Genomic DNA, 221844 nt, shown 5'->3' on the forward strand with positions numbered 1-221844 from the left:
AATACGCCGACGACAAGCTCAAGGGCGCGCTGCCGCGGCTGGCGCGCACCTCGATCGAGGACGTCATGGCGGCCGTGGGCCGCGGCGAGATCAAGGCCTCGCACGTCGCGCGCGCGATGTACCCCGACTACAAGGAGGAGCGCGTCGCCCGCTACGGCATCAAGAAGGGCCTCGCCGCCAAGCCCAAGGAGAAGTCGTCCGAGCCGCCGCGCAGCCCGGTCGCGATCCCGATCCGCGGCATCAATTCCGACCTGCCGGTGAAGTTCGCGCCGAACGGCGGCGCGGTGCCTGGCGACCGCATCGTCGGCATCGTCACCCCGGGCGAAGGCATCACGATCTATCCGATCCAGGCGCCGGCCCTGAAGGATTTCGAGGAGGAGCCGGAGCGCTGGCTGGATGTGCGCTGGGACATCGAGGACACCGCGCCGCAGCGCTTCCCCGCCCGCATCAAGGTCGAGAACGTCAACGAGCCAGGCGCGCTGGCGCAGATCGCGACCGTGATCGCCGAGCACGACGGCAACATCGACAATATCAGCATGCAGCGCCGCTCGCCCGATTTCACCGAGACGACGATCGACCTGGAAGTCTACGACCTGAAGCACCTGAGCGCGATCCTGGCGCAGCTGCGCGCCAAGGCGGTCGTCGCCCGCGTCGAACGTGTTAATGGATAGACGTCTCTCGCATGCGTCTGTCCCTCTGATTTCGTGAGTCCTGAAATGCCCGCAACCCCGCTCCGCCTCGGCGTCAATATCGACCACGTTGCAACCGTGCGTAACGCGCGCGGCGGCCGCCATCCCGATCCGGTGCGCGCTGCGCTGCTGGCGATCGAGGCCGGCGCCGACGGCATCACGGCGCACCTGCGCGAGGATCGCCGGCACATCCGCGACGAGGACATGGCGCGGCTGAAGGCGGAAATCTCCAAGCCGCTCAATTTCGAGATGGCTGCGACCGACGACATGGTGCGGATCTCGCTGGCGACCAAGCCGCATGCGGTGTGCCTGGTGCCGGAGCGGCGCCAGGAGGTAACGACCGAAGGCGGGTTGGATGTGGTCGGGCAGCACCATGCGCTCGCGCCCTATATCGCGCGGCTGAGCGATGCCGGCATCCGCGTCTCGCTCTTCGTCGCCGCCGATCCGGCGCAGATCGAGATGGCGGCGCGCCTGCGCGCGCCCGTGATCGAGATCCATACCGGCGCCTGGTGCGATGCCGTCGTCGATGGCCATACCGACAAGGCCGCGGCCGAATGGCAGCGGATCGTGGCGGGGGCGAAGCTGGCGAAGGACGCGGGGCTGGAAGTCCATGCCGGCCATGGGCTGGACTACGCCACGGCCGAGACGATCGCGGCGTTGCCGGAGATCATGGAGCTCAACATCGGCTACTACATGATCGGCGAAGCGCTGTTCGTGGGCCTTGCCGAGACGGTGCGCAGCATGCGCGCTGCGATGGACCGCGGCCGGAGCCGGGCATGATCATCGGCATCGGCTCCGACCTGATCGACATCACCCGCGTGGCCAAGGTGATCGAGCGCCATGGCGAGCGCTTCCTCGACCGCATCTTCACCGCGGCCGAGCGGGCAAAGGCGGAGCGGCGGGCCAAGAACGAGAAGATGGTGGTGGCGACCTATGCCAAGCGCTTCGCCGCCAAGGAGGCCTGCTCCAAGGCGCTCGGCACCGGCATCAGGCGCGGCGTCTGGTGGCGCGATATGGGGGTGGTCAACCTGCCGGGGGGGCGGCCGACCATGCAACTCACCGGCGGGGCCCTGGCCCGGCTTCAGGCCCTGACGCCGGAGGGATTCGAGCCGAGGATCGACGTGTCGATCACCGACGACTGGCCGCTCGCGCAGGCCTTCGTCGTCATTTCCGCCGTGCCGCTGGCCAAGCCCTGACCGTTTGGTGGCCCTATTTAAAATTCGTGCTGCAAATCAATAGCTTGGGCAGTTTCAGTGCGATCCTTGATTGCGTGGCTCCCGACAACCGTCTAAAAGTCCGCCGACGCAATCAGGCGGGCGAATTCGGCTTTACGCCGGAATTGGCCCTCATTATCAGAATCAGGACAATCTCCTTGCGCCGCGAACCGATGGGCCGTTCGCGGGAGGAGGGCGCTCTGTGATCGCCGGCCGGAATTGAGAGAGCAATGAGCGTGACTTCGGGAACGAAAACTGAGAGCGGCGTCGGCGAAACGATCCGGGTCGTGATCCATGCTCTCCTGATCGCGCTCGTGATCCGCACCTTCCTGTTCCAGCCGTTCAACATTCCCTCGGGGTCGATGAAGGCGACGCTGCTGGTCGGCGACTATCTCTTCGTCTCGAAATATTCCTACGGCTATAGCCACTACTCGATCCCGTTCTCGCCGCCGCTGTTCTCGGGGCGGATCTGGGGCTCGGACCCGAACCGCGGCGACATCGTCGTGTTCCGCCTGCCCAAGGACGACTCCACCGACTACATCAAGCGCGTCATCGGCCTTCCCGGCGACCGCATCCAGATGCGGGACGGCCTGCTCTACATCAACGATACCCCGGTCGAGCGTCAGCGCATGAGCGAATATGTCGGCGAGGATCCGTGCGGCTCGGAAGGCGGCGGCATCTCCCGGGTGAAGCGCTGGAAGGAGACGCTGCCGAATGGCGTCTCCTATGAGACGCTGGACTGCGCCGACAACGGCTACATGGACAACACCAACGTCTACACCGTGCCGGCCGGCCACTTCTTCATGATGGGCGACAACCGCGACAACTCGACGGACAGCCGCTTCCTCGGCCAGGTCGGTTACGTGCCGCAGGAGAATTTGATCGGTCGCGCCCAGATGATCTTCTTCTCGATCGCCGAAGGCGAGCATGCCTGGATGTTCTGGCGCTGGCCGTGGGCGGTGCGCTGGAACCGCTTCTTCAAAATCGTCCGATGAAAGACGAAGCCAAGGACATCACGACCGAACCGATCGACGCGCAAGCCGTCCCCGACGGCGAAGCTGCCGCCAAGACGCTTGCGACCAAGACACCTGAAACGAAGACTCCTGAAACGAAGACTCCTGAAACCAAGAAGCCCGCGAAGAAGAAGCGGGCGCGGAGCAGCAAGGCCAAGGCGGCGGACGCGAACGCCGCGCTCGAGGCGCGCATCGGCCACGGCTTCACTGATCCGAACCTCTTGATGCAGGCGATCACGCATGTCTCGGCGCTGAAGTCCGGACGCAAGCGCGGCGACAGCTATCAGCGGCTCGAATTCCTCGGCGACCACGTGCTCGGTCTGGTCGTGTCTGACATGCTCTATCATGCTTTCCCGAATGCCGATGAGGGTGAGCTGTCCAAGCGGCTCGCCGAGCTCGTGCGCAAGGAGAGCTGCGCGGACGTCGCCAAGTCGCTCGGCCTGCTCGACGATATCAAGCTCGGCTCGGTCGGCCCCAGCGCCGATGCGCGCCTACGCAAATCCATCCTCGGTGACATCTGCGAGGCCGTGATCGGCGCCATCTTCCTGGACGGCGGCCATGCCGCGGCGGCCGAGTTCGTCAGGCGCAACTGGACCGAGCGCATGCACAAGCCGCGGCGCCCCCTGCGCGATCCCAAGACGGTTCTGCAGGAATGGGCGCAGGGCAAGGGGCTGCCGACGCCGGTCTACCGCGAGGTCGAGCGCACCGGCCCGCATCACGATCCGCAATTCCGCGTCGCCGTCGATCTGCCGGGCCTGGCGCCTGCCGAAGGCGTCGGCGGCAGCAAGCGCGCGGCAGAGAAGGTGGCGGCCTCGGTGATGATTGAACGTGAAGGCGTTGGCGGCGGCAATGACGGCTGAAGCAAGCGGCGAGGCGCCTGCCGCAACGCGCTGTGGCTTCGTCGCGCTGATCGGCGCGCCCAATGTCGGCAAGTCCACACTGGTCAACGCGCTGGTCGGGGCCAAGGTCACCATCGTCTCGCGCAAGGTGCAGACCACGCGCGCGCTGATCCGCGGCATCGTCATCGAAAACAACGCGCAGATCATCCTGGTCGACACGCCCGGCATCTTCTCGCCCAAGCGCCGGCTCGACCGCGCCATGGTGTCGACCGCCTGGAGCGGGGCGCACGACGCCGACCTCGTCTGCGTGCTGCTCGATGCCAAGACCGGGATCGACGAGGAGGCCGAGGCGATCCTCGCCAAGGCGGCCAGCGTCAACCACGAGAAGATCCTCGTCATCAACAAGGTCGACCTGGTCCAGCGCGACAAGCTGCTGGCGCTGGCGCAGGCCGCCAACGAGCGCATGAAGTTCGCCAAGACCTTCATGATCGCGGCGATCTCGGGCGACGGCGTCGACGACATCCGCACGGCGCTCGCCGAGATGGTGCCGCCGGGCCCGTTCCTCTACCCCGAGGACCAGATGTCGGACGCGCCGATGCGGCAGCTGGCGGCCGAGATCACGCGTGAGAAGATCTATCAGAAGCTGCACCAGGAATTGCCCTACCAGTCCACGGTCGAGACCGACAAATGGGAGGAGCGCAAGGATCATTCGGTGCGGATCGAGCAGACAATCTTCGTCGAGCGCGAAAGCCAGCGCAAGATCGTGCTCGGCAAGGGCGGCGCCACCATCAAGTCGATCGGCGCGGACTCGCGCAAGGAGCTGATGCAGATCCTGGACGTGCCGGTGCATCTGTTCCTGTTCGTCAAGGTGCGCGAGAACTGGGGTGACGATCCCGATCGCTACCGCGAAATGGGCCTCGACTTCCCCAAAGAGTAACCAAGAAAAGATCGATCACCGATGAGCTTGCCCGCCAACGTCCAGCGCTTCGAGGCGCTGCTCTATGCATCGTTGATGCTGGATGCCGTCTCGGTTGCCGTGCAGGACCGCACGCCCAACGTCGAGATGACCGAGCAGATGATCATGACGGCGACCCTGCTCGCCGGCGGCATGATCCTGCTTCTCGTCTATTTCGTCTGGCTGGCCGCGCGGTGGCGCAAGAACTGGCCGCGATGGGTGCTGGCGGCAGCGCTCGTACTGTCGGTGATCTCGCTCGGCCAGATCATCGGCGAGAAGGGCATGGAGCTCGATAGTGCCATCGAGATCGTCTCGTGCGTGCTGACGGCGATGGGCTTGTATTTCTCCTTCACCGGCGACGCCCGGGGCTGGTTCAACGCGTGACGTCTTGCGCGATGCCGCAGGGTTGGCAAAGGCGCGCCTTGCCGCGCCGCGCCCACCGCAATCGCCAATGTTCCGTGAATGAAAATTGGTGGGCACGCTTCGCTTTGCCTACCCCACGATAGCCCGAATTGCGCTACACTTATCCCATGGAATGGACCGACGAAGGCATCGTGCTGGGCGTGCGCCGGCATGGCGAGAGCAGCGCCATCGTCGAGCTGCTGACGCGCGCGCACGGCCGGCATCTCGGCCTCGTGCGCGGTGGCGCCAGCTCGCGGCTGCGGCCGCTGCTGCAGCCCGGCAACAGCGTCAGTGCGGTGTGGCGGGCACGGCTCGACGAGCATCTCGGCACCTACGCCATCGAAGGGCTGAAGCTGCGGGCGGCCACGCTGCTGGGATCGTCCCATGGGGTCTATGGTGTCACCCATCTCGCCTCGATCGCGCGGCTCCTGCCGGAGCGCGATCCGCATGAGAAGATCTTTGCGCTGCTCGAACATTCGCTCGATGATTTCGACGACATCGGCAGTGCGGCGGTGCATCTCATTCACTTCGAGCTGGCGATGCTCGCCGAGCTCGGCTTCGGGCTCGCGCTGGAGAATTGCGCGGTGACCGGCGAGACCACCGACCTGATCTACGTCTCGCCCAAATCCGGCGGGGCGGTCTCGCGCGGCGCGGGCGAGCCGTGGCGCGACCGGCTGCTGCGGCTGCCGCCGTTCCTGCGGCATGGCGAAACCGCGAGCGAACTCACCGAGCAGGATCTCCAGGACGGATTCCGGCTCACCGGCCTGTTCCTGCTGCGCCACGTGCTGGAGCCACGCGGGCAGGGCCATTCCGACGCCCGCGCCGGCTTCATCAATGCGCTGCTACGGCAGCAGGCGAGGGCAGTGATTTCGGGGCCATGATGCCTGGGGCACGGAGTTGCCCGGAACAACGGGGTAAGCCCAAAATCTTGATCAGAGGACTCGCGCATTCGGCGGCGCTGTTTGCCTTTGCGCCGGACGCGACGGCTGGCGAGCCGCAACCTGGCCTGTTTCGCCGCGCCTCCTGCACGCTCGTGCTGTACTATTTGGCGAAATACTCCGCGGCGGCCGCAGAGGCGTGGGCGCGCTCCCACGGCGCGGAAGCGCAGCGGGCGAGCGACGGCGCTGGAGAGGAGTGGCTCATCACCTTGGGAACCTGCCCGTCAGGTCATGTACGTCACTCGCGTTCAGAAGCGGGGGCCGATCGCGCAATGGCCTTGGCCGCGTCAGCATGCGACGCCTTCTCGGCTCGCCGCTCGTAGTCGTCGGCGAGAGCCTTAAGCTGGCCCGCAATCACTCGGTCGGTCATGGATTGGGCAGCGCGGAACAAGCTCTGTGCTGCTGTTAAGTATTCCTTGCCTCGTTGTGAAATCTGGGAAGTCATCAAGCCCTCGCTCGATTCTCTGGCGCCTGGTCCAAAGCGATTCGAAGCCAGGATAGCCAATTGCGATCATTTTCCCGGCGAGCTCTGAAGCGATCGACGCACTTCCTGGAACAGAGAGAGGTTCGCCACGAGTGGTGCCGGACGAGTCCAAATTTGCCATCACAAACCGCGCATCGTGCGGCTCTGCCAGATCCACCGCTTGCGTTAGTAGGGCTGCCACTCATGAGTTCCCTCCTCAGGGGTTGCAATGACCAACATGTGGCTCAAACCATACTGAAGGGCGACATTTCTATCTGTGACGGAAATCACGCGTGGCAATGCCAACGCGCTCACGGGCCGCGTGTTCGATGTCATCAACGGAATGCTCCACATGCTCGCGCCCATCGCACGCAACAAAGACCGCCGCTGCCGGCAGGCGCAAGGGTAGCCCAAGACCAGGACAGAGGGCCGCCGATGTCGACCGCAACAAGGCTTTTCCGCATGCTGCCGGTCAAGATGTCGTGGAACGCTGTCCAGTCCGCCGCGGCGTGCAGCCGCGCCACCATCGCGAAGATAGCCAGGCAAAGGGCCGCTGCGTGACTCCGGGGAGGCAGAGGAAGCAATTTTCGGGATTGTGAGCGCCGTCACGGACGATTGGGGTTGATCTGCTCATGGTCCAGTTCATGCCTGCATGATGCAGTCCTAGAACCATAAAAGGCGGCGAGGAAGACAGATGAACCTGAACTACATTTTCAGTCCTATCATCTTCGCGATCGGAGCGCTGTGCTTCGTGGCGTTCATAACCAACCTAAGGCCGCCACTGCATCACTCCGAAACGGCCGTCGGTTCTATTTACGGCCGCGGGTAGCGAGTAGAATAGCCGATAAATGTAGAGATGCTCGGACGGACCTCAGCGGGTCAAGGGCGGGGCAATTCAGCCCCGCCACTATAATGAGATAGAGTTCCGAGCCTCTTCCGTCGCGTTTGCAGGCACTGCGAGATGATGCCGCGTTCTGTTGCTGTCTCTGCCAGCAATGCGCCGCTTCAGCAGCAGCGGGCCGGTCGAGCCCGACGGGACGTGGGTACGATACACAGCTGCCGCGGAGCTTCGGCTACCGACCCGGCAGGCACCGCTGACGCCCGCCATTGGTCTAACGCTGACGTTGGATCATGTCTTGTCCGCCGATGTGTGGTGTGCGTGATTTGAGGCCGGACCGATCACGGCTCGGCGAGGCGGCCAAGCCGCACATGTGCGGATGATCACGGACAATCCCTTGCAGCCTAGTATGACTCCGACATGCAGGGTCGAGCTTGCTCACCGATGTTGCAAGGAGGCGTACATGGCTCAGGTTTATTTTCATTGCTCGAACGCTAAGGGCGTACTGATGGATCGTCGCGGTACATTCGTATCCGACTTGATCGAGGCGTGTGAAGAGGCCACCCGCAGGGTGCAGTCCCTCATCACCGCCACCAACCTGGAAGATTGGCGTCAGTGGGCCCTGCATGTCAGCGATGAGGCCGGCGACGAGATCTTCGTTCTGCCATTCGCGTTCGTGCTCGGCAGGCCGCACTGAGAGGATGCCGTGCTGTCGGAGCTGCCATCATTCACACTTCTGCGGCAGAGGGTGAATGCGATCGCGACAGCAATCATCCGGCGCGCCTTCGCCGGAGCGATGCTCGCCCGACGGCAGTTCCGTCGCAGCCCGGACACAATCTCAAGAACAGCTTGCGGCTCCAAACTGTACATTGGGAAAGGCCACGCAAAGCTCTCGCCTCCCAGAGTCGTGCAGCGCCTCTCTGATAGTTTGCGGATTAGGTGGAGCAGCCGAGCCAGTCGCGGCCGCAGGAGCGTGCGTTGGCGCTGCGCCGGCATCACAGCAGTCGCGGACGTCGCGCCGCGAGCAAGCAGCACTTCGGAATCGCGGCGCTCCAAAGTCGCGCGCCATCAGCCGCCTCGGTCTCGACCGCCTTGCCGATCAGGAGATTGATCGGAACGTCTTGTCCGCTGCCGCAGCTCAACAGTCCCGCGCCGATGATCCAGATGCGACGATGCGGCATTGATCCTCGTCCATGATCAACGTGCCTTCCAGCCGCCGGGACGAAACTTTCAGCTGCATGCGCGCCTGCTTCTGCTCTAAGCCATTGACGCTACACGGGCCAACCCGGCGCAGCGTGATCGTCCCTGAATAGTCTGCACCGAGACGAGTAACCGCATTCGCTAGATTACCCGTTATTTCCCAGTCGTGCAGATAGCCGATCTGCCCGCCGGGCGAGTAGGGCTGTGCTCTAGCGCCAGGCTCCGCCGATTGCGCGAGAGTGTCGCTCCGCGATCTCGTCTGCACACTTCACGGTGTGTCCGGGACACTCTCGATTGAAGCTCGACACAACAATAGCCATCCGACCGTGACCGGATCGGAACACTCTCCAGACGCGCTCAAGGAGTGCGCCGAGTGCTCCGCGCGAGCGGTCTCTTCTACGCACCTGCCAATCAGCTCGAGTATCAGACAACATCCGCTCGAGTGCGTCGCTCTGAGGTCAGCTGCGTTCGAAGACTTTGGCGCCAGGGTAAATCCTCCGGGCGTACGTTACGACCAGCTCCCGGTCCTGAGTCTCAACGAAGGGGGTTCGGAGCTGGCACGATCCGACGACGAGGTGCCACAGGCCATTAAGTCTTTTAATCACGACGTTCATAGTGTGCTTCCTCAAAGAACAGCAAACAACTGATAGGCGCGACAATCTTACAAGTCGTACGCTAGGGCCGTGATCCTAATCACATGTTGCAAGACGCGCGTGCTTGTTGGCTGCCTTGCGGCCCGATAGTTGACCGGCTTCTTGTTGAGAAGCCCGACGACCGCCGCTCGGCCCCATTGATCACCAGCGGGCGTCCGAATCCGCTAGAACATGGACGCGTCGATTTGTGCAGCATAGACGCGCTGAGAGCGCGGGCCGAGAGCACCGACCCTACCCGCCGCCCCAATCTAGGCAGCCATCAGCCAATTTAATTCTCGAAGTTCCCGTGACGCGCATCACGGTCATTGACCTTGCGATCGGCTATCCCGGGCGTGAGTTGGAAAGCACGCTGCTGAGCCAACCGTCGCTATTCATTGAACCTCGGAGGCTAAATGACTCGGATTAGGATTTCCCATAGCTGGCGGACCATTCGCGGTGCGCATATCCGTATCGTCCACCGGCGTAAGGTCGCGCGTAAGTCGGTTACAAGCACTCTCCGATCTGCATGTCAGGGAGCGGCGACCTTCGGCGACGAAAGGGCCACCACAGGGATGAAGGTATCGCCGGCATCGTGACGCCGTCCTGCTGGGGGGCGACGGCAGTTGGGCCGCCTCGCTAGGGCGGCCTCTTTTGTTTCCATTTGCCGCAGCCGGGGAGTAGCCCGCTAGAAGGAGCCGATCGATCCTCAACTGGACAAAGTCGCGCGATCCGCTCGTCGCTTCATCTGTCAAAGAGGATGGAGGTTGCCTGAGCGTGCCCATCGTCCGAGTGAGTGGATGATGTGGCTCCCAGGGTTTGTGAGGGACGCTCGCCGAACATCATCGAATAATACTGCGAGAAGCGCCCGAGCTCGTAGAAGCCCTGCTGCATCGCGACCGTCGCCACGGTGGTCGAACCCGGCCTGCTCTTGCGCAAGATGGAGTGAATGGCGCACAGCCGCTTGTGGCGCAGGAAGGTGACGGGGCCGAGCCCGAATACCTCTTGAAAGGCACGATGCAGAGTGCGTCGCGACACCATGAACGCGGCGCATATTTCCGAAACATGCACCGGGCGCGTGCCAGCCCGGTCAAGATACTCCTCGACTTTGCGGATGAGCCGTCTTGCAGAACGAAGTCTGCCGCTATCATCGGGCGGCAGCGACGACATCACGTTGGCAGCCATGCATTCGACGATCGATCGTTTCCAGAAATCGGCCGTCGAGGGCGTCAGGCCGTCCTTGTGGGCGCTCAGATGGGACATGATCCGGACCAGGCGACGCGAGGCCACCGCGCCGGTCGCGAGGTCCGCCCGGAAATGACCGCGCTTGCGCCATGTGTCGGGATCGCTCAGACGCCCCTCTCCGCCGAACAGCGCCGCCACTTCATCGAGATCGAACCGCATGGCCGCATAAGCGGACGCGCCGTGGAAGACGCCGTCATGCTCGAGCAGCGGCGGGATCACGAGCACGTCGTTGAGCTGCATGTCGAAGGACCAATGGGCAACGCGCCGCTCGGCCGCCAGCAGCATCCCGATGATCAGCTTGTCGTCGCTCGAGGTGCGCTGCGTGCGCATTCCGATGTTGAAGGCGCCGATGCTGAGCGAGAAATCGCCGATGCCGACATGGGACAGCGTCCCGCGTAGCCGCCCGCGTCCGAGCTGCATGACGTCGACGTGAGAGCCGTGCACGGCCTGGTGCAGGCCCTCGAAATCGTCGAGCTTCCGTGAATCAACCAGAAGAGACTGCGACATGGTCGTACACTTGTCTTGAAGCGCGACATTTGTGCGGCAGGGACAAATGAAATACCACCATAACGCGAAGAGGTGCTGTGAATTGAGTTCGCGTTTTGATCCTACTGATCGAATGCGACGCGAGACAAATCCGGCGTTAGGAGGGGTGAATTGAGCGGATATGAGGCGTTGCATCGCCCGATCCCGGCTATCGCCGCGGCGTGCTGGCACAATCTGCACATCACAGTCGCCGCAACTCCGGATACCCTTTGCAACCTAAGCGATATGAGTCGAAACGCGCTGCGGATCGCGGCGGGAAGGGGTGGTGTGCTGCATGCTGCGGGCCGATCTGGATCACTGCGAGTGGTTGCCGGACGACATGAAGACCGGCGAGATGGTCTTCATTCCCGGCGGCACCTTCCGGATGGGATCCGATCACCATTATCCCGAGGAAGCGCCGAGCCATCGTGTCTGCGTCGACGGTTTCTGGATCGACCGCACGCCGGTGACCAACCGGCAGTTCAAGAAGTTCGTCAACGCCACCGGCCAGGCGCAGGTGTCGCTGATCTCGAGGACTATCCCGGTGCGCTCAGGGAGATGCTCTACGCCGGCTCGCTGGTATTCTCGGCGCTGCCGCGCATCACGGATCTTGCCGACTGGAGCCAGTGGTGGTCCTTCATGCGCGGTGCCGTTTGGCGCCATCCTTACAGCCCGGCCGCGATATCAAGGGACTCGACGACCACCCGGTCGTGCACGTCTCCTCTATGGGCGCCGGGCGGGCAAGGACCTGCCCACCGAAGCGGAGTGGGAGTTCGCTGCGCGCGGCGGGCTCGACGGCGAGGAGTTTGCCTGGGGTGATGCGCCGATGCCGGGCGGCAGGCACATGGCCAACGTCTGGCAGGGAAACTTCCCTGTCCAGAACGTCGGCGAGGATGGGTTCGAGCGTACCTCGCCGGTCATGGCCTTTCCGCCGAACGGCTACGGCCTCCACGACATGATCGGGAACGTCTGGGAGTGGACCTCGGACTGGTGGTCGTCGCGGCATCCGGCCGAAGCGGCGAGGCCCTGCTGCATTCCGAGAAATCCGCGTGGCGGCGACGAGGAGGCAAGCCACGACCCGAGCCTGCCGGACATCAGGATTCCGCGAAAGGTGCTGAAGGGCGGCTCGCACCTCTGCGCGCCGAATTGCTGCCGCCGGTATCGCCCGGCGGCGCGGCATGCCGAGGCGATCGATACTTCGACCAGCCATGTCGGCTTCCGCTGCGTGGTGCGGTCGCCGCTCGGCATTCGGGAGGCGGCGCCAGGCCGGCATCCGAGACGATAGCGCACTGGGCGAGGCTTTCATCGCAGGCGCTGGGGAGCGTATGCGAGGGGGCCACGACAGACCGCCCGGAGCGGCGGCGGGCGCCCTGTGGATAACTCGTGCCATGGCCCTGACGCGGGGCAGGGGCGCATGTCGCGGCCCAGCCTGCTATATATCCGCCCGAATCGCGCCCCAGCGGGGGAGAATTGGCCAGGTTTTTGGGGAATTGCCCGAGGCCCAGCCGGAAGTCTTTGAAAGTAAAGGCCATATGGGCAAACGAATAATTCCGCCGGAAGAGCCGGCCGAAATCCATGAGGTGCCGCTGCGGGAAGCGCTGGAAGAGCGCTATCTCGCCTATGCGCTGTCCACCATCATGCACCGTGCGCTGCCGGACGCGCGCGACGGCCTGAAGCCGGTGCACCGGCGCATCCTCTACGGCATGCGCCTCCTCAGGCTCGACCCCGGCACGGCGTTCAAGAAGTCCGCCAAGATCGTCGGCGACGTGATGGGCTCGTTCCATCCGCACGGCGACCAGGCGATCTACGACGCCATGGTCCGCCTCGCACAGGATTTCTCCTCGCGCTATCCGCTGGTCGACGGCCAGGGCAATTTCGGCAATATCGACGGCGATAACCCCGCCGCCTACCGCTACACCGAAGCGCGCATGACCGACGTCGCGCGGCTTCTCCTCGAAGGCATCGACGAGGACGGCGTCGAATTCCGCGCCAATTACGACGGCCAATCGAAGGAGCCGGTGGTTCTGCCCGGCGGCTTCCCGAACCTGCTCGCCAACGGCGCGCAAGGCATCGCGGTGGGCATGGCGACCTCGATCCCGCCGCACAACGCCGCCGAGCTCTGCGACGCCGCGCTGCATCTGATCGAGAAGCCCGACGCGAAGTCCAAGGCGCTCTTGAGGTGGGTCAAGGGCCCGGATTTCCCGACCGGCGGCATCATCGTCGATTCCAAGCAGGCGATCGCTGAAGCCTACACCACAGGCCGCGGTTCGTTCCGCGTCCGCGCCCGCTGGGAGCAGGAAGAGGGCGCGCGCGGCACCTGGGTCGTCGTCGTCACCGAGATTCCCTTCCTGGTGCAGAAGTCGCGCCTGATCGAGAAGATCGCCGAGCTGCAGGATCAGAAGAAGCTGCCGCTGGTCGGCGACGTCAGGGACGAGTCGGCCGAAGACGTCCGCATCGTTATCGAGCCGAAGTCGAAGAACGTCGATCCCGCCCTGATGATGGAATCGCTGTTTCGGCTGACCGAGCTGGAAAGCAAGATTCCTCTGAACCTCAACGTGCTGATCAAGGGCCGCATCCCCAAGGTGGTGGGGCTCGCGGAGTGCTTGCGCGAATGGCTCGACCATCTGCGCGACGTGCTGATCCGCCGCAGCAACTACCGCAAGACGCAGATCGAGCACCGGCTGGAGGTCCTCGGCGGCTTGCTGATCGCCTATCTGAACATCGACAAGGTGATCAAGATCATCCGCACCGAGGATGAGCCGAAGCCCGAGCTGATGAAGACGTTCAAGCTCACCGAGGTGCAGGCGGAAGCCATCCTCAACATGCGCCTGCGCTCCTTGCGCAAGCTCGAGGAGATGGAGATCCGCACCGAGGACAAGAACCTCCGTGCCGAGCTCAAGGGCATCAACGCACTGCTCGCCTCCGAAGCCGAGCAGTGGAAGAAGGTGGGCGAGCAGATCGGCAAGGTCCGCGACATGTTCGGACCGAAGACGCCGCTCGGCAAGCGCCGCACCACCTTCGCCGACGCACCCGAGCACGATCTCGCCGCGATCGAGGAAGCCTTCGTCGAGCGCGAGCCGGTGACGGTCGTCGTCTCCGACAAGGGCTGGATCCGCACCATGAAGGGGCATGTCGAGGATCTCTCGGGCCTTGCCTTCAAGCAGGACGACAAGCTCGGCTTCGCCTTCTTCGCCGAGACGACCTCGAAGCTGCTGCTGTTCGCCACCAACGGCAAGTTCTACTCGCTCGACGTTGCAAAGCTTCCGGGCGGCCGCGGCCACGGCGAGCCGATCCGCCTCTTCATCGACCTCGAGCAGGAGGCCGCGCCCGTCGCGCTGTTCGTCAACAAGGGCGGACGCAAGTTCCTGATCGCGAGTCACGAGGGCCAGGGCTTCGTCGTCAACGAGGACGATTGCGTCGGCACCACCAAGAAGGGCAAGCAGGTCCTCAACGTCGACATGCCGAACGAGGCGCGCGCGATCACCGAGGTCACAGGCGACACCGTCGCGGTCATCGGCGAGAACCGGAAGATGCTGGTGTTCCCGCTCGACCAGGTGCCGGAGATGGCACGCGGCCGCGGCGTGCGCCTGCAGAAGTACAAGGATGGCGGCCTCTCCGACGTCGCCGTGTTCGAAGCCAAGGCCGGCCTGACCTGGAAGGACTCCGCTGGCCGCGAGTTCAGTGCGACCATGAAGGAGCTCGGGGAGTGGCAGGGCACCCGCGCCGACGCGGGCCGCCTGGCCCCGAAGGGTTTCCCGAAGTCGAACAAGTTCGGCCGCGTGATCGGGTAGGGCGCGGGCCGCCCCTGCCGCCACAATCCCGGTGTCATGCCCCGCGAAGGCGGGGCATCCAGTACGCCGCGGCTTCTCCGCATGCGTCGCTGTCTCTGGAATCTTGGGTCGTGCGGTCAATCTGGGCGACGACGGCGAGAGTGTAGCGCGGACCTGTCTCCTCCATCGTCAATCGTCGGCTCCGGTCCGTTCGTCTACAGCAAGGCCGATCATCCAGGCGCATCACCCCTCTGATGGAAGCGTTTGCCAAGGCCCCCGCCGAGGAGGACCGCAAGAAGATCGCGGGCGAGATTCAAGCCGTGATGTACGATCAGGCGCCCGCAATTCCGTGGAGTCAGTTCGCCCCACCCGTCGCCTATCGCGCGACTTTGCGCGGTCTGATACCGTCCGCCATCCCGGTGTTCTGGAACGTTGAGAAGTAACGCGATGTACGATGTCATTGTTGTCGGCGGCGGGTCCGCTGGTGCCGCGGTGGCCGCACGGCTCTCCGAAGATTGCGCACGCCGCGTCCTGCTGTTGGAGGCCGGTCTCGACTGGCGCGCGGATGAAGCGCCTTGGGAGGTGAGGACGCCCAACCCGATTCCGATCATCCACAAGCGCGAGTACCAGGAGAAATGGCAGTGGCCTGATCTCCTGACGCGCCGCGTGGCAGGGCAGGAGCCGCGCTTCTACTGGCGCGGGAAGGGGCTCGGCGGCTCATCGATGATGAACGGCCAGATTGCTATCCGCGGCGTTACCGAGGCCTTCGACGAATGGGCTGCCAATGGCTGCACCGGCTGGTCGGCGAAGGAAGTGATGCCGCTATTCTCGGTGATCGAGGACGATCTGGAGTTCGGCGACGCCGCAGGCCACGGTCGCGGCGGGCCGCTGCCGGTCTATCGTGCGCCGCCCGAGACATGGGGCCCGATCGATCGCGGCCTGCGCGATGCGGCGCTGGCGAGCGGCTATCCCTGGTGCGCCGACGTCAATGGCCCCGACGGCGAGGGCGTCGCGTGCTATCCCATCAACAGCCGCAACTTGCGCCGCATCACCACCAACGAGGGCTATCTCGAACCCACGCGCAGCCGCGCCAATCTGGAGATCCGCGGGCACGCGCTGGTCGATCGCGTGCTGATCAGCGACGGACGGGCGACCGGCGTCCGCGTGCACATCGAGGGGCAGGGCACCCACGAGATCGGCGCGCGTCAGATCGTGCTGTGTGCCGGTGCGATCCACAGTCCGGCGATCCTGCTGCGCTCGGGCATTGGACCTGCAGAGGAGCTGAAGGCAATGGGCATCGCGGTCGAGCGCGATCTGCCGGTCGGCCGCCACTTCTTCGACCACCCGCTGTTTCGCGCCACCATCCAGCTTCATGAAAATCTGCGGCCGACCGATCCGGATACCCGCCACACCAATTGCTGCGTGACCTATTCCTCGGGCCTCGCCAACGGCGGCAAGCGCGACATGATCCTGATTGCCTTCAACCATCGCGGCATCGGCATGCCGGGTGCGATCGGCGCCGGGCTGTTCAACGCCTACTCGCGCGGCACCCTCAAGCTTGCCTCGACCGATCCGTCGATCGATCCGGTGATCGAGGAGAACATGCTGGCCGATCCCCGCGACATGCTGCGGATGATGGATGCGGTGAAACGCCTCGCCGTGATCACCTCGCAGCCGGCGCTGTCAGGCATCGCCGACTGGATCAGGCTGGCCGATACCGACCTGACGCTGCCCCAGGCAGCTAGCCTGCCCGATCACGAGCTCGATGGGCTGCTTCGGAGAGAGACCGGCGACATCCAGCATGCCGCCGGCAGCTGTCGCATGAGCGGCGCTGGCGAGCCCGATGGCGTGGTCAATCCCGACGGCACCGTGAAGGGGATCAGCGGCCTGCGCGTCGCCGACGCCTCGATCATGCCGTCCGACTGCCGCGCCAACACGCACTTCACGACGGTGGTGATCGGCGAGGCGATCGCACGGATGATGATGCGGTAGTCCTGCCGCGGCGAACTCGCTGATCTCGTCATCCGGAGTGAGGGTGATGGTGCTCGCGGCGACCTCCGTCATTGCGAGCGAAGCGAAGCAATCCAGAAATGCATCCCCGGAGACCGTCTGGATTGCTTCGCTGCGCTCGCAATGACGGAGCAAGTGGGGAGGCCCTCGCTCCCCAATTCACACTTCAAACAGCAATCCTTCCGCAGAGACAGTCTGGATTGCTTCCGCCCTACAAGGCTTGCGGCTTCTGCAAATTCGCGGCGCGCCATGGCGACAAGGACATTCTGCCGAACATTTGCGGGCTTGATTTCGACGCCTATGCGACGAGGGGCATCAATCTGGAGAGGACACAAACGCTCGCCGGCGGCGCGAGACACTGCAATTTCCGGTTCTCGCGGCTGCTCCCGGACTAGATCACCCCCGCCAGCCTTAGCACCACGCCCGCCGCGCAGCTCCCCGCCAGCACCGTGAGCATCCCCAGCTTGAACCGGAAGATCGCGGTCGCGGCCGCGATCGCCAGCAGCAGCGCCGGGATGTCGACGCTGGTCAGCACCGGTCTGTCGAACGCGAACGGGAAGGTGTGCACCGGCACGGTCTCGCGGAACAGCGTGTGCAGCGCGAACCAGATCGAGAGGTTGAGGATCACGCCGACGACCGCGGCGGTGATCGCGCTGAGCGCGCCGGCAAGGCCGGTGTTGCCGCGCAGGCGTTCGATGTAGGGGGCCCCGACGAAGATCCAGAGGAAGCAGGGCGTGAAGGTGACCCAGGTTGCGAGCAGGCCGCCGAGCGTGGCCGCGACCATCGGCGACAGACCGCTCGGATCGCGATAGGCCGCCATGAAGCCCACGAACTGCAGCACCATGATCAGCGGGCCCGGCGTGGTCTCGGCCATGCCCAAGCCGTCGAGCATCTCGTGCGGCTTCAGCCAGTGATAATGCTCGACCGCCTGCTGGGCGACATAGGCCAGCACCGCATAGGCGCCGCCGAAGGTGACGAGCGCCATCTTCGAGAAGAACAGCGCGATCTGGCTGAACACGTTGGCCTGTCCGAGCGCGGCGAGCAGCGCGATCACCGGCACCAGCCAGAGCGCCAGCCACAACGCGCCCACGCGGATCGCGCGGCCGGTGTCGGGTTTGACGTGATCGGGCACGGCGTCCCCGAGCATGCTGTCGATCAGGGCGCTGCTGCCGCCATGACCGTGACCGGCCGGGGCAAATTCCGGACGGCCTTGCCGCGCGCCGATATATCCGATCACGCCGGCGGCGATGATGATGATCGGGAAGGGGACGGCGAAGAAGAAGATTGCGACGAAGGCGATTGCCGCGAGCGCGATCATGATGTGGTTCTTCAGCGCGCGCTTGCCGACGCGCACCACGGCCTCGACCACGATGGCGAGCACGGCGGCCTTGAGGCCGAAGAACAGCGCCTCGATGAAGCTGACATTGCCGAAAGCCGCGTAGATGTAGCTCAAGGCCATGATGGCGATGATGCCGGGCAGGATGAACAACCCGCCCGCCATCAGCCCGCCGGCGGTGCGATGCATCAGCCAGCCGACATAGGTCGCCAGTTGCTGCGCCTCAGGCCCCGGCAGCAGCATGCAATAGTTCAGCGCATGCAGGAAACGGCCCTCGGAGATCCACTTCTTCTCCTCGACCAAAATACGGTGCATTACCGCGATCTGGCCCGCTGGGCCGCCAAAGCTCAGGCAGGCGACGCGCAGCCAGACACGGAAGGCCTCGTTGAAGCTGATGCCGTGACCGGCATCAGCTTCCGTTTGATCGGCGCGAATATCCATTACGCCTTCACCTTGTTGGTCGGCCAGTTGTGGGTCTCGGCCGTCGCATCGCGACACCAGCGGTAGAACGCGTCGTAGAGCGTCATGCCGGCCTCGAGCTGCTCGAGATCGTCATCGTACATCCGCGACAGCCCGAGCGAGGCCGCGAGCAGGCCGGGTGCCTCCGGCGCCAGATCGGGCCGCGCGGTGTCGGCGCCGCGCACCAATGTCGCGAGGTGGAGCAGGGCCGGCGTCGCAATGCCGAACTCCTCGATCATGACATCGAAGGTGCAGAGCTCGCCGCGGTGGCTCCAGAACACGTTCTCGACGTCGAAGGGGGCTGCGCCAAAGCGCTCGCCGACGGCGACCACCTCGGACGGCGCCACATACAGGAACACCGCGTTGGGATCGACGAAGCGGCGGATCAGCCAGGGACAGGCGATGCGATCGACCTTCGGCCGCGCCCGCGTGACCCAGACCGTGCGTCCCCTGGCATCGCGCGGCGGCAGCTTGCGCGTGTCGAGCAGCGGCAGCTTGGCCTCCTTCCAACCCTCGAAGCCGCCATCGAGCGTCTCGGCCTCAATGCCGAGCTGCCTCAGCCAGGCGGCCGTGCCCTGCGCGAGCTTGGCGCCGCGCAGGCAGGAAACGATGGCCGAGCGGCCGGCAAATTCGCCGCCCCATTCCGCAACGGTCTCGTGGCTGCGTCTGATGGAGCCGGGAATCAGCCGCCGGTCGGCGGCAAAATCCTCCTCCGTGCGGACGTCGATCAGGACAGGAGCATTGGCCGTGCCGATCAGGCGCGCCAATTTGTCGGATGATATGGTCGTGAAAGTAGACATGTTGATGCGTCCTCGTAGGAACTGAACGGGACGCGATACTTGGGCATGTCGCCTCGTGGGGAGATCGCTCAAATCCCCATGGGCTGATTACAGCGAAACTAGGCAGAACTGTCAATCGCCGGTTTCACCGGCATTTACGTTAGAAAGATATGCTTCCGGGGCCTATATTGGCCCTCGGATTCCGTTTTCCGGAGATTTGACCGATGCACTCCCATTCCATCGAGCAGTGGACTCATGACCACGCCTTTCTCGGCGAGAAGCACGACGAGAACGAGCGGCGCACCTGGCTGGTGGTTGTGCTGACGCTGGTCATGATGGTCGGCGAGATCGTCGCCGGCTCGCTGTTCGGCTCGATGGCGCTGCTGGCCGACGGCTGGCACATGGGGACACATGCGGCGGCGCTCGGCATTGCCGCCTTCGCCTACCGCTTCGCGCGGCGACATCTGGGGAATGCGCATTTCACCTTCGGCACCGGAAAGTTCGGCGATCTCGCCGCCTTCTCGAGCGCCATCATCCTCGGAGTGATCGCGGTCGAGATCGCCTATGAGAGCGTGCTGCGGCTGATCACGCCGGTGCCGATCGTCTATGGCGAGGCGATCGCGGTCGCCGCGCTGGGGCTGTGCGTCAATCTCGCCAGCGCGTGGCTGCTGCGCGACAGCCACGACCATCACCGTCACGGCCATGACCATGACCGCAGCCATGCGCATCATGATCATGATCATCACCACCATCATCACGACAACAACCTCCGTGCCGCTTACGTCCACGTCATGGCGGACGCGGCGACCTCGGTGCTGGCGATCGGCGCCCTCGTGGTCGCGATGTATTCGGGCTGGGTCTGGGCCGATCCGGCCGTGGGCCTGATCGGCGGCGTGGTAATAGCGAGCTGGGCGTTCGGCCTGATCAAGGCGTCAGGCGCGGTCCTGCTCGACGTGCGCGCCGACGAGAAGCTGGAACGGGTGATCCGGACCCGCATCGAGGTTGGCGAGGATCGCGTCACCGATCTGCATCTCTGGCAGGTCGGCCCCGGTCATTGCGCCGTGCTGGTGTCGGTGGTGTCGGACAAGCCGAAGCAGCCGGCCGCCTACAAGAAGCGGCTCGCCGGGCTGAAGGGCCTCAGCCACGTCACGGTCGAGGTCGAGACCTGCCCGCATTGACGTGATCGGCGGCCGCGGAATTCTGCGGTGTGGCCGGGGTTGATCCTCGGTCGCAGCTTCCCAAACGCTTGCTAAGGAGGGACCACGGATGACGTCCAGGATCAAGCTCGCTTTCGCCGCCGCCGCTTTCGCCTTGCTCAGTCATGCAGCGATTGCGCAGTCGGAGAAGGCCGGCGTCGAAAGGCTCTACGTCCTCAATTGCGGCGAGGGCACTGCCGGCGACATCTCGCGCTGGACGCCCGGCATCAACGAGGGCAAGACGATGGACTTCGTCGACAGCTGCTACCTCGTCAAGCATGCCAATGGCTGGTTCCTGTGGGACACCGGCATCGCCGATGCGGTCGCTTCCATGCCCAACGGCCTGGTACCGGCCGACCCCAAGGCCGTGACCTGGCGCCGGCCGAAGACACTCGCCGCCCAGCTCGAGCAGATCGGCCTCAAGCCCGATGACATCAAGGCCATGGCCGTCTCGCACACGCACCCGGACCATTCAGGCAATGTCGAGCTGTTCCCGCAGGCGACACTCTATGTGCAGAAGGCCGAATATGACTGGCCCGGTGCCAACAACGAGCCGCGCTTCAAGGCGTCGCATCCGGTCGAGCTGCTCGCAGGCGACAAGGACGTCTTCGGCGACGGCAGCGTGACCATCCTGTCGACGCCCGGCCACACGCCGGGGCACCAGTCGCTGCTGGTGAAGCTGCCCAAGACCGGCGCGGTGGTCCTCTCCGGCGACGCCGTCCATTTCAAGGACAATTGGGACAACCGCCGCGTGCCCAGCATGAACGTCAACAAGGAGATGAGCGCGGCCTCGATGCAGAAGATCGCCGACACCGTCACCAGGGAGAAGGCGCAGCTCTGGATCAACCACGACAAGGCCCAGCGCGACAGCCAGAAGATGGCGCCCGAGTTTTACGACTGACGCTTGAATCAGCTCTTCGGCGCGGTCGCTGCGGGCGGACTTGCTTCGGGGGTCTTCTTCGGCTTCAGCGTGCCGGCATAGAACGACAGCAGCCACACCAGGAGGACGGCGAGGAGATAGACGCCCCAGGCCTGCGGCGGCGTGGTCGCCCAGCGCAAGAGGCCCTTCAAGGTGCGGGGCGGACTGTTGTCATTGGTCATGGCCCGCTTGTGCGCGAAAGCGGCAGTGCAGTCAATTCGGCCGCCGCTCGGCGCGGATCAGGAACAGCGCCGCCAGCGCCGAGAGGCTGAGCGCGGACGACACGATCAGCACCTTGGCGCCCATGACGTCGATCAGCAGGCCGAACACAAGGGGCGCCACCGCCTGCGCCATCCGCGCCGGCGCGCCGATGATGCCGAGGCGGTAGCCGAAATCCTTGGGGCCGAAGATGGATAGCGGCAGCGTGCCGCGGGCGATCGTCAGGATGCCGTTGCCGGAGCCATGGAACAGCGCAAAGGCGCTTGCGGCGGCACCGCCAAAGATGGCGACGACGGCAGCGCCGATCGGATGGGTGAGGCAGGCGAGCCGCGTCGACCACAGCGGATGAAATCGGCTCAGAACGCTCGCTTCGAGGATGCGGGCCACCACTTGCGCCGGGCCGATCAACGCGCCGGCCGCGATCGCCTCGACATGGGTCGCGCCCGTTGCCTCCACAATGCGCGGAAAATGCACGGCCATCGCGCCGGTGACGGTCCAGACCGCGGCGAAGACGAAGGCGAGCAGGATCATGGTGCGATCGAGCGGCAGATGCGGCTTTTCGGCGGTCGCTGCCGCCTGCCTCGCGCCCTTGATCGCGGGCAGCATGAAGAAGTTGAGCGGCAGGCCGATCAGGATGTTGGCGGCGGCCCAGGCAAAGCAGGTCTCGCGCCATCCGATATGGGCAAGGCCCCAGGCGGTAAGCGGCCAGCCGACCGTGGAGGCAAAGCCCGCCATCAGCGTGATGCCGGTGATGGGCCGGCGCGCCTCGGTGCCGTAGATGCGGCCGAGCGCGGCGAAGGCGGCATCATAGAGACCCATCGCCATGCCGATGCCGAGCACGAGCCAGGCGATCGCCATCACGGCGACGGACTGCGAGACGCCGAGCAGGACGAGGCCGGCGGCGATGGTGAGGTTGGAGACCGACAGCACCTGCCGCCCGCCGACGAGATCGATCTGCCGCCCGATGCGCGGGCCGAGCATCGCCGAGATCACCAGCGAGGCCGAGAACGCGCCGAAGATCCAGTTGGAGGACATGCCGAGGTCGTGCGCCATGGGATCGGCAAGCAGCGCCGGCAGGTAGTAGCTGGACGCCCAGGCCAGCGTCTGCGTGGTGCCGAGCGCCAGGATGATCGGAAGCTGGCGCTGGCTCATCCGCGCGTGCTCTCGATTCTGGCCGACAACGTCATCATCGCAAGCATTTGCCGCCCGCGTCGCGAACGCGTCAACCGCAGCTGCGGCATATTCGACCTGCGCGGGACGGGGAACCTTACGCTCGGCCCGCGCGAGGCTTGCGCCTTTCGCTGGTCACGAATGCACGGCATAATGGCGTATGCAATTGACCTCGCGCCTCGCGCTGATGAACTGGCTGACCGGCCAGGGGCTCACGGGCCTGCCTGAAAACGAACTGCTCCGCGGCTTTTGCGAGCGCTGCTGCGCCGAGGGCCTGGAACTGTCGCGCGGGATGGTCGTGATCGACACGCTGCATCCGATCTATGAGGGCCGCGGCTTCCGCTGGAGCGACCGTCCCAGCAACGAACGCGACGCCTTCGAATACGGTTCGACCGCCGAGGGCGACGCGGCCAAGCATTGGCGCCGCTCGGTGTTCTTCCACATGCTCGAGCATGGCCACGACGAGATGCTGATCGATCTCGCCGACGCGGAGGCGCTGGATTTCTCGCAGATCGGCGAGCTCGCCGAGAAGGGCCACAAGCACTATCTCGCCTTCGTGCATCGCTTCGGCGAGAACGGCGCGCTCGGCCTGATGGACTGCCTCTATTCCTGCTGGACCACGCGCCGCGACAGCGGCTTCAGCGAAGCCGAGCTGGAGTCCCTGCGCGATCTGGTGCCGGTGCTGGGGCTCGCGATCAAGTCGGCGCAGCAGGTTGACATCGCGCGCACCCTGGGACGGGTCTATCTCGGCCGAGGCGCCTCGGAGCAGGTGCTGGGCGGCCGCATCTCACGTGGCGTCACCGAGCGCATCAACGCCGTGCTGTGGTATTCGGATTTGCGCGGCTCGACCGGGATCAGCGAGAGCATCGGCCCGGACGAGATCATTCCCTTCCTCAACGACTATGCGCAGGCCGTGATCGACGCGATCCACGACGCCGGCGGCGACGTCCTGAAGCTGATCGGCGACGGCGTGCTCGCGATGTTCACGGGCGAGGACATGGCGCATGCGCGGCGCGCGGCGCTTCGCGCCGAGCATCTGTTCCGCCAGAACGTCGCGGCGCTGAACGCGCGCCGGGCGGCCGCCGGCCGTCCCACCACCTCCGCCTATATCGGCCTGCATGTCGGCGAGGTCTTCTACGGCAATATCGGCAGCGAGGACCGGCTCGATTTCACGGTGGTGGGCCCGACCGTGAACGAGGTCAGCCGCATCGCCTCGATGAGCCGCTCGGTCGATCGCGAGCTGTTGGCATCAGCGGAGTTCTACAAGGGCCTGGATGCCGCCGGCCGTCGCTATCTCGTCTCCACCGGCCGCTACGCACTGCGCGGCATCGGCCGTGCGCAGGACCTCTACACGCTCGATCCCGAGGTCGAGGCCAGCGAGCCGGTGACGGGGAGCTATGAGCGGTATCTGGCGGGATAGGCCCGACTGCTTGCGCGTACTCCCGTCATTGCGAGGAGCCCTTGCGAGGAAGCAATCGAGACTGTTTCCGCGGAGTTCTGGATTGCTTTCGCCTTCGCTAAAGCTTCGGCGGACAAGTCGCTGCGCGCGCAATGACGGTGGCGCCTAACACCCCATCGCCACCTCATCCCCCACCATATCCGGCTGCCGGTCGAGGGTTGCCGCCGGCGACAGCAGGATCACCAGCGCCTGCGCGCCGAACACGGCTGCTGCGAGATAAAGGCACGCCTCCGCGCTCCAGAGCCCGCCGACGATTGCGCCGAGGGCCGAGCCGAGCGGGCGGGCGCCGTAGCTCATGATGTTGATGGCGGAGACGCGGCCGAGCAGGCGCGGCGGCGTCACCGACTGGCGCAGCGTCGTGGTCGAGATCACCCAGAGTATCGGGCCGACGCCGAGCAGGAAGAAGCTCAAGCCCGCAAGCCAGGGCGAGGGGACCAGCACCGTCAGCGCCATCACGACCGAGGCGATGAAGCCCGTGACCGGGCCGAGGCCGACGACCGTGCCGAAGGCAATGCGCTGCATCACGCGCGTGGCGAAGAGCGCGCCGATCACCATTCCAACACCGTACATCGTGAGCACCGTGCCGACGCCGGTGGCGGTCAGGCCGAGATGACGCACGGCATACGGCACGAACACCGCGATCTGCAGAAACCAGCCGGTGTTGAAGATGAACTGAGTGATGAACACCGGTCGCAGCAGCGGATGGTGAAACACGAAAGCCGCGCCTTCGCGGATCTCCTGGAATGGATGGCGCCGTGGCATCGGCGCGCGGGCGGGCTCGTAGATGCCTGAGAGCAGCACCACGGCAATCGCCGACAGGGCCGCGGCAAAGCCGAAGGCGAGGCTTGCTCCCCACCATCCGACCAGCACGCCGCCGAGCGCCGGCCCGCTTGCGAAGGCGATGGTGCGTGCAAGCTCGATCCTTGCATTCGCTGCGGGCAACAGGTCCGCGCTGACCAGCGAGGGCACCAGCGCCGGCGCAGCGACGCTGTAGACGACGGTGCCGCACACGGCAGCGAAGCCGAGCAGTGCCAGCAGCGGCAGATTGAGCGCGCTCAGCGCGAGGAGGAGCACGATGGCCCCAAGGGCTGCGGCCCGCAGCGCCTCGGCCCCCGCCATCAGCGCGCGCCGCGAGATGCGGTCGGCGAGCAGGCCGGCCGGAATGGCGAACAGCACGAAGGGCAGGGTGAGCGCGGTCTGCAGCACGCCGGTCTCGCCCTCGGCGACCCCGAGCGTCAGCACGGCGACGATCGGGGCGGCGGCCAGTGCGATCTGCTCGGCGGATTGCGCCGCGAGATTGGACCAGGCGAGGCGGCTGAAGATGTCAGGGAGGCGCGGCGAATTTGAAATGGCTCATTTCCTGCAAAGTCGGAACGGCGCCAGCATTCGCTTCCGGCACGGCAAAACCCACCCGGTTTCCGACAGGGCGGGCAAAAAGCGGCCGTCCCGGGGAACTGATGCGGCTAGATGCAGTTGCAAATGAGTTGCAATAAGGTTTGACTTCGGTATTCTGGCCGCATGGATGCCCGCTCGCCCGACCTGACCCCCGAGACCGCCGGCTGGCGTACCGACGCGCCAACCACCAAGAGCCTCGCAGAGGTGAACGCCACGGTCGCCATTCCGGCCGCGGCCCAGTGGTGGCGACGGCTGCTCGCCTTCGTCGGTCCGGGCTACCTCGTCTCGGTCGGCTACATGGACCCCGGCAACTGGGCGACCGACCTCGCTGGCGGCTCGAAGTTCGGCTACACGCTGCTCTCGGTCATCCTGCTCTCGAATTTGATGGCGATCCTGCTGCAGTCGCTCGCGGCGCGGCTCGGCATCGTCACCGACCGCGATCTCGCGCAGGCCTGCCGCGCCACCTACTCGCCGGCGGTGAACTTCCTGCTCTGGCTCGCCTGCGAGGCCGCGATCATCGCCTGCGATCTCGCCGAGGTGATCGGCACCGCGATCGCGCTGAAGCTGCTGTTCGGCATTCCCCTGATCGGCGGCGCATTGCTCGCCGCGCTCGATGCGTTCCTGCTCCTCATCCTGATGAACCGCGGTTTCCGTTTCCTGGAAGCCTTCGTCATCGCGCTGCTGGCAGTGATCGCGGCGTGCTTCGTGGTGCAGATCGCAGCAGCGGCTCCTCCGGTCGCGGAGGTCCTGCGCGGCTTCGTGCCGAAGAGCGAGATCTTCACCAATCCGGAGATGCTCTACATTGCGATCGGCATCATCGGTGCCACCGTGATGCCGCACAATCTCTATCTGCACTCCTCGATCGTGCAGACGCGCGCCTATCAGCGCAACGACGAAGGCCGCCGCGAAGCGATCAAATGGGCGACGACGGACTCCACCATCGCGCTGATGCTGGCGCTGTTCATCAACGCCGCGATCCTCGTCGTCGCTGCCGCGACCTTCCACAGAAGCGGCCATTCCGACGTCGCCGAGATCGGGCAGGCGTTCGAGCTGCTGTCGCCGCTGCTTGGCCTCGGCATTGCCTCGACGCTGTTCGCGGTGGCGCTGCTTGCCTCGGGCCTCAACTCGACGGTGACGGCGACGCTCGCCGGCCAGATCGTGATGGAGGGTTTTCTCGACCTGCGCCTGCCGAGCTGGGCGCGCCGCCTCTTGACGCGCGGCATCGCGATCATTCCGGTGATCATCGTCACCGCGATCTATGGCGAGCGCGGCACGGCGGATTTGCTGGTGTTCAGCCAGGTCGTGCTGTCGATGCAGCTGCCCTTCGCCGTTATCCCGCTGGTGCGCTTCGTGTCCGACCGGCGCAAGATGGGCCAGTTCGCGATACCGGTGTCCGTCGCCGCGATCGCCTGGATCGTCGCGGGCGTGATCGTGATTCTGAATGTGAAGCTGCTGGCCGATACGTTGTTCGGATGACCACGCAGCGCTGTCGCTGCCCGGGCGACCCAGTAGAGGCAGTCGTGATTGAACCGAGAAGCCGCGGCGTGCTGGATGCCCGGTCAGGCCCGGTCAAGCCGGGGATCACAGAAAGCTAATCCTGCGGCTCGGATGCCGTATCGCCCTGCGCGTCGATCCGCAGCCAGCCTGACGGGGCAAGGCGCTGCTGCGGCAGGAAACGGGCCTTGTAGTCCATCTTCTTGGAGCCTTCGATCCAGTAGCCCAGATAGACGTAAGGCAGGCCCTGACGTCGCGCGCGGGCGATGTGGTCGAGGATCATGAAGGTGCCCATCGAGCGGCTGACCTGGCTCGGCTCGAAGAAGGAATAGACCATCGAGAGGCCGTCGCTGAGCACGTCGGTGAGCGCCACCGCGATCAGCTCCTCGCCGCGGCCGGTGATGCCGCTGTCGGGGCCGCGCTTGCGGTACTCGATGATACGGGTCTCCACATGGCTGTCCTCGACCATCATGGCGTAGTCGAGCACGGTCATGTCCGCCATGCCACCATGGCGGTGGCGGGCGTCGAGATAGGCGCGGAACACCGAATATTGCTCGGAGGTCGGTACCGCGCTGCGCTGCTCGCCGATGATGTCGGCGTTGCGTGCGATCACCTTGCGGAAGTTGCGCGAGGGGCGGAACTCATTGGCGATGACCCGGACCGAGACGCAGGCACGGCACTGGTCGCAGGCCGGCCGGTAGGCGATCGACTGGCTGCGGCGGAACCCGCCATGGGTCAGGAGGTCGTTGAGGTCACCGGCGCGGTCCCCCACGAGGTGCGTAAACACCTTGCGCTCATGCCGGCCCGGCAGATACGGGCAGGGCGAGGGCGCCGTGAGGTAAAACTGGGGGGTGTCGCGCGAGTGTTGGGTCAAGGGACGTCGTGGGCCTCCGAAGTGAGTATCAGCATCGCGCTACGGAAGCTCTCGGTCAATCGGTCTGCTCGGCAGGTCAGATACGTCAGCTTAGTCGGTGCTGGTTGACAGGTCCTTGATCAATACGGTCTGGCCGTTTGCGGCACGGGTGCGCGGACGGAATTGTTGATCACGACCGTTCCCAGCACGAAATCGTGCAGCAGGCGCCGACGGCCGTTGAACAGGGCCAGCAGCACGAAGGGCGACAGGAATGACACCGTCACCCAGAACAGCACGGCATGGGTGGCGCCCAGCACGAAATAGCCTGATGCCCCGTACCAGGTGCGCAGTTCCAGATCCATGACCCGCATGCCGATGGTGGCCGAGGACGGCCCGCCGATGCAGGCGCCATAGTAGATGATGGCCCAGATCACGGAGGCCGGCCACGCCAGCCAGAACAGCGCCCAGCCGAGGCCGAGCGTGACCACGCCGAACAGGGCGATGAAGATGTAGCCGAGGATAACGGGAACGGAGATCACGACCATGTCGATCAGGAACGCGAACACGCGCCGCGTCGCGACGCCGCGGAACAGTTCCGGGTGCAGGTACGGATCGTAGGCGTGCGGTTGCATGGCGCCGTCATTGCGCCAGGCGCCTGAATTACCCGAGTCGTACGCCATCGTCCGTTCTCCAGCGAAGCCCCGTCGCAGCACATGGGAACAGGCTATCCCCCTGCCAAGGGCGCGCGGGCGTCAACAAGCCGAAAATTTCCGGCGATTCGGGGGCGGCGGGTCGGCAGTCCTGTAGGGGAGCAAAGGCGCGTAGCGCCGTGCGCGCACCATTGCCCGCTGTCGTGCACGATGGGTGGAGCGGTGGGCACGCTTTCGCCTTCGCTCTTCGAGCTATGGCGGACAAGTCGCTTTGCCCACCCGACGGCACCTTATCCTTGGCTGCGCAGCTTCTCCGCCGCCTTCGGTGCAAAATAGCTCAGCACACCGTCGGCGCCGGCGCGCTTGAAGGCGAGCAGGCTCTCCATCATCGCACGTTCGCCGTCGAGCCAGCCATTGTTGCCCGCCGCCGCGATCATCGCGTATTCGCCGGAGACCTGGTAAGCGAAGGTCGGCATCGCAAAGGTATCCTTCACGCGCCGGACGACGTCGAGATAGGGCATGCCCGGCTTCACCATCACCATGTCGGCGCCCTCGGCGATGTCGAGCTCGACCTCGCGCAGCGCTTCGTCGGTGTTGGCGCTGTCCATCTGGTAGGTGCGCTTGTCGCCGGTCAGCGTCTTGGCCGAGCCGATCGCGTCGCGGAACGGACCGTAGAAGGCGGAGGCATATTTCGCCGCATAGGCCATGATCTGCACGTCGAGCAGGCCAGCGCGGTCCAGCCCCTCGCGGATCGCGGCGACGCGACCGTCCATCATGTCGGAGGGGGCGATGATGTCACAGCCGGCTTCGGCCTGCACCAAGGCCTGGCGCACCAGCACCGCGACCGTCTCGTCGTTCAAAATCTTGCCGTCGGAGACCAGGCCGTCATGGCCGTGGCTGGTGAAGGGATCGAGCGCGACGTCGCAGAGGATGCCGATCTCCGGAAATTCCTTCTTGATTGCGCGCACCGCCTGGCAGACGAGATTGTCTGGATTGGTGGCCTCCGAGCCCTCTTCGTCGCGCAAGGAGGGGTCGGTATAGGGAAACAGCGCGATGCAGGGGATGGTGAGCTTCATGGCGCGCTCGGCCTCGCGCACGGCCTGGTCGACGCTGAGACGGTCGACGCCCGGCATCGAGGCAACCTGCTCACGCTTGTTGTTGCCGTCGATCAGGAATAGCGGCCAGATCAGATCGTCGGTCGTGAGGACGTTCTCGCGCACCATCCGCCGGGCCCATTCAGCCTTGCGGTTGCGGCGCGGGCGGACGGTCAGATCGAGGGCAGGAGAGGCTGCGCCGCCATCCCGGCGCGACACCTCGCGCAATTCGATCGGACGCCCGTATTTGATCGCCATCATTCTTCCTCCGGCTGGAATTATTCTTATACCAGCTCGCATGGTTCCCGTCACCGCGGCTTCACCTGTGGCAGCCGATTGATTTTGCGGACCGGAGCAGTCAGAAGGGTCCCATGTCCGAGATCTCCACCCGCGATGCGGCCCGTGACAATGCCAGGGACGCTGCCCGAGACAATGCTAGAGAGAGCGCACTCTCGGTGGCGGCGATCTCGTCGGAGCGGCCCGAGTCCGACGACAATGTCTGGACGCGGCGGCTGGTGCTGTTCCTGCGGGTGATGGCGCTGCTCTCGATCCTCAAGGGCCTCTATCACTGGGCGCAGGTGACGGGCTTCGTCGGCGGCGAGGACGAGGCGTTCGAGAACCAGTCGATGGCCTGGCAGGGCGCGACCGTCTACTTCGCCGTGATCGAGCTCGTCGCCGCGGTCGGCCTGTGGCTCGCCACGCCATGGGGCGCGGTGGTGTGGCTGACGACCGTGGTGTCGATGGCGGTGATCGAGCTGATGTTCCCGGGAATCTACGGCGGCAGCCTGGTCGTGGTTGGAGTCGAGGTCTTCATGCTCGCTGCTTATCTCGCGCTCGCCTGGATGGCAGCGCGCGAACGGCCGCCGTAGGAAGACACCTTACGATACGCAAATGCTCTCGAGTCCCGGACGCGGCGCAGCGCGCCGCACTTGCGGCGTGATGCGTTGCAGGGCCGGGGGCCATGTCTCCGCGATCTCGCTTTAGGGCTTGCTTCGTCCCGGCGCTGCGCTTGTCCCGGACACGAGAGTGTTGCGATTGGTTGACCGCCGGTTGCCTCGAATTTGCGGTAAGTTTTCACTAACCAGCCGGTTCCGCCACAGCCGTTACGCGCCCGTTTCGAAACGGGGCGGGGCTGTTCTGGAATGCGACAGTTGCGGCGGACGGAGGGTGAACAGGACCTTGTGAAGGTCAACAGAGGGTTGCGAAAAGTCCTTGTCGCACAGGCTTAATCCGCAATTCACTGTCTTAAATTCATGATCTCTTTATTCTCTTATTTAAGCCGATCTTCAAACGAGCCCCTTAAGTTGCACCTATCGGACGGGACACAAGTTTCGTCGAATAAGTGTCGATAAAAACGACAACAGGGGAAGTGTCATGATGAAAGCCGTCGCAACTGCGGCAGATACCGCAGAGCGCGTCTCCGGCCAGCAGGGTTCGGTGCAGTCGCTCTATCTGGAAGCTTTGACTCTGGTGGAGCGGCTGCATCGCCGGCTCCTCGACGTCATCAAGGACGAGTTCGATCGCCGCGGCCGCGCCGACATCAACTCGGTGCAGGCGCTGCTGCTCTACAACATCGGCGACAAGGAGCTGACCGCCGGCGAGCTGCGCACCCGCGGCTACTATCTCGGCTCCAACGTCTCCTACAATCTGAAGAAGCTCGTCGAGCTCGGCTTCCTCGATCATCAGCGCTCGCGCGTTGATCGCCGCTCGGTGCGCATCCGCCTGACCCCGCAGGGCCAGGAAGTCCGCCGCATCGTCGACGCGCTCTACCAGAAGCACGTCAAGACGGTCGAGCAGGTCGGCGGCATCTCGGGCGAGGAGTTCTCGACGCTCAACAAGTCGCTGCACCGTCTCGAGCGGTTCTGGACCGACCAGATCCTGTACCGCCTCTGAGTTCCAGGGGAAGGCCAAGCCGGCCCGACAACAAGACCGGCCAGCCTCCCGGATGTGCCTGACTTCCCCCAGCGCATCGGCCCGGCTTGCCCGGACCGGTGCGTTTTGACGTTGTGCAGGTGCGAAAAATGCCCGCGCGTGCGGAACCGGGTCGCCGCATTGTCGTTAGTTCTCTGGATCGGAGGATGCCATGCCGGGCGGGCGCGGGTTGCAGGCCATGAACGTCGAACTCGTGAGCGATGCCTACGCCATCGCCGCGAATTACCTCCGCCGCTCCGGCGCAATCCCGGATACACTCGTCACCAACGAACGTCTGCTCGAGATCATCATCAAGCTGCTCCAGCACGGCGAATTCAACAAGATCAGGCTGGCCAACAAGGCGATCGCCCGGTTCAAAACGCAATCCGAGGCCCGCGCGGTTGCCTGATCAAGACTCCCGAGATCCGACAGAACCAGAGGGTGCAATGGAAGCTGCCATCGACCGCATCATGCAGACCTATGACCTGCTCGCCAACCGCACGGCGGCGGCCAGCGAGGAGGCGCGCGAAAAGGTGACGAACTACCTCGCTACGCTGATGGAAGCGGGCGAGACGGACCCGCACAGGTTGACGGTCTGTGGCCTGACCTATTTGCGCCAGCTCGACGGCAGCGTGGACCCCGTGAAGGCGGGGTATACCGGCCTATAGCTTTTTGGGGTCCAAAACGGTCCCTTCCGGGAGAACGACGACCAGGGCGGTTCCAGAAAACCGTCCTGCCGTCCAAATTCCCGGTCCCCACCATATCTTGCATAAATATCAGGCCCGACCCGCAAATGCTTGGCCGAGGGCGGGCGATGTGGTAGATCGCGCGTGCTTCCGATCGCCACACCAGACCCGCCCGTAGCCCGCCAAAAGGCTGCGGCGGTGGAGATATTCGCAAGATGACCCTCGCAAAGACCGCCTCCGCGCCCGATTCTTTTTTCACCGCCACGCTCGAGCAGGCCGACCCGGAAATCGCCGCCGCCATCAAGGGCGAGCTCGGCCGGCAGCGCCATGAGGTCGAGCTGATCGCCTCCGAGAACATCGTCAGCCGGGCCGTGCTGGAAGCGCAGGGTTCGGTGATGACCAATAAGTATGCTGAGGGTTATCCGGGCGCGCGGTACTACGGCGGTTGTGAGTGGGTCGACGTCGCCGAGAACCTCGCGATCGATCGCGCCAAGAAGCTGTTCGGCGCCAACTTTGCCAACGTGCAGCCGAACTCCGGCAGCCAGATGAATCAGGCGGTGTTCCTGGCGCTGCTCCAGCCCGGCGACACCTTCATGGGCCTCGACCTCGCGGCCGGCGGCCATCTCACCCACGGCTCGCCCGTCAACATGAGCGGCAAGTGGTTCAAGGCCGCGCACTACACCGTGCGCCGCGAGGACCAGATCATCGACATGGATGCGGTGCAGAAGCAGGCCGAGGAGGTCAAGCCGAAGCTGATCATCGCCGGCGGCTCGGCTTATTCGCGCGCCTGGGATTTCAAGCGTTTCCGCGAGATCGCCGACAGCGTCGGCGCGTATCTGCTCGTGGACATGGCGCACTTCGCCGGCCTCGTCGCAGGTGGAGTGCACGCCTCACCGGTGCCGTATGCGCACGTCACCACCACGACGACGCACAAGTCGCTGCGCGGTCCGCGCGGCGGCCTGATCCTCACCAATGACGAGACGCTCGCCAAGAAGCTCAACTCGGCGATCTTCCCGGGCCTGCAGGGCGGCCCGCTGATGCACGTGATCGCGGCGAAGGCGGTGGCCTTCGGCGAGGCGCTGCGTCCTGATTTCAAGGTCTATGCCAAGAACGTCGTCGAGAACGCCAAGGCACTGGCCGAGGCGATGAAGAGCCACGGGTTCGATATCGTCTCCGGCGGCACCGACAATCACCTGATGCTGGTCGATCTGCGGCCGAAGGGCCTGAAGGGCAACGTCTCGGAGAAGGCGCTGGTCCGGGCCGCCATCACCTGCAACAAGAACGGCATTCCGTTCGATCCCGAGAAGCCCTTCGTCACTTCGGGCCTGCGTCTCGGCACGCCCGCCGCGACCACCCGCGGCTTCGGTCTCGCCGAATTCCAGCAGGTCGGCGGCATGATCGCAGAGGTCCTGAACGCGATCGCGCAGTCCGACGACGGCAAGGCGCCGCTGGTGGAAGCGGCGATCAAGGAACGGGTCAAGGCGCTCACCGACCGGTTCCCGATCTACCAATAACGCCAAGGTAAACTGATCAAGGCAAGCGGATGCGGTGCCCGAACTGCAACAGTCTCGATACGCAGGTAAAGGACTCGCGTCCGACCGAGGACTCGTCCGTGATCCGCAGGCGGCGCGTGTGCGTCGCCTGCAATTTCCGCTTCACCACCTTCGAGCGCGTGCAGCTGCGCGAGCTTACGGTGATCAAGCGCAACGGTCGCCGCGTGCCGTTCGACCGCGACAAGCTGATGCGCTCGGTGCAGATTTCGCTGCGCAAGCGGCAGGTGGAGCCGGAACGGGTGGAGAAGATGGTCTCCACCATCGTGCGCGAGCTCGAGACCGGGGGGGAGGCCGAGATCTCCTCGGAGGTGATCGGCGAGACCGTGATGGAGCATCTGCGCACGCTCGACGACGTCGCCTATGTGCGCTTCGCCTCGGTCTACCGCAATTTCCGCGAAGCCAAGGATTTCGCCGACGTGCTCGGCGAGCTCTCCGGTGAGGAGGAAGCGCGGCTCGCCGCGATCCGCAAATGATCTTCCGCATCCTGGAGGATCAGTTTGCGCAGAAGGCCCGCGAGGCCAAGGACGCTGACCGCCGTTTCATGGAGCTTGCGCTGGCGCTGGGTAGACGCGGGCAGGGGCGCACCTGGCCCAATCCGGCCGTGGGCGCCGTGATCGTGAAGGACGGCGCCATCGTCGGCCGCGGCTGGACGCAGCCAGGAGGACGGCCGCATGGCGAGCCCGAAGCGCTGCGGCGCGCGGGCGAGGCGGCACGCGGTGCCACGCTCTACGTCACGCTCGAGCCGTGCTCGCATTTCGGCAAGTCACCGCCGTGCGCCGATGCGGTGATTGCAGCCGGCATCAAGCGGGTGGTTGCGGCGATCGAGGATCCCAATCCGGAAGTGGCGGGCAAGGGTCATGCGCGCCTGCGCGCCGCCGGCATCACGGTGGATGTCGGTCTGCGCGCGGCCGAGGCCGCGTTCGACCACGCCGGCCATTTCCGCCGCATCCGCGACAAGCGCCCGCATGTGATCCTGAAGCTCGCGGTCTCGTCTGACGGCAAGATCGGCGCGGCCGGCGGCAAGCCGCTTGCGATCACCGGCGAGGCGGCGCGCAATCGCGTGCATCTCTTGCGCGCGCACAGCGATGCCATCCTGGTCGGCATCGGCACGGTGCTGGCGGACGATCCGCAGCTCAATTGTCGCCTGCCGGGCATGGCGGACCGCTCGCCGGTGCGCGTGGTGCTCGACCGGAACCTGCGCATTCCGGCATCGAGCCAGCTTGTGCGCTCCGCGCGCGAGACACCGCTTTGGGTGATCGCTTCCGAGCTTGCGGAAGCGGCCGCCGCGACGCGCCTTGGCGCGGCCGGTGCGCAAATCATGCGCATGCCTCCCGGCAGTGCATCCGGGTTCGATCTGGCGGCCGTGCTGCATGCGCTGTCCGAGAAGGGCATCACGCGGCTGATGGTCGAAGGCGGCAGCCGCGTTGCGGCTTCGTTCGTCGCGGCCGATCTCGTCGACGAGATCTGGCTGTTCCGCGGGGCGGAAGCGGTCGGCGAGGGCGGCGTCGATGCGCTCGATGCATCGCCCCTGTCGAAAATCACGCAGTCGCAGGCCTACAAGGTTCATGCTAGCGAGACATTCGGCCACGATACTCTCACCATCTACGAGCGCGCCTAACATGTTTACCGGCATTGTCACCGATATCGGCGAGATCGTCAGCTTCACGCCGACGGCACAGGGCCAGTTGCACCGGCTGCGCATCGCCTGCAGCTACGATCAGACCACCATCGCCGACGGCGCCTCGATCGCCTGCAACGGCGTCTGCCTGACGGTGGTTGCCTCGGGCGTTGCGGACGGCAGGGACTCCAAGCAAAGGACCTGGTTCGACGTCGATGCCGCCGCCGAGACGCTGGCGCTGACGACGGCAAAGCACTGGAAGCTGGGCACGAAGCTCAACCTCGAGCGTGCGCTGAAGATCGGCGACGAGCTCGGCGGCCATATCGTTGCCGGCCATGCCGATGGCATCGCGACCATCGTCAGCCGAGAGGACCTGCCCGATATGGCGCGGTTCGTGCTCTCGACCACGCGCGAGCTGGCACGGTTCATCGCCACCAAGGGCTCGATCACGCTCGACGGCGTCTCGCTGACGGTGAATACGGTCGACGACGTGACCTTTTCGGTGCTGATCATCCCGCATACGCTGACGGTCACGACCATCGGCAGCTGGAAGGCGGGGGCCGAGGTCAATATCGAGGTCGACCTGATGGCCCGCTACGCGGCGCGGCTAACGGAAATGAAGTGACGGCAGAGCCGTCATTCCGGGTTCGGCTCGCCGAGCGGCCCCGGAATGACAGTGTCTTTAAAACTTGGCTTACATGCTTCCGGCGACTACATAGCGCCGACCCCTTTCGAAACGGATGGAACGATGGCAGACGCGCGGCGCGCACCCCTGAAGGACCAGACCGACATTTCCGGCGCACGGGCGCTGATTGTCGAGGCCCGGTTCTACGACGATCTCCAGGACGCGCTTCTGGAGGGCGCGGTGGCCGAGCTGAAGGCAGCCGGCCTGACGCACGACGTCATCACGGTTCCCGGCGCGCTGGAGATCCCGGCGGCGGTGGCCATCGCGGTCGATGCCGCGGCGGCGAACGGCAAGCCCTATGACGCGGTGATCGCGCTCGGCTGCGTGATCCGCGGCGACACCATCCATTTCGAGATCGTCTCGCAGGAATCCTCGCGCGCGCTGATGGACCTCGCCGTGGCGCGCAAGCTGCCGCTCGGCAATGGCATCCTCACCGTCAATAATGAGGACCAGGCCTGGGCGCGGGCGCGTGCCAGCGAGCTCAACAAGGGCGGCGATGCCGCGCGCGCGGCGCTTGCGATGCTGCGTATCAAACGCCGCCTGGCGCGGGCCTAAAGAGATGGCTGACAACATCAAGAAGCCGGCGGGGCTTAACGAGAAGAAGGCGAACCGGCGCGGTGCCGCGCGGCTTGCGGCTGTCCAGGCGCTGTACCAGATGGACATCGCCGGGGCCGGCATCAACGACATCTTCGCCGAGTTCGAGAGCCACTGGCTCGGCAACGAGGTCGAGGGCGACACATATCTGCCGGCGGAAGCCGCCTTCTTCCGCGACGTCGTCTCCGGTGTCGTGCGCGACCAGAAGAAGCTCGATCCCCTGATCGACGAGGCGCTGTCGAAAGGCTGGCCTCTCAAGCGGATCGAGGCGATCCTGCGTGCAGTGCTGCGGGCCGGGGCTTACGAACTCGAGCATCGCAGGGACGTCCCGGGCCGCGTCGTCATCTCCGAATATGTCGATGTCGCCAACGCTTTCGTCGACCGCGAGGAGACCGGCATGGTCAACGCCGTGCTCGACCAGATCGGCCGCCAGTTTCGCGGCGACGAGTTCGGGCGGGGGTAGACCTACAGTCCCCTGTCATCACCCGCGAAGGCGGGTGACCCAGTACGCCGCGGCAGCGGTTATTGATATCAGGCGTCTCGGCCTACTGGATCGCCCGGTCAAGCCGGGCGATGACAGTGGAGTTTGGGGCTAGCGCCGATGACGAACACACCGGAAATTTCCGCCGAAGACTCCCTCATCGCGCGCTATTTCAAGCCGCTGGCGAGCGATCCCGGCGCGTTCGGGCTGGTCGACGACGCGGCGGTCCTGTCTTCATCCGGCGACGACGTCGTCGTCACCACCGATGCCGTGGTCGAGGGCGTGCATTATCTTGCCACCGACCCTCCCGACACGATCGCGCGCAAGGCGCTGCGGGTGAACCTGTCCGATCTCGCCGCCAAGGGCGCTGCGCCTGCCGGCTTCGTGCTGACGCTGGCGCTGCGCAGAAAGGAGGACTCCTGGCTCCGGCCGTTTGCGGACGCGCTGGGCGAGGACGCCACGGCGTTCGGCTGCCCGCTGCTCGGGGGCGACACGGTGTCGACGCCGGGACCGCAGATGATCTCGATCACCGCATTCGGCCGCGTGCCGAAGGGACGGATGGTCGGCCGCACCGGCGCCAGGGCCGGCGACCGCATCCTGGTGACGGGTACGATCGGCGATGCCGCGCTCGGTCTCGACGCGCTCACCGGCGGCGCGGTGGCTGCGGCACTCATGTCTGATCCCGCTGCACGGGATTTGCTGGTCTCGCGCTATCGCGTGCCGCAGCCGCGCAACGTGCTGGCGCAGGCCGTGCGCGACCATGCGTCGGCCGCGATGGACGTCTCCGATGGCCTCGCCGGCGATCTGACGAAACTCTGTGCGGCGTCCGGCGTCTCGGCCACGGTCGACGTGGCGAGCGTGCCGCGCTCGGCTGCCGCGGCGGGACTGATTGCCCGGGACGTCGTTGGTGTCGAGACGTGGCTTGCCGGAGGCGACGATTACGAGGTCCTGTGCACTGTTCCACCGGCGCAAAGCGATGCGTTGATCGCAGCCGGCCGGGCGGTGGGCCTTCCTGTTGCCGCGATCGGCACGATCGTCGCAGGCCACGAGCGGCCACGCTTCCTGGACGGGCAGGGGCGGCAACTGACCTTGAAGCGGCTGTCCTACAGTCACTTCTAGCAAATTGCTCGAAACCGGCATCCTTGTTCTAAGGACCGGTCTAAATACTTGCCGAGATCGGTCTTTTCGGCCTGATCCGGCGTTGCACGCTCAATTTGATTTTGGCAAGCTTGTGACCGACTGGAGCCGCCCCTTCGGGAAAGGGGCGGCTTTGTTCAACATCAAGGCGCCGCACCGCACGACGGACAACAAAAGGCGCCGGGGGTACATCAAGGATCTGAGGCAAAAATCACATGACAGCATTATGGTTGATAGTGCTCTGCGGAGTGCTTTCCGTCGTCTACGCGATTTGGGCGACGTCTTCGGTGTTGGGCGCGGATGCGGGGTCGCCGCGCATGCAGGAGATCGCAGGCGCGGTGCGCGAAGGCGCACAGGCCTATCTCCGGCGCCAGTACACCACGATCGGTATCGTCGGCATCGTCATCTTCGTGCTGCTTGCCTATTTCCTCGGCCTCTATGTCGCGATCGGTTTTGCCATCGGCGCCGTCCTGTCGGGGGCGGCCGGATTCATCGGCATGAACGTCTCGGTCCGCGCCAATGTGCGTACCGCCCAGGCTGCGACGACGTCGCTGGCCGGCGGTCTCGAACTCGCCTTCAAGGCGGGTGCCATCACGGGCTTGCTGGTAGCCGGTCTCGCGCTGCTGGGTGTGACCCTCTATTTCGGCTTCCTCGTCCACTCACTGAAGCTCGCGCCCGACAGCCGCACCGTGGTCGACGCCTTGGTGGCACTCGGTTTCGGCGCCTCGCTGATCTCTATCTTCGCCCGTCTCGGCGGCGGAATCTTCACCAAGGGGGCAGACGTCGGCGGCGACCTCGTCGGCAAGGTCGAGGCCGGCATTCCCGAGGACGATCCGCGCAACCCCGCGACCATCGCCGACAATGTCGGCGACAATGTCGGCGACTGCGCCGGCATGGCCGCCGACCTGTTCGAGACCTACGCGGTGACCGCGGTCGCCACCATGGTGCTCGCGGCGATCTTCTTCGCCAAGACGCCGATCCTCGCCAACATGATGACGCTGCCGCTCGCCATCGGCGGGATCTGCATCATCACCTCGATCATCGGCACCTTCTTCGTCAAGCTCGGGCCGAGCCAGTCGATCATGGGGGCGCTCTACAAGGGCCTGATCGCGACCGGCATCCTGTCGCTGATCGGCATCGGCGGCGTGATCTACGCCCTGATCGGTTTCGGCAAGCTAGACGGCGTCGACTACACCGGCATGGCGCTGTTTGAGTGCGGCGTGGTCGGCCTCGTCGTCACCGCGCTGATCATCTGGATCACCGAATACTACACCGGAACCGACTATCGGCCGGTGAAGTCGATTGCCCAGGCCTCCGTGACCGGTCACGGCACCAACGTGATCCAGGGTCTTGCCGTCTCGATGGAGGCGACCGCGCTGCCCGCGATCGTCATCATCGCCGGCATCCTGATCACCTACAGCCTGGCCGGTCTATTCGGCATCGCGATCGCGACCGCGACCATGCTGGCGCTGGCGGGCATGATCGTGGCGCTCGACGCCTTCGGTCCCGTCACCGACAACGCCGGCGGCATCGCCGAGATGGCTGGCCTGCCGAAGGAGGTGCGGAAGTCGACCGACGCGCTCGACGCGGTCGGAAACACCACCAAGGCGGTGACCAAGGGCTACGCGATCGGCTCCGCCGGTCTCGGCGCCCTCGTGCTGTTTGCGGCCTACAACCAGGACCTCAAGTTCTTCGTTGCGGGGTCCGGGCAGCATCCCTACTTCGCCGGCGTCAATCCGGACTTCTCGCTCAACAACCCCTATGTGGTGGTGGGCCTCTTGTTCGGCGGTCTGTTGCCGTATCTGTTTGGCGCGATGGGCATGACCGCGGTGGGCCGTGCGGCCGGCGCGATCGTCGAGGAGGTGCGACGCCAGTTTCGCGAGAAGCCGGGCATCATGCAGGGCACCGACAAGCCCGACTACGGCAAGGCGGTCGACCTGCTCACCAAGGCGGCGATCAAGGAGATGATCATCCCCTCGCTGCTTCCGGTGCTGTCGCCGATCGTCGTCTACTTCCTGATCTACGCGATCGCGGGCGGCGGCGCGGCCGGCAAGTCGGCGGCGTTCTCTGCCGTCGGCGCAATGCTGCTCGGCGTGATCGTGACGGGCCTGTTCGTCGCGATCTCCATGACATCGGGCGGTGGCGCCTGGGACAACGCCAAGAAGTACATCGAGGACGGCCATTTCGGCGGCAAGGGCAGTGATGCCCACAAGTCCGCGGTGACCGGCGACACCGTCGGCGATCCCTACAAGGACACGGCGGGCCCCGCGGTGAACCCGATGATCAAGATCACCAATATCGTGGCCCTGCTGCTGCTCGCGATCCTGGCGCACTGAGCGGCAATAACGAGACAAGAGAAAACCCCGCGGCGCGAGCCGCGGGGTTTTTGTTTGGTGGCTGCGCGCTCTCACCTCCGTCATTGCGAGGAGCTGTTGCGACGACGCAATCCAGTGTCTTTCCCTGGAGAGATTCTGCTTCGCTGCGCTCGCAACGACGAAGGAGGCAGTAGTGTTCGCGCGTGCCTACTGCACATCCATCTGCAAGCCTTCCTTCTGGATAATGCCGGCGAACTTCTTCGTCTCGGCGTCCACGAAGGCGGCGAACTGCTCCGGCGTGCCGTAGTCGGCGCGCGCGCCCATGGTGGCGATCTGCTTCTTGACGTCCTCGCGCTCCAGCATCGCCTTGATTTGTAGATTGAGCGCATTGAGCACCTCGGGCGAGACGCCCTTGGGCAGGAAGACGGCGAACCAGGAAGACACGTCGAAGTTCGCCAGCTCCGGCGCGCTCTCGCGCATGGTCGGCAAATCCTTCGCGAGGTCGCTGCGCTCGGTCGTGGTGACGCAGAGACCGTTCAGCGTGCCGTTCTGCACCTGCGGCAGGCTCGGATAGAGATTGTCGAACAGGATCTGGATATCGCCGGCGAGGGCCGCCTGCAGTGCGGGTCCGGCGCCGCGGAAGGGGATATGCGTCATCTTCAGCCCGGTGAGCTGGAGGAACCAGGCGCCGGTGAGGTGAGGGCTCTGGCCGACGCCGGAGGAGGCGTAGCTGAGCTTGTCCGGATTGGCCTTCAGATACGCGATCAGCTCGGGAATCGACTTGATGCCGGTCTTCGGATGCGCCGACACGATGTTCGGGATCCGGATCATGTTCGAGACCGGCTGAAGCTGGTCCGGCTTGTAGGTCAGGTTCTTGAAGATGCTGTAGGCGATCGCGTTCGGGCCGGGGTTGCCGATCAGGATGGTGTGACCATCGGGCTTGGCGCGGACCACCTCGGCGGTTCCGATCGTGCCGCCACCGCCGGAGCGGTTCTCCACGACGGCCGACTGGCCCCAGGCGGTTTGCAGGTGCGCGGCCAGGAGCCGGCCCATCACGTCGGTCGAGCCGCCGGCCGCGGCCGGCACGATCAGACGAACGTTTTCGGTGGGCTTCCAGTCCGCCAGGCTCGATCGCGGCAGAATCGCCGCCGCCGACAGGCCGGCAACGCCGGCAAGCACGCGGCGGCGGGACAACAAAATGTTCTGAATTTTCTTGGACACGAATCCACTCCCAGCTTCTTGTTTTGCTGGGAGCCTAGGGAACCCGCTGCGCAACGGCAAGTCGCGACCGGCGGCACGACGCCGCAGGCTGAAGGCTCAGTTAAAGCTGAGCAGCTTGAACAGCGGCGCGAGGTAGCTCATCTCCTGGCCCGACGTCGGCGTGGTGCGGCTGATGAAGTCGAAGATCTTGCCGTCCTGGAGGCCGTAATTCGCCAGCCGGCGCACGCGCCGGTTCTTGTCGAAATAGATCGCGATGACGCGTTGATCGACCACCCTCTGGTTCATGAACGCCACGGGACGCTCCGAGCGCTGCGAGATGTAGTAGAACACCTCACCATCGAGCGTCGCGACGGTGGAAGGCGTGCCCATGACGATCAGCACCTGGTCCTGGCTCGCGCCGATCGGGATCTGCTCCAGCGCGCCGGGCGGCAGGATGTACCCTTTCTGGAATTGCTCGCCGGTGCATGCCGCAAGCGCCACGCCGACCAATGCCGCCGCGGCCGCCAGGCGCAGGCCGCGCCAGCGTGCATGAAGGCCGCGCCGCGTGTCCGCGCGCAGGCCGGTCTGATTCGTTATCGTCATAGCGGAACTGATTCCGTCCCCTTGCGTCGCGCGAGGCGCTGAAGTACCGGGCGGAGGCTCTGAATGCAACACGCGCGCGCCCGCTTGCGGAAACCACAATGCTTTGGCCGTTCAATCACTTCAGGAAACCCCGGCTAACCCCGCCGGGCACCATTGAAGCCATCTATGGCATGATCGTGACGCAGGCGCGAGAACCCCTATTTTACCGCGACTTGGGCGTCCCGGACACGGTTAACGGGCGTTTCGACCTGTTGCTGCTGCATCTGTGGCTGCTCTTGCGCCGCCTGCGCACGGTCCAGCACGCCACGGAGCTGTCTCAGGCGCTGTTCGATCGCTTCTGCGAGGACATGGACGACAATCTGCGCGAGATGGGGGTCGGCGACCAGACCGTGCCGAAGCGGATGCGGGCCTTCGGCGAGGCATTCTACGGCCGCGTCCAGGCGTACGACCAGGCCGTGGAGAGCGAGGGCGACGCGCTGGCGGCGGCGATCTGCAAGAATATCTTGAATGGCGCCGGCATGAACCAGGCTCGGCAGCTCGCAGCCTATGCCAGGGCCACCGAGGCCGATCTCGGCCGGACCGACGAGGCCGCACTGCTCGGTGCGTCGTTCAAATTTCCGCCGGCGTTCAGGGAGGATGTCACGCCATGAGCCGAGCCAACACCACATCCTCGCCCGATCCGTGGCGGGCGCCCGTCATCGTGGCGCAGATCCCTGACACCGGGCTGCATCGCGAGCTCGAGGCATCGGCGGCCGAGCGGCAGGCCATGGCGGAGCTCGCGGGCCTCCGGGAGATCCTGTCCGCGCACGCCAGCTTCGACGTCGTGCCGAAGAGCGGCGGCCGGGTTCAGGTCACCGGGCAGGTCCGGGCCCGGATCGGCCAGACCTGCGTGGTCACGCTCGATCCGATCGAGAGCGAGATCGACGAGGAGGTGGACCTGATGTTCGCCCCCGAGGCCGAGGCGCGGCGCCTCGCCGACCTGATCGAGGAGGGGCAGGACGATGAGGAGCCGCCGGAGGTCGCAGATCCGCCGGAGGCCATTCTCAATGGTGTCATCGACCTCGGCCGGCTCGCCACCGATGCCCTGTTCCTGGCGATCAATCCCTATCCGCGCAGGGAGGGGGCCGTGTTCGAGGCGGAGGTCACCGCCCCCGATCCGGAGGACCATCCGTTCGCGGTGCTGAAGGCGCTTCAGGACAACAAAAAGAACCGGTAGCTGCCGATTCCCCGTGAGACCGCTTGCCACGGCGCAGGAGGCGTCTGCGGCAGTGGTTTGAGATTCAGATTTATCTGTTTGATTTTGATGCAATTTCCGGCGGATTTGCTGATCCGCCGCCGGATCGCCCTGAAAGCAAAAGGCTGGGGGCAAGAGGTTGTTTCGGGATAACAAAACGCTATTGTCGCGCCCCGGTCCGGGTGCGGCGTGGCGCTGGGCCGGTCGCCATGTCCATGGCGAACCCATTTTGCGGCCCCGCTCGTTCATGACCGCACCAGACCAGGTTTCCAGGACTTTCATGCCCAGCAAGGTTCGTATCGCGCTTGACGCCATGGGGGGCGATGACGGCGCCGCCGTGGTCATTCCAGGCGCGGCCATCTCGCTTGGCAGGCATCGCGACACCGAGTTCCTGCTGGTCGGCGACCGGGCCAAGATCGAGCCCGAGCTCGAGAAGCATCCCCAGCTCAAGGCCGCCTCGAAGATCATCCATACCGACGTTGCCGTCAGCATGCACGACAAGCCCAGCCAGGCGCTGCGCCGCGGCCGCAGGACCTCCTCGATGTGGCTGGCCATCGACGCGGTGAAGAAGGGCGAGGCCGACGTTGCGGTCTCCGCCGGCAATACCGGGGCGCTGATGGCGATGTCGCGCTTTCATTTGCGCACGCTGCCCGGCATCGATCGCCCGGCCATCTCCGCGATATGGCCGACCAAGCGCGGCCAGTCCGTCGTGCTCGACCTCGGCGCCACCCTCGGCGGCGATGCGCACCATCTGGTGTCACTGGCCGTGATGGGCGCGGCGATGGCGAGCGTGCTGTTCAACAAGACGCGGCCCACGGTCGGCCTTCTCAACATCGGGGCCGAGGAGATCAAGGGGCACGAGGAGATACGCGAGGCCAGCGAGATCCTGCGTGCGCGGAACCTGCCGGAGCTCGACTATGTCGGCTTCGTCGAGGGTGACGGCATCGGCAAGGGGCTGGCCGATGTGATCGTGACCGAGGGTTTCAGCGGCAACATCGCGCTCAAGACCGCCGAGGGAACCGCACGGCAGATGGCGGAGCTGCTCCGCAACGAATTGCAGCGGAGCTGGTTGTCAAAGCTGGGCTATCTCTTCGCCCGCAATGCTTTCCAGGCCCTCCGCGACAAGATGGATCCCAATAAATCCAATGGCGGGGTGTTCCTGGGTTTGAAAGGCGTCGTGGTCAAGAGCCATGGCGGAATCAACGCCGAAGGCTTTGCCTACGCGATCGATGTTGGCTATGACATGGTCAAATTCGATCTCCTGAACAAGATCAATCAGATGCTCAACCGCGAGGGTGGTGCACTCAGTTCCGTGCAGGCCGCGCAGGAGGCTGTTTCGTGACGAAAATTCGTTCGGTCGTGCTCGGCTGCGGCTCCTACCTGCCGGAGCAGGTGGTGACCAACGCCCAATTGGCGGCGCGTATCGACACCTCCGACGAGTGGATCGTCCAGCGCACCGGCATTCGCGAGCGGCACATCGCGGCCGAGGGCGAGTTCACCTCGCATCTCGCCATCAAGGCGGCACAGGCGGCGCTCAGCGATGCCGGGGTGGATGCGCAGTCGATCGAGTTGATCGTGCTGGCGACCTCGACTCCCGACAACACGTTCCCTGCAACGGCCGTGGCCGTGCAGCACGGGCTCGGCATCAACCATGGCGCGGCCTTCGACCTGCAGGCGGTGTGCTCGGGCTTCGTGTTCGCGCTCGCGACCGCCGACAATTTCCTGCGCACCGGCGCCTACAAGCGCGCGCTGGTGATCGGCGCGGAGACCTTCTCGCGCATCCTCGACTGGAACGACCGCGGCACCTGCGTGCTGTTCGGCGACGGCGCCGGCGCGGTCGTGCTGGAGGCGCAGGAGCAGCCGGGCAATGCCGCGACCGACCGCGGCATCGTGACCACGCATTTGCGCTCCGACGGCCGCCACAAGGCAAAACTGTTCGTCGATGGCGGGCCGTCCTCGACCCAGACCGTTGGCCACTTGCGCATGGAGGGCCGCGAGGTCTTCAAGCACGCGGTCGGCATGATCACCGACGTGATCGTCGATGCCTTCCAGGCGACCGGGCTCAATGCCGACGGCATCAACTGGTTCGTGCCGCACCAGGCCAACAAGCGAATCATCGACGCCTCCGCCCACAAGCTGCACATCGCGCCGGAGAAGGTGGTGCTGACCGTGGACCGTCACGGCAACACCTCGGCCGCCTCGATCCCGCTGGCGCTGGCGGTGGCGCGCAAGGACGGCCGCTTAAAAAAGGGCGACCTGGTTTTGCTGGAAGCGATGGGCGGCGGTTTCACGTGGGGCTCGGCGCTGGTGCGCTGGTAGCGCCACAGTCAATAAAATTTTGCCGGGGTCGGCGCCGATTATCGATGCGTCTGCATTGATGAGCGCTGTTGACCGCCGTATCGTAACCTCATAATTTCAGACAACAATTGTTCGCCGTGATGTGGGGCAGGGCGATGACCGATCACAGTAAAACCGTAACGCGTGTCGATCTCTGCGAAGCCGTTTACCAGAAGGTGGGCCTGTCGCGGACGGAGTCGTCCGCATTCGTGGAACTCGTGCTGAAGGAGATCACCGACTGCCTGGAGAAGGGCGAGACGGTGAAGCTGTCCTCGTTCGGTTCCTTCATGGTGCGCAAGAAGGGCCAGCGTATCGGCCGCAATCCGAAGACCGGCACCGAGGTGCCGATCTCGCCGCGCCGCGTCATGGTGTTCAAGCCGTCGGCGATCCTGAAGCAGCGGATCAATGCGCAGCACCGCACCAACGGCGACGGCAGCAAGGTTCAACCCGAGGCGTAACCGCCTTTCGGAAAGGATTGGCATTGGACAAGGCGCCGGATGCGTTCCGAACCATCAGCGAAGTAGCGCAGGAACTCGACATTCCGCAGCACGTGCTGCGGTTCTGGGAGACCCGCTTCTCTCAGATCAAGCCGATGAAGCGCAGCGGCGGCCGCCGCTACTACCGCCCTGACGACGTCGACCTGCTCAAGGGCATCCGCCGGTTGCTCTACGGGGAGGGATATACGATCCGCGGGGTGCAGCGCATCCTGAAGGAGCACGGCGTCAAGTCGGTGCAGAGCCTTGCCGACGGCGCGGCCGCGGTCTCGTTCGGGGCGATCGAGGATGCCATCGGCGCGAGCCTGATGGAGCCGGAGGACGAGGGCCCCATCAAGGGCATCACTGATGCCGACGATGACGATTACCACGGCGATGAGGAGGAAGGCATCGACTTCCGCTTCACCGAGGTCGACGACGAGGAAATCCTCACCACCTTCCGCAAGGGCGGCACCGCCGCCGCGCCCGCCGGCAGCGCGCTGGACCGGGAGCGCCTCGGCCGGGCACTCGCCGACCTCGTCGCCTGCCGGGAGATGCTGGATCAGGCGCTGAAGGACGGGTAGGGGTGCTTTCCGGCCAGTTCCGGGGAGATTTTGGAAGGTACGCCAAAATGGTGCGACCTCGCCTTGCGCAAAGCGGCGATCCTAGCTAATGGAACGGCGTTCGGAGCGTGGCGCAGCCCGGTTAGCGCACTAGTCTGGGAGACTAGGGGTCGGAGGTTCAAATCCTCTCGCTCCGACCATTTTTTCTCAACTCATTTGTCGGTCGGTCGTCGGCGCGGAGCCTGCTCCCGCCGGTGACATGTGCACGACGGTCCGTCGCGACGGCGGACGCCGGAAACCAAAATGCCGAAAACAACCCCATGCACGGTAGCGATGCCAACGGCTGAATGACGTTTTTCCGAATCCGTTTGACGCGTCGGGCAAAACAAGGATGTGGCGTCATCGTACCGGATTGTGGATGGGCCTCGTGGCCAGCAAATAGCGTCCGCAGCTCGGGGCACCGCTTCAGCTACCTCAGATGCCCCACCATCCTTGTCGTCTCTTCCGCCAGCACCATCACCGTCTTCTCCGACAGCATCTCGGCCTGGCTCAGCACCGAGTTGTGCGCGACGGCGTCGATCGTGGCGGCGTTCGTTGAAGGCGCGATGTGTGCAAGCGCAGCCGCCCGGCGGCTTTTGATGTCGCGAGTGTTGTCGCTAACGAACGGGCGACGCTTTTTGAGGCCGTGGCGTCAGCCTGGTTTGATATGCGATCTGACTGCAGGCATCGCACGCAAGGTTTGCAGCAAGACGTCAGTCGCCACACCGCCTGCACACATTCCTTCGGCCGCTTGGCCAAAATCGACGAGGCTATGATACGTCGGGCCTCGGGCCTTCGCGAGTGGGGCAAGCCAAGCAGCATGTCCAAGCGACTCAGCCCATTGAAATACAGTTCCTGTGTTGAGAACGGGATGTTGGAGTCGCGCGGGTCGGAGATCAGGAATATCCTGCGCGGGTTATCCGGTATTTTCCTCAAGGAATCATAAGGATCAAAAAGACTTCGGTCTTCAAACGGCTGACCCATCCCCTCGCCGTCAATCGTGCGCGATACGCCGCAGCCGGAGAAGAAAGGACGACGCACTGAAGATCATTGCGCTGGGCAAGGAACTCTGCCGCAAACGTCCCGCCTCCGCGATGCCCTCCAAGCACCGAGCGGCCGATGTGATAGCGTGATGTCAAGGTGTCGGTACGTGCCAGGCCTGGCCAGGAAAATGAACGGCACGCCGTATCGTCTGAATTGCTCCTCGGATTGCTCGATCATCGCTGCAATACCCAGCCTGCAGCGTAGTATCTGAGGCAGTATCCGTTGCTCTCTACGCTGACCCAGACTGCCGTTTGACGCGCCTCCATCTCTTTGCATGCCTCAGGCGAAATCTGCGTTCCGTTAATGACTTTAACTGGATCGAACATCTCATCGTCGGGCCGGGGACGGGGCGAAAGACGACATCAGGAGCGAACTATGCGCTGATGCCGACGCCGGGGGGACGGCGGGCACGTGCGATCATCTTGCGTGAGGTGGCTTAAGGATGTGACGTGATCATCGTCACAGAGCGCGCTGACGCGAACGGTCCGGCGCTGGCGGTGCCCGCGTGGAGGGATAAGGCGGCCCCCGGGGCGTTTCCTCCTGGATCAGTCGTCCTGGTAGCCGTCGATCCGGCACCAGTAATTTTGCGGGGCCCTCAGGCGTGGCCCTTGATCTCGTAGTGACCCGGCACGCATTTGTAGCGCTCGAGACGCCAGTTGGCGTGATAGATCGGATGCTCGCCCATCCATTTCGCCAGCGGTGCCTGTGCACCGATCGCACACTGCATCATGGACATTTCGGGCGTCATGTTGCTATCGGTCACGATTTCCTCGACGCAAGCGCCCGAGGCGGATGCGCCCAGCCGGCAGAGCACGGCAACGACTGTCACGAACATTCCTGTCACCTCTCATCGCTAGTTTCAGACCACAAAGAGGATGCAAGCGGAGTGCCAGAGCCTGTGACACAAACAACACGCTGGCCCTGACAACTCGACCCGGCGTCCACCTTCATTTGGCGATTCGGATTGTAAAAATTGCCCCTAAACCGAAGCCGGACAAATACGGGAGCCGGAAAGGGCGGGCACTTGTATGCGCCGCGCCGCTTTCCGCCTGTGAGGCCGCTCACGGGGGGTGGGCATGCCGATAGGCTCGGTTTGGTATGGATACTCGCCGGGCGCGCGGGACCGCCACAAGACCGCGGGATACGCGAGGGCGATTCCGTACTCGTCGCGCCGATGCATTCTCTGTTCAGCATGACGACGAGGCGATGGTCGTGCGCGTCCTCGCCATCGCGGACGAGAATGGCATGCGGTCATCATCGATGGCGACGTGCCGCACTCGAGCCTTTCGAATAGTCCGCAGGCCGAAATAACGGATGCCGGCCCATGGCGGCGCCGTTCTGCTTTTACGTGCGAATGCGACGCTGCTACATTTTGCGGGCGGCTGCGTGAGCTGCGCAGTGACAAGAAACATACCGACAAGGGGAGGGGCCGAAAGTCCCATGAAGGATTTTGCTGGAAGGATCGCGGTCATCACCGGCGGCGGCACGGGAATGGGGCGCGAGCTAGCGCGGCAGCTCGTTGCCGAGGGCTGCAATGTCGCGATGTGCGATGTCTCGGAGGCCGCCATGGCCGAGACCAAGCGGCTGTGCGAGGTCGAGAAGCTGCCGCAGGGCCTGCGCGTCACGACCCATGTCGCCGACGTCGCCATCGAGGATCATCTCAAGCGCTTCCGCGACGAGCTCGCCCAGCAGCAGAAGACGGACAGGATCCATCTCTTGTTCAACAATGCCGGCATCGGCGGCGGCGGCAGCCTGTTCACCAACACGCGCGAGCAGTGGGAGCGCACCTTCAACATCTGCTGGGGCGGGGTCTATCTCGGCGTGCGCACCTTCCTGCCGATGCTGGTCGCGGCCGACGAGGCCCACATCGTCAACACCGCCAGCGTCAACGGCTTCTGGGCCTCGATCGGCATGAACCAGGCGCACACCGCCTACAGCTCGGCCAAGTTCGCGGTGAAGGGGTTTACCGAAGCGCTGATCAACGACCTTCGCCTGCACGCCCCGCACGTCAAATGCTCGGTGGTGATGCCCGGCCATATCGGCACATCGATCGTCTCCAATTCGCGCAAGGTGCAGAGCGCGGACGGCTCGGAGCGGCTCAACGCCGACGAGGTCGCGCTGACCCGCAAGCGCATGGTCACCGCCGGCGTGCCGGACGCCGACAAGATGTCGGACGAGGACATCCAGGCGGCATTCGCCGAGCGCGCCCGCAGCTTCCTGGAGGATGCGCCGACGACGGCCGCGCAGGCTGCGAAGATCATCCTCGACGGCGTCAAGGCGGAGCGCTGGCGCATCCTGGTGGGCGAGGACGCCAGGCGCCTCGACGAGCGCGTCCGCGCCACGCCCGAGCAGGCCTACGACCGCGCCTTCTACGAAAGCTTTACGCAGGAGGTCGGCTGGCGACTCGGTTGAGTCTGCTTCGCCGTGACGGCCGGCGGCGCGGGGGATATGGGTATGATGATCGTCATGACAAGAGGTGCGCAGGTCATTTGACGTGCCACCTCTTGCCAAATATTCGCAGCCGCATGACGAATTGGAATGTCACGCATGCGAGACGGTCCATCGTTCAAGCATCGTTCAAGCGATGGTGATCTCAAACACCTGTAATGGCGCGCGCGGCAGCTTGGTTGCCGAAGCAAAATAGTTTACTCAATCAGGAGTAACGCGATGATAGAGCGTAGCTCCGATGATGCCCGCATGCCTCTCCGACCCCTGGACCCTTTGCCCGGAGAGAGAGGACATCTCCGCTGAATTCACGCGGCTCCTCACCGCGGCCCAGGAGGGCGGTGCCACGATCGCGGAATGCCTGATGATCGCGCGCCAGCTCAAGCGGGGCGACGAGCAATCCTGGCATCGCGAGTGGAAGAAGCTTGCGCGGACCAATCGCCACCGTGCCGAGGCCGCGTTTGCCGAAGGCCACATGGCGACCGCGCAGCGCAACTGGCTTCGCGCCCTCAACTACTACGGCGCAGCCGCAATGCCGCTCGATCCGGCCGACGAGCGCCGCTGGGTTGCGGTGCTGGCGATGCGGGAATGTGCCCGCCGCTATCTCACGGCGCGCGCGCCGGCGGGCGAGGTCGTGACGATTCCCTGGGTCGAGGATCATGCGTTGCAGGGCTACTTCCTGCCCGCGCCGTCGGTGCGAGGGCGGGCGCCGACGGTGATCTGCATCGGCGAGCCTGGACACCGGAAGGAAGAATTCCTGTTCAAGCTCGCCCCGCATGCGCGCGAGCGCGGACTGTCGATGCTGGCGCTGGACCTGCTCGGCGACCAGCGCGACGACTACACCGATGCGCTTCTGCAGCGTCGCGACCTCGAGAGCTCGATTGCGAGCGTCATGGATTATTTGGAAACGCGCGACGACGTCGATTTCGACCGCGTCGCCATCGTGGCGGACGGGTGGGGCTCCTCCTTCGTGGCGCGCGCGGTGTTGCAGGAGCCGCGGCTGGCTGCGGCGGTCTGCGACGGCGGCCTGTGGGATCTGCACGAACGATCCTTCTTCGCCAGCCGTTTTGCGATGAGCGACCTCAGCATCGTCCCGGTGCCGCATGCGCCGCTGATGGCCTCCAGCGCCGAGTGCCCGGTGCTGATCACGCTCGGCGAGGAAGGCTGGCTCAAGGCCGACCGCGCACGTCAGATCGTTCAGCAGTCCCGGCTCGCCAGCTCCGACATCGCGCTGAAGGTGTTCACCGCGGCCGAGACCGGCGCGGCGCAGGCCCATGCGGACAATCCGAGTCTGGCCAACGAATACATCTTCGACTGGCTGGAGACGCGGCTCGGCGCCGGACGGCGCGCCTGAGCGCCTCGCGTTTCAGAAATCGAGCGAGATCCTGACGCAGGCCTTCTCCAGCCTCGTCTTCAGCGTCGCGAGCTTGGCGGTGAATTCCGTCAGTTCGTTCTCGTCGAACTCCTGGAAGACGAATTCGCGGATCGTCTTGTACTGCTCGTTGAGGCTCGCGATGTGCTTCTGGGTCTTGTCGACCAGGGACAGCCGCACGACCCTCGCGTCGGTCGGCGAGGGCCGCCGGCGGAGCAGGCCCTTCTTTTCCAGCAGCTTGGACTGGGTGGTGACGAACGAGGGATCGACGTGGAGCAGCTTGGAGACGACGTTGACGGGCACGCCGTCGTCCTTGTCGAGGTCGGAGATGGCCATCAGGATCAACCATTGCGGGCCGCTGATGCCGAGCGTTCTCGCCCAGAACTGACGCAGCTCCTCCAGATACATGTTGATCGAGGATATCTCCCAGGTGAAGCGCCTGATGATATCCAGATTGCCGATGGAGCGCAGGCGCGCTCCTTCTTTCCTCGTCGCGGACACAGCATCACTCCCGTGAAACGATTCTTCAGGCCGGTGTTCGTGCGGGGCATAGTCCACGCAAGCCTGTCCTGACGCAAGTGCAGAGCAGGGTAATTTTGTCACTAAAACTACAAAGATGAGCAGGTCAGCATATTCGGCCACTCCGGGTGTTGCGTTCGGGGCACAGGTTTAGTGAAACCACAAAGCTGATCTAATAAACTATTTTGATTAGTGTAATGGAGCAGGCATATTGCTTCGCGACGGTGGGGGGTACTCGATCGTCCCGTTGCAGGTGGTTCGCTCACGTCCCTCGCGTCGAAAGCGGGTGTGTCCGAAAGCGCGAAGCGGCCGAGCGGATTTGAAGAGACGGGGATCTGGGGGGCCTCACGGTCCAGTCTCCGTAAAATGAGCAACTTGGAGGTTTTAAATGAAAATGGTGAAGAGCCTTTTGCTCGGCACTGCGGCGGCTCTGATCGCCGTCGGCGGAGCTCAGGCGGCTGATCTTCCGGTCAAGGCCAAGGCGGTCGAATACGTGAAGGTCTGCTCGCTCTACGGCGCGGGTTTCTACTACATCCCGGGCAGCGACACCTGCATCAAGCTCGGCGGTTATCTGCGTGCCGAAGTGGCGCTCAATGCCGGCGGCAACTACAACGGCCAGTACAGCAACGTGTTCGCGGCGAACAACCGTCTGACGAACTACTACTCGATGCGCGCTCGTGAAGACCTCAACATCGACACGCGCACCGCGACCGAGTACGGCGTGGTCCGCACCTATTTCGACGCGGTCTTCACCTGGACGACCGGCAACTATGTCGGCACCGGTTCGGGAACGGGCGGCACCCAGTACAGCGGCACGCTCGGGCTCAACGCTGCGGGCACGGGTCTGGTCGGATCGAACGGCGGCGCGGTCAATGGCACCGACGGCGCGATTTCGGGCGGCGCGCTCGGCGTCTACTACGCCTTCATCCAGTTCGCAGGCTTCACGCTGGGTAAGGCGGTCTCGCAGTTCGACGCGCCCTGGATCAACTATCCCGGCAACAACTTCGACCAGCTCGTCGGCGGCAGCGGCACCACCAACGGCGTCGTTCAGGCCACCTACACGGCCGATTTCGGCCAGGGCGTGACGGCCGCGTTCTCGGTGCAGGACCAGACGCAGGTGTTCCAGACCAACATCTGGAACACTGCCGGCATGAGCACCACCGGCGTCCTCGGCGGTGCCTACGGCTCGAACAACCTCGGCGGTACCCGCGCTCCCGACATCGTCGGCATGGTCCGCGTCGACCAGGCCTGGGGCCTGTTCCAGGCGTCGGTCGCCGCGCACGACAACCATGTCGGCTACTATGGCGCCACCGAAGTCACCGGCCATCCCGAGGACAAGTGGGGCTGGGCCGTCCAGCTCGCTCTGCAGATCAAGAACATCCCGACCGGCGCCGGCGACGTGATCAACATCTCGGGCGTCTACACCGACGGTGCGAGCCGCTACAACTTCCAGGAACTGGCCGCGACCAGCTACTCGATGTTCGGCAGCTCGAACGCGGCGTATCAGAGCATCGGCTTCGCCGGCGTGTCTGACGCGGTGTTCGGTCCGGGCGGCGGCCTCGAGCTGACCAAGACCTACGGCTTCCGTGGCGCCTACACCCACAACTGGAGCCCGTACTGGAACACGGCGCTCTACGGCGCGTGGGCTGCGGTCAACTACAGCAGCACGGCCAAGGGTCTGATCTGCGGCAGCGCCGCGTTCGCTACCCTGACCGGCACCTGCAACCCGGACTTCAACATCGGCCAGGTGGGTGTCATCACCCGCTGGACGCCGGTGAAGAACCTGACCTTCTCGGCTGACTTCACCTACAGCCATCTCGACCAGAAGTATTCCGGCGTGATCACGACCGGTGCACTGACGGGCGTCGCCAAGCCGGCGGCCACCTACGAGCTGAAGGACCAGGACACCTACAGCATGCTGCTGCGCGCCCAGCGCAACTGGTAAGCTGGGGTCCATCGGACTCGATGAAGCCCCGGCGGGGAAACCGCCGGGGCTTTTCCTTGACAGAAGGAGTTCGGGAAAACAGGAGGCCTCTGCCGGGAACGAAGACGAGCCATGCGATTCGATCCCTTCAAACTTATTTACTTACCTGAGTTAATCAGCTATATAGAGCTCGGCCAGATACGAAAGTTGCGGCTCTTAGCTTCACGCTAAGCCTCCAGGAACCTCCGGTGATGCCCCGCCGGAGGTTTTTCTTTTGGGCAAGCGTTTTCGAGCGACGTGGATAACCGGTTCGCGTCAAGCAGACGCTAACGCGCGTGGATGAATCGGCATCGCGCGTCAGGTTGTTGTTTACGCATGATCTTTCCGGAAAACCGCTTCGCGCTTTTCCGGATCTTGCTTTAGCCGCGCATCACGCGGGCGCGCGAGTTCGGCCGGTAGGCGAGGCGGCTGTGACCTGTGCAATAGGGCTGGCCGTCGGGCGCGGTATTGCCGCAGAAGCAGAAATCGTCCTCGCCCGGGCTCGAGATCGGCCAGCGGCAGCGGTTCTCGGACAGTTCCAGCAGCGAGCAGCGATTGGCGTCGTCGATGGGACCTGCAACCGCGGGCGCGTCGCTCTCGCCGTAGATCGTGGCGAGCATCTCGTATTGCAGCCGCGGCACGGCGCGTCTCGCGCGCGCCGGCGGCGCCAGGCTCCGCTCGAGCCTGCGGTGTTCGACCGCGCGGCTGCGCGTCAGATTGAGCCGGGACAGCTTGCCGATGACCGCGTTGCGGCTGACGCCAATGTCGGCCGCGATCTCGCGGCAGGAGAGGCCGGCCTCGAAATGCTGCTTCAGAAGTTCAATTCGTTCGTCGGTCCAGGTTGGTGAGAGAACAGGCATTGGTACGGTCCCAGGTTGCAGATGTCGGCCATCGCAAGATCCGTCCGCATCAGGTCCGGCGCGCGCTCACGGCCTGCCATTGTCGCGAATCGACAGAAGTCCGTCCTTGATGGCGAGGCGGATGCCTTCCTCGATCAGGGTTCGTGCGACGCCGGGAACGCTGGTGCCGTGGGTGCCCTGTCTCACCAGTTTCTCCAGATAGGTGATGGTCGAGAGCGCCAAGGTTACAGGAATGCGGTCAGTCTCGGCTTTTTCGGTGGCCATGGCCGAACGCTAGCCTCTTACTCGGGTACATAAAAGTTACGATTAAGACTCTATTTAGGTTCGGGGGTGGAAGTCAAATGCGCTCGCGGACCTCCGCGCAACGCATTGGAATCACTTTTGAATTCTGGCGCGCGACAACGCGCTGCGCGGAACCCCGTGCGGCGGCGTAGCGTGTAAAGGTCAGCAGATGCGGGCCGGCTCAGCCGTGCACGATCGACTTTTCGATCATGCAATGGATGCCCTTGGAGCCGTTGACGGTCTGGGTCACCCGCAAGTCGGCCGCCAGGCTGCACAAGGTGTAGGCGTCCTCGCGCGACAGGTTTCGCGTCTCGCCGAGCAGGGCGATCATGTCGCGCAGCGCGCGCACCACGCAACTGTCGAGGTCGGGGTCCATCGCCATGGTCATGTAGTGCGTCGCCGTTTCGGCGCGGGGATAGTCCAGCCTGAGGTCCTTGCGCAGCGTCAGGCGGAAGCGGCCCTGCAGCGCGGTCTCGATCGCGGTGACGCAGACCTCGCCGTCGCCCTGCACGCCATGGCCGTCGCCGCAGGAGAACAGCGCGCCCGGAACGAATACCGGCAGATAGAGCGTCGCACCGGCGCCGAGTTCCTTGTTGTCGAGATTGCCGCCCATGGCGCGCGGGACCAGCGAGGAGATGCGGCCCCAGGCAGGTGGCGGCGAAACGCCCATGACGCCGAAGAACGGTTTTAGCGGCAGGTCCAGGCCCCATGGCATGCGGCCGACCATCCGCGTGCGGTCGAGCGGGATGTTGAGGATGCGCGTCTCGTGGAAATCGTCGGGCAGGGTGCCGGACAACGGCTTGATCATGTTCCAGCCCCAGTCCTGCCGGAGCTGGACGTCGAGGATCTCGACCGCGAGCACGTCGCCGGGCTCGGCGCCCTCGACCGCGATCGGGCCGGTGAGGATGTGGCCGGGCAGCATGCGCTCACTCCTCGCGTGAACCTCGTACATCTCGGGCGGAATGTGAAACTTGTCGCGGTCGGGCAGCATGTCCGGACCGCCGCTGATGGTGTCGACCGTCACCTCGTCACCGCTTTTGAGCGTCAGCACCGGCTTGAGCTTGGCTTCGAAGAAGCCCCAATGACAGGTCTCGGGGCTGGAATGCAGGTGGTGATGGGTCATTTGCGGCCGTCCAATCGGTTCTTGCTTGTCATGCCCGGGGCTTGACCCGGCGAGCGATCCTCTTTCAAGAAGATTTCCGATCATGGATGGGCTGGTCAAGCCCGCGCATGGCACCTTCACTCGAACGAGGCTCCCCTGTATTTCGTCCTGTCCAAGACAATCGGCACGGCGCTGCTGCCGATCAATCTGCTGGTCGAGCTCGGCATCCTGTCGCTGGTGCTGATGCTGACGCGCTTTGCCGCGCTCGGTCGCAAGCTTGCGGTGACGACGCTCGTCCTGCTGGCGCTGGCGGCGTACTCGCCGCTCGGCAACCTGCTGCTTTATCCGCTGGAGTCGCGCTTTCCGAAGTGGGACCCGGCGCGCGGCGCGCCCGACGGCATCATCGTGCTCGGCGGCTCCGTCGACACCGATCTGTCGGCGGCGCATCGCACGCCGGTGGTCGCATCCGCAGCCGATCGCATGCTGGCACCTGCCGAGCTCGCGCGCCGCTATCCGAATGCGCGCATCGTCTTCACCGGGGGCTCGGCGAACCTGGTCTCCACCGATGCCAAGGAAGCCGACTACTCCGCGCCGATCCTGGAGAACCTCGGGATCCCCAAGGAGCGCCTGATCGTCGAACGGGACTCGCGCAACACCTGGGAGAACGCGGTCTTCACCAGGCAATTGGTTTCGCCGAAGCCCGGCGAACGCTGGCTGCTGGTGACGTCGGCCTTCCACATGCCGCGCGCGATGGGGATCTTTCACAAGGCCGGATTTGAGGTCGAGGCCTACCCGGTGGACTGGCGCATGGGCGGGCGTGACGATCTCTTCGCGTTCACCCATGTCGGCAAGGAGGGGCTCGGCAGGACCGATGTCGCCATGCGCGAGTGGATCGGTCTTCTGACCTACCGCATCATGGGCCGGACCGGCGAGTTGCTACCGGGCCCGGGCACGGACTAGAACGAGGGTCGCACAACAACAACACAGCACCGGCGCGCGACCGCCGGTCGGGAGGACGCGATGCAGCAGCAGAGTGCAGAGAGGATCGACCTTGCCGGCCTCGTCGCCGATCTCAACAGCCTGTTGCGGTTGAAGACGACGGTGATCGGCATGAAGCTGTTCGCACAAGCTGCCGACATGGAAGCGATCCCGAAGATCCGGCGCCCGAACGCGATCCATACCACCGACCAGATCGTCAGCATGGCCGCGCGTCTGGGCTGGACCGTCGGCATCACCGCCGACGATCTGGTCGGCAGCCAGTGCCGCGCGGTGATCGGGCTTGCGCCACAGGACGACAAATGGCTCGCCGGCGAGAACTATGTCGGGGTCTGGCACGGCACCGCGGAGGACGCCCGCAAGCGCCAGGAGGCGCTGGATGTGGTTCCGTTCGGACACTATCAGGCGCTCGCGGTCAGCCCGCTCGCGAGCGGCCGGCTCGATCCGCCCGACATCTGCCTCGTCTACGCGACGCCGGGGCAAATGATCATCCTGATCAACGGGCTGCAATATACCGGCTACAGGAAATTCGAATGGGGCGTGGTCGGCGAGACCGCCTGCGCGGATTCCTGGGGCCGGGCGCTGAAAACGGGGGAGCCCAGCCTGTCCTTGCCATGCTATGCCGAACGGCGCTATGGCGGCGTGCCGGACGAGGAGATGCTGATGGCCCTGAAGCCTTCGCATCTCGCCAAGGCGATCGAGGGCATGAAGGCGCTGTCGAAGAACGGCCTGCGCTATCCGATCCCGCCCTATGGTATTCAAAGCGACGTCCGTGCCGGCATGGGCGTGAGCTACGCGAAGAAGTAAAGGCCAGTCATGAGCTCTGCGAAATTCGACATCGTCGTCTACGGCGCGACCGGTTTCACCGGCCAGCTCGTCGCCGAATATCTGGCGGCGCATTACAGGGACGACAAGGCGCTCAAATGGGCGATGGCGGGCCGCAGCCTCGACAAGCTCAAATCGGTGCGTGATGCCATCGGCGCGCCGGCCGACACGCCGCTGATCGTGGCGGATGCGTCCGACGCGGGCTCACTGAAGGCGATGGTGGCGCAGACCAAGTCGGTGATCACGACGGTGGGGCCGTATCAGTTCTACGGCGAGGACCTGTTGGCAGCCTGCGTCGCTGCGGGCGTGGATTATTTCGATCTCTGCGGCGAGCCGGTCTGGATGCGGCAGATGATCGACAAGTACGCTGATGCGGCGAAGGCGAGCGGCGCGCGCATCGTGTTCTCCTGCGGCTATGATTCCGTGCCGTTCGAGCTCGGCACGTTCTTCGTGCAGGAGGAGGCGAAGCGTGTGTTCGGCGCGCCGGCGGCCCGCGTGAAGGGCCGTGTGCGCGACATGCGCGGCACCCTGTCGGGCGGCACCGCGGCGAGCGCGAAAGCGACCTTCGATGCCGTCGCCAAGGATCTCAGCCTCGTCGCCATCCTCAACGATCATTTCGCGCTGACGCCCGGCTTCACCGGACCGAAGCAGCCGAAGGGCAACAGGGCCGTCTTCGAGGAGGACCTGCAGTCCTGGGCCGCGCCGTTCATGATGGCGCTGATCAACACGCGCAACGTCCATCGCTCCAACATGCTGATGGGCTTTCCCTACAGCCAGGACTTCGTCTACGACGAGATGGTTTTGACCGGCCCCGGCGAGAAGGGCGAGGCCAACGCCAAGCGCGTGATGGCGGCCAACGCCGAGAAGACCGGCCCGAATGCGCCGAAGCCGGGAGAGGGACCGTCGAAGGAAGAGCGCGAGAACGGTCTGTTCAACCTGCTCTATGTCGCGATCGCGCCGGATGGCCGCATGGTCCGTGCCGGCGTCACCGGCGACCGCGATCCCGGCTACGGCTCGACCTCCAAGATGATCTCCGAATGCGCGATCTGCCTGCTGCGTGATGCGACGGACGTTCCGGGCGGTTTCTGGACGCCGGGCGCAGCGATGCAGCACAAGCTGATCAAGCGGCTGCAGGACAATGCCGGGCTGACGTTCAGGGTGGAAGGCTAGGCGCCTCCTTCGCCTCACCCCGCTTGCGGGGAGAGGCCGACACGCGGAACGCGGGGCGGGTGAGGGGGACTCTCTGCGAGTCCAACGCTTCACCGTTTTACGCCGGGAGACCCCTCACCCCAACCTTCTCCCGGTAAGAACGGGGAAAGGGGGAAGAAGGGATCACGCCGCCCGCGCGTCATAGGCATACATGAACTCCATGCCCTTGGCGCCCAGCGGCAATAGCCATTTCAGCATCTGATTGCGCATCCACGCCCCGGTGGCGCTGAACTCGCGCTTGCTGTTGCCGTTGCGGCGGGCCATGGCGACGATCTTCTCGGTGCGCTGGCGGCGTTCGGCCTCGAAGGCCTGGAAGGTGGCGCCGAGCTCCGGGCCCTCCTGCATCAGGCGCGCGAGCCGCATCGCGTCCTCGAGCGCGAGCGAGGCGCCCTGGCCGGCGTGAGGGCTGGTCGCATGCGCGGCATCGCCGATCAGCAGCGAGCGCTTGCGCGACCAGGTGGGCAAGGTCGCGACGTCGAGCGTGTCGGTGACGACGATGTTCTCGGCCGCTTCGATGATGTCGGGGATCGGATCGTGCCAGCCGCGGTGGAAGCCGCGCAGATGCTGCTTCAGCGTCGCGTGGTCGAGCGCGCGGAACATCGCCGCGTCCATGCCGTGCGCGGGCTGCGTGCTCCACCACATCACGCCTTCGTTCGGATCCGGGCTGCAATAGCCGTAGCCGAAGAAGCCGCTCTGGCCGAACGTCGTCTCGACATGCCGGCCGATCGGCCTGCCGTCGAGGACGGCATGCGGCACAAAGCCACCGAAGCCGATCAGGCCGGTGTCGAACGGCTGCGGACCATCAGGCACGACCTGGCGGCGCACGACCGAGTGCACGCCGTCGGCGCCGATCAGGAAGTCGCCTTCGGCGGTGGTGCCGTCGGAGAAGTAGGCGATGATCGGCTGGTCGCCGCGATCCTCGACCTTGATCAGGCGCTTCTCGAAGTAGAGCGAGACGCAGGCGCACCAGGCCTTGTCGATCAGGATCTCGTTCAGCGTGGCGCGGGAAATGTTGACGGCCGGCTGGCCGAAGCGCCGTGCCATGTCGCGGTTGATCGAGCCCAGCTTCTCGCCGCCCTGCGAATAGAAGTCGAAGGCCTCCGCCACCGAGCCGCGGCTGATCAGTTCGTTGGCGAGCCCGATCTCGTCCATCACATGCATACCGTTCGGCGCGATCTGGAGGCCGCCGCCGATACCCTTTGAGTAGGGCCACGCCTCGTAGATCGCGGACTCGATGCCGGCGCGGCGCAGCAGGATGGCGGCGACGGGCCCGGCGATGCCGGCACCGATGATGAGGGCCTTGCGTGGACGGCTGGACATGGCTTGCTCCCGACGTTTCCGTGGTGCTAGGAGAAATTACGGTCGCTAAATCTCTTAGCGACTAAGATATATGTCGAATAAGATAAGAGGCCGACCTTGTCAAGGACGAAGGCGCGCACTGCGCTGTTGCAGGAGCTCGAGGCGGCGATGCGCAGATCTTCGGCGCAGGGCGTGCTCTATGGCCAAACCGTTGCGAATGTTGCCGGAATTGCGAACTCCGACCTCGAATGCATGGACATCCTCTATCTCGAGGGGCGCGTCACCGCCGGCCGGCTCGCCGAGGTCACCGGCCTGACGACGGGCGCGATCACCGGCGTGATCGATCGGCTCGAGAAGGCCGGCCTTGTGCGCCGCGAGCGGGACGAGAAGGACCGCCGCAAGGTGTTCATCGCCGTCGTGCCGGAGGCAGCCATGAAGATCGGCCAACTCAACGTCCCGATGCAGCAGGCGATGGAGAAGGTCCTGGGCAGCTATTCCGACGATGAACTGCGCCTGCTGCTGCGCTTCGCGACCGAGGGATACAAGGGCGTGGTTGCGGCAACGGAAGCGCTGAAGAGCCTGCTCGACACGCCGCCGGAGAAGCGTCCCAATCTCAAGCTGAAGAAGCTCCGCTAGCCTTATAGGCCTGCGCCGCGGCGATCATGCCCCACATCGCGCCCAGCATCATCCAGAAGTGCCGCCAGTGGTCGGTGTCGATCACGAAGCTTTCGCCGACGGTGCCGACGAAGGCCGAGAAGATCGCGAGATAAGCGCGCTGCCAGGGCACGCGGACGAAGATGTGCCGGAAGCCCATGATGACGGTGGTGAAGACCAGCGCGGGATAGCAGACGCCGGAGAGCCAGCCGCCGGACATGAAGGCGTTGAGGTAGGAGTTGTGGGTGTCCTCGGGGAAGTAGCGGTGGAATTGCAGCGGGCCGATGCCGAACGGCAGGTCGAGCGCCATCTCCGCACCCAGGATGTGACGGCCGAACCGGCCGAAGCGGCCTTCGTCGTAGCTCTGATCGAAGCTCGCGCGCTGCTTGAACATCTCGGCGGTGGAATCGAATGACAGCAGCACCGCGATCAGCGCGAGACCCAGCACCGCAGCGACGATCGCCATGATGACGACGCGCGAGCGCTGCGCGTTGGTGCGGCTGGTCAGCACCATCAGCGCCAGCATGAAGGCGGAGGTCAGCACCAGTCCGCCCCAGGCGGCGCGCGAGAACGCGAGCAGGATCGCCAGCGATATGATGCCGAAGGCGATGACGTTGCGGAACGCCTTGCCGAGCTTGTCAGAGACCACGCTCTGCAGCGCGAACAGCGCCGGCAGGATCAGGAAGGCGCCGAGCACGTTTGGGTCCTTGAACGTGCCGCGCGCGCGACCGTAGAGCGTGAGGAGGTCGTCGCCGCCCGGCACCAGGCGGAAGTAGCCGGCGACCGCCAGGAGCGAGGCGACCATCGCGCCGGCCACGAGCCCGCGGCGCAGCATGTCGAGCCGCGCGGCAGTGTCCTCGGACGTGACCATGGCGAAGAACACGACGGTCACCGCCATGTACCAGGAGGTCGCGATCCAGCTCACCACCTCGGGCTGCTCGAACAGCGGGATCGCGCTGATGGTGTAGCCGACATTGAGCAGGACCAGCATCAGCACCAGCGGCATCAGCACGAGCCGCAGGCGCAGGCCGGTGGCGAAGAAGGTGACGGTCGCGAGCAGCGTCGCGATCTCGTAGGGGCTGGGCTCGATGAAGACGATGGCGCCGGAGGCGCCGACCAGCCACACCAGCACGCGCTGGAGCGCCAGCACGCCGGGCGCAGCCGGTGCGGCCAATTTCACTCCACCGGCTGTCGCCGCATACGTCATCACACGCTCATACGCTTACGCAACTTGTACACCACAAACACGGCTGTCATCGCCCGGCTTGACCGGGCGATCCAGTACTCTCGGCAGCGAGGTCCAGCCTCGGCGTCTCGGCGTACTCGATGCCCCGCGTTCGCGGGGCATGACGGAAACTCAATATGCGTTCTCGTTCTTGGTCAGCAGCGAGACCGGCGTCTTCAGGAGAATGACCAAGTCGAACAGCGCCGACCAGTTCTCGATGTAGTAGAGGTCGAACTCGACCCGCTTCTGGATCTTCTCTTCATTGTCGATCTCGCCGCGCCAGCCGTTGATCTGGGCCCAGCCGGTGATGCCGGGCTTGACGCGGTGGCGGGCGAAATAGCCGTCGACGGCTTCGTCGAACAGCCGGCTCTGGAGCTTGCCCTGCACCGCATGCGGGCGCGGGCCGACCAGGGAAAGATTGCCGGAGAACACCACGTTGAAGAGCTGCGGCAGCTCGTCGAGGCTGGTCTTGCGGATGAAGCGGCCGACGCGGGTGACGCGCGGATCGTTCTTGGTCACCACCTTCGACGCCGTCGGGTCGGCCTGGTGGTGGTACATCGAGCGGAACTTGTAGACGTCGATGCGCTCGTTGTTGAAGCCGAAGCGCTTCTGACGGAACAGCACGGGACCCGGGCTGTCGAGCTTCACGGCCAATGCCACCAGTCCCATGATCGGCAGCGCTGCGAGCAGCGCGATGCCGCCGACGATGCGGTCGAACAGCCATTTCATCACCAGGTCCCAGTCGGTGATCGGCGCCTCGAACACGTCGAGCGTCGGCACCTCGCCGAGATAGGAATAGGAGCGGGGACGGAAGCGCAGCTTGTTGGTGTGCGCGGAGAGGCGGATGTCGACCGGCAGCACCCAGAGCTTCTTCAGCATCTCCAGGATGCGCGTCTCCGCAGAGATCGGCAGCGCGAACAGCACGAGATCGACGCGGGTGCGGCGGGCAAACTCGACGATGTCGTCGACCTTGCCGAGCTTGCGGGCGCCGGCGCAGGTGTCGAGCGCGCGGCTGTCATTGCGGTCGTCGAACACGCCGAGCACGTGGATGTCGGAATCGTCCTGCGCCTTCAGTGCCTCGACCAGCTGCTCGCCGTTGCGGTCGGAGCCGACGATGATGGTGCGCCGGTCGAGCCGGCCCTCGCGCGCCCAGGCGCGCACCAGCGAGCGCAGCACCAGACGCTCCGCGATCAGCCCGGCGAGCCCGAGGAAGTAGAAGGCGGCGAGCCACAGCCGCGAAATTTCGCTGCCGAACTTGGCAAAGAAGGAGACGCCGATGAACAGCAGGAAGACGAACGACCAAGACGAGATCATCCGCGTCAGCTGCCGGAGCTGACCGCGGAACAGTTGCACCTGGTAGAGGTCGGCAGCCTGGAAGCAGACCACGGCTGCGATCGCGACGGCCACGATCTCCACAGGATAGACCCAGCTGAAGCCGCCGGCGAGCGGCATGACATAGCCGATATAGACCGCGATGCCGACGAGGCTCAGCAACACGAAATCGGCGAGGCGAACAAAACCGGCGATCACGATCGGCGAATAAGCGCGGGCGACCTTCTGGTTGACGACCTCGAGTGCGGCCGGCGAGAGCCGGCGGCGGCGCTCCACAAAGGGCTGGTCGGCGGGCCTCGCCGCGGCGCCGGTCGCGGCATCGAGCATCGAGCGTGCGTTGAGCGGTTCCACGGGCGTCCACGTCCATTCCAACAACCCGTGGGCGCCACTTTGCGGCCCCGGGCAGGCATCCCCTGGCACTCGATTACCGAACAAATCGGAAGATTTTCTAAAGCGGCCTTAAGGATGGTTAATGATTGGTAAAAGCGTCGCGGTAGCCCGCGAGCACGCCGTCGACCATGGCCTGCTGGGAGAAATGTGCGGAGATGCGCTCACGCAAGGACACCGCGCGTTGCGCGGTCGCTTGCGGATCGTCCAGCGCCGCAGCGATCGCCTCGGCCATGGCCTCCGGATCGCTCGGCGCGAACAGCGCGGGGCTGTCGGGGCCGAAGATCTCGGGGATGCCGCCGATCTTCGCCGCGATCATGGGAACGCCGGCCGCGCCCGCCTCGATGACGACATAGGGCATGGAATCGCCGCGCGAGGGAACGACCAGCAGCCGACCCTTCGAGAAGCCGTAGCGCGCCTTCACGTGGCCGATGAAGCGGATGGCACCTGAGAGACCAAGTCCGTCGACCTGCGCCTTCAGCGCCGCCGTCTCCTCGCCGTCTCCGCCGAGGGTGAGCGTGACGTTCTTGCCGCCTTCGCGCAGCCGTGCCACGGCATCGACCAGCAGGTCCGCGCCCTTGATGTGCCTGAACTCGCCGACATAGCAGAGGTCGGTCGCATCCTCGGCGGTGACGACGGGTTCGAATTCTTCCGGCGTGACGCCATTGAAGACGCAATGCACCACGCCCTTGGGCGTGCCGACGATGCGCTGATAGGTGTCGCGGGCGAAGGCGCTCTCGAACAGGAACAGGTCGGTCGCGCCCATCAGCGAGCGTTCGAGTCGCGCGTAGAATTCGCCCTTCAAGGTGTTGAGCGGATAGTGCAGCGAGCCGCCATGCGGGGTGTAGATACGAATGGTGTCGTCGGTGCGCCGCCGCATGCGAATGAAGGCGCCGGCTTTGGCGCCGTGGCCGTGCACGACGTCAGGCTTGAGCTTCGCGATCAGGCGCCGCATTCGCATCCACACCATGAAGTCATCGGGCGACGGCTCGCGGCGGATCGCAATGCGGTACACGCCGAGCTTGAGGCGCGGCGCGAGCTCGGCCAGCGCCTTGTCGGCGCGTTCGCCGCCGGTGAGGCTGTCGGCGAGGATCCCGACATGATGGCCGCGGTCGACCTGGCCGTTGGCGACGTCGATGATGTGGCGAAAGATCCCGCCGACCGGAGCGCGCACGGCGTGCAGGATGCGAAGCGGCTGGTCGGGTGAGGGGGGCATGATCAAAACCAGCGCTCGACGGCGCGTACCGAACAATTCCAGGAAATATCGAGACGGATTAAGAGCCTTCGTGGTTAATAAACGATGACGGGTGCTCGGGCGCGAGGCGCGGAATGCGGCGATTAACCGAGCGGCAACCTTAATGGAGTGTAATCGCCCCGGTTGAGGTAGCTTGGTGGCGTTGCCCCTGCGGGAGTGTTCGATGCGTTTAGCGTTCTGGCGTGCCGGCAAGGACAAGGCGGTGATCGAGCGGGCTGTTTCGAAGTCCAAGTCTGAAACCAAGGTGTCTGAAACCAAGGTGTCCGAAACCAAGGTGGCCGAAGCGGAGGTGGCCGAAGTCGCGCCCGAGGTCGAAGCTGCCAAGGTTGAAGCAAGGCCGGCGCCTGCTATCGCGAAGCAGGCCGCAGTCGAATCCGGTGACATCGATCTGCACGCGCTCGGTGCGGCACTGACGCGCAAGCGCGGCTGGATCATCTTGCCCACGGTACTGGCGCTCGTCGCGTCGATTGCCGCCGTCAACCTCGTCACGCCGCGCTACAAGTCGGAATCCCGCATCCTGATCGACGGCCGCGAGAACGTGTTCCTGCGCCCGAACGGCGACCGTACCGAGGAGCGGCAGGCGCTCGACGCCGAGGCCGTCACCAGCCAGGTGCAGCTCGTGCTGTCGCGCGATCTCGCGCGCGAGATCATCAGGAAGAACAAGCTGGCGGAACGCCCCGAATTCGATCCGGTGCTGCAGGGCATCTCGCCGCTGAAGTCGCTGGCGGCCCTCGTCGGCATCGGTCGCGATCCGTTCTCGATGACGCCGGAAGAGCGCGTGCTGGATGCCTATTACGAGCGGCTCCAGGCGTACGCCGTCGACAAGTCGCGCGTCATCGTGGTCGAATTCCAGTCCGCCGATCCGGACCTTGCCGCGCGCGTCGCCAACTCGATCGCCGACGGCTACCTCGTGCTGCAGCAGAACGCCCGCCAGGACCAGGCAAAGAACGCGAGCCAGTGGCTCGCGGGCGAGATCGAGAATCTGCGCAAGAAGGTGTCCGACGCCGAGGCCAGGGTCGAGGATTTCCGCTCCAAGTCGAGCCTGTTCGTCGGCACCAACAACACCACGCTGTCGAACCAGCAGATGGGCGAGGTCAACACCCAGCTCAACAACGCGCGCTCGATGAAGGCGGATGCGGAATCCAAGGCGCGGCTGATCAAGGAGATGCTCCAGAGCGGCAAGCCGATCGAGGCATCCGAAGTGGTGAACTCCGAGCTGATGCGTAGATTGTCGGAGCAGCGGGTGACGCTGCGGGCGCAGCTCGCCGAACAATCGTCCACGCTGCTCGGCAACCATCCGCGCATCAAGGAGCTGAAGGCGCAGCTCGGCGACCTCGACAACCAGATCCGGGACGAGGCGGCCAAGATCTCGCGCTCGCTCGAAAATGATGCGCGCATCGCCAGCGGCCGGGTCGACGGCCTGACGGCGAGCCTCGAGCAGCTCAAGAAGCAGGCGACCTCGACCAACGGCCAGGACGTGCAATTGCGTGCGCTCGAGCGCGAAGCCAAGGCGCAGCGCGACCTGCTTGAGACTTATCTCGCCAAATATCGCGAGGCCAATACCCGCGAGACCATCGACACCGCGCCGACCGACGGCCGCATCATCTCGCGCGCCATCGTCTCCAACACGCCGGCCTATCCGAAGAAGCTGCCGATCGTGCTGATCGCGACGATCGCGACGCTGCTGCTCTCGTCTGGCGTCGTCGTCACCGGCGAGCTGCTCCGTCAGACCGCGCCGCGCGCGGCGGCTGTGTTCACCCCGGCGCCGGCGGCGTCACAAACGCACGCAGCGGTCCGCCAGGAGCCTTTGGTCCGGCCGGCGGTCGAGCGCCTCGTCGAACACGTCGTCGAGCCGGTGATAGCGGAACCCGCGCCGCTTCAGCCGGAGATGGCGGCCGATGCCGGGGCCACCGAATTCGCCGAGATCGAGCATCTGGCGGCCAGCCTGCGCGCCGCGGGTGCGGTGGCGAAGAAGGTCACGGTGCTCGGTACCGCGCCCGGCGACTCCGTCACGCTGTCGGCGCTGACGCTGGCGCGGCATCTGGCGCGCGACGCGCGCGTCGTCGTGGTCGATCTTGCCGCGTCCTCGCCGACCATCGCCGCGGTGTCGGTCGACGCCTCCGCTCCCGGCCTTGCCGAGCTGATGCAGGGCGAGGCCTCGTTCGCCCAGGTGATCACCCGCGACAAGCTCTCGCGGCTGCACCTGGTCATGGCGGGCCGTCCCGGCTTCGACCGCAGCCTACTGCAATCGCCGCGCGTGGGCCTCGCGATCGACGCGCTGCTGCGCGCCTACGACCACGTGCTGCTCGATGCCGGCGGTGCGTCCGACTTTCCGGCGGAACTGCTGACGACCAACGCCCGCGCCGTCGTGGTGCCCGATGCCTCGATGGTGCCGGACGCGCGCACGGAGATGTGCGAGCAGCTGAAGGCCGTCGGCTTCAGCGAGGTGACTATGCTGAGCAAGCCCGTGCAGGCGCCAGGCGCGGCTGAGCCGCTGCGCGTGGTGGCGGCGTGATCGCTCTTACTCTCTCGCCTTGTGGGAGAGGGTGGCTTCGCGAAAGCGAAGCCGGGTGAGGGGTCTCTATCCTCACGAATAGTCGAGCGAGTGGAGAGAACCCCTCATCGGGCGCTTCGCGCCACCTTCTCCCACAAGGGGCCACATGGGGAGAAGGGAAGAGAACTACCCGAACGCCTGCCGCAGCCTTCGGGCCAAATCGAACAGCATCTGGTTCTGCTTCACCAGCCGCTTGCCGTGGCTGAGCGATGACATCGCCATCGCGGCGAGCTTGCCGCGCGAGGTCAGCGGCACGAAACTGTCGAAGATGTCCTCGTCGTGCTTGCAGAACATCCGCTTGTAGTCGTCCGAGCCGATGCCGAGGTCGAGCGAGCGGTAGCCGCGCTCGCCGTAGCGATCGATGATGTAGCGCATCAGGATCAGGCCCGGGCTGTAGCGGGCATGCTCGGACATCGTGTAGGTGTTGAACATCATCGAGAAGCGCTGGCCATCGCCGACGCCGGCGAAGATCGCGATCACCTCGTCGTCGCATTCGAGCGCGTGGATGTCGATGATGCGGCCTTCGCCGCGCGGCGCGAGGCACGCGCTGCGCACGAACTGTTCGACGCCCGGCTCGGCGAACACGTTCGGGAGCTTCTGCTCCGCCATCCGCGCCGGCTTGACGCGGAAGAACCAGTCGAGCAGGCGGGTGACGTCCGCGTCGGTCGTCGCCAGGTGATAGCGGTAGCCGGCGAGCGTCTGGAGCTTCTTCTCCTTACTCTTCAGGCGGCGGCGGAAGGAATTGCTGATCCGTGATGCGGGCGGGCCGCCCGGCTCCATCGTCAGCAGCGGACAGCCGTTGATCGCGCTCTGCCGCGGCAGCGCCGTGAACGGGTTCTGCTGCTCATTCCAGCGCAGCGGCTGCTGTGTCAGCGCGAGCACGTCGACATGCGCGCCGAGCGGCGCGAGCAGCGCGTCGAGATCGGCGGTGCTGGCCTCGCCTGCGAACTCGGTGTTCCACAGGCCCATGTTGAAGGTCGTGTGCTTGCCGCCCATGAAGCAGGCCGTGCGCACGCCATGGCTCTGGCGCAGCGAGAGCGGCAACAGCAGAAGCGGCTGGCGATCGGCGTCGCGGGCGACGACGATGAACGGGCGGGCGCCCTCGTGAGCGCCGACGTGCCGCTGCCAGGGGCCGAGCAGGTCGAAGCGCTGATAGGGCGTGAAGAGATGACCGGGCTCCTCGAAGGCGCGCCAGACGGCCTCGGCCTCGCCGAGATCGCTGAGGATATCGACACGCGCGATACGGCTCGCTTTCGACCGGGCTGGCGCTTCTGCCGTCCGGCTTTGCATCGCCGCAGCCATGGTCATTCGCGAAACCTGTCGAGAAAACGAAAAATGCGTAGTCCGGCCTGTGGCCGACCTTTGCAAAGAAATGTCAACAAAGAGTAATGAGGAGGGGCGAGGGAACGGGCCGCCGGCGAGCGCGAAGGTGAGATATTGGCATCCGACGACAGATGGCTGCAACGGCTGCGCCTCGAGCTGACCTGGTTCAGCGGCCGGGCTGCGCTGCGCAGCCGTGGTGCCGGTGCCATCCTGTGCTTTGCGCATGTTCGGCCGCGGCGGCGCGGCGGGTTTCAGCCGCTCCGCGCGCATGAGATCACGCCGCAATTTCTCGATCGCGCCATTCGGGCGCTGAAGCGGTGGAAGTATGATTTCCTCGGCATGGACGAGGTCTGTCGGCGCGCGGTGACGTTGCCGGAGAAGCGGCGCTTCGTGGCGCTGACCTTCGACGGCGCATCCAAGGATCTCATCAACTTCGCCTATCCGGTGCTGGCCCACCACGCCGTGCCTTTCACGATCTATGTGCCCACGGCGTTTCCCGACGGCGTCGGCGAAGCCTGGTGGCTCGGGCTCGAGCAGGTGATCGCGCGCGAGAGCCGCGTCAGTCTGATGATGGGCGAGAGGGAGCAGCGTTTCACCGTCACGGGCAATGCCGAAAAGCGGGCGCTGTTCTCGTATATCGAGAGCTGGCTGCGCTCGCTGCCCCCGTCAGAGCTGTCGGCTGCGATCGCCGATCTCTGCACACGCTACCGGGTCGACCTCGCCGCGCTCTCGCGCCAAGCGTCGATGGATTGGGAGGATCTGGCCAAGCTGGCTGCCGACCCGCTGGTCACGATCGGCAGCGCGACCGTGAACTATCCCGTTCTCGCCAACATGAAGGACACCGCCGCGCTGCGCGAGATGACGATGGGCAAGGCCGTGGCCGAATCCGCGCTCGATCGCGACGTCAGGCATCTGGCGTTTCCGTTCGGCGACCGCTCTTCCTTCCGGCGCAGCCACGTCCTGATGGCGGAGCAGGCGGGCTTTGCCAGCGCGGTGTCGACGATCCCTGGCATCGTGGAGGCGGAGGGGCGCACCAATCTGCGGGCGCTGCCGCGGATTTCCTGGGACGGCCGGGTGCGCTCGCTCCGCATGCTGCGCGTGCTGGTCTCGGGTGTCGCCTTTGCGCCGGTGAGGCCGACCGGCAGCGCTACGAGCCAGACTTGACCCGATCGGGCCGCTGCATCCAGCTCACGATCGGCATCGCCGGCAGCACCCAGCCCATGCCCACGACCACATAGTAGATCGCCTGCCGCCAGCCGGACTGGGCGATCCACGGTATCTGCGCCGCCGCCATGCCGAGCAGGGCCCAGACGGTGGCCAGCACCAGCAGCAGGATGGCGCCGAGGAACTTGCGGGTGCGGATCGTCATGGCGGACTATTTGCGGCTTTCGCGTAACTTGCGCTGCGGGAGCGGGGGACTATAAGGGGCACGCAGTCCGGTTCAAGTCTCTTAGGCACAGGCTTGGTTTTGTCTCTGAAATGACGATGATTTCCACCCCCTCCGAGCCGAGCCGCGCCGCGCGCTGGTGGCTGATCTCCGTGGCCGCGCTGATCGCACTGATGGTGCTGGTCGGCGGGGCGACGCGGCTGACGGAATCCGGCCTGTCGATCGTCGAATGGAAGCCGGTCACGGGCAGTATCCCGCCGCTCTCGGAAGCGCAGTGGAGCGAGGCGTTCGAGGCCTACAAGAAGATCCCGCAATATCGCGAGCTCAATTCAGGCATGAGCCTGTCCGAGTTCAAGGAGATCTTCTGGTGGGAATGGAGCCACCGGCTGCTCGGCCGCTTCATCGGCGTCGCCTATCTGCTGCCGTTCCTGTTCTTCCTGTGGCGCGGCGGGCTGTCGAGCGAGCTCAAGCGGCGGCTATGGCTGCTGTTCGCGCTCGGCGGTCTGCAGGGCGCGGTCGGCTGGTGGATGGTGGCCTCGGGCCTGTCGGAACGGGTCGAGGTGTCGCAATATCGGCTGGCGACGCATCTGGTGCTGGCGCTGCTGATCTTCGCCGGCATCGTCTGGACGGTGCGGCGGCTCGAGGAGCGTCCGCCGATCGCAGCATCTGCGCGGCTGCGCTTCACCAGCGCGCTGCTCCTCGTCGTGACGTTCGTGCAGATCTATTTCGGTGCGCTGGTCGCGGGCCTGCGCGCCGGCCGCGCCTATAACACATGGCCGCAGATTGACGGCGCGTTCATTCCGTCGGCCGAGCGGCTGTGGTTCGAGACCCCGTGGTGGCGCAACATGTTCGACAACGTGCTGACCGTGCAGTTCGAGCATCGCATGACGGCCTACGCGCTGTTCCTGCTGGCGGCGCTGCATGCGTTCGATGCTGTGCGTTCGCGTGTGGGCACGGCGGCCGGCGGCGCGCTCTGGCTGTTTGCGGCGGTCAGCCTGCAGGCGGTGCTCGGAATTCTGACCCTGCTCAACCAAGTGCCTACCGGCCTCGCGCTAGCGCACCAGGCGGTCGCGATCGTGGTGCTGACGCTGGCGGTGATGCAGGTCGAGCGGCTGGCATCACGGCAGTCTGCGCACGCGCAGCCGCGCGCGGTGCCCGTGGGTCAGCCCGGCTGATCAGCAATAGCCGTAGACGCCGCACGCGTAGGGCAGGCGCCAGAAATAACCGACCTGCTTCCCGCCGTAATACGGGCCCTGATAATCGTAGCTCCAAGGTCGGCCATAATAGCCCGGCAAGGTGCTGGAGCCGGGCAGGAGCGGCGTGCCCGGCAGGTTGCGAATGTAGCTGCCGATGCCATAGGCCGGCGAGATCAGCGCATCCGGATCGGTCTCGACATAGACCTGTGGCGGGTCCTGCGGCGGCACGGCCACGCGCCGCTTCGCCGTCGCCGGCAGATCGGCGGCGAGCGCGCTTGAAACCGTCAGCATCGCCGCAAGGGCAGGCACCATCCAGCGCAGCATCGTCGGCTCCGAATCAAAGGGGCGATCCAAGGACGATGTATGCGGCAGATATGGTTAATGAGTATTAACTGACGGCGGCCAAAACGGCCCGCCGTCATTCCGGGGCGCGCGAGAGCTCGAGCCCGGAATCTCGAGCTTCCGGGTTCGGTGCTTCGCACCGGCTCGGAGCGACGGGGCAAACTACGCGCTGAGCGCCTGCTCCAGGTCCGCGATCAGATCTTCCTTGTCCTCGATGCCGATCGAGAGCCGCACCACGTCGGGACCGGCGCCGGACTTCACCTTCGCGGCGTCGTCGAGCTGGCTGTGGGTGGTCGAGGCCGGGTGGATCACCAGCGAGCGGGTGTCGCCGACATTGGCGAGGTGCGAGAACAGCTGCAGCTTCGACACCAGGCTGACGCCGGCGTCATAGCCGCCCTTCAGGCTGAAGGTGAACACCGCGCCCGCGCCCTTCGGCGCATATTTGCGCGCGAGCTGGTTGTACTTGTCGCTCGGCAGGCCCGCATAGCTCACCGAGGCCACCGCCGGATGGCCGGCAAGGAATTCGGCGACCGCCTTGGCGTTGTCGCAGTGCTTCTGCATGCGCAGCGGCAGCGTTTCGATGCCGGTGAGGATCATGAAGGCGTTGAAAGGCGAAAGCGCCGGTCCGAGGTCGCGCAGGCCCAGCACGCGGCAGGCGATCGCGAAGGCGAAATTGCCGAAGGTCTCCTGGAGACGGATGCCGTGATATTCCGGCCGCGGCTCCGACAGCATCGGGTATTTGCCGCCGGTGGACCAGTCGAAGGTGCCGGCATCGACGATGATGCCGCCGAGCGAGTTGCCGTGGCCACCCAGAAATTTCGTCAGCGAGTGCACGACGATGTCGGCGCCGTGGTCGATCGGGCGGATCAGGTAGGGCGAGGCCAGCGTGTTGTCGACGATCAGCGGCACGCCAGCCTTGCGCGCGACCGTCGAAATCGCCTCGATGTCGGTGATGCTGCCGGCGGGGTTGGCGATGGACTCGATGAAGATCGCCTTGGTGCGCGGCGTCACCGCGCGCTCGAAGCTTGCGATGTCATCGGGATCGGCCCACACCACGTTCCAGCCAAAGCTCTTGAACGCATGTGTGAACTGGTTGATCGAGCCGCCATAGAGCTTTCGCGCGGCGATGAACTCGTCGCCGGGCTGCAGCAGCTGCTGCAGCACCACGACCTGCGCGGCGTGGCCCGAGGCCACCGCCAGTGCAGCGGTGCCGCCTTCGAGCGCGGCGACGCGCTCTTCCAGCACGGCATTGGTGGGGTTGCCAATGCGGGTATAGATGTTGCCGAACGCCTGCAGGCCGAACAGCGAGGCGGCGTGATCAGCGTCGTTGAAGACGAAAGAGGTGGTCTGATAAATCGGAGTCGCGCGCGCGCCGGTGGTCGGATCGGGCTGTGCACCGGCATGCACGGCGAGGGTTGAAAATCCCGGAAGTCGATCGCTCATAGAAGGCGTCCTGTTCTTGTGGCCTGAAATCGCGCGGCATGCTGATGGGCGAGGCGCCCGCCGTCAAGGCGCCGCTTCACATCAGGATCATCTGGACCCATTGTCGCGCTCGCGAAACGAAACCTCCGCAACTGCGTCAGCTTTGCCCGGTCTTGTTTTTCGCGGCGCGATCGGATGCTGCGGTATCGCCACCACCGACGCTCATCCGATTCAGGGATAGCCGCATGCCCTGCGTCGGTGCCGGCGCGCGCTTGGAGCTGAGCGTGCGCGAATTCACGCCCATCCAGGATATTTCGGACGACAGGCGGCCATATTCGATCTTGGGGCAGCGGTTCATGACCACCTTGATTCCCACCGCTTCCGCCTTCGCCGCAGCGGCATCGTCGCGCGCGCCGAGCTGCATCCAGATCACCTTCGGCAGAGGGTCGAGCGTGAGCGCTTCTTCGACGACGGGCATGATGTGGCTGGAGTTGCGAAAAATGTCGATCATGTCGATCGGACCGCCGATGTCCGACAGCGAGGCAACGAACGGCTTTCCGAGCAGATCCTTGCCGACATGGCCGGGATTGACCGGGATCATGTCGTAGCCGCGCTGCGCCAGATATTTGAACGCGAAATAGCTCGGCCGCACGTTGACGGGCGATGCGCCGACCATCGCGATCGACTTCACGCTGTTGAGGATGCCGCGGATGTAATTGTCGGGATAGGCGTCGTGGTTCATCTCTTATCTTTTCTTGTTGTCATTGCGAGCGCAGCGAAGCAATCCAGACTGCTACCTGCGGAGAGATACTGGATTGCTTCGCTGCGCTCGCAATGACGGGGGTCACTCATCCCGCCATGTCGGCGTGCGCTTCTCGATGAAGGCGCCGATGCCTTCCTCGGCGTCGCGCGCCATCATGTTCTCGGTCATCACCTCTGCGGCATAGCGATAGGCGTCCGCCAGGCTCATCTCGGCCTGGCGGTAGAACGCCTCCTTGCCGAGCTTGACGGTGTAGGCGGATTTGAGCGCGACCTGTTGCGCGAGGTCGATCGCGGCGCCGAGTTCGGCGCCGGCGGGAACGATGCGATTGACGAGCCCGATCTCGCGGGCGCGGTTGGCCGTGACAGGCTCGCCCGTCAGCAGCATCTCCATCGCCTGCTTGCGCGGCACGTTGCGCGACAGCGCCACCATCGGTGTCGAGCAGAACAGGCCGATGTCGACACCGGGCGTGGCGAACTTCGCGTCCACCGATGCGATCGCGAGATCGCAGCTGGCGACGAGCTGGCAGCCGGCCGCGGTCGCAATGCCCTGGACGGCCGCGACCACGGGCTTGGGCAGATGCACGATCGCCTCCATCATCGCGCTGCAGGCCTTCATCATCTCGGCGAAAAAGGCGCGGCCACGGTCCGGGTCGGTGCGGTGCGCGGTCAATTCCTTCAAGTCGTGGCCGGCGGAAAAGGCCGGGCCGTTGGCGGCGATCACGGCAGCGCGGATGCGCTTGTCCTCGGCGATCGCGTTGAAGCTCGCATGCAGCTGGCCAATCATCGCCTCCGACAGGCTGTTGCGTGCGGCGGGGCGGTTCAGCGTGAGCACGGCGACGTTGCCGACGATCTCGCGCAGCAGGATCGGCGGTTGCGGTGAGGGGGCGCGGGCGGCCGGGACGGACATTGACGCGACTTCCGTGGAATGATTGCAATTGGATGACGCTGATAACTTAATGTAACAGGGCAAGCGAAGCGAGGGTGGGGAACGGCATGGCGTTAGCGAAAATGAGCGTGGCGGAGCTCGAGCAGTTTCTCCGTGACGAGTTTCCCCAAGCCTTCCGCGGCGACGACATCACGATCGAGAGCGCGGACGGCCAAACCAGCCTTTTGCGCCAGCGCTACAGCGAAAGGATGCTGCGGCCGGGTGGAACCGTGTCCGGTCCGACCCTGATGGCGCTGGCCGATTTCGCGATGTACGTGGTGCTGCTGTCCGCGATCGGGCCGATCGGCCTCGCCGTGACCACCAATCTCAACATCAATTTCCTCCGCAAGGGCCAACCCGGGCAGGATGTTCTGGCCGAGGCGCGGCTGCTCAAGCTCGGCAAGCGCCTGGCGGTCGGGGAGGTGAACCTGTTATCCGGGACCTCACCCGATCCGATCGCCCATGTCACCTCGACCTATTCCATTCCAAATGTTTGAGCTTTTTGCAGGTAATATCACACCATATTTATAAGTTGCTGATTTTATGAGGGTATTTTCCGTCGCTGGGCATTGACCATCGGGCGTCTCTTCTCTAGAAACCCGCCCAGTCCGGTGCGGTGTTCGCGCCGATGTCTCCCTGACGGAAATTCTGACATGAAAACCTTTTCGGCAAAGCCGGCCGAGGTGACGAAGAAGTGGGTGCTGATCGACGCCAAGGGTCTGGTCGTCGGCCGTCTCGCCACCATCGTCGCCATGCGCCTGCGCGGCAAGCACCTCCCGACCTACACCCCGCACGTTGATTGCGGCGACAACGTCATCATCATCAACGCGCAGCATGCGGTCCTCACCGGACGCAAGCGCGAGCAGAAGACCTACTACAAGCACACCGGCTATGTCGGCCACGTCAAGGAGCGCACCGCGCGCCAGATCCTCGAGGGTCGTCATCCCGAGCGCGTGCTCGAGAAGGCCGTCGAGCGCATGATCCCGCGTGGTCCGCTCGGTCGCGTGCAGATGGGCAACCTCCGTGTCTACGGCGGCGCCGATCATCCGCACGAGGCGCAGCAGCCCGAGAAGATCGATATCGCGAAGTTGAACCGCAAGAACACGAGGGCCGCATAACATGGCCGAATCCATCCAGTCGCTCGACCAGCTCTCGCAGCTCAAGACGGCGGCAGCGCCCGAGGCGCCCAAGCACGAGAAGAAGGTCGACAAGTTCAACCGCGCCTACGCCACCGGCAAGCGCAAGGACGCGGTCGCCCGCGTGTGGATCAAGCCGGGCGCCGGCAAGGTCACCGTCAACTCGCGCGAGGTCGAGGTCTATTTCGCCCGTCCCGTGCTGCGCATGATGATCGAGCAGCCGTTCTCGGTGGCCCAGCGTTCGGGCCAGTACGACGTGATCTGCACCGTCGCCGGCGGCGGTCTGTCCGGTCAGGCCGGTGCGGTCCGTCACGGCATCTCCAAGGCGCTCACCTATTTCGAGCCGGAGCTGCGCTCTGTGCTCAAGAAGGGCGGCTTCCTCACCCGCGACTCGCGCGTGGTCGAGCGCAAGAAGTACGGCAAGGCCAAGGCCCGCCGGTCCTTCCAGTTCTCGAAGCGTTAATCGCTTTTGTCGCATTCGCCGCGAAAGCGGCTTCAATGAGATGCAAAAGGGCGCTGATTTTCAGCGCCCTTTTTATTGTTCGTTTGTATGCAAATTGACGACGAGTTTCCGGAAAACTTGCGGACGCGCGAAAACCTGAATGGAACCCGCGGGACATAGCGTCGCATTCGGAAGGGCGCGCAAATCGGATGTGCCGATCGCGTAACTGCTATGTTTTCAAGGGGGCCGACATGATGTCGCTCGATAGCATCACGCTCTATTTGGTTGCCACCATGGTTGCCGCACTGCTCGGCGCCATGATGGTGTTCTTCGGCAAGCAGGAGAACAGTCCTGCGCTGAAATGGTGGGGCACCGCCTATCTGCTCGGTGCCGCCTCCGTTGCACTGTGGACGGCGGCCGGCGAGAGGCTGGGGCCGCATCTCTATCTGGCGTTAAATGCCGTCGGCTTCGTGGCCTGCGGCATGGTGTGGAATGCGGCGCGCGTCTTCCACGGCCGCAAGCCGAACTGGCCAGGCCTCGTGCTCGGCGCGCTCGCCTGGGTCGCCGCCGTGACGCTGCTCGATCCGACGGCGTCCATGCTGCGCATGATCATCGGCGCCGGCATCGTCTCGCTGTATGCGGCGGTGACGGCGAGCGAGCTCTGGGTCGAGCGGCGCAAGAGCCTGCAACGGCGCTGGCCGGCCTTCGTCGTGCCGGTGATGCACGGCTGCGTGCTGATGCTGCCGATCCTGATCGGCAGCTTCCTGCGGCCGCACGATGCCGGCTTCTCTTCGAGCATCTGGGTCACCGTGTTCGCGGTGGAGCTCGTGCTCTACGCCGTCGGCACCGTGTTCGTGATCTTCATGCTGGTGTCGGAGCGCACCGTCACCGCGCACCGCACCGCGGCGTCGACCGATCCGCTCACCGGCATGCTCAACCGCCGCGGCTTCTCCGAAGCCTGCGGCCGCGTGATCGATCGCGAGGCCAAGGCCGGGCGGCCCGTCACCGTGATGATCTTCGACATCGACCACTTCAAGTCGATCAACGACCGCTTCGGCCATCCCGCCGGCGACGAGATGCTGCGGCTGTTCTCGACCGTCGTCGTCAACAATTTGCGCATCTCCGACCTTTCGGGCCGCATCGGTGGCGAGGAATTCGCCGCGCTCCTGCCGTGCTCGCTGGAGGAGGGCGTGCTGGTGGCCGAGCGCGTGCGCGAGGCGTTCGAGACCTCCGGCGTCGTCGTCGACGAAGGCCCGGTCGACACCACCGTCAGCATCGGTGTCGCCGGCGGTCCGGCCGGCACCGAGCTCGAGGTGCTGCTGGCCTCGGCCGATACCGCGCTCTATCAGGCCAAGCGCGGCGGTCGTAACCGCGTGGAGGCGGCGGAGGAGCTGCCGCTGTCGCTGGAGAACTGGCGCCGCCAGAGCGCGGCGCGGGTCGGTGCGCCGCACGCGCGTCCGGTCACGGCGTGAGCTCGAGGGCGGCCCTGCGGTGATCCGCTGTTTACCAATCGATCCCTACCATCGCGGTCATGGAATCGATCCGTCGACAGAACCCGCAGGCCGCCCTGATCTCGCTCGAAGCTCAAGCAGCTTCGGCACGTGGCGGCTTCGCCTGCCTGTTCTCGACTGCGGCCGAATACGAGCGCGAGCGCCGTGCGCAGGGGCGCTACACGCCGCGGCGCAGCTACCGGCCGCTGGCTCTTTTCATCGGTTGCGCGCTGATCGTGGCGGGCACGGTCCTGCTGTTCGCCTGACAGGCCTGCGTTTTTCGGCCGGGCAGGGCGCCGTTTCGGCGCCTTTTTCTTTGTCGCCGTCTGCGGTAGACACGGCCATCAACAAAAGGGTGGAAACCGATGATCACCGAGATCGCGCAAATCGACGTCAAGCCGGGCAGCGAGAAGGATTTCGAGGCCGCCGTGGCCAAGGCCAAGGCCGCCTTCGGCCGCTCCAAGGGTTTTCACGGCTTCGAGTTGCACAAGTCGATCGAGAAGCCGCAGCGCTACCGGTTGATGGTGAAGTGGGGGACGCTGGAGAACCACACCGTCGATTTCCGCGGCTCGGAGAATTTCACCGAATGGCGCGGCCTGGTCGGCCAGTATTTTGCAGCGCCGCCGGAGGTCGAGCACACCGAGACCGTGCTGACGACCTGAGCGAGGTCATGCCGTCTCTACCGCTGGGCACTTTGCGCTAACGCGGCCCTTTGGGTCCGGATCATGCTGCCAGAGGCGGCGCCTCATACGTCTTGAAATGGTCGATCATGACCTTGGCAATGGCGACCAGCGGGAGCGCCAGCGCGAGACCCCAGATTCCGAACACGACGCCGAGCAGGATCTGGAACGCAAACAGCGTGGCGGGCGGGATGTCGAGCGCCTGGCGCTGCAGGAGCGGTGTCAGCACGTAGCCCTCCATGGTGTGCACGCCCATGAAGAGCAGGAAGGCCGACAACGCCGGGATCCAGCCCGAGGCGAGGCTCGCCAGCACCACGACGACGCCGGCGATGATGGCGCCGACGGTGGGGATGAAGGCCAGCAGGCCGGCCTGGATCCCCAGGATGAAGGAGCCGGGAATGCCGATGATGGCGAGCCCGATCCAGGTCACGACGCCGACTGCGATCATCACCACGATCTGCGCAATCAGCCAGCGCTCCAGCGTTTCGCCGATGCGGTCAATGATGAGGGTGACGCGGGTGCGATGCTTCGCAGGCGCGAGGAACAGCAGGCCGTCGTGATACACGGCGGGCTGGGCGGCGAAGGACAGCCCCAGAAACAGCACGATGAAGATGTTGCCAACGCCGTGGATGGTGCCGAGCAGCAGCTTGAAAGTCTGGCTCACGATCGCTCCACCGCTGGAGGCCAGCGCGCCAGCGGCGGGCAAGGGACCGCGCTGCGTCGCTGCCGGCGAAGGCGTCGAGTCCGATGGCGTCGTGGCCGAGGAGTCGGACGCGCCGTTGCCGAAATCGAAGAAGCTGGTGTCGATCCCGTGGTTATCCAGGAACGATTTCACGGTCCCGATCTGCGACTTGATGGTCTTGCTGAGCAGCGAGGCCTGCTCGGCGATGGTGGCGCCGCCGAGATAGACAACGCCTGCGAGCAGCACCGCAAGGACGAGGCAGACGATCGCGAGTCGCACAGTGTGGGGCAGGTGAACGCGCCGTCCGAGCGCATTGGTCAGCGCATTGAGGCCGACGCCGAACAGCATGCCGGTGAAGATCAGAAGGAGGGTGGCGGCGAAGTACCAGGCGAAGGCGAGCAGCGCGGTGAACAGCACGACGCCAATGCCGCCGACCGAGATGGCCCAGGCCAGAGCTCGAGCCTGACCTTGAGCCTGATCTTGGGCCAGATCGGTGCGGGTCCGGGGCCGTTCTTCTCTGGAAATGGTCACATCGGGTCCTTTTCGGGAACGCTGCAGGCCGCCACTCTCTCGCGAAATTCCGGTAGGGATCAACCCAGGCCTGGTGCCGATTGATGCGTCCCGGCTTGAAAGCATCAACGCTCCGGGGGCCAAAAGGGGCCATATCCACGCGCTGGCCCCGCCATTTGCGCGAAAATAGCATTGCCGTCCCGCGATCCCTTCGGTTGAATTTGTTCCATGCCAGGGGCATGTTTGGAGAATCTTCTTCGGCAAGGAGGTCGGAAGGACAGATGAGAAAGCCGGTCGTCGGCGTGATCGGGAATTCCTATCGCGTCGAGAATCGATTTCAGGTCCAGATGGTCGGCGAGCGAAACTTGCGCGCCGTGGCCGAGGTCTCCGGCGGCTTGCCGGTGATGTTCGCGGGCTCCCCTGATATCACCGACATCGGGGCGCTGCTCGACACCGTCGACGGAATCATCCTCACCGGCGCTCGGGCTAACGTGCACCCGACCCGCTTCAACGTCGACCCTTGCGAGAAGCACGAGCCCTACGACATCCATCGCGACGAGGTGGCACTGGCGCTGTCGGTGGCCTGCGTCGCCCGCGGCGTGCCGCTGTTCGGGATCTGCCGCGGCCTCCAGGAGATGAACGTCGCCTTCGGCGGCTCGCTGCATCCCGAAATCCGCGAGATCCCGGGCCGCATGAATCATCGCATGCCCAGGCTCGAGAACGGCGAGATCCACCCCGATCCGACCGTGGTGTTCGCCGACCGTCACGACGTCGACCTGACGCCGGGAGGCGCCTTCGCAAAGATTCTCGGCTGCGAGAGGATCAGGGTCAATTCGCTGCACGGGCAGGGCATCCTCGATCCCGGCAAGCGCGTGCTGATCGAGGGCATCGCCGAGGACGGCACCATCGAGGCCATCCGCATCGCGGAAGCCCCGACCTTTGCGCTCGGCGTGCAATGGCACGCCGAATACGACCCGCAGCACAATCCCATCAACCGTAAGCTGTTCGAGGCCTTTGGCGAGGCGCTGGTGGCGCGGCAGAAGGCGGCGGCGTAGGGCGGAGCGCGTCGAGGGGGGCTGAGCTACCAGCCTAGCAGGCCCTTCCTGATCGTGCCGGCAATTGTCCCGCGGATGCTGGCGGTATCGGCAACGTCGCCGTCCAGCGCGCCGAAAAGCCGGACCGCGAGCGCCTTGCGCTGCGCAACAGTTGGCCTGAGCCGCACCCCGATAGTGAGCCTGTCGCGATCCGAGATCTCCGCGTCGATCCAGCCCAATGAATCGAGATGCAGCCGCATTGGTCCGCTCATCGAATCGACTGTCCGGCTTCCACTGCAGGCCACGCGGGCGCTCGACATCGATAAACTGGTCAGCAGACCGGGAACGACTTTGCCATCGGTATGCAGTTCGGTGGTCTCGTTGACGTCGAACAATATCTCACCGCGCCCCTGCTCGAAGCAGACCAGAAACGCGATGAAGGCGATCAGCATTGCGATGCCCGCCCACAGCAGATTGAAATAATCGAGAGGCGAAATCTCGCTGGCGGCATAGGGTGAAACAAATGCCCAGATGATGCTGGTTGCGGACCCGAACGCGATGAAGCCGAACAGCGCCGCGAACTTCCATTGGGGCTTGGGGTCCGAGCGGTCTCCGCCCTTGTTGGTGATCTTGAAAGGCCTGCCGAACGGCTTGACGGCGGCGCTGACGAGAGTTGCGGAAATCGCAAATGCGGCGATGGCGTGTGCCGCTTCCATGAACAGCGGCAGGGTACGCGACCTCGAGACCCAGGCCATATAGATCATCTGGCCGAGCAGCGCAGGCACGCCATATCGCAGGAACGAGAGATAGTCGGCCTCGAAGGCGGGAATGTCCGTAAACCAGTAGATGGACGGTGCCGCCAGCAGCAAGAGCAGGAATGGCTTGCACAGCCAATTCAGGACGCCGTGCAGATAGTGCCATCTTTGGGTCAGCGAGAATCCGCGGCCACGGATCGGCCCATCGCGAAGCAGAGCGAGCTGGATGGTTCCGAGGCACCAGCGGGCTCTTTGCGTGACGTATTCAGGCAAGCCTTCGGCAGCGAGGCCGGCACTCAGCCTCTCGTTCAGCCACCAGGTCTCGTAACCCTTTGCCAGCAGGGCATAGGTCAGATGGATATCTTCCGTGACCGTCTTGTCCGGAAATCCGCCGAGCTCGGTCAAGCGATCGCGGCGAATGACGAAAGATGTGCCAATGCAGAACGCGCATCCCCACGCATCCTTGGCGGGCTGAAAGACATCGAAGAAGAACCGCTGGTCGTCGACCCAACTCCGCGCCGCCAGCAGATTGTGCTGGATGGGATCTGGGTTGTGGTAGAATTGCGGAGTCTGCACCACGGCGACCCGTGGGCCCGCAAGCAGCCCGACCGTGCGTCGCAGGAAATTCGGACGCGGCGCGAAATCCGCATCCAGCACCATGATGACCGGAGCGTTGGTCTGCATGGCCGTGAGTGCAAGAGCGTGGTTGAGATTGCCCGCCTTGGCGTGCTCGTTGCTGGCTCGCGTGATGTAGCGCGCACCCGCATCTTCGCAATATTCGCGCAGCCATTCGCGCCTGGTATCGTCGAGAACCCAGACGGTGACATGGGGATAGTCAAGCGCCAGCGCCGTCGGGATGGACCTTTCCAGGATCTCGAGCGGTTCGTCGTATGTGCAGATGAAGACATCGACGGGAGGATAGTTGCCCGCGTGTTCCATGCTGCTCTGTGCCGTGTCCGCCTGCGCGGATCGGTCGATACTCCGGACGAGAATGATGATCGACATCAGCGTGTATACGATGGCGATGGCTTCGAACCCAAAGAACAGGTATTGCCACCAAGCCTCTACCGAGACCGACAGCGGGGGCAGGGTGTCGTGCCAGCGCCACAGCGCGTATGTAACGAGCAGTGCTCCGGCGACCGTGCCGAACAGAATACGCTCGCCGCTGCGGGCAGGATCGAGCAACCGCGCCAGGACGAGCAATCCGATCAGCAGACCGCTATCGATCGACAGGATGGACGAGATGTCAGTGGCGGCTTCGAACATCAGTCAATCCTTTTTCCGTTAAACGGATTCCATCTCGTGGCGGCCAGAGCCGCCCATGCGGTTGCTGCCAGATGCGGTCGCTTGAAGTAGAAAAAGTCCGGCGCCGTGTTGGTTGGATCAATCGAAAGGCCGGTCGACACGCGCGCGGTTCGCGTTGCATTGAGAAAACCGGAGGTCGTGCGGGCGGCCTCAAGCGTCTTCAGCAGCTGGCCGCTTTTCACGGAATCGCCGGCAATCCGGTACGCCAGCGAGGCCTGGGCGGTGCCCTCGATCCACACGCCGTCCCCGTCTCCGTTGAAGTCGAACCCGTCGCCGACGCTCAGGTGGGTGGCGGCGAATTTCAGCGCGTTTCGCCATTCGGCCGGCCCATCGGCAATCGCCATCCATGGCCAGAGCTGGACGTCGAGGGCAAGCATTGAGGGATCGGCGAGGGTGCCGTCGGGCTTCGTTCCCAACAGGAAATGATCTCCGGTGAATGCCCGCTCGACGAAGCGCCGCGCGTGCAATGCAGCTTCCGCGTGCCTGACTTTGCCGGTGAGGCGGTAGAGCCAGGCTGCCGCCGCGCAAATGTCGACGTTGTGTTCTGTCGAAATCCAGGTGATGGGGACCGAATGCGGGTCATAACCATGAAAACCGCCGAGGAAGCCGGCATCCGATGAGACGTTGGCCGTCACCCAGTCCATCAGGCGCTCGGCATCAGCTATCAACGACGCCTCGCCGGTGGCTTGATGCAGCGTCAGCAGCGCCAGAATGGTCCAGCCGGCGTTGCCGGCCGAACTGCCGTCCTGTGTGGGATCCTCGGCCCAGATTTTCTTGTCCTCGTCCCACCACCCCGGGAGCGCTGGCGCTCCTTCACCCAAAGGACCGGCGCGATACGCATTGCGCACCCGGCCATCCGTGAATGTGCGATCTCTCCGAACGGCGCGGGTCAGGGCGTTCCCGACCAGGTTTGCCCGGCTCACGTCGCCACAAGCCACAAGGGCAATCGCCGCGAGCGCGTTGTCGTAGACGAACGCGGACGTGGCCAATCCTGCCGGCAAGCCGCTTTCGTCCTCACCAGGCTCATAGCTGCGGACGAACACCGCGCCTGCGCCGGCCGCCTGCGATGTCACGGCCTTCGCCAGGGCCGCGCAATCGGCTCCAGGGCCGGAAGCTCTATCCTCATTCGGACCTGCGGCGGCGGGCGTCATCATTGCCAGCCAAATTGCGACAATGGCGCATCGCCTTGCGGCGACGTTGCAACTCCCGGACGGCCGCACCGTCATGGCACCGAAGGCTGGGAAGCCGCTGCAACAGAACGGAATGCGCTGGTCAGGGCGGCGATACCCATGCGACGCGCAGTTTCCTCGCTTTCGGCAGGGGCTTGCCGCTCGTCGGCACTCACAGAGGCGATGAATTTTTCGACCCGGCTCCAAGTCACGGACAGGGACGGAACCAGCGCCTTGTCCTTGGTGACGGTGACCCACTGGCCGACGGTGCAGGGCGTCGTTTCACTGGACGCGGCCGGCCCAAACTTCGCTGCCCCGCTGCCAGCTTCGTCGGGCGCAATGATCGCGTAAAGTTCGCGCCGCTCGGTCTGTGGGAAGGGTACCGCGTATCGTTCGTCGACCTTGTCGGTCGTCTTTGGCAAAATGGATTCGACGGTTCCCGATTTGAAGTCTGCATTGTCGATACGGACGCGCGTTCCGACCTTCATGCTCTCGGCCTGCCGATAGGAAAATATCGCGACAACGAAGCGCTTGTTGCAATCGACGAGCGAGGCGAGTGCATCGCCGGCAGTGACGCGCCGACCTGGTGTCACTCCCATGGTCAAGATCGTGCCCGGAGTTGAAATCACGACGTCTGCGCCAGAAAGGCTGGCGATCCTTTGGCGCTCCCGGTCAACGAGCGCCTGTTGATCCCGCAGTGCTGCCGACAGCTCGTTCTCTTCGATCTCCATTCGCGTCGCATCGAGCTCGATGTCACGGCGCTTCTGAATCAGGGTTCCGGTGCTGACAAGGTCGTCACCGACATAGATGCCCTTCTGCAGTGATTCGAGTTGCGCGATTTTCTGATTGAGCTTGGCTCTATCCACATCGGCGTTGTGTAGCGCCGCTGAATACTGCGCTTTCGTCGGATTCAGCATGTCCATGCTTGCGGCGTTGCGCGCAACCAGAGTTGACTGGCGGTCAACCAGAGACTTTTTTGCCTGGCTCAGGGAGTCCGACTCCGCCACCTTCGCGCGCAATGCGACGATCTGCGACTGAAATTGCGCTTGCAGCATTGCGGTCTGACCGTCGATCTCGGAATTCAGTGCCTTTACATAGGCTTTGTCTGAGATCTTTTTTTGCTTCGTTGCTTCCAGCTTCGCACGCGCGTCAGAGGTTTTCTGCTCCAACGCTATCAGCGCGGACTTGTCGACCCTCGCATTGGAGATGAGTGCCAGCGAATTCCCGGGTTCCACTGCGTTACCGATCTGCTTGGAGAGCGAGCCAATTTCGCCATCGATCGGCGCCGTCAACAGGGTCAGGGGGGCGTTGACCACTGCCCTATCGGACTGATCGGCGATGATGGGTGGAACGACAGCGCTGACCAGCAGAACCGACAAAACGCCCGCTATCAAAAGGGAGGAGGCTCGAAGGATCACGGGATGACGCTTCGCCCGCCTGCCGCCGTTTCCATCCGCGGTCCCGCTTTTCGTGTTCTGATGCATTCCTGGCTCCTGGTTTGGCCGGCACCAGAGAGCGTCGCCTCCGGACGTGGCTAGCGATGAATTTTTCGAGCGCTGGTAATGGCTGTTCAGTTCGGCTGGTAACAAGGCCGGGTGCCTTAGCGTTCCTAGATATTAATCGAACGTAGCATCAGCGGTCTTCCGGATCGGCAATGGAGACGCACGCGCGTCGGAATTGTGTCGATCCTGCGGAAGGCCTTGCGAAAGCTGCTTTCGTCCTTGTAGCCGGCGGCGCGGGCGATGGTCTTGACCGGCTGCGTCTTCGTCTCCAGGAGCATGCGCGCATGCTCGACGGGGCGGCGCATGATGAAGGCTTGCGACGACTCGTGGTCAGCTCCTGAACTTGCGGTTCAGTGTACGCTCGCTGAGGCCTTGCGCACCGGATCGATCCCGAGCAGAAGAAGCCGCTGCTCGACCCATCACCGACCTGATGGTCGAGGTCGAAGGGCAGGGCAGCCGCGACTTTCGCCGCAACGTCCGGGTCAGGATCGAGGAGCAGGAGCCATCGCACCGGTCGCTCGGAGGGATGCAGCCGACGAGCGAGATCATCGCGAGCACGTTCAACGCGACCGGGGCCACTGGCGTGAGGGTGGCACGGTAGCAGCGCCTGGCGCAGGGCGGATCAGCCGTCGTCGTGGCCCGCCACTGCCTCTGCTCAATCGATCACATCACCATCCCGCATGGCCTTTCCATTGCGTTGCACAATCGTTGGTCTCCACGCAGGATTGAGGTTCTCGAGAGGAACACCATATCCTCTGCAAGGGAGCCCTTGCCGTGCAGACCATGAAGGCGGCCCTCGTTGCGGCGATCACCGTCGTGGCTTTGACCTGCTGCCTCCTTCCCAGTTCAGCGGAGGAGAGCGGCCGCGTCGCCCTGATTGTTTCGATCGACGGGGCTATTGGCCCTGCGTCAGCCAGCTACGTGAAGGAGGCTTTGGCCAGGGCGAGCGAACGGCGCGCCGAGGTCGTGCTCCTGAGAATGAACACGCCCGGCGGGCTCAATTCCAGCATGCGCGAGATCATCGCGGATGTGCTCGCCTCGCCGATTCCCGTCGTCGGTTACGTCGCTCCCTCCGGCGCTCACGCGGCGAGTGCGGGGACCTATATCCTTTACGCCACTCACATCGCGGCGATGGCGCCAGGCACCAATATTGGTGCCGCGACGCCGGTGCAGATTGGCGGGCCGCTCGGCGGCGGTACGCCGGACAAGGGCGGCAAGGACAAGAAGGACGGTGACCAGCAGAGCGAGAAGGATCAGCTCAAGGATCCGATGACGGCCAAGGCGACCAATGATGCTGTCGCTTTCATCCGCAGTCTTGCGGAGCTGCGCGGCCGCAATGCGGAGTGGGCCGAGAAGGCGGTCCGAGAGGCTGCCACACTCTCTGCCAACGGCGCGCTCGAGGCTCATGCCATCGATCTCGTCGCGCGCGATCAGGCCGAATTGCTGAGGCAGCTCGACGGCCGTGTGGTGGAGGTTGCCGGCGGCAGGACGCAAGGCCTCGCGACGAAGGATGCCGTCGTTGAAGCCATCGACCCCGGAGGGATATCCCGCTTCCTGGCGGTCATCACCGATCCGAACGTGGCGTTCATTCTCCTGATGGTCGGCATCTACGGCCTGATCTTCGAGTTCATGTCTCCCGGTGCCGTGGCCCCTGGAGTCGTCGGCGCGATCTGCCTGCTGATCGGCCTCTATGCGCTCAATCTGCTGCCGGTCAATTATGCCGGCTTCGCCCTGATGCTGGTCGGGCTCGTGCTTCTTACCATCGAAGCCTTCAATCCGACCGTGGTGATCGGTCTCGGAGGAATCATCGCTTTCGTGCTGGGAGCCTTGATGCTTTTCAGGGGCGAGGCCCCTGGCTACCAATTGTCGTGGTGGGTGATCGGCACCACTGCGGCCGTATTCGCCGGCTTTGCGCTCGTCGTGCTTGGTTCACTCCGGCGCATCCGCACGGCTCCTGCACTGGTCGGCGCGAAGGCCATGCGAGGCTTGCCCGCCGAGGTTCTCGACTGGAACGGGAACGAAGGTCATGTCTTCGCCCACGGTGAGCGCTGGCAGGCGCGCGGTGCCGAAACGTTCAAGCCCGGAGAGACGGCCGAAGTCGCGGGCGTCGTCGACCTGACGCTGCTGATACGGCGCGCGCCGGCCCGAACCGGCGAGGGAGGTCCATCATGATGCTGGAATATCTGACTTATGCGGCACTCGTGCTGCTCGTCGTCATGTTTCTATCCCAGGCCATTCGCATCCTGCGCGAATACGAGCGTGGCGTCGTCTTTACGCTTGGCCGCTTTACCGGCGTGAAGGGACCGGGCCTCATCCTCCTCATTCCGGTCGTGCAGCAACTCGTGAAGGTCGATCTCCGGGTGATGGTGCAGGTCGTGCCGCCGCAGGACGTGATTTCCCGGGACAACGTGTCCGTCAAGGTCAACGCCGTTCTGTACTTCCGCATCGTCGATCCCGAACGGGCAATTATCAAGGTCGGCGACTACATGGCCGCCACCAGCCAGCTCGCCCAGACCACGTTGCGCTCGGTTCTCGGCAAGCACGAGCTTGACGAGATGCTCGCCGAGCGCGACAGGCTCAACGCCGACATCCAGGAGATCCTCGACAAGCAGACCGACGTCTGGGGCATCAAGGTCACCGGCATCGAGATCAAGGACGTCGATATCAACGAAACCATGGTTCGCGCGATTGCCAAACAGGCTGAGGCGGAGCGCTTGCGGCGGGCCAAGGTGATCAACGCGATGGGCGAGCAGCAGGCGGCTGAAAAGCTCGTCGAAGCCGGCCGGATTCTCGCGCAGGAGCCCCAGGCGATGCAGCTGCGTTATTTCGCGGCTCTCCATGACATCGCGGGCGAACGGTCGTCGACGGTCGTCTTTCCACTACCGACGGGTCTGCTCGATCATTTCATGCCACGACGGGACAACCCATAGGGATAGCAGCAGGCCGACCCATCTTCGGCCTCAATGGGCGTATCGAATGTCGATCCCTACTTTAACGCGAGGACAATTCGATGACGAAGCCTACCGCCAGCCCAGCCAGCTGTCGCCAAATTCGAACATCCATGCTCGCCATTCCACTGCTGTCCCTTGCGCTCTGGTCCGGCGGCCTCGGCGCAGTCGCGCGGGCGGCAGAGCCGGGCAAGGACGCTGCGGCCGGCAGCCTGCCGCGTATTCTCGTGCTCGCGACCGGAGGCACCATCGCCGGCCAGGCCGATTCGCGGGCGACCGGCGCCTACAAATCCGGCCAGATCACCGGCGAGCAGCTGATGCAGTCGGTACCGGGCCTCGACAAGCTGGCAAAGCTGAACGCCGAGCAGATTTCGTCGATCGGGTCCCAGGACATGAACGACAAGGTCTGGTTCGCGCTGGCCCGCCGCATCCAGGATGCCTTCGACAAGAACGAAGCCGACGGCGTCATCATCACCCATGGCACGGATACGCTGGAGGAAACCGCGTTCTTTCTCGACAACCTGGTGCGCGGCGACAAGCCGGTGGTGATCGTCGGCTCGATGCGGCCGGCCACCGCGGTCAGCGCCGACGGCCCCGGCAATCTCTACGAGGCGGTGCAGGTGGCCGCCGATCCGCGCTCGCGCGGCCGCGGCGTCATGGCCGTGCTGAACGACAAGATTCAGGGCGCGCGGTCGGTGACGAAGACCAACACCACGAGCATCGAGACCTTCAGCTCCCCCAATGACGGCCCGATCGGCTATGTCGACAGCGCCGGCGGCATCCGTTTCATGGCGCAGGCTCCCGGCTTCAAGCGTGCGACCTATCAGCTCCCCGCGGGCGAGCAATTGCCGCGCGTAGAGATCGTCTATTCGCACGCCAACATGGACGCCGTTCCGATCGAGGACGCCATCTCGCACGGCGCCAAGGGCATCGTGCTGGCCGGCGTCGGCGACGGTAACACGTCGAAGTCGGCACTCGATGCGCTCGAAGCGGCCGCGAAGAAGGGCATCATCGTCGTCCGTTCCACCCGCGTTCGCTCCGGCTTCGTCACGCGAAACGTCGAGGTCGACGACGACAAGAACGGGTTCGTCGTGTCCGAGGATCTCAATCCGCAGAAGGCGCGGGTGCTCACCCAGTTGCTGATCGCGAGCGGCGTGACGGCGCCGGCCGAGCTGCAGAAGGCCTTTACGGCGACGTGGTAGCGGCCGGCTCGCATCTCGTTGGGTGGGCCAGCAATGCAAACGCGCTTCGCACATCTGCAATGCTCAGCCACCCTACGCCTCCCCGAACGAAAAGGCGCCCCTCGCGGGGCGCCTTTTGCTTGTTGCAGAGAGTTCGGGCCGCTCAACCCGAATAGTACATGTCGAACTCGACCGGATGCGGAGTCATTTCGAAGCGCTCGACTTCGGTCATCTTCAGCTCGATGTAGGCGTCGATGAAGTCGTCGTCGAACACGCCGCCGTTCTTGAGGAAGCCGCGGTCCTTGTCGAGGTTTTCCAGCGCCTCGCGGAGCGAGCCGCAGACGGTCGGGATCTGCTTCAGCTCTTCCTTCGGCAGGTCGTAGAGATCCTTGTCCATCGCCGGACCCGGATCGATCTTGTTCTTGATGCCGTCGAGGCCGGCCATCAGCATCGCGGCGAAACCGAGATAGGGATTGGCAAGCGGATCGGGGAAGCGCACCTCGACACGCTTGGCCTTCGGCGAAGCGGTGTAGGGGATGCGGCAGGAGGCCGAGCGGTTGCGCGCGGAGTAGGCGAGCAGGACCGGGGCCTCGTAGCCCGGGACCAGACGCTTGTAGGAGTTGGTCGACGGGTTGGTGAAGGCGTTGATCGCCTTGGCATGCTTGATGATGCCGCCGATGTAGTGCAGGCAGGTCTCCGACAGGTCGGCATACTTGTTGCCGGCGAACACCGGCTTGCCGTCCTTCCAGATCGACTGGTGCACGTGCATGCCCGAGCCGTTGTCGCCGTAGACCGGCTTCGGCATGAAGGTGGCGGTCTTGCCGTAGATATGCGCGACCTGGTGGATGCAGTATTTGTAGATCTGCAGGTGGTCGGCCATCAGCGTCAGCGTGTCGAACTTCATGCCGAGCTCGTGCTGGGCGGAAGCGACCTCGTGGTGATGCTTCTCGACCTTGACGCCCATCTTGGCCATGGCGCCGAGCATCTCGGAGCGCATGTCCTGGACCGAGTCCTGCGGCGGGACGGGGAAGTAGCCGGCCTTGGTGCGGATGCGGTGGCCGAGATTGCCGCCCTCATATTCCGTGTCGGTGTTGGTGGGCAGCTCCGAGGAGTCGAGGCGGAAACCGGTGTTGTAGGGGGAGGAGGAGAAGCGCACGTCGTCGAACACGAAGAACTCGGCCTCGGGGCCGACGAACACGCTGTCGCCAACGCCCATCGACTTCACCATGGCTTCGGCCTTCTTGGCGATGCCGCGGGGGTCGCGGTTGTAGGGCTCGCCGGTGGTCGGCTCGAGCACGTCGCAGGTGATGACCATCGTGGTCTCGGCGAAGAACGGATCGATCGTCGCGGTCACCGGATCGGGCATCAGGCACATGTCCGACTCGTTGATCGCCTTCCAGCCGGCGATCGAGGAGCCGTCGAACATCGTCCCTTCGGCGAAAATGTCCTCATCGATCATGCTGACGTCGAACGTGACGTGCTGCCACTTGCCGCGCGGATCGGTGAAGCGCAGGTCGACGTATTTGACGTCGTTGTCCTTGATCGATTTCAGGACGTCTTTGGCGGTCTTCATGCATACCCCTTTTGGCTCTGCGGGTCGGTTTCCAGGTGAGCAAGATTGTTCTCGCTTTTGGCGAGTTCGCGCGCGACCGCACAAACGAAATCAGGCCGCCGAAGCAGCCTTATTTCTTGTCAGAGTGTCGCAAAATTCGGGATAGCACCCGGCTCAGATAGCGTCCAGCCCGGATTCGCCGGTCCGGATGCGGATCGCCTCTTCGATGTTGGAGACGAAGATCTTGCCGTCGCCGATGCGTCCGGTTTGCGCGGCGCGGCGGATCGCGTCGATGGCGCGCTCGACCAGATCGTCGCCGATCACGATCTCGATCTTCACCTTGGGCAGGAAGTCGACAATGTATTCTGCGCCGCGGTAAAGCTCGGCGTGACCCTTCTGCCGACCGAAGCCCTTGGCTTCGGTGACTGTGATGCCCTGAAGGCCGACTTCCTGAAGCGCTTCCTTCACCTCGTCGAGCTTGAACGGCTTGATGATGGCTTCGATTTTCTTCACTGCGCGCCTCCCCGGCCTTTCAATCAAATAGCAACGTCTTCGTCAGGATGCGCTTTTCTTAACGCACGGTGTTGTCTTCGCTATGCCGGGATCCCTGACCTGTCCGGCAACAACGGCCGGCCACACCCTGAAAAATGCCAGTGAGCACGACGAACCGAAGCGGCTTCCTTGAAAGCAGGGTCTATGCCAAGTTGCGAATCCCCTGATTATTGGAGCGTTATCAGCCTTTTAACGAGCATCTCTGATAGCTGGTGCCGCCGGGCCAAAATACCGAAGACTACGAAATAGGCAAACAGTTCAGTATCTGTGCAGATTGGCGTCGCCGCGAACGGATCGGCACAAAAGATGCCTGTTGAAGAGGCGTTTGTACAGGGAAGTGGCATGGAAGTTCTGACCAACGCCGAAATGCAGCGCGCCGACCAGCTCGCGATCGCGGCCGGGACGCCCGGCTTCAAGCTGATGCTGAGCGCGGGCCAGGCGGTCGCGGAGGCCGCCAATGCGCTGGTGGAGGAGGGGCCGATCCTGATCGTGGCCGGTCCCGGCAACAATGGCGGTGACGGTTTTGTCGCAGCCGCCGAGCTCGCCGCGCAAGGCCGCGAGGTCTCGGTGATCCTGATGTGCGAGCGCGACCAGCTCCAGGGCGATGCGGCCTCGGCCGCGCGCGGCTGGAAGCATCCGGTGCTGCCGTTCAATCCGCAGGCGATCGGAAGGCCTGCGCTGATCATCGATGCGCTGTTCGGCGCGGGCCTCAGCCGTCCCGTCGAGGGCGAGGCGCGGGAGATGATCGAGGCGATCAATGCCAACGGCGCGCCGGTGCTCGCGGTCGACCTGCCGAGCGGCATCAACGGCACCAGCGCCGCCGTCCTGGGCGTTGCGGTCAATGCCACCGAGACCGTCACCTTCTTCCGCAAGAAGCCGGCGCACCTGCTGCTGCCGGGGCGGATGCATTGCGGCCGGGTGCGGGTTGCCGACATCGGTATCGACGCGCAGCTTCTGGACGAGATCGGGTCGCAGATTTTCGAGAACGATCCGGATTTCTGGGGCGCGGCGTTCCCGGTGCCGCGCATCGACGGCCACAAATATGCGCGAGGCCACGTGCTCGCGGTGTCGGGTGAAGCAGCGGCGACCGGCGCGGCGCGCCTCGCCGCGCGCGGCGCGCTGCGGGCCGGCGCGGGGCTGGTGACGCTCGCGAGCCCAAGCGATGCGCTCGCGATCAATGCCGCCGCGCTCACCGCGGTGATGGTGCGTCCCGTCGATACCGTGGTCGAGTTCGGCGAACTACTTGGCGACAAGCGCTACAACACCTGCATCATCGGCCCCGGCGCCGGCATCGGCGAGCGCACCTGCGACATGGTCCACACCGCGCTCACCGCGCAGCGCCACCTGGTGCTGGACGCCGATGCACTGACGAGCTTTGCCGCAAGCCCCGAACGCCTCTTTGGATCGATCAAGTCCTCGCACGACAGTGCGGTGGTGCTGACGCCGCATGAGGGCGAGTTTCCGCGCCTGTTCTCCGATCTCAGCAACAAGCATCCGGGCCGCTCCAAGCTCGAGCGCGTCCGCGCGGCCGCCGAGCGCTCCGGCGCGGTGGTGCTGCTGAAGGGGCCGGATACCACCATCGCCGCGCCCGATGGCCGCGCCACCATCGCCGCCAACGCGCCGCCATGGCTGGCCACCGCCGGTGCCGGCGACGTGCTCTCCGGCATCATCGCCGGGCTCTTGGCGCAGGGTGTGCCGGCCTTCGAAGCCGCCAGCATCGGCGTCTGGATGCATGGCGAGGCGGCAAGCGAAGCGGGGCCGGGGCTGATCGCGGAGGATCTCACCGAGACACTGCCGGCCGTGCACCGGCGGATCTATGATGCGCTCGGCATAGAATACTGAGCGCTCACTCCACCCCATACCAGCGCACCAGGCGTGGCGCGGCCCAGTCGGTGACGACGGATTCGATGAGCCATCGTCCGGGCGAGGTTGCTGCGAACGCGATGCGCTGGGTCTGGCCGGGCTCGATCGCGAGCGTGTCGAGCCAGTAGGGCTTCCAGCCGTCGTCGAGCTTGTCGAGCAGGCGGAAATGGTGGCCGTGCAGATGGAAGACTGTCGTGTTGGGGGCGGGGCTCTCCAGGGCCAGCACGACGGTGCGGCCGGCCTTGACGCGAAAGGCCGGGGCAGAGGCCGTGGAGAAGTTCGCCGGCCGGGCCCAGCCGGCATCGGGGGTGCCCGGAGCGACATCGAACCGCAGGGCGCCCTTCAGATCGAGCTTCTCGGGCAGGTCGTTCGACGGGAGTGGCTGCGGCGGCAACAGCGGCGCGCGCCGCTCCGATTGGCCTGATACCTTGAGGCTGCCGACCTGGCGCGCCTCCTTGCCGTCATGCAGCAGGAATGCGGCCGATGCGGCCGCATCGACAAACGCGTCGGCCCGTCCGCCCGGGGCAAGCACCAGGGCGCCGTTGCGGGCCGGGAACGGCTCGGCGGGCTGCCCGTCAAGGGCCATCACGCGGACCTCATGGCTTTCCAATTTGATCGCCAGAACAGTACGTTGGGAGCTGTTGATAAAGCGAAGCCGCAGCCGCTCATTGGCTGCGGCTGAGAGTTCGAATGAAGTCTGCCCGTTGATCGTATAGAGCGGCGTCGTGTCCTTGGGATCCTGGCCCGGCGGGACCGCGGTGCCATCCTGCCGCAGCCGCCATTCCTCGATCAAGAGGATCTGGTCGCGATCGACGGCAACCGGGCTGGTCTCCGCCGCGATGATCGGAAGCGGGCGCGCCGGCTGCTTCAGGCCGTCCTCGAAGAGCCGGAAGTCGGCCACCAGGGTTCCTGCGTTAGGTATTGAAATAATAGATGTTTCAACCGCGTTTGGTGCGGCAGGCGCGCGTCCCCGGAGCGGGTCGGTCGCAGCAGGGGCATTGAGGCCGTACCAGACTGGTGCAAGTGGCACAGGCAGGTCGTTGCGGAAGACAACCTCGCATCGATCGCCGCGCTTCAGACGGACGTCCCTGAGATGGCTCACGGCGGCCAGCTCCCAGATTGGTGTAGCTGGCTGACCCGGCTTAAGGGGCAGGGTCCCCGACCTTGCCTGGAGGGCGATCTGGGCGGTCACGGGCGGGGTTGCTCCGCCCGCGATCAAGCCCGCCGCGGAAGCTCCAAGCCCGGCCAAAACCTCGCGCCTCGTCGGGTCAAAAATCGGCGGTTTCATGGGGTGATCCGGACCACGCCGCGCTGGATAAGTCCAGCCATCGTGCCTACTTGAAGCTTGCCTCCATCGGGCCATTTTTTTGCTGCGAACGATCAGGCACATGTTATAAGCCCGGCCGCCCGCGGCATCGCGGCCGGTCTTGATGCAAATTCACGCGGGCGTGGCGGAACTGGTAGACGCGCTGGATTTAGGTTCCAGTGACGAAAGTTGTGGGGGTTCGAGTCCCTCCGCCCGCACCAAGCGCTTATCGCGTTTGCACGGATTACGAGGGCCTGCTCCTCGCGGATGGTTGTCCGCCGAAGCGGCCTGATGAACCACCGGCGTTGAGGGGTTTGCCTCGCGCCGGATCGATCAATGATAGCGTCCCGACGCATGTGCGCCGGGGCCGAACGAAAAGAAGATTGGACGCCATGCAGGTCACAGAGACCCTCTCGGAAGGTTTGAAGCACGAGTTCAAGATCAGCGTTCCCGCGTCTGATCTCGACGCCAAGGCCGGCGCCAAGCTCGTCGATCTCAAGGACAAGGTCCGCATCAACGGCTTCCGTCCCGGCAAGGTGCCGGTCACCCACCTGAAGAAGGTCTATGGCCGCTCGGTGATGGCCGAGACCATCGACCAGACCATCCGCGACACCAACACGCAGCTGTTCTCCGAGCGCGGCTTCCGTCTCGCGACCGAGCCGAAGATCACGATGCCGACCGAGCAGGCCGCGGTCGAGGAGCTGCTGACCGGCAAGACCGATCTGACCTACACGGTCGCGATCGAGGTGGTGCCGTCGATCGCGCTCGCCGACTTCAAGACCTTCCAGGTCGAAAAGCCCGTTGCTGAAGTGACCGAGGCCGACGTCGACGAGGCGATCAAGCGTATCGCGGACAGCAACCGCGGTTATGCCGCCAAGGGCGAGGGCGAGAAGGCAGCCTCCGGCGATCGCGTTACCATCAACTTCAAGGGCACCATCAACGGCGAAGCCTTCGAGGGCGGTGCGGGTGAGGGCATCCAGGTCGTGATCGGCTCCAACACCTTCATCCCGGGTTTCGAGGAGCAGCTCATCGGCATCGGCGCCAACGAGACGCGCACGCTGAAGGTGTCGTTCCCGAAGAACTACATGAGCGAGAAGCTCGCCGGCCAGCCGGCCGAGTTCGAGACCACCGCGACGCTGATCGAGGCGCCGCAGGACGTTGCCATCGACGACGAGTTCGCTAAGACGCTCGGCCTGGAATCGCTGGACAAGCTGAAGGAAGCCGCGCGCGAGCGTCTGGTTGCCGAGTTCGCCACCGCGACGCGCCAGCGCGTCAAGCGCGCGCTGCTCGATCGTCTCGACGAAGCGCATCGCTTCGAGGCGCCGCCCTCGCTGGTCGACGAGGAGTTCAATCTGATGTGGAACTCGGTCAAGGCCGAGATGGACTCCGCCGGCAAGACCTTTGCGGACGAGGACACCACGGAGGACAAGGCGAAGGAGGAGTACCGCAAGATCGCCGATCGCCGCGTGCGGCTCGGTCTCGTGCTCTCCGAGATCGGCGAGAAGAACAAGATCACGGTGACCGATGAGGAGGTCGGCCGCGCCGTGGTCGAGCGCGCCCGGCAGATGCCCGGCCGCGAGAAGGAGGTCTGGGACTACTACCGCAGCAACGCCCAGGCGCTGGCCCAGCTTCGTGCACCGATCTACGAGGACAAGGTCGTCGACTTCATCCTCGAACTTGCCAACGTGACCGAGAAGAAGGTCTCGCGTGAGGATCTCTACAAGGACGACGAGGCGGAAAAGACGGCCGCCTGAAGGCTCTGGAGCGTTTTCGAGCGAAGTGGGTAACGGTTCGCGTAGAGGAAACGCGTCGAAACTGGAATCTGGAGTCCCGTTCCGCTTCCGTCGGGGTGGGCCTCCAGGACAGTCTCCTGTTAAGGATCATCAGCGAAGAGGCCCAGCTAGCCAGATGGTCGGCTGGGCCTCTTGCTACGAATCAGCTTCAACTGCCCGGCGGATTAAGCCTTAATGCGCTCCGCACTTGTCAGGCGCGAATTGGGCTATATCTGTCGGTACACCCTGTACCTACGCGTTCTACTTCTACCAACTTCCTGCATCACGGGACGTCCATCGGCCTTCCGGCACATCCAGCCCAACTGGCAGCCAAGACTGGCGATGTCCGCCTCTAAAACCCTAGGTGACTCATGCGCGATCCGGTTGAAACCTACATGAACCTCGTGCCCATGGTGGTCGAGCAGACGAACCGTGGCGAGCGCGCCTACGACATTTTCTCGCGCCTGTTGAAGGAGCGCATCATCTTCGTGACCGGTCCGGTGGAGGACGGCATGTCGACGCTGATCGTCGCGCAGCTGTTGTTCCTCGAGGCGGAAAATCCGAAGAAGGAAATCTCGATGTACATCAACTCGCCGGGCGGCGTGGTGACGTCGGGCCTTGCGATCTACGACACCATGCAGTTCATCCGCCCGCCGGTCTCGACGCTCTGCACCGGCCAGGCCGCCTCGATGGGCTCGCTGCTGCTCGCCGCCGGCGAGAAGGACATGCGCTTCTCGCTGCCGAACGCGCGCATCATGGTGCATCAGCCTTCCGGCGGCTTCCAGGGCCAGGCTACCGACATCATGCTGCACGCTCAGGAAATCCTGAACCTGAAGAAGCGGCTCAACGAGATCTACGTGAAGCACACCGGCCAGACCTACAAGACGATCGAGGATGCGTTGGAACGCGACAAGTTCCTGACCGCCAACGACGCCAAGGAGTTCGGCCTGGTCGACAAGGTCATCGACAAGCGCGCCGAGGAGCCGGCGCAGGCGAAGGCCCCTTAGCACTACCGGACCGCCCACAGCGATCCCCGGGATCGCGGGCGTCCCATCGGGGCGGCGTTCACGCCAGGTGCGCGTGAACGCAATGCAAAACGTCGTTTTGCGCCCTGCGGCAGGCAGAAAGTTCCGCTTTCGTGCTTGTTTTTTCGTGGTAATCCAGCAACGCTAGAGGTGATTTCGGTCACTTCTCCCGTGCCAAGACCGCAAATCACGGTATTGTCACGGGTAGCGCGCGACCCCCGATTAGCGAATTCTTGATAGTCGGGTGACAGCATGGTTGGCTACGACTGATCGGCTATGATCGCGGGAGAATCGAGTGACCGTGATTCGCACGGTATGTAGTAACGCGTAGGTCTTTTTTGGTACGGAATTTGCTCTATTTGAACTTCATCCCGGCCATCGTGTCGGACTGGAGCGATCGAGCGGAACGGGATCGAACCGCGGACGGAGACATGAATGAGTAAGGTCGGCACGAGCGACTCCAAGAACACGCTGTATTGCTCGTTCTGCGGCAAGAGCCAGCACGAAGTCCGCAAACTGATCGCGGGTCCCACGGTCTTCATCTGCGACGAGTGCGTTGAGCTCTGCATGGACATCATCCGTGAGGAGAACAAATCCTCGCTGGTGAAGTCGCGCGACGGCATTCCGACGCCGAAGGAAATCTGCAAGGTGCTGGACGACTACGTCATCGGCCAGAGCCATGCGAAGAAGGTCCTGTCGGTCGCGGTGCACAACCACTACAAGCGCCTCAATCACCAGACCAAGCACAACGACGTCGAACTCGCGAAGTCGAACATTCTGCTGATCGGTCCGACCGGCTCGGGCAAGACGCTGCTCGCGCAGACGCTCGCCCGCATCCTGGACGTGCCGTTCACGATGGCGGATGCGACGACGCTGACCGAGGCCGGCTATGTCGGCGAGGACGTCGAGAACATCATCCTGAAGCTGCTCCAGGCCGCCGACTACAATGTCGAGCGCGCCCAGCGCGGCATCGTCTACATCGACGAAATCGACAAGATCAGCCGCAAGTCCGACAATCCCTCGATCACGCGCGACGTGTCGGGTGAGGGCGTGCAGCAGGCCTTGCTCAAGATCATGGAAGGCACAGTGGCTTCGGTCCCGCCGCAGGGCGGCCGCAAGCATCCGCAGCAGGAGTTCCTGCAGGTGGATACCACCAACATCCTGTTCATCTGCGGCGGTGCCTTCGCAGGCCTCGAGAAGATCATCTCGGCGCGCGGCCGGTCGACCTCGATCGGCTTCGGCGCCCAGGTGCTCGCGCCGGAAGATCGCCGCACCGGCGAGATCTTCCGTCACGTCGAACCTGAGGATCTCCTGAAGTACGGCCTCATCCCCGAGTTCGTCGGCCGTCTGCCGGTCGTGGCGACGCTCGAGGACCTGGACGAGACCTCGCTGAAGAAGATCCTGACCGAGCCGAAGAACGCGCTGGTGAAGCAATACCAGCGGCTGTTCGAGATGGAGAACATCGAGCTGACCTTCGCCGACGAGGCGCTTGGCGCGGTCGCCCGCAAGGCGATCGAGCGCAAGACCGGCGCGCGCGGGCTGCGTTCGATCCTCGAGGCAATTCTGCTCGAGACCATGTTCGACCTGCCGGGCCTGGAAGGTGTGGAAGAAGTCGTGATTTCCCGCGAAGTCGTGGAAGGCACGGCGCGTCCGCTCTACATCTACGCCGATCGGACGGATCGCGCCGTCGAGAATGCCAGCGCCTGATTTCCGGCGCTGGAACGCTCCAATCGTCTCATCGAGTTGAGCTGCGGACGTGTATCTCCGCAGCCGGTGTTGCGTCGCTTGTCTGTGTGCGTAAGCGCCTGATGACGCGCGTATTTCAATGACTTGACACCCCCCGGGTCGATAGCCACCTAATGTCGGCGGGCGAGAATTTCTCTTCAGGATTCGCCTCTGTTCCGATCCGGCGAGCCGGTCCAACTTTGCAAGAGGACCGACCGGTTTTGTGGATCACCTCGGCACCTTGTGGCGGTTGCGCATGAGCATGGCGGGCTGCGTGCAAGGGGGCAAAGCAAAAGGAAAAGGCCATGACTAATCCAAAACCCCGGCCAACCATCGCCCACGGCGAAGCGCACGCTTATCCCGTGCTGCCGCTGCGCGACATCGTCGTCTTCCCGCACATGATTGTTCCGCTCTTCGTCGGCCGCGAGAAGTCGATCCGCGCGCTTGAAGAGGTGATGAAGAACGACGCGCTGATCATGCTCGCGACGCAGAAGAACGCGTCCGACGATGATCCGGCGCCGGATGCCATTTACGAGACCGGTACGCTCGCCAGCGTGCTCCAGCTCCTGAAGCTTCCCGATGGCACCGTGAAGGTGCTGGTCGAGGGGCTCGAGCGTGCGCGCGTGCAGAAGTATACCGATCGCGCCGATTACTATGAAGCCACCGCCGTGGCGCTCGCCGATACCGATGCGAAATCGGTCGAGGCGGAAGCGCTGGCGCGCTCGGTTGTGTCCGACTTCGAGAGCTATGTGAAGCTCAACAAGAAGATCTCGGCCGAGGTCGTCGGCGTCGTGCAGGCGATCACCGATTTCGCCAAGCTCGCCGACACCGTCGCCTCGCATCTCGCGGTCAAGATCGCGGATCGCCAGGGCATCCTGGAGACGCTGTCCGTCACCACGCGCCTCGAGAAGGTGCTGGGCCTGATGGAGAGCGAGATCTCGGTGCTACAGGTCGAGAAGCGCATCCGCTCGCGCGTCAAGCGCCAGATGGAGAAGACCCAGCGCGAGTACTATCTCAACGAGCAGATGAAGGCGATCCAGAAGGAGCTCGGCGACGACGACGGTCGCGATGAGCTCGCCGATCTCGAAGAGAAGATCGCCAAGACGAAGCTCTCCAAGGAAGCGCGCGAGAAGGCGCAGCACGAATTGAAGAAGCTGCGCCAGATGTCGCCGATGTCCGCGGAAGCGACGGTCGTGCGCAACTATCTGGATTGGCTGCTGTCGATCCCGTGGAACAAGAAGTCCAAGGTGAAGAAAGACCTTGAGGCCGCGCAGGCCATCCTGGACTCCGATCACTACGGGCTCGAGAAGGTCAAGGAACGCATCGTCGAGTATCTCGCGGTGCAGTCGCGCGCCAACAAGCTGACCGGACCGATCCTGTGCCTCGTCGGGCCTCCCGGCGTCGGCAAGACCTCGCTCGGCAAGTCGATCGCGAAGGCGACCGGACGTGAGTTCGTGCGCGTCTCGCTCGGCGGCGTGCGCGACGAGGCCGAGATCCGCGGTCACCGCCGCACCTATATCGGCTCGATGCCCGGCAAGATCATCCAGTCGATGCGGAAGGCGAAGTCGTCCAATCCGCTGTTCCTGCTCGACGAGATCGACAAGATGGGCGCCGATTTCCGCGGCGATCCGTCCTCGGCCTTGCTTGAGGTTCTCGACCCCGAGCAGAACGGGACCTTCAACGACCACTATCTCGAGGTCGACTACGATCTGTCCAACGTGATGTTCATCACGACCGCGAATACGCTGAATATTCCAGGTCCCCTGATGGACCGCATGGAGATCATCCGGATCGCGGGCTACACCGAGAACGAGAAGGTCGAGATCGCGCGCAAGCACCTGATCCCGAACGCGGTGTCCAAGCACGGCCTGGACTCCAAGGAGTTTTCGATCGACGACGACGCGCTGCTGCTTCTGATCCGCCGCTACACCCGCGAAGCGGGCGTGCGCAACCTGGAGCGTGAGCTCTCCACACTCGCCCGCAAGGCGGTGAAGGAGCTGATGATCTCCAAGAAGAAGTCGGTCAAGGTCACCGAGAAGACTCTGGAAGAGCTACTCGGCGTTCCGAAGTACCGCTTCGGCGAGATCGAGAGCGAGCCGCAGGTCGGCATCGTCACCGGCCTTGCCTGGACCGATGTCGGCGGCGAGCTGCTGACAATCGAAGGCGTCATGATGCCCGGCAAGGGCAAGATGACGGTCACCGGCAACCTGCGCGACGTCATGAAGGAGTCGATCTCGGCGGCGGCGTCCTACGTCCGCTCCCGCGCGATCAACTACGGCGTCGAGCCGCCGCTGTTCGACCGGCGCGACATCCACGTGCACGTGCCTGAAGGCGCGACGCCGAAGGATGGTCCGTCGGCGGGCGTGGCCATGGCCACCGCGATCATCTCGGTCATGACCGGCATCCCGGTTCGCCACGATGTCGCGATGACCGGCGAGATCACGCTGCGCGGCCGCGTGCTGCCGATCGGCGGCCTCAAGGAGAAGCTGCTGGCCGCAGCCCGCGGCGGCATCAAGACGGTGCTCATCCCCGAGGACAACGCCAAGGATCTCACGGAGATTTCCGATGCGATCAAGGGCGGCATGGAGATCATCCCGGTCTCCCGTCTCGATGATGTCGTCGCCAAGGCCTTGGTCAAGAAGCCGGTGCCGATCGTCTGGGAAGAAGACACCAAGGTGACGGTGAAGCCGGACGGCGATGAAGCCGCCGGCGGCCTGACCGCTCACTGATCTCGAGCAAAAGATGATAAAACGGCGCCTTCGGGCGCCGTTTTTGTCTGAGGCTGGTCATGCAGGTCGACGGGCAGTGCCATTGCGGGAAGATCACGTTCGCGGCCGAAATTGACCCCGAGGCGGTCTCGGTGTGCCACTGCACCGATTGCCAGACGTTGACCGGCTCGCCATTCCGGGTGACCGCGATCTGCACCAAGGCCGACGTGAAGCTCACCGCCGGCACGCCAAAGGTCTACGGCAAGCGCGGCGACAACGGCCGGATGCGCTTCCAGCACTTCTGCGCCGACTGCGGTTCCCCGCTGTTCACCAGCGGGGAGGGCGAGGAGGCCGAGGATTGGGGTATCCGCTGGGGCAGCATCCGCCAGCGCGACCAATTGCGGCCTGTCAGGCAGATCTGGTGCCAGTCGGCGGCCGTGTGGATCGATGCCGTGCCGCTGCTGCCGGGGCGGCCGCAGGACTGAGAGGGCTCGCGTAGCCGTAGCTCGCTGCGAAAAGCCCGCCTTCGCCCGTTTGGGCTTCGGCGCGGCAGCCCGCGTCGCTGTGCGAGCGTAGGCTGGTGGGCGGTCACGGATTCGAACCGCGGACCCTCTCGGTGTAAACGAGATGCTCTAACCAGCTGAGCTAACCGCCCCACGGCGCCTCTTTAGCCCTCCGGCGGGGCAAGGAGCAAGGGGTGGTCGCGCAGCAAACCGGGTTCATTTGCAGCTTGATCGGCTTCTGACGTGGTATCACCCGCCGGCAAAATGAGAGGCCTCAATGGAACAGCCCAGCGGACACGAGCAAAATGCCGACCAGATCGCCTATTGGAATGGCCCCGGCGGCCAGCGCTGGGCTGACCGCCATGCCGTGCAGGAAAAGCTGCTCGGGCCGATTGCCGATGTGCTGATCGACCGCGCCAAACCGCAGCCGGGCGAGCGGGTGATCGACGTCGGCTGCGGCTCCGGTGCGACGACGGTCGCATTCGCGAAGGCTGTCGCGCCCGATGGCTTTGCACTCGGGCTCGATGTGTCCGAGCCGATGCTGTCGCAGGCACGGTCGCTGGCGCCAAAGGGCCTGCCGCTCGATTTCGTGCTGGCGGATGCGACGGTACATCCGTTCGAGCCGGCGAGCTTCGATCTCCTGGCCTCGCGCTTCGGCGTCATGTTCTTTGCCGATCCGGTCGCGTCCTTCACCAATCTCCGCCGCGCCCTGAAGGCATCGGGGCGGCTGGCGTTCGTCTGCTGGCGCGAGCCGAAGGAGAATCCCTGGATGATGGCGCCGCTGATGGCGGTCTATAAGCATGTGCCGAAGATGCCGCCGGTCGGGCCTGAGGAGCCGGGCCCGTTCGCCTTTGCTTCGGAGGAGCGCGTGATGCGCATCCTGAATGGCGCGGGCTTCGTCGACGTCGCAATGGAGCCGCACAATCTGGCGCTGGATATCGCCATCGGCGGCGGCCTCGACGCCGCGGTCGACGGCTCGCTGCAGATCGGCCCGGCCAGCCGTGCTTTGCAGGGCCATCCGCCGGAAACCCATGAGGCCGCCAAAGCCTCCATCCGCGAGATACTCGCGCCGTTCCTGAGGGGGCAGAGCGTGGCGCTCCAGGGGGCGATCTGGATCGTGACGGCGAAGGTGGGGTAGCCGCGGCTCTCACCACGCCGTCATTGCGAGCGCAGCGAAGCAATCCAGACTCCCTCCGGGGACACAGTCTGGATTGCTTCGCTGCGCTCGCAATGACGTGGATGGTCCGGGGGACTCCTACACCACGTCATCCGGCGCCAGGGCGCAGCCATTATCGGGATGCGTCTCCACCTGAAGCGTGGTGTGGCCGATGCGGAAGGATGTCTTCAACATTTGCGCGGTCTCCATCAGGAACGCATCGCCGCTGCCTGCGGGCATGACCAGGTGGCAGGTCAGCGCCGTCTCGGTGGTCGAGATCGGCCAGACGTGGAGATCGTGGATCGCGGACACACCCGGGCGCGCCAGCAGGAGCGTCCTGATCGCGACGAGGTCCGTGCCCTTGGGGACGGCCGCCATCGACATGTCGATCGAGCCGCGCAGGAGGCTGGTCGTGCTCCAGAGGATGGTGGCGCAGATGACGAGGCTGGTGACGGGATCGAGCCAGAGCCAGCCGGTCCAGACGATCAGCGCTGCCGAGACGACGACGCCGAGCGACACGGCGGCATCAGCCGCCATGTGCAAGTACGCGCCCTCGATGTTGATGTCGTCCTTGCGGCCGCGCGCGAACAGCATGGCGGTAAAGCCGTTGATGAGGATGCCGATGCCGGCGACCACCATCACCGTGACGCCGGCGACCGGCTCCGGCTCGCGCAGGCGCAAGATCGCTTCCCAGCCGATCGCGCCGGTCGCGACCAGCAGGAACACGGCATTGGCGAGCGCCGCCAGGATGGTGGAGGCGCGCAGCCCATAGGTGAAGCGGCCGCTCGGCGCGCGTTTTGCAGCAATGGATGCGCCCCAGGCCAAGACGAGGCCCAGCACGTCGGACAGGTTATGGCCGGCGTCGGCGAGCAGGGCGGTGGAGTTGCCGATGTAGCCATAGACCGCTTCTGCCACGACCAGCGCGGTGTTGAGGGTGATGCCGATCGCGAACGCCTTGCCGAAGCTGGCGGGCGCATGGACATGAGAGTGGCCATGACCATGATCGTGTCCGTGATCATGGTCATGACCACGATCATGCGAATGGCCGCCATGGTCATGATGATGGCCGTGGTGGTCGTGGCTGCCCAAATCTAGCACTCCCCGGACGCCGCCAAATCGGGGGCCATTCTAGGCGTTTCACGCGCCCCGTCACGCCGGAATAGCACGTAGAGCGCCGGCAGCACCAAGAGCGTCAGGACGGTCGAGGAGATGATGCCGCCGATCACGACGGTCGCGAGCGGCCGCTGCACCGCTACGCCGCCGGCAATCAGCTCGTTGAAGCGCATCTGGATCGACTGGGTCATGCCATAGGCGGTGCCGGGCAGGGTGTTTGGCGGCCCGCACACGCCTCATCCGACTGCGACCGGCTCGCAACATATGCGGCTCATTCAGCGGTCTCCCGAATTTGATCGGATGGGACAACAGCATGCGGGACCGGGACAGCCGCTTCGTGCCCTTCCGGAGCAAGACCTACGCCTTCTCCTCCCAGATCATCGCAAGGTGCACGATGGTCTGCACCGCCTTCTCCATGTCCTGCCGACTGACCCATTCGAGGCGCGAGTGGAAGGCGTGCTCGCCGGCGAAGATGTTGGGGCAGGGCAGGCCCATGAAGGACAGGCGCGAGCCGTCGGTGCCGCCGCGGATGGCGGTGCGCATCGGGCGCAGGCCGGCCCGGCGGATCGCCTCGATGGCGTATTCGAGCACGTGCGGGTGACGGTCGATCACCTGCTTCATGTTGCGATACTGCTCCCGCACCTCGAAGCTGTAGGTCGAGCGCGGATAGTCCTTCATCACGTCCTTGACGATGCCCTCGAGCAGCGCCTCCTTCTCCTTCAGCCCTTCCTCGGTGAAGTCGCGGATGATGAAGGAAAGCGTTGCCTGCTCCAGCGCGCCCTCGATGCTGATCGGATGCAGAAAGCCCTGCTTGCCCGAGGTCGTCTCCGGCGAACAGCCTTCCTTGGGCAGCCGCTCGATGATGGCGGCCGCGATCTTGATCGCGTGCTCCATCTTGCCCTTGGCATAGCCGGGATGGGCACTGACGCCGTTGATGGTGATGGTGGCACCATCAGCCGAGAAGGTCTCGTCCTCGACGGAGCCGGCGCTCTCGCCGTCCATGGTGTAGCCGAAATCGGCGCCGAGCTTCTTCAGGTCGACATTGTCGACGCCGCGACCGATCTCCTCGTCCGGCGTGAACAGGATCTTGATGGTGCCGTGCTTCACATCAGGGTTGTTGATGAAGAAATGCGCGGCATCCATGATCTCGGCGACGCCGGCCTTGTTGTCGGCGCCCAGCAGCGTGGTGCCGTCCGTGGTGATGATGTCGTTGCCGATCTGATTCTTCAGCGCCGGATGTTCGGCGAAGCGGATCACCTGGCTGGTGTCGCCCGGCAGCACGATATCGCCGCCGCGATAGTTCTTCACCATCTGCGGCTTGACGTCCTTGCCGGTGACGTCTGGCGAGGTGTCCATGTGCGAGCAGAAGCAGATCACCGGCACCTTCTTGGTCGTGTTGGCCGGGATGGTGCCGTAGACATAGCCGTAATCGTCGAGATGGGCATCCGCAACACCCATGGCCTTCAGCTCGGCGGCGAGCACGCGGCCGAGATCCTTCTGCTTCTCGGTCGAGGGCGAGCGAGGGGATTCCGGGTCGGACTGGGTGTCGATGGTGACGTAGCGCAGGAAGCGCTCGGTCACGGTGTGCGAAAAGGTGAGGGAGGACATTTCTGGTCAAACCGCCGGGTTTTTGGGGGATGCAGGCGGTATATCAGAAAAGCGGGCCGTGATGCGGCCGGGAACGAGATCCGATCAGGCTTAACGAATGGTAGCCTTAAATCGCCTCTTTGAGTTCCTTCACCGGGCGGAACGCGACCTTCTTGCTGGCCTTGATGTGGATGGCTTCGCCTGTCGAGGGATTGCGGCCGGTGCGGGCGGCGCGCTTGCGGACCTGGAGGATGCCGAGCCCCACGATGCGGACCCGGTCGCCCTTTTTCAGGTGCTTTGTGATCAGATCGACCATGTCGGTCAGGACGGCCTCGGCATGCTTCTTGGACAGGTCCTGGCTCTCCGCGATATCGGCGGCGAGGTGCTTGAGCGTGATGGTGGCAGGAGGGGCTGCCTTCTTTGCCGAATCCTTCTTTGCCATGTCTGGCCTCCTCGATCACAGGGAAGCCCCCGGAAAAGCGTGAAAAGCGTAGGGGTTCCTTGGTTAAGTCCTGGAAGGCGTAGACGATTCGGACGCGGGCCGACTATGCCACGGGTTCCCGACCGACCCCGACAATGGCCCGCACAGCCGCGAAAGGCGTCGGGATGTTGCGGTTAAGGCTATGAAGGGATTGCCAAAAGTGGCGCGAGAGACGGGGCTCGAACCCGCGACCTCCGGCGTGACAGGCCGGCGCTCTAACCAACTGAGCTACTCCCGCGTGGCTCGCTGAACGCGCGCGGAACGAGGGGGGACTTAAAGGGGGGATAGGGTGAAGTCAAGGACGTTGCGCTTCTCCAGCGCATCTCGGCTAAGCATTGCTCTGGAAAATGAAAAAGGCCGCCCGGAGGCGGCCAATGGTCAGCCCGAATTCCGCTGTGTCAGCGAAGCTCCGACGTGCCCGCGCTGGTGATCACGACAGGCTTGCCGGCTTTAACCACCTGGCTGGACTGGGCGCTCTGGCTGTAATCCGCACTGGTACGGGCCGCGATCCCGAAGCCGGCCACTGCAATGCCGGCAATCAGCGCCACCACCACGATCTTCAGGTGGGTCGCACGATCAGCAGAGTGAATTGAGTGGTTCATATGAGCCTCCCGACGGGCTTCGCCGCCGTCTATGCGGTGATCTTCTAAGGAGCATCTGTTTCCGGATCGTTTCGCGGCTTCCGCAAAATGGTTTCATCTATGCGCCCGCCGGGCGGGCCTCAGGCTGCGGACCGGCCGATGTCGTTGCGGATCGAGCGGGCGGCCCGGACGAACAGGGGCGCGCCCAGCGTGGTCGTGACCGCCGCCGAGAGCACGACAACAATTACTTCATCGCACCGCCGGTGACCTGGAAGCCGTACGCCGAGACTACGTTCACGGTGCTGGCCTCGGCCTCGAAGCAGGACACCCGCGGCATCAACTTCCTGCCCGATCAGGGCACGGTGACGAACGGGCCGTTCGGCAAGATCCCACCTAGCTTCTTCATCGGCGATCCCGGTGTCGACAAGTTCACGCGCGAGCAGGAGATGCTCGGCTACCAGTGCGAGCGCCATCTCACCGACGACGTGTCGTTCCGGCAGAACGCGCGCTTTGCCCATGTCGACATCACCTATTGCGGCTATGCGAAGAACACGCCCAATCCGACCGATCTCGACAATCAGCTGGAGTATCGCTTCAACACCGGCCCGGTGAGGCACACGATGCTGTTCGGCGTCGACCTGAAGGGCTACCAGATCGATGATTACCAGCTGTTCGTTCGTGACACGGTCTCGCAGAACCAGACCGGCGAGGTGACCTCCCGTGGTCGCGAGCTGCCCGGGCGCGGCCTGTTCCACAGACCCTGATCACCCATCGCGACATCGATGAGCTCGCGCGGCGCGTGCGACGGCCCAGCAAGTCGCCGACGCCGCGCTCGCGATCGACCCGGAGGTGGGTGCCGGAGCGACGCATTCGCCGGACGGGGCCCGGACCCGTCGGGATGCATGGCTAGTCTGACCAGCGGCGCCTGGGCACAGGCGCAATGGCTGTCCTAATCCGCCGTCGCGGCGATCGGGCCGCACTCACCAGTCGCCGGTATGACAAGGGGCACTATCCTCCTTGTAATTTGGATTTCGCCGCTCCGCGGCCTAAATAGAGTAAGCTTCCCGAACGACGGACCTACCGGCCAAGCGCGCAGCACTGATCGGGATCGCCCTTGCTGGGGCGGTCGATCTGCTCCATACCAGCCGCGGGTTGATTCCGGGATTTCCACCGTTCCGGGGGCGGCAAAGGGCCTGAAAAGAGCGTGTCTTGCACCTATTGGTGCACTGCGCTAAGGCTCAGAATAATTCCAAATCGGGACGAATCCGCGGCTCCCCCGACGTCGCGGGAAACAAGGGCTCGCCAATGAGCGGCATTCTGCAGAACTATCTTCCACTCGTCGTCTTTATAGGGGTGGCGGGCCTCATCGGCCTCGTGCTGCTGATCGCGCCGTTCATCGTGGCGTTCCAGCAGCCGGACCCGGAAAAGCTGTCGGCGTATGAGTGCGGTTTCAACGCCTTCGACGACGCGCGAATGAAGTTCGACGTCCGCTTCTATCTGGTCGCCATCCTCTTCATCATCTTCGACCTCGAGGTGGCGTTCCTGTTTCCCTGGGCGGTGGCGTTCGGCAAGCTTGGCGCCACCGGCTTCTGGTCCATGGTGGTGTTCCTCGCCGTGCTGACGGTGGGGTTCGCCTATGAATGGAAGAAAGGGGCACTGGAATGGGATTGAATCCTGCACCGTCCGCCGGTCCGGTCGTCGCGCCGGCCCCCAAGGGCATTCTGGATCCGTCGACCGGCAAGCCGGTCGGGGCCAATGATCCGTTCTTCCTCGAGGTCAATTCCGAACTGTCCGACAAGGGCTTCTTCGTGGCCGCGACCGACGACCTCATCACCTGGGCGCGCACCGGCTCGCTGATGTGGATGACCTTCGGTCTCGCCTGCTGCGCCGTCGAGATGATGCAGGTGTCGATGCCGCGCTACGACGTCGAGCGCTTCGGCTTCGCCCCGCGTGCCTCGCCGCGCCAGTCCGATGTGATGATCGTCGCAGGGACCTTGACCAACAAGATGGCGCCCGCGCTGCGCAAGGTCTACGACCAGATGCCGGAGCCGCGCTACGTCATCTCGATGGGCTCCTGCGCCAATGGCGGCGGCTACTATCACTATTCCTACTCGGTCGTGCGCGGCTGCGACCGCATCGTGCCGATCGACATCTACGTGCCGGGCTGCCCGCCCACGGCGGAAGCGCTGCTCTACGGCGTGCTGCTGCTGCAGAAGAAGATCCGGCGCACCGGCACCATCGAACGCTAAGGTTTTACGTCATGGACGACGGCAAGCTCGACGCCCTTGGGCAAACGATCGTTAGCGCGCTTCCGGGCGCCGCCATCGGTCACACGGTGGCCTTCAACCAGCTCACGGTTGATGTCGAGGCCGGCAAGATCGTCGAGGTGGTCAAGTACCTCCGCGACGATCCGAACTGCCGTTTCGTCAACATCACCGACGTGACCGCGGTCGACTATCCCTCGCGCGAGATGCGCTTCGATGTGATCTATCACTTCCTGTCACCGACCCTGAACGCGCGGATCCGCCTGCGGGTCGCCGCCGACGAGACCACGCAGATCCCGTCGCTGATCGACGTGTTCCCCGGCGCCGACTGGTTCGAGCGCGAGGCCTACGATCTCTACGGCGTGTTCTTCGTCGGCCATCCCGACATGCGCCGCATCCTCACCGATTACGGTTTCGAGGGCCATCCGCTGCGCAAGGATTTTCCGCTCACCGGCTTCGTCGAGGTCCGCTACGACGACCAGGAGAAGCGCGTGGTGTACGAGCCTGTCAGGCTCAACCAGGAATTCCGCAAGTTCGATTTCCTCTCGCCGTGGGAAGGGGCGGACTATCCGCTTCCCGGTGACGAGAAGGCGGGGCCGAAGGTCTGATCATGAACGAGCAACCTGAAAATCTCCGCAACTTTACGATCAATTTTGGCCCGCAGCATCCGGCTGCGCACGGCGTGTTGCGTCTGGTGCTGGAGCTTGACGGCGAGGTCGTCGCCCGCGTCGACCCCCATATCGGCCTGCTTCACCGCGGCACCGAGAAACTGATCGAGCAGAAGACCTATCTGCAGGCGATCCCTTACTTCGACCGCCTCGATTACGTCGCGCCGATGAACCAGGAGCACGCCTTCTGCTTAGCGGCCGAAAAGCTGCTCGGCATCGAGGTGCCGCGCCGTGGCCAGCTCATCCGTGTGCTCTATTGCGAGATCGGCCGCATCCTGTCGCATCTGCTCAACGTCACCACGCAGGCGATGGACGTCGGCGCGCTGACCCCGCCGCTGTGGGGCTTCGAAGAGCGCGAGAAGCTGATGGTGTTCTACGAGCGCGCCTCGGGCAGCCGCATGCATGCGGCCTTCTTCCGCGTCGGCGGCGTGCATCAGGATCTCCCGCAGAAGCTGATCGACGACATCGAGGCCTGGTGCGATCCGTTCCTGAAGGTCGTGGACGACCTCGATCGCCTGCTCACCGCCAACCGCATCTTCAAGCAGCGCAACGTCGACATCGGCGTGGTGCCGCTGAAGGAAGCCTGGGAGTGGGGTTTCTCGGGAGTGATGGTGCGCGGCTCGGGCGCGGCCTGGGACCTGCGCAAGTCGCAGCCCTATGAGTGCTACGCCGAGATGGATTTCGACATCCCGATCGGCAAGAACGGCGACTGCTACGACCGCTACCTGATCCGCATGGAAGAGATGCGCCAGGCCGTGCGCATCATGAAGCAGTGCATCCAGAAGCTGAACGCGCCCGACGGCAAGGGCCCTGTCGTCGTCGCCGACAACAAGGTCGCCCCGCCGCGCCGCGGCGAGATGAAGCGCTCGATGGAAGCGCTGATCCACCACTTCAAGCTCTACACCGAAGGCGTTCACGTGCCGGCCGGCGAGGTCTATGCCGCGGTCGAGGCGCCCAAGGGCGAGTTCGGCGTCTATCTCGTCTCCGACGGCACCAACAAGCCGTACAAGTGCAAGATCCGCGCGCCGGGCTTTGCCCATCTGCAGGCCATGGACCACATCTGCCGTGGCCATCTGCTCGCCGACGTCTCGGCGATCCTGGGCTCGCTCGACATCGTGTTCGGAGAGGTCGATCGGTGACGGCGCAGGCGCCAATCCAGTTTGACCGCGCCTCGGGGGCCCTTGAAGGGGCCAACCTGTGGGAGCGGACGGCTGCCTTGGCGCTGGTGACGGGCTCGAAGATCTCCTCGCACTTCTCGCACATGGGCTACATCGCCTGCGCCAATCTGCTGGCGAAGACGCTGCCCAGGCGCAACATCGCGATCAAGCTCAACCCCGACGCCGTGTTCGAATTCCCCTACGGCGACGGCTACTGGAGCAAGCTGCTCAACCGCTCCTACAACTATGAGGACGAGCTCGAGCTGCTGTTCGCCGACTCCATCGACGTCGACTACACGCTGCTCGATTGCGGCGCCAACTACGGCTACTGGTCGGTGCTGGTGTCGAGCAAGCCGTTCGGCTCGCACAGGGCGATCGCGATCGAGCCGTCGGGCCAGAACTATCCGAAGCTCGCCAACAACGCCCGCGTGAACGGCAGCCGCTTCGAGACCATGAAGTGCGCCATCGGCGCCGCTCGCGGCACCGCGCGGCTGTCAGGCACCAAGCACGAGGCCTTCAGCATCGCCGGCGACGCATCGGCCGGTGGGGAAGAGGTGCCGGTCCTGGCGCTGGACAACCTGATCGACGATGGCAAGATCGCTGCCAGCGGCAAGTACCTGGTCAAGCTCGATGTCGAGGGCGTCGAGATCGAGGCGATCAAGGGGGGCGCTCGGCTGCTCCAGGCCGACAGCGTCATCATGTGCGAGGAGCACGGCAGCGACCGCAGCCACGCGGTGTCGCGCTACATCCTCGAGCAGACTCCGCTGAAGCTGATCGTGTTCGATCCGCGCAGCAACCGGATGGAGACCGTGACCGAGCTGTCGATCCTCGATCGCATCAAGGTCTCGACCCACGTCGGCTACAACGTTTTCGGCACCGCAAGCGCGTTCTGGCAGGACAGGATCGATGCCCTGAATGCCAAGACCCTGAACGCCAAGACTCTGAACGCCAAGACCGCGCGCCGCATGCAGTGAGAGATCAAGAGATGTCCGTTCGCCGATTAGCACCGAAGGAAGTCCAGCCCGCGAGCTTTGCGTTCACGGAGGAGAACCTCGCATTCGCGAGGCAGCAGATCGCGAAATATCCGGCCGGCCGGCAGGCTTCCGCGGTCATCGCCATCCTCTGGCGGGCGCAGGAGCAGAACGAGGGCTGGGTATCGGAAGCCGCGATCCGCGTCATCGCCGACATGCTTGACATGCCCTATATCCGCGTGCTGGAGGTCGCGACCTTCTACACGATGTTCCAGCTCGCGCCCGTCGGCAAGAAGGCCCACGTCCAGGTCTGCGGCACCACGCCGTGCCGCCTGCGCGGCGCCGAGGATCTGATCCACGTCTGCGAGCACCGCATCCATCACGAGCCCTTCCATCTCTCGAAGGACGGCAATTTCAGCTGGGAGGAGGTCGAGTGCCTCGGGGCCTGCGTGAACGCGCCGATGGTGCTGATCGGCAAGGACACCTATGAGGACCTGACCAAGGAAAGCTTCGGCAAGGTGCTCGACGGCTTTGCCTCCGGCAATCCGCCGAAGCCCGGCCCGCAGAACGGCCGCCAGTTCTCGGCGCCGATCACCGGGCCGAGCACGCTGAAGGAGATCACCTGATGCGTGGTCTCTCGCAGCCTTCGGTGCAGCGGAGCGGTGCCGTGAAGAAGTGGGGCTTCATCGCGATGCATGCCGCCGTGGCGGCTGCCTTCATCTTTCTCCTGCAACGCTTCAGCCTGAACGCGTCGCTGGAATCCAGTCTGCTCTGGGCGCTGACCTTCGCCGTCTGCGCCGCCGGACTTGCCTACAAGCAGTCCAATCGTTGATCGGAAAGCACTGATATGCTCGAGGACAAGGACCGCATCTTCAAGAACCTCTACGGCCTCCACGACTGGGGGCTCGAGGGTGCGCGGCGCCGTGGCGCCTGGGATGGTACGAAGACCATCATCGACAAGGGCCGCGATTGGATCATCAACGAGATGAAGGCGTCGGGCCTGCGCGGCCGCGGCGGGGCCGGCTTCCCGACCGGTCTGAAGTGGTCCTTCATGCCGAAGGAATCGACCGACGGCCGGCCGAGCTATCTCGTCGTCAACGCCGACGAGTCGGAGCCCGGCACCTGCAAGGACCGCGAGATCATGCGGCACGATCCGCATCTCCTGGTCGAGGGGTGCCTGATCGCGAGCTTCGCGATGAATGCGCATGCCTGCTACATCTATGTCCGCGGCGAGTTCATCCGCGAGCGCGAGCGTCTCCAGGCCGCGATCGACCAGGCCTACGAGGCCAAGCTGATCGGCAAGGACAATGTCAACGGCTGGCCGTTCGACCTCTACGTCGCCCACGGCGCCGGCGCCTATATCTGCGGCGAGGAGACCGCGCTGCTCGAAAGCCTCGAAGGCAAGAAGGGCCAGCCGCGGCTGAAGCCGCCGTTCCCGGCGAACGTCGGCCTGTTCGGCTGCCCGACCACCGTCAACAACGTGGAGTCGATTGCGGTTGCGCCCGACATCCTGCGCCGTGGCGCAGCGTGGTTCGCCGGCATCGGCCGTCCGAACAATGTCGGCACCAAGCTCTTCTGCATCTCCGGCCATGTCGAGCGGCCCTGCAACGTCGAAGAGGCCATGGGCATTCCGTTCCGTGAGCTGATCGAAAAGCATTGCGGCGGCATCCGCGGCGGCTGGGACAACCTCAAGGCTGTGATCCCCGGCGGCTCGTCGGTGCGCATGGTGCCGGCCGAGCAGATCATCGACACGCCGATGGATTTCGACAGCCTGAGCAAGCTGCGCTCGGGCCTCGGCACCGCGGCCGTGATCGTGATGGACAAGTCGACCGACCTGATCCGCGCCATCGCCCGCATCTCCTATTTCTACAAGCACGAGAGCTGCGGCCAGTGCACGCCGTGCCGCGAGGGCACGGGCTGGATGTGGCGCGTGCTCACCCGCATGGCCGAAGGCCGCGCCCACAAGCGCGAGATCGACATGCTGCTCGAGGTGACCAAGCAGGTCGAAGGCCACACCATCTGCGCGCTCGGCGACGCGGCGGCCTGGCCGATCCAGGGCCTGATCGCGCATTTCCGTCACGAGATCGAAGCGCGCATCGACCAGTATTCGCACAAGGCCGACATCGACGATGCCGGCGTCCGCGATCCCGTGAACATGGTCGCGGCGGAGTAAGAGACATGACCAAGCTCATCATCGACGGCAAAGAGATCGATGTCCCGCCGGAGTACACGCTGCTTCAGGCGTGCGAGGCGGCCGGCGCCGAGATTCCGCGCTTCTGCTATCACGAGCGGCTGTCGATCGCCGGCAATTGCCGGATGTGCCTCGTCGAGGTGAAGGGCGGCCCGAAGCCGGTCGCCAGCTGCGCCTGGGGCGTGCGCGACTGCCGTCCGGGCCCCAAGGGCGAGCCGCCGGAGATTTCGACGCGTTCGCCGATGGTGAAGAAGGCGCGCGAAGGCGTGATGGAATTCCTGCTCATCAACCATCCCTTGGACTGCCCGATCTGCGACCAGGGCGGCGAGTGCGATCTTCAGGACCAGGCGATGGGCTATGGTGTCGACACCAGCCGCTTCGCCGAGAACAAGCGCGCGGTCGAGGACAAGTACCTCGGCGCGCTGGTCAAGACCTCGATGAACCGCTGCATCCAGTGCACGCGCTGCGTCCGCTTCTCGGCGGAGGTCGCCGGCGCGCCCGAGATGGGAGCCACCGGCCGCGGCGAGGACATGGAGATCACGACCTATCTCGAGCACGCGCTGACGTCGGAACTGCAGGGCAATCTCGTCGACATCTGCCCGGTCGGCGCGCTGACCTCGAAGCCCTACGCGTTCGCGGCGCGTCCCTGGGAACTCGGCAAGACCCAGTCGATCGACGTGATGGACGGCCTGGGATCGGCGATCCGCGTCGACACCCGCGGCCGCGAGGTGATGCGGATTCTGCCGCGCATCAACGAGGCCGTGAACGAGGAGTGGATCTCCGACAAGACCCGCCACATCGTCGACGGGCTGCGCACCCAGCGTCTCGACCGACCCTACATCCGTGAGGCCGGCAAGCTGCGCGCGGCGACCTGGCCCGAGGCCTTCGCCGCGATCGCCTCCAAGGCGGCGCGCACCGACGGCAAGCGCATCGGCGCGATTGCCGGCGACCTCGCGGGTGTCGAGGAGATGTTCGCGCTGAAGGACCTGCTCGCCAAATACGGCTCGAGCAATCTGGCGGTGCAGGGCGGCGACGCCTTCGATCCCGCGCTCGGCCGCGGCTCCTACATCTTCAATCCGACCCTGGTCGGCGTCGAGCAGGCCGATGCGCTGCTCATCATCGGTGCCAATCCGCGCAAGGAAGCGGCCGTGTTCAACGCCCGCATCCGCAAGCGCTGGCGCGCCGGCGGCTTCAAGGTCGGCGTGATCGGCGCCAAGGCCGATCTGACCTATCATTACGATCATCTCGGCGCGGGCACCGAGACGCTCAATGAGCTCGCCGCCGGCAAGCACTCCTTCATGGACGTGCTGAAGAACGCCAAGCACCCGATCATCCTGGTCGGCGCCGGCGCGGCCGCCCGTCACGACGGCGCCGGCATCCTCGCCGCCGCCGCCAAGCTCGCGCTCGACGTCGGCGCGGTGAAGGACGGCTGGAACGGGTTTGGCGTGCTGCACGAGACCGCCTCGCGCGTCGGTGCGCTCGACATCGGCTTCGCCGCGACCGCAGGCGGCCTGAACGCTGCGCAGATGACGACGTTCGGCACGCTGGACCTGCTGTTCCTGCTCGGTGCCGACGAGATCAAGGCGCCGGACGGCACCTTCGTCGTCTATATCGGCACCCATGGCGACCGCGGCGCGCATCGCGCCGACGTCATCCTGCCGGCCGCCGCCTACACCGAGAAGTCCGCGATCTACGTCAACACCGAAGGCCGCGTGCAGATGACGGGTCGTGCCGCGTTTCCGCCGGGCGAGGCCCGCGAGGACTGGGCGATCATTCGTGCGCTGTCGGAAGCGCTCGGCAAGAAGCTCGGCTATGACTCGCTTCCCGCGCTGCGCCAGGCGATCTTCAAGGCCGTGCCGCATCTGATCCGTCTCGACCAGATCGAGGCCGGCTCCGCCGACCAGGTCAAGAAGCTGGCGGGGAAGGGCGGCTCGCCCGAGAAGGCGCCGTTCAAGCCGCTGGTCGAGGACTTTTATTTGACCAACCCAATCGCGCGTGCGTCCGCCGTGATGGCGGAATGCTCGCGGCTTGCCTCCGGGCAGATGCTGACCGCAGCGGAGTGAGCGTGATCTGATGGAATTCTTCGAAAGCGCATTCTGGACCGGGTTCCTCTGGCCGCTGATCATCATGGTCGCCGAGAGCGTCCTGGTGCTCGTCGTCCTGCTCGTGGCGATCGCCTACATCCTGCTCGCCGACCGCAAGATCTGGGCGGCGGTGCAGATCCGCCGCGGCCCGAACGTGGTCGGCCCCTGGGGCCTGCTGCAATCCTTCGCGGACCTGCTGAAGTTCGTGCTGAAGGAGCCGATCATCCCGGCCGGCGCCAACAAGGGCGTGTTCCTGCTGGCGCCGCTGGTGTCCTGCGTGCTTGCGCTCGCCGCCTGGGCGGTGATCCCGACCAATCTCGGCTGGGTGATCTCCGACATCAATGTCGGCGTCCTCTTCATCTTCGCGATCTCGTCGCTGTCGATCTACGGCATCATCATGGCCGGCTGGTCGTCCAACTCGAAATACCCGTTCCTGGCCGCGCTGCGCTCGGCGGCGCAAATGGTGTCGTACGAAGTCTCGATCGGCTTCGTCATCATCACGGTGCTGCTCTGCGCCGGCACGCTGAACCTTTCGGCCGTGGTCGAGGCCCAGCACGCACGCGGTCTCGCCAGCCTGATCGGGCTGCCGCAGCTCACCATCCTGAACTGGTATGTCTGGCCGCTGTTCCCGATGTTCGTGGTGTTCTACGTCTCGGCGCTGGCGGAAACCAACCGTCCGCCCTTCGACCTCGTCGAAGCGGAATCCGAGCTCGTCGCAGGCTTCATGGTCGAATACGGCTCGACGCCGTACCTCTTGTTCATGCTCGGCGAATACGTCGCCATCGTTACGATGTGCGCGCTGGCCACGATCCTGTTCCTCGGTGGCTGGTTGCCGCCGGTGGATCTGCCGCCCTTCAACTGGGTGCCCGGGATCATCTGGTTCGCGCTGAAACTGTTCTTCATGTTCTTCCTGTTCGCGATGGCAAAGGCGATCGTGCCGCGCTACCGCTACGACCAACTGATGCGCCTCGGCTGGAAGGTGTTCCTGCCGCTGTCGCTGGCGATGGTGATCGTGGTGGCCGGCGTGCTGCATTTCGCCGGCATCGCGCCGAAGTGAGGGCCGTCATGGGTATCAACATCAACGCCACTGCTCGCTCGCTTCTGCTGTCGGAATTCGTCTCGGCGTTCTTCCTCGCCATGCGCTATTTCTTCCAGCCGAAGCCGACGCTGAACTATCCGTTCGAGAAGGGCCCGATCTCGCCGCGCTTCCGCGGCGAGCATGCGCTGCGCCGCTATCCGAACGGCGAAGAGCGCTGCATCGCCTGCAAGCTGTGCGAAGCGGTCTGCCCCGCGCAGGCCATCACCATCGAGGCCGGCCCGCGCCGCAACGACGGCACCCGCCGCACCGTGCGCTACGACATCGACATGGTGAAGTGCATCTATTGCGGCCTCTGCCAGGAGGCCTGTCCGGTCGACGCCATCGTCGAAGGTCCGAATTTCGAGTTCGCGACCGAGACCCGCGAGGAACTGTTCTATGACAAGGCCAAGCTGCTCGCCAACGGCGACCGCTGGGAACGCGAGATCGCGAAAGCGATCGAGCTCGACGCGCCGTACCGGTGAGGTGAGGGCATGATCCTTCCCGCGCTGTTCTTCTATCTCTTCGCAGGCGTCTGCGTGGCCTCCGCCGTGATGGTGATTGTCTCGCGCAATCCCGTGCACTCCGTGCTGTACCTGATCCTGGCCTTCGTCAACGCCTCCGGCCTGTTCGTGCTGATGGGCGCCGAGTTCCTCGGCATGATGCTGATCGTCGTCTATGTCGGCGCGGTCGCGGTGCTGTTCCTGTTCGTGATCATGATGCTCGACGTCGACTTCCTCGAGCTGCGCGAGGGCTTCATCGAGTACCTGCCGGTCGGTCTCGTGATCGGCGGCGTCTTCATGTTCGAGCTGCTGCTCACCGTCGGCTTCTGGGTCATCAACCCCGGTGTCGCCAAGACGATCACGGCGGCGATCCCGGCCAATGTCAGCAACACCGAAGCGCTCGGCCTCGTGCTCTATACGAAGTACATCCACTACTTCCAGCTCGCGGGCATGGTGCTGCTGGTCGCCATGATCGGCGCCATCGTGCTGACGCTGCGCCACAAGGCGAGCGTGAAGCGGCAGGACATCAACGTTCAGAACGCGCGCACGCCCGAGATGGCGATGGCGATGCGCAAGGTGGCGCCGGGGCAGGGACTCCAGGATGCCGATGCTGCGGAGTGGGTGAAATGACGATCGGGCTCGGACATTACCTGGCGGTCGGCGCGATCCTGTTCACGCTCGGGATCCTCGGCATCTTCCTGAACCGCAAGAACATCATCGTCATCCTGATGTCGATCGAGCTGATCCTGCTCTCGGTCAACATCAACCTCGTCGCGTTCTCGACCTTCCTCGGCGACATCGTCGGCCAGGTCTTCGCGCTGCTGGTGCTGACGGTCGCGGCCGCCGAAGCCGCGATCGGTCTCGCCATCCTGGTGGTCTATTTCCGCAACCGCGGCTCGATCGCGGTTGAGGACGTCAATCTGATGAAGGGCTGAGCTCTCAAATGGTTCAGGCGATCGTTTTCCTGCCCCTGCTGGGCGCCATTCTGGCCGGCCTGATCTCGCTGGTCGGCGCGCATGCCCGCAACCCCTCGGGTGACGAGGTCGAGCATCACGGCGACCATGGTCACGGCGCGCACGCCCATGCGTCCGATAAGATCAACGAGGATGCGTCCGTCATCCACGAGACCCATCATGAGCCCGGCGACGGCCATGACGATCACGGTCACGGTCCAACTGAGCCGGCCGCGGCGGGCTCGCGCGCGGCGGAGCTGATCACCACCGGGTTGCTGTTCGTCTCGGCCGCGCTGTCCTGGATGACGCTGGTCGACGTCGGCTTCATGCACCACGATGCCCGCATCCAGCTGTTGCCTTTCATCTTTTCCGGCGATCTCCAGGTCTGGTGGGCGCTGCGCGTCGACACGCTCACCGCTGTGATGCTGGTGGTGGTGACGACCGTGTCCTCGCTCGTGCACCTCTATTCCATCGGCTACATGGACGAGGATCCGTACCGGCCGCGCTTCTTCGGCTATCTCAGCCTGTTCACCTTCGCCATGCTGATGCTGGTGACGGCGGACAATCTGGTCCAGCTGTTCTTCGGCTGGGAAGGCGTGGGTCTGGCGAGCTACCTCTTGATCGGCTTCTGGTACCAGAAGCCCTCGGCGAATGCGGCCGCCATCAAGGCGTTCGTCGTCAACCGCGTCGGCGACTTCGGCTTCGCGCTCGGCATCTTCGCGATCTTCATGCTGGCCGGCTCGACCGATTTCGAGACCATCTTCCATGCCGCGCCCGGCCTCACCGGCAAGACCATCAACTTCCTCGGCTGGCATGCCGACGCGCTGACCCTGACCTGTCTGCTCCTCTTCATGGGCGCGATGGGCAAGTCGGCGCAGTTCCTGCTGCACACCTGGTTGCCGGACGCGATGGAAGGCCCGACGCCGGTGTCGGCGCTGATCCACGCCGCGACCATGGTCACCGCGGGCGTGTTCATGGTGGCGCGCCTGTCGCCGCTGTTCGAGCTCGCCCCGACCGCCCAGGCCGTGGTGATGTTCATCGGTGCCACCACGGCGTTCTTCGCGGCGACCATCGGCCTCGTCCAGAACGACATCAAGCGCATCGTCGCCTACTCGACTTGTTCGCAGCTCGGCTACATGTTCGTCGCGATGGGAGCAGGGGCCTACTCGGTCGGCATGTTCCACCTGTTCACGCACGCCTTCTTCAAGGCGCTGTTGTTCTTGGGCTCCGGCTCGGTGATCTACGCGATGCACCACGAGCAGGACATCCGCAACATGGGCGGCCTCTGGAAGAAGATCCCCTACACCTATGCGGTGATGGTGGTCGGCACGCTGGCGCTGACCGGCTTCCCGCTCACCGCCGGCTACTTCTCCAAGGACGCGATCATCGAGTCCGCCTACGCCTCGCACAATCCGTTCGCGGTGTACGGCTTCCTGATGACGGTCATCGCCGCCGGCCTGACCTCGTTCTACTCCTGGCGCCTGATCTTCAAGACCTTCCACGGCGAGCCGCATGACGAGCATCATTATGAGGCCGCGCATGAGGCTCCGCTCTGGATCCTGATCCCGATCGGGGTGCTCGCGGTCGGCTCGTTTGTCGCGGGCCTGCCGTTCAAGGAGCTGTTCGCCGGCCACGGCGTCGAGGAGTTCTTCCGCGAGTCCGTGAAGATGAACCCGCACATCATCGAGGAGATGCACCACATCCCCGAGCACATCGCCTTCCTGCCGACGGTGATGATGGTGCTGGGCTTCCTCGTCTCGTACCTGTTCTACATCAGCCGGCCCTACATCCCCGTTCGGCTCGCTCAAGAGCAGCCGATGCTGTACCAGTTCCTGCTCAACAAATGGTACTTCGACGAGCTCTACGACGTCATCTTCGTCCGTCCGGCGAAGTGGATCGGCTATCAGCTCTGGAAGAAGGGCGACGGCTTCATCATCGACGGCTTCGGGCCCGACGGCGTCTCCGCGCGCGTGCTGGACGTCACCCGCAACGTCGTGAAGATCCAGACCGGCTATCTCTATCATTACGCATTCGCCATGCTGATCGGTGCCGCCGGCCTGATCACCTGGTTCATGTTCGGCTTTGGAGGCCAGTAAATGACAACCTGGCCCATTCTCTCGGTCACGACGTTCCTGCCGGCGGTCGGCGCGCTGATCGTTTATCTGAGCCGCGGCGATGACGAGGCGGCCAAGCGCAATTCGCGCTGGATCGCGCTCTGGACCACGCTGATCACCTTCGCGGTGTCGGTGATCCTGGTCATGCGCTTCGACCCCAACAGCGCCGACTTCCAGTTCGTCGAGAAGGCGAACTGGCTCGCCACCGGCATCACCTACCACATGGGTGTCGACGGCATCTCGCTGCCGCTCGTGATCCTCACCACCGCCGTGATGCCGTTCTGCATCATCGCGAGCTGGAAGGCGATCACCAACCGCGTCCGCGAATACATGATGGCGTTCCTGATCCTGGAAACGCTGATGGTCGGCACCTTCTCGGCGCTCGATCTCGTGCTGTTCTACCTGTTTTTCGAAGGCGGCCTGATCCCGATGTTCCTGATCATCGGCGTCTGGGGCGGTCCGCGCCGGGTCTACGCCTCGTTCAAGTTCTTCCTCTACACGCTGCTCGGCTCGGTCCTGATGCTGCTCGCCATCATGGCGCTGTACTGGAACGGCGGCACCACTGACATTCCGACCCTGATGCACACCGCGGTGCCGCGGTCCTTGCAGACCTGGGCGTGGCTTGCCTTCTTCGCCTCCTTCGCGGTGAAGATGCCGATGTGGCCGGTGCACACCTGGCTGCCCGATGCGCACGTCGAGGCACCGACCGCGGGCTCGGTGGTCCTCGCCGCGATCCTGCTGAAAATGGGCGGCTACGGCTTCCTGCGCTTCTCGCTGCCGATGTTCCCGCTGGCCTCGCACGACTTCGCGCCGCTGATCTTCACGCTCTCGGCCATCGCCATCATCTACACCTCGCTGGTGGCGTTGATGCAGGAGGACATGAAGAAGCTGATCGCCTACTCGTCGGTGGCGCATATGGGCTTCGTCACCATGGGCATCTTTGCCGGCACCATGCAGGGCGTCGCCGGCGGCATGTTCCAGATGATCTCGCACGGCATCGTCTCCGGCGCGCTGTTCCTCTGCGTCGGCGTCGTCTACGACCGCCTGCACACCCGCGAGATCGCGGCCTATGGCGGCCTCGTCAACCGGATGCCGCTCTACGCGATGACCTTCATGGTCTTCACCATGGCCAATGTCGGTCTGCCCGGAACGAGCGGCTTCGTCGGCGAATTCATGACGCTGCTCGGCACCTTCAAGGTGTCGATCCCGACCGCGTTCTTCGCCACCTTCGGCGTGATCCTCTCGGCGTGCTACGCGCTGTGGCTCTACCGCAAGGTCGTGTTCGGGGCGCTGGTCAAGCCGTCGCTGATGAGCATGAAGGACCTCACCGTGCGCGAATGCGTGACGCTGTTCCCGATGATCGCGCTGACGATCCTGTTCGGCGTCTGGCCGAAGCCGGTGCTCGACATGTCGGCCGCCTCGGTCCAGCAACTCGTCAACAATTACAACACCGCCGTGACGGCCGTGAAGGCCGCCGCACTGCTCCAATGATCGGGCAGGTCAGGATATCGCCATGAGCTTTTCGACTGCAGGTTATCAACTGGCGCCGGTGCTGCCCGAGCTCGTGCTCGCGGTCGGCGCCATGGCGCTTCTGATGCTCGGTGCCTATCGCGGGCAGGGAACGACCAGGACGGTGACGTCCCTGGCAGTGCTGCTCCTGATCCTGGTCGGCGTGCTCGAATATCTCCAGCCGGCGGGGAAGACCGTGACCTTCGGCGGCAGCTTCATCGTCGACGACTTCGCCCGCTTCATGAAGATCCTGGCCCTGATCGGCTCGGCGGTGACGCTGGTGCTGTCGACCGAGTTCCTCTCCGACCCCTCGCGCCGCATCTTCGAATACGCCATCCTGGTGCTGCTCTCGACCCTCGGCATGATGGTGCTGATCTCGGCCGGCGACCTGATCTCTCTCTATCTCGGCCTCGAACTGATGTCGCTGGCGCTCTACGTCGTGGCGGCCTCAAACCGTGACAACGCCAAGTCGACCGAAGCCGGCCTGAAGTATTTCGTCCTGGGCGCGCTGTCCTCGGGCATGCTGCTCTACGGCTCTTCGCTGGTTTACGGCTTCACCGGCACGGTCAGCTTCACCGGCATCGCCGCGGCTGCGACCGTCTCGAACATCGGCCTCATCTTCGGCCTGGTCTTCCTGCTCGCCGGTCTCTGCTTCAAGGTCTCGGCCGTGCCGTTCCACATGTGGACGCCTGACGTGTATGAGGGCGCACCGACCCCGGTCACCGCCTTCTTCGCTTCGGCACCGAAGGTGGCCGCGCTCGCCGTCTTCACCCGCGTCACGCTGACCGCATTCCCCGGCATCGTCTCGCAGTGGCAGCAGATCCTGGTGTTCGTGGCGATCGCCTCGATGGCGCTCGGCTCCTTCGCCGCGATCGGCCAGAGCAACATCAAGCGCCTGATGGCGTACTCCTCGATCGGCCACATGGGCTTCGCCCTGGTCGGCCTTGCCTCCGGCACGGTCGAGGGCGCACAGGGCGTGCTGATGTACATCGTGATCTATGTCGCGATGACGCTCGGCTCGTTCTCGATCATCCTCGCCATGAAGCGCAACGGCCAGGCCGTCGAGCAGATCAGCGATTTCGCCGGCCTGTCGCGCACCAACCCGCTGCTCGCCTTCATGTTCGCGATGCTGCTGTTCTCGCTCGCCGGCATCCCGCCGCTCGCCGGCTTCTTCGCGAAGTGGTACGTCTTCGTCGCCGCCATCAAGGCGAACCTGTTCACGCTCGCCGTCATCGGCGTGCTGACCAGCGTCGTCGGCGCGTACTACTATCTCGCCATCGTCAAGGCGATGTATTTCGACGAGCCCGCCGGCCAGGTCGATCCGGTTCGCGTCGAGGTGAAGACGGTGCTGGCGGTTGCGGGCCTGTTCAACATCCTTTTCGCGCTGTTCGCGGGGCCGGTGGTGAGCGTCGCCTCGGCCGCGGCAAAGTCGCTGTTCTAGGATGGGGTTCGCGCTCGGTCCTCGCGCACAGGCCGCGGGCTACAAGCTCGCGGCTTTCGAGCGGACCGGCTCGACCAACACCGACGCCATCGAGCACGCGCGGGCCGGCGAGCGCGGCCCGATGTGGTTCGTCACGTCAGAGCAGACCGCCGGTCGCGGCCGGCGCCAGCGCGCCTGGATCGCCCCAAAGGGCAATCTCGCCGCCAGCGTCCTCGAAGTCCTGGACATCGCGCCCGCGGTTGCCGCCACCATCGGGTTTGCGGCGGGGCTGGCGGAAGAGGCTGCGCTGGAGAAGGTCAGCCTCGAGGCCGCGCTGCGGCTCGGCGAGGGCCGGCCCCGCTACGCCCTGAAATGGCCGAATGACGTCCTCGCCGACGGCAAGAAGCTCGTCGGCATTGGCCTCGAGGCAGAGGCCGTCGGCGATCATCTTGCCATCGTCGTCGGCATCGGCACCAACGTCGTCGCCGCGCCGGAGGGCACGCCGACGCCAGCCGTGTCGCTGGCCGCACTCGGCGTCCAGATCGGCGCGGAGGAGCTGTTTGCGGCCCTGTCGGACGCATGGGTCGAGTTCCGTGGCATTTGGGACAATGGCCGCGGCTTCGCCGATATTCGTAAACTGTGGCTGATGCGCGCCGCCGGCCTCGGCGAGAAAGTCGCGATCCATACGGGAACGACGACACTGGAAGGCATTTTCGACACCATCGATGACACCGGCTGCCTGATCGTCCGCACCGTGGACGGCCAGCGCGTTCCTGTGGCGGCGGGCGAGGTGTTCTTCGGCCCGGTCCGCTCGGTGGGAGCTGCGTGATGGCAAAGCCGGACGAACTGGTGTTTGCGCCGCTCGGCGGCGTCGGCGAGATCGGCATGAACCTGTCGATCTACGGCCTCGGCAACCGCCAGCAGCGCGCCTGGCTCGCGGTCGATCTCGGCGTCTCCTTCGGCGACGAGGAGCATCTGCCCGGTATCGACCTGATCATGCCCGACATCAGCTTCCTGGAGAAGGAACGCAAGAACCTGATGGGCCTCGTGCTGACGCACGCCCATGAGGATCATTTCGGCGCCATCATCGATCTCTGGCCGAAGCTGAAATGCCCGATCTATGCGACCAGGTTCAGCGCCGCGCTGTTCGAGGCCAAATGCGCCGCCGAGCGCAATGCGCCCGAGATCCCGGTGACCGTGGTCCCATCAGGCGGCCGGGTCGATGTCGGCCCGTTCAACGTCGAGTTCATTCCCGTCGCGCATTCGATTCCCGAAGCGCACGCGCTGGCGATCCACACTGAGGTCGGCATCGTGCTGCACACCGGCGACTGGAAGATCGATCCGACCCCGACGCTGGGGGCACCGACAGACGAGAAGCGGCTGCGCGAGCTCGGCGAGGAGGGCGTGCTCGCTTTGATCGGCGATTCCACCAACGCCGTGCGCGACGGCCGCTCGCCCTCGGAGGCCGAGGTCGCCAAGACCATCATCGAGCTCGTCAGATCGGCCAAGGGTCGCGTCGCGGTCACGACCTTCGCCTCGAACGTCGCCCGCGTCAAAGCCGTGGCCGACGCCGCCAGGGCGGCGGACCGCGAGGTCATCGTGGTCGGCCGCGCCATGGAGCGCGTGGTGCAGGTCGCGCGCGAGACCGGCTATCTCGACGGCGTGCAGAACTTCCGCTCGCCCGAGGTCTACGGCCACCTGCCGCACGACAAGGTGCTGGCGCTCTGCACCGGCAGCCAGGGCGAGCCGCGCGCCGCGCTGGCCCGCATTGCCAATGACGACCATCCTGAAATCACGCTCAACCGCGGCGACAGCGTCATCTTCTCCTCGCGCACGATTCCGGGCAACGAGAAGGCGGTCGGCTCGATCATCAACAATCTGGTGCTCCAGGGCGTCGAAATCATCACCGACCGCGACGCGCTCGTCCACGTCTCCGGCCATCCGCGCCGCGACGAGCTGCGCGACCTGATCTCTTGGGTGAGGCCGCAGCTGCTGATCCCGGTCCATGGCGAGGCTCTGCATCTGCACGAGCACGCGAAGCTCGCGCGCGCCGTCGGCGTGTTGCGCGTGCTGGTCTGCCGCAACGGCGACCTCGTCAAGCTCGGCCCCGGCGATCCCGGCATCGTCGGCGAGGTGCCCTCGGGCCGGCTCTACAAGGACGGCACGATCCTGGAGGACTCGAAGTCCCGTGCCGTGGTCGAGCGCCGCCGCATGGCCTTCTCCGGCTGTGCGTTCGTCGCCATCGCCATGACTGCGCAGGGCGAGCTTGCCGACGAGCCCGAGCTCGATCTCGTCGGCATCCCCGAGAAGAACAGGGCAGGCGAGACTTTTGACGACCTGGTCTTCGATGCCGTCATGTCCACGATCGAGGGGCTACCGCGGGCGCGCCGGCGGGATCCGGATGCATTGGCCGAGTCGGTGCGACGCGCCGTCCGGGCCGTCATCAACGAACATTGGGGCAAAAAGCCCCCCTGTCTGGTACACGTCCTGACGGTGTAGATGAGGCGTGGTCTTGCGGATCACGCCCTGAGGGAGAAGAAGCATGCTGGGTCGCCTCAACCACGTCGCGATCGCGACCAAGGACGCCGTCAAGGCGGCAAAGATCTACGGCGCGGCATTCGGCGCCCAGATTTCCGAGGCCGTGCCGCTGCCCGAGCACGGCGTCACCACCGTGTTCGCGACACTGCCCAACACCAAGATCGAGTTCATCGAGCCGCTCGGCGAGGCATCGCCGATCGCAAAATTCATCGAGCGCAATCCCGACGGCGGCATCCACCATGTCTGCTACGAGGTCGTCGACATCATTGTCTCGCGCGACACGCTGGTGAAGGAGGGCGCCCGGGTGCTCGGCGACGGCGTGCCGAAGATCGGCGCCCATGGCAAGCCGGTGCTGTTCCTGCACCCGAAGGATTTTTCCGGCGCCCTCGTCGAGATCGAGCAGGCTTAAGGCCCCATGGCCATCCAGATCTCGACCGCCCTTGCGATCTACTTCGTCATCTGGTGGATCGCGCTGTTCCTGACTCTGCCGTTCGGCGTGCGCAGCCAGCACGAGGACGGCGTCGGTGCTCCCGGCACCGACCCCGGCGCGCCGATCCTGACGCGGATGGGCCGCAAGCTGATCTGGACCACGATCATCTCGGCCGTCATCTACGGCGTCGGCCTGGCGGCCTACCATGCCGGCTATCTCTCGATCGAACGCCTGTCGAAAATGATGGGCATGCCGTTTTAGGTTTCTTCGTGCGGCGCATCCTCCGAGACGCCCGCTTTGCGGGCTCCTCAGGATGAGGGCGGAGTGCGCGGCAACAGTTTCAACGGGCTCCGATGTCCGTTAGCCTCCTGGGGGACCGCGAAGCGGTCGTCTCGAGGCGTGGGCTTGCTTCGTTGCGTCACTCGCCTAGATTTTTGCGCTTGTTTCATTGTTCGGGGGCATCAATGACTTTTCAGAGGATCGTCGTCGCGCTTCTGGTGCTGATTGTGGCCGGGATCAGTGCCATCGGCTATCTCGAATGGAAGATCGCCGTTCAGGCCCGGACGCTGAAGGCGTTCGTCGAGGGCTATGTCTTCAACGAGGCGGTGATGGCCTGCGAGCAGGCCAAGAGCTCGACGCCGTTCAAGTGGAACGGCGGCAAGAGCACCTCGGTGATCGGGCTGAACTCGGTCAAGCCGGACAAATACAACGTCGTCGCCAGCTACACGCTGGTGGCGGATAGCGTCTATTGCGATTACGATCCGATCAAAAGAAAGGCCGAGATCGGCTCGAGCTTCCTGGAGCGGGAGTAACGATCCGGCCCATGCCAAGTGCATGATCCGGACTTCCGAAGATCATGCTCAAATGAGGGGTGGGATCGTCATGACCGGGGACCGGGCAGGGGACTATCGGATTCTGCATGAGGCGGCCTTGCGCGACTATCTCGCGGGCCTTCCGGACCTGAAGGCGCCGCTCGGCGGCGATCCTGCGTCCTGGGTGATCACCGAGGTCGGTGACGGCAATCTCAATCTCGTTTTCATCGTCAAGGGCGCGCACGGCGGCATCGCGGTGAAGCAGGCGCTTCCTTACGTCCGCCTCGTCGGCGAGAGCTGGCCGCTGCCGTTGTCGCGGGCCCATTACGAATATCTCGCGCTGTCCCGGCAGGCCCAGCTCGCTCCCGGCCTCGTGCCGGCCCTGATGCATCACAACGAAAAGCTGGCGCTGACGGTGATGGAGCTGCTCGAGCCCCACATCATCATGCGCAGGGGCCTGGTCGCGGGAACGCAGTACCCGCGCTTCGTGGACGACATCACCACCTTCATGGCGCGCACGCTGTTCTTCACCTCCGACCTCGCACTCTCTGCGGCCGAGAAGAAGGACGGCATCGCCGCTTTCGCCGGCAACCACGCGCTCTGCAAGATCACCGAAGATTTGATCTTTACCGATCCCTACCGCATTGCCGAACAGAACCGCTGGACGGCACCGTATCTCGATGCTCTGGCCGCGGAGCTGCGCGACGATCTGGAGCTGCATGTCGCCATCTCCCGGCTGAAGCTGAAGTTCATGGCGAGCCCCGAGGCCATGATCCACGGCGACCTGCACACCGGCTCGATCATGGTGACGGACGGCCAGACGCGGGTGATCGACCCCGAATTCGCATTCTACGGCCCGATGGGGTTCGACGTCGGCGCGGTACTGGCCAATCTGCTGATGGCTTATTTCGCCTCCGCCGGCCACGAGCGCGCGCCGGGCGAGCGGGCCGCGTTCGAGGGCTGGGTGCTGGAGGCGGTCGAGCAGGTCTGGACCGGGTTCGCCGGCAAATTCCTCGACCTCTGGCGCGCCGGCGCGGCCGGTGACGCCTATCCGCCCTCGCTCTTTCCGGGCGAGAAGGGCGCCGCGCGGCTGGAGGCCGAGCGGCAGGCCACCATGCAGCGCCTGTTCACTGATGCGATCGGCTTCGCCGCAGCCAAGATCATCCGCCGCATCTTCGGCCTCGCCCACAACATCGATTTCGAGCTGATCGAGGACCCCAGGCAGCGGGCGATCACCGAAGCCCGCGCCGTGCGGCTGGCGCGCACGATGATGGTGGAGACGGGGACATTTCGGACGATCGCTGACGTCACAGGCGCCGCACGAAAACTGCGCGACTGGATGCCGGAGCTGTCAAACAAGGCGTAGCGCGAGCTGTGCCTCCAGGCTCCGTCATTGCGAGTGTAGCGAATCAATCCAGAATCTTTCGGCGGCGGCACTCTGGACTGCTTCGTCGCAAGGGCTCCTCGCAATGACGGTGGAGAGAGCTGCGCTCGCAATGACGAGGCGAGAGGCCGGCGCCGGCGCGTCAATAGAGATGCATCGGCAGCAGGAAACCGTTTGAGCCGCAGCCGAGCCCAGCCTCACTGACCGCGGCCCGCCACGTTGACCTTTCCCCCGAGGTCCTGTCGAAAGACTGCCTCAGGAACCGGCGTCGATTGCCACCAAAAGGAAGCTTGCTTTCGACAGGCGACGAATGATCAAATCTGTTGCGGAACAAACCTGCTTGTTGGGGGACTCACGATGTTCAGGATGATTGCGATCGTCGCCGGGTTGGGACTGGCGCTCGCCGGATCAGTGGAGGCCCAGACGCCGCGCAAGGGGGGAACCATCCGGATGACGGCGCCCTACGGCTCCAGCTTCACGAGCCTCGACATTCATACCACCCAGCGCGCCCAGGACGAGATCTACGCCAAGGCGCTGCACCGCTCGCTCTACATCTGGAATTCCGCGGAAGGAAAGCCGGTCCTGGAACTCGCCAAGGAGGACGTCGTCTCCGGTGGGGGCCTCGTTCACACCTTCAAGCTGCGCGACGACGCCTATTTCCACAATGGCCGCAGGATGATCGCCGACGACGTCATCTGGTCCTACAACCGCATCATGGATGGCGCCAAGGCCTATCCCGGCGCGCGCTATGTCCGCGTGATCGAGGGGGCCGCCGCCGTGGAGAAGGGCCAGGCCAAGGATATTTCCGGCCTGAAGAAGATCGACGACTTCACCATCGAGATGAAGCTGACCGAGAAGGTCGATCCCGGTTTCTATTTCTTCACCGCACTGACCTCGATCTATCCCGCCGACGAGGCCGCCAAGGAGAGCTTCATCCAGAAACCGATCGGACTCGGCCCCTTCAAGTTCGTCGAGCACGTGCCGGGATCGCGCGTCGTCCTGGAGCGGTGGGACCGGTTCTACAAGCCCGGCAAGCCCTACGCCGACAAGGTCATCGTGTCCGTCATGGGCGAGGCCGCGGCACGCGATGTCGCCTTCCGCAACAAGGAGATCGATACCTCGGTGCTGGGACCTGCGCAGTATGTCGCCTACCAGTCCGACGCCGACCTCAAGGGCACCATCGTCGAGGTCGCCGAGGTCTTCACGCGCTACATGGGGATGAACACCTCGTTCAAGCCGTTCGCCGACAAGCGCGTCCGGCAGGCGATCAACTATGCGATCGATACCGACCTGATCATCAACAAGCTGGTCAAGGGCAAGGCCTATCGCGCCACCAGCTGGCTGCCGCTGACTTCGCCGCTCTACGATAAGACCATGAAGCCGTACGGTTACGACCCCGCCAAGGCCAAGCAACTGCTGACAGAGGCGGGCTATCCCAACGGCTTCGAATTCGAATGGACCACCAGCCAGAACGAGAGCTGGGGCCTGCCGATCGTCACGGCCGTGATCCCGATGCTGGACAAGGTCGGCATCAAGGCGAAGGTCAAGCAGGTCGAGACAGCGGTGCTGGCGGAGGTGGTTCGCACCGGCGACTATCAGGCCTTCATCTATTCCCAGCAGACCGGACCGGATCCCCAGGCCGCGTTGAAATGCTTCCACTCGGCGACGCCGCAATCGGCCTGCAATTACATGAACTACAAGAACGCCGACTTCGACAAGTTGATGGACGAGGCCGGACAGGCCGACGACGTCGCCGAGCGCGGCCAGCTGCTGCGGAAGGCCAATGCGCTCCTCTACGAAGAGGCGCCGGTCTGGTTCTTCAACTACAACAAGGCGGTCATGGCCGTGCAGCCCTGGCTCCACGGAGTTCAGTTGAACGCGACGGAGCTGACCCACCAGAACGTCGAAGACCTCTGGGTCGACGAGACCTCGCCCGCGAAGTGACACGCGCGCTCCCTCCAGCGCCACGGGCGAGGGAGGGAGCGGGGAAAAGTTGAGATGCTCGCGTTTCTGATCCGTCGCCTCCTGCAGACCATTCCGACCGTGCTCGCCGTCGTGCTGCTGGTCTTCGTCCTGTTCAGCGTTGTTCCCGGCAGCATCGTCTCGACCATGAGCGACGACAGCGATCCGCAGGTCGAGCTGCGCATGAAGAAGCAGCTCGGCCTCGACCAGCCCGTCTACATGCGCTTCGGCGCCTATGTCGCGAGGCTCGCGACCGGTGATCTCGGGGCCTCGTTCCGGACGCGTGAGCCGGTGACGATCATGATCGCCAAGCGGGCATGGCCGACACTGCAACTGATCTTCGCCTCCATGGCGTTTGCGGTCCTGCTCGGCGTGCCGCTCGGCTTCGTCGCGGCCTTGCGGCCGGGCAGCCTCGTCGACACCGTCTCGATGGTCCTGGCGGTGTCCGGCCTGTCATTGGCCAAATTCTGGCTCGGACTGCTGTTGATGTACCTGTTTGCGTTGAAGCTCGGGTGGCTGCCGAGCTTCGGCTATGGCGACGGCGGCCTCAAATATCTGATCCTGCCGGCCGTGACGCTCGGCGTCTCGCCGATGGCGCTGCTGGCGCGCACGACGCGCGCCGCGGTCCTGGAGATCATGACCGCCGACTTCGTCCGCACGGCGCGCTCGAAGGGCATGAGCGAGACCCGGGTCGTGAAGTGGCACGTGATGCGCAATGCACTCGTCCTCATCCTCACCACCATGGGCCTGCAGTTCGGCGCGCTGATGGGGCAGGCGGTCGTGGTCGAGAAACTGTTCTCCTGGCCCGGCATCGGCTCGCTGCTCGTGGACAGCGTCCTGCAGCGCGACATTCCCGCCGTCCAGGGCTCCATTCTCGTGGTGGTGCTGTTCTTTCTCGCGATCAATCTGCTGATCGACGTGCTCTACGGCGTGATCGATCCCAGGATTAGATACGCATGAAGCTCCGCGCCAATCTCGTCATCGGCGGGTCGTTGTTCGCGCTCGCGATCATGGTCGGCCTGCTCGCGCCCTGGCTGGCGCACACCGATCCCGTCATGGACGCCAATCTGATGAACGCGGAGGAGCCTCCGAGCTGGACCTGGTGGTTCGGCACCGACGGGCAGGGCCGCGACATCTATTCCCGCGTCCTGTACGGCGCGCGCGTCTCGCTGACGGTCGGCATCGTCTCCCAGCTCATCAACAGCGTCATCGGCGTGGCGCTGGGCCTGAGCGCCGGCTATTTTGGCGGCTGGTGGGACGATGTCGTCAACGCCCTGACCAATCTGATGCTCGCGATCCCCTCGCTGATCTTCGCGCTCGCCATCATGGCGGTGCTCGGCCCCGGCCTCACCAGCCTGTTGATCGCACTTGGGCTGACCAACTGGTCCTTCACCTGCCGCCTCGCACGCGCCTCCGCGCTGTCGCTACGGAACCAGGGCTATGTGCAGGCGGCAACCGTGCTCGGCTACGGCGATCTGCGCATCATGATCACGCAGCTGCTGCCGAACATGTTAGGGCCGATCGTCGTCATCGGCACGCTGGGCATGGGCAGCGCGGTCCTGTCCGAAGCCGCGTTGTCGTTCCTTGGCCTCGGCGTCCGCCCGCCTTTCCCGAGCTGGGGCAGCATGCTGTCCGAGGCTCGCGACCAGATCACCACGGCGCCTTGGCTCTCGCTGTTTCCGGGCCTTGCGATTTTCCTGACGGTGCTCGGCCTCAATTTGCTCGGTGACGGCCTGCGCGACATCCTCGATCCCCATTCCCGGAGCCGGCGGACATGACGGCCTCCCCGCTGATCGAGGTCGAGGATCTCCGCATCGATCTCGATGACGGATCGCGGCGCGTTGCGGCGGCCGAAGGCGTTTCGTTCCGCATCGATCGCGGCGAGACGTTTGGCCTTGTCGGCGAGTCCGGCTGCGGCAAGAGCATCACGGCGCTCGCCTTGATCGGCCTGCTGCGGTCGCCTTTGTCGATCGGCGGCGGTGTCATCCGGTTCGAGGGACGGGAGATCCAGAACCTTTCCGCCGCCGGGCGGCGGGAGCTGCGCGGCAACCGCATCGCCATGATCTTCCAGGAGCCCATGACGGCGCTGAACCCGGTCTCTCCCGTGGGCCGGCAGATCGCCGAGATGTTCGTGCTGCACAAGGGCAAGAGCTGGCGGGAAGCCAACCAGCTGGCTGTCGAGGCGCTGGCGAGCGTCCGCGTGCCCGCGCCGGAGCGTCGCGTCAACGACTATCCGCATCAGCTGTCCGGCGGCATGCGCCAGCGCGTCATGATCGCCATCGCGCTGGCCTGCGGTCCGGATCTCCTGATCGCGGACGAGCCGACCACCGCGCTCGACGTCACCGTGCAGGCCGAAATCATAGAGCTGATGCGGAATCTGTGTGCCGAGCGGGGAACGGCGATCCTGATGATCAGCCACGATCTCGGCCTCGTCGCCAATGTCTGTCGCCGCGTCGCCGTCATGTATGCCGGCCGCATCGTCGAGGAGCGTGGCTCGGCCGATATCTTCCGTGCGCCGTCGCACCCCTATACGGAGGGCCTCGTCGCTTCGCTGCCGCGGCTGGGCAGCCGCGCCGCGCTTGGCCGTACCCGGCTCAAGGAAATCGCGGGCGTCGTCCCGGCGATCACCGGTTTTCCGGACGGCTGCCGGTTCAATCCGCGCTGCGCGCGGGCGACCGACATCTGCCGGGCGGTCGCGCCTCAGACGGATGTCCTCGAGGCCGGCGGTTTCGTCAGGTGTTACCACCATGCATGAGCCGCAGCGGAAGCCGGACGACGATCTCATCGTCAGGGTCGAGGATCTCGCGGTTCATTTTCCGCTCGGCGGCGGCTTGTTCGGTCGCGAGCGGCGGCTGCTCCGTGCGGTCGACGGCGTCGATCTCAGCTTGAGGCGAGGGGAGTGCCTCGGCCTCGTCGGCGAGTCCGGCTCGGGCAAGTCGACGGTCGCCCTGTCGATCCTTGGCCTGTTGAAGCCGACGCGCGGCCGGGTCGTGGTGGACGGGCGGGAGGTCGTGACGGACAGCCGGTCCGCCGATCGCAAGGCCCTGGCGCGTACAGTGCAGATCGTGTTTCAGGATCCTTACGCCTCGCTCAATCCGCGCCAGACCGTGCGCCGCACGCTCGAGGATCCCCTGCGTGTGCATGGCGTGACCGCGAAGAGCGAGATCGAGGACCGCGTCGCGACCATGCTCAAGCATGTGGGCCTGCGCCCCGAGCAGGCCGACCGCTACCCGCATGAATTCTCCGGCGGCCAGCGCCAGCGCATCGGCATCGCGCGCGCGCTGATCCTCAATCCCAAAATCGTCATCTGCGACGAGCCGGTCTCGGCGCTCGACGTCTCGATCCGCGCCCAGATCATCAATCTGCTGCTGGAACTGAAGGACACGCTCGGCCTGTCCTACATCATGATCAGCCACGACCTCGGCGTCGTCGAGCACATGAGCGACCGCGTCGCGGTGATGTATCTCGGCCGCATCGTCGAGAATGGCGACTGGCGCGAGATCTTCGAGCGCCCCGCGCACCCCTATACGCAAGCCCTGATTTCCACGATCCCCGATCCGCTGCGCCATGCACCCCTGGCGACCACAGGCGGCGACCTTCCCAACCCGCTCAATCCGCCGAATGGCTGCGCCTTCAGCCCGCGCTGCCGTTATGCTGTGGACGCGTGCCGCCACGAGCCAGGGCCGTTGCTGGAGACGCGAGCCGACGGGCATGCGGTGCGATGCTGGCGGGCGGACGAGATTGCGGGACGGACGCAATTGGCTTCGACCGAGGGCGGGCATCGTTAAGGATGGAAGGCGCGTCCGTCGCGGACAAGAGCGACGCTCTATTCTAGTGGCCCGCCAGTCACTTTCGGTTGCCCTGACGGGCGGACGATTTTTTGAGCCCGCCCATGGGCAATCGCGTGGGGTTGATCCTTGGCGAGGTCCATTCGCGTACCGCCCCATTTTCATGTGTGCTACTACGTTCGCCAGCAAAATGTAGCAGGAAAGGCAGATCATGACTGACGATCAGGTCAATCTCGTCGTTCAGCACCTTTGCGAGCAATTGCACTTGGCGCTCCGATTGAAGGGCAGCGAAGCACATCCGCCAAACGCCAAGGATATCGGATTCGATCCGGCCTCCGTGCGAACCGTATTGCTGACCGGCTTGCGTTCGGCGGGTGTCACGACCCACCACGAGGCGGTCGGGAAGAGCGAAGAGCCGCCGTGGTCCTGAACACAAGACGCGGGAAAGAAGCCTCGCGCCAATGTCTCAGTTGGGTCAGCCGCAGACAAATCCACTACAGCGTCCATGGGTCCGTTAAGGGCTCAAAAGCGGAAGTCGGCTCTTGGCTGAATGAAAGAGGCCGCCAACTGAGGCGGCCTTACTCCTGCCGCCACATCGTCATTGCGAGCGCAGCGAAGCAATCCAGAATCCCTCCGCGGAAAGACTCTGGATTGCTTCGCTACGCTCGCAATGACCGTGGATGGACCGGCCTTTTCGAGCCGGCTGCCGATGATGACATCCTACCCCTGTTTTGCCCGACGCGTCGCAATTTTTTGGTGCAGTCGCGCTCGCGCCATGGCGGGCTCGGTAAACGGCTGAACTCCCACACAGTTTCTACTGTGCATGGGGTTGTTTTCGCACTTTATGTTTCGAGCGCCGTCTACTCCGCCGCTTTTTCCCTCAAGCGCTGGGCGTAGACGTTGATGATCAGCGCGGCCAGCAGGATCAGCCCGCGGATCAGGATCTTCAAAAAGCTGTCGATGTTGACGTGGTCGAGGCCGTTGTTGAGCACGCCGAGCACGAACAGCCCGACGATGGTGTTGCCGATGCCGCCGCGGCCGCCGAACAGGCTGGTGCCGCCGACGACGACGGCAGCGATGGAGTCGAGCAGGTACGTGTCGAACTCGTTCTGCTGCGCGCTGCCGAAATGGGCAACACCGAGCATGCCGCCGATGCCGGAGCAGACCGCGGAGATCACCATCACCGCACCCAGGATGAGCTTGACGTTGAGGCCGGAATATTCGGCTGCCTCGCGATTGCCGCCGACCATGTAGACGTAACGGCCGAAGCGCGTGTAGGTCAGCACGAGGTGCCCACCGAGCAGCATGATGGCGGCGACGATGACGATCCACGGGATGCCGCCGATCGATCCCGAGCCGAGCGTCGTGATCAGGCCCGGGACCTTGTAGGCGATCTGGCCGCGCACCAGCAGCGCCGAGATGCCGGCCGCGATCTGCATCATCGCCAGCGTCATGATGAAGGAGGGAATGCCGATCACGGTCAGTCCCAGCGCATTGACGAGGCCGAGCAGGGCGCAAAGCAGGATGGACAGGATGATCGCGACCGCGCCTGGCAGGGGAATGTTGGCGATGTTGACGTAGGATTCCTGCAGCGTGAAATAGGCGACCGCGATGCCGGTGACGTTGGCAATGCTCGCGATCGACAGGTCGATCTCGGCGCAGAGGATCACGAAGGTGAGGCCGACGGCGATGATGCCTGTCACCGACACCTGGGTCAGGATATTGCCGAGGTTGTCGAGCGTCGCGAAGGAGGGGCTGGCGAAGGCGAAGAAGGCGGAGAGAAAGATCAGCGTCAGGAACGGCGCGATGTTGCGCATCTGCGAGCGCAGGAAGGGCGCAAGGCCTCGCGCGCGTCGCCCGGTCGCGAAAGCCGTCTCACTGCTCGCCATTGTGCTTCTCCGTCACGCCGCTTCCAGCAGGCGATCCTTGCTGACCGGCTCGTTCTTGAACTCCCGCACCAATGCGCCGCGCTTGAGCACGAGGATGCGGTCGGCCAGCGACAGCACCGTTTCCGGCTCGGTCGACAGCACGATGATCGCGAGCCCCCTGGCGCGGAGGTCGCGGACGATGTTGATGACGTCGTTCTTGGCGCCGACGTCCATGCCGCGGGTCGGCTCGCACAACACGAGCAGTTTTGGCGGGTAGGTCAGCCATTTTGCCAGCGCGACCTTCTGCTGGTTGCCGCCGGAGAGCATGCCGAGGTCGAGGCCGACGACGGGCGGCCTGATCTGCAACTGCTCGACCTGCCGCTTCGCGATGTCGCGCTCCTGTGCCGGCTTGAGCAGCAGGGAGGAGATGCGGTCGAGAATGCTGATCGAGATGTTCTTGTAGACCGGCTCCTGGTGAAACAGCATGTCGCGCCGGCTCTCCGGCACCAGCGCCACGCCGGCGCGCCGCGCCGCCGCCGTGCTGGCGAAGGTCTTTGGCGTACCCTCGACCGCCAGCGTTCCGCTGTCCGGCCTTAGCTTGCCGAACAGGATGCGCGAGAGCTCCTGCTGGCCGCAGCCCATGAAGCCGTAGATGCCGAGCACCTCGCCGGCGCGCGCCTCGAAGGAGACGTCCTTCAGGCTGCGTGAGAGCGAGAGCTGGTCAGCCTTCAGGACCACTGCACTATCGCTCGGCTGGGGCAGCATCAGATCGTCGGAGTAGCTGTGCTCGATCGCCTCGCCGCCGCGGCCGATCATGGCCTCGATCAGCGCGCCCTTGCTGGTCGCCGCGCTCGCGGTCTCCGCGACCTTCCGCCCGTTGCGGAACACGGTCACGGTGTCGGACACAAGCAGGATGTCCTCGATGAAATGCGAGATGAAGACGATGGCGGTGCCTTCCTCGCGCAGCCGCCTGAGCGTCGTGAACAGGCGTTCGACCTCGGGCGGGGAGAGGGCGGAGGTCGGCTCGTCCAGGATGACGATGCGCGCGCCGGAGAACAGCACGCGCGCGATCTCGATAAGCTGCTGCAGCCCGATCGGGAGATCGCCGAGCCGGGTCATCGGATCGACGTCGATGCCGAAACGGGCGAGCTGCTCGCCGGCCTCGCGCGCCATCCGCCGCCATTGCACGAGGCCGAGGGCGTTGGTCGGCTGGTTGCCGAGGAAGACGTTCTCGGCGACCGTGAGATCGGGGGCGACGGAGAGCTCCTGATGCACCATCGCGATGCCGGACGCATGCGCATCGCGGGCCGAACGAAAATGCGTCTCCTTGCCGTCGATCAGGAAACGGCCGGAGAACTCGGTGTGCACGCCGGCGATGATCTTCATCAGGGTGCTTTTGCCGGCGCCGTTCTCGCCGACGAGACCGTGGATCTCGCCGGGAAGAAGCGCGAAGTCAACACCACGAAGCGCTTCGACGCCGCCGAAGCTCTTCGTGATGCCCTGCAGTTCCAGGATGGGCGAACGCACCTCAGGCATGAAAGATCAGATCTTGGAGACTCAGATCAGGAAGTGATCCTGCATCCACTGCATCCCGGCGGCGTTGGCCTTGGTCACCACGGGGCCGTCCGTGACGACGTTCTTGGGAATGCCCTGTCCGCTCTTCTCGCCGCCGACCACGGCGGAGACGCCTGCGATGATGGCGCCGCCGTGGATGCGGCAGGACGGATTGCGCACGGTTGCGAACATGCGGCCTTCGCTCACCGCCTGGATCGCGGGCGGCATGGCGTCGACGCCGCCGATCAGGATGTTGGTGCGGCCCCGCGCCTTCATGATGTTGGCCGCCGCAAGCGCCATGTCGTCATTGTGGAAGAACGCCGCATCGATCTGCGGATATTTCGTGAGGTATGTTTCCCAGAGGCGAGCGGTCTTCGACACGTCCCAGTCGGCCGGCTGGGTGTCGAGCACCTCGATCCCCGGGAACTGCTTGACGACCGAGTTGAAGCCCTTGGCCCGTCCTTGCGCGCCGGTATGTCCGAGCGCACCTTGCGTCATGATGATCTTGCCCTTGCCGCCCATGGCGTTGCACAGCGCCTGCGTCACCGAGGCGCCCATGAACTCGTTGTCGGGGGCAAGGAAGGAGTGGACGTTGATCTGGTCGAGCGGCGCGATCAGCGTGTCCATGTCGATCACGGGCGTGCCGGCGTCGATCATCTTCTGCACCGGCTGGGTGAGGGTGCCGATGCCGAACGCCTGGATCGCGACGAAGTCCCATTTCTGGGACGCCATGTTGTCGATCGCCGCGCGCTGCTTCACCGCATCGAGCTGGCCGTCGAACCAGGTGACTTCGACGTTGAACAGCTTGCCCCAGAATTCCGCCGCCTGCTTGCCTTGCGCGCACCAGGTGGCCTGAAGGCCGGCGTTGGAGAATGCCGCCTTCAGCGGCTTCTCGCTGCGTCCGACTTCGGCGGCCAGTGCTGGATTTATGCCCATGCTGCCGAACAGGGCAGCCCCGGCGCCGGCGGCCGCCGCCGCCTGAAGAAGATCGCGCCTCGTCGTCGAGAAATCTTTCGTCCCGGACATCGCTCGCTCCCATATATCTTGTCGTCGGCGCGTCATTGCCTGCGCGACCGATGTCCGAAAGTCTCTCACAAGAGTTGTTGGCACTCAATCTGCGAGCGGCGTGAGATCAGCGCAGCCCGTGCCGCGATCCCAAACTCTGCTCGATCGGATTGGGGGAAGCATTCATCGGCTTTGAAGCCATGTGGGCAAAAAAAGAGCGGGGCCCTGGCCCCGCTCAAAAATTGTGTCGACCCTATTATCCCCGATCTTAAGATTTGATCTTGATTGACGGGGCGACGCTGCATTTTGCGCGCCAGGGGCTCCTCCCGAGACTTGGACCACCAGGCCTCGACCTCGCGGTCGGCGCCTGAGCAAGAGGATGCTAGATCAACTTTTCTCACTTGTCATCATTTTCGGCAACGATTGTTCAAAATAAGAGCAGCTAACGAAATGATCGGGCTTTTGGCCATCTAACCATATGACATATATGAGAAATCTGTGGATGGGCGGGTTGCCTGGCTGCCTTAATTGGCGGATCCCGCCCCTCGGCGGCGGGTCCCGATCTCAGATTTGAGGAAATTTGCGCGGGACCCAGCCGGCGGCGGAACTGGCCTCGACTCGGGTGCCGGCGCGGTGTTTAGTTAGCGCACGAACAAATGGTTCGGCGGATGCGCGCACGGCTGCAAAAATTCCTACCTCTGGTCCTGCTTGCTTTGGTGATGCAGGTGCTGGCGCCGATTGCCGCTTGTCTCGCGGCAGGGCAAGCCGTGGCCGATCCGCTGTCCGCCGCCGTCATCTGCCATAGCACGGGCGACCAGGGTGGCCTGAACGATCGGACCGGCTCGCCGACTGCGCATGCCGGCACCTGTGCCCTCTGCTGTCTAGCGCAGGCAAACGCTTCGCTCGATTCGCCGCCGCAGACAGCATTCGCCATTCCCCTCCGCTACGCTGAACGCGTGGCGTGGCATCGAGCGGACGCATCCGCTCTTGCAAGCCATCGGGGCTCAAACGCCCGGGCGCGCGCACCCCCGCACTTTTCCTGACCACCCTCGTGATTGCCGCGGTCCGTCCGCTGGCGATCGATGCTGTCGAACAGCCGGGAAGAAAGCCGGCGTCAGGAATACCCCATGTTACGTTGCCATGCCCCTCGCGGCGTGAGCGTCGTCGCCATCCAGGCGGCGCTGCTTGCGTCGTCGAGCGGAGTTTTCGCCCAGAGCGGCGACGCCGTGCTGCCGCCGGTCACCGTCGTTGCGCCCGCCGCCGTGAAGCCGAACCCGCGCAAACCGTCGGTGCAGACGACTGTCGCCCGGAATCGGTCGGCAAAGCCCGCCCCCGTGCGCGCGGCTGCCGTCATCGCGTCCGAGCAGGGGGCTGGCAGCATCCGGCCGTCGCTGGAGCCGCCGGCTGCTGTGACGCGCTATCAATTGCCACAGCGCTCCTTCAGCGTCACGGCAAAGGAGGTCGATGAGACGATCAATCTCAAAGACCCCGAGGATGCCGTCAAATACATGCCGAGCTTGTTCGTCCGGAAGCGCAATGACGGGGACAACAATGCCGTGCTCGCGACGCGAAGCTGGGGCCTCAATTCCAGCTCGCGGACATTGATCTACTACGACGATCTCCTGATCTCGGCGCTGATCGGCAACAACAACACCAATGCCTCGCCGAAGTGGAACTTGATCTCGCCGGAAGCGATTGGTCGGATCGACTACCTCAACGGTGCGTTCGCGGCCGCCTATCCCGGCAACTCGATCGGCGGCGTGCTGCTGATCTCGTCAAGGATGCCCGACAAGCCGTTTGCGGCCGCCAAGGAAACAGTCTCGGTGATGCCGTGGAATCAATACGGCACCAAGGACACCTACGCGGCCAGCCAGACCAGCGCGGCCGCCGGCAATCGCGAGGGCCAGCTGTCCTGGCTCGTCAGCGCCAACTATCTCGACAGCTACCAGCAGCCGCTCACCTATACGACGAGCGGCGGCATCCCGGCTGGTACGACCGGTGCGTTTCCCGCGCTGAACAAGCAGGGCATCCCGGCCAACGTGGTTGGTACCGGCATCCTCGCGCATTCACAGCAGACGTCCGGTAACGTCCGCGTCGCCTATGACCTGACGGCGCAGGTGCAGGCGACCTATTCGTTCGGGATCTGGAACAACCACCAGGTCTCCGATCCCCAGACCTACTTGAGATCCGCTGCGACCAGCGCTCCGACATTTGCGGGCCTGTCGGGATTTGCCACGGGCAAATACGTATGGGACCAAACCCACGTCAGCAATGCCGTCGCGATCAAGAGCGACACCAAGGGCACCTACGATTTCGACCTTTCGGCTTCGAGCTACAACTATCTCCAGGACATCCAGCTCAATCCGTTCACCGTCACGCCAACGGGCGTCGGCTATTCCCAGAACGGGAAGATCACGAGGATGGACGGCACCAACTGGCAGAATGCCGATGCCAGGGGAATCTGGCGGCCGTTCGGTTACGACGGACCGCACGAGGTCAGCTTTGGCCTGCATGGTGATCGTTACCGCCTCGAAAGTCCGGTCTATGCGTCGTCGGTGTGGTATGCGACGGCAGACACCGGGACGGGCACGCTCTATTCGCAAGGGCAAGGTGAGACCCGCACCGGTGCAATCTGGCTTCAGGATGCCTGGAGAATCCTTCCAAATCTGAAGCTCACGCTCGGTGGACGATTCGAGACCTGGCGAGCCCAGGACGGCTTCAATATCAGCACCGCGACGAGCGCTGCCGGCGCGATTACATCGACCGCGGCGGTCCAACAACCGCAACTCGCCTCGACGAATTTTTCACCGAAAGCCTCGCTGTCCTTTGACCCGAACAAGGATTGGAATGTCACGGCAAACTTCGGGCAGGCCTATCGTTACCCGACCGTCATGGAGCTCTATCAGAACCTGACGGTCGGCGGCGTGGCGACGATCGCCAATCCCAACCTCTTGCCCGAGCAGGATCTTACGGGCGAGCTGAACATCGAGCGCACATGGAGCGACGGCCGCGTCCGGTTGACTCTGTTCCGGGAGCACACCGATCATGCGATCATTTCTCAGACCAACCTCGTCACCAACCCGGTCACGAAGGTGCAAACGCCGACGACAGTGATCAGCAACGTTGATGCGATCAGGTTGCAGGGAATCGAGTTGTCCGCCGACAAGGACAATGTTCTGGTCAGCGGTCTACAGCTGTTCGGCAGCGTGACCTATGTCGACTCGCGTATCCTGGCTGACGCGGGCTGGGCGGGATTTGATCCCTTGACGAACCTGCCCACGACCGTGATCGGCAAGCGCGTCCCCTTCGTGCCCGACTGGCGCGCCAAGTTCGGCGTGACCTACCGGCCGAACGACAGCTGGGCCTACACGGTCGCCGCACGTTACAGCGGCAAGCAGTATTCGACGCTGGACAACACCGATCGCGTCTCCCACGTCTATGGTGCGTTCGACAACTTCCTCGTTGTGGACTTGAAGGTGCACTACAACGCGACGAAGAACTTCGCATTCGACTTCGGCATCGATAATCTCTTCGACGAGCAGTATTTCCTGTTCCATCCATTCCCGGGGCGAACCTTCGTTCTCGCCGCCAAGTACACGTTCTGACGGGTGGGGCGATGTTGACGACAAGAAAGGCAAACGACATGAACAAGTTCTCACGCATCTTCGCGCTCGTGGCGCTCTCCGCCGCAATGTTCGCAGCCCCGGTGCGCGCCGAGGACGTCAAGGCTGGCGATCTCGTCATCTCGCAGGCCTGGAGCCGGGCGACGCCGGGCGGCGCCAAGGTCGCGGGCGGCTATCTGACCATCGAGAACAAGGGGACGGCCGCGGACAGACTGGTCAGCGTTTCCGCCGAGATCGCGGGCAAGGCCGAGGTTCACGAGATGGCGATGGACAATGGCGTGATGAAGATGCGTCCGCTCGACAAGGGGCTGGTGATCGATCCCGGCAAGACCGTGAAGCTGGCGCCCGGCGGCAATCATTTGATGCTGCAGGAGCTGAAGGGGCCGTTCAAGCAGGGCGACAAGGTTCCGCTGACGCTTCAGTTCGAGAAGGCCGGCAAGGTCGCCGTGTCTCTCGATGTGCAGGCCGTAGGCGCGCAGGGGCCGGGCGATGGCGGGCAGAAGAAGATGCACGACCATTCGGGAATGAAAATGTGACGAGCATGATCTCGTTTCCGGGAGAACGAAGATGCTGAAAATGTCCTGGCTCATTTTTGCTGGCTTGTTCGCCGCATCGCCTGCGGCGGCTCATGTTTTTCTGGAGAGCAAGCAGGCCAAAGTCGGAGCGTCCTACAAGGCCGTGTTTGCGGTCCCGCACGGCTGCGCGGGCTCGCCGACCGTCAAAATCCGCGTGCAGGTCCCGGAAGGGGTGATCGCGGTGAAGCCGATGCCGAAGCCGGGCTGGACCATCGACGTCGTCGAAGGCAAATACGCCGCCGAGTACGACTATCACGGCAATAAGCTCTCCTCCGGCGTCAAGGAGGTCGCATGGTCCGGCGGCAAGCTGTCGGACAAGAACTATGACGAGTTCGTCATGCACACGGTGCTGACCGACACGCTCAAGCCGAACACGACGCTGTATTTCCCGGTTGTGCAGGAATGCGAGACCGGCGTCAGCCGCTGGATTGAAATCCCGGGGGAAGGGGCAGGGGATTCGCATGAGAGCAAGTCGCCAGCGCCCGGGGTGAAGCTGCTGCCAAAACCCTGATGCGCCTCTTCGCCGCGCTCGCGACGCTGGTTCTGATCGTCGGCTTCGCGACCGACGCCATGGCGCATGCCGCGCTCGTCTCGGTCGATCCGGCGAGCGGCAGCATCTTGAAGGCCGCACCGAAGGCGGTGGAGCTGCGCTTCAACGAGGCGGTGAAGCCGGGCGCAATTCTGCTGATCGATGGTGCGGGCAAGGAACGGGGGGACGCGCGCATCGACGCATCGGGCGAGATCATTTCGATTGTGATCCCGCCGGACCTGCCGAAAGGCACGGCCGTGGTCAGTTATCGCGTGATCTCGCAGGACGGCCATCCCGTCGCGGGATCGGTGATCTTCTCGGTCGGCGCTCCGACCGCAACGAAGCCGCCTGCCGGTGCGGCCGGCGGATTGAGCGCGCTGATCTGGCTGGCGCGGATCGGTCTCTATCTCGGCCTGTTCGTCGGCGTCGGCGGCGTGTTTTTCGCGCGGTGGCTCGCGTGGTCGATGACGGGCACGACAGTGCCTTTCGTGGCGCTCCTCATCGGCATTCCGGGCGCGGTTGCGTCCCTCGGTGCGCTGGGCCTCGATCTTCTCGGGCTGCCGCCGGCGGCGCTCGTGACGGCTGCTCCGTGGAAGGTCGCATTCGCGACCAGCGCCGGCCCCGCGCTGCTCGTGGCGATCGCGGCGATGCTGCTCGCGATCATGGCGCTGCGCAGCGCGTGGTACGCGCGCGCCTTTGCGATGATCGCATTCATCGGCATTGGCCTGTCGCTCGCCATGACCGGGCACGCAGCGACGGCACCGCCCGAGGTGCTGACGCGTCCGGCCGTCTTCCTCCACGGTCTCGGCGTCGCCTTCTGGACCGGAGCCCTCGCGCCGCTCGCCGCGCTGGTGTCGAAGCCGGCGACTGCGGCGCTACCGGTCGTGAACCGCTTTTCGCGGATTGCCGTGCTGGCCGTCGGTGTGTTGGCGTTGACCGGCCTCGGTCTCGCCATCGTTCAGCTCGAAAGGCCATCCGCGCTGATCGACACGCGCTACGGGGCGATCCTCTCGATCAAGCTTGGTCTCGCCGTCCTGCTGCTGGCGCTTGCCGCGCTCAATCGGTTCCGGCTGACATCGGCCCTGGCGCGGGACCACAAAGCCGCGCCCGCGCTCAGACGCTCGATCCTGCTCGAATGCGGGATCGCGCTCGGCATCTTCGCGCTTGTCGCCGGCTGGCGCTTCACGCCGCCGCCGCGGACCATTGTCCCCGAGACGCCGCTGGCGCTCCACATCCACACCGACAAGGCGATGTTCCAGGTACTGGTCTCCCCGGGCAAGGTTGGAGTCGACGACTTCGTGCTCCAGCTCATGACCGGCGAGGGGATGCCGCTGACGGCCAAGCAGGTGACCCTGACGCTCAACCTGCCGGAACGGGGCATCGAGCCGATGGCGCGCGGCGCCTCGCTCGGGCAGGACGGCTACTGGCATGTGCGCAAGGTCGAGCTGCCCTTCGGCGGCCGCTGGCATGTTCGGATAGATGCGCTGGTGACCGATTTCGAGCAGGTCACGCTCGAGGACGAACTCGAGGTGGCGCCGCCGTAACGGGTGAGGCTGAGATTCAAGCTAAACTTGACGGCAACGGAAAAATGACAGGAATTCCGCCGCCTTAGCGGCTTTTCCTCATTCCCGGTCTTGTATTTTCGCTCCCAATCCGGTTTCACTGCAACCCCTCACTGATTCCCAGAGTATTGCCATGCGGTTGTCGCGATTCTTTCTGCCCATCCTGAAGGAAAATCCGAAAGAGGCGGAGATCGTCTCGCATCGGCTGATGCTGCGCGCCGGCATGATCCGGCAGGAGGCCGCCGGCATCTATGCCTGGCTGCCGCTCGGCTTTCGCGTGCTGAAGAAGATCGAGCAGATCGTGCGCGAGGAGCAGGACCGCTCCGGGGCGATCGAGGTGCTGATGCCGACACTCCAACTCGCCGACCTCTGGCGCGAGAGCGGCCGCTACGACGCCTACGGCCCGGAGATGCTGCGCATCGCCGACCGCCACAAGCGCGAGCTGCTGTATGGGCCGACCAACGAGGAAATGATCACCGAGATCTTCCGCGCCTATGTGAAGTCCTACAAGAACCTGCCGCTGAATCTCTATCATATCCAATGGAAATTTCGCGACGAGCAGCGTCCGCGTTTCGGCGTGATGCGCGGCCGCGAGTTCCTGATGAAGGACGCCTATTCGTTCGACCTCAATGAAGCGGCGGCGCGCGTTGCCTACAACAAGATGTTCGTCGCCTATTTGCGCACCTTCGCGCGGATGGGGCTGAAGGCGATCCCGATGCGCGCCGAGACCGGCCCGATCGGCGGCGATCTCAGCCACGAGTTCATCGTGCTCGCCGAGACCGGCGAATCGGGCGTGTTCATCAATCGCGACGTGCTGGACCTGCCGGTGCCCGGCGAGGACGTCGATTACGACAGCGACCTGACGCCGATCATCAAGCAATGGACCTCGGTGTATGCCGCGACGGAAGACGTTCACGATGCTGCGCGGTTCGAACAGGAAGTGCCCGCGGACAAGCGGGTGAACACCCGCGGCATCGAGGTCGGCCAGATCTTCTACTTCGGCACCAAATATTCCGAGCCCATGAAGGCCTTGGTGGCGGGTCCTGATGGTGTCGACGTGCCGATCCATGGCGGCTCCTACGGCGTCGGCGTCTCGCGCCTGCTGGGTGCCATCATCGAGGCCTGCCATGACGATGCCGGCATCAAATGGCCCGAGGCCGTCGCCCCGTTCCGCGCGGTGGTGCTCAACCTCAAGCAGGGCGATGCCGCCGTCGATGCGGCCTGCGAAAAGCTCTATGCCGAGCTCCAGGCCAAGGGCGTCGACGTGCTCTACGACGACACCGACCAGCGCGCCGGCGCCAAATTCGCCGCCGCCGACCTGATCGGCATCCCCTGGCAGATCATGATCGGGCCGAAGGGGCTCGCCGACGCCAAGGTCGAGATCAAGCGGCGCAGTGACGGCTCCCGCGAGACCATGTCGCCTGCGGACGCGGTCGCCCGGCTGGTCGGCTGAATATTGTTCATCGCCCGATATCGCGGCCGCCAATCCGGCCACAATTGACCCCGAATCATGGGATTATCGAGCGATGGACGAGACCATGACTGAAACCGTGCAAACCGCGCCTTTCGCGCCATTCGAGTGGATGCTGTCGGCGCGCTACCTGCGGGCGCGCCGCAAGGAGGGATTCATCTCGGTCATCGCCGGGTTCTCGTTCCTCGGCATCATGCTGGGCGTGGCGACGCTGATCATCGTCATGGCCGTCATGAACGGCTTCCGCAAGGAGCTGCTGGACAAGATCCTGGGCCTGAACGGCCACATCCTGGTGCAGCCGCTGGAGTCGCCGCTGACCGACTGGAAGGACGTCGCCGACCGCCTCAGCCAGGTGAAAGGTATCCGGCTCGCCGCACCCGTGGTGGACGGCCAGGCGCTGGCGTCCTCGCCGTGGAACGCCTCGGGCGTCCTGGTGCGCGGCATCCGCTCCGATGATCTCAACAACCTCACCTCGATCGCCAAGAACATCAAGCAGGGCTCGCTCGAGGGTTTCGACGAGGGGCAGGGCGTCGCGATCGGCCGGCGCCTCGCCGACCAGCTGTCGCTGCATGCCGGCGACAGCATCACGCTGGTGGCGCCGAAGGGCGCGGTCACGCCCATGGGCACGACGCCGCGCATCAAACCCTACAAGATCGTCGCCGTGTTCGAGATCGGCATGTCCGAATACGATCTCGGCTTCGTATTCATGCCCCTCGCGGAGGCACAGGCCTATTTCAACCGCAGCAACGACGTCACCTCGATCGAGGTGTTCACCACCAATCCCGATCAGATCGTTGCCTTCCGCCAGGCCGTGACGGAGGCGGCGGGGCGGCCGGTGTTCCTGGTCGACTGGCGGCAGCGCAATTCGACCTTCTTCAACGCGCTCCAGGTCGAGCGCAACGTGATGTTCCTGATCCTGACCATGATCGTGCTGGTCGCAGCGCTCAACATCGTGTCGGGCCTGATCATGCTGGTGAAGGACAAGGGCAGCGACATCGCGATCCTGCGCACAATGGGCGCCTCGCAGGGCTCGATCATGCGCATCTTCCTGATCACGGGCGCCTCGATCGGCGTGGTCGGCACGCTGGTCGGATTCGTCGTCGGCCTCGTGATCTGCCTCAACATCGAATCCATCAGGCAATTCCTCTCCTGGCTGACCAGTACCGAGCTGTTCTCGCCGGAGCTCTACTTCCTGTCGAAGCTGCCCGCCGAGATCGACATCGGCGAGACCACGGCTGTCGTCATCATGGCGCTGACGCTGTCGTTCCTGGCGACGCTGTATCCGTCCTGGCGCGCCGCGCGCCTCGACCCCGTCGAAGCGCTCCGGTACGAGTGAGGGCCTGATGGAGCAGCAGCAGGGGGCTGACGATGTACCGGTCATTTATCTCCACGAGATCAAGCGGCAGTACTTGCAGGGCGAGGTGCCGCTGACGATCCTCGACGGCGCCAAGCTCGCGCTGTGGGCGGGACAGTCGGTCGCGCTGGTGGCGCCCTCGGGCTCGGGCAAGTCGACGCTGCTGCACATTGCCGGGCTGCTCGAAGCACCGGATTCCGGCGAGGTCTATGTCAACGGCGCGCCGACCTCGCAGCTGCCCGATATCGAGCGCACCCAGCTCCGCCGCACCGACATCGGCTTCGTCTACCAGTCGCACCGGCTGCTGCCGGAGTTCTCGGCGCTGGAGAACGTGATGATGCCGCAGATGATCCGCGGCTTGAAGAAGTCCGAGAGCGTCAAGCGCGCCAAGGAGATCCTCGGCTATCTCGGCCTCGGCGACCGCATCACCCATCGACCCGCAGAGCTGTCGGGCGGCGAGCAGCAGCGCGTCGCCATCGCGCGCGCGGTCGCGAACGCGCCGCGGGTGCTGTTCGCGGACGAGCCGACCGGCAATCTCGACCCCGGCACCGCCGAGCACGTGTTCCAGGCCCTGATGCAGCTGGTCAAGGCGACCCACGTTTCCATGCTGATCGCGACCCACAACATGGAACTCGCCGGCCGCATGGACCGACGGGTCTCGCTGTCGAACGGCCACGTGGTCGAGCTCGAATAAGAATACTGCGAAAACAACCCCATGCACAGTAGCCGGGCTGTTTCCGCCAGTGCCGGCCCGACGCCTGCCAGGCGTTTGATGGGCCGGGCAAAACGGCGCCGACGGCGCATCGCCGGGCGGGTGTCTCTTACGGCCTGATCACCGTCAATCTGAACGGCCCGCCATTGGCCGCGGCATGCGCCACGGCATCGTTGGCATGGTCGAGGTCAAAGGCCGTGGTCTGGTATTCCTCCAGCCGCAGCAGCCCCGAGCGCACCAGCGCGATCAGGCGCGCGGCCGCGTCCGGCGGATACATCCAGACGCCGTGGATGCTGATGCAATTACGCATGATCCAGGGGTAGGGCAGCTCGAGTCCAGCGCCGCCGGCCATGCCGACGCCGCCCATCAGCACGACGCGGCCATAGGCGCGCACCGTCATGATCGCCGCGCGCACCACAGTCGGGCTCACCGAGGGCGGCATGATGTCGAACACGCAGTCGATCGACCCGGGCGCGGTGCGCTTCATCGCTTCGCGGTCGGCGTCCTCGTTCCCACTGAGCCTGACCGGCTTCACGCGGCTGCCGAAGCGGCGGACGAGGTCGGCGAGGATCTTTTCGTTGCGCCCGGGCGCGACCACGCAGGCCGCTCCCATCGCCAGCGCAACCGACACTGCCGCGCTGCCGAAATTGCCGGTGGCGCCGCTGACCAGCACGGTCTCGCCCGCTTGCAAATTGGCGGCGAGGAAGCCGCCATAGGGCACCAGCAGCGTGCCCAGCGCGCACCATCGTGTCGCCTCCTCCGATGTGATCGTGCCGAGGGGTTTGACGTTCTCGGTCGGCACGCGCATCTGCTCGGCGAACGAGCCGTGACGAAAATGCTGTTGCAGGCGCAGGCCGCCGGGACCGGCGGCGGTGAGGCCTTGCAGGGCGATATCGGGCGCCACGGCGTCGTCGCGCGAGCGCACCGTCGGGTCGCAGAACACCCAGTCGCCGACCGCGAGCCTTGTCGCATCCGGGCCGATCGCGCGCACCCGGCCGATGCCCCCCGGACCGGGAACGATCGGAAGGTCGAGCGCGTAGTTGCGTTCGCCGCTGAAGACCTCGTTCATGTAGGACAGCACCCGCGTGGCGACGACGTCGATGACGACCTCGCCGGTGCCGAGCACCGGATCGGGAGCAGTCTCGATCGCGAGCGGCGAGCCGAAGGATTTGAGCACGGCAGCTTTCATGATGTTTTACCTCAGGGACGGATGAGGGGTTATGCCTCGCCCTTGCAGCGACAAGAAGGCCTGGTATTATCCTAGTATCCCCAAGGCCCTCCATCGCGGGAGCGACATCATGGCCGATCCGCGCCGCGTCGAGTTCGGCGACTTCCTGAGGTCCCGCCGTGAAAAGCTGTCGCCGAAGACCGTCGGGCTGCCCGTCGGCCGGCGGCGCCGCACCGCGGGCCTGCGCCGCGAAGAGGTCGCCCAACTCGCCGGCATCGGCGTCGACTGGTACATCCGCCTCGAGCAGGGCCGCACCATCAGTCCGTCGGTCAGCACGATCGACGCGCTGGCCCGCGCGCTACGCCTCTCGAAGACCGAGCACGCGCATCTCAAGGCGCTGGCGCGCGATGGTGCGAGGGGCGCGTTCACGCGCGAGATCGTGCCGCCGCCGATCCAGCGGATGGTCGAGAGCCTGCCGCATCCGGCCTATATCACCGGGCGGCGCTGGGACGTGCTGGCCTGGAACGATGCCGCCGAGGAGGTCTTCGCATTTGGCCGGTTGCCCGAGGAGGATCGCAACACGCTGCTCCTGATGATGACCAACAAGCGCACGCGGAAATCCTACGGCGCGGGCTGGGCCGATGTGGCCAAGCGAATGGTGGCGATGTTTCGCGCCACCCATGACGTCTGGGCCGGCGATCCGGCTTTTGCGGAATTGCTGGCGCGGCTGCGCGATGGCAGTCCCGAATTCGTCAAATGGTGGGACGCGCACGAGGTGCACGGCACCCTGTCGGGTCGCAAGACGCTGACCCATCCGACAAAGGGCGTGCTGCACTTCGAGCACACCAGCTTTCAGGCCAATGACGATCCGGCGCTGAAGCTGGTGATCTACACGCCGATGTGAGGCGCGAAGACACACACGGGGCGACCGCCGGCTTCCGGCGGCGGCCGCCCGCGGCGGTCTCAATGCTTCAGCGTCTCGACCTCGAAAGTGAACTTGACCTGCATCACGGGGCCACTCGCGTCGCGGACCTCGATCGCCATACGGTGTTGGCCATTCGCGGGAACGGACGAGCAGGCTGCGTCTCGCGCCATATCGACCAATGACCTGGCGGCCTCGACCTGGGCAGCGCGGAGGCCGGAAAGCTCGAGACTTCCTCGTCGAGCGCTAGCTCGTCTTCGTCCCGAAGATCGAAATAGTAGCGTGGCATCCTGATCTCCAACGCCAGCCGTTCGCCAGCGGTTCGCACCACGACTTTTCACGTCGCGCGTTGTTGGCCCGATCGCTGCCGCCCCGCCACAAGCTGTGCGCGTGTGTCCATGGCGAGCGGATCGAGCGCTCCGTCCTCCATGAGCGGCACTGTTCCCCCGAAGGCGTCAACGCCTCGCATCCGCCTCATCATGAGAAGCTCCCCGATGCATCCGCTTTAACAAAAGCTAATGGCAGCACACTCGTTCCTTTCGCAATAAATGCAAGGGCCGTGCGACATTCGATCCAACAGGGTCGGGCAGTGCTGCTGTCTGAAAACATCCGGGAACATCCTGGGCGGTCGCATCGACGCTTCAACCCCGGAGATCGTTCACTTCGTCCGGTAGAGCCTGAGATAGTTGGGCGAGTACATTGCCGCGTTCTTGAGCGCTTCGAGATCACCGATCGTCAAGGTCCGGTCCTTCAGGACGATCAAACCGGAGGCGCGCAATTCCTGGATCGTGCGATTGAGATGAACCACCGAGAGGCCGGTCGCATCCGCGAGATCCGTTTGCGTCACCGGAAGGGCGCAGGAATTGCCGTCGACCAGGCCAACGGGCCGCAGCCGTTCGAAGATTTCGCAGAACAGATGAGCCACGCGCTCGAAGGCCGCCCGCCGTCCGAGGTTGACGATCCATTCACGCTGGATCGCGCTGTTCAGCAGCGTCTCGCACATGAAGGCTTCGGCCAGCGTGCGGTGGGCCGCCATCAGCTGTTCGAAGCGCGCGCGCTTGATCTCGGCATAAGCAACTGGCGTCGCCGTCGTGATCGAATGGTCGATGGCGGACAGGAGATAAGCGTGGGCGTCGCCGGTCTCGCCCGGCAGGATGAAATTGACGATCTGCCGGCGCCCATCCTCCAGCGTCTTGTGGCGAAGCAGCCAGCCCGAGAGGACAATGCGGACGCTGTCGACGGGATCGCTTTCGGTGATCAGGTCCTCGCCCGGCCCGGCACGCAACAAACCTTCGACAATGGCACGCTCCAGTGCAGCGGCGTCCTCGTCGGACAGCCGGCGCAAGGCGTTGAAGCGGCGGAGAACCGCTTGCGCCACACCGCCATCGGCCCCGTGAGAGCGCATCATCCCTCCAGCGACGGCGTATGGAAGGTGCGCCTGGTCAGAGGGATCGCGATCAGGCACATGAGGCCGGACGCGTTGAACGACATGGTCGTCTGCCCCTTCAACTCGAACGCAAGGGTGCGCTCCAGAAGCTCGGTGCCAAACCCCTTGCGCGGCGGTGGTGTCACCGCCGGACCGCTCCGTTCACGCCATTCGAACAGCAGTTGCGGAGGCGCGACCGCCCCGTCGATACGCCACGAGATTTCGAGCCGCCCGCCGGGCTGACTCAACGCGCCGTATTTGAGTGCGTTGGTCGCAAGCTCGTGGATTGCGAGCGCAAAGGTCTCTGCAGCCTTCGGCTGGAAACGCACCGCTGGCCCGGACGCGCGCACCTGCTCGCCCTCGTGGGCATTATAGGCCAGCAGCTCCTCGATCACCAGATATTCGAGATCGACGCCGCCCTCCGGATCCCGTGTCACCAGCGCCTGGGTGCGCGCGAAGGCATTGAGGCGCCCGTCGAGATGGGCGGCATATTCCTCGACCGTGGAGCTCGTCTCCGCGGAGCGGCGCGCGATCGACCGCACCACACCCAGCGTATTGCGAACGCGGTGCTGAAGCTCGGCGAGGAGAAGGCGCTGCCGCTCCTCTGCGCGGGTGATCGCGGTGACGTCGATGAAGGTGATCACCACGCCGGCGATGAAATTGTCGATGCTGCGATAGGGCAGGATGCGGACGATGTAGCGCGTGCCGCTGTCGGGCGCGGTCAGCTCGCGTTCGGCGCTGGCAAGCGTGCGCAGCACGCGGCGCACGTCCTCGTAGAGCTCCTCGATCGGAATGCGCGCCTTGATGTGGGCGATCGGGCGGCCGACGTCGGTTTCGACCAGATGCAGGATGTGCGTGATCGCGGGAGTGAAATTCATCACGCGGAGATCGTTGTCGAGGAAGACGGTCGCAATCTGCGTGCTTTCGAGGAAATTCTTGAGGTCGCTGGTGGCGCGGGTCAGCTCCTGAACCCGGTGTGCCAGCTCGCCATTGACGGTGGTCAATTCCTCGTTGACCGATTGCAGCTCCTCGCGCGAGGTCTCCAGCTCCTCATTGGCGGACTGCAGCTCCTCGTTGAGCGACTGATATTCCTCGTTCGAGGATTTCAGCTCCTCGTTGGTGCTTTCGAGCTCCTCGATCGTTGCCTGGAGGCGCTCGCGGGTCGCCCGCAATTCGCCTTCGAGACGTTCGACATGCTCGGTCCGCACCAGCACGCCCGGATTGTTCTCGGGAGCGTCGGCGACGGGCGCCGGTCCATCCTTGAACAAGACGACGAAATTACGATGGCCGCCGGCGCCATCCTGGATCGGCTCCACGGTGATGTCGACGAGAACGCGATGGCCGTTGACGCCGAGCTGGACGTGCTCGGCAAGGGCAGATTCGTTGGTTTCCGAGGCGCGGGAGAGCGCGGTGCGCAGCTCCAGCCTGAGATCGCGATGCACCAGCTGGAGCAGATCGAGCGAGGCGGCGCCGGCCGTCGGCTCGATGTAGCGTCCGGTGCGGCCGGAGAAATGCAGGATCTGGAAATTGTCGTCGGTGATCACATAGGCCGGCGCGTAGCGCTCGGCGATGCGCTGGGCGCGGCGTTCGAGGCCCACATCCGGCCCGAACGAGCGGACCGGCGGCACCTCGACCGGCGCACGCCCTGCCGAGGCCGAGATCGGAAATTCCGGCGGAAGCCGCGTGCCGGTATCGAGCTTCTTGAAGATCCGGGCGCGACGATCGACCGGCGCGAACAGCTTCGGATGCCGCGTCACGTTCTCGGAATTGCCCAGGAACAGGAAGCGCTCGGGCAGCAGCGCGAAATGGAACAGCGGGATCACCCGGTTCTGAAGCTCCGCGTTGAGATAGATCAGCAGGTTGCGGCAGGAGACGAGATCGAGCTTGGAGAACGGGGCATCCTTGATCACGTTGTGCTGGGAGAAGATGCACATCTCCCGCAATTCCTTCACCACGCAATAGGTGTCGCCCTCGCGCACGAACCAGCGCGCCAGGCGCTCGGGAGACATGTCCTGCTCGATGTTGGTGCGGTAGCGCCCGACGCGGGCAGTTGCGAGCGCCCGGCCGTCGATGTCGGTCGCGAAGATCTGCACCTGCGGCGCGGAATCGAGAGTGGCCACGTGCTCGCGCAGCAGGATGCCGATCGAATAGGCCTCCTCGCCGGTGGCGCAGCCCAGCACCCAGACGCGAACCTGCTGGCCGTTTGTCTTGCCTTCGAAGATCTTCGGGATGATCTGCGTCTCCAGCACCTCGAACTCGCGCTTGTCGCGGAAGAACTCGGTGACGCCGATCAGGAGGTCGTTGAAGAGATGCTGGGCCTCGTCCTTGTCGTTGCGCAGGAAGTCGACATAGGCGGTGATCTCGTCCAGCTGCACGACCTGCATGCGCCGCTGCACGCGGCGCAGGAAGGTGTTCTGCTTGTAGCCGTGGAAATCGTTGCCGGTCTTGTTGCGCAGGATGTCGGCGATGCGCGACAGCGAGCTCGCCGCCGCGGCCAGGACCTCGTCGAAGCCTTGCTTCTCCTCCAGCCTTCGGAGATGGCGGGCATAGACCTGGATGTGCTCCGGGATGTCCTCGGGCGGCAGGACGTAGTCCGCGATCGCCGCGGGCCTGTTGCTGTCGACCAGGTGGTCGGACTCCTCGCTGGCGAGCCTTTCGGCAATCGCAAGCCCGCCATGGTCCTTCAGCGTGGCTGCGCCGAGCGTGCCGTCGCCGCCGGTCCCGCTCAAGAGAACGCCGATCGACTGCTCGGCACGCTCCTCGGCGAGCGAAACCAGGAAGCTGTCGATCGTGGCCCGCTCTCCCGGGCCCTGTTCGGCTTTTCGTACCGCAAAGCGCCCGTCCTGGATCGTCGTGATCATGGCCGCCGGGCTGAGATAGATCGCGCCGCCTTCGACCGCCATCGCATCGCGGATGTCGGCGAGACGCGCGCCGTCGGCGCGCTGGACGATTTTGCGCAGCCGTGCCTTATCGAGCACCTCGGTATTCTGAAGAACGAGGACGATCGCCTGGTCGTCGGCCAATGTCAGCTTGGCGAAGAACCGCTCGATACTGTCGATTGCGCCGGCCGACGCTCCGACGCCAATGATCAGCGGGGCCTTGGCCTGAGGCTCCGGCTCCCCCGCCGTCGTGTCGACTTCGTCCATGGTTGCCGCTACTCTGATTGCCCTGGGCCGACGGATTCCAGTCTCTGCAAATAGCAGAAATCGACATCATCCCAACAGCTAAAAGCGGAAAACGTTCGGCCTTGGCCGAGCCCTGATCCGGGAGGCGTAGGCCTCTGCATCGTGGCGCGGACCAGGGCTTGCGCTAAGCGAGCGGTGGCACCGGATTCAGCTCCTGTTGGAGATAATCCACCCTCTGAATGATGAGGGTGCGGTGCCGTTCCCATTCCACCAGGGTCTGCTTCAGCAACTCCACCAGCCGTTCCGCCTGCCGGCAGTCATATCCGCCAGCCTGCAGGTCCCGCACCCGATCTTCCTGCCTGTGGATGCGCTGCCAGCCTTCCTCGATATCGAGGTTGGCCTTCTCCAGAAGGCGCCGCTCGTCGTGAAGCTGCTGCGTGCGCTGTGCAAGGGATACCGCCATATCGGCCTTTCACTTGCTTCGCTGGATCGGAGGATCGAACGATTGTAGCACGACGCGCCGGATCATGTCGGCATATTCGCGATACTCGGCCGCGCGCCGCGCGTACATTTCGGCCACGGCCGGCCTGCCGCTGCGGCGGCCGTCTTCGGCCATGCGATGCACCAGCTCGGCCCGCTCCTCGATGATCCGGAGAGCGACCCGCAGCGCTTCATCCACTTGCCCTTCCTGCTCCTTGGCGAGGGCATCCGCGGTAAAGGCGTGGCCGACCTGACAGCGAAATCGCATCGGACGGGCCTCCTTCACCTGGGAAAGAACCCCGCCGCAGCTGGGACAGGTCACCGCGGCGGGATCGGCAATGTTGGCCAGCGTTGCGGTGCCAATTCTCTCCCCCGCGGCAATCTCGACCTCCAGGCGGATATCCGGCGCGATTGGAAGCGTGGCCCCGGGCGGTTCCCGGGCAAGCTCAGACAGGACGTCGCCGAGCCGCGCGGCGGGGACGCAGAGGTCGGCGGTGGCTGCCTCCAGTGCGCGCTGCGGCATCTCCGCTGCGATCGCTTCCAGCGGGTCCTGCACGATCGTCATTCCGCCGCACCGCTTGATCGCGTTGAGGCCGGCAGCCCCATCCGAAAGCAATCCACTCAGCACCACTCCGATCACGCGGGGACCGTGATGCAGGGCAGCCGAGCGGAACAGCGGGTCGATCGCCGGCCGCACCATGTTCTCGCGCGGGCCGCGCCCGAGGCGAATATGATCGCCTGACAGCAGCAAATGATGGTCGGGGGCGCCGAGATAGACGTGGCCGCGCTCGAACTTCATGCCGTCTTGGGCCTGGTGCACGGGGAGCCTGCCGACGCCCGCGGCGACAGTGGACAGAATGCCGATGCCCTGCGCGGGAAGGTGGAGGACGATGAAGACGGCAGCCGGAACATCCGGATGCAGATCTGCCAGGATCCGTTTCAGCGGCGCCGTGGCTCCGGAGGAACCGCCGATGACAATGATGTCGCGGTTGCTCATGGAACCCGCCATTCAATGCTTCGTTTGCATCAAGACGGCCTTGCGGCCTATGTTCCTATCCGTTGCTGGGTGCTGGAGGAGACATGGCGCTATCGCCAACGTTGTCGCGTGGGCGCGCTCTCTTGTCCGGACGTCGTATCCTCGTCGTCGAGGATGAGTATTTCCTCGCCGACGACATCAGCCGGGCCCTGCGGTCGGCGGGCGCGGAAATTGCCGGCCCGGTCGGCGAGCTCGACGATGCGCTCCCGATCATCAAAGACGGCGGTGTTCTCGACGGCGCAGTGCTCGACGTGAACATTCGCAGCGAAATGGTTTTCCCGATTGCGCAGGAGCTCAGGGCGCGCCAGGTGCCATTCGTATTCACGACGGGCTACGACAAGGTCAGCATTGCTCCGGAATTTCACGATGTGGTGCTGTTGGAAAAGCCGATCGACATCGCAGCGATGGTCCGCAGCCTGGCCGGGTTGATCGAGAAGCCGAACACGTAAGGCGCAGCGTTGCGCCATTGCGCAACCCGCTCATGATCCAAATGAGGTTCGAATGATCTACACCCCCCGCGCGGGCGACGCGCAGCTCCTGTCCTATTCGCGCGGTCTGGTTCGCGATGCCCTCAAGATACTGCGCGACAGCGATCACATCGTAAGGGCGCAGCGCATCCGCGATGAACTGCTCGCGGTCGAACCGGTTCGCGGAGAGGGCGATCCGGCCTGAAGCGCAATGAGATTGATGAAACGTCATCGCGCTTCAGGTTGTTCTTTGAGCAAGATCCTATCGGAAAACCGCTTCACACTTTGCGCTAACGCGGCCCTTCGGGTCCGGATCATGCTTAGAGCAGACGGCTCCAGGTCAGCCACATAGCCACGGCAAGGCAAAGGGCGATCCCGAGATATGGCCTGCAACAAGGCTTGTCGCAAGCAGTAGCCCGTCAGCTCACCATCATCCATATGATCGCCACCAGCATCACCAGGAAACCCAGCATCGCTGTCGCGATGAATGCCCGTTCGATGCGATCCATCGTCATCGTGTTGCCCTCATCCCGGACAGGATTTTGAAGTTTTGCGGCGCGGAACGCATTAGGCTATGTGAATCGCCAGCCGCTTTCTGAGCGATGGGCCGGCTTGGCGTTCCGGCGCGGGCTGCCCTTACTGCGCCGCAGCAGCCGGAGGCGTTGCGCTGGCGCTCGGCACCGTGGCGGGCCAGGGGCTGACGGGATTGAGCGCCGACAAGGCGCAGGATGACTTGAGCTGCGTCCAGGCCCGGCGCGAGGCCCGTCAGGTCGACGTCGAACGTGGTCATGTCCGTCTTGTCGGGCGTGGTCGTGGTTTCGCGGACATGCAGGAAGCGGGAGGCCAGGATGGCCTTGACCATGTCGGCGTCGATGCTGCCGCGCTAAACCTCGTATTTGCCGGATCGCAGCGGTGATGCTCCGGCCTCCTTGTCGGCGGCGGCGTCCGCCGTCGTCAGGACCTCATCCTCGAACGCAACTGCATCCCTCCACGAGCGCGCATTTGCGTCTGCCACCAATCAGCCGGAGCGCTTCGACCGCGGAGCGGCTCTCTGCTGCGAAAAATACGGGTTGGCAACGCAACTCGCCGAGCGCCCGAGGGCAAGAAACCTGCATTGCGCGAGCGAGGTGTAGCGGCAATCGAAATAACCCACCTGGCCGTAGATCTGCATGCAGACCGGATAGGTGGGATCATAGGTCTGTGCGCGCGCCTGCGCGCTCACGAAGAGGGAGCCGGTCGCAACGAGTGCAAGCCAGACGCGGCGCATCTCAGCGCGACAACAAGGTGCCGGGCGCCAGCGTGCGCGGACGATTCTGATACGCGTAGGGATCATCACTCTGTCCGCCGAAATAGGGATTGGCGATGCAGGTCAGCGCGCGGCCCGATGCGCTTGCCTGACACTGAGCGTAAGTGTCGAACCTGCAATTGCTCAGCCCCGGCCATTCATCGCCCGTGAGGCAGAACGCGTGACGCGTACCAAATGCGCGTGCGGGCGTGCTTGCATCCAGCGCGAGCGCGAATGTGGCGATTGCGAGCGAAAGTGTGGCGACAATGGGAAGGGCGATTCGCCCGCGCATTTCTCTATTCTCCAATCACACGATCGTGCGCGCGACGATATTACGCGCGCGTGCAGTTTATCTGGTCTCGCCGACATTGGAACTCTCGAAAACACTTGTTTCAAAGGGTTTCCGGCGCTCCGATAAATCTTCATTAACGAAGGGCGGGGCTTTGGCGTGAACTGTTGCGTCGCGGTTACAGCAATTCCGTCGATCGCTGTTATGACGACGCCACGGCCAGGGGGCCTAACGACGAAAGTGGAATGGGATTGAAATGAAGAAGAATTTGTTGCTTGCCGCTGTGAGCCTCGTCGCGCTCAGCGCAGCTGCACCGGCGCTGGCTGCCGATCTCGCGGCTCGGCCGTACACCAAGGCGCCGGCGATGGTGGCGGCGATCTACGACTGGAGCGGCTTCTACATCGGCATCAACGGCGGCGGCGGTTCGTCGCATGCGACCTGGGATATCGTCGGCGTTGGTCGCGAAGGGTCGCATGATGCGACCGGCGGGACCGTCGGTGGCCAGATCGGCTATCGCTGGCAGTCGGGCCAGTGGGTGTTCGGCGTGGAAGGCCAGGGCAACTGGGCCGACTTCTCCGGCGACAATCTCAGCGCGCTGTTCGCCACTCGCAACCGCACCAAGATCGATGCGTTCGGCCTGATCACCGGCCAGGTCGGTTACGCCTGGAACAACGTCCTCATCTACGTGAAGGGCGGTGCGGCTGTGGTCAGCGACAAGTACGAGATCTACAATCTCGGCGGCGGGCTGCTCGCCTCGACCAGCGACATCCGCTGGGGCGGTACGGTCGGTGCCGGCCTCGAGTACGGCTTCGCGCCGAACTGGTCGGTTGGCGTCGAGTACAACCACATCTTCCTGTCGGACAAGGATGTCACCTTTGCTGGTCTGGGCGGCACCGAGCGCATCCGCCAGGACGTCGACATGGGTCTCGTCCGCCTGAACTACAAGTTCGGCGGCCCGCTCGTCGGCCGTTACTGATACCGATCGCTCCTTGCGAGCCCTCATCAAAAGCCCCGGCCTTTGCGTCGGGGCTTTTTATTGTGTAAATTCATTTAGTTAACCATTGTGTTGCGAGGTCACTGGCCAGGCTTGACTCCGTGAACGAAATGAGAACAATGTTCTTCATACGTTCTAGCAAGGGAGCGAGACCATGTTCAGGATCTTCGTGGAAGAGGCGGCTGCACTGGCGTCCATCACGCTGTTCGTCGGTATGATCGCGATCTGGGCCCAGGTCATACCGCAGCTCTAGCCCGGCGGTTTCGTAAACCGGTGCTCCTCTTCGAAGGTGCCCTTGGGGAAAAGCGGGACGACGCGGCGAAGCGGCCGCTCCGGCGTGGACTCTGGCGGCGCGAGACCCCACCATTGTGATGCGAGTCGGCCGCGCGAGTGCATGATGCCTCGAGGAGCGGCGACCGCTCCCTCTCATCTGCAAGAGGCCGTCACGCGACCATGCCGAGCGCCGGATTTGTCCACCTTCACGTTCACTCGGCCTATTCGCTGCTCAAGGGCTCGATCAAGATCGCCAAGCTCGCCGAGCTTGCGAAGAAAGACCATCAGCCGGCGCTGGCGCTGACCGACACCGACAATCTGTTCGGGGCGCTCGAGTTCTCCGACAAGATGGCGGGCTCCGGGATCCAGCCGATCGTCGGCTGCGAGCTTGCGGTCGATTTCGGCGACCAGGATCCCAACGCGCGCAATGCGATGGCTCCGTCGCGCGTAGTGCTGCTCGCCGCCCAGGAGCGCGGCTATCGCAGCCTGATGCGGCTGAACTCGCGCGCCTTCCTGGAATCGCCCGACAGCCATGCGCCGTTCATCAAGTTCGACTGGTTGGACGGCGAGACCGAGGGTCTGATCGCGCTGACGGGCGGTCCGGACGGACCGATCTCGCTGGCGCTGTCCGGCGGTCTGGCCGAACTCGCGGCGGCGCGCTGCGAGCGGCTCGCCAATCTGTTCGGCGATCGCCTCTACGTCGAATTGCAGCGCCACAACATCGACAGGGAGCGGCGCGTCGAAAGCGGCCTGATCGACATCGCCTATGCGCAGGGCCTGCCGCTGGTTGCCACCAACGAGCCGTATTTCGCCTCGACCGACGACTACGAGGCGCATGACGCGCTGCTCTGCATCGCTGGCGGCCGGTTGATCGCCGAGACCGATCGCGTGCAGCTCACGCCCGATCATCGCTTCAAGACTCGCGCCGAGATGGCGGTGCTGTTCGCCGACATTCCGGAGGCGCTGGCCTCGACGATCGAGATCGCCGAGCGCTGCTCGTTCCGCCCGATGACGCGCAAGCCGATCCTGCCGTTCTTCACCGTCGGCGCCGCGGCGAGCTCGGACGCCGCCGCGGTCGAGGCCGCCGAGTTGAAGCGGCAGGCGGAGGAGGGGCTAGCCAACCGTCTGCGCGTGCACGGCCTGTCGCAGGGCGCGACGGAGGAAGACTACAACAAGCGCCTGGCGTTCGAGCTCGACGTCATCATGCGCATGAAGTACGCGGGCTACTTCCTGATCGTGTCCGACTTCATCAAATGGGCCAAGGCGCACGGCATTCCGGTCGGACCGGGCCGTGGCTCCGGTGCAGGCTCGCTGGTCGCGTGGGCGCTGACCATCACCGACCTCGATCCGATCAAGTTCGGCCTGCTGTTCGAGCGCTTCCTCAACCCGGAACGCGTCTCGATGCCGGACTTCGACATCGACTTCTGCCAGGACCGCCGTGGCGAGGTGATCAAGTACGTGCAGGAGCGCTACGGCCGCGACCAGGTCGCCCAGATCATCACCTTCGGCACGCTGCAGGCGCGCGGCGTGCTGCGCGACGTCGGCCGCGTGCTGCAGATGCCCTACGGCCAGGTCGACAAGCTGACGAAGCTGGTGCCGCAGAATCCGGCCGCGCCCGTCACGCTTGCGGCGGCGATCGAGAGCGAGCCGAAACTTCAGGCGTTCCGCGACGAGGACCCGGTGGTGGCTCGTGCCTTCGACATCGCGCAGCGTCTCGAAGGCCTGACCCGCCACGCTTCGACCCACGCGGCCGGCATCGTGATCGGCGATCGCCCCTTGAGCGAGCTCGTGCCGATGTACCGCGATCCGAAATCGGATATGCCGGTGACCCAGTTCAACATGAAGTGGGTCGAGCCGGCGGGCCTCGTCAAATTCGACTTCCTCGGCCTGAAGACGCTGACCGTGCTCGATGTCGCGTGCAAACTGCTCAAGCCGCGCGGCATCCATGTCGATCTCGCGACGCTGCCGATCGACGATGCCGAAAGCTACCAGATGCTGGCGCGCGGCGAGGTGGTCGGCGTGTTCCAGGTTGAAAGTGCGGGCATGCGGCGCGCGCTGGTCGACATGCGTCCCGACCGTTTCGAGGACATCATCGCGCTGGTCGCGCTCTATCGCCCGGGCCCGATGGCCAACATCCCGACCTATTGCGCGCGCAAGCACGGCGACGAGGAGCCGGAATATCTGCATCCCGTTCTGGAGCCGATCCTGAAGGAGACCTTCGGCGTCATCATCTACCAGGAACAGGTGATGCAGATCGCGCAGGTGATGTCGGGCTATTCGCTCGGCGACGCCGACCTCTTGCGCCGCGCCATGGGCAAGAAGATCCGCGCCGAGATGGACAAGCAGCGCGACATCTTCGTCGCGGGGGCGGTGAAGAACGGCGTGCCCAAAGGGCAGGCCGAGACCATCTTCGAATTGCTGGCAAAATTCGCCGACTACGGCTTCAACAAGAGCCACGCGGCGGCCTATGCGCTGGTGTCCTACCACACCGCCTACATGAAAGCGCATTATCCGGTGGAGTTCATCGCGGCGTCGATGACGCTCGATCTCAACAACACGGACAAGCTCTCCGAATTCCGCTCCGAGGCGCAGCGCCTGGGCATCAGGGTCGAGCCGCCGAACATCAACCGCTCCGGTGCGACCTTCGAGGTCGGCGACAAGGTCATCTACTACGCGCTTGCAGCGCTCAAGGGCGTCGGTATCCAGGCGATCGAGCAGATCATCGAGGAGCGCACGAAGCGGGGAGTGTTCACCTCGCTCGCCGACTTCGCCGCGCGCGTCAATCCGCGTGCGATCAACAAGCGCATCATCGAAAGCCTGGCTGCCGCCGGCGCCTTCGACACGCTGGAGCCGAACCGCGCCCGCGTCTTCGCCGGGGCGGACTCGATCATGGCCGCCTGCCAGCGCGCGCATCAGGCCGAGACGATCGGCCAGAACGACATGTTCGGCATGTCGGCGGACGCGCCGACCATCATGCTGCCGCAGATCGAGCCCTGGCTGCCGGCCGAGCGGCTGCGTCGCGAGTACGACGCGATCGGCTTCTTCCTGTCGGGACATCCGCTCGACGATTACGCCACCGTCCTGAAGCGGCTGCGGGTGCAGAGCTGGGCCGAGTTCTCGCGCGCGGTGAAGACCGGCGCCACCGCCGGCAAGGTCGCGGCTACGGTGGTCTCGCGCATGGAGCGGCGTACCAAGACCGGCAACAAGATGGGCATCATGGGACTTTCCGATCCCACGGGCCATTTCGAGGCGGTGCTGTTCTCGGAAGGGCTCGCGCAATATCGCGACGTGCTGGAGCCCGGCGCCGCCGTGCTGCTCCAGCTCGGCGCGGAGCTCCAGGGCGAAGACGTGCGCGCCCGCGTGCTGCATGCCGAGCCGCTCGACGATGCCGCAGCCAAGACGCAGAAGGGCCTGCGCATCTTCCTGCGCGATACCAAGCCGCTGGACTCGATCAAGAAGCGTCTTGACGGACCCGATGCCGCCGCCGCGAACGGCGCCGCGCCAAAGGTCGGCAGTCCCGGGATTGCGCCGCGCTCCAACGGCGACGGCGAGGTCACGCTGGTGATGATGCTCGACCTCGAGACCGAGGTGGAGATGAAGCTGCCCGGTCGCTTCAAGGTTTCGCCGCAGATCGCCGGCGCGATCAAGGCGGTCGCCGGCGTGGTGGACGTGCAGCAGCTGTAGCTGCATTCGCCCCTCGTTGTAGGCAAAGTGTCATAATCGATCGGTTGCAACCTTGCGCTGATTATGGGTAGCATGCTCCGGGGAATGGGCTGGGGTGTGCGCTGCTGCGATGGGGCGTTTTCTACCTCATCAAGAGCAGTGCGAGGCACGACGCCGCTATGGGCGGGGCGGTCCTTGGCGGGCTGGCCGGGGTTGCGGTGGTTTCCGTCGCGACGGCCGGCGAGGCCAATCCCGGGCCCGCCGAGCTCGTCGCGCTGGACGAGGCGACCGCGCGAACGAAGCTCGCGGAGTTGCAGGCTGTGGAGTAAGATGCGTGGCACGATTGCCGCTCCATCAACGAGGGCGGCGCGATGGGGAGGAGCAAGGCATGTGCGAGAATTGCGCTAATGGTCGCGGCGTCCACGTTGGTCCTTCGCGGAGATCGCTTGTCCACGTCACCGTCTCCGCGATCGGCCTGGCTTTTGCCGGAAAAGCTTTCGCGAAGGAGACCAAGGCGCCGCCCAAGCCGCAGAACGTGCTGTCACCAGACGCTTCGTTGAAGCGGCTGATGGAGGGGAATGCGCGCTACGTCGACGGTGTGGCGCGGCGCCACGATTTCAAGCACGAGCGCGAGGCGCTGGCCGGCGGGCAGAACCCGTTCGCAGCCGTGCTGAGCTGCGCCGATTCCCGCATCGCGCCGGAATATGCGTTCGACACCGGCCGCGGCGACCTTTTCGTCTGTCGCGTCGCCGGAAACTTTGCCGGGACCGAGACCATCGCGAGCATGGAATATGCGGTGGCGGTGCTGAACACACCGCTGATCCTCGTGCTTGGCCATGATGCCTGCGGCGCGATTGATGCGACGCTGAAGGCGATCAACGACAATACGTCCCCGCCGGGACACATTCCCTCGCTGGTTGATGCGCTCGCGCCTGCCGCCAAGGCTGCAATGCAGCAGGGCGGGGACGTGCTGAACAACGCGATCCGCCAGAACGTGATCGACACCGTCGCCAAGCTGAAATCGGCCGCGCCGATCCTCAATGCAGCTGCTGAGCAGGGCAAGCTCAAGGTTCTCGGCGGCATCTATCGCCTCACGACCGGAACGGTGGATCTGATTGCGCAGGGCTGAGCGAGCGGGGTGCTCCTGCCGTCTTATGGTCGCGAGGCTGATGCGGAACTGACGCAACAGGCTGTTGTCGGCGCACGCCATGTCACCGCCTCAATCCAAGCCTTTCGTGACGCAAGCCTTTCGTTCAAGCGCCATTCAGCCGGCCGCGCTCCTGATGTGCGGTGGCCAACTCAACAACATAAGCGGGCACAAGCCATGCGTGGGACGCTCAAAGTCTTCATCTGCCTTCTTCTGCCGATGGTGGTCCTTGCCGCTGGCGGACCGGGGCCAGTACGCGCGCAGCAGCAGGAAAAGCGCATCGCGCTTGTGGTCGGCAACGGGGCCTATGCCAAATCGCCGCTGGCGACGACTGCGAACGATGCCGGCCTGATCGCGCAGACGCTGCAGGCAGCGGGCTTCGACGTCGTCGGCGCCCGCGATCTCGACGGCGACACGCTGCGCAAGAGTTTTCGCGATTTCGTCCAGAAGGCGCAGGCTTCGGGCCCCGGCACGGTCGCGATGGTCTATCTGGCCGGCTACGGCTTGCAGCTCGCCGGCGAGAACTATTTCATCCCGGTCGATTCCAACATCACCCGCGACACCGACATTCCGACCGAAGCACTGCGCATCAGCGATTACGCGCGCCAGCTTGCGGCGATTCCGCTCAAGGCCAACATCGTCGTGCTCGATGCGGCCCGCGCGCAGCCCTTCATCGAGGGCGGGCAGCCGATCGCGAGCGGACTGGCGCTGGTCGAACCCGATCCGAACATGCTGATCGCCTTCAACGCCGCGCCAGGCACGGTCGCGCCGGAGGAGCCGGGGCCGTACGGCATTTATGCGCAGTCGCTGGCGGAGATGATCCGCACCGGCGGATTGTCGTTGGCTGACGTGTTCGACCGCGTCCGCCTGCGCGTCAACGAGGCCAGCAAGGGCGCGCAGGTGCCCTGGAACGAGCAGAAGATATCGGCGCCGTTCTCCTTCTTCGAGCGCGGGCCCGACGCGCCGCCGCCGGAGACGGCGCCGGACCAGGTCGCCGCGATCCGGAGCAAGCCGATCCGCGATCTCGGTGCGCAGGATGCCTATGCCGCTGCGCTCTCGCGCGACACGCTGCCGGCGTATGAGGAATTTCTCGCGGCCTATCCGAACGATCCGATGTCCAAGCGCGTGACGGTGATCGTCGCGGCGCGCCGCGAGGCGATCACCTGGCGACGCACGTACCGGACCGACACGCCGGAGGCCTATTGGTCGTATCTACGCCGCTATCCGCGCGGCCCGCACGCGGGCGATGCGCGGCGCCGGCTTGCGATCCTCACCGCGCCGGTCGAGCCGCCGCCGAGCTTTGCGATGATCGAGTACGACGTGCCGCCGCCGCCGCCGGAGGAGGTGGTCTATGTCGATCGCCCGGTGCTGTATTTCAGCGACCCCGATTTCGGCTTCGCACCGCCACCGCCGCCGCCGGTCTACTATCTGCCGCCGCCGCCGCCGGATTTCGTCGTGCTGCCGCCGCCGCTGCCCGTGGTCGGCCTATTCGTGCTGCCGCAGCCGGTGTTCGTGCCGATCCCGGTGTTCGTAAGGCCGCCGGTCTATGTCGCGCCGCCGCCGAACAACATCATCTTCAACAACATCCATAACACCACGGTCATCAACACCGTGATCAACCAGGCGCCGGCACCGGCGCCTGCCGCGGGAGCCGGCGTAGGACCGGCCAACCTGGCACCGGCGGTTGCCGGCCGCGCCAATCCGGTGGCGCCCGCCGTGCCGCAGGCGGTGATGCAGCGTGCTGCCCTGATCCAGCAGGGCAAGGCGCCGTTGCCGCCGAGCGCGACGGTCCAGCCAACGGCGAGGCCCGGGGCGCCGCCGGCGGCGTCGGCGAACGTCACGCCAAACGCCTTGCCGGGCGCCGCCGCACCAGGTGCGGCCCCGAACGCTGCACCACAGACCAGGCTGCCGGCGGCCAACACATTGCCGGTGCCAGGGGCCCATGGCGCTCCGCCTGCGCCGCCGGCGGGGGCTGGCCCGGTGCCGAACGGGAGGGCCGCGCCGACCGCGACTGCACCCGGTGCGCCGCCGGCTCATCCGGGGACCCCGACGGCTGCGGCTCCCGGCGCGACCACGCTGCCTGCCCATCCCGGTGCGCCAAATGCTGCCGGTTCTGCGACGGCTGCGCCCACCACGACAAGCCCGCCTGCCGCGCCCGGCCAGCCGCCGAAGCCGCCGGTGGCACAGACCCCGCCGGGGGCCGGGCCAGCGGATCGCGCCAAATCCGCAACCCGCGAGTCTCCCGGCGCGCCTCCGCCCGCGGCCGGAAGGCCGGTTGCGCCGCCACCCCCGGCTGCGCATGAGCCGATCAGGCCGCAGAATCGGCCATCGGCCGCTCCGCCGCAGGCGGCGAGACCGGTCACACCGCCGCCGCAGCCCCATGCCGTGGCGCGGCCCACACCGCCGCCTCCGCCGCATGTATCCGCGCCGCCGCCCCGGGGCGCTGCGCCGCCGCCGCCGAGGATGGCTGCGCCTTCGCCGCCGCGACCGGCTCCGCCGCCGGTTGCTGCAGCCCGTCCCGCGCAGCCTCCGGTGGCCCGGCCGGCTCCACCACCACCGCCGCCGCCCCGGGTGGCCGTGGCCCCACCGCATTCGGCCGCCCCTCCGCCACGCCCGGCGGCCGCGCCTCCGGCAAAGAAGTGCGCGCCCAATCAGCAAAAATGCTAGATGGCAGGGCGGTATTGACGGAGTAGGGGTCTTCGCGGGCGAAAACCGCCCCCGAAAGACCCTTATTTCCTTGCTTCTGGCCGAAATTGCGCTATAGAGCGCGCCATCTCACACGGAAACATGGCTCACAAGGCCGTCCGGTGGCAACCGGGGCGTGAACGCTCCGTTTTGCTCACACGTTTCCGGAGGAACCAACCGGAGAACTAGAACGATGGCACTGCCCGATTTCACTATGCGTCAGCTGCTCGAAGCTGGCGTGCACTTTGGTCACCAGTCTCACCGCTGGAATCCGAAAATGGCTCCGTTCATTTTCGGTACCCGTAACAACATCCACATCGTCGACCTCGCCCAGACCGTGCCGATGCTGCACCAGGCCCTTCAGGCCGTCAGCGATACGGTGGCCAAGGGCGGCCGCATCCTGTTCGTCGGCACCAAGCGCCAGGCGCAGGACGGCGTTGCCGATGCTGCCAAGCGCTGCGCGCAGTATTTCGTCAATTCGCGCTGGCTCGGCGGTACGCTGACCAACTGGAAGACGATCTCGGCCTCGATCAAGCGCCTGCGTCACCTCGACGACGTGCTCTCGGGCGGCGAAGCCAATTCCTACACGAAGAAGGAGCGCCTGACGCTTCAGCGCGAGCGCGACAAGCTCGACCGCTCGCTCGGCGGCATCAAGGACATGGGCGGTCTGCCCGACCTGATCTTCGTGATCGACACCAACAAGGAAGACATCGCGATCCAAGAGGCCCAGCGCCTCAACATCCCGGTCGCCGCGATCGTCGACACCAATTCGGACCCGAAGGGCATCACCTATGTGGTCCCCGGCAATGACGACGCCGGCCGCGCCATTTCGCTGTACTGCGATCTCATCGCGCGTGCGGCGATCGATGGCATCTCGCGCGCCCAGGGCGATTCGGGCATCGACATCGGCGCCTCGGCCCAGCCGGTCGCCGAAGAGCTGCCGGCGCCCTCGTCGAGCGGTTTCCAGGGCCTTGCAGGCCCCCGCGGCACCGCCGACGACCTCAAGAAGCTCCCGGGCGTGTCGGGTGCGATCGAGAAGAAGTTCAACGATCTCGGTATCTTCCACTACTGGCAGCTCGCCGAGCTCGACCACGACACCGCGCACACGATCGGCGAAGAAGTCGGTCTGCCCAGCCGCGCGGATGCCTGGGTGGCCAAGGCCAAGGCGCTGACCGCGGAAGCGGAATAGTCAAAAAGAGCGATGGGTTGGCCGGACGGGATCCGGCCACCATTTCAGTTGACGCGAATTCCTGAGATGGACCGCGGCGGGGCGATTTGATGCCACGCCGCGGCAAACCGGCAGGCACAAAGGATTTTCAACGATGGCAACGATCACAGCTGCGATGGTCAAGGACCTGCGCGAATCGACGGGCGCGGGCATGATGGACTGCAAGGCCGCGCTCACCGAGACCAATGGCGACATGGAAGCGGCGCAGGACTGGCTGCGCAAGAAGGGCCTGTCGAAGGCTGCGAAGAAGTCAGGCCGCGTCGCGGCCGAGGGCCTGATCGGCGCGCTCACCAAGGGGACCAAGGGCGTCGTGGTCGAGGTCAACTCCGAGACCGACTTCGTCGCGCGCAACGGCCAGTTCCAGGGCCTCGTCAAGATGATCGCGCAGGTCGCGTTCGACGTCGGCGCCGACGTCGAGAAGATCAAGGCCGCCAAGGTCGGCGACGTCACGATCGAAGCCGCCATCAATGACGCGATCGCCACCATCGGCGAGAACATGACGCTGCGCCGCGCCGCCGCCCTCGAAGTGAAGCAGGGCGTGGTGTCGCACTACGTCCACGGTGCCGTGATCGACGGCGCCGGCAAGATGGGCGTGATCGTGGCGCTGGAATCGCCGGGCAAGGCCGACGAGCTCGCCGCCCTCGGCCGCCAGATCGCGATGCATGTCGCCGCCGCCAACCCGCTGGCGCTCGATCCGTCCGGCCTCGATCCGGCGGTCGTCAAGCGCGAGAAGGACGTGCTCGCCGACAAATATCGCCAGCAGGGCAAGCCCGAGAACGTGATCGAGAAGATCGTCGAGTCCGGCCTGAAGACCTACTACAAGGAAGTCTGCCTGCTCGAGCAGGCCTTCATCCACGACACCGGCAAGTCGGTGGCGCAGGCGGTGAAGGAAGCCGAGGGCAGGGTCGGCGGCGCAGTGAAGATCGCCGGTTTTGTGCGCTATGCTCTCGGTGAGGGAATCGAGAAGCAGGAAAGCGACTTCGCAGCCGAGGTCGCTGCGGCCAGCGGCAAGAAGTAAGCGCCGGAACGTTCCTTCCGGCGTGCCGCCGGAAGCGGCGCCCGGACAAGGAAAGTGCTCATGACTGATCCGGTCTATCGTCGCGTCGTGATCAAGCTGTCCGGCGAGTATCTCGCGGGACAGCAGGGGTTTGGCATCGATCAGCCGACCGTCGACCGGGTTGCGGACGATCTGATCGCCGCCCGCAAGCTCGGCACCGAGGTTGCGGTCGTGATCGGCGGCGGCAACATGGTCCGCGGCGTCGAGGTCTCCTCAAGGGGGGTCTCGCGCACCACCGGCGACACCATGGGCATGCTCGCCACCATGATGAACTGCCTCGCGCTGGAAGGGGCGATCGAGCGGAAGGGCACGCCGGCGCGCACGCTGTCGGCCTTCGTCATGCCCGAGATTTCCGAGCTGTTCACCCGTACTGCGGCGCACAAATACCTCGCCGAAGGCCGAATCGTGCTGCTCGGCGGCGGAACCGGCAATCCGTTCTTCACGACCGACACCACGGCGGTACTGCGTGCCGCCGAGATCGGCGCGGAGGCGGTCCTGAAGGCGACCAATGTCGACGGCGTCTACTCGGCCGACCCGAAGAAGGATCCGAGCGCCACGCGGTTCGACCGGCTGACGCATGCGCAGGCGATCGAGGGCGGCTACAAGGTGATGGATGCGACCGCCTTCGCGCTTGCCCGCGAGACATCGCTGCCTATCATCGTGTTCTCGATCGCTGAGCCGGGCTCGATCGGTGCGATTCTGCGTGGCGTCGGTCACGGAACCATCGTCGCCGGCTGACGGCCCATCTGCCGCGCCCTCGAGGGAAGGGGCGAGGTGAGGTCGCCGGGATTTTGAAGGAGCAAACTGATGGCCACGGGTAATTTCGACCTCAACGAAGTGAAGCGCCGCATGCAGGGCGCCGTCGCCTCGCTCAAGCACGAGCTTGGCGGCCTGCGCACCGGCCGCGCCTCGGCCTCGATGCTCGATCCGGTGCAGGTCGACGCTTATGGCAGTCACATGCCGCTCAATCAGCTCGCCACCGTCAGCGTGCCCGAGCCGCGCCTGATCTCGGTGCAGGTCTGGGACAAGTCGATGGTCAAGGCGGTGGAGAAGGCGATCGTCGACTCCAATCTCGGCCTGTCCCCCGCGACCGAAGGCCAGGTGCTGCGCCTGCGCATTCCGGAGCTCAACGAGGAACGTCGCAAGGAGCTGGTGAAGGTCGCGCACAAATACGCCGAAGCCGCCAAGGTCGCCGCGCGCCACGTCCGCCGCGACGGTCTCGACGTGCTCAAGAAGCTCGAGAAGAATCACGAGATGTCGGAGGACGACCAGAAGCGTCACGCCGACGAGGTGCAGAAGGCGACCGACGGCACCATCGCGGAGATCGACCAGCTGCTGGCCGCCAAGGAAAAAGAAATCCTGACCGTTTAAGGCTGCCTCCATGTCCAACGCCGCCGCGCCCGCTACGGAAGGACCCGACCGGTCCGGGGCGCCCGCGCATGTCGCCATCATCATGGATGGCAACGGGCGTTGGGCGGCCGCGCGTGGCCTGCCGCGAGCAGAAGGGCATCGCCGCGGTGTCGAGGCCCTGCGCCGCGTGGTGCGCGCTTCGCACGAGCTCGGCATCCGCTATCTCACCATCTTCTCGTTCTCATCGGAGAACTGGTCGCGTCCGGCGAGCGAGATCGGTGATCTCTTCGGTCTGCTCCGCCGCTTCATCCGCAACGATCTGGCGAGCCTGCATCGCGACGGCGTCAAGGTTCGCATCATCGGCGAGCGGGACGGGCTTGAAAGCGACATCTGTGCGCTGCTCAACGAGGCCGAGGAGCTGACGCGCGACAACACGCGCCTCACGCTCGTCGTCGCCTTCAACTACGGCTCGCGGCAGGAGATCGCGAAGGCGGCGCAGAAGCTGGCGCGCGAAGTCGCCGAAGGCAAGCGCGACCCTGCCACGATCGACGCCGAGACGCTTGGGGCGCATCTCGATGCGCCCGAGATCCCCGATCCCGATCTCATCATCCGCACCAGCGGCGAGCAGCGCCTGTCGAATTTCCTGATGTGGCAGGCCGCCTATAGCGAGCTCGTCTTCGTGCCGATCCACTGGCCCGATTTCGACAAGGCGGCGCTGGAAAGCGCGATCGCCGAATTCGCCAGGCGCGAGCGCCGTTTCGGCGGTTTGGTCGCGAAAACCGCCTCGTGAGCGAATCCGACACCGCACCGGCGGGCGCAAAGCCTGCCCCGAGCAATCTGGTGATGCGGGTCCTCGCAGCGCTGGTGCTAGCGCCGCTGACCATTGCCATCGCTTATGCCGGCGGCTGGCTGTGGACGCTTCTCGTCACGCTGGTCTCGGTCGGGCTGTTCGCGGAATGGTTGATCGTGGTCGGTGCCGGCTCCGCCGCACTGACGGGGGCAGGGACCATCGTCATTGCCACGATGGGCTTGTGCGTTGCCGCCGGCGCGCTCAAGACCTCCGTCGTCACTGGCCTCGTCGGCGGTGCGATCGTGACGCTGATCGCGCGGGGAAAGTTCCTATGGGCAGCCACCGGCTTTGCCTATGCATCGGCGGCGCTGCTGGCCTCGATCCTGGTCCGGAAGGATCTCGTCAACGGCTTCTCAGCGCTGATGTTCGTGCTGCTGGTGGTGTGGGCGACCGATATCGGCGGCTATTTCGCTGGCCGCGGCATGGGCGGGCCGAAGCTGTGGCCGCGGGTGAGCCCGAAGAAGACCTGGGCCGGAGCCGTCGGCGGCTTTGCCGCGAGTCTTGCAGTTGCCGCCGGCTTTGCAGCCTGCGGGGTCGGCAAGGCGATCCCGCTGCTGCTCGTCAGCGCCGTGCTCTCGGTGGTATCGCAGCTCGGCGATCTCTTCGAATCCGCGGTGAAGCGGCGGTTCGGCGTCAAGGATTCCAGTCACTTAATTCCTGGCCATGGCGGGCTTATGGACCGTCTGGACGGCTTTGTTGCCGCCATCCTGGCGGCCTGGTTTATCGGCTTTCTCCGTCACGGTGTGCATAGCGCCGGAAGCGGTCTTATGGTTTGGTGAGGATATGAGCGCCGTCCCCTTGCGTAATAACAGGCTTGCTGCGTCCGACATTCGCAGCGTCACAGTCCTCGGTGCCACCGGCTCGATCGGCGACAGCACGATGGATCTGCTGCGCGCCTCTCCCGAGCGCTACCGCGTCGAGGCCTTGACGGCGAACGGCAATGTCGAAGCGCTGGCCAAGCTCGCGAAGGAATTCAACGCGCGCTTCGTGGCGATCGCGGACAGCTCCAAGCTCGGCGAGCTCAAGGCTCTACTGGCGGGAACGAGCACCGAATGCGGCGCCGGCGAAAGCGCGGTGATCGAGGCCGGCGCGCGTCCCGCGGACTGGGTGATGGCGGCCGTCAGTGGCGCCGCCGGGCTGAAGCCGGCTCTCGCCGCCGTCGATCGCGGCGCGCATGTCGCTCTCGCCAACAAGGAATGCCTCGTCTGCGCCGGCGATTTCTTCATGCAGCGCGCGGCGAAGGCGGGCGCCTGCATCCTGCCGGCCGATTCCGAGCATAACGCTTTGTTTCAGGCACTGGCATCGGGCAATCGCGACGAGCTGGTTTGCGTCATCATCACCGCATCGGGCGGCCCGTTCCGGACCTGGAAGCCGGCTGACATCGAGCAGGCGACCCTCGAGCAGGCGCTTAAGCACCCGAACTGGAGCATGGGCCAGAAGATCACGATCGATTCCGCCTCGATGATGAACAAGGGGCTCGAGGTGATCGAGGCTTCCTATCTGTTCGCACTCTCGCCCGACGAGATCGACGTCCTCGTGCATCCGCAGTCGATCATCCACGGCATGGTCGAATTCTCCGACCGTTCAGTCATGGCGCAGCTCGGCGCGCCCGACATGCGCACGCCCATCGCCCATTGCCTCGGCTGGCCCGATCGCATCAAGGGCCCGGCGGCCAAGCTGGACCTCGCGAAGATCGGCCAGCTCACCTTCGAGGCACCGGACTTCGAGCGGTTCCCCGGACTGCGACTGGCCTACGATTCGCTCCGGACCGGGAAGGGGGCCACCACGGTCTACAATGCCGCCAACGAGGTCGCCGTTGCCGCCTTCATCGCCGGCAAGATCCGCTTCGGCGCGATTGCGCGGCTGGTCGAGGCGACCCTCGACGATTGGATCCGCGGCGGGAACCTGGCGCCCCTGACGTCCGCCGACGATGCAATCTCTGTTGACCATGTTGCTCGAAATAGAGCCGCCGCCCTATTGCCTCAAATTGCCTTAAAGGCATCTTAATTGGTTGGGGCCAGGGCCTTGCGGCGCTGGATGAGGGAAATCGATGATCGACTTTTTTGTCCATAGTTTCAATGCATTGAGCCATGGGCTCCTCGGCTACGCGGTTCCCTTCCTGTTCGTCCTGACCATCGTCGTGTTCTTCCACGAACTCGGCCATTTCCTGGTCGCGCGCTGGGCGGGCGTTCGGGTGTTGACCTTCTCGCTCGGTTTCGGACCCGAGCTGGTCGGTTTCAACGACCGCCACGGCACCCGCTGGAAGATCTCGGCGATCCCGCTCGGCGGCTACGTCAAGTTCTTCGGCGACGAGAGCGAGGCCTCGACCCCATCGGCCGAGACGCTTGCGGCGATGACCGCCGAGGAGCGCGCCGGCAGCTTCCACCACAAGAAAGTCGGCCCGCGCGCGGCCATCGTCGCGGCCGGACCGATCGCCAATTTCATCCTGGGCGCGCTGATCTTCGCCGGCATGGCGCTCTACTACGGCAAGCCGAGCACGATCGCTCGCGTCGACGGCGTCGTCGCCGATGGCGCTGCGGCTGCGGCCGGTTTCAAGATCGGGGACATCGTCGTTCAGATCGACGGCAAGCCGATCGAAAGCTTTGCCGACATGCAGCGAATCGTTGCGATGAACGCCGGTTCGGCGCTTGCATTCCAGGTGAAGCGTGACGGCGCCATCGTGGCTCTGACTGCGACCCCCGCGCTGCTCGAGCGCAAGGATCCGTTCGGGAACAGCCACCGTGTCGGCGTGCTCGGCGTCGAGCACAAGACCCAGGCCGGCGAGACTTCCACCGTTCCGGTCGGTGTGGGCGAAGCGGTCAAGATCGGCGTGGAACAGGTCTGGTTCATCATCACCAGCACCTTCAAATTCCTGGGCTCGCTGTTTGTCGGACACGGTAACCCGAACGAGGTCAGCGGCGTTCTTGGGATCGCGAAGATGTCGGGGCAGGCGGCCAGTGCCGGGTTCCAGTTCGTGATCAACCTTTGTGCGGTGCTGTCGGTGTCTATCGGGCTCTTGAACCTGTTCCCGATCCCGCTGCTCGATGGCGGTCACCTTATGTTCTATGCGGCGGAGGTCGTTCGCGGCCGGCCCTTGTCCGAGCGGACTCAGGAGATGGGGTTCCGAATCGGGCTGGGTTTGGTGCTGATGTTGATGGTGTTTGCGACCTACAACGACATTCTGCGGATGGCAGCTTCCTGATCGGGGCTTTTTTGTGGCGTTGCTGTTGAGCAACGTCTTGGAATGAAATTGAAATTGCGGCGCGTTCGGCCGTTTGCGGCGTCGGCGAAATTGGCTACAAGCGGCCTGAAACTTGGGGAATCTCCAGACCGGCGTTGGGGTGGGTCTGGTGCGGAATGATAAGGGCGCGTTGCGCATGAAGTTTGGACTGCGACTCCGGGGGGGCTTGCTCGCGACCCTGATCATGTTCGGCGCGCCGGTGGTTGCCCCCGTCGGGGCCGTCTTGGTGTCTTCGTCTGCGCTTGCTCAGACCGTCCAGTCGATTTCTGTCGAAGGAAATCGCCGCGTCGAGGTGGAGACGATCCGCTCCTATTTCAAGCCGGGTCCGGGCGGGCGCCTGGATCAAGCCGCCATCGATGACGGCCTCAAGGCGCTGATCGAGACCGGCCTGTTCCAGGACGTCAGGATCAACCGCGGCCCCGGCGGCCAGATCGTCGTTTCCGTGGTGGAAAACCCGGTGATCGGGCGCATCGCCTTCGAGGGCAACAAGAAGATCAAGGACGAGCAGCTCACCGCCGAGGTCCAGTCCAAGGCGCGCGGAACCTTCTCCCGCGCCATGGTGCAGTCCGACACGCTGCGAATCGCCGAAATCTATCGCCGCTCCGGCCGCTACGACGTGCGCGTCACGCCCGAAATCATCGAGCAGCCGAACAACCGCGTCGACCTCATCTTCACGATCGTGGAAGGCGCCAAGACCGGCGTGAAATCGATCGAGTTCGTCGGCAACGTCGCGTTCTCGTCCTACCGCCTGCGCGACGTCATCAAGACGCGCGAATCGAATCTTCTCAGCTTCCTTGCCAGCGGCGACATCTACGACCCTGATCGTGTCGAGGCGGACCGCGACCTGATCCGCCGCTTCTACCTCAAGAACGGTTTCGCCGACGTCCAGGTCGTGGCGGCGCTGACCGAATACGATCCGGAGAAGAAGGGCTTCAACGTCACTTTCAAGATCGAGGAAGGCGCGCAATATCGCGTCGGCGCGGTCGACTTCCGCTCCAGCATTCCGAACTTCGATCCGTCTTCGATGCGGGCCTATTCGCGCGTCGGTGTCGGCTCGCTCTACAACGTCGAATCGGTCGAGAAGTCGGTCGAGGAGATGCAGATCGAGGCGTCGCGCCGCGGTTATGCCTTCGCCGTAGTCCGTCCCGGCGGCGACCGTAATTTCGAGGCGCACACCGTGTCCGTCGTGTTCAACATCGACGAGGGTCCGCGCACCTATATCGAGCGCATCAACCTGCGTGGCAACACCCGCACGCGTGACTACGTCATCCGCCGCGAGTTCGACATCTCGGAAGGCGATGCCTACAACCGCGCGCTGGTCGATCGCGCCGAGCGGCGCCTGAAGAACCTCGACTATTTCAAGAGCGTCAAGATCACGACGGAGCCCGGCTCGTCGAGCGACCGCGTCATCCTGATCGTCGACATGGAAGAGAAATCGACCGGCGACTTCTCGATCTCGGGCGGTTACTCAACGACCGACGGCGCGCTGGCCGAAGTTTCGGTCTCCGAGCGCAACCTGCTCGGCCGCGGCCTGTTCGCCAAGGCGTCGGTGACCTACGGCCAGTACGCGCGCGGCTATTCGCTGTCGTTCGTCGAGCCGTACCTGCTCGACTATCGCGTCGCGCTCGGCCTCGACCTCTACCAGCGCCAGCAACTGTCCAACAGCTACATCTCCTACGGCACCAAGACGCTCGGCTTCTCGCCGCGCCTCGGCTTCAGCCTGCGTGAAGACCTGTCGCTCCAGCTGCGCTACTCGATCTACCAGCAGGAAATCACGCTGCCGTCCTATCTGGCGAACTGTAACAACGTGCAGTTTCTGCCTGACGGCACCCCGAACCCCGCCTTCAATCCGAGCCCAGCCTTTGCCAATGCCAATGGTTTGAGTCTCGCCTCAACCAATGGCCTGGGTTGCTACATCGACGGCGAAGCTTCGCTGCCGGTGCGCAAGGAACTTGCGGGCGGCAGGACGCTGACCTCGGCGCTCGGCTACTCGCTGAACTACAACACGCTGGACAACAACAAGAACCCCACCGACGGTCTGATCGTCGACTTCCGTCAGGATTTTGCCGGCGTCGGCGGCGACGTCTCCTACCTGAAGTCCGTCATTGATGCGAAGTACTACACTCCGCTGGTGTCCGACATCGTCGGCCTCGTCCACCTTCAGGGTGGTGTTCTGAACCAGATCGGCAACAAAGAACTGCGCATGCTCGATCAGTTCCAGATGGGCCCGAATCTCGTCCGCGGCTTTGCCCCGAACGGCATCGGCCCGCGCGATTTGAATCCCTATGGCACGCAGGACGCGCTTGGCGGCACCAAATATTGGGGCGCTTCGTTCGAATTGCAGATGCCGTTCTGGTTCCTGCCGAAGGAAGTGGGTCTGAAGGGCGCGGTCTACGCTGACGCCGGCGGTCTCTTTGACTATCAGGGACCGACGACGTGGTTGGCGACCAACGAAATAACCACGACCAGGAATTCGAACTGTACGCCGTCGACGATCAACCCGGCCACGCCTGGCACCTGTACCGGCCTGGTGTATGACAACGGCAATACCGTCCGTTCGTCGGTTGGTGTCGGTTTGATCTGGCAGTCACCATTCGGACCGCTGCGCTTCGACTACGCCGTGCCGCTCACCAAGGGCAAGTACGACCGTGTGCAGGAGTTCAGGTTCGGCGGCGGCACCTCGTTCTAGTTCGATCAGCACGGCACGATCCGGATCAGTGGAGCCGGTTTCCGAAAGGGATCGTGCCAATCCAACAGATAAGGCATGATGCGGCCTGACCGCTTCATGCCGAAGCCGGACCGCGACGGGGTGGAATGGCGCAGCCGACCTTCTTCACAAAGCCGCCTGCCACGGCGCTGGCCGACATTGCCACGCTGACCAAGGCGCAATTGGTCGACCCCACGAGGGGCGGCCAAGTCATCACGGGCCTGGCTTCGCTGGACGAGGCCGGCCCGATGCATCTGACATTCTTCGACAACCTCAAATATGCCGATCAGCTCAAGGCAACCAGGGCGGGTGCATGCCTGGTCAGTCCGCGCTTCGAGGCCGAGGTGCCCGCGCACGTGGCCGTGCTGCGGGCGAAGCAGCCGTTCCGCGCCTTCGTCGCGATCGCCCGGGAATGGCACGGCGACGCGCTGCGGCCGCAATCCTGGACCGGCAGCGACGGCATTGCACCGTCCGCCATCATCGACCCCACGGCACGGCTCGAGGACGGCGTGATCGTCGATCCCCTGGCCGTCATCGGTGCGGATGTCGAGATCGGCAGCGGCACGGTGGTCGGTGTCGGCGCGGTGATTGGCCCGGGCGTCAAGATCGGCCGGGACTGCAATGTCGGCGCCCGCACCGCGATCCAGTGCGCTCTGATTGGCAACAATGTCTTGATCCATCCGGGCTGCTCGATCGGGCAGGACGGCTACGGTTTCATCTTCTTCGGTCCCGAGGGCCATCTGAAGGTGCCGCAGACCGGACGCGTGCTGATCCAGAACGACGTCGAGGTCGGCGCCAACACCACGATCGACCGCGGGTCTTTGCGGGATACGGTCATCGGCGAGGGGACCAAAATCGACAATCAGGTCCAGATTGGCCACAATGTCACGATCGGCCGGCATTGCCTGCTGGCGGCCCAGATCGGCCTCGCGGGCAGCCTGACCATCGGCGACAACGTGGCGCTCGGAGCGAAGGTGGGCATCAACAATCACCTCAAGATCGGCGATGGTGCCCAGGTGACCGCGATGAGCGCGGTCAAGGACGACATTCCGCCGGGCGGCCGCTGGGGCGGGCATTTCGCCAAGCCGACCAAACAATGGTTCAAGGAGATCATCGCGGTGGAGCGCCTGGTACGCGACAGCAAGGCCGATCCGAAGGACGAGGGACGGGAATGACGGAGGAATCGCCTATCAAGTTCGAACTGGTGGACATCAACGCCATCCTCCAGACGCTGCCGCACCGCTTTCCGATGCTGCTGATCGACCGCGTGATCAACATCCGCGCCGATTACAGCGGCATCGGCATCAAGAACGTCACCTTCAACGAACCGGCCTTCCAGGGGCATTTCCCCGAGCGCCCGGTCTATCCCGGCGTCATGATGATCGAGGCGATGGCGCAGACGGCGGGCGTGATCGGCATCAAGTCGGTCGAGGGCACCGAGAAGCCGCGCGCGGTGTATTTCCTCACGATCGACAAGTGCAAGTTCCGCAAGCCCGTGCTGCCCGGCGATACCATCGAGTATCACATGCGCTCGCTCGGCCGCCGCAAGACCATGTGGTGGTTTCACGGCGACGCCAAGGTCAACGGCCAGGTGGTTGCGGAGGCCGACGTCGGCGCCATGCTGACGGACTGAAGAGCCAGCCAGCGCGAATGGATTCACGCGTGGCAGTCGTAGCGGCTGCCAGCGGTCTCGCGCCTGAGATTCCGGTTGAAGAACTGGCCCATGGACGGTGCGCCCAGAAGGCGGTCGACCGTCTCGGCCGTGACGCGGCAATAGCGGTCATAGGCGCCGCCCGCCACGACGACGAGGTCCTGCCGCGCGCGATCGTAGCAGACCCGCTGGAGCACCGTGCTCCGAGTGATGTCGCGGCACTCGAATGTGCCGAGATCGATGCGGTCGCGCTCGCCGATCTCCACCCGCTCGGAGACAACGGGCGCAGCCGCGAGGTGTGTGAGCAGGAGTACCAGAGCCCTGACCATGTTAAGTTCAAGCTCCACGTGAACACGTTGAAAGGCGGTGAGGGCCGCTTCATCCGGCACTTGAAACAGGCCGAGATGATACGTCACTGGACAGATCGGGCATAGTCGCGCTAACCACCGGAAAACCAAGCTACTTCAACACACAATCAGACCTTCTTGATGAGTAAGATTGATCCCACCGCGCGGGTCGCGAACGGCGCCGTGATCGGCGAGGGCACCGAGGTCGGGCCCTTCTGCATCATCGGCTCGAACGCCGTGATCGGCCAAAACTGCAAGCTGATCGGACAGGTCACGATCATTGGCCATACGTCGATCGGCGACGGCTGCGTGATCTCTCCGTTCGCGGTGCTCGGTGGCGCGCCCCAGGATCTCAGCTACAAGGGCGAGCCGACCCGGCTCGAGATCGGCTCGGGCTGCACCATCCGGGAAGGTACGACGATGAACGTCGGCACCATCAAGGGCGGCGGGCTGACGCGCGTCGGCAACGGCGGCTACTTCATGAACAACAGCCATGTCGGCCACGACTGCATGGTCGGCGACAACGTGATCTTCGCGACCTCCGCGACGCTCGGCGGTCATTGCGAGATCGGCGACGCCGTCTATATCGGCGGCCTGTCCGCGGTGCACCAGTTCACGCGCATCGGCCCCTATGTCATGGTCGGCGGCGTCTGTGGCGTGCGCGACGACGTCATCCCGTATGGGCTCGTCAACGGCCAATATGCGGTGCTGGAGAGCCTCAACCTGATCGGCATGAAGCGTCGCAAGTTCACCAAGCAGCGGCTCGCGACGGTGCGCGGCTTCTATCAGAAGCTCTTCCATGGCCCCGGCACGTTTGCCGAGCGGCTCGAGGCGGCGCGGCCGCTCGCGGGGGAAGATCCGGCCATCGCAGAAATCCTCGACTTCATCGGCAAGGGCAAGCGCCCGCTCTGTCTGCCCGCCATCTCGAAGTGACGCTGGGATGGCCGCGGACATGACCTCGGCGGCTTCGGAGATTTCATCGCCGGTCGGCGTGGTCGCCGGTGGCGGCGCGATGCCGTTCGCGGTGGCTGAGTCGCTCGCTGCGCGCGGCATCACGCCGGTGCTGTTTCCGCTGCGCGGGGCCTGCGATCCGGCGCGCGTGGAAAAATTCCGCCACCGCTGGATCTCGGTCGGCCAGCTCGGCCGCGCCATGCGGCTGTTCCGCGAGGAGGGCTGCCGCGACCTGATCTTCATCGGCACATTGGTGCGGCCCTCGCTGTCAGAGATCCGGTTCGACTTCAAGACATTGCGCCTGCTCGGCAACGTCATCCGTGCCTTTCGCGGCGGCGATGATCATCTTCTCTCCGGCGTCGGCCGCATCCTCGAGCAGGACGGCTTTCGCATGGTCGGCATCAAGGATGTCGCGCCCGACCTCTTGATGCCCGAGGGCTGCATCAGTCGGGCCTGGCCAAACGACAATGCCAAGGCCGACATCGAGCGCGGGCGCGCGGTGCTGATGGCGCTCGGCCCGTTCGACATCGGTCAGGCTGCCGTCGTGATCGACGGCCATGTGGTGGCGGTCGAGGACATCGAGGGCACCGACGCGCTGCTCGCGCGCGTCGCGCGCCTGCGTGAAGAGGGCCGCATCCGCGCCGCCACTGGTCGCGGCGTGCTGGTGAAGGCCCCGAAGAGCGGCCAGGATCTGCGCTTCGACCTGCCGACCATCGGCCCGCGCACCATCGAAGGTGTCGCGAAGGCCGGCCTTGCGGGCATCGCCGTCATCGCCGGCAACACCATTGCCGCCGAGCCGCAGGCGATGATTGGGCTTGCCGATGCCAAATATCTCTTCGTCATCGGCCTTGCCAAATGATGCAGACCCGCGATCCCGAGCGGAAGATCTTCCTGATTGCCACGGAGGAATCCGGCGACCGGCTGGGCAGTGCGCTGATGAAGGTGCTGCGCCAGCGTCTCGGCGACGGCGTGCAGTTCGTCGGCGTCGGCGGCCGCACCATGGCGCGCGAGGGGCTGGAGACGCTGTTTCCGATCGAGGAGCTGTCGATCGTCGGCTTCGCCGCGGTGGCGCAGCAATTACCAAAAATCCTGCGGCTGATCCGCCAGACCGTCGATGCCGCGATCGAGTCCGCGCCGGACGCGCTCGTGATCATCGACAGTCCCGACTTTACCCATCGCGTCGCCCGCCGCGTGCGTGCGCGCAATCCCGCGATCCCGGTGATCGACTACGTCTCGCCGCAGCTCTGGGCCTGGCGGCCGGGCCGGGCGCGTACCATGCTCGGCTACGTCGATCACGTGCTTGGCCTGCTGCCGTTCGAGCCGGAGGAATACCGCAAGCTCGGCGGGCCGCCCTGCAGCTATGTCGGCCACCCCCTGATCGAGCAATTGTCCTCGCTGCGGCCGAATGCCGAGGAGCAGAAGCGCCGCAACACTGAGCCGCCGGTGCTGCTGGTGCTGCCGGGCAGCCGCCGCAGCGAGATCCGGCATCATCTCGAGGTGTTTGGCGCGGCGCTCGGACGGTTGCAGGCGGAGGGGCGCGCCTTCGAGCTGATGCTACCGACCATGCCGCATCTCGAAGCCACCGTGCGCGAAGGCATCGCAAGCTGGCCGGTCAAACCGCAGATCGTGATTGGCGAAGCCGAGAGGCGCGCCGCCTTTCGCATCGCGCATGCCGCGCTGGCGAAATCAGGCACGGTGACGCTCGAACTCGCGCTGTCAGGCATTCCCATGGTGACGGCCTATCGTGTCGGCGCGATAGAGGCCTTCATCCTGCGTCGTGCAATCCGCGTCTCCTCGGTGATCCTCGCCAATCTCGTGATCGGCGACGATGTCATTCCGGAGTATTTGCAGGAGGACTGCACGCCGGAGAAGCTCGCGCCGGCACTCATCGAGGTGCTGACCGACACGCCGCTGCGCAGGCGCCAGGTCGAGGCTTTCGCCCGCCTCGATCAGATCATGTCGACCGGCAACAAATCGCCGAGCGTGCTTGCCGCCGACGTCGTGCTCGCCACGATGCGGAAGGGCCGGCGATAAGCGACGGTCCCTGCAAGATTAGGCCAAGCCGCCATCGACTCGAAAACACTGGCTGGTGATACGTTGGCTGTCGTCGGATGCGAGAAACAGGGCCATCCGCGCGATATCCTCAGGCGTCACCGCGTCGGGAATGGCCTGACGGGTGCGAAACTCGGTGATGACCCGCTCGTCCGGATACCACAGCCGGCGCTGGCGTTCGGTGATCACCATGCCCGGCGCGATCGCGTTGACCCGGATGCGGTCGGGACCGACCGACCGCGCCAGCGAGTTGGTGAAGCCGACGACGGCCGCCTTCGCAGCGGCATAGACCGGCAGCGCCGGCGCGCCGCGCATCCAGGCGATCGACGACATGTTGATGATCGAGCCGCCTCCGCGCGCCTGCATCTGCGGCACCACGGCCTGGGCGGCAAAGAAGACGTGCTTCAGGTTGACGCCGATCATCCAGTCGAACGCGGCGGACGTCACTTCCGCGAGCAGCTGGCGCTGGTCGTTGGCGGCGTTGTTGACGAGCACCGCGGCGTCACCGAGTTTTCGATGCACCTCCGCCATCGCGCCGCGCAACGCGTCGATGTCGAGGAGATCGCAGGGCACGAACAGCGGCGCGGTACCGGTCGCCGCCGCGACCTCCGCGACCAGCGCGCCGCCGGCCGCGTCGTCGATATCGAGGAACGCGACGCGGGCGCCTTGACCAGCGAAGGCGCGCACGAAGGCGGCACCGATGCCGCTGGCGCCTCCGGTGATCAACACCACCCGGTCGGCGAGGCCGGCATAGCTCGATTTTGTCATGCGATCAGTCGCTCCGTCTCGGGGTCGAACAGGCAAAGGCGGCGGGTGTCGAGTGCAAAGGGGGCAGAGGTGCCCGGCGCGGGGCGGACGTCTGGCGAGATGCGGGCCTGAGCGGGTTCGCCGCCAAGCCGCAGCAGGACGATGGTCTCGGCTCCGGTGGGTTCGACCATCTCGACCGGCGCGGTGACGACGACCGGCGCGCCGGTCGCGCCGGAGAACGCGCGGTCCCCTTCGGCGATGCATTCCGGCCTGATTCCGAGCACCACCTCGCGGTCGACATAGGATGCCGCGGCATCGTAGCCCTGCAGGTGCAGACGCACCTCGTCGGAGCGCCCGGCGCCGATCACGACCACTGGCCCGCTGCTGTCTGCCTCGAGCCGTGCCGGCATCGTGTTCATCGGCGGCGAGCCCATGAACCGGGCGACGAACAGATTGGCGGGATAGCGGTACACCGTATCAGGGTCGGCGAATTGCTGCACCACGCCGCGGTGCATGACGGCGATCCGGGTCGCCATCGTCATGGCCTCGATCTGGTCGTGGGTGACGTAGACGATGGTGGCGCCGATGCGCTGATGCAGGCGCTTGATCTCCATCCGCATCTCGACGCGCAGCTTCGCATCGAGATTGGAGAGCGGCTCGTCAAACAGGAAAAGCAGTGGATTGCGCACCAGGGCCCGGCCCATCGCCACGCGCTGGCGCTGGCCGCCGGACAGTTGCGACGGCTTGCGGCCGAGCAGCGGCTCGATCTGGAGCAGGCGAGCGACGTTTGCGAGTGCCTTCTCCTGCTCCACTTTCGGCACGTGGCGACATTCCATGCCGAAGGTGATGTTCTGGCGCACCGTCATCGAGGGATAGAGCGCATAGGACTGGAACACCATGGCGATGTCGCGGTCCTTGGGCGGGACGTCGTTGACGACGCGCCCGCCGATCTCGATCGTCCCCGCGCTGGGGCGATCGAGCCCGGCGACGATGTTGAGCAGCGTGGACTTGCCGCAGCCCGACGGCCCGACCAGCACGGTGAACTCGCCGCTCTCGATGTCGAGATCGACGCCCTTCAGCACCTCAAGATTGGCGTAGCGCTTCGACAGGCTGCGAATGCTCAGTGCTGCCATGACGGCCTCATCATTTCACGGCCCCGGCGGTGAGGCCTCGCACGAAGTACTTGCCGCCGATCAGATAGATCAGAAGCGTCGGCAGCGCCGCGATCATCACCGCGGCGCTTTGCACGCCATGTTGCGGGATATCGGCGACAGCGGCGGAGAGCGCGATCAGCGCGGCGGTGACCGGCTGCTGCTGACCGGTCGTGAACGTCACGCCGTAGAGAAACTCGTTCCAGATGTGCGTGAACTGCCAGATCACGGTGACGACCAGGATCGGCGGCGAGAGCGGCAGGATGATGCGCCAGAAAATGCGAAAGAACCCTGCGCCATCGATCCGCGCGGCTCTTATCAATTCCTGCGGGATGGCAACGTAATAGTTCCGGCAGAACAGGGTCGTGAAGGAGAGGCCCTGGATCGTGTGGATCAGGACCAGTCCCGTCAGCGTGTTCATCAGGCCCGTATCGCGCAGCACGATGGTCCAGGGCAGCAGACGCATCTGCTGCGGCAGGAAGATGCCCAGCGTGACGATACCGTAGATCCAGCTGTCGCCGCGGAAGCGCCAGAGCGAAACCGCGTAACCGGCGACTGCACCGAGCAGGGTGGAGAAGATCGTCGCCGGAATGGTCACCAGTGCGGAGTTCAGCATGTACGGCCGGATGCCGGCGCACGTCTCGGCGACGCAGAAACCACTCCACGCCGCGGCGTAGTTGCTCCAGGCCAGATGCTGCGGCCAGCCGATCATCGAACCCTGCGCGATCTCCTCGTTGGTCCGGAGTGAGTTCAGCACGACGACAGCCAACGGCGTGAGCCATGCCACGGCGATCAGCGAAACGATTAGATAGATCAGGATCCGGCTTGGCGCGAAGGTTCGCTCACCCATGGATCGCCCGCCGCCGCTGGACGTAACGCCACGCTGCATAGGGCAGCAGAACCGCAAGGAGAATGAGCAACATCAGGACCGCTGCGGCCGCTCCCCGTCCGAGCAGGCTGCGCTGGAACATCAGGTCATAGACGACAAGCGCCGGCAGCTGGGTTGCGATGCCAGGGCCGCCATTGGTGAGCGCGCGGACGAGGTCGAAGGTCGAAATCGCGAATTGCAGCTGGATGACGATGACGGTGATGGTGATCGGCCACAGCGTCGGCAGGATGACGCGCCGGTACATCCTGATAGCTCCGGCGCCGTCGATCTGCGCGGCCTTGATCAGGTCGGCGTCGACGGAGCGGAGGCCGGCGAGGAAAAGCGCCATGGCAAATCCGGAGGATTGCCAGATCGCGGCGATGACGATGGTCCAGATCGCCATGTCCCGGTCGATCAGCCAGTCGAACCGGAAGGAGGTCCAGCCGAGGTCGTGGACCAGCTTCTGGATACCAAGGCCGGGATTGAGCAACCAGCTCCAGACCGTGCCGGTGACCACGAACGACACCGCCAGGGGGTAGAGGAAGATGGATCGCAGCAGGTTCTCGCCGCGAATGCGCTGATCGAGCAGGATCGCAAGGATGAGCCCGGTCGTCAGACTGAGCAGCACGAACGCGCTGCCAAACAGCAGCAGATTGTCGAAGGCGATCTGCCAGTTCCGCGATGCCGCGACCGCCGAATAGTTGCGCAAGCCCACCCAGCCCGTAACAGGGACCAAAGTGGATGGTGTGAACGATATCCAGATCGTCCACAGCGAAAATGCAATGAGGTGCGCGGCGGACAACAGCAGCGGCACCCAGATCGCCAGAACTTCGGGCAGCCGGCGTACCACCTCGGCAGTCGGCGGCCGGCCCGGTCTTGTCGAGACGGCGATGGTCAACGTGCGCTCTCGACGGCCTCGGCGAGGCGTGTGGCTGCTTGCTCCGGCTTGATCGTCTTGTTCTTCACGTACTCCGTGATCACGTCGATCATCGCTGCGGTCAAACCGTTTTCCTGCGCCATGTTGTGCGCAAGACTGAGGACGGCCTGATTGCTGGCGATCGCGTCTTTCAGGGCGGCTGCGGTCCGCCGTTGACCATCCGACCAGCCTTCACCGGACAGATCGACATCGGTGCGCACGGGGATCGACCCCGTGATCTGCGAGTACATGGTCTGGATCGCCGGATCCATGACGAGCTGGGCCATCAGCGTCTGACCGGCTTGCAGGTCCGCCTCCTTGCGCTGCCAGAAGATGAAGGCATCGGCATTCAGCAGGAACACAGGCTTGCCATTGTCGCTCGGTCCCGGGGCGATCATGAAGTCTTCGAACTTGAAACCGGCGTTGCGGAGCACGCCTTGCGCCCAGCCGCCCATGATCATCATGCCCATGTCGCCGTCGACGAAGCGCTTGAGATTGGTCGAAAAGTGCTGGGCGCCGACATTGGGGTCCATCCAGTCGGCGATCTTGCGGACCTGCACGAACGCAGCCTTGATCTCGGGCCCCTCCAGGGCCTTCTTCTCGAGATTCATGATCGCTGCGCGGTATGCCGTCGGGCTGATGCCGGCGAGAGCGGCCTCGAACTTCTGCCCGTCATCGGGGCGGGTGCCGCCATTGGCGACGGGATAGGCGACGCCGCCTGATTTCATTTTTTCGGCGAGCTCATTGAACTCGGCCCAGGTGACGGGAACCTTGTCGGTCTTGGCCTTGTCCATCGCGCGCTTGGACAGGAATAGCATGTTGGTGCTGTAGATCTGCAGCGGCAGCGCGATCCACTTGCCCGCCGGCTTGTGCAATTTGGCAAGGTCGGGAGCGACCACCTTTTCGTAACCAGCGGCCGCGACGACGGCGTCGAGATCGACCGTCGGCGCAATCTTAGACCAGGCCGCAATTTCGGGGCCCTTGAGCTGCGAACACGCCGGCGGATCGCCGGCGATGATCTGGGCACGGAGCTTGTTCATCATCTCGGTGGTGAAGCCGGGGACGGGCGAGTGCTGCCAGACGCCGCCCTTTTCCTCGAATTTCTTGCCGAGCGCCGTGATCGCAGCCCCGTCGCTGCCGGCGGACCATTGCGAGATCGCGGTCAGGCGCGGCTTGACCGCGCCTTGCGCGCGGGCAAATGCCGGCAGCGCGAGCGCGGCAACGGATCCAGCGAGCAGACGACGCCTTGTTGTTGTGATCATGGCAGTTCCTCCCGGTGTGAACTTTCGTGGCGCGTGCAGACGGCGCGGCTCAGGGCATGTCAGGCCGCCTCCGTCGATGCGGCGGGCATGCCGCCGCTTCTGGCGAGACAGAAGGCTGCGAAGGCAAGCGCGGCCTGCGGATCGTTGCCGGTCGACGGCGCCACGAAGGCGAGCGACATCTGCGCATGCTTGCGGCCGCCGAGCAGGCTGGCATCGATACCGTCGACCAGCGCCTTCCGATCATCCTCCGCGAGGAGTGACGGCCAGCCCGAGATGGCGACGCCGTGACAGGGCTTGACGTTCAGCGTGTTGCCGATCGCAAGGCCCAGGCGATGGAGGCGAGATCGCAACTCCTGCCGCACGCGCGTGGAGATCGGGATTGTATTCACCCAATCGCTGCCAAGCCGCAGCAGCTCCGGCTCCGCCACGCTGAGCAGCTCGGCGAGCGCGGGCAACGAGGTATAGGCCTCGACGCAGCCATGGTGACCGCAGCGGCAAAGCGGGCCGTCGGCTTCGAACACCATGTGGCCGAGCTCGACCGGTTGCAGGGCGTCGGCCTCGATGGGATCGTCCATCCAGGCGCCCGCGACGCCCTGACCGACGAAGACGAACAGGTGCGCGCCGCTGAACGGATAGTTTTCCGTGCGGCAGCGATGAAACGTGGCGTGGGCCACCACCGAATTGGTGAACTCGACCGGGACGTTCGCGTACATCTCGCCGAGCCTGTCGCTGATGCGTGCGATGTTGCAGGGAATGATCGGGTTGCCGCACTCGCTCAAGCGGCCGAGGCCCGGAATGGTGATGCCGATCTGCGCGAGCCTGATCCGTCGCCGCCGTGTCCAGTCCCGCAACAATGTCAGCGCTTCGCCAAACACGCGGCTGACCGATTCGGCTGTCGGCTTTGGCGGCAGCGGAACACGCTCGGTGTAGCGCAGCTCGCCCGAGAGGTTGCCGATGCCGACGCTGAGCCACTGGCCAGTCAGCTCGAGGGCCGCGAGCGCCACCGAGCCATCGAGCGCGACAAGACCCGTCGGGCCGCCGACGTAAGGGGCAGGGCGCCGAACTTCCTCGATCAGGCCTTCGGCCTTGAGGTCGAACAGGATGCGCGACAGGCTTGCTTCGGACAGGCGCACGGCCTTGGCCAAGGGCGGGCGGAACGAACCGCCCGACTGAAGCAGATGAGTCAAAATGGCAGCGCGCGTCTGCCGCCGACTTCTCGGCTGCTCCGGCATTTCCATCCCTCTCGTCATTCTTACTTAGTGTAAGAATTTGCGCGCTGAGCGTTTCGACTGTCAAGCCTTTGCCGGCGTGCTGCGCCGACTTGTTATTGTGCGTGGCAGCAACGGGGCTGGTAGGATTGGACAAACAAAGACGGCGCCATCATGAGATGGCGCCGTTCGAAGAGCCGTGTCCGCTCAGGACTTACTTGCGATCCTTGATCGGCACGTAATCGCGCTTGGTGACGCCGGTGTAGAGCTGGCGCGGACGGCCGATCTTCTGCTGCGGATCCTCGATCATCTCGCTCCACTGGCTGATCCAGCCGACGGTGCGGGCGACCGCGAACAGCACGGTGAACATCGAGACCGGGAAGCCCATCGCCTTCAGCGTGATGCCCGAATAGAAGTCGACGTTCGGGTAGAGCTTGCGGTCGATGAAGTACTGGTCGCTGAGCGCGATCTTCTCGAGCTCCATCGCCACCTTCAGCATCGGATCGTCGCCATGGCCGGTCTCCCTGAGCACGGCGTGACACATCTTCTGCATGATCTTGGCGCGCGGATCGTAGTTCTTGTAGACGCGATGGCCGAAGCCCATCAGGCGGACTTCGGAGTTCTTGTCCTTCACCTTGGCGATGAACTCGGGAATCTTGTCGACCGTGCCGATGCCGTAGAGCATGTTGAGCGCGGCTTCGTTGGCGCCGCCATGCGCCGGGCCCCAGAGGCAGGCGATGCCGGCTGCAATGCAGGCGAACGGGTTGGCACCCGAGGAGCCGGCGATGCGCACCGTCGAGGTCGAGGCGTTCTGCTCGTGGTCGGCGTGCAGGATGAAAATCTTCTCCAGCGCGTCGGCGAGCACCGGGCTGACCTTGTACTCCTCGCAAGGCACCGCGAAGCACATGTTCAGGAAGTTCTCGGCGAAGCCGAGCGAGTTCTTCGGATACACGAAGGGCTGGCCGACCGTGTACTTGTAGGCCATTGCGGCCAGCGTCGGGATCTTCGCGATCATGCGCATGGAGGCGATCATGCGCTGCTTGGGATCGTTGATGTCGGTGGAGTCGTGGTAGAACGCAGCGAGGGCGCCGACGGCGGCTACCATGATCGCCATCGGATGGGCGTCGCGGCGGAAGCCCTGGAAGAAGCGGGCCATCTGCTCGTGCACCATCGTGTGATGGGTCACGCGGTAATCGAAATCCTTCTTCTGCTCAGCGGTCGGCAGGTTACCGTAGAGCAGGAGATAGCAGGTCTCCAGGAAGTCGCCGTGCTCGGCGAGCTGCTCGATCGGATAGCCGCGGTATTCCAGCACGCCGGCATCGCCGTCGATGTAGGTGATCTTGGACTGGCAGCTCGCGGTCGAGGTGAAGCCGGGATCGTAGGTGAACAGACCCGACTGGCCGTAGAGCTTGCCGATATCGACGACATCGGGCCCGGCGCTGCCGCTGAGGATCGGGAGATCGTAGTTCTTGTTTCCGACCGTCAGCGTGGCGGTCTTTGGGCTTTCTTTTGCGTCCATCAGAGGTCCCCGATGTATGGTGAAACGGGCCGGACCCGGAAGGCCCCGATGAGATCGTGGGGCAGGCCGGATGTTCCAGAATGTACGGGGGAGATGGGTATATTATTGCTGTGTGCGCTGCAAGATCAGCCGCACGCATGGCCTACTTACGTCGTAGCCTGATCCTTGAGCCGCCCCAGGCTTTCCTGGCGTCCCAGCACGTCCAAAACCTCAAATATACCAGGCGATGTCGTCCGCCCGGTCAGCGCCGCGCGCAAGGGCTGGGCGACCGCGCCGAGCTTGAGACTATTTTCCTCGGCGAAGGCGCGCAGCGCGGCTTCCGCGCTGGCCGCACTCCAGGTCTCGACTTTCTCCAGCGCGGAATGAAGCTGGCCGATCAGCTTGCGGTTCTCGGGCGTCAGCAGCGCCTGCGCCTTGGAATCGAGCTGCAGCGGCCGGTCGGCGAAGATGAAACAGGCGCCGTCGATCAGCTCGAGCAGCGTCTTGGCACGCTCCTTCAGGGCCGGCATGGCCTTGAGCAGCTGCGCCCGCGTGGTGTCGTTCAACTTCGCCTTAATCTCGTCCCGGCTGGGCACGACATGATCAAGCACGTCCTCGAACATCCTCACGAGTGATTGATCGTCGGCGTGACGGATGTAATGGCCGTTGAGGTTTTCCAGCTTGGCGAAGTCGAAGCGGGCGGCGGCGCGGCCGACGCTGACGAGATCGAACGCTTCGATCATCTCCTCGGTCGAGAAGATCTCCTGGTCGCCATGGCTCCAGCCGAGGCGGACGAGATAGTTGCGCAGCGCGGCAGGAAGGTATCCCATGGCGCGGTAGGCATCGACGCCAAGCGCGCCGTGCCGCTTCGACAGCTTCGAGCCGTCCGGGCCGTGGATGAGAGGGATGTGCGACATGCTCGGCAGCGTCCAACCCATCGCGTCGTATATCTGCTTCTGGCGGGCGGCGTTGATCAAATGGTCGTCGCCGCGGATGACGTGGGTGACGCCCATGTCGTGGTCGTCCACGACCACCGCGAGCATGTAGGTCGGATTGCCATCGCCGCGCAAAAGCACGAGGTCGTCGAGGTTCTCGTTCTGCCAGACCACGCGGCCCTGGACCTGGTCCTCGATCACGGTCTCGCCGGTCTGCGGCGCGCGCAGGCGGATGGTCGGCTTGACGTCGCTCGGCGCCGTGGCCGGATCGCGGTCGCGCCACATGCCGTCATAGAGGCGGGTGCGCCCTTCCGCGCGCGCCTTCTCGCGCATGGCAGCGAGCTCCTCGGCCGTGGCGTAGCAACGATAGGCCTTTCCGTCGGCGAGCAACTGCTCGGCGACCTCGCGGTGACGGGCGGCGCGGCGGAACTGGTAGATGACCTCGCCGTCCCAGCCGAGCTCGAGCCATTTCAGCCCGTCGAGGATGGCGCCGATCGCGGCTTCCGTGGAGCGTTCCCGGTCGGTGTCCTCGATCCGGAGCAGCATCTTGCCGCCATGCTTCTTGGCATAGAGCCAGTTGAACAGCGCCGTGCGGGCGCCTCCGATATGGAGGAAGCCGGTCGGAGAGGGGGCAAAGCGGGTGACGACGGAATCGGTCATTCTTGGCAGGGCCTATGCATTGGAGGCGGTGGTGTATAGCAGGACCGGAGCATAACTAAAGCCCGACGGCGGACGGCTTGAGGCCTTGGCTCAGCCTCCCGAATTTGGCAGAAGTACCGCTGATTTCCCTACAGGATTTTCGTAATGACAGAACCGGTGGCGACTGAGGTTGGGCGCGATTTCATTCGTGACATCATCCAGGCCGACCTCGATCAGGGCAAGTACAAGGAGATCGTGACCCGGTTCCCGCCGGAGCCGAACGGCTACCTGCATATCGGGCACGCCAAGTCGATCGCCCTCAATTTCGGCATCGCCCAGGAGTTTCCGGGCCGCTGCCACCTGCGCTTCGACGACACCAATCCGGTCAAGGAAGAGCAGGAATATATCGATTCCATCCAGGCCGACGTGCGCTGGCTCGGCTTCGACTGGGGCAAGAACCTGTTCTTCGCCTCCGACTATTTCGACCGCCTGTACGAATGGGCGGAGAAGCTGATCCAGGACGGGCTCGCCTATGTCGACGACCAGACCCAGGAGGAGATCCGCACTTCGCGCGGCACGCTGACGGAGCCCGGCAAGAACTCGCCATTCCGCGACCGCTCGGTGGAGGAGAACCTCGACCTGTTCCGCCGCATGAAGGCCGGCGAATTCCCGAACGGCGCGCGCGTGCTGCGGGCCAAGATCGACATGGCCGCGGGCAACATCAACCTGCGCGATCCCGTGCTGTACCGCATCCTGCATGCGCACCATCCGCGCACCGGCAACGCATGGTGCATCTATCCGAGCTACGACTATGCCCACGGCCAGTCCGACGCCATTGAAGGCATCACGCATTCGATCTGCACGCTGGAGTTCGAGGACCACCGCCCGCTCTACGACTGGTTCATCGAGAAGCTGCCGGTGCCGTCAGAGCCGCATCAGTACGAGTTCGCGCGGTTGAACCTGACCTACACTGTGCTGTCCAAGCGCGTGCTGACCCAGCTCGTGCGCGAAGGCCATGTCGCGGGCTGGGACGATCCGCGCATGCCGACCATGGCGGGGATGCGCCGCCGCGGCGTGCCGCCGGCGGCTTTGCGCGAATTCGTCAAGCGCATCGGCGTCGCCAAGGCCAACAGCGTCGTCGACGTCGGCATGCTGGAATTCTGCATCCGCGAGGAGCTGAACCGCACCGCGCAGCGCCGCATGGCGGTCTTGAGGCCGCTCAAGGTCGTGATCGAGAACTATCCGGAAGGGCAGACCGAGGAACTCGAGGCGATCAACCATCCGGATGATCCTTCCGCGGGCACGCGCAAGATCACGTTCGGCCGCGAACTCTATATCGAGCAGGACGACTTCATGGAGAACCCGCCGAAGAAGTTCTTCCGCCTGTCGCCGGGCAACGAGGTGCGGCTGCGCTACGCCTATTTCGTCAAATGCACCGGTGTGATCAAGAACGACGCCGGCGAAGTCGTGGAATTGCGCTGCACGTATGATCCCGCGACCAGGGGCGGCAACGCGCCCGACGGCCGCAAGGTCAAGGCGACCATGCACTGGCTGCCTGCGGCGACGTCGAAGCCCGCGGAGATCCGCATCTACAACCAGCTGTTCTCCAATCCGAGCCCGGACGCCTCGAACTTCGCAGCCGATCTCAATCCGAATTCGCTGGAGATCCTCTCCGATGCGCGGATCGAGGCTGCGGTGGCCGAGAGCAATTCGACGGAGCCGATGCAGTTCGAGCGCCAGGGCTATTTCGTGCGCGACAAGGACTCGACGCCGGGCAAGCCGGTGTTTTCGCGCACCATCGGCCTGCGTGACACCTTCGCGAAGGAAGTCGCGAAAGGTTGAGGGATGGCATGAGCAGCGAAGCCGACGCCATCGTTGCCGCCATCATCGCGAAATGGTGCGCCGGCTTCGCGACGCTCGACGCGGTCGCGCTGTCGTCGCTGTATTCGAAGAACGCGTTCTTCTTCGGCTCGAACCCAAAGCTGTTTAGAGGCCGGGACGGCGTCGCCGATTATTTCAACGGCCTGCCGCGCTGGCGCAAGCCGAGCGCGGCGTTTTCCGAGGTGAACGTGGCGCAAGCCGGTCCTGATCTGATCAATATGGGCGCGACCATCTCGTTCGACCTCGCCGGCGAACGGGACGCTCTCATCGTCAAGATGAGCTGGGTCATCATCCGCGAGGATGGCGACTGGAAGATCGTCAATCACCATGCCTCGTCGAAGGTGCCGCTGATCTGACGCCTCGCCGCACACGTCGCCGCGACGATGGAAGAGGAAAAGTAGGGCGAACTCTCTTCGTTCCCGGTCTGTACCGCTATTCGTCCGTCCGCACGTTCAGGTAGCCTCTGAGCCAGTTGCATATCTTAAGGTGCAGGGAAATGACGGAGCCGGGCCGGCCGCAGCGTGCCTCGCAAGGGATCGCAGGGACCTGGCCGGCGGGGAGCTCCGCGTCCGCTGGCGGCCTTGCACCCGCAGGCCTCGACCTCTGGTCCACCATCGCCGGGACCCTGCGCCAATGGGCCAGCGCCGAGGCCGGCGCCGGGCGGCTGTTGCCGTGGGTCCCGGTAGCGTTCGGCGGCGGCGTCGGGCTCTACTTTGCGGCAAACCACGAGCCGGTGCTGTGGGTGACCGCCGCGACGGCCGTCGCGCTGCTGCTTGGGGCTGTCCTGTTGCGGCGGAGCCGGATGTTTGCCCCTGCGATCATGATCGCGGCGGTCGCGGCCGGCTTTGCGGTCGCGACCTCGAAGACGGCACGCATCGCGCACGCCGTCCTGGCCAAACCCCTCTATTCGGTGTCGCTGTCGGGCTTCGTCGAGACCCGCGACATCCGCGAGCTCACCGATCGTTTCGTGCTGCGCGTCACCGCGATGGAGGCGCAGCGCAGCGACGTCACGCTCGAGCGCGTGCGCCTGTCGGTACGCAAGGGAACGGCGCCCGAGGTCGGCAGCTTCGTGCAGCTCAAGGCGCGGCTGATGCCGCCGATCTCGCCGGTGCGCCCCGGCAGCTACGATTTCTCGCGCGACATGTTCTTCCAGGGTATCGGGGCCTCCGGTTTCGCGATGGGCACGATCACGGCCGCAGTGCCGCCGGATGCCGGCGGCTTGCGGCTGCGCTACGCCGCCTTCATGCAGGGCCTGCGCGATGCGATTGATGCGCGCATCCGCTCAACGCTCGAAGGCGACAACCGCGCGATCGCGACCGCGCTGTTGACCGGTCGGCGTGATGCGATCACAGCGCCCGTCAACGACGCGATGTTCGTCTCGGGGCTCGGCCACGTGCTGTCGATCTCGGGTTATCACATGGCCGTCGTCGCCGGCGTCGTGTTCTTCGCGGTGCGCGCGCTGCTGGCCTTGATCCCGGGACTGGCGGTCGGCTTCCCCATCAAGAAATGGTCGGCGGCCGCGGCGCTGGTTGCGGCGGCGTTTTATCTTCTGCTCTCGGGCGCGGAGGTCGCGACGCAGCGCTCGTTCTTCATGACCGCGGTGGTGCTGATCGCCGTCATGGTCGATCGCCGCGCCATCACGTTCCGCACGCTGGCCGTGGCCGCGCTCATCGTGCTCGCGGTGGCGCCGGAAGCGCTGGTGCATCCATCCTTCCAGATGTCGTTTGCGGCAACGCTCGGGCTGGTCGCGCTGGTGCAGATCGGCATGCCGAACCTGTTTGCCTCGCCCGAGCATTCCGCGACCGCGCGCATCGCGCTGTGGGGCGGCCGCGAGATCGCGATGCTGTTCCTGGCCTCGCTGATCGCGGGGCTGGCGACCACGCCCTATGCCGCCTTCCACTTCCACCGCGTCACGCCCTACGGCGTGCTCGCCAATCTCGGCGCGATGCCGGTGGTCTCGGCGCTGGTAATGCCGGCGGGATTGTTGGGGCTGCTCGCTGCTCCCTTTGGCCTCGACGGCGTGTTCTGGTGGCTGATGGGCATCGGGATCGACTGGATGGTCGTGGTGTCGCGCTGGGTGGCGGCCCTGCCGGGCGCGGTCGGGCGCATCCCGGCGTTCGGCATCGCGCCGCTGATCGTGGCCAGTCTCGGCATCATTGTCATGGGCCTCTTGCGCACGCCGTTGCGCTGGTCGGGCGGGGTCGTGCTGCTGGCTGCAATCCTCTGGGGCCTGTCGGTGCGGCCGCCGGATATCCTGATTGCCGGGGACGGCCAAAGCATCGCGGTGCGGGGCCGGGACGGACACCTGCACATGATCCGGGCGAGCAAGGATAGCTTTTTGCTGAAGGAGTGGCTGGCTGCCGACGCTGATGCACGCGATGCGGGCAGTGCCTCGCTCGCCGATGGCGTGTCGTGCGACGAGGCCGGCTGCGTGACGCCGCTTGCCGATGGTCGCCTCGTCGCGCTGGCCTTGCGCATCGATGCGCTGGCGGACGATTGCAGCCGCGCCGCGCTGGTGGTGACGGCCCGGCCGGCTGCGCCGGATTGCGCGGCGATGGTGGTCGACCGTCGGCGCCTCGCCGCGCAGGGCGCACTGGCGCTGACGCGGCGGGGCGACGGCTTTGCGGTCCAGGCGGTGAAGACTGGAGGCACAGACCGCCCGTGGGCGCCGGCCATCGCGGGCGAGGGCGATTTCGGCGCGAGCCTTGCGCCGCCAGCGGCGGCGCCCGGTAACCGGGATGCGACGCCGTCCGAGGCAGACATGCAGGCCGAGGATTGAGGGGGCGGGCTACAGATACCAGGCCAGCACGGCGTCGAGCCGGGCTGTCCCGATCACCGGCAAGGCCACCATCTGGCTCAGCCCGGACGCGCGGGCTTCAATGGCCGCGATCGAATTGTCGTGCGCGAGATCATCGTTGAGGGCGGGCATGCCGGTGGCCCAGGCGCCGCCGATGCTGCCGTCACCTCTGGCGATGGATTTGTCCGCATAGAGCGCGGCAAGGTCGGTCTGGGCGCTGCAATCGCCGGCGCGGAAGACCAGCGCTGAGCGGGTCTCGTCCGGCACCCAGATCTCGAAGCGCCGTGCGATCGGCGTCGCCTGCGCGGAGAGGAGGGTCAGCACCCAGGTCTGGTCGGCGTCGGTCCGGTAGGGCACGCCGACGCCGAGATTGATGCCAACCTGTGCGGCGTCTTTCCAGCGCAGAAAGCTCTTGGCGTTGTGCAGGTTCTTGATGATCAGTGGCAGGCCGGCTTTCCAGGTGCGTCCGGGCAGGCCGAAGCCGCGCGGAAACCTGGTGTGGCGCGAGTTGAACTCGAACATGTCGGCGGTGCCGTAGTAGCCGTCGACCAGTCCCATCTCGTGGGAGGTCTCGGGATCGTTGTGCCAGAGCTCGATCGCGCCGACATGCGCGTCGTCATCGCCGCAGAACAGCACCATCACGGCTTGCAGGAATTCGCCTGAAAACACCGGCACCGCCACGCCGCAGGTCAGGCCCGCCGCCAGCGCCTGGTCGGTCCGCCTGAAATGGGAATTGGCGAATTTGGTGAGGATCACGGGGTGGCCGGAAGCCCAGGCCTTGCCGGGAAGCCCGTCGTCACGACCGAAGCGCACCGCATACGCGTCCGGTCGGGCACCCAGAGTTCAACGACGCGAATGAAGGTCTTCATCGAACGTCCGCCTCGAGCCTTTTTGGCAGCATCGGCCATTTGCTTGCGGACCGGACGTTCAAAATTCAGGCAAGGCAGCGCAAACTTCGTGCGACGAAGAGCTGCGGCAGGTGCTCCGGCGAAGGTATTTGCGAAGATACAAACCACACCATCTCGCCGGCCACGGCCGGCGATGGCGATTTCAATCATGGCCCCGACCTGCGAGCCGGAGGCAGCTAGGTCAGCCGATCGGCAGGCGCGTGACCGTCGGCCTGTCTGCGCTGGTCTGCGGCTTGTGCTCGCGCTCGCCGAGTGGCTGGGTCACCGGCAATTGCAGTACGGTTGCGCGCTGGCCTTCGACGAGCTGAGTCACCAGCACGTATTTCCCGTCGGGGAATTCGATCGCATCGTGATGGCGATCCGGAATGTGCGGATCGATCTTGCCGAACTTGCCGACGCGCGAGTTGATGGTACGCGTCCAGATCCAGCGATTGTCGTAACGGACGTTGTCGGCGAAGGCGAGCTCCGTTCCCGGCAGCAGGCATACCGCAACCGACATGTCGGCTTCGGAGGCGAAGCCGCGCGTCGAGGTGCCGCGGAAGGTTGTCGTGACGATCGTCTCGCCGACTTCGGCAGGACGCGTCGCGACGGCGTGCAGGCTGTAGTCACACATCGGGGTGCTCCTCATTCGTAAGATAGCGACCCGCGCCTCCTGTCGAGGCGCAGGCCTCTATCAGAGTGGAAGCATACAACGGTCTGCTGGGTTGTGGGCAAATCTGCGGCTTGGGTCCGCAGGATGCCATCACAATATCTTTTTCAGATGCATGAGGAACAAAGCCCGCTCCCGTGCATTGGGCGTGCTTCTTCGTCAACGGCCAGCAGGGGCCGACCAGCCCGAATACGGCCAAGCGGGTTGCGACGGCAGTGCAACGGCGTCGCGTGCGTTGCGGAATTGCTCGCGCGTCGCCGGCGTCGTCTTGCGGACATGATGCGATCGTGCGGCGGCGGCCGGTGACACTGACGTTGCGATCAGCGCCATCGTGACAGTGCTCAAGACGATCTTGCGCATGGTTGTCTCCCCGGTTTTCGACAGGCCCGTAAAGCGATGTGTGCTTTGCGCGGCGTGCGGAGGATCTAACGCGGGGCAGGTGGCCGGATAATCTGAGCAGAACCTGAAAGACTATCCAGCCGGAGCGGACAAGCGCTCAAGCGCGTGTCGAACGATCGCGAGGTCAAATCAGTACTTCCGGTACAAGCCGATCAGCTTGCCCTGAATCTTCACCCGGTTGGGCGGCAGGATGCGGACCTCATAGGCGGCGTTGGCTGGCTCGAGCGCGATCGAGGCGCCACGGCGGCGGAAGCGCTTCAGCGTGGCTTCCTCGTCGTCGATCAGCGCCACCACGATGTCGCCGGTGTCGGCGCTCTCGTTGCGCTGGATCAGCGCCATGTCGCCGTCGAGGATACCGGCTTCCACCATCGAATCGCCCCGCACCTCGAGCGCATAATGCTCGCCGGAGCCGAGCATGTCAGGCGGTACGCTGATGGTGTGGCTGCGGGTCTGCAGCGCCTCGATCGGCGTACCAGCCGCGATGCGGCCCATGACGGGCACGGCGACAGGACGCTCACCTTCGTCCGCGGGCGGGCTGGAGGTCGTGCGCACCTTGCCGAGATTGCCCTCGATGACGCTCGGCGTGAAGCCGCGGCGGTTGCCGGCGGCCGCTTGGAGCTCGGGCAGCTTGATGACCTCGATCGCGCGGGCGCGGTTGGGCAGGCGGCGGATGAAGCCGCGCTCCTCGAGCGCGGTGATCAGGCGATGGATGCCCGATTTCGAGCGCAGGTCGAGCGCGTCCTTCATCTCGTCGAAGGAAGGTGGCACGCCGCTTTCCTTCAATCGCTCGCTGATGAACCGCAGGAGCTCGTATTGTTTGCGCGTTAACATCTCGACCAAAATCCCCCGGTTGATGTCGTTCGATTCCGAGACGCTCAGTTCAGCGATAAGCCGCTGCATGCTCGAAACAAATCATGAACGGACACTATATGTTCGATACATGTTCCGCAACTGCTTAATTTACTGTGAACGCGACAAAGTTCGCGGACCGCGTGAGATGACAGCGCTCAGGCGGGCAGCAGCAGCACCTCGCAGACCGAGCCGGCTTCGGCCTTGGGCGCGAACGGCGCGCGTACGAGAAGTGCCTGTGCCGCAGCGAGATTTGCAAGCAGTGAAGAATCCTGGTGATCGACGGGAAGGGCGATCAGCGTGCCGTCGTCGCGCCGCTCCAGGCGCGCGCGGAGATAATCCTCGCGCTGGTCGTTGGCATTGAGGTCGCGGCCGAGCACGGCGCGCTCGCGGCGATGGTGAATCATGGTGCGGCCCGACAGCGCGCGAATCAACGGCACCATGAACAGGAAAGCGCAGACGTAGGATGACACGGGATTGCCGGGCAGGCCGATGACGCGCATCGCCCCTAACCGGCCGTGCATCATCGGCTTGCCCGGCCGCATCGCGATCTTCCAGAACGACATCGCGATCCCCTCGGCCTTGAGAGCCTGCTGGACCAGATCATGGTCGCCGACCGAGGCGCCCCCGGTCGTGATCAGGATGTCGGCGCCGCTCTGGCGTGCCTCGCGGATCCCGGCGGTGGTGGCCTCCAGCGTATCGGCGGCCACACCGAGGTCGATGGTATCGGCGCCCTCCTGGCGGGCGAGCGCGTGCAGGGCATAACCGTTGGAGTAGACGATCTGGCCGGGCCCGGGCGCTACGCCCGGTATCACCAGTTCGTCTCCGGTGGCGAGGATGGCGACCTTCGGACGGCGCTGGACGGGCAAATGCGGGTGATTCATCCCGGCGGCGAGTGCGAGATCGCGCTCGGTGAGCCGGGTTCCCTTGCACAACAGCACGTCGCCCTCGGCAAAGTCGATCCCGGCGCGCCGGATGTGCCGTCCGGGAATTGCTGCTTCCTTGATCGTGATGCGCTTGCCGTCCGCGACGGTATCCTCCTGGATCACGACCGCGTCCGCTCCGGCCGGAACGACGCCGCCTGTGAAAATGCGGACCGCTTCGCCGGCGCCAACCAAGCCTGCAAACGGCCGCCCGGCCGCGACCTCGCCTATCACCGTCAGCTCAGAATCGATCGTCGCCGCGTCGGCCGCTCGCACGGCATAGCCGTCCATGGCCGACATCGCCTCCGGCGGCTGCGTGCGCCGCGCCGCGACGTCGCGGGCGAGCACGCGATGGTAGGCCTGATCGAGCGAGATCGTCTCCTCAAGCAACGGCTCCGCGCCGGCAAGCACCGCGGCAAGCGCGTCAGAAACCGGCATCAAGGCCACGGCTGAAAACTCCTGCTGGGCACGTTCGGCAAATCGGCGGCCAGAGTTCTAGCCGAGTGCGGGCCCAGAGGCAAAACACTGGAGACGCAAGAGGATTCAACCTGCGCCATCCGCTCTGTCGTGAGGATAGACGTCAAATTCGCCGCGGCATGATCCGGAAGGCGAGACAGACCGGCACGAGGACGGCCATGGCAAGCACAAGAAGAACGAGCGCCACGGCCAGCATCGGTCAACTCACTGCCGGCGCGTCGGGACTGACGTCCGGCGCTTTGGGACCCTGATCCTTGTCGGCCAGCGGATCGGCCCGAGATTTCAGGTCGGCAGCCTTGCTGATCAGCTTGGCGGAGAGGTCGGAGTCCGAGGTGGTTCTTGCGAACTCGAGCAGGAGAGAGGCTTGCTTGGTGAGGTAGGATTTGCCCAGCACGTCGATCAGTCCAATTCCAATGTAGAAGTCCCAACGGACTCAAGAGTCCGAAGGGGCGCATTCCGTTCCCGGAACTTTGTACAAAAATGCACAAAGTGATTTGGTTCCGCATTTTTAGCAAAAAGTTCCGCGGAACGCCTTGCCGGAAGGCTGATCCGCTCAAATCCCCAGCTGCCTCAGCGCGTCGCCGACGTCACGGGGCGAGGTCACGTGCACCGTGGTCAATCCACGCGCCCGCGCCCCCCGGATGTTTTCTGCGAGATCATCGAAGAAGACGATGCGGTGCGCCGGTACGCCCATTGCCGCCACGACATGGTCGAAAGCCTCCGCGTCCGGTTTGCGCAGGCCGATGCTGGACGACAGGTAGAGCTCGCGGAAATGGCCGAGCAGGCCGGCATATTCCTTCGAGAAATGGTCGACATGCGGCCGGTTGGTGTTGGAGAAGGCGTAGAGCGGCATCTGCCTGGCCGCGCGCGGCAAAAGCTCCGCGATGTCTGGCATTTCGCCGGCGAAGATCGCGTTCCAGCCTTCCAGGAACTGCGCGTCGGAAATCGCGATCCCGAGCGATGAGCGCAGCGAGGCGAAGTAGTCCTCGTCGCTGATCTTGCCGACCTCGTGCAGCCGGTAGGCTTCGCTGTCGCGCACATACCGCGCGACAATGGCTTCGGGCTTACAGCCGGCATGGCCCGCCCAGCAGGCGATCGCCCTGGAGAAATCGATATCGAGCACCACGCGCCCGAGATCGAACAGAAGTGCGTCGGCGCTGCCGGGAGAGAGCGCGGTCAACTGCATCCTTTCCTCAGTATCGATAGGGATCGTGGTCGAACAGCGGGAACGCGCTGAACACGCTCGGCGCGTTGGTCGCGGTGGCCGGATGCAGGCAGGACTTGCCGACCTCGGCGAACGAAGTAGCGCCCAAAAGGCCGAGGCAGCGCAGCACTTCGTCTTCCAGCAGCTCCAGCATCCGCGCCACGCCTGCTTCCCCGGCCGCCGCCAGGGCCCAGCATTGCAGCCGGCCGATGCCGACGAGGTCGGCGCCTGCCGCAAGCGCCTTGACGATGTCGGTGCCGCGGCAGAAGCCGCCATCGACCATGATCCTGGCGCGGCCTTTCACGACGTCGACGATCTCGGGCAGGACATGCATGGCGCCGCGGCCGTGATCGAGCTGGCGGCCGCCATGGTTGGAGACGTAGATCCACTCGACGCCGTGATCGAGCGCGATCTGTGCATCCTCGGCGGTGGCGATGCCCTTCAGGATCAGAGGGATCTTGAACTTGTCCTTGATCATCTTCACGGTCCGCCACTCCAGGCCCTTCTGGTAGTCGCCGCCGGTGGCGCGCAGGCGGCTTTCGCGAACGTAGCGCTTGGCGATGTCACGTTCGCGACGGCTGTAATGGGCGGTGTCCACAGTCAGGCAGAAGGCGGCGTAGCCGTTCTTCTCGGCGCGGCTGACGACATCAGCGACGAAAGCGTCGTCGCCGCGCACATAGAGCTGGTAGAGACGCAGCGCCTCGGGGGCAGCCTCGGCGGTCTTCTCCAGGCCGGGCTCGGACACCGAGCTCAGCATGTGCGCCGCACCGAAAGTGCCGGCGGCACGCGCGACGCTCGCGGCCCCATCCGGGTCGAAAATCTCGAGCGCGCCGACCGGGGCCAGCACCACCGGCAGGCGCATCTTGCGGCCGAACTGCTCGACGCTTCCATCGACCTTGCGAACGTCGCGCAGCACGCGCGGGCGGAAGGCGATCTCGTCCAGCGCCATCCGGTTGCGGCGCATCGTGGTCTCGGTCTCGGCGGCGCCGATGATATAGTCCCAGGCGTTCTGGTTGAGGTTGGCGCGCGCCTTCCGGATGAATTCGTGCAGATTCTGGAACGGCTCGTTGCTGGCGCCGAGTTCGACGTTCCGTTCCGGCCGGATGCGGGGCGCTTCGTTCATTGTTGTCCTCCCGAGAATTTGAAGCCTTGTGTCATCGCCTAACCCGTCCGCCTCTGCAAAACCATCCTAAAATCGCATAGCTGCGAAGCGCGGGCCGACCGCTTCCGCCATTCGTGCAGTGGCGGTTTCGGAACGTTGCCAAAAGTTTAGGCCCGGACGAAGGGATTTTTGCGGGTGCCCCACCGGCGTTGCGGGCCGGCCTTGAAGAAACCCGAATGGTATTGTGAGAACCGGGCTGGATCGCCATTTGCATGGCGGCTCCCGAGCCCCGAGCAAGAAGGCTAACTCATCCATGCGGAAATCCCTGCTGTTCCCCCTTGGCGCGCTCACCGGCGTGTGCCTGACCCTTCTGGTATCCGGTCCGCAGGGCGGGCTATGGGCGGCGAGGGCGGCGGCAGGTGCGGACGATGCCTATTCCAAGCTCAACCTGTTCGGCGAAGTGTTCGAGCGGGTGAAGGCGAGCTATGTCGAGAAGCCGGACAACTCCAAGCTGATCGAAGGCGCGATCACCGGCATGGTGACATCGCTCGATCCGCATTCACGCTACATGAACGACAAGGCCTGGACCGAGATGCAGGAGACCACCTCCGGCGAGTTCGGCGGGCTCGGCATCGAGGTCACGATGGAGGACGGCCTCGTCAAGGTCGTCTCGCCGATCGACGATACGCCGGCCTCCAAGGCCGGCATCATGTCCGGCGACCTCATCAGCAAGATCGACGGCGAGGCCGTGCAAGGCATGACGCTCGAGCAGGCCGTCAACAAGATGAAGGGCCCGGTCGACACGAAGACCAAGCTCACCATCGTGCGCAAGGGTGCGGACGCCCCGCTCGACGTCGCGATCACGCGCGAGATCATCCATGTGCGTCCCGTCCGCTTCCATGTCGAGAACGGCGACATCGGCTACATCCGCGTGACCTCGTTCAACGAGCAGACCACCGACGGCCTGAAGAAGGCGATTGCCTCGATCTCCAAGCAGGTGCCGCAGGAGAAGCTGGTCGGCTACGTGATGGACCTGCGCAACAATCCGGGCGGATTGCTCGACCAGGCCGTGTCGGTGTCGAGCGCGTTCCTGCAGCGCGGCGAGGTGGTCTCGACCCGCGGCCGCAACCCGGAGGAGACCCAGCGCTTCACCGCGCATGGCGGCGACCTCACCAAGGGCAAGCCGCTCGTGATCCTGGTCAATGGCGGCTCGGCTTCGGCCTCGGAGATCGTGGCCGGTGCGCTGCATGACCACAAGCGTGCCACGATCATCGGCACGCGCTCGTTCGGCAAGGGCTCGGTGCAGACCATCATCCCGCTCGGCTCCGGCAACGGCGCGCTGGCGCTGACCACGGCGCGCTACTACACGCCGTCAGGCCGCTCGATCCAGGCCCAGGGCATCGCGCCCGACATCGAGATCCTCCAGGAGGTGCCGCCCGAGCTGAAGGGCCGGATGGACACGATGGCGGAGTCGCAGATGCGCGGCCATCTGCAGGCCGCCGACGGCGCCGAGCAGACCGGATCGCAATCCTACGTCCCGCCGGAGGAGAAGGACGACAAGGCCCTGCATGCGGCCTACGACTTCCTCCACGGCGTCACCGCGAACGCGGTCGCCGCCAAGCCCGCGCCGAAGGCTGCAGTGCCGAACTAGACTTTCCGATCTCCAGAAACCGATCGCCGGGAGCGGATGACCGCTCTCGGGCGAATTCGTCTTGCGGGCTGTCGCGGTGATCCGTCGCCCGGATGGAGCGCGGCGCAGTCCGGGATTCACACTACGCGAAAAATCGCGCGGTGGGGTTGGGTCTGGCCTTCGCGACGTTCCGACCTAACCGGCCTCGCGCCGGCGGCCCGCGCTGCCTTCGCGCCGGGCGAGCCGGCTGCGATGCAGCGCGAACAGCTCCAGCATCTTGTCGGCAGGCTTGGCGGCGCTGAATAGATATCCCTGCATCTCGGTGCAGCCGAGCGTGCGCAGCAGGCGCTGCTGCTCCTCGGTCTCGACACCCTCGGCCGTGGTCGCCATGCGGCGGGCGCTGGCGAGGTTGACGACGGCCTGGACGATGCTGGCGGAGCCGTCCGGGCCGGCGATATCGTCGACGAAGCAGCGGTCGATCTTGATCTTGTCGAACGGGAAGCGGTGCAGATAGCTCAGCGAGGAATAACCGGTGCCGAAATCATCGAGCGCGATGCGTACGCCAATGGCGCGGAGCTGGTGCAGGATCGCGAGCGCCGTGTCGTCGTCGCGAATCAGAACCGCCTCGGTGATCTCGAGTTCGAGCCGGCTTGCCGGAAGGTTGGAGGCGGCGAGTGCCGCCATGATCTTCAGCGCCAACGTACCGCTCTTGAATTGCACCGGCGAGACGTTGACGGCGAGGCGGATGTCGTCGGGCCAGCCGGCCGCATCCCGGCAGGCGGTCGCCAGGACCCATTCGCCGATCTCGTTGATCAGGCCGGTATCCTCGGCGATGGGGATGAACTCGGCCGGCGAGACCATGCCGCGCTCGGGATGGCGCCAGCGCACCAGCGCCTCGCAGCCGGTGATGCGGTCGTCCTTCAAGCCCAGGCAAGGCTGGTAATAGACCTCGAGGCCCCCATGCGCGATGGCGTGGCGCAGGTCGATCTCGAGCTGCCGACGCTCGCGGACCTTGGCATCCATTTCGGGCTCGAAGAAGCGGTAGGTGCGGCGTCCCGCGGATTTGGCGGCGTACATCGCAAGGTCCGCGTTCTTCAGGATCTGGTCGACCGCCGTGCCGTGTCCCGGCGCCAGCGCGATGCCGATGCTGGCGTCGCTGGTGAGATGATGGCCCATGCAGTCGAAGGGCGTCCGAATGGCCTGGAAGACCCGGGCGACGAGATCGTTGACCTGGTCCGGCGACGTCACCGCGCTCTGCACGATGGCAAACTCGTCGCCGCCGAGCCGCGCCACGAAGTCCGTCGGGCCGGCGCAACGGCTGAGGCTGGTTGCGACCGATTTCAGAAGCTCGTCGCCGACGAGATGACCGAGCGCGTCGTTGACCCCCTTGAACTCGTCGATGTCGATGTAGTGCACCGCGACCTCCTCGCCATCGACGATGGCGGCGAGTTCCTGTCGCAGATGTTCGTGGAACATGGCGCGGTTGGGCAGATCGGTCAGCGCGTCGTAATGGGCAAGACGGGTGATGCGCTCCTCGATGCGCCGCCGTTCGGTGATGTCCTCGTGCGTCGCCACCCAGCCGCCGTCCGTGAGCGGTTCGGTGAGGACCTGGATCGAGCGGCCGTCCGCGGTGTCGACCACCATCGAATTGCGCACATGGATGTCGCGCAGCACGCGTTCGACATATTGATCGACGTCGCCGGTGAACGAGCCGGTCGTCTTGCGATGCGCGATGATGTCGTGGAAGCTGCAGCCCGGCGTCACAACGGCGGCCGAGAGGCCATACATGTCGATGTAGCGCTGATTGCACACCACGAGCCGCCGGTCCGCGTCGAACAGCAGCAAGCCCTGGGTCATGTTGTTGACGGCGCGGTCGAGACGCTGCTTCTCCAGCATCAGGCGTTCCCTGGAGAGGCGATGCTGCTCCAGCAGCTTGCGCACGATCGCGATCAGAACGCCGGCGATGGCGAGTGCGGAAGAGGCGGCGACCGAGACCAGGATGCCGATCTGCTCGCGCCAGTCCGTCAGGGCCGCCGCGCGTGTCGTGGTGGCCATCATCAGGATCGGGTAGTGGGGCAGGGCGTGCGAAGCGATCAGGCGGTCCTCGCGGTCGACCGGGCTCATGAAGCGTCCGGCGAAGTGATCGAGCCCGAAGACCCGCTGCTGCTCGAACGCGCCGGTCTTGAAATTCCGTCCCATCAATTCGTTGGAATGGGGATAGCCGGCGAGCAGCGTGCCGTCGCGATGCAGCATCGAGATCGTCGCGCCTTCGCCGAGCACCACGGATTCGAAGAATTTCTCGAAATTCGCTGGCTCGATGCCGCGTCCGACCACGCCCATGAACTCGCCGTTCGAGCCCACGATCCTGCGCACAAGCAGGATGGTCCAGGCGCCGGAGATCCGGCTGTGCAGCGGCTCGATCAGGACATCAGGCGAATGAGGGTCGTATTTGAAGGTGCGGAAATAGGCACGATCGGCAACGTTCACCTTTGGGACGGGCCATGCCGTCGATGAATTGATCAGATTGCCGTCGGCATCGATGATGTTGACCCCGCCGATGTAAGGAAGCGCCTCGATCTTCGAGCGCAGCGTGCGGTGAATGTCCTGGCCCGAGAGGCGCTTGCGATAGTCGTCCGCGTTGGAAACGCCGATCGCGCGGACGTGGTCGACGAAGTCCTTCTGGATGACCGCGAAATCCTGCAATTGCTGATCGAAATGATGGGCCAGCATCAAGACGGTGTTTTCCAGCTCGCGGCCGGAATTGCGCAGCGCGCGTTCGCGGAAGTTCTGCGCCATCAGCGTCGCGCCGACGGCGATCGCGGCGATCAGCAGCGTGCCGCCCACGACCAGCCATCGGATTGGTCCGCTGCGCGCGAAGGCATGGTCGTAAAGGCGACTGCCGAATTTCGTCATCATGTCGATCGCTGCCGCGCACACGCCAGGATCAGCTCCTGATCCTCAAAACATCCGTTGGTTTACGGGAACGGTATGGAGCAGAAGTTAGGAAGCGCGGTTAATGCGACATGAAGCATCGCACAGAAACCCGGAGGCAAGCCGTGCAGGAATTGCCGCAAGACACCTGCGCTGCTGGACAGTTCCTGCGGACAGGCCGCAATCAACCAAGGCTTAACCATCTAACGCGTTGGCGATCCTCAACTCGCCGTTGGCACGTGGGTCAGAGAACATCGCTGCCAACGACACGGTGAGGGGTTGATCGTGAAAACCGTTTTGAAGATCTTCATTCCCGAATCCGGTGCGACGGCGATCGAATACGTCCTGATTGCCGCCGGCATCACGCTTTGCGACCATCGCCGTGGTCAACAACCTCGGTTCGACGCTGAAGCTGAAATTCGGATCGATCAGCACGTCGCTGAAATAGGCTTGCACCTCAGGCCCGGTAATGACCGGACTTGCCGCCGAGCTTCTCGACCAGATGGATGCCCTCGATGCGCACGCCGCGCTCGACGGCCTTGATCATGTCGTAGATGGTGAGGCAGGCGACCGACACGGCCGTGAGCGCCTCCATCTCGACGCCGGTCGGACCTGTCACCTTGACGCTGGCGCGGACGAGGCAGCCCGGCAGTTTCGCGTCGGGCTCGATGTCGACCGTGACCTTGGAGAGCGCGAGCGGATGGCAGAGCGGGATCAGCTCCGAGGTGCGCTTCGCCGCCATGATGCCGGCGATGCGCGCGGTGCCGAGCACGTCGCCCTTCTTTGCGTTGCCCGACACGATCAGATCAAGCGTGGCCTTCGTCATGACGACGCGGCCTTCCGCGACCGCGAGCCGTTCGGTCGCGGGCTTGGCCGAGACATCCACCATCCGCGCCTCGCCGGAGGTGCCGATATGGGTGAGGGCGGGGCCGGCTTTCTTCGAGGTCTTGGTCGCGGAGGCCTTGCGCGCCATGTCAGCGCGTGCCCGTCGCGCGCGCTGCGTTCTCGCGCGCGAGCAGCGTTCGCGTGGCTGCGGTCACGTCGGCCTGCCGCATCAGGCTCTCGCCGACCAGGAAGGTCGACATGCCGACCCGCTCGAGCCGGGCGAGATCGGCAGGGGTGGAGATGCCGCTTTCGCCGACCATCAGCCTGTCCCTTGGGATCAGCGGCGCCAGCGTTTCGCTGGTCGCGAGCGTAGTCTGGAAGGTGCGCAGATTGCGGTTGTTGACGCCGATCATCGGCGAACGCAGCTTCAGCGCCCGGTCGAGCTCGGCACGGTCGTGGATCTCGATCAGCACATCCATGCCGTAGGCGAGGGCCGCGTCTTCGAGGTCCTTGGCGGTGGCGTCGTCGAGCGCGGCCATGATGATCAGGATGCAGTCGGCGCCATGTGCGCGGGCTTCGGCCACCTGGTAGGTGTCGAACATGAAATCCTTGCGCAGCACCGGCAGCGAGGTTGCCGCGCGCGCGGCCACCATGAAGTCAAGATGGCCCTGGAACGATGGCGTGTCCGTCAGCACCGATAGGCACGCAGCGCCGCCGGCCTCATAGGCCTTGGCAAGATCAGGCGGATCGAAATCGGCGCGGATCAATCCTTTCGACGGCGAGGCCTTCTTGATCTCGGCAATCAGCGCGTAGTCGCGATTGGCATGCTTGGCCCTGATCGCGCGTACGAAGCCGCGCGGCGCGGGCTGCGCCTTGGCCTTGGCCTCTACCTCGGACAGCGGCTGCGCGCGCTTGGCCGCGGCGATCTCCTCGCGCTTGTACGCCTCGATCTTGGTCAGGATGTCCGACATGTCAGGCTCAGGCGTTGGAGACCGCGATCAGATGTTTCAGCCGCGCGTTCGCGGCGCCGCTGTCGAGCGATTTTGCGCCGATCGCAACGCCCTCCTTGAGGTCCTTGGCACGTCCGGCCACGACCAGTGCGGCCGCGGCGTTCATCAACGCCACGTCGCGGTAGGGACTCGGCTTGCCGTTGAGCACGCTTTGCAGCGCGATCGCATTGGCGTCGGCATCGCCGCCCTTGAGCGCACCGGTCTCGCAGCATGAGAGCCCGGCTTCCTCCGGTGTCACCTCGAAATTGCGGATCTCGCCGTTCTGAAGCGCGGACACGAAGGTCGGGCCGGTGAGGGTGATCTCGTCGAGTCCATCAGAGCCGTGCACGACCCACGCGGATTCGGAGCCGAGGTTCTTGAGCACCTGCGCCAGCGGCTGCACCCATTGCCTGGAGAACACACCGACCATTTGCCGCTTCACGCCGGCAGGGTTCGACAGCGGGCCGAGCAGGTTGAAGATCGTGCGGGTCGCCAGCTCGACCCGGGTCGGGCCGACGTTCTTCATCGCGGGATGGTGGGCCGGGGCGAACATGAAGCCGATGCCGCATTCGCGCACGCAGCGCCCGACTTGCTGCGGCTTGAGGTCGATCTTCACCCCGAGCGAAGCCAGCACGTCGGCGGCACCCGAGCGCGACGACAGCGCGCGGTTGCCGTGCTTGGCCACCGGCACACCGGCGCCTGCGACGATGAAGGAGGCGCAGGTCGAGACGTTGACCGAGCCCGAGCCGTCGCCGCCTGTGCCGACGATGTCGACCGCGTCTGGCGGTGCCGTCACGGTCAGCATCTTGGATCGCATTGCCGCGACTGCGCCGGTGATCTCATCCACGGTCTCGCCGCGCACCCGCAGCGCCATCAACAGACCGCCCATCTGCGAGGGCGTCGCCTCGCCCGACATCATGGCATCGAAGGCGGATGCGGCTTCGTCACGCGACAGGCTGGCGCCGGTCGCCACTTTTCCAATAATCGATTTCAGGTCGTCCATCGCGTGCTTTCAACTCACTGGTTCGCGCCGGTCACCTGCGCGAAGGCGGCCTGATTAATGGTGGTCCCGATGTCGGTTTCAAGCTTGTTGACGTAGGAGGCGACCTGCTCCTCGGTCAGGGCACGGTCGAGGCTGTCCTTCAGCTTCTTGACCGCCTCCGAGGCGGCATCGACCGGGGGCTCGACGATGTCGGTGACGCGGAACACGATCACCTCGCTGCCGCCGCTCACGGGCGTCTGAGCGACGGCATCCTTGGCGGTACGGAATGCGGCCGCCACGACGGTGCCGGGCACGCTGGCGGGCGAGTCGTCGCGCTTGAAGCCGGTTGCGGTCTCGACCTTGGCGCCGATCGCGGCGGCCTCGTCCGCGAGCTTGCCGCCCGCTTCGAGCTTCTGCACCATTTCGGTCGCCTTGGCCTTCAGCTTGGTCGCGATCTGGTCCTGACGCCAGCGCGCCTCGACCTGGTCGCGGACCTCGTCGAGACTACGGTCGCGCGACGGCGTGATCGCAAGCACGTCGTACCAGACATAGCCGCCCTTGAACGAGATCGCGTCGTTGTCGACGCCGACATCGGTGTTGAAGGCCTGCGACACCACGTCGAGGCCCTGCGGGATGTTGGCCACCGGCTGGCCGTTCGGGCCGCGGCCGGAGCGATCGACGGCGTCGATGGTCACGGCGGTGAGGCCGAGCTTCTGCGCCGCATCGATCACGCTGGAGCCGCCGCCGCGCTCGTCTTCCATCTTGTCGCGCAGGTCGGCGACCTTGACGCGCGCGCGCTCAGTCGCGATCTCGCGCTTGATGTCGCCGGCAAGCTTCGCGTAGTCGGCTTCGACACCCGGCTCGATCTTGTCGACCTTGACGATGGAGGTGCCGAGGGCGCCCTGGATCGGCTGGCTGATCTCACCTGCCGGCAGCGCGAAGGCGGCATCGCCGACCGCGGCATCGAGCGCCGACTTGGTCACGAGCCCGAGATCGACGTCGGAGGCGGTCAGCCCGCGCTCCTTGCCGAGGTCCTCGAACGACATTCCGCCGACGAGGCGCTCGCGCGCGGCCTGCGCCTCGGCGGCGTTGGGGAACACAAGCTGCTGAATCTTGCGCTTCTCCGGGGTGCCGAGCCGGTCCTTGCGCTGCTCGAACAATTTCTTCGCGTCCTCGTCGGAGACCTCGGACCATTTGCCGATCTCTTCCGGCGAGATCACGACGAAGGCGATCTTGCGATATTCGGGCGCGCGGAACTGGACCTTGTGGTCCTCGAAATAGGCGGCGAGCGCCTCGGGCGAGGGCGCGTCGATGGTACCTGCTTGGGCCGCGTCGAGCTTGACGAATTCGATCGAGCGCTGCTCGTTCTGGAAGCGCGTCAGCACGTCGATCATGGCCTTCGGCGGCTCGATGCCGGCCCCGATCGTGCCGGTGAGCTGCCGGCGCAGCGACACCTTGCGCTGCTCGGCGACGTAACGCTGCTCGGTGTAGCCGAAATTGCGGATCACGGCCTGGAAGCGGTTCGCATCGAAGTTGCCGCCGACGCCCTTGAAGTTGGGGTCGTTCATGATGACCTGGCGGATCTGCTCGTCGGATTGGCCGAGCCCGAGCCGGCGTGCCTCTTCGTCGAGGGCAGCTTCCGCGATCGTCTGCTGCAGCACCTGACGGTCGAGGCCGAAGGCGCGCGCCTGGTCGGGCGTCAGCGGACGGCCGAACTGGCGGCTGATCTGCTGCAGGCGGTCAGTGTAGATCTGCCGGAACTCGTTCAGCGAAATCTCGGTGCGGCCGATCTTGGCTACAGTGGACTGGCCAAAGCCCCTGAAGATGTCGGCGATGCCCCAAATGCCGAAACTGACGATCAACACACCCATCACCACGGCCATAATGGTCTTGCCGAGCCAGTTTGATGAGGCCTTGCGCATTCCTCGAAGCATTTGGTCCAACTTGTTTGGTCAGGAGGGGAACGGGAGCGCGTCTTAATGCAGATTCCGCAAAAGCGCGTCACCAAATTGATAGATCATCATAAAGTGGCGGCTTTCCCCCCGCAACCTCGGGTCATGCGACGGCGAGAAGCTGCGGTTAAAAGCCCCAAAGCGTTTTTCGTCAGAAAACGCGTCAGAACAAGAATCTGGAACTGCGGCAGGTCCTCTGCTAGCGCATGAACAACCTCGTATCGCTGGAAATTGACATGACCGACGCCATCCGACCGCTGATTGCCGGCAACTGGAAAATGAACGGCCTGAAGGCCCAGGCTGCCGAATTCGACGCCATGCTCAATGGCGCGGCAGATGTGGTCGCGAAGACCGACTTGCTGGTCTGCCCGCCGGCGACGCTGATCGCCGCCTTTGCCCAGAAGGCACACGGCAAGAACGTTGCGGTGGGGGCGCAGGATTGCCATCCGAAGAGCTCCGGTGCTCATACCGGCGATATCGCCGCCGAAATGCTAGTAGATGCAGGCGCGACGGCCATCATCGTCGGCCATTCCGAGCGCCGTGCCGATCACGGCGAGAGCGATGCCCTGGTCAGGCACAAGGCCGAAGCGGCTTGGCGGGCTGGGGTCACGGCGATCGTTTGCATTGGAGAGACCCAAGGGCAGCGCGACGCCGGCCAGACCCTCGATATCCTGCGCGGTCAGCTCGACGGCTCGCTCCCGGATGCCTCGACCGCCGCCAATCTGGTCGTGGCCTATGAGCCGGTCTGGGCGATCGGGACGGGGCTGACCCCCACGGCTCAGGATGTCGAGCAGATTCATGGGTTTATCCGGGAACTCCTGACCTCACGGTTCAAGGCCGAGGGTACGAAGATGCGGATCCTCTACGGCGGCTCGGTCAAGCCCTCAAACGCGGCCGAGCTGATGGCCGTGAAGAACGTCAACGGCGCGCTGGTCGGCGGCGCCAGCCTGAAGGCGGCCGATTTCCTTGCCATTGCCAAGGGCTGTCCCTAGCTAACCCAAAGCTTTGGTTCTGGGCCGATCGGGGGTGGCAATACCCCCTCTGATCGTGTAACACCGCGCAACTTCAGGAAAACCCGCGAAGCGCGATAGGCCGCCGTCAGGCGCCGCCCGCTTGTGACGGAAGGACACTATGCAGACCGTTGTCATCGTCATTCACCTCATGATCGTCGCCGTCATGATCGGCGCCGTCCTGCTCCAGAAGTCGGAAGGCGGCGGCCTCGGCATGGGGGGCGGCGCGGGCTTCATGTCCAGCCGCGGTACCGCGAACCTCCTGACGCGGACCACCGCGGTCCTGGCTGGGCTCTTCTTCCTCACCAGCATGTTCCTGTCCTGGCACGCGGGCTACAGCCGCGCGCCGTCGTCGATCATCGGCACGCCCGCGTCGCAGGGCCAGCCGGCCGGAGGATCGCCGATCACAGCCCCGACTTCGGGCGGCATCCTGGATACGCTGAAGAAGGCCGATGAGCAGCCGCCGCCGGCCCCGACCGGGCCGCAGGTACCGCGCTCGCAATAAAGCAGGGGGGCCATGCAGGGCGGCGGCTACCGTCCTGCATCAACAATCCCCATCAAAGCACTGTCACCACTCTTAGTTCTGGCTCACCCACAGGCCCGCAAAATGTTTGGGGCGGAATACGAATCGCTTTGGCGAATCGAATTCGAGGGATTAGAGGTTAAGTCCCATGGCGCGGTACATATTCATCACCGGCGGCGTGGTTTCTTCGCTCGGCAAGGGTCTCGCTTCAGCGGCACTCGGTGCCTTGCTGCAGGCCCGGGGCTACAAGGTCCGCCTCCGCAAGCTCGACCCCTATCTCAACCTCGATCCCGGAACGATGTCGCCGTATCAGCACGGCGAAGTGTTCGTGACCGATGACGGTGCGGAGACCGATCTCGACCTCGGTCACTACGAGCGCTTCACCGGCCGGCCGGCGACCAAGGCCGACAACATCACGACGGGGCGCATCTACCAGGACATCATCACCAAGGAGCGCCGCGGCGATTATCTCGGCGCGACCATCCAGGTGGTTCCGCACGTCACCAACGCCATCAAGGAGTTCGTTCTCGACGGCAACGACGATTACGATTTCGTGCTGGTCGAGATCGGCGGCACCGTCGGTGACATCGAAGGCCTGCCGTTCTTCGAGGCGATCCGCCAGCTCAAGAACGAGCTGCCGCGCGATCACGCCGTCTACATCCATCTCACGCTGCTGCCCTACATCCCGAGCGCCGGCGAACTGAAGACCAAGCCCACGCAGCACTCCGTCAAGGAGCTGCGCTCGATCGGCATCCAGCCGGACATCCTGCTCTGCCGCACCGATCGCGAGATTCCGAAGGAAGAGCGGCGCAAGCTCGGCCTGTTCTGCAACGTGCGCGAAAGCGCCGTGATCGAGGCGCGCGACGTCGACAACATCTATGCCGTGCCCGAGGCCTACCACAACGCGGGCCTCGACGACGAGGTGCTCGCCGCCTTCGGCATCGGCTCGCGGATTCCGCCGGTTCTGCAGAGCTGGCAGCAGATCAACGAGCGCATCCGCAATCCCGAAGGCAACGTGACCATCGCCATCGTCGGCAAGTACACCGGCATGAAGGATGCGTACAAGTCGCTGATCGAGGCGCTCTCGCATGGCGGCATCGCCAACAAGGTGAAGGTCAATCTCGACTGGATCGAGAGCGAGATCTTCGAGAAGGAGGATCCGGCGCCGTTCCTCGAGCACGTCAACGGCATCCTCGTGCCGGGCGGATTCGGCCAGCGCGGCGCGGAGGGCAAGATCAAGGCGGCGCAGTTCGCGCGCGAGCGCGACGTGCCGTATTTCGGCATCTGTTTCGGCATGCAGATGGCGGTGATCGAGGCCGCGCGAAATCTCGTCGGCATCGAGGACGCCAACTCCACCGAGTTCGGCCCGACCAAGGAGCCCCTGGTCGGCCTGATGACGGAATGGCTGCGCGGCAACGAGCTCGAGAAGCGCTCGCAGGCCGGCGATCTCGGCGGCACGATGCGCCTTGGCGCCTATCCGGCCGCGCTCAACCGCGGCAGCCGCGTCTCGCAGGTCTATGGCGGCGCCACCGAGATTTCCGAGCGCCACCGCCACCGCTACGAAGTGAACACCGCCTACAAGGATCGCCTCGAGCAGCATGGCCTGAAATTCTCCGGCCTGTCGCCCGACGGCGTGCTGCCTGAGATCGTCGAGTACGAGGATCATCCCTGGTTCATCGGCGTCCAGTTCCACCCCGAACTGAAGTCGCGGCCGTTCGAGCCGCATCCGCTGTTCGCCTCGTTCATTCAGGCGGCCATGGTGCAGAGCCGGCTGGTCTGACGGCTCAGCGCGCGGCGGAGTAGTCGCGCGCGTGATGCATCGGCGCCAAAGCGACCCGCGTTGACGGCTCAGGCGCAAGCGATCCCGTGATCAGCTTCATCTGTGGCCGCCGCGTCAGCCGGTAGACGGCGGCGGGCGGCACGTTCAGCAAGGCACGATCCACGAGCTTTGCGCGCAGGCCCAGCCGATCGAGCACGGGCCGCGGGATCGGACAGCTCATGCCATAGGTGAACTGGTAGAAGGCGCCACCGGGGCGGACATAGCCGAACGCGCCGCTGAGGATCGAGATCACCCGTCGCCTGCTCATGTTGAGCAGCGGCAGGCCGCTCACGACGGCGCCCACGGGCGCGCCGTCATAGAGGCGCTCGTTCGCAAGCCGCGCCGCGTCCATCCACAGCACGCGCGACCCGGGAAAGCGCATTTGCAGGAGCTTCATGAAGTCGGAGCCGTATTCGATCAGCGTGAGGTCCTGCGGACGGACGCCGCGTTTGAGCAGCTTGTAGGTGAACGCGCCGGTGCCGGGCCCGAGCTCGAGAATCGGGCCCGTCGTTGCACTGATCTCGCGCGTGATGAGATCGGCGAGCGCCGCACCCGATGGTACGATCGCGCCCACCCGGCGCGGGGACGACATCCAGGACACGAAAAACGAAAGAAAATCGTTGGGCATGCGCACTCCGGCATCTTGGTTTGCACCTCGACGGAGGTGCTACGGATGCAGTGTCGCGGGAGCGCATTGCGAGAGCATTGCGCTATGGAGTGCGAATGCGAATTGAATCAGCTCTGCCGCACTTCCGGCAGCGCCATCCGGAAACAGGCGCCGCCGTCCGGTCGGTCCGCCACCGAGACGTGGCCGCCATGCAGCTGCACGATCTCGCGCACCATGTTGAGACCGAGGCCGGCACCGCGATCGAGCGGCGTCAGCCGGTAGAACGGCTCGAAGATCTGCTCGCGCTGATCGACGGGGATGCCGGCGCCTTCGTCGGTGACCTCGACACTCGCCGGCCTGCTGACGCGAATCCCGATCGTGCCGCGGCGCGGGCCGTGCTGGATCGCATTCTGCACGAGATTGGTGAGCGCGCGCTCCAGCGCCGCCGCATCGCCCATCGTCTCGATCGGTGTTGCCGGCGCGTCGAGGGCCAACTCGTAGCCGGCGGCAATTGCCAGCGGCGCGAGGTCGGCGGCGACGCTTTGCGCAACGGCGACGAGATCGACCCGTGTGAAGGGATGGCCGCAGCGGTCGAGCCGCTGGATATCGAGCAACTGCTCGGCGAGCGTCGCCAGCCGCGCGGCATCCTCCAGCAGACGGGTCTTGTCCGGCCCAGGGGCCAGTGACTCCAGCCGCGTGTTCAGGATCGCGATCGGCGTGCGCAGCTCGTGCGCGGCATCGGCGACGAAGCGTTTGTGGCGAGCATAGCCCTGGTCGAGCCGCGCCAGCGCGTCGTTGATGGCGGTCACCAGCGGCACGACTTCCAGCGGAATACGCTCCACCGGGAGCCGCGCGCCGCGCTGATGGATGTCGATGCGCCGTGCCTCGTCGGCTGCGGTATCGAGCCCCCTGAACGCGCGCCGCACGATCATCGGCGTCGCAATGAACGTCGCCGTTCCCATCAGGAGCAGGCCGGGCAGGGCGATGCCGAGCAACGCGAGGGAGGTCGCGAACAGCGCCTTGGCGCCGGTCAGACGTCCTTGTGTCGCCGTGATGATTTGCACGTTGCCCGCATCGGTGTCGACCCGCTTCAGCCGCGCGGCCGGCTTGCGCGGATCGTCCTCGAACATCTGCCAGCCGAGCCGCGCCTGGCTGATCTGGTCGAGGCCGTTGCCGATCGCGGCGAATTCGGCCGGCACGGCGCCTTCGCGGAGCGAATGTCCCTGCTTGTCGCGCACCAGGAACCAGAGGTCAGGCGTCTCGCTGCGCAACTGCTGCAGTGCGGCGGTCGATCGCAAGACCAGTCCACCTTGCGCGTCGCGCGTGAGCGCGTGCTGGACGACGTCGATGACACGGTCCTCGTCGCGCCCGGCCAGAACGAAGCCGGAGGCGCAAAGCGCGGTCAGGACGACTGCAACCAGCGCGACCAGGATCGCGGCCTGGAGCGAGAGCAGACGCCAGCTCAATCGCGAGCGCAGGCAATAGGGATCGTCGTGTTTGCTCATGTTGGCGTCTTCAGGCTGGCAGCTTCTTGAGGAGGTAGCCGACGCCGCGAATGCCGTGGATCTCGACGCCCGCGTCGGCCTCCGCGAGCTTTCGCCGCAGTCGCGAGATATGTGTATCCAGCGCGTTGGACTGTATCTCGTCGTCGAAATTGTAGACCGCCTCTTCGAGCGCCGCGCGCAGCACGGTCCGCCCGATGCGGCGGACCAAGGCTTCGAGCACCAGCAGCTCGCGGCGGGGCAGCTCGAATGGCTGGCCGTCGATGCTGGCTTCGCGATGGCCGAGATCGAAGGCGAGGCGGCCGGCACGGATGATTTCGGGGGAGAGGCCCGCGGGCCGCCGCAGGACGGCACGCAGCCGCGCCAGCAGTTCCTCGACTGCAAACGGTTTGGCCAGATAGTCGTCGGCGCCGCTATCGAGCCCGGCGATGCGGTCGGCGAGCTCGCCGCGCGCAGTCAGCACAATGATCGGCACGCCGTCCGCGCGCGCGCGGAGCTTTGGGATCAGCGCCAGGCCATCGCCGTCAGGAAGCTGGCGATCGAGCAGGACCGCGGCATGGACGTCGGCCGAAATGGCCTCCTCCGCCTCGGCCAGCGTCGGGGCATGGTCCACCACCATGTCGTAGCGCTTCAGCGCCGAGGCCAGCGCGCAGGCCATTTCCGCTTCATCCTCGACCAGCAAAATCCGCATGTGACAGGCACCTGAACCGCAACCGAGCCTTTCTAGCGGCCCGACCATTGCGGCAGCATTGCGGGAGGCTGGCGCAGCGCCGAAGCTCAAGCCATGCGCAGAACGCCACAGGGGGCGGCCGGGCGGGGCTCAAGACACCGTCCGGGCCAGCCGCTATAACCGCGGACCTGTTCAGGGAGAAGAATGAATGATCTACGAAATGCGCGTCTATCGCTGCGTGCCCGGCCGCCTGCCGGCGCTGTTGAAGCGGTTCGAGACCGTGACGCTGAAGCTGTGGGAGAAGCACGGCATCAGGCAGGCCGGGTTCTTCACCACCCTGATCGGCGAATCCAACCAGGAGCTGACCTATTTCCTGGCCTGGGAGTCGCTTGCCGAGCGCGAGACGAAGTGGGGCAAGTTCGCGACCGATCCGGACTGGATGAAAGCGCGCGCCGAGAGCGAAGCGGACGGCCAGATCGTCGACAACATCTTCAGCCAGCTGCTGACGCCGACTGCCTTCTCGGCGGTGAAGTAGGAACCTCAAGGGCGGCGCCGGCAGCCCCGGCGCAACCCTGATATTCGGATGGCCCGGGCCGAATAGGGTTGATCCGACCTTCGCGGCGGCTATGGTCGCGGCGAAACGAGGGATTTGCCTTGAACTCTTCGAATTCAGCTGCGCCGATCGTCACCATTGGCCGGGTCAAATTCGGCAATGATCTGCCGATCGCCATCATTGCCGGGCCCTGCCAGCTCGAAAGCCGCCAGCATGCGCTGGAGGTGGCCTCCGCGCTGAAGGAGATCGCGGCGCGGCTGAACATCGGGCTCGTCTACAAGACTTCCTTCGACAAGGCCAACCGCACCAGCGCTTCGGCGGCGCGCGGGCTCGGCTTGGCGCAATCGT

General features: G+C 64.9%; 208 protein-coding genes, 4 tRNA genes and 4 pseudogenes (2 of these 216 only partly in view). 135 read left to right on the forward strand and 81 right to left on the reverse strand.

Features of this window, described 5'->3' with window-relative positions; all coding sequences use genetic code 11:
• The 8 genes from ACRQ5Q_RS19435 to recO all read left to right on the forward strand — a co-directional run.
• Window positions 1-671, forward strand: the end of a protein-coding gene (locus ACRQ5Q_RS19435; RefSeq protein ID WP_439368579.1) for a RelA/SpoT family protein. 1615 nt of this gene lie to the left of the window's left edge; the window shows 671 of its 2286 coding nt (coding positions 1616-2286); the start codon falls outside the window, past its left edge; it ends in the stop codon at window positions 669-671.
• Window positions 672-716: 45 nt separating this feature from the next.
• Window positions 717-1469 (forward strand): pyridoxine 5'-phosphate synthase, encoded by a 753-nt coding sequence (locus ACRQ5Q_RS19440; protein WP_439368578.1) that lies wholly within the window; start codon window positions 717-719, stop codon window positions 1467-1469.
• The gene (acpS, locus tag ACRQ5Q_RS19445; RefSeq protein WP_439399525.1) at window positions 1466-1885 is read left to right on the forward strand and encodes a holo-ACP synthase; all 420 of its coding nucleotides are present in this window, start codon (window positions 1466-1468) and stop codon (window positions 1883-1885) included. The genes ACRQ5Q_RS19440 and acpS overlap by 4 nt, the downstream gene beginning before the upstream one ends.
• A 248-nt stretch (window positions 1886-2133) precedes the next feature.
• Window positions 2134-2898, forward strand: coding sequence for a signal peptidase I (gene lepB / locus ACRQ5Q_RS19450; protein WP_283025868.1), 765 nt, complete (start codon window positions 2134-2136; stop codon window positions 2896-2898).
• Complete coding sequence (rnc, locus tag ACRQ5Q_RS19455) at window positions 2895-3776, forward strand: ribonuclease III (RefSeq protein ID WP_439399527.1); 882 nt, start codon at window positions 2895-2897, stop codon at window positions 3774-3776. The genes lepB and rnc overlap by 4 nt, the downstream gene beginning before the upstream one ends.
• The gene (gene era / locus ACRQ5Q_RS19460) at window positions 3766-4692 is read left to right on the forward strand and encodes a GTPase Era (RefSeq protein WP_439368573.1); all 927 of its coding nucleotides are present in this window, start codon (window positions 3766-3768) and stop codon (window positions 4690-4692) included. Before rnc ends, era begins: the two co-directional genes overlap by 11 nt.
• Before the next feature lie 21 nt (window positions 4693-4713).
• Complete coding sequence (locus ACRQ5Q_RS19465) at window positions 4714-5094, forward strand: hypothetical protein (RefSeq protein WP_439399529.1); 381 nt, start codon at window positions 4714-4716, stop codon at window positions 5092-5094.
• Window positions 5095-5240: 146 nt separating this feature from the next.
• Window positions 5241-5993 carry a DNA repair protein RecO gene (recO, locus tag ACRQ5Q_RS19470; protein ID WP_439399835.1) on the forward strand — a complete coding sequence of 251 codons (753 nt, stop codon included), beginning with the start codon at window positions 5241-5243 and terminating at the stop codon, window positions 5991-5993.
• Window positions 5994-6288: 295 nt separating this feature from the next.
• Here the strand turns inward: recO and ACRQ5Q_RS19475 are convergent, their stop codons facing one another.
• Window positions 6289-6495, reverse strand: a complete 207-nt coding sequence (locus ACRQ5Q_RS19475) for a hypothetical protein (RefSeq protein WP_439399531.1) — start codon at window positions 6493-6495, stop codon at window positions 6289-6291.
• A gap of 1319 nt (window positions 6496-7814) precedes the next feature.
• Between ACRQ5Q_RS19475 and ACRQ5Q_RS19480 the strand changes: the two genes are divergently transcribed.
• Complete coding sequence (locus ACRQ5Q_RS19480; protein WP_439399533.1) at window positions 7815-8048, forward strand: DUF6894 family protein; 234 nt, start codon at window positions 7815-7817, stop codon at window positions 8046-8048.
• 298 nt (window positions 8049-8346) lie between these two features.
• On the opposite strand, the gene ACRQ5Q_RS19485 is transcribed toward ACRQ5Q_RS19480, so the two are convergent.
• Together ACRQ5Q_RS19485 and ACRQ5Q_RS19490 are read right to left on the reverse strand one after the other, a co-directional pair.
• Window positions 8347-8532, reverse strand: coding sequence for a hypothetical protein (locus tag ACRQ5Q_RS19485; protein WP_439399535.1), 186 nt, complete (start codon window positions 8530-8532; stop codon window positions 8347-8349).
• 1392 nt (window positions 8533-9924) lie between these two features.
• Window positions 9925-10932, reverse strand: a complete 1008-nt coding sequence (locus ACRQ5Q_RS19490; protein WP_439399836.1) for a helix-turn-helix domain-containing protein — start codon at window positions 10930-10932, stop codon at window positions 9925-9927.
• 313 nt (window positions 10933-11245) lie between these two features.
• Here ACRQ5Q_RS19490 and ACRQ5Q_RS19495 point away from each other — a divergent pair, with 313 nt between their 5' ends.
• The 5 genes and pseudogenes from ACRQ5Q_RS19495 to ACRQ5Q_RS19515 all read left to right on the forward strand — a co-directional run.
• Complete coding sequence (locus tag ACRQ5Q_RS19495; RefSeq protein ID WP_439399537.1) at window positions 11246-12235, forward strand: formylglycine-generating enzyme family protein; 990 nt, start codon at window positions 11246-11248, stop codon at window positions 12233-12235.
• A gap of 247 nt (window positions 12236-12482) precedes the next feature.
• Window positions 12483-14741, forward strand: coding sequence for a DNA topoisomerase IV subunit A (gene parC, locus ACRQ5Q_RS19500; RefSeq protein ID WP_439399539.1), 2259 nt, complete (start codon window positions 12483-12485; stop codon window positions 14739-14741).
• A gap of 233 nt (window positions 14742-14974) precedes the next feature.
• A complete protein-coding gene (locus ACRQ5Q_RS19505) occupies window positions 14975-15163 on the forward strand; it encodes a hypothetical protein (RefSeq protein WP_439368562.1) in 189 nt (62 codons plus the stop codon).
• A 4-nt stretch (window positions 15164-15167) separates the two neighbouring features.
• Entirely contained in the window at window positions 15168-16712 is a 1545-nt protein-coding gene (locus tag ACRQ5Q_RS19510) for a GMC family oxidoreductase (RefSeq protein WP_439399541.1), read from the forward strand.
• A 230-nt stretch (window positions 16713-16942) separates the two neighbouring features.
• A pseudogene (locus tag ACRQ5Q_RS19515) lies at window positions 16943-17125 on the forward strand (L-2-amino-thiazoline-4-carboxylic acid hydrolase); the annotation flags it as partial.
• On the opposite strand, the gene chrA reads toward ACRQ5Q_RS19515, so the two are convergent.
• Both chrA and ACRQ5Q_RS19525 read right to left on the reverse strand, forming a co-directional pair.
• On the reverse strand, window positions 17122-18507 hold the full coding sequence (gene chrA / locus ACRQ5Q_RS19520; protein ID WP_439368559.1) for a chromate efflux transporter: 1386 nt from the start codon (window positions 18505-18507) through the stop codon (window positions 17122-17124). The pseudogene ACRQ5Q_RS19515 and the gene chrA sit on opposite strands and share 4 nt — an antisense overlap.
• Window positions 18507-19325 carry a chromate resistance protein ChrB domain-containing protein gene (locus ACRQ5Q_RS19525; RefSeq protein ID WP_439368557.1) on the reverse strand — a complete coding sequence of 273 codons (819 nt, stop codon included), beginning with the start codon at window positions 19323-19325 and terminating at the stop codon, window positions 18507-18509. The genes chrA and ACRQ5Q_RS19525 overlap by 1 nt, the downstream gene beginning before the upstream one ends.
• Window positions 19326-19528: 203 nt before the next feature.
• Between ACRQ5Q_RS19525 and dmeF the strand changes: the two genes are divergently transcribed.
• A complete protein-coding gene (dmeF, locus tag ACRQ5Q_RS19530) occupies window positions 19529-20482 on the forward strand; it encodes a CDF family Co(II)/Ni(II) efflux transporter DmeF (protein ID WP_439368556.1) in 954 nt (317 codons plus the stop codon).
• 88 nt (window positions 20483-20570) lie between these two features.
• Window positions 20571-21401, forward strand: a complete 831-nt coding sequence (locus tag ACRQ5Q_RS19535; protein WP_439399543.1) for an N-acyl homoserine lactonase family protein — start codon at window positions 20571-20573, stop codon at window positions 21399-21401.
• Window positions 21402-21409: 8 nt separating this feature from the next.
• Here ACRQ5Q_RS19535 and ACRQ5Q_RS19540 read toward each other — a convergent pair whose 3' ends face one another.
• Both ACRQ5Q_RS19540 and ACRQ5Q_RS19545 read right to left on the reverse strand, forming a co-directional pair.
• Window positions 21410-21601 (reverse strand): hypothetical protein, encoded by a 192-nt coding sequence (locus tag ACRQ5Q_RS19540; RefSeq protein WP_439368554.1) that lies wholly within the window; start codon window positions 21599-21601, stop codon window positions 21410-21412.
• Between the two features lie 31 nt (window positions 21602-21632).
• Window positions 21633-22790, reverse strand: coding sequence for an MFS transporter (locus ACRQ5Q_RS19545; protein WP_439368553.1), 1158 nt, complete (start codon window positions 22788-22790; stop codon window positions 21633-21635).
• A 178-nt stretch (window positions 22791-22968) separates the two neighbouring features.
• On the opposite strand from ACRQ5Q_RS19545, the gene ACRQ5Q_RS19550 reads away from it, so the two are divergent.
• A complete protein-coding gene (locus ACRQ5Q_RS19550) occupies window positions 22969-24228 on the forward strand; it encodes an adenylate/guanylate cyclase domain-containing protein (RefSeq protein ID WP_439399545.1) in 1260 nt (419 codons plus the stop codon).
• Between the two features lie 144 nt (window positions 24229-24372).
• Here ACRQ5Q_RS19550 and ACRQ5Q_RS19555 read toward each other — a convergent pair whose 3' ends face one another.
• Window positions 24373-25617 carry an MFS transporter gene (locus ACRQ5Q_RS19555; protein WP_439399837.1) on the reverse strand — a complete coding sequence of 415 codons (1245 nt, stop codon included), beginning with the start codon at window positions 25615-25617 and terminating at the stop codon, window positions 24373-24375.
• 168 nt (window positions 25618-25785) lie between these two features.
• Here ACRQ5Q_RS19555 and ACRQ5Q_RS19560 point away from each other — a divergent pair, with 168 nt between their 5' ends.
• Window positions 25786-27138 carry an Nramp family divalent metal transporter gene (locus tag ACRQ5Q_RS19560; protein WP_439368548.1) on the forward strand — a complete coding sequence of 451 codons (1353 nt, stop codon included), beginning with the start codon at window positions 25786-25788 and terminating at the stop codon, window positions 27136-27138.
• A 115-nt stretch (window positions 27139-27253) separates the two neighbouring features.
• Here the strand turns inward: ACRQ5Q_RS19560 and ACRQ5Q_RS19565 are convergent, their stop codons facing one another.
• The 3 genes from ACRQ5Q_RS19565 to hemB all read right to left on the reverse strand — a co-directional run bounded on the left by ACRQ5Q_RS19565 (window position 27254) and on the right by hemB (window position 30011).
• On the reverse strand, window positions 27254-28030 hold the full coding sequence (locus ACRQ5Q_RS19565; RefSeq protein ID WP_439368546.1) for an arginyltransferase: 777 nt from the start codon (window positions 28028-28030) through the stop codon (window positions 27254-27256).
• A 119-nt stretch (window positions 28031-28149) separates the two neighbouring features.
• Window positions 28150-28689: an RDD family protein gene (locus ACRQ5Q_RS19570; protein ID WP_439399547.1), complete on the reverse strand. Its 540-nt coding sequence runs from the start codon at window positions 28687-28689 to the stop codon at window positions 28150-28152.
• Between the two features lie 260 nt (window positions 28690-28949).
• Window positions 28950-30011, reverse strand: coding sequence for a porphobilinogen synthase (gene hemB / locus ACRQ5Q_RS19575; RefSeq protein WP_439399838.1), 1062 nt, complete (start codon window positions 30009-30011; stop codon window positions 28950-28952).
• A gap of 113 nt (window positions 30012-30124) precedes the next feature.
• Here hemB and ACRQ5Q_RS19580 point away from each other — a divergent pair, with 113 nt between their 5' ends.
• From ACRQ5Q_RS19580 to ACRQ5Q_RS19635, 12 genes are all read left to right on the forward strand, one after another.
• Window positions 30125-30622: a DUF6163 family protein gene (locus ACRQ5Q_RS19580; protein ID WP_439368544.1), complete on the forward strand. Its 498-nt coding sequence runs from the start codon at window positions 30125-30127 to the stop codon at window positions 30620-30622.
• A gap of 505 nt (window positions 30623-31127) precedes the next feature.
• On the forward strand, window positions 31128-31646 hold the full coding sequence (gene ldtR / locus ACRQ5Q_RS19585) for a transcriptional regulator LdtR (protein WP_018320040.1): 519 nt from the start codon (window positions 31128-31130) through the stop codon (window positions 31644-31646).
• A gap of 190 nt (window positions 31647-31836) precedes the next feature.
• The gene (locus ACRQ5Q_RS19590) at window positions 31837-32073 is read left to right on the forward strand and encodes a hypothetical protein (protein WP_439399549.1); all 237 of its coding nucleotides are present in this window, start codon (window positions 31837-31839) and stop codon (window positions 32071-32073) included.
• A 37-nt stretch (window positions 32074-32110) separates the two neighbouring features.
• Window positions 32111-32332, forward strand: coding sequence for a hypothetical protein (locus ACRQ5Q_RS19595; RefSeq protein ID WP_439368541.1), 222 nt, complete (start codon window positions 32111-32113; stop codon window positions 32330-32332).
• Between the two features lie 233 nt (window positions 32333-32565).
• The gene (gene glyA, locus ACRQ5Q_RS19600; RefSeq protein ID WP_439368539.1) at window positions 32566-33864 is read left to right on the forward strand and encodes a serine hydroxymethyltransferase; all 1299 of its coding nucleotides are present in this window, start codon (window positions 32566-32568) and stop codon (window positions 33862-33864) included.
• 29 nt (window positions 33865-33893) lie between these two features.
• Complete coding sequence (gene nrdR / locus ACRQ5Q_RS19605; protein ID WP_011087793.1) at window positions 33894-34376, forward strand: transcriptional regulator NrdR; 483 nt, start codon at window positions 33894-33896, stop codon at window positions 34374-34376.
• On the forward strand, window positions 34373-35521 hold the full coding sequence (ribD, locus tag ACRQ5Q_RS19610; RefSeq protein ID WP_439399550.1) for a bifunctional diaminohydroxyphosphoribosylaminopyrimidine deaminase/5-amino-6-(5-phosphoribosylamino)uracil reductase RibD: 1149 nt from the start codon (window positions 34373-34375) through the stop codon (window positions 35519-35521). The genes nrdR and ribD overlap by 4 nt, the downstream gene beginning before the upstream one ends.
• A 1-nt stretch (window position 35522) precedes the next feature.
• A complete protein-coding gene (locus ACRQ5Q_RS19615; RefSeq protein WP_439399552.1) occupies window positions 35523-36146 on the forward strand; it encodes a riboflavin synthase in 624 nt (207 codons plus the stop codon).
• A gap of 123 nt (window positions 36147-36269) precedes the next feature.
• Window positions 36270-36761, forward strand: coding sequence for a 6,7-dimethyl-8-ribityllumazine synthase (gene ribH, locus ACRQ5Q_RS19620; protein WP_211411519.1), 492 nt, complete (start codon window positions 36270-36272; stop codon window positions 36759-36761).
• Window positions 36762-36765: 4 nt separating this feature from the next.
• The gene (nusB, locus tag ACRQ5Q_RS19625) at window positions 36766-37263 is read left to right on the forward strand and encodes a transcription antitermination factor NusB (RefSeq protein WP_439368535.1); all 498 of its coding nucleotides are present in this window, start codon (window positions 36766-36768) and stop codon (window positions 37261-37263) included.
• Window positions 37264-37401: 138 nt separating this feature from the next.
• Window positions 37402-38400: a thiamine-phosphate kinase gene (gene thiL, locus ACRQ5Q_RS19630; protein WP_439399554.1), complete on the forward strand. Its 999-nt coding sequence runs from the start codon at window positions 37402-37404 to the stop codon at window positions 38398-38400.
• Between the two features lie 233 nt (window positions 38401-38633).
• A complete protein-coding gene (locus ACRQ5Q_RS19635) occupies window positions 38634-40754 on the forward strand; it encodes a sodium-translocating pyrophosphatase (RefSeq protein ID WP_439368532.1) in 2121 nt (706 codons plus the stop codon).
• Window positions 40755-40940: 186 nt separating this feature from the next.
• Here ACRQ5Q_RS19635 and ACRQ5Q_RS19640 read toward each other — a convergent pair whose 3' ends face one another.
• Both ACRQ5Q_RS19640 and ACRQ5Q_RS19645 read right to left on the reverse strand, forming a co-directional pair.
• Complete coding sequence (locus ACRQ5Q_RS19640) at window positions 40941-41942, reverse strand: Bug family tripartite tricarboxylate transporter substrate binding protein (protein ID WP_439399839.1); 1002 nt, start codon at window positions 41940-41942, stop codon at window positions 40941-40943.
• A gap of 108 nt (window positions 41943-42050) precedes the next feature.
• Window positions 42051-42536 carry an outer membrane protein assembly factor BamE gene (locus ACRQ5Q_RS19645; protein ID WP_439368531.1) on the reverse strand — a complete coding sequence of 162 codons (486 nt, stop codon included), beginning with the start codon at window positions 42534-42536 and terminating at the stop codon, window positions 42051-42053.
• Window positions 42537-42634: 98 nt separating this feature from the next.
• Here ACRQ5Q_RS19645 and ACRQ5Q_RS19650 point away from each other — a divergent pair, with 98 nt between their 5' ends.
• The 7 genes from ACRQ5Q_RS19650 to ACRQ5Q_RS19680 all read left to right on the forward strand — a co-directional run bounded on the left by ACRQ5Q_RS19650 (window position 42635) and on the right by ACRQ5Q_RS19680 (window position 47343).
• A complete protein-coding gene (locus ACRQ5Q_RS19650; RefSeq protein ID WP_439368529.1) occupies window positions 42635-43186 on the forward strand; it encodes a ubiquinol-cytochrome C chaperone family protein in 552 nt (183 codons plus the stop codon).
• Complete coding sequence (locus ACRQ5Q_RS19655) at window positions 43183-43752, forward strand: YceD family protein (protein ID WP_439399556.1); 570 nt, start codon at window positions 43183-43185, stop codon at window positions 43750-43752. The genes ACRQ5Q_RS19650 and ACRQ5Q_RS19655 overlap by 4 nt, the downstream gene beginning before the upstream one ends.
• Before the next feature lie 298 nt (window positions 43753-44050).
• Window positions 44051-45112: a phosphate acyltransferase PlsX gene (gene plsX, locus ACRQ5Q_RS19660; protein ID WP_439399558.1), complete on the forward strand. Its 1062-nt coding sequence runs from the start codon at window positions 44051-44053 to the stop codon at window positions 45110-45112.
• Window positions 45109-46089: a beta-ketoacyl-ACP synthase III gene (locus ACRQ5Q_RS19665; protein ID WP_439399560.1), complete on the forward strand. Its 981-nt coding sequence runs from the start codon at window positions 45109-45111 to the stop codon at window positions 46087-46089. The genes plsX and ACRQ5Q_RS19665 overlap by 4 nt, the downstream gene beginning before the upstream one ends.
• A 134-nt stretch (window positions 46090-46223) precedes the next feature.
• Window positions 46224-46565 carry an integration host factor subunit alpha gene (locus ACRQ5Q_RS19670; protein WP_439368524.1) on the forward strand — a complete coding sequence of 114 codons (342 nt, stop codon included), beginning with the start codon at window positions 46224-46226 and terminating at the stop codon, window positions 46563-46565.
• Window positions 46566-46588: 23 nt separating this feature from the next.
• Window positions 46589-47164: a MerR family transcriptional regulator gene (locus ACRQ5Q_RS19675; protein WP_439399562.1), complete on the forward strand. Its 576-nt coding sequence runs from the start codon at window positions 46589-46591 to the stop codon at window positions 47162-47164.
• 101 nt (window positions 47165-47265) lie between these two features.
• Window positions 47266-47343 (forward strand) — tRNA-Pro (locus tag ACRQ5Q_RS19680).
• A 1478-nt stretch (window positions 47344-48821) separates the two neighbouring features.
• On the opposite strand, the gene ACRQ5Q_RS19685 is transcribed toward ACRQ5Q_RS19680, so the two are convergent.
• Window positions 48822-49061: a hypothetical protein gene (locus ACRQ5Q_RS19685; protein ID WP_027547402.1), complete on the reverse strand. Its 240-nt coding sequence runs from the start codon at window positions 49059-49061 to the stop codon at window positions 48822-48824.
• A gap of 605 nt (window positions 49062-49666) precedes the next feature.
• On the opposite strand from ACRQ5Q_RS19685, the gene ACRQ5Q_RS19690 reads away from it, so the two are divergent.
• Entirely contained in the window at window positions 49667-50638 is a 972-nt protein-coding gene (locus tag ACRQ5Q_RS19690; RefSeq protein WP_439368495.1) for an SDR family NAD(P)-dependent oxidoreductase, read from the forward strand.
• A gap of 274 nt (window positions 50639-50912) precedes the next feature.
• Complete coding sequence (locus ACRQ5Q_RS19695; RefSeq protein WP_439368494.1) at window positions 50913-52025, forward strand: alpha/beta hydrolase family protein; 1113 nt, start codon at window positions 50913-50915, stop codon at window positions 52023-52025.
• A gap of 12 nt (window positions 52026-52037) precedes the next feature.
• On the opposite strand, the gene ACRQ5Q_RS19700 is transcribed toward ACRQ5Q_RS19695, so the two are convergent.
• Window positions 52038-52544 carry a MarR family winged helix-turn-helix transcriptional regulator gene (locus tag ACRQ5Q_RS19700; protein ID WP_439368493.1) on the reverse strand — a complete coding sequence of 169 codons (507 nt, stop codon included), beginning with the start codon at window positions 52542-52544 and terminating at the stop codon, window positions 52038-52040.
• 406 nt (window positions 52545-52950) lie between these two features.
• On the opposite strand from ACRQ5Q_RS19700, the gene ACRQ5Q_RS19705 reads away from it, so the two are divergent.
• Window positions 52951-54507, forward strand: a complete 1557-nt coding sequence (locus tag ACRQ5Q_RS19705) for a porin (protein WP_439368492.1) — start codon at window positions 52951-52953, stop codon at window positions 54505-54507.
• A 398-nt stretch (window positions 54508-54905) separates the two neighbouring features.
• Here ACRQ5Q_RS19705 and ACRQ5Q_RS19710 read toward each other — a convergent pair whose 3' ends face one another.
• The 3 genes from ACRQ5Q_RS19710 to ACRQ5Q_RS19720 all read right to left on the reverse strand — a co-directional run bounded on the left by ACRQ5Q_RS19710 (window position 54906) and on the right by ACRQ5Q_RS19720 (window position 56790).
• Window positions 54906-55385, reverse strand: coding sequence for a GcrA family cell cycle regulator (locus ACRQ5Q_RS19710; RefSeq protein ID WP_439399564.1), 480 nt, complete (start codon window positions 55383-55385; stop codon window positions 54906-54908).
• Between the two features lie 66 nt (window positions 55386-55451).
• Entirely contained in the window at window positions 55452-55649 is a 198-nt protein-coding gene (locus tag ACRQ5Q_RS19715) for a hypothetical protein (RefSeq protein WP_439368490.1), read from the reverse strand.
• 199 nt (window positions 55650-55848) lie between these two features.
• Window positions 55849-56790: an acetamidase/formamidase family protein gene (locus ACRQ5Q_RS19720; RefSeq protein WP_439368489.1), complete on the reverse strand. Its 942-nt coding sequence runs from the start codon at window positions 56788-56790 to the stop codon at window positions 55849-55851.
• Between the two features lie 222 nt (window positions 56791-57012).
• Here ACRQ5Q_RS19720 and ACRQ5Q_RS19725 point away from each other — a divergent pair, with 222 nt between their 5' ends.
• The 3 genes from ACRQ5Q_RS19725 to ACRQ5Q_RS19735 are packed head-to-tail and all read left to right on the forward strand — an operon-like array spanning window position 57013 to window position 59760.
• Window positions 57013-57729, forward strand: coding sequence for a YdcF family protein (locus ACRQ5Q_RS19725; protein ID WP_439399565.1), 717 nt, complete (start codon window positions 57013-57015; stop codon window positions 57727-57729).
• 60 nt (window positions 57730-57789) lie between these two features.
• Entirely contained in the window at window positions 57790-58572 is a 783-nt protein-coding gene (locus ACRQ5Q_RS19730) for a DUF169 domain-containing protein (RefSeq protein WP_439368487.1), read from the forward strand.
• 9 nt (window positions 58573-58581) lie between these two features.
• Entirely contained in the window at window positions 58582-59760 is a 1179-nt protein-coding gene (locus tag ACRQ5Q_RS19735) for a saccharopine dehydrogenase family protein (protein WP_439399567.1), read from the forward strand.
• Between the two features lie 162 nt (window positions 59761-59922).
• On the opposite strand, the gene ACRQ5Q_RS19740 is transcribed toward ACRQ5Q_RS19735, so the two are convergent.
• Complete coding sequence (locus tag ACRQ5Q_RS19740) at window positions 59923-61119, reverse strand: FAD-dependent monooxygenase (protein WP_439399569.1); 1197 nt, start codon at window positions 61117-61119, stop codon at window positions 59923-59925.
• Between the two features lie 147 nt (window positions 61120-61266).
• Between ACRQ5Q_RS19740 and ACRQ5Q_RS19745 the strand changes: the two genes are divergently transcribed.
• Complete coding sequence (locus ACRQ5Q_RS19745; protein WP_439399840.1) at window positions 61267-61734, forward strand: MarR family transcriptional regulator; 468 nt, start codon at window positions 61267-61269, stop codon at window positions 61732-61734.
• On the opposite strand, the gene ACRQ5Q_RS19750 is transcribed toward ACRQ5Q_RS19745, so the two are convergent.
• The 3 genes from ACRQ5Q_RS19750 to ACRQ5Q_RS19760 form a co-directional block, all read right to left on the reverse strand.
• Window positions 61712-62959, reverse strand: a complete 1248-nt coding sequence (locus tag ACRQ5Q_RS19750; protein WP_439399571.1) for an O-antigen ligase family protein — start codon at window positions 62957-62959, stop codon at window positions 61712-61714. The genes ACRQ5Q_RS19745 and ACRQ5Q_RS19750 overlap by 23 nt on opposite strands.
• Window positions 62960-63109: 150 nt before the next feature.
• A complete protein-coding gene (locus ACRQ5Q_RS19755; RefSeq protein ID WP_439399572.1) occupies window positions 63110-64660 on the reverse strand; it encodes an undecaprenyl-phosphate glucose phosphotransferase in 1551 nt (516 codons plus the stop codon).
• A 118-nt stretch (window positions 64661-64778) separates the two neighbouring features.
• Window positions 64779-65912: a glycosyltransferase family 4 protein gene (locus ACRQ5Q_RS19760; protein ID WP_439368481.1), complete on the reverse strand. Its 1134-nt coding sequence runs from the start codon at window positions 65910-65912 to the stop codon at window positions 64779-64781.
• Window positions 65913-66114: 202 nt separating this feature from the next.
• Between ACRQ5Q_RS19760 and ACRQ5Q_RS19765 the strand changes: the two genes are divergently transcribed.
• A complete protein-coding gene (locus ACRQ5Q_RS19765) occupies window positions 66115-68466 on the forward strand; it encodes a GumC family protein (protein ID WP_439399574.1) in 2352 nt (783 codons plus the stop codon).
• Window positions 68467-68631: 165 nt separating this feature from the next.
• Here ACRQ5Q_RS19765 and ACRQ5Q_RS19770 read toward each other — a convergent pair whose 3' ends face one another.
• Entirely contained in the window at window positions 68632-69813 is a 1182-nt protein-coding gene (locus ACRQ5Q_RS19770) for a GNAT family N-acetyltransferase (protein WP_439399576.1), read from the reverse strand.
• A 129-nt stretch (window positions 69814-69942) separates the two neighbouring features.
• Here ACRQ5Q_RS19770 and ACRQ5Q_RS19775 point away from each other — a divergent pair, with 129 nt between their 5' ends.
• Window positions 69943-70992 carry a polysaccharide deacetylase family protein gene (locus ACRQ5Q_RS19775; RefSeq protein WP_439399578.1) on the forward strand — a complete coding sequence of 350 codons (1050 nt, stop codon included), beginning with the start codon at window positions 69943-69945 and terminating at the stop codon, window positions 70990-70992.
• On the opposite strand, the gene ACRQ5Q_RS19780 is transcribed toward ACRQ5Q_RS19775, so the two are convergent.
• Window positions 70976-71197: a DUF2842 domain-containing protein gene (locus tag ACRQ5Q_RS19780; protein ID WP_439368477.1), complete on the reverse strand. Its 222-nt coding sequence runs from the start codon at window positions 71195-71197 to the stop codon at window positions 70976-70978. The genes ACRQ5Q_RS19775 and ACRQ5Q_RS19780 overlap by 17 nt on opposite strands.
• Window positions 71198-71307: 110 nt before the next feature.
• Here ACRQ5Q_RS19780 and ACRQ5Q_RS19785 point away from each other — a divergent pair, with 110 nt between their 5' ends.
• Window positions 71308-72390 (forward strand): COX15/CtaA family protein, encoded by a 1083-nt coding sequence (locus tag ACRQ5Q_RS19785; protein ID WP_439399580.1) that lies wholly within the window; start codon window positions 71308-71310, stop codon window positions 72388-72390.
• On the opposite strand, the gene ACRQ5Q_RS19790 is transcribed toward ACRQ5Q_RS19785, so the two are convergent.
• From ACRQ5Q_RS19790 to ACRQ5Q_RS19805, 4 genes are all read right to left on the reverse strand, one after another.
• Window positions 72391-72735, reverse strand: a complete 345-nt coding sequence (locus ACRQ5Q_RS19790) for a hypothetical protein (RefSeq protein ID WP_439368475.1) — start codon at window positions 72733-72735, stop codon at window positions 72391-72393.
• A 180-nt stretch (window positions 72736-72915) separates the two neighbouring features.
• Window positions 72916-74196 carry an O-acetylhomoserine aminocarboxypropyltransferase gene (locus ACRQ5Q_RS19795; protein ID WP_439368474.1) on the reverse strand — a complete coding sequence of 427 codons (1281 nt, stop codon included), beginning with the start codon at window positions 74194-74196 and terminating at the stop codon, window positions 72916-72918.
• A 136-nt stretch (window positions 74197-74332) separates the two neighbouring features.
• A complete protein-coding gene (locus ACRQ5Q_RS19800; RefSeq protein ID WP_439399581.1) occupies window positions 74333-74917 on the reverse strand; it encodes a CoA-binding protein in 585 nt (194 codons plus the stop codon).
• A gap of 102 nt (window positions 74918-75019) precedes the next feature.
• Complete coding sequence (locus ACRQ5Q_RS19805; protein WP_439399582.1) at window positions 75020-75844, reverse strand: enoyl-CoA hydratase; 825 nt, start codon at window positions 75842-75844, stop codon at window positions 75020-75022.
• Between the two features lie 86 nt (window positions 75845-75930).
• Here ACRQ5Q_RS19805 and ACRQ5Q_RS19810 point away from each other — a divergent pair, with 86 nt between their 5' ends.
• The 6 genes from ACRQ5Q_RS19810 (at window position 75931) to ACRQ5Q_RS19835 (ending at window position 79592) form a co-directional block, all read left to right on the forward strand.
• Window positions 75931-76359 carry a PaaI family thioesterase gene (locus tag ACRQ5Q_RS19810; protein WP_439368469.1) on the forward strand — a complete coding sequence of 143 codons (429 nt, stop codon included), beginning with the start codon at window positions 75931-75933 and terminating at the stop codon, window positions 76357-76359.
• 156 nt (window positions 76360-76515) lie between these two features.
• Window positions 76516-76980 (forward strand): 50S ribosomal protein L13, encoded by a 465-nt coding sequence (gene rplM, locus ACRQ5Q_RS19815; RefSeq protein WP_018642440.1) that lies wholly within the window; start codon window positions 76516-76518, stop codon window positions 76978-76980.
• Window position 76981: 1 nt separating this feature from the next.
• A complete protein-coding gene (gene rpsI, locus ACRQ5Q_RS19820; RefSeq protein WP_018642439.1) occupies window positions 76982-77461 on the forward strand; it encodes a 30S ribosomal protein S9 in 480 nt (159 codons plus the stop codon).
• Window positions 77462-77691: 230 nt separating this feature from the next.
• Entirely contained in the window at window positions 77692-78912 is a 1221-nt protein-coding gene (locus ACRQ5Q_RS19825; protein WP_439368468.1) for a diguanylate cyclase, read from the forward strand.
• A gap of 59 nt (window positions 78913-78971) precedes the next feature.
• A complete protein-coding gene (locus ACRQ5Q_RS19830) occupies window positions 78972-79196 on the forward strand; it encodes a hypothetical protein (protein WP_439368467.1) in 225 nt (74 codons plus the stop codon).
• A gap of 99 nt (window positions 79197-79295) precedes the next feature.
• A complete protein-coding gene (locus ACRQ5Q_RS19835) occupies window positions 79296-79592 on the forward strand; it encodes an antibiotic biosynthesis monooxygenase family protein (protein WP_439368466.1) in 297 nt (98 codons plus the stop codon).
• 61 nt (window positions 79593-79653) lie between these two features.
• Here the strand turns inward: ACRQ5Q_RS19835 and ACRQ5Q_RS19840 are convergent, their stop codons facing one another.
• The gene (locus ACRQ5Q_RS19840; protein ID WP_439399584.1) at window positions 79654-80823 is read right to left on the reverse strand and encodes an AI-2E family transporter; all 1170 of its coding nucleotides are present in this window, start codon (window positions 80821-80823) and stop codon (window positions 79654-79656) included.
• 260 nt (window positions 80824-81083) lie between these two features.
• Between ACRQ5Q_RS19840 and ACRQ5Q_RS19845 the strand changes: the two genes are divergently transcribed.
• The gene (locus tag ACRQ5Q_RS19845) at window positions 81084-81857 is read left to right on the forward strand and encodes a gamma-glutamyl-gamma-aminobutyrate hydrolase family protein (protein WP_439368464.1); all 774 of its coding nucleotides are present in this window, start codon (window positions 81084-81086) and stop codon (window positions 81855-81857) included.
• A 26-nt stretch (window positions 81858-81883) separates the two neighbouring features.
• Here the strand turns inward: ACRQ5Q_RS19845 and ACRQ5Q_RS19850 are convergent, their stop codons facing one another.
• The 4 genes from ACRQ5Q_RS19850 to ACRQ5Q_RS19865 all read right to left on the reverse strand — a co-directional run bounded on the left by ACRQ5Q_RS19850 (window position 81884) and on the right by ACRQ5Q_RS19865 (window position 86872).
• A complete protein-coding gene (locus ACRQ5Q_RS19850) occupies window positions 81884-83857 on the reverse strand; it encodes a glycosyltransferase family 2 protein (protein ID WP_439368463.1) in 1974 nt (657 codons plus the stop codon).
• Entirely contained in the window at window positions 83857-85050 is a 1194-nt protein-coding gene (locus tag ACRQ5Q_RS19855) for a hypothetical protein (RefSeq protein ID WP_439399585.1), read from the reverse strand. Before ACRQ5Q_RS19855 ends, ACRQ5Q_RS19850 begins: the two co-directional genes overlap by 1 nt.
• A gap of 68 nt (window positions 85051-85118) precedes the next feature.
• Window positions 85119-86549: an HlyD family secretion protein gene (locus ACRQ5Q_RS19860; RefSeq protein ID WP_439399587.1), complete on the reverse strand. Its 1431-nt coding sequence runs from the start codon at window positions 86547-86549 to the stop codon at window positions 85119-85121.
• Window positions 86550-86674: 125 nt separating this feature from the next.
• On the reverse strand, window positions 86675-86872 hold the full coding sequence (locus tag ACRQ5Q_RS19865) for a helix-turn-helix domain-containing protein (protein WP_439368459.1): 198 nt from the start codon (window positions 86870-86872) through the stop codon (window positions 86675-86677).
• A gap of 125 nt (window positions 86873-86997) precedes the next feature.
• Between ACRQ5Q_RS19865 and ACRQ5Q_RS19870 the strand changes: the two genes are divergently transcribed.
• The 4 genes from ACRQ5Q_RS19870 to ACRQ5Q_RS19885 all read left to right on the forward strand — a co-directional run bounded on the left by ACRQ5Q_RS19870 (window position 86998) and on the right by ACRQ5Q_RS19885 (window position 90717).
• Window positions 86998-87168, forward strand: a complete 171-nt coding sequence (locus ACRQ5Q_RS19870) for a hypothetical protein (RefSeq protein WP_439368458.1) — start codon at window positions 86998-87000, stop codon at window positions 87166-87168.
• A 173-nt stretch (window positions 87169-87341) separates the two neighbouring features.
• A complete protein-coding gene (locus ACRQ5Q_RS19875) occupies window positions 87342-88739 on the forward strand; it encodes an NfeD family protein (protein ID WP_439368457.1) in 1398 nt (465 codons plus the stop codon).
• Window positions 88736-89497 carry a slipin family protein gene (locus ACRQ5Q_RS19880; RefSeq protein WP_439368455.1) on the forward strand — a complete coding sequence of 254 codons (762 nt, stop codon included), beginning with the start codon at window positions 88736-88738 and terminating at the stop codon, window positions 89495-89497. Before ACRQ5Q_RS19875 ends, ACRQ5Q_RS19880 begins: the two co-directional genes overlap by 4 nt.
• 131 nt (window positions 89498-89628) lie before the next feature.
• Window positions 89629-90717, forward strand: coding sequence for an asparaginase (locus ACRQ5Q_RS19885; protein WP_439368454.1), 1089 nt, complete (start codon window positions 89629-89631; stop codon window positions 90715-90717).
• Between the two features lie 142 nt (window positions 90718-90859).
• On the opposite strand, the gene glnA is transcribed toward ACRQ5Q_RS19885, so the two are convergent.
• Entirely contained in the window at window positions 90860-92269 is a 1410-nt protein-coding gene (gene glnA, locus ACRQ5Q_RS19890) for a type I glutamate--ammonia ligase (RefSeq protein WP_014494828.1), read from the reverse strand.
• Between the two features lie 153 nt (window positions 92270-92422).
• Complete coding sequence (locus ACRQ5Q_RS19895) at window positions 92423-92761, reverse strand: P-II family nitrogen regulator (protein ID WP_007603495.1); 339 nt, start codon at window positions 92759-92761, stop codon at window positions 92423-92425.
• Between the two features lie 381 nt (window positions 92762-93142).
• Here ACRQ5Q_RS19895 and ACRQ5Q_RS19900 point away from each other — a divergent pair, with 381 nt between their 5' ends.
• Window positions 93143-94642 (forward strand): NAD(P)H-hydrate dehydratase, encoded by a 1500-nt coding sequence (locus tag ACRQ5Q_RS19900; RefSeq protein WP_439399589.1) that lies wholly within the window; start codon window positions 93143-93145, stop codon window positions 94640-94642.
• A 4-nt stretch (window positions 94643-94646) separates the two neighbouring features.
• Here ACRQ5Q_RS19900 and ACRQ5Q_RS19905 read toward each other — a convergent pair whose 3' ends face one another.
• A complete protein-coding gene (locus ACRQ5Q_RS19905) occupies window positions 94647-95951 on the reverse strand; it encodes a multicopper oxidase family protein (RefSeq protein WP_439399841.1) in 1305 nt (434 codons plus the stop codon).
• A 154-nt stretch (window positions 95952-96105) separates the two neighbouring features.
• Here ACRQ5Q_RS19905 and ACRQ5Q_RS19910 point away from each other — a divergent pair.
• The 6 genes from ACRQ5Q_RS19910 (at window position 96106) to ACRQ5Q_RS19935 (ending at window position 103684) form a co-directional block, all read left to right on the forward strand.
• Window positions 96106-96190 (forward strand) — tRNA-Leu (locus ACRQ5Q_RS19910).
• Between the two features lie 171 nt (window positions 96191-96361).
• Complete coding sequence (gene tig / locus ACRQ5Q_RS19915) at window positions 96362-97723, forward strand: trigger factor (RefSeq protein ID WP_439368451.1); 1362 nt, start codon at window positions 96362-96364, stop codon at window positions 97721-97723.
• Window positions 97724-98112: 389 nt separating this feature from the next.
• Window positions 98113-98748 (forward strand): ATP-dependent Clp protease proteolytic subunit, encoded by a 636-nt coding sequence (locus ACRQ5Q_RS19920; protein WP_439368450.1) that lies wholly within the window; start codon window positions 98113-98115, stop codon window positions 98746-98748.
• Between the two features lie 453 nt (window positions 98749-99201).
• The gene (clpX, locus tag ACRQ5Q_RS19925) at window positions 99202-100473 is read left to right on the forward strand and encodes an ATP-dependent Clp protease ATP-binding subunit ClpX (RefSeq protein WP_211402163.1); all 1272 of its coding nucleotides are present in this window, start codon (window positions 99202-99204) and stop codon (window positions 100471-100473) included.
• Between the two features lie 323 nt (window positions 100474-100796).
• Window positions 100797-103220 carry an endopeptidase La gene (gene lon, locus ACRQ5Q_RS19930; RefSeq protein ID WP_439368449.1) on the forward strand — a complete coding sequence of 808 codons (2424 nt, stop codon included), beginning with the start codon at window positions 100797-100799 and terminating at the stop codon, window positions 103218-103220.
• Between the two features lie 59 nt (window positions 103221-103279).
• Window positions 103280-103684, forward strand: a complete 405-nt coding sequence (locus ACRQ5Q_RS19935) for a GFA family protein (protein WP_439368448.1) — start codon at window positions 103280-103282, stop codon at window positions 103682-103684.
• Between the two features lie 93 nt (window positions 103685-103777).
• Here the strand turns inward: ACRQ5Q_RS19935 and ACRQ5Q_RS19940 are convergent.
• Window positions 103778-103854 (reverse strand) — tRNA-Val (locus ACRQ5Q_RS19940).
• 125 nt (window positions 103855-103979) lie between these two features.
• Here ACRQ5Q_RS19940 and ACRQ5Q_RS19945 point away from each other — a divergent pair.
• Window positions 103980-104840 (forward strand): class I SAM-dependent methyltransferase, encoded by an 861-nt coding sequence (locus ACRQ5Q_RS19945; protein WP_439368447.1) that lies wholly within the window; start codon window positions 103980-103982, stop codon window positions 104838-104840.
• A 117-nt stretch (window positions 104841-104957) separates the two neighbouring features.
• Here the strand turns inward: ACRQ5Q_RS19945 and ACRQ5Q_RS19950 are convergent, their stop codons facing one another.
• The 6 genes and pseudogenes from ACRQ5Q_RS19950 to ACRQ5Q_RS19975 all read right to left on the reverse strand — a co-directional run bounded on the left by ACRQ5Q_RS19950 (window position 104958) and on the right by ACRQ5Q_RS19975 (window position 108641).
• Window positions 104958-105947, reverse strand: coding sequence for a cation diffusion facilitator family transporter (locus ACRQ5Q_RS19950; protein ID WP_439368446.1), 990 nt, complete (start codon window positions 105945-105947; stop codon window positions 104958-104960).
• A 2-nt stretch (window positions 105948-105949) separates the two neighbouring features.
• Window positions 105950-106117, reverse strand: a pseudogene (locus ACRQ5Q_RS19955) (efflux RND transporter permease subunit); the annotation flags it as partial.
• A gap of 211 nt (window positions 106118-106328) precedes the next feature.
• Window positions 106329-107579: a peptidase T gene (gene pepT / locus ACRQ5Q_RS19960; RefSeq protein WP_439368445.1), complete on the reverse strand. Its 1251-nt coding sequence runs from the start codon at window positions 107577-107579 to the stop codon at window positions 106329-106331.
• Between the two features lie 106 nt (window positions 107580-107685).
• Window positions 107686-108000, reverse strand: coding sequence for an HU family DNA-binding protein (locus tag ACRQ5Q_RS19965; RefSeq protein ID WP_439368444.1), 315 nt, complete (start codon window positions 107998-108000; stop codon window positions 107686-107688).
• Between the two features lie 200 nt (window positions 108001-108200).
• Window positions 108201-108277: transfer RNA gene (locus ACRQ5Q_RS19970), tRNA-Asp, on the reverse strand.
• 160 nt (window positions 108278-108437) lie between these two features.
• On the reverse strand, window positions 108438-108641 hold the full coding sequence (locus ACRQ5Q_RS19975; protein ID WP_439399591.1) for a hypothetical protein: 204 nt from the start codon (window positions 108639-108641) through the stop codon (window positions 108438-108440).
• A 242-nt stretch (window positions 108642-108883) separates the two neighbouring features.
• On the opposite strand from ACRQ5Q_RS19975, the gene ACRQ5Q_RS19980 reads away from it, so the two are divergent.
• The 29 genes from ACRQ5Q_RS19980 (at window position 108884) to ACRQ5Q_RS20120 (ending at window position 136873) form a co-directional block, all read left to right on the forward strand.
• Window positions 108884-109384, forward strand: a complete 501-nt coding sequence (locus ACRQ5Q_RS19980) for a hypothetical protein (RefSeq protein WP_439375795.1) — start codon at window positions 108884-108886, stop codon at window positions 109382-109384.
• 541 nt (window positions 109385-109925) lie between these two features.
• Window positions 109926-110291, forward strand: coding sequence for an NADH-quinone oxidoreductase subunit A (locus ACRQ5Q_RS19985; protein ID WP_008136158.1), 366 nt, complete (start codon window positions 109926-109928; stop codon window positions 110289-110291).
• Window positions 110288-110869, forward strand: coding sequence for a NuoB/complex I 20 kDa subunit family protein (locus tag ACRQ5Q_RS19990; RefSeq protein WP_371740171.1), 582 nt, complete (start codon window positions 110288-110290; stop codon window positions 110867-110869). The genes ACRQ5Q_RS19985 and ACRQ5Q_RS19990 overlap by 4 nt, the downstream gene beginning before the upstream one ends.
• An 11-nt stretch (window positions 110870-110880) precedes the next feature.
• Window positions 110881-111492, forward strand: coding sequence for an NADH-quinone oxidoreductase subunit C (locus ACRQ5Q_RS19995; protein ID WP_439368441.1), 612 nt, complete (start codon window positions 110881-110883; stop codon window positions 111490-111492).
• Between the two features lie 2 nt (window positions 111493-111494).
• Window positions 111495-112691, forward strand: coding sequence for an NADH-quinone oxidoreductase subunit D (locus tag ACRQ5Q_RS20000; RefSeq protein WP_439368440.1), 1197 nt, complete (start codon window positions 111495-111497; stop codon window positions 112689-112691).
• A complete protein-coding gene (locus tag ACRQ5Q_RS20005) occupies window positions 112688-113683 on the forward strand; it encodes an FkbM family methyltransferase (protein WP_439399593.1) in 996 nt (331 codons plus the stop codon). Before ACRQ5Q_RS20000 ends, ACRQ5Q_RS20005 begins: the two co-directional genes overlap by 4 nt.
• Window positions 113684-113694: 11 nt before the next feature.
• On the forward strand, window positions 113695-114306 hold the full coding sequence (nuoE, locus tag ACRQ5Q_RS20010) for an NADH-quinone oxidoreductase subunit NuoE (RefSeq protein ID WP_439399595.1): 612 nt from the start codon (window positions 113695-113697) through the stop codon (window positions 114304-114306).
• Window positions 114306-114512, forward strand: coding sequence for a hypothetical protein (locus ACRQ5Q_RS20015; RefSeq protein ID WP_439399597.1), 207 nt, complete (start codon window positions 114306-114308; stop codon window positions 114510-114512). The genes nuoE and ACRQ5Q_RS20015 overlap by 1 nt, the downstream gene beginning before the upstream one ends.
• A gap of 15 nt (window positions 114513-114527) precedes the next feature.
• A complete protein-coding gene (gene nuoF, locus ACRQ5Q_RS20020) occupies window positions 114528-115853 on the forward strand; it encodes an NADH-quinone oxidoreductase subunit NuoF (RefSeq protein ID WP_439368435.1) in 1326 nt (441 codons plus the stop codon).
• A 5-nt stretch (window positions 115854-115858) separates the two neighbouring features.
• Window positions 115859-117934: an NADH-quinone oxidoreductase subunit NuoG gene (gene nuoG / locus ACRQ5Q_RS20025; RefSeq protein ID WP_439399599.1), complete on the forward strand. Its 2076-nt coding sequence runs from the start codon at window positions 115859-115861 to the stop codon at window positions 117932-117934.
• A gap of 10 nt (window positions 117935-117944) precedes the next feature.
• Window positions 117945-119012: an NADH-quinone oxidoreductase subunit NuoH gene (nuoH, locus tag ACRQ5Q_RS20030; protein ID WP_018642373.1), complete on the forward strand. Its 1068-nt coding sequence runs from the start codon at window positions 117945-117947 to the stop codon at window positions 119010-119012.
• 14 nt (window positions 119013-119026) lie between these two features.
• Window positions 119027-119515 carry an NADH-quinone oxidoreductase subunit NuoI gene (nuoI, locus tag ACRQ5Q_RS20035; RefSeq protein WP_026232873.1) on the forward strand — a complete coding sequence of 163 codons (489 nt, stop codon included), beginning with the start codon at window positions 119027-119029 and terminating at the stop codon, window positions 119513-119515.
• Window positions 119516-119524: 9 nt separating this feature from the next.
• Window positions 119525-120163 carry an NADH-quinone oxidoreductase subunit J gene (locus ACRQ5Q_RS20040; RefSeq protein WP_439368433.1) on the forward strand — a complete coding sequence of 213 codons (639 nt, stop codon included), beginning with the start codon at window positions 119525-119527 and terminating at the stop codon, window positions 120161-120163.
• Window positions 120160-120468: an NADH-quinone oxidoreductase subunit NuoK gene (gene nuoK / locus ACRQ5Q_RS20045; protein WP_008547737.1), complete on the forward strand. Its 309-nt coding sequence runs from the start codon at window positions 120160-120162 to the stop codon at window positions 120466-120468. Before ACRQ5Q_RS20040 ends, nuoK begins: the two co-directional genes overlap by 4 nt.
• 8 nt (window positions 120469-120476) lie before the next feature.
• Window positions 120477-122582 (forward strand): NADH-quinone oxidoreductase subunit L, encoded by a 2106-nt coding sequence (nuoL, locus tag ACRQ5Q_RS20050; protein ID WP_439399601.1) that lies wholly within the window; start codon window positions 120477-120479, stop codon window positions 122580-122582.
• Entirely contained in the window at window positions 122583-124091 is a 1509-nt protein-coding gene (locus ACRQ5Q_RS20055; RefSeq protein WP_439368431.1) for an NADH-quinone oxidoreductase subunit M, read from the forward strand.
• A 22-nt stretch (window positions 124092-124113) separates the two neighbouring features.
• On the forward strand, window positions 124114-125550 hold the full coding sequence (gene nuoN, locus ACRQ5Q_RS20060) for an NADH-quinone oxidoreductase subunit NuoN (protein ID WP_439399603.1): 1437 nt from the start codon (window positions 124114-124116) through the stop codon (window positions 125548-125550).
• A 1-nt stretch (window position 125551) separates the two neighbouring features.
• Complete coding sequence (locus tag ACRQ5Q_RS20065; RefSeq protein ID WP_439399605.1) at window positions 125552-126358, forward strand: biotin--[acetyl-CoA-carboxylase] ligase; 807 nt, start codon at window positions 125552-125554, stop codon at window positions 126356-126358.
• Window positions 126358-128028, forward strand: a complete 1671-nt coding sequence (locus ACRQ5Q_RS20070; protein ID WP_439399607.1) for a ribonuclease J — start codon at window positions 126358-126360, stop codon at window positions 128026-128028. Before ACRQ5Q_RS20065 ends, ACRQ5Q_RS20070 begins: the two co-directional genes overlap by 1 nt.
• A gap of 43 nt (window positions 128029-128071) precedes the next feature.
• Complete coding sequence (gene mce, locus ACRQ5Q_RS20075; RefSeq protein WP_439368427.1) at window positions 128072-128476, forward strand: methylmalonyl-CoA epimerase; 405 nt, start codon at window positions 128072-128074, stop codon at window positions 128474-128476.
• A 6-nt stretch (window positions 128477-128482) separates the two neighbouring features.
• On the forward strand, window positions 128483-128758 hold the full coding sequence (locus ACRQ5Q_RS20080) for a DUF1467 family protein (protein WP_439368426.1): 276 nt from the start codon (window positions 128483-128485) through the stop codon (window positions 128756-128758).
• A gap of 203 nt (window positions 128759-128961) precedes the next feature.
• Window positions 128962-129309 (forward strand): hypothetical protein, encoded by a 348-nt coding sequence (locus ACRQ5Q_RS20085; protein WP_439368425.1) that lies wholly within the window; start codon window positions 128962-128964, stop codon window positions 129307-129309.
• 70 nt (window positions 129310-129379) lie between these two features.
• Entirely contained in the window at window positions 129380-130675 is a 1296-nt protein-coding gene (gene mtnK, locus ACRQ5Q_RS20090; RefSeq protein ID WP_439399609.1) for an S-methyl-5-thioribose kinase, read from the forward strand.
• A 375-nt stretch (window positions 130676-131050) separates the two neighbouring features.
• Window positions 131051-132637 carry an ABC transporter substrate-binding protein gene (locus tag ACRQ5Q_RS20095; protein ID WP_439399611.1) on the forward strand — a complete coding sequence of 529 codons (1587 nt, stop codon included), beginning with the start codon at window positions 131051-131053 and terminating at the stop codon, window positions 132635-132637.
• A 54-nt stretch (window positions 132638-132691) separates the two neighbouring features.
• Window positions 132692-133615 carry an ABC transporter permease gene (locus ACRQ5Q_RS20100; RefSeq protein WP_439368421.1) on the forward strand — a complete coding sequence of 308 codons (924 nt, stop codon included), beginning with the start codon at window positions 132692-132694 and terminating at the stop codon, window positions 133613-133615.
• Complete coding sequence (locus tag ACRQ5Q_RS20105) at window positions 133612-134433, forward strand: ABC transporter permease (RefSeq protein ID WP_439368420.1); 822 nt, start codon at window positions 133612-133614, stop codon at window positions 134431-134433. Before ACRQ5Q_RS20100 ends, ACRQ5Q_RS20105 begins: the two co-directional genes overlap by 4 nt.
• Entirely contained in the window at window positions 134430-135410 is a 981-nt protein-coding gene (locus ACRQ5Q_RS20110; protein WP_439399613.1) for an ABC transporter ATP-binding protein, read from the forward strand. Before ACRQ5Q_RS20105 ends, ACRQ5Q_RS20110 begins: the two co-directional genes overlap by 4 nt.
• Window positions 135403-136443, forward strand: a complete 1041-nt coding sequence (locus ACRQ5Q_RS20115; protein WP_439399615.1) for an ABC transporter ATP-binding protein — start codon at window positions 135403-135405, stop codon at window positions 136441-136443. Before ACRQ5Q_RS20110 ends, ACRQ5Q_RS20115 begins: the two co-directional genes overlap by 8 nt.
• Window positions 136444-136654: 211 nt before the next feature.
• Window positions 136655-136873, forward strand: coding sequence for a hypothetical protein (locus ACRQ5Q_RS20120; protein WP_063982993.1), 219 nt, complete (start codon window positions 136655-136657; stop codon window positions 136871-136873).
• Window positions 136874-137303: 430 nt separating this feature from the next.
• On the opposite strand, the gene ACRQ5Q_RS20125 is transcribed toward ACRQ5Q_RS20120, so the two are convergent.
• Genes ACRQ5Q_RS20125 through ACRQ5Q_RS20135 form a run of 3 tightly spaced genes read right to left on the reverse strand, consistent with a single transcriptional unit; the run spans window position 137304 to window position 140891 of the window.
• Window positions 137304-138332, reverse strand: a complete 1029-nt coding sequence (locus ACRQ5Q_RS20125) for an ABC transporter permease (protein WP_439399616.1) — start codon at window positions 138330-138332, stop codon at window positions 137304-137306.
• Window positions 138333-138344: 12 nt separating this feature from the next.
• A complete protein-coding gene (locus tag ACRQ5Q_RS20130) occupies window positions 138345-139847 on the reverse strand; it encodes a sugar ABC transporter ATP-binding protein (protein ID WP_439399618.1) in 1503 nt (500 codons plus the stop codon).
• 21 nt (window positions 139848-139868) lie between these two features.
• A complete protein-coding gene (locus ACRQ5Q_RS20135) occupies window positions 139869-140891 on the reverse strand; it encodes a sugar ABC transporter substrate-binding protein (protein ID WP_439368414.1) in 1023 nt (340 codons plus the stop codon).
• A gap of 647 nt (window positions 140892-141538) precedes the next feature.
• Here ACRQ5Q_RS20135 and ACRQ5Q_RS20140 point away from each other — a divergent pair.
• The 8 genes from ACRQ5Q_RS20140 to ACRQ5Q_RS20175 all read left to right on the forward strand — a co-directional run bounded on the left by ACRQ5Q_RS20140 (window position 141539) and on the right by ACRQ5Q_RS20175 (window position 150678).
• A complete protein-coding gene (locus ACRQ5Q_RS20140) occupies window positions 141539-141913 on the forward strand; it encodes a DUF2946 domain-containing protein (RefSeq protein ID WP_439399620.1) in 375 nt (124 codons plus the stop codon).
• Window positions 141914-141997: 84 nt separating this feature from the next.
• Window positions 141998-144475, forward strand: coding sequence for a TonB-dependent receptor (locus ACRQ5Q_RS20145; protein WP_439399622.1), 2478 nt, complete (start codon window positions 141998-142000; stop codon window positions 144473-144475).
• 38 nt (window positions 144476-144513) lie between these two features.
• Complete coding sequence (locus ACRQ5Q_RS20150) at window positions 144514-145029, forward strand: copper chaperone PCu(A)C (RefSeq protein ID WP_439399624.1); 516 nt, start codon at window positions 144514-144516, stop codon at window positions 145027-145029.
• Window positions 145030-145060: 31 nt separating this feature from the next.
• Window positions 145061-145579 carry a YcnI family copper-binding membrane protein gene (locus tag ACRQ5Q_RS20155; protein WP_439368409.1) on the forward strand — a complete coding sequence of 173 codons (519 nt, stop codon included), beginning with the start codon at window positions 145061-145063 and terminating at the stop codon, window positions 145577-145579.
• Complete coding sequence (locus tag ACRQ5Q_RS20160; protein WP_439399626.1) at window positions 145579-147141, forward strand: copper resistance CopC/CopD family protein; 1563 nt, start codon at window positions 145579-145581, stop codon at window positions 147139-147141. The genes ACRQ5Q_RS20155 and ACRQ5Q_RS20160 overlap by 1 nt, the downstream gene beginning before the upstream one ends.
• A 151-nt stretch (window positions 147142-147292) precedes the next feature.
• On the forward strand, window positions 147293-148612 hold the full coding sequence (proS, locus tag ACRQ5Q_RS20165; RefSeq protein ID WP_439368405.1) for a proline--tRNA ligase: 1320 nt from the start codon (window positions 147293-147295) through the stop codon (window positions 148610-148612).
• A 73-nt stretch (window positions 148613-148685) separates the two neighbouring features.
• Entirely contained in the window at window positions 148686-149966 is a 1281-nt protein-coding gene (locus tag ACRQ5Q_RS20170; RefSeq protein WP_018642337.1) for a lipoprotein-releasing ABC transporter permease subunit, read from the forward strand.
• A 7-nt stretch (window positions 149967-149973) separates the two neighbouring features.
• A complete protein-coding gene (locus ACRQ5Q_RS20175) occupies window positions 149974-150678 on the forward strand; it encodes an ABC transporter ATP-binding protein (RefSeq protein ID WP_439368402.1) in 705 nt (234 codons plus the stop codon).
• A gap of 127 nt (window positions 150679-150805) precedes the next feature.
• On the opposite strand, the gene ACRQ5Q_RS20180 is transcribed toward ACRQ5Q_RS20175, so the two are convergent.
• Window positions 150806-151885, reverse strand: coding sequence for a zinc-binding dehydrogenase (locus tag ACRQ5Q_RS20180; RefSeq protein WP_439399628.1), 1080 nt, complete (start codon window positions 151883-151885; stop codon window positions 150806-150808).
• 109 nt (window positions 151886-151994) lie between these two features.
• Here ACRQ5Q_RS20180 and ACRQ5Q_RS20185 point away from each other — a divergent pair, with 109 nt between their 5' ends.
• Window positions 151995-152768 (forward strand): helix-turn-helix transcriptional regulator, encoded by a 774-nt coding sequence (locus tag ACRQ5Q_RS20185; protein ID WP_439368399.1) that lies wholly within the window; start codon window positions 151995-151997, stop codon window positions 152766-152768.
• Window positions 152769-152827: 59 nt separating this feature from the next.
• Here ACRQ5Q_RS20185 and ACRQ5Q_RS20190 read toward each other — a convergent pair.
• The 5 genes and pseudogenes from ACRQ5Q_RS20190 to ACRQ5Q_RS20210 all read right to left on the reverse strand — a co-directional run bounded on the left by ACRQ5Q_RS20190 (window position 152828) and on the right by ACRQ5Q_RS20210 (window position 158814).
• A pseudogene (locus tag ACRQ5Q_RS20190) lies at window positions 152828-153075 on the reverse strand (DUF6894 family protein).
• A gap of 369 nt (window positions 153076-153444) precedes the next feature.
• A complete protein-coding gene (locus tag ACRQ5Q_RS20195; RefSeq protein ID WP_439399630.1) occupies window positions 153445-154194 on the reverse strand; it encodes a Crp/Fnr family transcriptional regulator in 750 nt (249 codons plus the stop codon).
• Complete coding sequence (locus ACRQ5Q_RS20200) at window positions 154191-157358, reverse strand: CheR family methyltransferase (RefSeq protein WP_439399632.1); 3168 nt, start codon at window positions 157356-157358, stop codon at window positions 154191-154193. Before ACRQ5Q_RS20200 ends, ACRQ5Q_RS20195 begins: the two co-directional genes overlap by 4 nt.
• Before the next feature lie 163 nt (window positions 157359-157521).
• A complete protein-coding gene (locus ACRQ5Q_RS20205) occupies window positions 157522-157800 on the reverse strand; it encodes a hypothetical protein (protein WP_439368394.1) in 279 nt (92 codons plus the stop codon).
• A 9-nt stretch (window positions 157801-157809) separates the two neighbouring features.
• On the reverse strand, window positions 157810-158814 hold the full coding sequence (locus ACRQ5Q_RS20210) for a chemotaxis protein CheB (RefSeq protein WP_439399633.1): 1005 nt from the start codon (window positions 158812-158814) through the stop codon (window positions 157810-157812).
• Window positions 158815-158897: 83 nt separating this feature from the next.
• On the opposite strand from ACRQ5Q_RS20210, the gene ACRQ5Q_RS20215 reads away from it, so the two are divergent.
• Window positions 158898-159302, forward strand: a complete 405-nt coding sequence (locus ACRQ5Q_RS20215; protein ID WP_439399635.1) for a response regulator — start codon at window positions 158898-158900, stop codon at window positions 159300-159302.
• Between the two features lie 52 nt (window positions 159303-159354).
• Window positions 159355-159525, forward strand: coding sequence for a hypothetical protein (locus ACRQ5Q_RS20220; protein ID WP_439399637.1), 171 nt, complete (start codon window positions 159355-159357; stop codon window positions 159523-159525).
• A gap of 306 nt (window positions 159526-159831) precedes the next feature.
• On the opposite strand, the gene ACRQ5Q_RS20225 is transcribed toward ACRQ5Q_RS20220, so the two are convergent.
• From ACRQ5Q_RS20225 to ACRQ5Q_RS20235, 3 genes are all read right to left on the reverse strand, one after another.
• The gene (locus ACRQ5Q_RS20225; RefSeq protein WP_439368390.1) at window positions 159832-160182 is read right to left on the reverse strand and encodes a hypothetical protein; all 351 of its coding nucleotides are present in this window, start codon (window positions 160180-160182) and stop codon (window positions 159832-159834) included.
• A gap of 156 nt (window positions 160183-160338) precedes the next feature.
• A complete protein-coding gene (locus tag ACRQ5Q_RS20230; RefSeq protein ID WP_439368389.1) occupies window positions 160339-160587 on the reverse strand; it encodes a DUF3551 domain-containing protein in 249 nt (82 codons plus the stop codon).
• Between the two features lies 1 nt (window position 160588).
• On the reverse strand, window positions 160589-160897 hold the full coding sequence (locus ACRQ5Q_RS20235) for a DUF3551 domain-containing protein (RefSeq protein ID WP_439399639.1): 309 nt from the start codon (window positions 160895-160897) through the stop codon (window positions 160589-160591).
• A gap of 253 nt (window positions 160898-161150) precedes the next feature.
• On the opposite strand from ACRQ5Q_RS20235, the gene ACRQ5Q_RS20240 reads away from it, so the two are divergent.
• The 16 genes from ACRQ5Q_RS20240 to fabZ all read left to right on the forward strand — a co-directional run bounded on the left by ACRQ5Q_RS20240 (window position 161151) and on the right by fabZ (window position 181722).
• Window positions 161151-161870 carry an outer membrane protein gene (locus ACRQ5Q_RS20240; RefSeq protein ID WP_439399641.1) on the forward strand — a complete coding sequence of 240 codons (720 nt, stop codon included), beginning with the start codon at window positions 161151-161153 and terminating at the stop codon, window positions 161868-161870.
• A 471-nt stretch (window positions 161871-162341) separates the two neighbouring features.
• The gene (gene dnaE, locus ACRQ5Q_RS20245; RefSeq protein ID WP_439399643.1) at window positions 162342-165845 is read left to right on the forward strand and encodes a DNA polymerase III subunit alpha; all 3504 of its coding nucleotides are present in this window, start codon (window positions 162342-162344) and stop codon (window positions 165843-165845) included.
• A 158-nt stretch (window positions 165846-166003) separates the two neighbouring features.
• Window positions 166004-166153, forward strand: coding sequence for a hypothetical protein (locus tag ACRQ5Q_RS20250; protein WP_439368384.1), 150 nt, complete (start codon window positions 166004-166006; stop codon window positions 166151-166153).
• Window positions 166154-166212: 59 nt separating this feature from the next.
• Window positions 166213-166953: a carbonic anhydrase gene (locus ACRQ5Q_RS20255; protein ID WP_439368383.1), complete on the forward strand. Its 741-nt coding sequence runs from the start codon at window positions 166213-166215 to the stop codon at window positions 166951-166953.
• A 195-nt stretch (window positions 166954-167148) separates the two neighbouring features.
• Window positions 167149-169638 carry a caspase family protein gene (locus ACRQ5Q_RS20260; protein WP_439399645.1) on the forward strand — a complete coding sequence of 830 codons (2490 nt, stop codon included), beginning with the start codon at window positions 167149-167151 and terminating at the stop codon, window positions 169636-169638.
• A 211-nt stretch (window positions 169639-169849) separates the two neighbouring features.
• Entirely contained in the window at window positions 169850-170845 is a 996-nt protein-coding gene (locus ACRQ5Q_RS20265; protein WP_439368380.1) for a 30S ribosomal protein S2, read from the forward strand.
• A 133-nt stretch (window positions 170846-170978) separates the two neighbouring features.
• On the forward strand, window positions 170979-171902 hold the full coding sequence (tsf, locus tag ACRQ5Q_RS20270; protein ID WP_439399647.1) for a translation elongation factor Ts: 924 nt from the start codon (window positions 170979-170981) through the stop codon (window positions 171900-171902).
• A 60-nt stretch (window positions 171903-171962) separates the two neighbouring features.
• Window positions 171963-172679 (forward strand): UMP kinase, encoded by a 717-nt coding sequence (pyrH, locus tag ACRQ5Q_RS20275; RefSeq protein WP_439368378.1) that lies wholly within the window; start codon window positions 171963-171965, stop codon window positions 172677-172679.
• 69 nt (window positions 172680-172748) lie between these two features.
• Window positions 172749-173312, forward strand: a complete 564-nt coding sequence (gene frr, locus ACRQ5Q_RS20280) for a ribosome recycling factor (protein WP_057756077.1) — start codon at window positions 172749-172751, stop codon at window positions 173310-173312.
• A 10-nt stretch (window positions 173313-173322) separates the two neighbouring features.
• Window positions 173323-174081 (forward strand): isoprenyl transferase, encoded by a 759-nt coding sequence (locus ACRQ5Q_RS20285; RefSeq protein ID WP_439368377.1) that lies wholly within the window; start codon window positions 173323-173325, stop codon window positions 174079-174081.
• Window positions 174078-174920, forward strand: coding sequence for a phosphatidate cytidylyltransferase (locus ACRQ5Q_RS20290; RefSeq protein ID WP_439399648.1), 843 nt, complete (start codon window positions 174078-174080; stop codon window positions 174918-174920). Before ACRQ5Q_RS20285 ends, ACRQ5Q_RS20290 begins: the two co-directional genes overlap by 4 nt.
• Before the next feature lie 4 nt (window positions 174921-174924).
• Window positions 174925-176148: a 1-deoxy-D-xylulose-5-phosphate reductoisomerase gene (dxr, locus tag ACRQ5Q_RS20295; RefSeq protein WP_439368375.1), complete on the forward strand. Its 1224-nt coding sequence runs from the start codon at window positions 174925-174927 to the stop codon at window positions 176146-176148.
• A gap of 43 nt (window positions 176149-176191) precedes the next feature.
• Window positions 176192-177343 carry an RIP metalloprotease RseP gene (gene rseP, locus ACRQ5Q_RS20300; protein WP_439368374.1) on the forward strand — a complete coding sequence of 384 codons (1152 nt, stop codon included), beginning with the start codon at window positions 176192-176194 and terminating at the stop codon, window positions 177341-177343.
• A 175-nt stretch (window positions 177344-177518) separates the two neighbouring features.
• Window positions 177519-180071: an outer membrane protein assembly factor BamA gene (bamA, locus tag ACRQ5Q_RS20305; protein ID WP_439399650.1), complete on the forward strand. Its 2553-nt coding sequence runs from the start codon at window positions 177519-177521 to the stop codon at window positions 180069-180071.
• 125 nt (window positions 180072-180196) lie between these two features.
• The gene (gene lpxD / locus ACRQ5Q_RS20310; RefSeq protein WP_439399651.1) at window positions 180197-181264 is read left to right on the forward strand and encodes a UDP-3-O-(3-hydroxymyristoyl)glucosamine N-acyltransferase; all 1068 of its coding nucleotides are present in this window, start codon (window positions 180197-180199) and stop codon (window positions 181262-181264) included.
• Window positions 181261-181722, forward strand: coding sequence for a 3-hydroxyacyl-ACP dehydratase FabZ (gene fabZ / locus ACRQ5Q_RS20315; RefSeq protein WP_183238958.1), 462 nt, complete (start codon window positions 181261-181263; stop codon window positions 181720-181722). The genes lpxD and fabZ overlap by 4 nt, the downstream gene beginning before the upstream one ends.
• A 23-nt stretch (window positions 181723-181745) precedes the next feature.
• On the opposite strand, the gene ACRQ5Q_RS20320 is transcribed toward fabZ, so the two are convergent.
• Entirely contained in the window at window positions 181746-182069 is a 324-nt protein-coding gene (locus ACRQ5Q_RS20320) for a KTSC domain-containing protein (protein WP_439399653.1), read from the reverse strand.
• Window positions 182070-182228: 159 nt separating this feature from the next.
• Here ACRQ5Q_RS20320 and lpxA point away from each other — a divergent pair, with 159 nt between their 5' ends.
• From lpxA to lpxB, 3 genes are read left to right on the forward strand one after another with little or no spacing between them, the layout of a single operon-like run.
• Window positions 182229-183020, forward strand: a complete 792-nt coding sequence (gene lpxA / locus ACRQ5Q_RS20325; protein ID WP_439368369.1) for an acyl-ACP--UDP-N-acetylglucosamine O-acyltransferase — start codon at window positions 182229-182231, stop codon at window positions 183018-183020.
• Between the two features lie 19 nt (window positions 183021-183039).
• On the forward strand, window positions 183040-183897 hold the full coding sequence (locus ACRQ5Q_RS20330) for an LpxI family protein (protein ID WP_439368368.1): 858 nt from the start codon (window positions 183040-183042) through the stop codon (window positions 183895-183897).
• Entirely contained in the window at window positions 183894-185072 is a 1179-nt protein-coding gene (gene lpxB / locus ACRQ5Q_RS20335) for a lipid-A-disaccharide synthase (protein WP_439399655.1), read from the forward strand. Before ACRQ5Q_RS20330 ends, lpxB begins: the two co-directional genes overlap by 4 nt.
• A gap of 18 nt (window positions 185073-185090) precedes the next feature.
• On the opposite strand, the gene ACRQ5Q_RS20340 is transcribed toward lpxB, so the two are convergent.
• The 8 genes from ACRQ5Q_RS20340 to gltX form a co-directional block, all read right to left on the reverse strand.
• On the reverse strand, window positions 185091-185858 hold the full coding sequence (locus ACRQ5Q_RS20340) for an SDR family NAD(P)-dependent oxidoreductase (protein WP_439368365.1): 768 nt from the start codon (window positions 185856-185858) through the stop codon (window positions 185091-185093).
• Window positions 185855-186970, reverse strand: coding sequence for an ABC transporter ATP-binding protein (locus tag ACRQ5Q_RS20345; RefSeq protein WP_439368363.1), 1116 nt, complete (start codon window positions 186968-186970; stop codon window positions 185855-185857). The genes ACRQ5Q_RS20340 and ACRQ5Q_RS20345 overlap by 4 nt, the downstream gene beginning before the upstream one ends.
• Before the next feature lie 10 nt (window positions 186971-186980).
• On the reverse strand, window positions 186981-187838 hold the full coding sequence (locus ACRQ5Q_RS20350; protein ID WP_439399657.1) for a carbohydrate ABC transporter permease: 858 nt from the start codon (window positions 187836-187838) through the stop codon (window positions 186981-186983).
• Window positions 187831-188754 carry a carbohydrate ABC transporter permease gene (locus ACRQ5Q_RS20355; protein WP_439399659.1) on the reverse strand — a complete coding sequence of 308 codons (924 nt, stop codon included), beginning with the start codon at window positions 188752-188754 and terminating at the stop codon, window positions 187831-187833. The genes ACRQ5Q_RS20350 and ACRQ5Q_RS20355 overlap by 8 nt, the downstream gene beginning before the upstream one ends.
• Window positions 188751-190034 (reverse strand): ABC transporter substrate-binding protein, encoded by a 1284-nt coding sequence (locus tag ACRQ5Q_RS20360; protein ID WP_439399661.1) that lies wholly within the window; start codon window positions 190032-190034, stop codon window positions 188751-188753. The genes ACRQ5Q_RS20355 and ACRQ5Q_RS20360 overlap by 4 nt, the downstream gene beginning before the upstream one ends.
• 59 nt (window positions 190035-190093) lie before the next feature.
• Window positions 190094-191272, reverse strand: a complete 1179-nt coding sequence (locus ACRQ5Q_RS20365; protein ID WP_439399663.1) for an ROK family transcriptional regulator — start codon at window positions 191270-191272, stop codon at window positions 190094-190096.
• Window positions 191273-191456: 184 nt separating this feature from the next.
• Window positions 191457-192761, reverse strand: a complete 1305-nt coding sequence (gltA, locus tag ACRQ5Q_RS20370) for a citrate synthase (RefSeq protein ID WP_439368360.1) — start codon at window positions 192759-192761, stop codon at window positions 191457-191459.
• A gap of 146 nt (window positions 192762-192907) precedes the next feature.
• Window positions 192908-194335: a glutamate--tRNA ligase gene (gltX, locus tag ACRQ5Q_RS20375; RefSeq protein WP_439368359.1), complete on the reverse strand. Its 1428-nt coding sequence runs from the start codon at window positions 194333-194335 to the stop codon at window positions 192908-192910.
• Window positions 194336-194479: 144 nt separating this feature from the next.
• Here gltX and ACRQ5Q_RS20380 point away from each other — a divergent pair, with 144 nt between their 5' ends.
• The 3 genes from ACRQ5Q_RS20380 (at window position 194480) to ACRQ5Q_RS20390 (ending at window position 198974) form a co-directional block, all read left to right on the forward strand.
• On the forward strand, window positions 194480-196156 hold the full coding sequence (locus ACRQ5Q_RS20380) for a glutamine--tRNA ligase/YqeY domain fusion protein (RefSeq protein ID WP_439399665.1): 1677 nt from the start codon (window positions 194480-194482) through the stop codon (window positions 196154-196156).
• An 8-nt stretch (window positions 196157-196164) separates the two neighbouring features.
• The gene (locus tag ACRQ5Q_RS20385) at window positions 196165-196551 is read left to right on the forward strand and encodes a nuclear transport factor 2 family protein (RefSeq protein WP_439399666.1); all 387 of its coding nucleotides are present in this window, start codon (window positions 196165-196167) and stop codon (window positions 196549-196551) included.
• Between the two features lie 140 nt (window positions 196552-196691).
• Window positions 196692-198974 carry a ComEC/Rec2 family competence protein gene (locus tag ACRQ5Q_RS20390; protein ID WP_439399668.1) on the forward strand — a complete coding sequence of 761 codons (2283 nt, stop codon included), beginning with the start codon at window positions 196692-196694 and terminating at the stop codon, window positions 198972-198974.
• Between the two features lie 9 nt (window positions 198975-198983).
• On the opposite strand, the gene ACRQ5Q_RS20395 is transcribed toward ACRQ5Q_RS20390, so the two are convergent.
• The 9 genes from ACRQ5Q_RS20395 to ACRQ5Q_RS20435 form a co-directional block, all read right to left on the reverse strand.
• Entirely contained in the window at window positions 198984-199805 is an 822-nt protein-coding gene (locus tag ACRQ5Q_RS20395) for a GAF domain-containing protein (protein WP_439399670.1), read from the reverse strand.
• The gene (locus ACRQ5Q_RS20400; protein ID WP_439399672.1) at window positions 199745-200050 is read right to left on the reverse strand and encodes a hypothetical protein; all 306 of its coding nucleotides are present in this window, start codon (window positions 200048-200050) and stop codon (window positions 199745-199747) included. The genes ACRQ5Q_RS20395 and ACRQ5Q_RS20400 overlap by 61 nt, the downstream gene beginning before the upstream one ends.
• 31 nt (window positions 200051-200081) lie before the next feature.
• Complete coding sequence (locus ACRQ5Q_RS20405; protein ID WP_439368351.1) at window positions 200082-200513, reverse strand: hypothetical protein; 432 nt, start codon at window positions 200511-200513, stop codon at window positions 200082-200084.
• Window positions 200514-200708: 195 nt separating this feature from the next.
• The gene (locus ACRQ5Q_RS20410; RefSeq protein ID WP_439368350.1) at window positions 200709-200909 is read right to left on the reverse strand and encodes a hypothetical protein; all 201 of its coding nucleotides are present in this window, start codon (window positions 200907-200909) and stop codon (window positions 200709-200711) included.
• A 168-nt stretch (window positions 200910-201077) separates the two neighbouring features.
• On the reverse strand, window positions 201078-201779 hold the full coding sequence (gene lexA, locus ACRQ5Q_RS20415) for a transcriptional repressor LexA (RefSeq protein ID WP_027559402.1): 702 nt from the start codon (window positions 201777-201779) through the stop codon (window positions 201078-201080).
• 176 nt (window positions 201780-201955) lie between these two features.
• The gene (locus tag ACRQ5Q_RS20420; protein WP_439399674.1) at window positions 201956-203167 is read right to left on the reverse strand and encodes a molybdopterin molybdotransferase MoeA; all 1212 of its coding nucleotides are present in this window, start codon (window positions 203165-203167) and stop codon (window positions 201956-201958) included.
• Between the two features lie 229 nt (window positions 203168-203396).
• A complete protein-coding gene (locus ACRQ5Q_RS20425; protein ID WP_439368348.1) occupies window positions 203397-203591 on the reverse strand; it encodes a hypothetical protein in 195 nt (64 codons plus the stop codon).
• A gap of 159 nt (window positions 203592-203750) precedes the next feature.
• Entirely contained in the window at window positions 203751-204383 is a 633-nt protein-coding gene (locus ACRQ5Q_RS20430) for an HAD family hydrolase (protein ID WP_439368347.1), read from the reverse strand.
• A 7-nt stretch (window positions 204384-204390) separates the two neighbouring features.
• The gene (locus ACRQ5Q_RS20435; protein ID WP_439368345.1) at window positions 204391-205524 is read right to left on the reverse strand and encodes an alpha-hydroxy acid oxidase; all 1134 of its coding nucleotides are present in this window, start codon (window positions 205522-205524) and stop codon (window positions 204391-204393) included.
• Window positions 205525-205816: 292 nt separating this feature from the next.
• Here ACRQ5Q_RS20435 and ACRQ5Q_RS20440 point away from each other — a divergent pair, with 292 nt between their 5' ends.
• Window positions 205817-207154 (forward strand): S41 family peptidase, encoded by a 1338-nt coding sequence (locus tag ACRQ5Q_RS20440; RefSeq protein ID WP_439368344.1) that lies wholly within the window; start codon window positions 205817-205819, stop codon window positions 207152-207154.
• A 174-nt stretch (window positions 207155-207328) separates the two neighbouring features.
• Here ACRQ5Q_RS20440 and ACRQ5Q_RS20445 read toward each other — a convergent pair whose 3' ends face one another.
• A complete protein-coding gene (locus ACRQ5Q_RS20445) occupies window positions 207329-210049 on the reverse strand; it encodes a bifunctional diguanylate cyclase/phosphodiesterase (protein WP_439399676.1) in 2721 nt (906 codons plus the stop codon).
• A gap of 297 nt (window positions 210050-210346) precedes the next feature.
• Here ACRQ5Q_RS20445 and ACRQ5Q_RS20450 point away from each other — a divergent pair.
• Window positions 210347-210512 (forward strand): annotated as a pseudogene (locus tag ACRQ5Q_RS20450) (Flp family type IVb pilin).
• A 9-nt stretch (window positions 210513-210521) separates the two neighbouring features.
• Here the strand turns inward: ACRQ5Q_RS20450 and moaC are convergent.
• Genes moaC through ACRQ5Q_RS20470 form a run of 4 tightly spaced genes read right to left on the reverse strand, consistent with a single transcriptional unit; the run spans window position 210522 to window position 214794 of the window.
• A complete protein-coding gene (gene moaC / locus ACRQ5Q_RS20455) occupies window positions 210522-211037 on the reverse strand; it encodes a cyclic pyranopterin monophosphate synthase MoaC (protein ID WP_439368340.1) in 516 nt (171 codons plus the stop codon).
• Between the two features lies 1 nt (window position 211038).
• Window positions 211039-211860 carry an indole-3-glycerol phosphate synthase TrpC gene (gene trpC, locus ACRQ5Q_RS20460; protein WP_439368338.1) on the reverse strand — a complete coding sequence of 274 codons (822 nt, stop codon included), beginning with the start codon at window positions 211858-211860 and terminating at the stop codon, window positions 211039-211041.
• Window positions 211861-211867: 7 nt separating this feature from the next.
• Window positions 211868-212881, reverse strand: coding sequence for an anthranilate phosphoribosyltransferase (gene trpD / locus ACRQ5Q_RS20465; RefSeq protein WP_439368337.1), 1014 nt, complete (start codon window positions 212879-212881; stop codon window positions 211868-211870).
• A gap of 14 nt (window positions 212882-212895) precedes the next feature.
• A complete protein-coding gene (locus ACRQ5Q_RS20470) occupies window positions 212896-214794 on the reverse strand; it encodes a SurA N-terminal domain-containing protein (protein ID WP_439399678.1) in 1899 nt (632 codons plus the stop codon).
• A gap of 254 nt (window positions 214795-215048) precedes the next feature.
• Here ACRQ5Q_RS20470 and tpiA point away from each other — a divergent pair, with 254 nt between their 5' ends.
• From tpiA to ACRQ5Q_RS20485, 3 genes are all read left to right on the forward strand, one after another.
• The gene (gene tpiA / locus ACRQ5Q_RS20475; RefSeq protein WP_439368334.1) at window positions 215049-215804 is read left to right on the forward strand and encodes a triose-phosphate isomerase; all 756 of its coding nucleotides are present in this window, start codon (window positions 215049-215051) and stop codon (window positions 215802-215804) included.
• 139 nt (window positions 215805-215943) lie between these two features.
• Window positions 215944-216327 (forward strand): preprotein translocase subunit SecG, encoded by a 384-nt coding sequence (secG, locus tag ACRQ5Q_RS20480; protein ID WP_439368333.1) that lies wholly within the window; start codon window positions 215944-215946, stop codon window positions 216325-216327.
• Window positions 216328-216493: 166 nt separating this feature from the next.
• On the forward strand, window positions 216494-218125 hold the full coding sequence (locus tag ACRQ5Q_RS20485) for a CTP synthase (RefSeq protein ID WP_439368332.1): 1632 nt from the start codon (window positions 216494-216496) through the stop codon (window positions 218123-218125).
• A gap of 4 nt (window positions 218126-218129) precedes the next feature.
• Here ACRQ5Q_RS20485 and ACRQ5Q_RS20490 read toward each other — a convergent pair whose 3' ends face one another.
• The 3 genes from ACRQ5Q_RS20490 to ACRQ5Q_RS20500 all read right to left on the reverse strand — a co-directional run bounded on the left by ACRQ5Q_RS20490 (window position 218130) and on the right by ACRQ5Q_RS20500 (window position 220964).
• Entirely contained in the window at window positions 218130-218792 is a 663-nt protein-coding gene (locus ACRQ5Q_RS20490; RefSeq protein WP_439392163.1) for a class I SAM-dependent methyltransferase, read from the reverse strand.
• A gap of 107 nt (window positions 218793-218899) precedes the next feature.
• Window positions 218900-220276: a sensor histidine kinase gene (locus ACRQ5Q_RS20495; RefSeq protein ID WP_439392164.1), complete on the reverse strand. Its 1377-nt coding sequence runs from the start codon at window positions 220274-220276 to the stop codon at window positions 218900-218902.
• Window positions 220277-220286: 10 nt separating this feature from the next.
• Window positions 220287-220964 (reverse strand): response regulator, encoded by a 678-nt coding sequence (locus ACRQ5Q_RS20500; RefSeq protein WP_439368328.1) that lies wholly within the window; start codon window positions 220962-220964, stop codon window positions 220287-220289.
• Between the two features lie 187 nt (window positions 220965-221151).
• On the opposite strand from ACRQ5Q_RS20500, the gene ACRQ5Q_RS20505 reads away from it, so the two are divergent.
• Both ACRQ5Q_RS20505 and kdsA read left to right on the forward strand, forming a co-directional pair.
• The gene (locus ACRQ5Q_RS20505) at window positions 221152-221478 is read left to right on the forward strand and encodes an NIPSNAP family protein (RefSeq protein ID WP_439392165.1); all 327 of its coding nucleotides are present in this window, start codon (window positions 221152-221154) and stop codon (window positions 221476-221478) included.
• 119 nt (window positions 221479-221597) lie between these two features.
• A protein-coding gene (gene kdsA / locus ACRQ5Q_RS20510; RefSeq protein ID WP_439368325.1) for a 3-deoxy-8-phosphooctulonate synthase crosses the window boundary here: on the forward strand, window positions 221598-221844 show its 5' portion. The gene runs 629 nt beyond the window's last position; 247 of the gene's 876 nt are visible here — the first part of the coding sequence; its start codon is at window positions 221598-221600; its stop codon lies off the right edge, out of view.

This window comes from Bradyrhizobium sp. PMVTL-01 (assembly GCF_051861855.1).
In the GTDB taxonomy this organism is placed as follows: Bacteria; Pseudomonadota; Alphaproteobacteria; order Rhizobiales; family Xanthobacteraceae; genus Bradyrhizobium.

What these genes read in the sequence shown, in the direction of transcription:
- ACRQ5Q_RS19440 (WP_439368578.1), top strand. Translation starts at nt 717, where the DNA reads ATGCCCGCAACCCCGCTCCGCCTCGGCGTCAATATCGACCACGTTGCA.
- acpS (WP_439399525.1), top strand. Translation starts at nt 1,466, where the DNA reads ATGATCATCGGCATCGGCTCCGACCTGATCGACATCACCCGCGTGGCC.
- lepB (WP_283025868.1), top strand. Translation starts at nt 2,134, where the DNA reads ATGAGCGTGACTTCGGGAACGAAAACTGAGAGCGGCGTCGGCGAAACG.
- rnc (WP_439399527.1), top strand. Translation starts at nt 2,895, where the DNA reads ATGAAAGACGAAGCCAAGGACATCACGACCGAACCGATCGACGCGCAA.
- era (WP_439368573.1), top strand. Translation starts at nt 3,766, where the DNA reads ATGACGGCTGAAGCAAGCGGCGAGGCGCCTGCCGCAACGCGCTGTGGC.
- ACRQ5Q_RS19465 (WP_439399529.1), top strand. Translation starts at nt 4,714, where the DNA reads ATGAGCTTGCCCGCCAACGTCCAGCGCTTCGAGGCGCTGCTCTATGCA.
- recO (WP_439399835.1), top strand. Translation starts at nt 5,241, where the DNA reads ATGGAATGGACCGACGAAGGCATCGTGCTGGGCGTGCGCCGGCATGGC.
- ACRQ5Q_RS19475 (WP_439399531.1), bottom strand. Translation starts at nt 6,495, where the DNA reads ATGACTTCCCAGATTTCACAACGAGGCAAGGAATACTTAACAGCAGCA.
- ACRQ5Q_RS19480 (WP_439399533.1), top strand. Translation starts at nt 7,815, where the DNA reads ATGGCTCAGGTTTATTTTCATTGCTCGAACGCTAAGGGCGTACTGATG.
- ACRQ5Q_RS19485 (WP_439399535.1), bottom strand. Translation starts at nt 8,532, where the DNA reads ATGCCGCATCGTCGCATCTGGATCATCGGCGCGGGACTGTTGAGCTGC.
- ACRQ5Q_RS19490 (WP_439399836.1), bottom strand. Translation starts at nt 10,932, where the DNA reads ATGTCGCAGTCTCTTCTGGTTGATTCACGGAAGCTCGACGATTTCGAG.
- ACRQ5Q_RS19495 (WP_439399537.1), top strand. Translation starts at nt 11,246, where the DNA reads ATGCTGCGGGCCGATCTGGATCACTGCGAGTGGTTGCCGGACGACATG.
- parC (WP_439399539.1), top strand. Translation starts at nt 12,483, where the DNA reads ATGGGCAAACGAATAATTCCGCCGGAAGAGCCGGCCGAAATCCATGAG.
- ACRQ5Q_RS19505 (WP_439368562.1), top strand. Translation starts at nt 14,975, where the DNA reads ATGGAAGCGTTTGCCAAGGCCCCCGCCGAGGAGGACCGCAAGAAGATC.
- ACRQ5Q_RS19510 (WP_439399541.1), top strand. Translation starts at nt 15,168, where the DNA reads ATGTACGATGTCATTGTTGTCGGCGGCGGGTCCGCTGGTGCCGCGGTG.
- chrA (WP_439368559.1), bottom strand. Translation starts at nt 18,507, where the DNA reads ATGGATATTCGCGCCGATCAAACGGAAGCTGATGCCGGTCACGGCATC.
- ACRQ5Q_RS19525 (WP_439368557.1), bottom strand. Translation starts at nt 19,325, where the DNA reads ATGTCTACTTTCACGACCATATCATCCGACAAATTGGCGCGCCTGATC.
- dmeF (WP_439368556.1), top strand. Translation starts at nt 19,529, where the DNA reads ATGCACTCCCATTCCATCGAGCAGTGGACTCATGACCACGCCTTTCTC.
- ACRQ5Q_RS19535 (WP_439399543.1), top strand. Translation starts at nt 20,571, where the DNA reads ATGACGTCCAGGATCAAGCTCGCTTTCGCCGCCGCCGCTTTCGCCTTG.
- ACRQ5Q_RS19540 (WP_439368554.1), bottom strand. Translation starts at nt 21,601, where the DNA reads ATGACCAATGACAACAGTCCGCCCCGCACCTTGAAGGGCCTCTTGCGC.
- ACRQ5Q_RS19545 (WP_439368553.1), bottom strand. Translation starts at nt 22,790, where the DNA reads ATGAGCCAGCGCCAGCTTCCGATCATCCTGGCGCTCGGCACCACGCAG.
- ACRQ5Q_RS19550 (WP_439399545.1), top strand. Translation starts at nt 22,969, where the DNA reads ATGCAATTGACCTCGCGCCTCGCGCTGATGAACTGGCTGACCGGCCAG.
- ACRQ5Q_RS19560 (WP_439368548.1), top strand. Translation starts at nt 25,786, where the DNA reads ATGGATGCCCGCTCGCCCGACCTGACCCCCGAGACCGCCGGCTGGCGT.
- ACRQ5Q_RS19570 (WP_439399547.1), bottom strand. Translation starts at nt 28,689, where the DNA reads ATGGCGTACGACTCGGGTAATTCAGGCGCCTGGCGCAATGACGGCGCC.
- hemB (WP_439399838.1), bottom strand. Translation starts at nt 30,011, where the DNA reads ATGGCGATCAAATACGGGCGTCCGATCGAATTGCGCGAGGTGTCGCGC.
- ACRQ5Q_RS19580 (WP_439368544.1), top strand. Translation starts at nt 30,125, where the DNA reads ATGTCCGAGATCTCCACCCGCGATGCGGCCCGTGACAATGCCAGGGAC.
- ldtR (WP_018320040.1), top strand. Translation starts at nt 31,128, where the DNA reads ATGATGAAAGCCGTCGCAACTGCGGCAGATACCGCAGAGCGCGTCTCC.
- ACRQ5Q_RS19590 (WP_439399549.1), top strand. Translation starts at nt 31,837, where the DNA reads ATGCCGGGCGGGCGCGGGTTGCAGGCCATGAACGTCGAACTCGTGAGC.
- ACRQ5Q_RS19595 (WP_439368541.1), top strand. Translation starts at nt 32,111, where the DNA reads ATGGAAGCTGCCATCGACCGCATCATGCAGACCTATGACCTGCTCGCC.
- glyA (WP_439368539.1), top strand. Translation starts at nt 32,566, where the DNA reads ATGACCCTCGCAAAGACCGCCTCCGCGCCCGATTCTTTTTTCACCGCC.
- nrdR (WP_011087793.1), top strand. Translation starts at nt 33,894, where the DNA reads ATGCGGTGCCCGAACTGCAACAGTCTCGATACGCAGGTAAAGGACTCG.
- ribD (WP_439399550.1), top strand. Translation starts at nt 34,373, where the DNA reads ATGATCTTCCGCATCCTGGAGGATCAGTTTGCGCAGAAGGCCCGCGAG.
- ACRQ5Q_RS19615 (WP_439399552.1), top strand. Translation starts at nt 35,523, where the DNA reads ATGTTTACCGGCATTGTCACCGATATCGGCGAGATCGTCAGCTTCACG.
- ribH (WP_211411519.1), top strand. Translation starts at nt 36,270, where the DNA reads ATGGCAGACGCGCGGCGCGCACCCCTGAAGGACCAGACCGACATTTCC.
- nusB (WP_439368535.1), top strand. Translation starts at nt 36,766, where the DNA reads ATGGCTGACAACATCAAGAAGCCGGCGGGGCTTAACGAGAAGAAGGCG.
- thiL (WP_439399554.1), top strand. Translation starts at nt 37,402, where the DNA reads ATGACGAACACACCGGAAATTTCCGCCGAAGACTCCCTCATCGCGCGC.
- ACRQ5Q_RS19635 (WP_439368532.1), top strand. Translation starts at nt 38,634, where the DNA reads ATGACAGCATTATGGTTGATAGTGCTCTGCGGAGTGCTTTCCGTCGTC.
- ACRQ5Q_RS19645 (WP_439368531.1), bottom strand. Translation starts at nt 42,536, where the DNA reads ATGACGATAACGAATCAGACCGGCCTGCGCGCGGACACGCGGCGCGGC.
- ACRQ5Q_RS19650 (WP_439368529.1), top strand. Translation starts at nt 42,635, where the DNA reads ATGCTTTGGCCGTTCAATCACTTCAGGAAACCCCGGCTAACCCCGCCG.
- ACRQ5Q_RS19655 (WP_439399556.1), top strand. Translation starts at nt 43,183, where the DNA reads ATGAGCCGAGCCAACACCACATCCTCGCCCGATCCGTGGCGGGCGCCC.
- plsX (WP_439399558.1), top strand. Translation starts at nt 44,051, where the DNA reads ATGCCCAGCAAGGTTCGTATCGCGCTTGACGCCATGGGGGGCGATGAC.
- ACRQ5Q_RS19670 (WP_439368524.1), top strand. Translation starts at nt 46,224, where the DNA reads ATGACCGATCACAGTAAAACCGTAACGCGTGTCGATCTCTGCGAAGCC.
- ACRQ5Q_RS19685 (WP_027547402.1), bottom strand. Translation starts at nt 49,061, where the DNA reads ATGTTCGTGACAGTCGTTGCCGTGCTCTGCCGGCTGGGCGCATCCGCC.
- ACRQ5Q_RS19690 (WP_439368495.1), top strand. Translation starts at nt 49,667, where the DNA reads ATGAAGGATTTTGCTGGAAGGATCGCGGTCATCACCGGCGGCGGCACG.
- ACRQ5Q_RS19695 (WP_439368494.1), top strand. Translation starts at nt 50,913, where the DNA reads ATGATGCCCGCATGCCTCTCCGACCCCTGGACCCTTTGCCCGGAGAGA.
- ACRQ5Q_RS19705 (WP_439368492.1), top strand. Translation starts at nt 52,951, where the DNA reads ATGAAAATGGTGAAGAGCCTTTTGCTCGGCACTGCGGCGGCTCTGATC.
- ACRQ5Q_RS19710 (WP_439399564.1), bottom strand. Translation starts at nt 55,385, where the DNA reads ATGCCTGTTCTCTCACCAACCTGGACCGACGAACGAATTGAACTTCTG.
- ACRQ5Q_RS19715 (WP_439368490.1), bottom strand. Translation starts at nt 55,649, where the DNA reads ATGGCCACCGAAAAAGCCGAGACTGACCGCATTCCTGTAACCTTGGCG.
- ACRQ5Q_RS19720 (WP_439368489.1), bottom strand. Translation starts at nt 56,790, where the DNA reads ATGACCCATCACCACCTGCATTCCAGCCCCGAGACCTGTCATTGGGGC.
- ACRQ5Q_RS19725 (WP_439399565.1), top strand. Translation starts at nt 57,013, where the DNA reads ATGCTGACGCGCTTTGCCGCGCTCGGTCGCAAGCTTGCGGTGACGACG.
- ACRQ5Q_RS19730 (WP_439368487.1), top strand. Translation starts at nt 57,790, where the DNA reads ATGCAGCAGCAGAGTGCAGAGAGGATCGACCTTGCCGGCCTCGTCGCC.
- ACRQ5Q_RS19735 (WP_439399567.1), top strand. Translation starts at nt 58,582, where the DNA reads ATGAGCTCTGCGAAATTCGACATCGTCGTCTACGGCGCGACCGGTTTC.
- ACRQ5Q_RS19740 (WP_439399569.1), bottom strand. Translation starts at nt 61,119, where the DNA reads ATGTCCAGCCGTCCACGCAAGGCCCTCATCATCGGTGCCGGCATCGCC.
- ACRQ5Q_RS19745 (WP_439399840.1), top strand. Translation starts at nt 61,267, where the DNA reads ATGCGCAGATCTTCGGCGCAGGGCGTGCTCTATGGCCAAACCGTTGCG.
- ACRQ5Q_RS19750 (WP_439399571.1), bottom strand. Translation starts at nt 62,959, where the DNA reads ATGACGTATGCGGCGACAGCCGGTGGAGTGAAATTGGCCGCACCGGCT.
- ACRQ5Q_RS19760 (WP_439368481.1), bottom strand. Translation starts at nt 65,912, where the DNA reads ATGCCCCCCTCACCCGACCAGCCGCTTCGCATCCTGCACGCCGTGCGC.
- ACRQ5Q_RS19765 (WP_439399574.1), top strand. Translation starts at nt 66,115, where the DNA reads ATGCGTTTAGCGTTCTGGCGTGCCGGCAAGGACAAGGCGGTGATCGAG.
- ACRQ5Q_RS19770 (WP_439399576.1), bottom strand. Translation starts at nt 69,813, where the DNA reads ATGACCATGGCTGCGGCGATGCAAAGCCGGACGGCAGAAGCGCCAGCC.
- ACRQ5Q_RS19780 (WP_439368477.1), bottom strand. Translation starts at nt 71,197, where the DNA reads ATGACGATCCGCACCCGCAAGTTCCTCGGCGCCATCCTGCTGCTGGTG.
- ACRQ5Q_RS19785 (WP_439399580.1), top strand. Translation starts at nt 71,308, where the DNA reads ATGACGATGATTTCCACCCCCTCCGAGCCGAGCCGCGCCGCGCGCTGG.
- ACRQ5Q_RS19790 (WP_439368475.1), bottom strand. Translation starts at nt 72,735, where the DNA reads ATGCTGCGCTGGATGGTGCCTGCCCTTGCGGCGATGCTGACGGTTTCA.
- ACRQ5Q_RS19795 (WP_439368474.1), bottom strand. Translation starts at nt 74,196, where the DNA reads ATGAGCGATCGACTTCCGGGATTTTCAACCCTCGCCGTGCATGCCGGT.
- ACRQ5Q_RS19800 (WP_439399581.1), bottom strand. Translation starts at nt 74,917, where the DNA reads ATGAACCACGACGCCTATCCCGACAATTACATCCGCGGCATCCTCAAC.
- ACRQ5Q_RS19805 (WP_439399582.1), bottom strand. Translation starts at nt 75,844, where the DNA reads ATGTCCGTCCCGGCCGCCCGCGCCCCCTCACCGCAACCGCCGATCCTG.
- ACRQ5Q_RS19810 (WP_439368469.1), top strand. Translation starts at nt 75,931, where the DNA reads ATGGCGTTAGCGAAAATGAGCGTGGCGGAGCTCGAGCAGTTTCTCCGT.
- rplM (WP_018642440.1), top strand. Translation starts at nt 76,516, where the DNA reads ATGAAAACCTTTTCGGCAAAGCCGGCCGAGGTGACGAAGAAGTGGGTG.
- rpsI (WP_018642439.1), top strand. Translation starts at nt 76,982, where the DNA reads ATGGCCGAATCCATCCAGTCGCTCGACCAGCTCTCGCAGCTCAAGACG.
- ACRQ5Q_RS19825 (WP_439368468.1), top strand. Translation starts at nt 77,692, where the DNA reads ATGATGTCGCTCGATAGCATCACGCTCTATTTGGTTGCCACCATGGTT.
- ACRQ5Q_RS19830 (WP_439368467.1), top strand. Translation starts at nt 78,972, where the DNA reads ATGGAATCGATCCGTCGACAGAACCCGCAGGCCGCCCTGATCTCGCTC.
- ACRQ5Q_RS19835 (WP_439368466.1), top strand. Translation starts at nt 79,296, where the DNA reads ATGATCACCGAGATCGCGCAAATCGACGTCAAGCCGGGCAGCGAGAAG.
- ACRQ5Q_RS19845 (WP_439368464.1), top strand. Translation starts at nt 81,084, where the DNA reads ATGAGAAAGCCGGTCGTCGGCGTGATCGGGAATTCCTATCGCGTCGAG.
- ACRQ5Q_RS19850 (WP_439368463.1), bottom strand. Translation starts at nt 83,857, where the DNA reads ATGTTCGAAGCCGCCACTGACATCTCGTCCATCCTGTCGATCGATAGC.
- ACRQ5Q_RS19855 (WP_439399585.1), bottom strand. Translation starts at nt 85,050, where the DNA reads ATGATGACGCCCGCCGCCGCAGGTCCGAATGAGGATAGAGCTTCCGGC.
- ACRQ5Q_RS19860 (WP_439399587.1), bottom strand. Translation starts at nt 86,549, where the DNA reads ATGCATCAGAACACGAAAAGCGGGACCGCGGATGGAAACGGCGGCAGG.
- ACRQ5Q_RS19865 (WP_439368459.1), bottom strand. Translation starts at nt 86,872, where the DNA reads ATGCGCCGCCCCGTCGAGCATGCGCGCATGCTCCTGGAGACGAAGACG.
- ACRQ5Q_RS19870 (WP_439368458.1), top strand. Translation starts at nt 86,998, where the DNA reads ATGGTCGAGGTCGAAGGGCAGGGCAGCCGCGACTTTCGCCGCAACGTC.
- ACRQ5Q_RS19880 (WP_439368455.1), top strand. Translation starts at nt 88,736, where the DNA reads ATGATGCTGGAATATCTGACTTATGCGGCACTCGTGCTGCTCGTCGTC.
- ACRQ5Q_RS19885 (WP_439368454.1), top strand. Translation starts at nt 89,629, where the DNA reads ATGCTCGCCATTCCACTGCTGTCCCTTGCGCTCTGGTCCGGCGGCCTC.
- glnA (WP_014494828.1), bottom strand. Translation starts at nt 92,269, where the DNA reads ATGAAGACCGCCAAAGACGTCCTGAAATCGATCAAGGACAACGACGTC.
- ACRQ5Q_RS19900 (WP_439399589.1), top strand. Translation starts at nt 93,143, where the DNA reads ATGGAAGTTCTGACCAACGCCGAAATGCAGCGCGCCGACCAGCTCGCG.
- ACRQ5Q_RS19905 (WP_439399841.1), bottom strand. Translation starts at nt 95,951, where the DNA reads ATGAAACCGCCGATTTTTGACCCGACGAGGCGCGAGGTTTTGGCCGGG.
- tig (WP_439368451.1), top strand. Translation starts at nt 96,362, where the DNA reads ATGCAGGTCACAGAGACCCTCTCGGAAGGTTTGAAGCACGAGTTCAAG.
- ACRQ5Q_RS19920 (WP_439368450.1), top strand. Translation starts at nt 98,113, where the DNA reads ATGCGCGATCCGGTTGAAACCTACATGAACCTCGTGCCCATGGTGGTC.
- clpX (WP_211402163.1), top strand. Translation starts at nt 99,202, where the DNA reads ATGAGTAAGGTCGGCACGAGCGACTCCAAGAACACGCTGTATTGCTCG.
- lon (WP_439368449.1), top strand. Translation starts at nt 100,797, where the DNA reads ATGACTAATCCAAAACCCCGGCCAACCATCGCCCACGGCGAAGCGCAC.
- ACRQ5Q_RS19935 (WP_439368448.1), top strand. Translation starts at nt 103,280, where the DNA reads ATGCAGGTCGACGGGCAGTGCCATTGCGGGAAGATCACGTTCGCGGCC.
- ACRQ5Q_RS19945 (WP_439368447.1), top strand. Translation starts at nt 103,980, where the DNA reads ATGGAACAGCCCAGCGGACACGAGCAAAATGCCGACCAGATCGCCTAT.
- pepT (WP_439368445.1), bottom strand. Translation starts at nt 107,579, where the DNA reads ATGTCCTCCCTCACCTTTTCGCACACCGTGACCGAGCGCTTCCTGCGC.
- ACRQ5Q_RS19965 (WP_439368444.1), bottom strand. Translation starts at nt 108,000, where the DNA reads ATGGCAAAGAAGGATTCGGCAAAGAAGGCAGCCCCTCCTGCCACCATC.
- ACRQ5Q_RS19975 (WP_439399591.1), bottom strand. Translation starts at nt 108,641, where the DNA reads ATGAACCACTCAATTCACTCTGCTGATCGTGCGACCCACCTGAAGATC.
- ACRQ5Q_RS19985 (WP_008136158.1), top strand. Translation starts at nt 109,926, where the DNA reads ATGAGCGGCATTCTGCAGAACTATCTTCCACTCGTCGTCTTTATAGGG.
- ACRQ5Q_RS19995 (WP_439368441.1), top strand. Translation starts at nt 110,881, where the DNA reads ATGGACGACGGCAAGCTCGACGCCCTTGGGCAAACGATCGTTAGCGCG.
- ACRQ5Q_RS20000 (WP_439368440.1), top strand. Translation starts at nt 111,495, where the DNA reads ATGAACGAGCAACCTGAAAATCTCCGCAACTTTACGATCAATTTTGGC.
- nuoE (WP_439399595.1), top strand. Translation starts at nt 113,695, where the DNA reads ATGTCCGTTCGCCGATTAGCACCGAAGGAAGTCCAGCCCGCGAGCTTT.
- ACRQ5Q_RS20015 (WP_439399597.1), top strand. Translation starts at nt 114,306, where the DNA reads ATGCGTGGTCTCTCGCAGCCTTCGGTGCAGCGGAGCGGTGCCGTGAAG.
- nuoF (WP_439368435.1), top strand. Translation starts at nt 114,528, where the DNA reads ATGCTCGAGGACAAGGACCGCATCTTCAAGAACCTCTACGGCCTCCAC.
- nuoG (WP_439399599.1), top strand. Translation starts at nt 115,859, where the DNA reads ATGACCAAGCTCATCATCGACGGCAAAGAGATCGATGTCCCGCCGGAG.
- nuoH (WP_018642373.1), top strand. Translation starts at nt 117,945, where the DNA reads ATGGAATTCTTCGAAAGCGCATTCTGGACCGGGTTCCTCTGGCCGCTG.
- ACRQ5Q_RS20040 (WP_439368433.1), top strand. Translation starts at nt 119,525, where the DNA reads ATGATCCTTCCCGCGCTGTTCTTCTATCTCTTCGCAGGCGTCTGCGTG.
- nuoK (WP_008547737.1), top strand. Translation starts at nt 120,160, where the DNA reads ATGACGATCGGGCTCGGACATTACCTGGCGGTCGGCGCGATCCTGTTC.
- nuoL (WP_439399601.1), top strand. Translation starts at nt 120,477, where the DNA reads ATGGTTCAGGCGATCGTTTTCCTGCCCCTGCTGGGCGCCATTCTGGCC.
- ACRQ5Q_RS20055 (WP_439368431.1), top strand. Translation starts at nt 122,583, where the DNA reads ATGACAACCTGGCCCATTCTCTCGGTCACGACGTTCCTGCCGGCGGTC.
- nuoN (WP_439399603.1), top strand. Translation starts at nt 124,114, where the DNA reads ATGAGCTTTTCGACTGCAGGTTATCAACTGGCGCCGGTGCTGCCCGAG.
- ACRQ5Q_RS20065 (WP_439399605.1), top strand. Translation starts at nt 125,552, where the DNA reads ATGGGGTTCGCGCTCGGTCCTCGCGCACAGGCCGCGGGCTACAAGCTC.
- ACRQ5Q_RS20070 (WP_439399607.1), top strand. Translation starts at nt 126,358, where the DNA reads ATGGCAAAGCCGGACGAACTGGTGTTTGCGCCGCTCGGCGGCGTCGGC.
- mce (WP_439368427.1), top strand. Translation starts at nt 128,072, where the DNA reads ATGCTGGGTCGCCTCAACCACGTCGCGATCGCGACCAAGGACGCCGTC.
- ACRQ5Q_RS20080 (WP_439368426.1), top strand. Translation starts at nt 128,483, where the DNA reads ATGGCCATCCAGATCTCGACCGCCCTTGCGATCTACTTCGTCATCTGG.
- ACRQ5Q_RS20085 (WP_439368425.1), top strand. Translation starts at nt 128,962, where the DNA reads ATGACTTTTCAGAGGATCGTCGTCGCGCTTCTGGTGCTGATTGTGGCC.
- mtnK (WP_439399609.1), top strand. Translation starts at nt 129,380, where the DNA reads ATGACCGGGGACCGGGCAGGGGACTATCGGATTCTGCATGAGGCGGCC.
- ACRQ5Q_RS20095 (WP_439399611.1), top strand. Translation starts at nt 131,051, where the DNA reads ATGTTCAGGATGATTGCGATCGTCGCCGGGTTGGGACTGGCGCTCGCC.
- ACRQ5Q_RS20100 (WP_439368421.1), top strand. Translation starts at nt 132,692, where the DNA reads ATGCTCGCGTTTCTGATCCGTCGCCTCCTGCAGACCATTCCGACCGTG.
- ACRQ5Q_RS20105 (WP_439368420.1), top strand. Translation starts at nt 133,612, where the DNA reads ATGAAGCTCCGCGCCAATCTCGTCATCGGCGGGTCGTTGTTCGCGCTC.
- ACRQ5Q_RS20110 (WP_439399613.1), top strand. Translation starts at nt 134,430, where the DNA reads ATGACGGCCTCCCCGCTGATCGAGGTCGAGGATCTCCGCATCGATCTC.
- ACRQ5Q_RS20115 (WP_439399615.1), top strand. Translation starts at nt 135,403, where the DNA reads ATGCATGAGCCGCAGCGGAAGCCGGACGACGATCTCATCGTCAGGGTC.
- ACRQ5Q_RS20120 (WP_063982993.1), top strand. Translation starts at nt 136,655, where the DNA reads ATGACTGACGATCAGGTCAATCTCGTCGTTCAGCACCTTTGCGAGCAA.
- ACRQ5Q_RS20125 (WP_439399616.1), bottom strand. Translation starts at nt 138,332, where the DNA reads ATGGCGAGCAGTGAGACGGCTTTCGCGACCGGGCGACGCGCGCGAGGC.
- ACRQ5Q_RS20130 (WP_439399618.1), bottom strand. Translation starts at nt 139,847, where the DNA reads ATGCCTGAGGTGCGTTCGCCCATCCTGGAACTGCAGGGCATCACGAAG.
- ACRQ5Q_RS20135 (WP_439368414.1), bottom strand. Translation starts at nt 140,891, where the DNA reads ATGTCCGGGACGAAAGATTTCTCGACGACGAGGCGCGATCTTCTTCAG.
- ACRQ5Q_RS20140 (WP_439399620.1), top strand. Translation starts at nt 141,539, where the DNA reads ATGCGCGCACGGCTGCAAAAATTCCTACCTCTGGTCCTGCTTGCTTTG.
- ACRQ5Q_RS20145 (WP_439399622.1), top strand. Translation starts at nt 141,998, where the DNA reads ATGTTACGTTGCCATGCCCCTCGCGGCGTGAGCGTCGTCGCCATCCAG.
- ACRQ5Q_RS20150 (WP_439399624.1), top strand. Translation starts at nt 144,514, where the DNA reads ATGAACAAGTTCTCACGCATCTTCGCGCTCGTGGCGCTCTCCGCCGCA.
- ACRQ5Q_RS20155 (WP_439368409.1), top strand. Translation starts at nt 145,061, where the DNA reads ATGCTGAAAATGTCCTGGCTCATTTTTGCTGGCTTGTTCGCCGCATCG.
- ACRQ5Q_RS20160 (WP_439399626.1), top strand. Translation starts at nt 145,579, where the DNA reads ATGCGCCTCTTCGCCGCGCTCGCGACGCTGGTTCTGATCGTCGGCTTC.
- proS (WP_439368405.1), top strand. Translation starts at nt 147,293, where the DNA reads ATGCGGTTGTCGCGATTCTTTCTGCCCATCCTGAAGGAAAATCCGAAA.
- ACRQ5Q_RS20170 (WP_018642337.1), top strand. Translation starts at nt 148,686, where the DNA reads ATGGACGAGACCATGACTGAAACCGTGCAAACCGCGCCTTTCGCGCCA.
- ACRQ5Q_RS20175 (WP_439368402.1), top strand. Translation starts at nt 149,974, where the DNA reads ATGGAGCAGCAGCAGGGGGCTGACGATGTACCGGTCATTTATCTCCAC.
- ACRQ5Q_RS20180 (WP_439399628.1), bottom strand. Translation starts at nt 151,885, where the DNA reads ATGAAAGCTGCCGTGCTCAAATCCTTCGGCTCGCCGCTCGCGATCGAG.
- ACRQ5Q_RS20185 (WP_439368399.1), top strand. Translation starts at nt 151,995, where the DNA reads ATGGCCGATCCGCGCCGCGTCGAGTTCGGCGACTTCCTGAGGTCCCGC.
- ACRQ5Q_RS20195 (WP_439399630.1), bottom strand. Translation starts at nt 154,194, where the DNA reads ATGATGCGCTCTCACGGGGCCGATGGCGGTGTGGCGCAAGCGGTTCTC.
- ACRQ5Q_RS20200 (WP_439399632.1), bottom strand. Translation starts at nt 157,358, where the DNA reads ATGGACGAAGTCGACACGACGGCGGGGGAGCCGGAGCCTCAGGCCAAG.
- ACRQ5Q_RS20205 (WP_439368394.1), bottom strand. Translation starts at nt 157,800, where the DNA reads ATGGCGGTATCCCTTGCACAGCGCACGCAGCAGCTTCACGACGAGCGG.
- ACRQ5Q_RS20210 (WP_439399633.1), bottom strand. Translation starts at nt 158,814, where the DNA reads ATGAGCAACCGCGACATCATTGTCATCGGCGGTTCCTCCGGAGCCACG.
- ACRQ5Q_RS20215 (WP_439399635.1), top strand. Translation starts at nt 158,898, where the DNA reads ATGGCGCTATCGCCAACGTTGTCGCGTGGGCGCGCTCTCTTGTCCGGA.
- ACRQ5Q_RS20220 (WP_439399637.1), top strand. Translation starts at nt 159,355, where the DNA reads ATGATCTACACCCCCCGCGCGGGCGACGCGCAGCTCCTGTCCTATTCG.
- ACRQ5Q_RS20225 (WP_439368390.1), bottom strand. Translation starts at nt 160,182, where the DNA reads ATGGTCAAGGCCATCCTGGCCTCCCGCTTCCTGCATGTCCGCGAAACC.
- ACRQ5Q_RS20230 (WP_439368389.1), bottom strand. Translation starts at nt 160,587, where the DNA reads ATGCGCCGCGTCTGGCTTGCACTCGTTGCGACCGGCTCCCTCTTCGTG.
- ACRQ5Q_RS20235 (WP_439399639.1), bottom strand. Translation starts at nt 160,897, where the DNA reads ATGCGCGGGCGAATCGCCCTTCCCATTGTCGCCACACTTTCGCTCGCA.
- ACRQ5Q_RS20240 (WP_439399641.1), top strand. Translation starts at nt 161,151, where the DNA reads ATGAAGAAGAATTTGTTGCTTGCCGCTGTGAGCCTCGTCGCGCTCAGC.
- dnaE (WP_439399643.1), top strand. Translation starts at nt 162,342, where the DNA reads ATGCCGAGCGCCGGATTTGTCCACCTTCACGTTCACTCGGCCTATTCG.
- ACRQ5Q_RS20250 (WP_439368384.1), top strand. Translation starts at nt 166,004, where the DNA reads ATGGGCGGGGCGGTCCTTGGCGGGCTGGCCGGGGTTGCGGTGGTTTCC.
- ACRQ5Q_RS20255 (WP_439368383.1), top strand. Translation starts at nt 166,213, where the DNA reads ATGTGCGAGAATTGCGCTAATGGTCGCGGCGTCCACGTTGGTCCTTCG.
- ACRQ5Q_RS20260 (WP_439399645.1), top strand. Translation starts at nt 167,149, where the DNA reads ATGCGTGGGACGCTCAAAGTCTTCATCTGCCTTCTTCTGCCGATGGTG.
- ACRQ5Q_RS20265 (WP_439368380.1), top strand. Translation starts at nt 169,850, where the DNA reads ATGGCACTGCCCGATTTCACTATGCGTCAGCTGCTCGAAGCTGGCGTG.
- tsf (WP_439399647.1), top strand. Translation starts at nt 170,979, where the DNA reads ATGGCAACGATCACAGCTGCGATGGTCAAGGACCTGCGCGAATCGACG.
- pyrH (WP_439368378.1), top strand. Translation starts at nt 171,963, where the DNA reads ATGACTGATCCGGTCTATCGTCGCGTCGTGATCAAGCTGTCCGGCGAG.
- frr (WP_057756077.1), top strand. Translation starts at nt 172,749, where the DNA reads ATGGCCACGGGTAATTTCGACCTCAACGAAGTGAAGCGCCGCATGCAG.
- ACRQ5Q_RS20285 (WP_439368377.1), top strand. Translation starts at nt 173,323, where the DNA reads ATGTCCAACGCCGCCGCGCCCGCTACGGAAGGACCCGACCGGTCCGGG.
- dxr (WP_439368375.1), top strand. Translation starts at nt 174,925, where the DNA reads ATGAGCGCCGTCCCCTTGCGTAATAACAGGCTTGCTGCGTCCGACATT.
- rseP (WP_439368374.1), top strand. Translation starts at nt 176,192, where the DNA reads ATGATCGACTTTTTTGTCCATAGTTTCAATGCATTGAGCCATGGGCTC.
- bamA (WP_439399650.1), top strand. Translation starts at nt 177,519, where the DNA reads ATGAAGTTTGGACTGCGACTCCGGGGGGGCTTGCTCGCGACCCTGATC.
- lpxD (WP_439399651.1), top strand. Translation starts at nt 180,197, where the DNA reads ATGGCGCAGCCGACCTTCTTCACAAAGCCGCCTGCCACGGCGCTGGCC.
- fabZ (WP_183238958.1), top strand. Translation starts at nt 181,261, where the DNA reads ATGACGGAGGAATCGCCTATCAAGTTCGAACTGGTGGACATCAACGCC.
- ACRQ5Q_RS20320 (WP_439399653.1), bottom strand. Translation starts at nt 182,069, where the DNA reads ATGGTCAGGGCTCTGGTACTCCTGCTCACACACCTCGCGGCTGCGCCC.
- lpxA (WP_439368369.1), top strand. Translation starts at nt 182,229, where the DNA reads ATGAGTAAGATTGATCCCACCGCGCGGGTCGCGAACGGCGCCGTGATC.
- ACRQ5Q_RS20330 (WP_439368368.1), top strand. Translation starts at nt 183,040, where the DNA reads ATGACCTCGGCGGCTTCGGAGATTTCATCGCCGGTCGGCGTGGTCGCC.
- lpxB (WP_439399655.1), top strand. Translation starts at nt 183,894, where the DNA reads ATGATGCAGACCCGCGATCCCGAGCGGAAGATCTTCCTGATTGCCACG.
- ACRQ5Q_RS20340 (WP_439368365.1), bottom strand. Translation starts at nt 185,858, where the DNA reads ATGACAAAATCGAGCTATGCCGGCCTCGCCGACCGGGTGGTGTTGATC.
- ACRQ5Q_RS20345 (WP_439368363.1), bottom strand. Translation starts at nt 186,970, where the DNA reads ATGGCAGCACTGAGCATTCGCAGCCTGTCGAAGCGCTACGCCAATCTT.
- ACRQ5Q_RS20350 (WP_439399657.1), bottom strand. Translation starts at nt 187,838, where the DNA reads ATGGGTGAGCGAACCTTCGCGCCAAGCCGGATCCTGATCTATCTAATC.
- ACRQ5Q_RS20360 (WP_439399661.1), bottom strand. Translation starts at nt 190,034, where the DNA reads ATGATCACAACAACAAGGCGTCGTCTGCTCGCTGGATCCGTTGCCGCG.
- ACRQ5Q_RS20365 (WP_439399663.1), bottom strand. Translation starts at nt 191,272, where the DNA reads ATGGAAATGCCGGAGCAGCCGAGAAGTCGGCGGCAGACGCGCGCTGCC.
- gltA (WP_439368360.1), bottom strand. Translation starts at nt 192,761, where the DNA reads ATGGACGCAAAAGAAAGCCCAAAGACCGCCACGCTGACGGTCGGAAAC.
- gltX (WP_439368359.1), bottom strand. Translation starts at nt 194,335, where the DNA reads ATGACCGATTCCGTCGTCACCCGCTTTGCCCCCTCTCCGACCGGCTTC.
- ACRQ5Q_RS20380 (WP_439399665.1), top strand. Translation starts at nt 194,480, where the DNA reads ATGACAGAACCGGTGGCGACTGAGGTTGGGCGCGATTTCATTCGTGAC.
- ACRQ5Q_RS20385 (WP_439399666.1), top strand. Translation starts at nt 196,165, where the DNA reads ATGAGCAGCGAAGCCGACGCCATCGTTGCCGCCATCATCGCGAAATGG.
- ACRQ5Q_RS20390 (WP_439399668.1), top strand. Translation starts at nt 196,692, where the DNA reads ATGACGGAGCCGGGCCGGCCGCAGCGTGCCTCGCAAGGGATCGCAGGG.
- ACRQ5Q_RS20400 (WP_439399672.1), bottom strand. Translation starts at nt 200,050, where the DNA reads ATGATTGAAATCGCCATCGCCGGCCGTGGCCGGCGAGATGGTGTGGTT.
- ACRQ5Q_RS20405 (WP_439368351.1), bottom strand. Translation starts at nt 200,513, where the DNA reads ATGTGTGACTACAGCCTGCACGCCGTCGCGACGCGTCCTGCCGAAGTC.
- ACRQ5Q_RS20410 (WP_439368350.1), bottom strand. Translation starts at nt 200,909, where the DNA reads ATGCGCAAGATCGTCTTGAGCACTGTCACGATGGCGCTGATCGCAACG.
- lexA (WP_027559402.1), bottom strand. Translation starts at nt 201,779, where the DNA reads ATGTTAACGCGCAAACAATACGAGCTCCTGCGGTTCATCAGCGAGCGA.
- ACRQ5Q_RS20430 (WP_439368347.1), bottom strand. Translation starts at nt 204,383, where the DNA reads ATGCAGTTGACCGCGCTCTCTCCCGGCAGCGCCGACGCACTTCTGTTC.
- ACRQ5Q_RS20435 (WP_439368345.1), bottom strand. Translation starts at nt 205,524, where the DNA reads ATGAACGAAGCGCCCCGCATCCGGCCGGAACGGAACGTCGAACTCGGC.
- ACRQ5Q_RS20440 (WP_439368344.1), top strand. Translation starts at nt 205,817, where the DNA reads ATGCGGAAATCCCTGCTGTTCCCCCTTGGCGCGCTCACCGGCGTGTGC.
- ACRQ5Q_RS20445 (WP_439399676.1), bottom strand. Translation starts at nt 210,049, where the DNA reads ATGATGACGAAATTCGGCAGTCGCCTTTACGACCATGCCTTCGCGCGC.
- moaC (WP_439368340.1), bottom strand. Translation starts at nt 211,037, where the DNA reads ATGGCGCGCAAGGCCTCCGCGACCAAGACCTCGAAGAAAGCCGGCCCC.
- trpC (WP_439368338.1), bottom strand. Translation starts at nt 211,860, where the DNA reads ATGTCGGACATCCTGACCAAGATCGAGGCGTACAAGCGCGAGGAGATC.
- trpD (WP_439368337.1), bottom strand. Translation starts at nt 212,881, where the DNA reads ATGGACGACCTGAAATCGATTATTGGAAAAGTGGCGACCGGCGCCAGC.
- ACRQ5Q_RS20470 (WP_439399678.1), bottom strand. Translation starts at nt 214,794, where the DNA reads ATGCTTCGAGGAATGCGCAAGGCCTCATCAAACTGGCTCGGCAAGACC.
- tpiA (WP_439368334.1), top strand. Translation starts at nt 215,049, where the DNA reads ATGACCGACGCCATCCGACCGCTGATTGCCGGCAACTGGAAAATGAAC.
- secG (WP_439368333.1), top strand. Translation starts at nt 215,944, where the DNA reads ATGCAGACCGTTGTCATCGTCATTCACCTCATGATCGTCGCCGTCATG.
- ACRQ5Q_RS20485 (WP_439368332.1), top strand. Translation starts at nt 216,494, where the DNA reads ATGGCGCGGTACATATTCATCACCGGCGGCGTGGTTTCTTCGCTCGGC.
- ACRQ5Q_RS20490 (WP_439392163.1), bottom strand. Translation starts at nt 218,792, where the DNA reads ATGCCCAACGATTTTCTTTCGTTTTTCGTGTCCTGGATGTCGTCCCCG.
- ACRQ5Q_RS20495 (WP_439392164.1), bottom strand. Translation starts at nt 220,276, where the DNA reads ATGAGCAAACACGACGATCCCTATTGCCTGCGCTCGCGATTGAGCTGG.
- ACRQ5Q_RS20500 (WP_439368328.1), bottom strand. Translation starts at nt 220,964, where the DNA reads ATGCGGATTTTGCTGGTCGAGGATGAAGCGGAAATGGCCTGCGCGCTG.
- ACRQ5Q_RS20505 (WP_439392165.1), top strand. Translation starts at nt 221,152, where the DNA reads ATGATCTACGAAATGCGCGTCTATCGCTGCGTGCCCGGCCGCCTGCCG.